This is a genomic window from Oceanisphaera submarina (assembly GCF_046521305.1).
Taxonomy (GTDB): Bacteria; Pseudomonadota; Gammaproteobacteria; order Enterobacterales; family Aeromonadaceae; genus Oceanimonas; species Oceanimonas submarina.
The window spans coordinates 1-229,480 of sequence record NZ_JBKGFN010000004.1 but is presented as its reverse complement, the minus strand read 5'-3'; the positions used below and the strand labels follow the sequence as shown (position 1 = coordinate 229,480).

Annotated in this window: 213 protein-coding genes, 3 pseudogenes and 1 riboswitch (1 of these 217 cut by a window edge); of the genes and pseudogenes, 93 read left to right on the top strand and 123 right to left on the bottom strand. The window is 59.0% G+C overall.

Annotation, left to right across the window (positions count from 1 at the left end; translation table 11 throughout):
- The 7 genes from rplC to argC all read right to left on the bottom strand — a co-directional run.
- Nucleotides 1-528 carry the 5' portion of a 50S ribosomal protein L3 gene (gene rplC / locus ACLEIV_RS06370; RefSeq protein ID WP_410455824.1) on the bottom strand. Its footprint begins 111 nt before the window's first position, so the window shows 528 of its 639 coding nt (coding positions 1-528); it begins with the start codon at nt 526-528; the stop codon falls past the left edge of the window.
- Between the two features lie 19 nt (nt 529-547).
- Nucleotides 548-859 carry a 30S ribosomal protein S10 gene (rpsJ, locus tag ACLEIV_RS06365; RefSeq protein WP_104487277.1) on the bottom strand — a complete coding sequence of 104 codons (312 nt, stop codon included), beginning with the start codon at nt 857-859 and terminating at the stop codon, nt 548-550.
- Between the two features lie 269 nt (nt 860-1,128).
- Nucleotides 1,129-3,009, bottom strand: coding sequence for an argininosuccinate lyase (gene argH, locus ACLEIV_RS06360; RefSeq protein ID WP_410455823.1), 1,881 nt, complete (start codon nt 3,007-3,009; stop codon nt 1,129-1,131).
- A gap of 256 nt (nt 3,010-3,265) precedes the next feature.
- A complete protein-coding gene (locus ACLEIV_RS06355) occupies nt 3,266-4,477 on the bottom strand; it encodes an argininosuccinate synthase (protein WP_410455822.1) in 1,212 nt (403 codons plus the stop codon).
- Nucleotides 4,477-5,394: an ornithine carbamoyltransferase gene (locus ACLEIV_RS06350; protein WP_410455821.1), complete on the bottom strand. Its 918-nt coding sequence runs from the start codon at nt 5,392-5,394 to the stop codon at nt 4,477-4,479. Before ACLEIV_RS06350 ends, ACLEIV_RS06355 begins: the two co-directional genes overlap by 1 nt.
- Before the next feature lie 9 nt (nt 5,395-5,403).
- The gene (gene argB, locus ACLEIV_RS06345; RefSeq protein ID WP_410455820.1) at nt 5,404-6,195 is read right to left on the bottom strand and encodes an acetylglutamate kinase; all 792 of its coding nucleotides are present in this window, start codon (nt 6,193-6,195) and stop codon (nt 5,404-5,406) included.
- Nucleotides 6,196-6,207: 12 nt separating this feature from the next.
- Nucleotides 6,208-7,221 (bottom strand): N-acetyl-gamma-glutamyl-phosphate reductase, encoded by a 1,014-nt coding sequence (gene argC / locus ACLEIV_RS06340; protein WP_410455819.1) that lies wholly within the window; start codon nt 7,219-7,221, stop codon nt 6,208-6,210.
- Between the two features lie 248 nt (nt 7,222-7,469).
- On the opposite strand from argC, the gene argE (ACLEIV_RS06335) reads away from it, so the two are divergent.
- Together argE (ACLEIV_RS06335) and ppc are read left to right on the top strand one after the other, a co-directional pair.
- Nucleotides 7,470-8,624 (top strand): acetylornithine deacetylase, encoded by a 1,155-nt coding sequence (gene argE / locus ACLEIV_RS06335; protein WP_410455818.1) that lies wholly within the window; start codon nt 7,470-7,472, stop codon nt 8,622-8,624.
- A gap of 332 nt (nt 8,625-8,956) precedes the next feature.
- Nucleotides 8,957-11,578, top strand: a complete 2,622-nt coding sequence (gene ppc / locus ACLEIV_RS06330; RefSeq protein WP_410455817.1) for a phosphoenolpyruvate carboxylase — start codon at nt 8,957-8,959, stop codon at nt 11,576-11,578.
- A 160-nt stretch (nt 11,579-11,738) separates the two neighbouring features.
- On the opposite strand, the gene ACLEIV_RS06325 is transcribed toward ppc, so the two are convergent.
- The 3 genes from ACLEIV_RS06325 to ACLEIV_RS06315 all read right to left on the bottom strand — a co-directional run bounded on the left by ACLEIV_RS06325 (nt 11,739) and on the right by ACLEIV_RS06315 (nt 15,785).
- Complete coding sequence (locus ACLEIV_RS06325) at nt 11,739-13,607, bottom strand: Lnb N-terminal periplasmic domain-containing protein (RefSeq protein WP_410455816.1); 1,869 nt, start codon at nt 13,605-13,607, stop codon at nt 11,739-11,741.
- A gap of 113 nt (nt 13,608-13,720) precedes the next feature.
- Nucleotides 13,721-14,206 carry a DUF3015 domain-containing protein gene (locus tag ACLEIV_RS06320; protein WP_410455815.1) on the bottom strand — a complete coding sequence of 162 codons (486 nt, stop codon included), beginning with the start codon at nt 14,204-14,206 and terminating at the stop codon, nt 13,721-13,723.
- A gap of 631 nt (nt 14,207-14,837) precedes the next feature.
- A complete protein-coding gene (locus ACLEIV_RS06315; RefSeq protein WP_410455814.1) occupies nt 14,838-15,785 on the bottom strand; it encodes a bile acid:sodium symporter family protein in 948 nt (315 codons plus the stop codon).
- Nucleotides 15,786-15,955: 170 nt separating this feature from the next.
- Here ACLEIV_RS06315 and ybaK point away from each other — a divergent pair, with 170 nt between their 5' ends.
- The 18 genes from ybaK to ACLEIV_RS06225 all read left to right on the top strand — a co-directional run bounded on the left by ybaK (nt 15,956) and on the right by ACLEIV_RS06225 (nt 35,328).
- Nucleotides 15,956-16,417: a Cys-tRNA(Pro) deacylase gene (ybaK, locus tag ACLEIV_RS06310; protein WP_410455813.1), complete on the top strand. Its 462-nt coding sequence runs from the start codon at nt 15,956-15,958 to the stop codon at nt 16,415-16,417.
- A 151-nt stretch (nt 16,418-16,568) separates the two neighbouring features.
- Nucleotides 16,569-17,831, top strand: a complete 1,263-nt coding sequence (locus ACLEIV_RS06305) for an imelysin family protein (protein WP_410455812.1) — start codon at nt 16,569-16,571, stop codon at nt 17,829-17,831.
- Between the two features lie 269 nt (nt 17,832-18,100).
- Nucleotides 18,101-19,486 carry a di-heme oxidoreductase family protein gene (locus ACLEIV_RS06300; protein ID WP_410455811.1) on the top strand — a complete coding sequence of 462 codons (1,386 nt, stop codon included), beginning with the start codon at nt 18,101-18,103 and terminating at the stop codon, nt 19,484-19,486.
- Nucleotides 19,483-20,529 carry an imelysin family protein gene (locus ACLEIV_RS06295; protein ID WP_410455810.1) on the top strand — a complete coding sequence of 349 codons (1,047 nt, stop codon included), beginning with the start codon at nt 19,483-19,485 and terminating at the stop codon, nt 20,527-20,529. The genes ACLEIV_RS06300 and ACLEIV_RS06295 overlap by 4 nt, the downstream gene beginning before the upstream one ends.
- Complete coding sequence (locus ACLEIV_RS06290) at nt 20,529-21,629, top strand: DUF1513 domain-containing protein (RefSeq protein ID WP_410455809.1); 1,101 nt, start codon at nt 20,529-20,531, stop codon at nt 21,627-21,629. Before ACLEIV_RS06295 ends, ACLEIV_RS06290 begins: the two co-directional genes overlap by 1 nt.
- An 84-nt stretch (nt 21,630-21,713) precedes the next feature.
- Entirely contained in the window at nt 21,714-21,962 is a 249-nt protein-coding gene (locus ACLEIV_RS06285; protein ID WP_410455808.1) for a GlsB/YeaQ/YmgE family stress response membrane protein, read from the top strand.
- A gap of 365 nt (nt 21,963-22,327) precedes the next feature.
- Nucleotides 22,328-22,753 carry an NUDIX hydrolase gene (locus ACLEIV_RS06280; protein WP_410455807.1) on the top strand — a complete coding sequence of 142 codons (426 nt, stop codon included), beginning with the start codon at nt 22,328-22,330 and terminating at the stop codon, nt 22,751-22,753.
- A gap of 286 nt (nt 22,754-23,039) precedes the next feature.
- Nucleotides 23,040-24,398 carry a flavin-containing monooxygenase gene (locus tag ACLEIV_RS06275; RefSeq protein WP_410455806.1) on the top strand — a complete coding sequence of 453 codons (1,359 nt, stop codon included), beginning with the start codon at nt 23,040-23,042 and terminating at the stop codon, nt 24,396-24,398.
- A 77-nt stretch (nt 24,399-24,475) separates the two neighbouring features.
- Nucleotides 24,476-24,895, top strand: coding sequence for a RidA family protein (locus ACLEIV_RS06270; RefSeq protein WP_410455805.1), 420 nt, complete (start codon nt 24,476-24,478; stop codon nt 24,893-24,895).
- Nucleotides 24,896-24,908: 13 nt separating this feature from the next.
- Nucleotides 24,909-25,580 (top strand): DUF1028 domain-containing protein, encoded by a 672-nt coding sequence (locus ACLEIV_RS06265; RefSeq protein WP_410455804.1) that lies wholly within the window; start codon nt 24,909-24,911, stop codon nt 25,578-25,580.
- An 83-nt stretch (nt 25,581-25,663) separates the two neighbouring features.
- Nucleotides 25,664-26,692, top strand: a complete 1,029-nt coding sequence (gene dctP, locus ACLEIV_RS06260; RefSeq protein ID WP_410455803.1) for a TRAP transporter substrate-binding protein DctP — start codon at nt 25,664-25,666, stop codon at nt 26,690-26,692.
- Nucleotides 26,693-26,750: 58 nt separating this feature from the next.
- Entirely contained in the window at nt 26,751-27,308 is a 558-nt protein-coding gene (locus tag ACLEIV_RS06255; RefSeq protein ID WP_410455802.1) for a TRAP transporter small permease, read from the top strand.
- A 28-nt stretch (nt 27,309-27,336) separates the two neighbouring features.
- Nucleotides 27,337-28,617: a TRAP transporter large permease gene (locus ACLEIV_RS06250; RefSeq protein WP_410455801.1), complete on the top strand. Its 1,281-nt coding sequence runs from the start codon at nt 27,337-27,339 to the stop codon at nt 28,615-28,617.
- Between the two features lie 13 nt (nt 28,618-28,630).
- The gene (locus ACLEIV_RS06245; RefSeq protein ID WP_410455800.1) at nt 28,631-29,119 is read left to right on the top strand and encodes a universal stress protein; all 489 of its coding nucleotides are present in this window, start codon (nt 28,631-28,633) and stop codon (nt 29,117-29,119) included.
- Between the two features lie 126 nt (nt 29,120-29,245).
- A complete protein-coding gene (gene argE / locus ACLEIV_RS06240; RefSeq protein WP_410455799.1) occupies nt 29,246-30,415 on the top strand; it encodes an acetylornithine deacetylase in 1,170 nt (389 codons plus the stop codon).
- 91 nt (nt 30,416-30,506) lie between these two features.
- Nucleotides 30,507-31,931, top strand: coding sequence for an APC family permease (locus tag ACLEIV_RS06235; RefSeq protein WP_410455798.1), 1,425 nt, complete (start codon nt 30,507-30,509; stop codon nt 31,929-31,931).
- Between the two features lie 422 nt (nt 31,932-32,353).
- Nucleotides 32,354-33,748: an aminotransferase gene (locus ACLEIV_RS06230; protein ID WP_410455797.1), complete on the top strand. Its 1,395-nt coding sequence runs from the start codon at nt 32,354-32,356 to the stop codon at nt 33,746-33,748.
- Between the two features lie 146 nt (nt 33,749-33,894).
- A complete protein-coding gene (locus tag ACLEIV_RS06225) occupies nt 33,895-35,328 on the top strand; it encodes an aspartate ammonia-lyase (RefSeq protein ID WP_410455796.1) in 1,434 nt (477 codons plus the stop codon).
- Between the two features lie 154 nt (nt 35,329-35,482).
- On the opposite strand, the gene ACLEIV_RS06220 is transcribed toward ACLEIV_RS06225, so the two are convergent.
- From ACLEIV_RS06220 to metB, 4 genes are all read right to left on the bottom strand, one after another.
- Complete coding sequence (locus tag ACLEIV_RS06220) at nt 35,483-36,967, bottom strand: aldehyde dehydrogenase (protein WP_410455795.1); 1,485 nt, start codon at nt 36,965-36,967, stop codon at nt 35,483-35,485.
- A 181-nt stretch (nt 36,968-37,148) separates the two neighbouring features.
- Nucleotides 37,149-38,093 carry a LysR family transcriptional regulator gene (locus ACLEIV_RS06215; RefSeq protein ID WP_410455794.1) on the bottom strand — a complete coding sequence of 315 codons (945 nt, stop codon included), beginning with the start codon at nt 38,091-38,093 and terminating at the stop codon, nt 37,149-37,151.
- A gap of 183 nt (nt 38,094-38,276) precedes the next feature.
- On the bottom strand, nt 38,277-40,712 hold the full coding sequence (gene metL / locus ACLEIV_RS06210) for a bifunctional aspartate kinase/homoserine dehydrogenase II (RefSeq protein ID WP_410455793.1): 2,436 nt from the start codon (nt 40,710-40,712) through the stop codon (nt 38,277-38,279).
- The gene (gene metB, locus ACLEIV_RS06205; protein WP_410455792.1) at nt 40,712-41,872 is read right to left on the bottom strand and encodes a cystathionine gamma-synthase; all 1,161 of its coding nucleotides are present in this window, start codon (nt 41,870-41,872) and stop codon (nt 40,712-40,714) included. The genes metL and metB overlap by 1 nt, the downstream gene beginning before the upstream one ends.
- A gap of 180 nt (nt 41,873-42,052) precedes the next feature.
- Between metB and metJ the strand changes: the two genes are divergently transcribed.
- Nucleotides 42,053-42,385, top strand: a complete 333-nt coding sequence (gene metJ, locus ACLEIV_RS06200; protein ID WP_410455791.1) for a met regulon transcriptional regulator MetJ — start codon at nt 42,053-42,055, stop codon at nt 42,383-42,385.
- Between the two features lie 18 nt (nt 42,386-42,403).
- Here the strand turns inward: metJ and cysQ are convergent, their stop codons facing one another.
- Both cysQ and nudE read right to left on the bottom strand, forming a co-directional pair.
- The gene (gene cysQ, locus ACLEIV_RS06195) at nt 42,404-43,222 is read right to left on the bottom strand and encodes a 3'(2'),5'-bisphosphate nucleotidase CysQ (RefSeq protein WP_410455790.1); all 819 of its coding nucleotides are present in this window, start codon (nt 43,220-43,222) and stop codon (nt 42,404-42,406) included.
- Nucleotides 43,223-43,224: 2 nt separating this feature from the next.
- Nucleotides 43,225-43,782 (bottom strand): ADP compounds hydrolase NudE, encoded by a 558-nt coding sequence (gene nudE / locus ACLEIV_RS06190; RefSeq protein WP_410455789.1) that lies wholly within the window; start codon nt 43,780-43,782, stop codon nt 43,225-43,227.
- Between the two features lie 162 nt (nt 43,783-43,944).
- Here nudE and hslR point away from each other — a divergent pair, with 162 nt between their 5' ends.
- The 3 genes from hslR to pckA all read left to right on the top strand — a co-directional run bounded on the left by hslR (nt 43,945) and on the right by pckA (nt 47,110).
- The gene (gene hslR, locus ACLEIV_RS06185) at nt 43,945-44,337 is read left to right on the top strand and encodes a ribosome-associated heat shock protein Hsp15 (protein WP_410455788.1); all 393 of its coding nucleotides are present in this window, start codon (nt 43,945-43,947) and stop codon (nt 44,335-44,337) included.
- Nucleotides 44,338-44,465: 128 nt separating this feature from the next.
- Nucleotides 44,466-45,326 (top strand): Hsp33 family molecular chaperone HslO, encoded by an 861-nt coding sequence (hslO, locus tag ACLEIV_RS06180; RefSeq protein ID WP_410455787.1) that lies wholly within the window; start codon nt 44,466-44,468, stop codon nt 45,324-45,326.
- 170 nt (nt 45,327-45,496) lie between these two features.
- Complete coding sequence (gene pckA / locus ACLEIV_RS06175) at nt 45,497-47,110, top strand: phosphoenolpyruvate carboxykinase (ATP) (RefSeq protein ID WP_410455786.1); 1,614 nt, start codon at nt 45,497-45,499, stop codon at nt 47,108-47,110.
- A gap of 256 nt (nt 47,111-47,366) precedes the next feature.
- Here the strand turns inward: pckA and ACLEIV_RS06170 are convergent, their stop codons facing one another.
- Together ACLEIV_RS06170 and ACLEIV_RS06165 are read right to left on the bottom strand one after the other, a co-directional pair.
- Entirely contained in the window at nt 47,367-49,886 is a 2,520-nt protein-coding gene (locus ACLEIV_RS06170) for a putative bifunctional diguanylate cyclase/phosphodiesterase (RefSeq protein WP_410455785.1), read from the bottom strand.
- A gap of 159 nt (nt 49,887-50,045) precedes the next feature.
- A complete protein-coding gene (locus tag ACLEIV_RS06165) occupies nt 50,046-50,930 on the bottom strand; it encodes a LysR family transcriptional regulator (protein WP_410455784.1) in 885 nt (294 codons plus the stop codon).
- A 150-nt stretch (nt 50,931-51,080) separates the two neighbouring features.
- Here ACLEIV_RS06165 and fdhD point away from each other — a divergent pair, with 150 nt between their 5' ends.
- Nucleotides 51,081-51,905, top strand: a complete 825-nt coding sequence (fdhD, locus tag ACLEIV_RS06160; protein ID WP_410455783.1) for a formate dehydrogenase accessory sulfurtransferase FdhD — start codon at nt 51,081-51,083, stop codon at nt 51,903-51,905.
- Nucleotides 51,895-54,198, top strand: coding sequence for an FdhF/YdeP family oxidoreductase (locus ACLEIV_RS06155; RefSeq protein ID WP_410455782.1), 2,304 nt, complete (start codon nt 51,895-51,897; stop codon nt 54,196-54,198). Before fdhD ends, ACLEIV_RS06155 begins: the two co-directional genes overlap by 11 nt.
- An 18-nt stretch (nt 54,199-54,216) precedes the next feature.
- On the opposite strand, the gene ACLEIV_RS06150 is transcribed toward ACLEIV_RS06155, so the two are convergent.
- On the bottom strand, nt 54,217-55,161 hold the full coding sequence (locus ACLEIV_RS06150; protein WP_410455781.1) for a LysR family transcriptional regulator: 945 nt from the start codon (nt 55,159-55,161) through the stop codon (nt 54,217-54,219).
- Between the two features lie 162 nt (nt 55,162-55,323).
- Between ACLEIV_RS06150 and ACLEIV_RS06145 the strand changes: the two genes are divergently transcribed.
- From ACLEIV_RS06145 to ACLEIV_RS06105, 9 genes are all read left to right on the top strand, one after another.
- Nucleotides 55,324-55,881, top strand: coding sequence for a TRAP transporter small permease (locus ACLEIV_RS06145; protein ID WP_410455780.1), 558 nt, complete (start codon nt 55,324-55,326; stop codon nt 55,879-55,881).
- Nucleotides 55,874-57,172 carry a TRAP transporter large permease gene (locus ACLEIV_RS06140; RefSeq protein ID WP_410455779.1) on the top strand — a complete coding sequence of 433 codons (1,299 nt, stop codon included), beginning with the start codon at nt 55,874-55,876 and terminating at the stop codon, nt 57,170-57,172. The genes ACLEIV_RS06145 and ACLEIV_RS06140 overlap by 8 nt, the downstream gene beginning before the upstream one ends.
- A 17-nt stretch (nt 57,173-57,189) precedes the next feature.
- Entirely contained in the window at nt 57,190-58,191 is a 1,002-nt protein-coding gene (gene dctP / locus ACLEIV_RS06135) for a TRAP transporter substrate-binding protein DctP (protein ID WP_410455778.1), read from the top strand.
- 52 nt (nt 58,192-58,243) lie between these two features.
- A complete protein-coding gene (locus tag ACLEIV_RS06130) occupies nt 58,244-59,371 on the top strand; it encodes an NAD(P)/FAD-dependent oxidoreductase (RefSeq protein WP_410455777.1) in 1,128 nt (375 codons plus the stop codon).
- Nucleotides 59,349-59,681 carry a (2Fe-2S)-binding protein gene (locus ACLEIV_RS06125; protein ID WP_410455776.1) on the top strand — a complete coding sequence of 111 codons (333 nt, stop codon included), beginning with the start codon at nt 59,349-59,351 and terminating at the stop codon, nt 59,679-59,681. The genes ACLEIV_RS06130 and ACLEIV_RS06125 overlap by 23 nt, the downstream gene beginning before the upstream one ends.
- Complete coding sequence (locus ACLEIV_RS06120; RefSeq protein WP_410455775.1) at nt 59,668-61,068, top strand: FAD-dependent oxidoreductase; 1,401 nt, start codon at nt 59,668-59,670, stop codon at nt 61,066-61,068. Before ACLEIV_RS06125 ends, ACLEIV_RS06120 begins: the two co-directional genes overlap by 14 nt.
- Nucleotides 61,069-61,124: 56 nt before the next feature.
- Nucleotides 61,125-61,481, top strand: coding sequence for a RidA family protein (locus ACLEIV_RS06115; RefSeq protein ID WP_410455774.1), 357 nt, complete (start codon nt 61,125-61,127; stop codon nt 61,479-61,481).
- A 244-nt stretch (nt 61,482-61,725) separates the two neighbouring features.
- Nucleotides 61,726-62,451 (top strand): AzlC family ABC transporter permease, encoded by a 726-nt coding sequence (locus ACLEIV_RS06110; protein WP_410455773.1) that lies wholly within the window; start codon nt 61,726-61,728, stop codon nt 62,449-62,451.
- The gene (locus ACLEIV_RS06105) at nt 62,444-62,773 is read left to right on the top strand and encodes an AzlD domain-containing protein (RefSeq protein ID WP_410455772.1); all 330 of its coding nucleotides are present in this window, start codon (nt 62,444-62,446) and stop codon (nt 62,771-62,773) included. Before ACLEIV_RS06110 ends, ACLEIV_RS06105 begins: the two co-directional genes overlap by 8 nt.
- Before the next feature lie 364 nt (nt 62,774-63,137).
- On the opposite strand, the gene ACLEIV_RS06100 is transcribed toward ACLEIV_RS06105, so the two are convergent.
- From ACLEIV_RS06100 to ACLEIV_RS06075, 5 genes are all read right to left on the bottom strand, one after another.
- Nucleotides 63,138-63,488, bottom strand: coding sequence for a cupin domain-containing protein (locus tag ACLEIV_RS06100; RefSeq protein WP_410455771.1), 351 nt, complete (start codon nt 63,486-63,488; stop codon nt 63,138-63,140).
- The gene (locus ACLEIV_RS06095) at nt 63,485-64,801 is read right to left on the bottom strand and encodes an NAD(P)/FAD-dependent oxidoreductase (protein ID WP_410455770.1); all 1,317 of its coding nucleotides are present in this window, start codon (nt 64,799-64,801) and stop codon (nt 63,485-63,487) included. The genes ACLEIV_RS06100 and ACLEIV_RS06095 overlap by 4 nt, the downstream gene beginning before the upstream one ends.
- A gap of 10 nt (nt 64,802-64,811) precedes the next feature.
- Complete coding sequence (locus ACLEIV_RS06090) at nt 64,812-66,185, bottom strand: FAD-dependent oxidoreductase (protein ID WP_477529383.1); 1,374 nt, start codon at nt 66,183-66,185, stop codon at nt 64,812-64,814.
- 100 nt (nt 66,186-66,285) lie between these two features.
- Nucleotides 66,286-67,716 (bottom strand): aldehyde dehydrogenase family protein, encoded by a 1,431-nt coding sequence (locus ACLEIV_RS06080; protein ID WP_410455769.1) that lies wholly within the window; start codon nt 67,714-67,716, stop codon nt 66,286-66,288.
- 3 nt (nt 67,717-67,719) lie between these two features.
- Complete coding sequence (locus ACLEIV_RS06075; protein ID WP_410455768.1) at nt 67,720-68,907, bottom strand: aromatic ring-hydroxylating oxygenase subunit alpha; 1,188 nt, start codon at nt 68,905-68,907, stop codon at nt 67,720-67,722.
- A gap of 322 nt (nt 68,908-69,229) precedes the next feature.
- Between ACLEIV_RS06075 and ACLEIV_RS06070 the strand changes: the two genes are divergently transcribed.
- Entirely contained in the window at nt 69,230-70,939 is a 1,710-nt protein-coding gene (locus ACLEIV_RS06070; protein ID WP_410455767.1) for a BCCT family transporter, read from the top strand.
- A gap of 67 nt (nt 70,940-71,006) precedes the next feature.
- Here the strand turns inward: ACLEIV_RS06070 and gcvA are convergent, their stop codons facing one another.
- Both gcvA and dddP read right to left on the bottom strand, forming a co-directional pair.
- The gene (gene gcvA, locus ACLEIV_RS06065) at nt 71,007-71,945 is read right to left on the bottom strand and encodes a transcriptional regulator GcvA (protein WP_410455766.1); all 939 of its coding nucleotides are present in this window, start codon (nt 71,943-71,945) and stop codon (nt 71,007-71,009) included.
- A gap of 220 nt (nt 71,946-72,165) precedes the next feature.
- Complete coding sequence (gene dddP / locus ACLEIV_RS06060; RefSeq protein ID WP_410455765.1) at nt 72,166-73,512, bottom strand: dimethylsulfonioproprionate lyase DddP; 1,347 nt, start codon at nt 73,510-73,512, stop codon at nt 72,166-72,168.
- 483 nt (nt 73,513-73,995) lie between these two features.
- Here dddP and ACLEIV_RS06055 point away from each other — a divergent pair, with 483 nt between their 5' ends.
- The 4 genes from ACLEIV_RS06055 (at nt 73,996) to ACLEIV_RS06040 (ending at nt 76,618) form a co-directional block, all read left to right on the top strand.
- A complete protein-coding gene (locus ACLEIV_RS06055; RefSeq protein ID WP_410455764.1) occupies nt 73,996-74,481 on the top strand; it encodes an Lrp/AsnC family transcriptional regulator in 486 nt (161 codons plus the stop codon).
- Between the two features lie 25 nt (nt 74,482-74,506).
- The gene (locus tag ACLEIV_RS06050) at nt 74,507-74,773 is read left to right on the top strand and encodes a Rho-binding antiterminator (RefSeq protein ID WP_410455763.1); all 267 of its coding nucleotides are present in this window, start codon (nt 74,507-74,509) and stop codon (nt 74,771-74,773) included.
- Between the two features lie 243 nt (nt 74,774-75,016).
- The gene (locus ACLEIV_RS06045) at nt 75,017-75,373 is read left to right on the top strand and encodes a hypothetical protein (protein ID WP_410455762.1); all 357 of its coding nucleotides are present in this window, start codon (nt 75,017-75,019) and stop codon (nt 75,371-75,373) included.
- A 255-nt stretch (nt 75,374-75,628) separates the two neighbouring features.
- Nucleotides 75,629-76,618 (top strand): catalase family peroxidase, encoded by a 990-nt coding sequence (locus ACLEIV_RS06040; protein ID WP_410455761.1) that lies wholly within the window; start codon nt 75,629-75,631, stop codon nt 76,616-76,618.
- A 57-nt stretch (nt 76,619-76,675) separates the two neighbouring features.
- Here ACLEIV_RS06040 and ACLEIV_RS06035 read toward each other — a convergent pair whose 3' ends face one another.
- Nucleotides 76,676-77,302 (bottom strand): DUF1826 domain-containing protein, encoded by a 627-nt coding sequence (locus ACLEIV_RS06035; protein ID WP_410455760.1) that lies wholly within the window; start codon nt 77,300-77,302, stop codon nt 76,676-76,678.
- A 96-nt stretch (nt 77,303-77,398) separates the two neighbouring features.
- Between ACLEIV_RS06035 and zigA the strand changes: the two genes are divergently transcribed.
- The 5 genes from zigA (at nt 77,399) to ACLEIV_RS06010 (ending at nt 83,899) form a co-directional block, all read left to right on the top strand.
- Nucleotides 77,399-78,607, top strand: coding sequence for a zinc metallochaperone GTPase ZigA (gene zigA, locus ACLEIV_RS06030; RefSeq protein ID WP_410455759.1), 1,209 nt, complete (start codon nt 77,399-77,401; stop codon nt 78,605-78,607).
- Nucleotides 78,608-78,730: 123 nt separating this feature from the next.
- Entirely contained in the window at nt 78,731-79,210 is a 480-nt protein-coding gene (gene greB, locus ACLEIV_RS06025) for a transcription elongation factor GreB (RefSeq protein WP_410455758.1), read from the top strand.
- 72 nt (nt 79,211-79,282) lie between these two features.
- A complete protein-coding gene (locus tag ACLEIV_RS06020; RefSeq protein ID WP_410455757.1) occupies nt 79,283-81,628 on the top strand; it encodes a Tex family protein in 2,346 nt (781 codons plus the stop codon).
- Between the two features lie 353 nt (nt 81,629-81,981).
- Nucleotides 81,982-83,004: a hypothetical protein gene (locus ACLEIV_RS06015; protein ID WP_410455756.1), complete on the top strand. Its 1,023-nt coding sequence runs from the start codon at nt 81,982-81,984 to the stop codon at nt 83,002-83,004.
- On the top strand, nt 82,997-83,899 hold the full coding sequence (locus ACLEIV_RS06010; RefSeq protein WP_410455755.1) for a hypothetical protein: 903 nt from the start codon (nt 82,997-82,999) through the stop codon (nt 83,897-83,899). The genes ACLEIV_RS06015 and ACLEIV_RS06010 overlap by 8 nt, the downstream gene beginning before the upstream one ends.
- 825 nt (nt 83,900-84,724) lie before the next feature.
- Here ACLEIV_RS06010 and ACLEIV_RS06005 read toward each other — a convergent pair.
- Complete coding sequence (locus ACLEIV_RS06005) at nt 84,725-85,612, bottom strand: LysR substrate-binding domain-containing protein (RefSeq protein WP_410455754.1); 888 nt, start codon at nt 85,610-85,612, stop codon at nt 84,725-84,727.
- Nucleotides 85,613-85,803: 191 nt separating this feature from the next.
- Here ACLEIV_RS06005 and ACLEIV_RS06000 point away from each other — a divergent pair, with 191 nt between their 5' ends.
- The 6 genes from ACLEIV_RS06000 (at nt 85,804) to ACLEIV_RS05975 (ending at nt 92,175) form a co-directional block, all read left to right on the top strand.
- Nucleotides 85,804-86,733 carry a DMT family transporter gene (locus tag ACLEIV_RS06000; protein WP_410455753.1) on the top strand — a complete coding sequence of 310 codons (930 nt, stop codon included), beginning with the start codon at nt 85,804-85,806 and terminating at the stop codon, nt 86,731-86,733.
- Nucleotides 86,733-87,821 carry an NADH:flavin oxidoreductase/NADH oxidase gene (locus ACLEIV_RS05995; protein ID WP_410455752.1) on the top strand — a complete coding sequence of 363 codons (1,089 nt, stop codon included), beginning with the start codon at nt 86,733-86,735 and terminating at the stop codon, nt 87,819-87,821. Before ACLEIV_RS06000 ends, ACLEIV_RS05995 begins: the two co-directional genes overlap by 1 nt.
- A gap of 147 nt (nt 87,822-87,968) precedes the next feature.
- Nucleotides 87,969-88,391 carry a GNAT family N-acetyltransferase gene (locus ACLEIV_RS05990; protein WP_410455751.1) on the top strand — a complete coding sequence of 141 codons (423 nt, stop codon included), beginning with the start codon at nt 87,969-87,971 and terminating at the stop codon, nt 88,389-88,391.
- Nucleotides 88,392-88,474: 83 nt separating this feature from the next.
- A complete protein-coding gene (locus tag ACLEIV_RS05985; protein ID WP_410455750.1) occupies nt 88,475-89,158 on the top strand; it encodes a pseudouridine synthase in 684 nt (227 codons plus the stop codon).
- 47 nt (nt 89,159-89,205) lie between these two features.
- Nucleotides 89,206-90,633: a mannose-1-phosphate guanylyltransferase/mannose-6-phosphate isomerase gene (locus ACLEIV_RS05980; RefSeq protein WP_410455749.1), complete on the top strand. Its 1,428-nt coding sequence runs from the start codon at nt 89,206-89,208 to the stop codon at nt 90,631-90,633.
- Between the two features lie 306 nt (nt 90,634-90,939).
- Nucleotides 90,940-92,175, top strand: a complete 1,236-nt coding sequence (locus tag ACLEIV_RS05975; RefSeq protein ID WP_410455748.1) for a glycosyltransferase — start codon at nt 90,940-90,942, stop codon at nt 92,173-92,175.
- 76 nt (nt 92,176-92,251) lie between these two features.
- Here the strand turns inward: ACLEIV_RS05975 and ACLEIV_RS05970 are convergent, their stop codons facing one another.
- The gene (locus ACLEIV_RS05970) at nt 92,252-94,564 is read right to left on the bottom strand and encodes a putative bifunctional diguanylate cyclase/phosphodiesterase (RefSeq protein ID WP_410455747.1); all 2,313 of its coding nucleotides are present in this window, start codon (nt 94,562-94,564) and stop codon (nt 92,252-92,254) included.
- Between the two features lie 177 nt (nt 94,565-94,741).
- Complete coding sequence (locus ACLEIV_RS05965; protein WP_410455746.1) at nt 94,742-95,479, bottom strand: endonuclease/exonuclease/phosphatase family protein; 738 nt, start codon at nt 95,477-95,479, stop codon at nt 94,742-94,744.
- Between the two features lie 177 nt (nt 95,480-95,656).
- Here ACLEIV_RS05965 and ACLEIV_RS05960 point away from each other — a divergent pair, with 177 nt between their 5' ends.
- From ACLEIV_RS05960 to ACLEIV_RS05925, 8 genes are all read left to right on the top strand, one after another.
- Nucleotides 95,657-97,219, top strand: coding sequence for a BCCT family transporter (locus ACLEIV_RS05960; protein ID WP_410455745.1), 1,563 nt, complete (start codon nt 95,657-95,659; stop codon nt 97,217-97,219).
- 214 nt (nt 97,220-97,433) lie between these two features.
- A complete protein-coding gene (locus tag ACLEIV_RS05955) occupies nt 97,434-97,835 on the top strand; it encodes a YjfI family protein (RefSeq protein WP_410455744.1) in 402 nt (133 codons plus the stop codon).
- Entirely contained in the window at nt 97,832-98,518 is a 687-nt protein-coding gene (locus ACLEIV_RS05950) for a PspA/IM30 family protein (RefSeq protein WP_410455743.1), read from the top strand. Before ACLEIV_RS05955 ends, ACLEIV_RS05950 begins: the two co-directional genes overlap by 4 nt.
- A gap of 12 nt (nt 98,519-98,530) precedes the next feature.
- Nucleotides 98,531-99,175: a YjfK family protein gene (locus ACLEIV_RS05945; protein WP_410455742.1), complete on the top strand. Its 645-nt coding sequence runs from the start codon at nt 98,531-98,533 to the stop codon at nt 99,173-99,175.
- Nucleotides 99,176-99,415: 240 nt separating this feature from the next.
- Nucleotides 99,416-99,832 (top strand): DUF350 domain-containing protein, encoded by a 417-nt coding sequence (locus ACLEIV_RS05940; RefSeq protein ID WP_410455741.1) that lies wholly within the window; start codon nt 99,416-99,418, stop codon nt 99,830-99,832.
- Nucleotides 99,833-99,841: 9 nt separating this feature from the next.
- Nucleotides 99,842-100,456, top strand: a complete 615-nt coding sequence (locus ACLEIV_RS05935) for a DUF1190 domain-containing protein (protein ID WP_410455740.1) — start codon at nt 99,842-99,844, stop codon at nt 100,454-100,456.
- Nucleotides 100,456-101,622, top strand: a complete 1,167-nt coding sequence (locus tag ACLEIV_RS05930) for a glutathionylspermidine synthase family protein (protein WP_410455739.1) — start codon at nt 100,456-100,458, stop codon at nt 101,620-101,622. Before ACLEIV_RS05935 ends, ACLEIV_RS05930 begins: the two co-directional genes overlap by 1 nt.
- A gap of 82 nt (nt 101,623-101,704) precedes the next feature.
- Entirely contained in the window at nt 101,705-102,085 is a 381-nt protein-coding gene (locus ACLEIV_RS05925; protein WP_410455738.1) for a VOC family protein, read from the top strand.
- 232 nt (nt 102,086-102,317) lie between these two features.
- On the opposite strand, the gene cyoE is transcribed toward ACLEIV_RS05925, so the two are convergent.
- From cyoE to ACLEIV_RS05890, 7 genes are all read right to left on the bottom strand, one after another.
- Nucleotides 102,318-103,205, bottom strand: a complete 888-nt coding sequence (cyoE, locus tag ACLEIV_RS05920) for a heme o synthase (RefSeq protein WP_410455737.1) — start codon at nt 103,203-103,205, stop codon at nt 102,318-102,320.
- 336 nt (nt 103,206-103,541) lie between these two features.
- Nucleotides 103,542-103,865, bottom strand: a complete 324-nt coding sequence (cyoD, locus tag ACLEIV_RS05915; protein WP_410455736.1) for a cytochrome o ubiquinol oxidase subunit IV — start codon at nt 103,863-103,865, stop codon at nt 103,542-103,544.
- The gene (cyoC, locus tag ACLEIV_RS05910; RefSeq protein WP_410455735.1) at nt 103,862-104,488 is read right to left on the bottom strand and encodes a cytochrome o ubiquinol oxidase subunit III; all 627 of its coding nucleotides are present in this window, start codon (nt 104,486-104,488) and stop codon (nt 103,862-103,864) included. Before cyoC ends, cyoD begins: the two co-directional genes overlap by 4 nt.
- Nucleotides 104,488-106,473, bottom strand: coding sequence for a cytochrome o ubiquinol oxidase subunit I (gene cyoB / locus ACLEIV_RS05905; protein ID WP_410455734.1), 1,986 nt, complete (start codon nt 106,471-106,473; stop codon nt 104,488-104,490). Before cyoB ends, cyoC begins: the two co-directional genes overlap by 1 nt.
- A gap of 1 nt (nt 106,474) precedes the next feature.
- Nucleotides 106,475-107,365 (bottom strand): ubiquinol oxidase subunit II, encoded by an 891-nt coding sequence (cyoA, locus tag ACLEIV_RS05900; RefSeq protein ID WP_410455733.1) that lies wholly within the window; start codon nt 107,363-107,365, stop codon nt 106,475-106,477.
- Nucleotides 107,366-107,588: 223 nt separating this feature from the next.
- Entirely contained in the window at nt 107,589-108,002 is a 414-nt protein-coding gene (locus ACLEIV_RS05895) for a hypothetical protein (RefSeq protein WP_410455732.1), read from the bottom strand.
- Nucleotides 108,003-108,217: 215 nt separating this feature from the next.
- Nucleotides 108,218-108,826, bottom strand: coding sequence for a LysE family translocator (locus ACLEIV_RS05890; RefSeq protein WP_410455731.1), 609 nt, complete (start codon nt 108,824-108,826; stop codon nt 108,218-108,220).
- 190 nt (nt 108,827-109,016) lie between these two features.
- On the opposite strand from ACLEIV_RS05890, the gene yjjG reads away from it, so the two are divergent.
- On the top strand, nt 109,017-109,691 hold the full coding sequence (gene yjjG / locus ACLEIV_RS05885) for a pyrimidine 5'-nucleotidase (RefSeq protein ID WP_410455730.1): 675 nt from the start codon (nt 109,017-109,019) through the stop codon (nt 109,689-109,691).
- 461 nt (nt 109,692-110,152) lie between these two features.
- Here yjjG and ACLEIV_RS05880 read toward each other — a convergent pair whose 3' ends face one another.
- Complete coding sequence (locus ACLEIV_RS05880) at nt 110,153-111,004, bottom strand: bifunctional allantoicase/(S)-ureidoglycine aminohydrolase (protein ID WP_410455729.1); 852 nt, start codon at nt 111,002-111,004, stop codon at nt 110,153-110,155.
- 168 nt (nt 111,005-111,172) lie between these two features.
- Here ACLEIV_RS05880 and ACLEIV_RS05875 point away from each other — a divergent pair, with 168 nt between their 5' ends.
- Nucleotides 111,173-112,042, top strand: coding sequence for a LysR substrate-binding domain-containing protein (locus tag ACLEIV_RS05875; RefSeq protein WP_410455728.1), 870 nt, complete (start codon nt 111,173-111,175; stop codon nt 112,040-112,042).
- An 89-nt stretch (nt 112,043-112,131) separates the two neighbouring features.
- Here the strand turns inward: ACLEIV_RS05875 and ACLEIV_RS05870 are convergent, their stop codons facing one another.
- The 8 genes from ACLEIV_RS05870 to ACLEIV_RS05835 form a co-directional block, all read right to left on the bottom strand.
- Nucleotides 112,132-112,833: a GntR family transcriptional regulator gene (locus ACLEIV_RS05870; RefSeq protein ID WP_410455727.1), complete on the bottom strand. Its 702-nt coding sequence runs from the start codon at nt 112,831-112,833 to the stop codon at nt 112,132-112,134.
- A gap of 186 nt (nt 112,834-113,019) precedes the next feature.
- The gene (locus ACLEIV_RS05865) at nt 113,020-113,817 is read right to left on the bottom strand and encodes an aspartate/glutamate racemase family protein (protein WP_410455726.1); all 798 of its coding nucleotides are present in this window, start codon (nt 113,815-113,817) and stop codon (nt 113,020-113,022) included.
- 82 nt (nt 113,818-113,899) lie between these two features.
- Nucleotides 113,900-115,291, bottom strand: coding sequence for an NCS1 family transporter (locus ACLEIV_RS05860; RefSeq protein ID WP_410455725.1), 1,392 nt, complete (start codon nt 115,289-115,291; stop codon nt 113,900-113,902).
- Nucleotides 115,292-115,416: 125 nt separating this feature from the next.
- Complete coding sequence (locus tag ACLEIV_RS05855; protein WP_410455724.1) at nt 115,417-116,151, bottom strand: aspartate/glutamate racemase family protein; 735 nt, start codon at nt 116,149-116,151, stop codon at nt 115,417-115,419.
- A gap of 372 nt (nt 116,152-116,523) precedes the next feature.
- Nucleotides 116,524-117,240, bottom strand: a complete 717-nt coding sequence (locus ACLEIV_RS05850; protein WP_410455723.1) for a YebC/PmpR family DNA-binding transcriptional regulator — start codon at nt 117,238-117,240, stop codon at nt 116,524-116,526.
- 103 nt (nt 117,241-117,343) lie between these two features.
- Nucleotides 117,344-118,093 carry a ferredoxin--NADP reductase gene (locus ACLEIV_RS05845; protein ID WP_410455722.1) on the bottom strand — a complete coding sequence of 250 codons (750 nt, stop codon included), beginning with the start codon at nt 118,091-118,093 and terminating at the stop codon, nt 117,344-117,346.
- Nucleotides 118,094-118,116: 23 nt separating this feature from the next.
- Nucleotides 118,117-118,437, bottom strand: coding sequence for a hypothetical protein (locus ACLEIV_RS05840; RefSeq protein ID WP_410455721.1), 321 nt, complete (start codon nt 118,435-118,437; stop codon nt 118,117-118,119).
- A gap of 208 nt (nt 118,438-118,645) precedes the next feature.
- Nucleotides 118,646-119,641: a GlxA family transcriptional regulator gene (locus ACLEIV_RS05835; RefSeq protein ID WP_410455720.1), complete on the bottom strand. Its 996-nt coding sequence runs from the start codon at nt 119,639-119,641 to the stop codon at nt 118,646-118,648.
- Nucleotides 119,642-119,777: 136 nt separating this feature from the next.
- Between ACLEIV_RS05835 and ACLEIV_RS05830 the strand changes: the two genes are divergently transcribed.
- Entirely contained in the window at nt 119,778-120,389 is a 612-nt protein-coding gene (locus ACLEIV_RS05830) for an isochorismatase family protein (protein ID WP_410455719.1), read from the top strand.
- A gap of 30 nt (nt 120,390-120,419) precedes the next feature.
- Here the strand turns inward: ACLEIV_RS05830 and bioH are convergent, their stop codons facing one another.
- Nucleotides 120,420-121,190 (bottom strand): pimeloyl-ACP methyl ester esterase BioH, encoded by a 771-nt coding sequence (bioH, locus tag ACLEIV_RS05825; protein ID WP_410455718.1) that lies wholly within the window; start codon nt 121,188-121,190, stop codon nt 120,420-120,422.
- A gap of 28 nt (nt 121,191-121,218) precedes the next feature.
- Between bioH and ACLEIV_RS05820 the strand changes: the two genes are divergently transcribed.
- Both ACLEIV_RS05820 and nfuA read left to right on the top strand, forming a co-directional pair.
- The gene (locus ACLEIV_RS05820) at nt 121,219-121,914 is read left to right on the top strand and encodes a phosphoribosyltransferase family protein (RefSeq protein ID WP_410455717.1); all 696 of its coding nucleotides are present in this window, start codon (nt 121,219-121,221) and stop codon (nt 121,912-121,914) included.
- A 71-nt stretch (nt 121,915-121,985) separates the two neighbouring features.
- Nucleotides 121,986-122,564, top strand: a complete 579-nt coding sequence (nfuA, locus tag ACLEIV_RS05815) for a Fe-S biogenesis protein NfuA (RefSeq protein ID WP_410455716.1) — start codon at nt 121,986-121,988, stop codon at nt 122,562-122,564.
- Nucleotides 122,565-122,635: 71 nt separating this feature from the next.
- Here the strand turns inward: nfuA and gpsA are convergent, their stop codons facing one another.
- From gpsA to ACLEIV_RS05800, 3 genes are read right to left on the bottom strand one after another with little or no spacing between them, the layout of a single operon-like run.
- Nucleotides 122,636-123,640, bottom strand: coding sequence for an NAD(P)H-dependent glycerol-3-phosphate dehydrogenase (gene gpsA, locus ACLEIV_RS05810; RefSeq protein WP_410455715.1), 1,005 nt, complete (start codon nt 123,638-123,640; stop codon nt 122,636-122,638).
- Nucleotides 123,640-124,119 carry a protein-export chaperone SecB gene (gene secB, locus ACLEIV_RS05805; RefSeq protein WP_410455714.1) on the bottom strand — a complete coding sequence of 160 codons (480 nt, stop codon included), beginning with the start codon at nt 124,117-124,119 and terminating at the stop codon, nt 123,640-123,642. Before secB ends, gpsA begins: the two co-directional genes overlap by 1 nt.
- Before the next feature lie 31 nt (nt 124,120-124,150).
- Nucleotides 124,151-124,579: a rhodanese-like domain-containing protein gene (locus tag ACLEIV_RS05800; RefSeq protein ID WP_410455713.1), complete on the bottom strand. Its 429-nt coding sequence runs from the start codon at nt 124,577-124,579 to the stop codon at nt 124,151-124,153.
- Between the two features lie 215 nt (nt 124,580-124,794).
- Between ACLEIV_RS05800 and gpmM the strand changes: the two genes are divergently transcribed.
- Both gpmM and envC read left to right on the top strand, forming a co-directional pair.
- Nucleotides 124,795-126,327, top strand: coding sequence for a 2,3-bisphosphoglycerate-independent phosphoglycerate mutase (gpmM, locus tag ACLEIV_RS05795; protein WP_410455712.1), 1,533 nt, complete (start codon nt 124,795-124,797; stop codon nt 126,325-126,327).
- A 10-nt stretch (nt 126,328-126,337) separates the two neighbouring features.
- The gene (envC, locus tag ACLEIV_RS05790; RefSeq protein ID WP_410455711.1) at nt 126,338-127,567 is read left to right on the top strand and encodes a murein hydrolase activator EnvC; all 1,230 of its coding nucleotides are present in this window, start codon (nt 126,338-126,340) and stop codon (nt 127,565-127,567) included.
- A 19-nt stretch (nt 127,568-127,586) separates the two neighbouring features.
- Here envC and ACLEIV_RS05785 read toward each other — a convergent pair whose 3' ends face one another.
- Together ACLEIV_RS05785 and ACLEIV_RS05780 are read right to left on the bottom strand one after the other, a co-directional pair.
- Complete coding sequence (locus tag ACLEIV_RS05785) at nt 127,587-127,838, bottom strand: YkgJ family cysteine cluster protein (protein WP_410455837.1); 252 nt, start codon at nt 127,836-127,838, stop codon at nt 127,587-127,589.
- A gap of 50 nt (nt 127,839-127,888) precedes the next feature.
- Nucleotides 127,889-128,452 (bottom strand): gamma-glutamylcyclotransferase, encoded by a 564-nt coding sequence (locus ACLEIV_RS05780; RefSeq protein WP_410455710.1) that lies wholly within the window; start codon nt 128,450-128,452, stop codon nt 127,889-127,891.
- Nucleotides 128,453-128,635: 183 nt separating this feature from the next.
- Between ACLEIV_RS05780 and ACLEIV_RS05775 the strand changes: the two genes are divergently transcribed.
- Both ACLEIV_RS05775 and ACLEIV_RS05770 read left to right on the top strand, forming a co-directional pair.
- Nucleotides 128,636-129,013: an acetyl-CoA sensor PanZ family protein gene (locus ACLEIV_RS05775; RefSeq protein WP_410455709.1), complete on the top strand. Its 378-nt coding sequence runs from the start codon at nt 128,636-128,638 to the stop codon at nt 129,011-129,013.
- 41 nt (nt 129,014-129,054) lie between these two features.
- The gene (locus tag ACLEIV_RS05770; protein WP_410455708.1) at nt 129,055-130,431 is read left to right on the top strand and encodes a class II fumarate hydratase; all 1,377 of its coding nucleotides are present in this window, start codon (nt 129,055-129,057) and stop codon (nt 130,429-130,431) included.
- 433 nt (nt 130,432-130,864) lie between these two features.
- Here the strand turns inward: ACLEIV_RS05770 and glpX are convergent, their stop codons facing one another.
- The 6 genes from glpX to ftsY all read right to left on the bottom strand — a co-directional run bounded on the left by glpX (nt 130,865) and on the right by ftsY (nt 136,839).
- The gene (gene glpX / locus ACLEIV_RS05765) at nt 130,865-131,872 is read right to left on the bottom strand and encodes a class II fructose-bisphosphatase (RefSeq protein ID WP_410455707.1); all 1,008 of its coding nucleotides are present in this window, start codon (nt 131,870-131,872) and stop codon (nt 130,865-130,867) included.
- 28 nt (nt 131,873-131,900) lie between these two features.
- Nucleotides 131,901-132,551 carry a carbonate dehydratase gene (gene can / locus ACLEIV_RS05760; protein ID WP_410455706.1) on the bottom strand — a complete coding sequence of 217 codons (651 nt, stop codon included), beginning with the start codon at nt 132,549-132,551 and terminating at the stop codon, nt 131,901-131,903.
- A gap of 88 nt (nt 132,552-132,639) precedes the next feature.
- The gene (gene rpoH / locus ACLEIV_RS05755) at nt 132,640-133,497 is read right to left on the bottom strand and encodes an RNA polymerase sigma factor RpoH (RefSeq protein ID WP_410455836.1); all 858 of its coding nucleotides are present in this window, start codon (nt 133,495-133,497) and stop codon (nt 132,640-132,642) included.
- Between the two features lie 190 nt (nt 133,498-133,687).
- On the bottom strand, nt 133,688-134,635 hold the full coding sequence (gene ftsX, locus ACLEIV_RS05750) for a permease-like cell division protein FtsX (protein ID WP_410455705.1): 948 nt from the start codon (nt 134,633-134,635) through the stop codon (nt 133,688-133,690).
- Nucleotides 134,632-135,297, bottom strand: coding sequence for a cell division ATP-binding protein FtsE (gene ftsE / locus ACLEIV_RS05745; protein WP_410455704.1), 666 nt, complete (start codon nt 135,295-135,297; stop codon nt 134,632-134,634). The genes ftsX and ftsE overlap by 4 nt, the downstream gene beginning before the upstream one ends.
- Entirely contained in the window at nt 135,298-136,839 is a 1,542-nt protein-coding gene (gene ftsY / locus ACLEIV_RS05740) for a signal recognition particle-docking protein FtsY (RefSeq protein WP_410455703.1), read from the bottom strand.
- 130 nt (nt 136,840-136,969) lie between these two features.
- On the opposite strand from ftsY, the gene rsmD reads away from it, so the two are divergent.
- Complete coding sequence (rsmD, locus tag ACLEIV_RS05735) at nt 136,970-137,566, top strand: 16S rRNA (guanine(966)-N(2))-methyltransferase RsmD (RefSeq protein ID WP_410455702.1); 597 nt, start codon at nt 136,970-136,972, stop codon at nt 137,564-137,566.
- Entirely contained in the window at nt 137,563-137,844 is a 282-nt protein-coding gene (locus ACLEIV_RS05730; RefSeq protein ID WP_410455701.1) for a DUF1145 domain-containing protein, read from the top strand. Before rsmD ends, ACLEIV_RS05730 begins: the two co-directional genes overlap by 4 nt.
- 236 nt (nt 137,845-138,080) lie before the next feature.
- On the opposite strand, the gene ACLEIV_RS05725 is transcribed toward ACLEIV_RS05730, so the two are convergent.
- Nucleotides 138,081-138,401 carry a putative signal transducing protein gene (locus tag ACLEIV_RS05725; protein ID WP_410455700.1) on the bottom strand — a complete coding sequence of 107 codons (321 nt, stop codon included), beginning with the start codon at nt 138,399-138,401 and terminating at the stop codon, nt 138,081-138,083.
- 578 nt (nt 138,402-138,979) lie between these two features.
- On the opposite strand from ACLEIV_RS05725, the gene ACLEIV_RS05720 reads away from it, so the two are divergent.
- Complete coding sequence (locus tag ACLEIV_RS05720) at nt 138,980-139,837, top strand: sulfurtransferase (protein WP_410455699.1); 858 nt, start codon at nt 138,980-138,982, stop codon at nt 139,835-139,837.
- A 55-nt stretch (nt 139,838-139,892) separates the two neighbouring features.
- On the opposite strand, the gene ACLEIV_RS05715 is transcribed toward ACLEIV_RS05720, so the two are convergent.
- A complete protein-coding gene (locus tag ACLEIV_RS05715) occupies nt 139,893-140,255 on the bottom strand; it encodes a YijD family membrane protein (RefSeq protein ID WP_410455698.1) in 363 nt (120 codons plus the stop codon).
- A 23-nt stretch (nt 140,256-140,278) separates the two neighbouring features.
- Entirely contained in the window at nt 140,279-140,890 is a 612-nt protein-coding gene (gene fabR, locus ACLEIV_RS05710) for an HTH-type transcriptional repressor FabR (RefSeq protein WP_410455697.1), read from the bottom strand.
- A gap of 153 nt (nt 140,891-141,043) precedes the next feature.
- Here fabR and ACLEIV_RS05705 point away from each other — a divergent pair, with 153 nt between their 5' ends.
- Nucleotides 141,044-142,162 (top strand): acyl-CoA desaturase, encoded by a 1,119-nt coding sequence (locus ACLEIV_RS05705; protein WP_410455696.1) that lies wholly within the window; start codon nt 141,044-141,046, stop codon nt 142,160-142,162.
- 208 nt (nt 142,163-142,370) lie between these two features.
- Entirely contained in the window at nt 142,371-143,720 is a 1,350-nt protein-coding gene (locus tag ACLEIV_RS05700; RefSeq protein WP_410455695.1) for a sodium-dependent transporter, read from the top strand.
- A 442-nt stretch (nt 143,721-144,162) separates the two neighbouring features.
- Here the strand turns inward: ACLEIV_RS05700 and ACLEIV_RS05695 are convergent, their stop codons facing one another.
- From ACLEIV_RS05695 to ACLEIV_RS05680, 4 genes are all read right to left on the bottom strand, one after another.
- A complete protein-coding gene (locus tag ACLEIV_RS05695) occupies nt 144,163-146,307 on the bottom strand; it encodes a S9 family peptidase (RefSeq protein ID WP_410455835.1) in 2,145 nt (714 codons plus the stop codon).
- A 189-nt stretch (nt 146,308-146,496) separates the two neighbouring features.
- Entirely contained in the window at nt 146,497-146,811 is a 315-nt protein-coding gene (locus tag ACLEIV_RS05690) for a YdbL family probable chaperone protein (RefSeq protein WP_410455694.1), read from the bottom strand.
- A 9-nt stretch (nt 146,812-146,820) separates the two neighbouring features.
- On the bottom strand, nt 146,821-147,003 hold the full coding sequence (locus ACLEIV_RS05685; RefSeq protein WP_410455693.1) for a YnbE family lipoprotein: 183 nt from the start codon (nt 147,001-147,003) through the stop codon (nt 146,821-146,823).
- A complete protein-coding gene (locus tag ACLEIV_RS05680; protein WP_410455692.1) occupies nt 147,004-148,812 on the bottom strand; it encodes an intermembrane phospholipid transport protein YdbH family protein in 1,809 nt (602 codons plus the stop codon).
- A gap of 74 nt (nt 148,813-148,886) precedes the next feature.
- On the opposite strand from ACLEIV_RS05680, the gene ACLEIV_RS05675 reads away from it, so the two are divergent.
- On the top strand, nt 148,887-149,243 hold the full coding sequence (locus ACLEIV_RS05675; protein ID WP_410455691.1) for a DUF2500 domain-containing protein: 357 nt from the start codon (nt 148,887-148,889) through the stop codon (nt 149,241-149,243).
- Here the strand turns inward: ACLEIV_RS05675 and ACLEIV_RS05670 are convergent.
- Nucleotides 149,224-149,652 carry a DUF411 domain-containing protein gene (locus ACLEIV_RS05670; protein ID WP_410455690.1) on the bottom strand — a complete coding sequence of 143 codons (429 nt, stop codon included), beginning with the start codon at nt 149,650-149,652 and terminating at the stop codon, nt 149,224-149,226. The two genes, ACLEIV_RS05675 and ACLEIV_RS05670, sit on opposite strands and share 20 nt — an antisense overlap.
- A gap of 143 nt (nt 149,653-149,795) precedes the next feature.
- Between ACLEIV_RS05670 and ACLEIV_RS05665 the strand changes: the two genes are divergently transcribed.
- A complete protein-coding gene (locus tag ACLEIV_RS05665) occupies nt 149,796-150,185 on the top strand; it encodes a SirB2 family protein (RefSeq protein ID WP_410455689.1) in 390 nt (129 codons plus the stop codon).
- Between the two features lie 386 nt (nt 150,186-150,571).
- On the opposite strand, the gene ACLEIV_RS05660 is transcribed toward ACLEIV_RS05665, so the two are convergent.
- Nucleotides 150,572-152,104: a M14 family zinc carboxypeptidase gene (locus ACLEIV_RS05660; RefSeq protein ID WP_410455688.1), complete on the bottom strand. Its 1,533-nt coding sequence runs from the start codon at nt 152,102-152,104 to the stop codon at nt 150,572-150,574.
- A gap of 199 nt (nt 152,105-152,303) precedes the next feature.
- On the opposite strand from ACLEIV_RS05660, the gene ACLEIV_RS05655 reads away from it, so the two are divergent.
- Both ACLEIV_RS05655 and ftsZ read left to right on the top strand, forming a co-directional pair.
- Nucleotides 152,304-153,263, top strand: coding sequence for a helix-turn-helix transcriptional regulator (locus ACLEIV_RS05655; RefSeq protein WP_410455687.1), 960 nt, complete (start codon nt 152,304-152,306; stop codon nt 153,261-153,263).
- Between the two features lie 69 nt (nt 153,264-153,332).
- Complete coding sequence (gene ftsZ / locus ACLEIV_RS05650; protein ID WP_410455686.1) at nt 153,333-154,412, top strand: cell division protein FtsZ; 1,080 nt, start codon at nt 153,333-153,335, stop codon at nt 154,410-154,412.
- An 82-nt stretch (nt 154,413-154,494) separates the two neighbouring features.
- On the opposite strand, the gene gltS is transcribed toward ftsZ, so the two are convergent.
- The 4 genes from gltS to ACLEIV_RS05630 form a co-directional block, all read right to left on the bottom strand.
- Nucleotides 154,495-155,703: a sodium/glutamate symporter gene (gltS, locus tag ACLEIV_RS05645; protein ID WP_410455685.1), complete on the bottom strand. Its 1,209-nt coding sequence runs from the start codon at nt 155,701-155,703 to the stop codon at nt 154,495-154,497.
- A 79-nt stretch (nt 155,704-155,782) separates the two neighbouring features.
- The gene (gene hutG / locus ACLEIV_RS05640; RefSeq protein ID WP_410455684.1) at nt 155,783-156,733 is read right to left on the bottom strand and encodes a formimidoylglutamase; all 951 of its coding nucleotides are present in this window, start codon (nt 156,731-156,733) and stop codon (nt 155,783-155,785) included.
- Nucleotides 156,734-156,754: 21 nt separating this feature from the next.
- Nucleotides 156,755-157,477, bottom strand: a complete 723-nt coding sequence (locus ACLEIV_RS05635; RefSeq protein WP_410455683.1) for an IclR family transcriptional regulator — start codon at nt 157,475-157,477, stop codon at nt 156,755-156,757.
- Nucleotides 157,478-157,925: 448 nt separating this feature from the next.
- Nucleotides 157,926-159,044 carry an endonuclease/exonuclease/phosphatase family protein gene (locus ACLEIV_RS05630; RefSeq protein ID WP_410455682.1) on the bottom strand — a complete coding sequence of 373 codons (1,119 nt, stop codon included), beginning with the start codon at nt 159,042-159,044 and terminating at the stop codon, nt 157,926-157,928.
- Nucleotides 159,045-159,113: 69 nt separating this feature from the next.
- Here ACLEIV_RS05630 and ACLEIV_RS05625 point away from each other — a divergent pair, with 69 nt between their 5' ends.
- From ACLEIV_RS05625 to ACLEIV_RS05615, 3 genes are all read left to right on the top strand, one after another.
- Entirely contained in the window at nt 159,114-159,410 is a 297-nt protein-coding gene (locus tag ACLEIV_RS05625) for a DUF3634 family protein (RefSeq protein ID WP_410455681.1), read from the top strand.
- Nucleotides 159,411-159,588: 178 nt separating this feature from the next.
- Nucleotides 159,589-160,251 (top strand): hypothetical protein, encoded by a 663-nt coding sequence (locus tag ACLEIV_RS05620; protein ID WP_410455680.1) that lies wholly within the window; start codon nt 159,589-159,591, stop codon nt 160,249-160,251.
- A 187-nt stretch (nt 160,252-160,438) separates the two neighbouring features.
- Nucleotides 160,439-161,119 (top strand): cytochrome b/b6 domain-containing protein, encoded by a 681-nt coding sequence (locus ACLEIV_RS05615; RefSeq protein ID WP_410455679.1) that lies wholly within the window; start codon nt 160,439-160,441, stop codon nt 161,117-161,119.
- 59 nt (nt 161,120-161,178) lie between these two features.
- Here ACLEIV_RS05615 and ACLEIV_RS05610 read toward each other — a convergent pair whose 3' ends face one another.
- The 9 genes and pseudogenes from ACLEIV_RS05610 to ACLEIV_RS05570 all read right to left on the bottom strand — a co-directional run bounded on the left by ACLEIV_RS05610 (nt 161,179) and on the right by ACLEIV_RS05570 (nt 167,284).
- On the bottom strand, nt 161,179-161,637 hold the full coding sequence (locus tag ACLEIV_RS05610; protein WP_410455678.1) for a c-type cytochrome: 459 nt from the start codon (nt 161,635-161,637) through the stop codon (nt 161,179-161,181).
- A gap of 116 nt (nt 161,638-161,753) precedes the next feature.
- Nucleotides 161,754-162,014, bottom strand: a pseudogene (locus ACLEIV_RS05605) (lipocalin family protein); the annotation flags it as partial.
- A 51-nt stretch (nt 162,015-162,065) separates the two neighbouring features.
- Nucleotides 162,066-162,638, bottom strand: coding sequence for a DUF1415 domain-containing protein (locus ACLEIV_RS05600; RefSeq protein ID WP_410455677.1), 573 nt, complete (start codon nt 162,636-162,638; stop codon nt 162,066-162,068).
- An 89-nt stretch (nt 162,639-162,727) separates the two neighbouring features.
- Nucleotides 162,728-163,159: a DUF3465 domain-containing protein gene (locus ACLEIV_RS05595; protein WP_410455676.1), complete on the bottom strand. Its 432-nt coding sequence runs from the start codon at nt 163,157-163,159 to the stop codon at nt 162,728-162,730.
- 31 nt (nt 163,160-163,190) lie between these two features.
- Nucleotides 163,191-163,865: a DUF3047 domain-containing protein gene (locus ACLEIV_RS05590; protein ID WP_410455675.1), complete on the bottom strand. Its 675-nt coding sequence runs from the start codon at nt 163,863-163,865 to the stop codon at nt 163,191-163,193.
- 63 nt (nt 163,866-163,928) lie between these two features.
- Nucleotides 163,929-164,222: a DUF1294 domain-containing protein gene (locus ACLEIV_RS05585; RefSeq protein WP_410455674.1), complete on the bottom strand. Its 294-nt coding sequence runs from the start codon at nt 164,220-164,222 to the stop codon at nt 163,929-163,931.
- Nucleotides 164,219-166,018 carry an ABCB family ABC transporter ATP-binding protein/permease gene (locus tag ACLEIV_RS05580; RefSeq protein WP_410455673.1) on the bottom strand — a complete coding sequence of 600 codons (1,800 nt, stop codon included), beginning with the start codon at nt 166,016-166,018 and terminating at the stop codon, nt 164,219-164,221. Before ACLEIV_RS05580 ends, ACLEIV_RS05585 begins: the two co-directional genes overlap by 4 nt.
- Nucleotides 166,019-166,021: 3 nt before the next feature.
- A complete protein-coding gene (locus ACLEIV_RS05575; RefSeq protein WP_410455672.1) occupies nt 166,022-166,681 on the bottom strand; it encodes a DUF2459 domain-containing protein in 660 nt (219 codons plus the stop codon).
- 174 nt (nt 166,682-166,855) lie between these two features.
- Complete coding sequence (locus tag ACLEIV_RS05570; RefSeq protein ID WP_410455671.1) at nt 166,856-167,284, bottom strand: hypothetical protein; 429 nt, start codon at nt 167,282-167,284, stop codon at nt 166,856-166,858.
- Between the two features lie 349 nt (nt 167,285-167,633).
- Here ACLEIV_RS05570 and zntB point away from each other — a divergent pair, with 349 nt between their 5' ends.
- Nucleotides 167,634-168,599 (top strand): zinc transporter ZntB, encoded by a 966-nt coding sequence (gene zntB, locus ACLEIV_RS05565; RefSeq protein WP_410455670.1) that lies wholly within the window; start codon nt 167,634-167,636, stop codon nt 168,597-168,599.
- A gap of 86 nt (nt 168,600-168,685) precedes the next feature.
- Here the strand turns inward: zntB and ACLEIV_RS05560 are convergent, their stop codons facing one another.
- The gene (locus tag ACLEIV_RS05560; protein ID WP_410455669.1) at nt 168,686-170,218 is read right to left on the bottom strand and encodes a TerC family protein; all 1,533 of its coding nucleotides are present in this window, start codon (nt 170,216-170,218) and stop codon (nt 168,686-168,688) included.
- Nucleotides 170,219-170,589: 371 nt separating this feature from the next.
- Here ACLEIV_RS05560 and ACLEIV_RS05555 point away from each other — a divergent pair, with 371 nt between their 5' ends.
- Genes ACLEIV_RS05555 through ACLEIV_RS05545 form a run of 3 tightly spaced genes read left to right on the top strand, consistent with a single transcriptional unit; the run spans nt 170,590 to nt 172,954 of the window.
- A complete protein-coding gene (locus ACLEIV_RS05555; RefSeq protein ID WP_410455668.1) occupies nt 170,590-171,336 on the top strand; it encodes a 5-oxoprolinase subunit PxpA in 747 nt (248 codons plus the stop codon).
- Nucleotides 171,333-172,037, top strand: coding sequence for a 5-oxoprolinase subunit PxpB (gene pxpB, locus ACLEIV_RS05550; RefSeq protein ID WP_410455667.1), 705 nt, complete (start codon nt 171,333-171,335; stop codon nt 172,035-172,037). Before ACLEIV_RS05555 ends, pxpB begins: the two co-directional genes overlap by 4 nt.
- Complete coding sequence (locus tag ACLEIV_RS05545; protein ID WP_410455666.1) at nt 172,034-172,954, top strand: 5-oxoprolinase subunit C family protein; 921 nt, start codon at nt 172,034-172,036, stop codon at nt 172,952-172,954. The genes pxpB and ACLEIV_RS05545 overlap by 4 nt, the downstream gene beginning before the upstream one ends.
- 65 nt (nt 172,955-173,019) lie before the next feature.
- Here ACLEIV_RS05545 and ampC read toward each other — a convergent pair whose 3' ends face one another.
- From ampC to ACLEIV_RS05415, 26 genes are all read right to left on the bottom strand, one after another.
- Entirely contained in the window at nt 173,020-174,177 is a 1,158-nt protein-coding gene (ampC, locus tag ACLEIV_RS05540; RefSeq protein ID WP_410455665.1) for a class C beta-lactamase, read from the bottom strand.
- A gap of 216 nt (nt 174,178-174,393) precedes the next feature.
- Entirely contained in the window at nt 174,394-175,296 is a 903-nt protein-coding gene (locus ACLEIV_RS05535; protein ID WP_410455664.1) for a LysR family transcriptional regulator, read from the bottom strand.
- Nucleotides 175,297-175,298: 2 nt separating this feature from the next.
- A complete protein-coding gene (locus ACLEIV_RS05530; RefSeq protein WP_410455663.1) occupies nt 175,299-175,985 on the bottom strand; it encodes a cysteine hydrolase family protein in 687 nt (228 codons plus the stop codon).
- Between the two features lie 262 nt (nt 175,986-176,247).
- On the bottom strand, nt 176,248-178,404 hold the full coding sequence (gene katG / locus ACLEIV_RS05525) for a catalase/peroxidase HPI (RefSeq protein ID WP_410455662.1): 2,157 nt from the start codon (nt 178,402-178,404) through the stop codon (nt 176,248-176,250).
- Nucleotides 178,405-178,595: 191 nt separating this feature from the next.
- Nucleotides 178,596-178,976 (bottom strand): hypothetical protein, encoded by a 381-nt coding sequence (locus ACLEIV_RS05520; protein ID WP_410455661.1) that lies wholly within the window; start codon nt 178,974-178,976, stop codon nt 178,596-178,598.
- Between the two features lie 140 nt (nt 178,977-179,116).
- Nucleotides 179,117-179,608 carry a DUF192 domain-containing protein gene (locus ACLEIV_RS05515; RefSeq protein ID WP_410455660.1) on the bottom strand — a complete coding sequence of 164 codons (492 nt, stop codon included), beginning with the start codon at nt 179,606-179,608 and terminating at the stop codon, nt 179,117-179,119.
- Between the two features lie 76 nt (nt 179,609-179,684).
- Complete coding sequence (locus ACLEIV_RS05510; RefSeq protein WP_410455659.1) at nt 179,685-180,125, bottom strand: DoxX family protein; 441 nt, start codon at nt 180,123-180,125, stop codon at nt 179,685-179,687.
- 36 nt (nt 180,126-180,161) lie between these two features.
- Entirely contained in the window at nt 180,162-181,199 is a 1,038-nt protein-coding gene (locus ACLEIV_RS05505; RefSeq protein ID WP_410455657.1) for an EAL domain-containing protein, read from the bottom strand.
- 330 nt (nt 181,200-181,529) lie between these two features.
- Nucleotides 181,530-182,063, bottom strand: a complete 534-nt coding sequence (locus ACLEIV_RS05500; RefSeq protein ID WP_410455834.1) for a response regulator — start codon at nt 182,061-182,063, stop codon at nt 181,530-181,532.
- A 53-nt stretch (nt 182,064-182,116) separates the two neighbouring features.
- Nucleotides 182,117-183,856, bottom strand: a complete 1,740-nt coding sequence (locus ACLEIV_RS05495; RefSeq protein WP_410455656.1) for an ATP-binding protein — start codon at nt 183,854-183,856, stop codon at nt 182,117-182,119.
- A 38-nt stretch (nt 183,857-183,894) separates the two neighbouring features.
- Nucleotides 183,895-184,584: a response regulator gene (locus tag ACLEIV_RS05490; protein WP_410455655.1), complete on the bottom strand. Its 690-nt coding sequence runs from the start codon at nt 184,582-184,584 to the stop codon at nt 183,895-183,897.
- Nucleotides 184,585-184,937: 353 nt separating this feature from the next.
- A complete protein-coding gene (locus ACLEIV_RS05485) occupies nt 184,938-185,663 on the bottom strand; it encodes a fimbrial biogenesis chaperone (RefSeq protein ID WP_410455654.1) in 726 nt (241 codons plus the stop codon).
- 50 nt (nt 185,664-185,713) lie between these two features.
- Nucleotides 185,714-186,175: a fimbrial protein gene (locus tag ACLEIV_RS05480; protein WP_410455653.1), complete on the bottom strand. Its 462-nt coding sequence runs from the start codon at nt 186,173-186,175 to the stop codon at nt 185,714-185,716.
- 611 nt (nt 186,176-186,786) lie between these two features.
- Complete coding sequence (locus ACLEIV_RS05475; protein WP_410455652.1) at nt 186,787-189,342, bottom strand: fimbria/pilus outer membrane usher protein; 2,556 nt, start codon at nt 189,340-189,342, stop codon at nt 186,787-186,789.
- Nucleotides 189,343-189,449: 107 nt separating this feature from the next.
- Nucleotides 189,450-190,199: a fimbrial biogenesis chaperone gene (locus tag ACLEIV_RS05470; protein WP_410455651.1), complete on the bottom strand. Its 750-nt coding sequence runs from the start codon at nt 190,197-190,199 to the stop codon at nt 189,450-189,452.
- A 65-nt stretch (nt 190,200-190,264) separates the two neighbouring features.
- Nucleotides 190,265-190,801, bottom strand: coding sequence for a fimbrial protein (locus ACLEIV_RS05465; protein ID WP_410455650.1), 537 nt, complete (start codon nt 190,799-190,801; stop codon nt 190,265-190,267).
- A gap of 201 nt (nt 190,802-191,002) precedes the next feature.
- Nucleotides 191,003-191,458, bottom strand: coding sequence for a fimbrial protein (locus ACLEIV_RS05460; RefSeq protein WP_410455649.1), 456 nt, complete (start codon nt 191,456-191,458; stop codon nt 191,003-191,005).
- 331 nt (nt 191,459-191,789) lie between these two features.
- Nucleotides 191,790-192,503 carry a DUF1120 domain-containing protein gene (locus tag ACLEIV_RS05455; protein ID WP_410455648.1) on the bottom strand — a complete coding sequence of 238 codons (714 nt, stop codon included), beginning with the start codon at nt 192,501-192,503 and terminating at the stop codon, nt 191,790-191,792.
- A gap of 273 nt (nt 192,504-192,776) precedes the next feature.
- Nucleotides 192,777-193,457 (bottom strand): DUF1120 domain-containing protein, encoded by a 681-nt coding sequence (locus ACLEIV_RS05450; protein WP_410455647.1) that lies wholly within the window; start codon nt 193,455-193,457, stop codon nt 192,777-192,779.
- Nucleotides 193,458-193,734: 277 nt separating this feature from the next.
- A complete protein-coding gene (locus ACLEIV_RS05445) occupies nt 193,735-194,412 on the bottom strand; it encodes a DUF1120 domain-containing protein (protein ID WP_410455646.1) in 678 nt (225 codons plus the stop codon).
- A 186-nt stretch (nt 194,413-194,598) separates the two neighbouring features.
- Entirely contained in the window at nt 194,599-195,270 is a 672-nt protein-coding gene (locus ACLEIV_RS05440; protein ID WP_410455645.1) for a DUF1120 domain-containing protein, read from the bottom strand.
- A 272-nt stretch (nt 195,271-195,542) separates the two neighbouring features.
- On the bottom strand, nt 195,543-196,214 hold the full coding sequence (locus ACLEIV_RS05435) for a DUF1120 domain-containing protein (RefSeq protein WP_410455644.1): 672 nt from the start codon (nt 196,212-196,214) through the stop codon (nt 195,543-195,545).
- 219 nt (nt 196,215-196,433) lie between these two features.
- Nucleotides 196,434-197,093 carry a DUF1120 domain-containing protein gene (locus ACLEIV_RS05430; protein ID WP_410455643.1) on the bottom strand — a complete coding sequence of 220 codons (660 nt, stop codon included), beginning with the start codon at nt 197,091-197,093 and terminating at the stop codon, nt 196,434-196,436.
- Between the two features lie 142 nt (nt 197,094-197,235).
- A complete protein-coding gene (locus ACLEIV_RS05425; RefSeq protein ID WP_410455642.1) occupies nt 197,236-197,793 on the bottom strand; it encodes a DUF1120 domain-containing protein in 558 nt (185 codons plus the stop codon).
- Nucleotides 197,786-200,311 (bottom strand): fimbria/pilus outer membrane usher protein, encoded by a 2,526-nt coding sequence (locus ACLEIV_RS05420; protein WP_410455641.1) that lies wholly within the window; start codon nt 200,309-200,311, stop codon nt 197,786-197,788. The genes ACLEIV_RS05425 and ACLEIV_RS05420 overlap by 8 nt, the downstream gene beginning before the upstream one ends.
- A 97-nt stretch (nt 200,312-200,408) precedes the next feature.
- Complete coding sequence (locus ACLEIV_RS05415; protein ID WP_410455640.1) at nt 200,409-201,119, bottom strand: fimbria/pilus chaperone family protein; 711 nt, start codon at nt 201,117-201,119, stop codon at nt 200,409-200,411.
- A gap of 488 nt (nt 201,120-201,607) precedes the next feature.
- Between ACLEIV_RS05415 and ACLEIV_RS05410 the strand changes: the two genes are divergently transcribed.
- Nucleotides 201,608-202,096 carry a GlcG/HbpS family heme-binding protein gene (locus tag ACLEIV_RS05410; protein ID WP_410455639.1) on the top strand — a complete coding sequence of 163 codons (489 nt, stop codon included), beginning with the start codon at nt 201,608-201,610 and terminating at the stop codon, nt 202,094-202,096.
- A 184-nt stretch (nt 202,097-202,280) separates the two neighbouring features.
- Here the strand turns inward: ACLEIV_RS05410 and ACLEIV_RS05405 are convergent, their stop codons facing one another.
- The 7 genes and pseudogenes from ACLEIV_RS05405 to ACLEIV_RS05375 all read right to left on the bottom strand — a co-directional run bounded on the left by ACLEIV_RS05405 (nt 202,281) and on the right by ACLEIV_RS05375 (nt 209,816).
- The gene (locus ACLEIV_RS05405; protein ID WP_410455638.1) at nt 202,281-204,782 is read right to left on the bottom strand and encodes an autotransporter family protein; all 2,502 of its coding nucleotides are present in this window, start codon (nt 204,780-204,782) and stop codon (nt 202,281-202,283) included.
- Nucleotides 204,783-205,137: 355 nt separating this feature from the next.
- Nucleotides 205,138-205,389, bottom strand: a pseudogene (locus tag ACLEIV_RS05400) (IS4-like element ISAs18 family transposase); the annotation flags it as partial.
- Nucleotides 205,390-205,570: 181 nt separating this feature from the next.
- Nucleotides 205,571-205,902: pseudogene (locus ACLEIV_RS05395) on the bottom strand (transposase); the annotation flags it as partial.
- 158 nt (nt 205,903-206,060) lie between these two features.
- Nucleotides 206,061-207,476, bottom strand: coding sequence for an NAD(P)-binding domain-containing protein (locus ACLEIV_RS05390; RefSeq protein WP_410455637.1), 1,416 nt, complete (start codon nt 207,474-207,476; stop codon nt 206,061-206,063).
- Between the two features lie 132 nt (nt 207,477-207,608).
- Nucleotides 207,609-208,223: a thiamine phosphate synthase gene (gene thiE, locus ACLEIV_RS05385; RefSeq protein WP_410455636.1), complete on the bottom strand. Its 615-nt coding sequence runs from the start codon at nt 208,221-208,223 to the stop codon at nt 207,609-207,611.
- Between the two features lie 203 nt (nt 208,224-208,426).
- The gene (gene thiM / locus ACLEIV_RS05380; RefSeq protein WP_410455635.1) at nt 208,427-209,239 is read right to left on the bottom strand and encodes a hydroxyethylthiazole kinase; all 813 of its coding nucleotides are present in this window, start codon (nt 209,237-209,239) and stop codon (nt 208,427-208,429) included.
- 88 nt (nt 209,240-209,327) lie between these two features.
- Nucleotides 209,328-209,816 carry an HPP family protein gene (locus tag ACLEIV_RS05375; protein WP_410455634.1) on the bottom strand — a complete coding sequence of 163 codons (489 nt, stop codon included), beginning with the start codon at nt 209,814-209,816 and terminating at the stop codon, nt 209,328-209,330.
- 103 nt (nt 209,817-209,919) lie between these two features.
- On the opposite strand from ACLEIV_RS05375, the gene ACLEIV_RS05370 reads away from it, so the two are divergent.
- Nucleotides 209,920-210,489: a TetR/AcrR family transcriptional regulator gene (locus tag ACLEIV_RS05370; RefSeq protein ID WP_410455633.1), complete on the top strand. Its 570-nt coding sequence runs from the start codon at nt 209,920-209,922 to the stop codon at nt 210,487-210,489.
- A 6-nt stretch (nt 210,490-210,495) separates the two neighbouring features.
- Here ACLEIV_RS05370 and ACLEIV_RS05365 read toward each other — a convergent pair whose 3' ends face one another.
- From ACLEIV_RS05365 to thiC, 7 genes are all read right to left on the bottom strand, one after another.
- Nucleotides 210,496-210,897, bottom strand: a complete 402-nt coding sequence (locus ACLEIV_RS05365; protein WP_410455632.1) for an NINE protein — start codon at nt 210,895-210,897, stop codon at nt 210,496-210,498.
- 271 nt (nt 210,898-211,168) lie between these two features.
- Nucleotides 211,169-212,290, bottom strand: coding sequence for a 2-iminoacetate synthase ThiH (gene thiH, locus ACLEIV_RS05360; RefSeq protein ID WP_410455631.1), 1,122 nt, complete (start codon nt 212,288-212,290; stop codon nt 211,169-211,171).
- The gene (locus ACLEIV_RS05355; protein ID WP_410455630.1) at nt 212,287-213,057 is read right to left on the bottom strand and encodes a thiazole synthase; all 771 of its coding nucleotides are present in this window, start codon (nt 213,055-213,057) and stop codon (nt 212,287-212,289) included. The genes thiH and ACLEIV_RS05355 overlap by 4 nt, the downstream gene beginning before the upstream one ends.
- A 1-nt stretch (nt 213,058) precedes the next feature.
- Nucleotides 213,059-213,259 carry a sulfur carrier protein ThiS gene (gene thiS, locus ACLEIV_RS05350; RefSeq protein ID WP_204796764.1) on the bottom strand — a complete coding sequence of 67 codons (201 nt, stop codon included), beginning with the start codon at nt 213,257-213,259 and terminating at the stop codon, nt 213,059-213,061.
- Nucleotides 213,250-214,017, bottom strand: a complete 768-nt coding sequence (locus tag ACLEIV_RS05345; protein ID WP_410455629.1) for a HesA/MoeB/ThiF family protein — start codon at nt 214,015-214,017, stop codon at nt 213,250-213,252. Before ACLEIV_RS05345 ends, thiS begins: the two co-directional genes overlap by 10 nt.
- A 1-nt stretch (nt 214,018) precedes the next feature.
- The gene (gene thiE, locus ACLEIV_RS05340) at nt 214,019-215,527 is read right to left on the bottom strand and encodes a thiamine phosphate synthase (protein ID WP_410455628.1); all 1,509 of its coding nucleotides are present in this window, start codon (nt 215,525-215,527) and stop codon (nt 214,019-214,021) included.
- Nucleotides 215,524-217,473 carry a phosphomethylpyrimidine synthase ThiC gene (gene thiC / locus ACLEIV_RS05335; protein ID WP_410455627.1) on the bottom strand — a complete coding sequence of 650 codons (1,950 nt, stop codon included), beginning with the start codon at nt 217,471-217,473 and terminating at the stop codon, nt 215,524-215,526. Before thiC ends, thiE (ACLEIV_RS05340) begins: the two co-directional genes overlap by 4 nt.
- Before the next feature lie 83 nt (nt 217,474-217,556).
- Nucleotides 217,557-217,660: riboswitch (TPP riboswitch) on the bottom strand.
- 276 nt (nt 217,661-217,936) lie between these two features.
- Between thiC and ACLEIV_RS05330 the strand changes: the two genes are divergently transcribed.
- From ACLEIV_RS05330 to cysA, 6 genes are all read left to right on the top strand, one after another.
- Complete coding sequence (locus tag ACLEIV_RS05330; protein ID WP_410455626.1) at nt 217,937-218,851, top strand: o-succinylbenzoic acid (OSB) synthetase; 915 nt, start codon at nt 217,937-217,939, stop codon at nt 218,849-218,851.
- Nucleotides 218,852-218,922: 71 nt separating this feature from the next.
- Nucleotides 218,923-220,890, top strand: a complete 1,968-nt coding sequence (locus tag ACLEIV_RS05325) for an exoribonuclease II (protein ID WP_410455625.1) — start codon at nt 218,923-218,925, stop codon at nt 220,888-220,890.
- A gap of 180 nt (nt 220,891-221,070) precedes the next feature.
- Nucleotides 221,071-222,075 carry a thiosulfate ABC transporter substrate-binding protein CysP gene (gene cysP, locus ACLEIV_RS05320; RefSeq protein WP_410455624.1) on the top strand — a complete coding sequence of 335 codons (1,005 nt, stop codon included), beginning with the start codon at nt 221,071-221,073 and terminating at the stop codon, nt 222,073-222,075.
- Between the two features lie 3 nt (nt 222,076-222,078).
- On the top strand, nt 222,079-222,921 hold the full coding sequence (cysT, locus tag ACLEIV_RS05315) for a sulfate/thiosulfate ABC transporter permease CysT (protein ID WP_410455623.1): 843 nt from the start codon (nt 222,079-222,081) through the stop codon (nt 222,919-222,921).
- A complete protein-coding gene (gene cysW / locus ACLEIV_RS05310; protein ID WP_410455622.1) occupies nt 222,921-223,760 on the top strand; it encodes a sulfate/thiosulfate ABC transporter permease CysW in 840 nt (279 codons plus the stop codon). Before cysT ends, cysW begins: the two co-directional genes overlap by 1 nt.
- Before the next feature lie 6 nt (nt 223,761-223,766).
- On the top strand, nt 223,767-224,858 hold the full coding sequence (gene cysA, locus ACLEIV_RS05305) for a sulfate/thiosulfate ABC transporter ATP-binding protein CysA (protein WP_410455621.1): 1,092 nt from the start codon (nt 223,767-223,769) through the stop codon (nt 224,856-224,858).
- A gap of 168 nt (nt 224,859-225,026) precedes the next feature.
- On the opposite strand, the gene cysM is transcribed toward cysA, so the two are convergent.
- Both cysM and ACLEIV_RS05295 read right to left on the bottom strand, forming a co-directional pair.
- Nucleotides 225,027-225,920, bottom strand: coding sequence for a cysteine synthase CysM (gene cysM / locus ACLEIV_RS05300; protein ID WP_410455833.1), 894 nt, complete (start codon nt 225,918-225,920; stop codon nt 225,027-225,029).
- A gap of 75 nt (nt 225,921-225,995) precedes the next feature.
- Entirely contained in the window at nt 225,996-226,613 is a 618-nt protein-coding gene (locus ACLEIV_RS05295; RefSeq protein ID WP_410455620.1) for a LysE family translocator, read from the bottom strand.
- A 105-nt stretch (nt 226,614-226,718) separates the two neighbouring features.
- Here ACLEIV_RS05295 and ACLEIV_RS05290 point away from each other — a divergent pair, with 105 nt between their 5' ends.
- The gene (locus tag ACLEIV_RS05290) at nt 226,719-229,394 is read left to right on the top strand and encodes a bifunctional acetate--CoA ligase family protein/GNAT family N-acetyltransferase (protein ID WP_410455619.1); all 2,676 of its coding nucleotides are present in this window, start codon (nt 226,719-226,721) and stop codon (nt 229,392-229,394) included.
- Nucleotides 229,395-229,480: the final 86 nt, after the last annotated feature.

Here is a 229,480-nt window from a genome sequence, read left to right as displayed (position 1 = left end):
TTGCGTGGTTACACGCTCAGCACCCATGTGACCGGCCATTTTCTTGCCTTTGAACACTTTACCCGGTGATTGGTTTTGACCAATTGAACCCGGAGCGCGGTGTGACAAGGAGTTACCATGAGTCATGTCCTGGGTACGGAAGTTCCAACGCTTAACAGCGCCAGCGAAACCCTTACCTTTAGAAGTACCGGTAACGTCTACTTTCTTGACATCGTTGAAGATGTCTACTTTCAGCTCGGCACCGACTTCGATACCTTCGCCTTCACCTGAACCCAGGCGGAATTCCCACAGACCGCGACCCGCTTCCACGCCAGCTTTAGCGAACAGACCCGCTTCAGGCTTGGTGATACGATTCGCTTTCTTGATGCCAGTGGTCACCTGAACAGCTTGATAGCCATCCAGTTCCAGAGTTTTAACCTGGGTAACACGGTTGGCATCTACTTCGATAACGGTGACCGGGATGGACACGCCGTCTTCGGTGAAGACACGGGTCATACCCAGCTTACGACCTACTAGACCGATTGCCATTGATAAAACCTCTCCGTTATTAGCCCAGGCTGATCTGGACGTCGACGCCAGCAGCCAGATCCAGACGCATCAGAGCATCAACTGTTTTATCAGTCGGCTCAACGATGTCTACCAGACGCTTGTGAGTACGAATTTCATACTGATCACGTGCATCTTTGTTCACGTGTGGAGATGTCAGTACGGTGTAGCGCTCTTTGCGCGTCGGCAGCGGGATAGGACCGCGAACCTGGGCGCCGGTGCGCTTGGCAGTTTCTACGATCTCCGCAGTAGACTGATCGATCAGACGGTGATCGAATGCCTTCAGGCGGATACGAATTCTTTGGTTCTGCATTACCAGAGCTCCAATTGGATAAAGAACATAAAATCAGCACCGCCTGCTCTTTCAGATAAAAGAGGGGGTGTGATTTAACAACGGTGCCCGCCATATCGGGGGCCTGTATCGCCAGGAGCTACCTGACAGGAGCCTTTCGGCTCGCTCGGCAATACACCAAGCGAGCTGAATTATACGGATTTGACCGGCGCATGCAAGCCGGTCGTGTCATTTTTTAAGCAACCTGTTTCAATTAACCGGGCTTTAGTTTCAGATGGTCTGCCTTGGTTTCAGGCGACCTTGTTCTTGCCAATCAGAACGGTCTTGCCTTTCAGTACCACTTCCAGCGCCACCTCGTCACAGGCATGCAGGCGCGGGCACAGATCGCAGTCTTTCATCACCTTCTCCGGCAACAGCGTCTTGCTGGTGGCACTGAAGCCCAGCTTCATGAAGAACTCCGGTACCCGGGTCAGCACTATGACGCGCTCAATGGCCATGTCCTCGGCTTTCTTGAGGATTTTCTCCACCAGCGCCCGGCCCTGGCCCTGGTTCTGGAAGCCGGGCTCTACACCCAGGGAGCGAATTTCCGCCAGCCCGGTGTCATACACATACAGGGAAGCGCAACCGCTGATCTGCCCCTGGGTCTCGGTCACCGCAAACTCGCCCACCGACTGGATTAGCTCCTTGCGGGTACGGGGCAGGTTCTCGCCGATGTTGGCCCAGTAGTTCACCATGCGCTCGATGGCATCCAAATCGGTCAGCCGTGCACTGCGCACATGAATACCCGAAGTATCCCGCTGCGTGAGCCGGCGCTCGGCGCTGCTCAGGGCAAATTCAACCTGATCCGGCGCCACGCCACCCAAGGCGCAACGGCTGGCCAGGCTGGACTCCAGCGACAGCTTGCCGTAGACATCCTCTTCAATCAACGGGCTGAATTCCTTGAAGTCCGCCATGGGCAGCTCTTCCATCGGCAATTTCTTGCTGATGGCGTGTACCACTATGGCACCCACGATATGGTGCGCTTCCCGGAACGGAATGCCTTTGGATACCAGATAATCGGCCATTTCGGTGGCATTGGAATAGCCGCCCTGAGCCGCTTCCCGGGTCTTGTCTTCGTTGAGCTTGATGTCGTGCAACACCATCTCGGCCATTTCCAGACAGTCATACCAGGTGTCGAGTGCGTCGAACAGGCCTTCCTTGTCTTCCTGCATGTCCTTGTTGTAGGCCAGCGGCAACGCCTTCAGAGTCATCATCATGCCCGCATAGGCACCGAATACCCGGCCGCATTTACCACGGATCAGCTCCAGGGCATCCGGGTTTTTCTTCTGCGGCATCAGGGAGGAGCCGGAAGTTACCCGATCGGACAGTTCGAGGAAGCCGGATTCACCGGAGTTGTAGAAAATCAAATCTTCGGCGAAGCGCGACAGGTGCATCATCGAATTGGTGGCACAGTTCATCAGCTCCAGCACATGGTCACGGTCGGACACCGAATCCAGGCTGTTACGCGTAGGGGAAGAAAAACCCAGAGAGTGAGCCAGATCATGACGGTCGATGGGAAAACCGGTACCGGCCAGGGCGCCGGAGCCCAGCGGGCAGGTATCCATGCGCTTCTGTGCATCCTGCAGTCGGGTAAAGTCCCGCTCCAGCATCTCTACATACGCCAGGCACCAATGCGCGAAGGTCACCGGCTGGGCGCGCTGCAGGTGGGTATAACCCGGCAGTACCGTGGCCTGCTGTTGACGCGCCACCGCTACCAGCTGCTTTTGCAGCTCATCCAGCTTGGCCAGCAGCGGCGGAACCTGCTGCTTGCACCACAGTTTGAGATCGGTGGCCACCTGATCGTTACGGCTGCGACCGGTATGCAATTTCTTGCCCAGATCGCCGACCGCCGAAATAAGGTGGCCTTCGACCCAGGAGTGAATATCTTCCGCATCGGACTGAAGGATCTGCTCGGGATCTTCCATGACCTTGAGTTTCAGGTCGTTGAGTGCCAGCTCGATTTTCTGCTGCTCTTGCACCGTCAGCACCCCGCCCTTCGTCAGGGCCCGGGACCAGGCAATGGAGCCGACGATATCCTGCTCCGCCAGACGATAATCGAAACGCAAAGAATCATTGAACTGCTTGAACTTGGCATCTGCCGCCTGACTGAAACGTCCACCCCAAAGTGCCATAACCTTTTACTCCTTGACGACATTGCTAAAATTGATGCTTAGCCAAACCTGTGAAGGGTCTGCCTGATTGTTGCGCGATATTATACTGAAAACAAAGCCGTACGCCGTAAGCTTTAAGCTGTCAGCCAAAGAAAACACCAAAATCCAGGCTCTGTTTTTATCTTGAACTTACAGCCACGACTGACTGCTTTCGGCTATAAAGTAAAAAGGGGGCATAAAGCCCCCTCTGGTTAAGCGTTACCCTGTGTAGTAACACTTATTTTTTCAGGCTGTTCAGCGCCTTGATGCGGCTGGCCAGTGAGTACAGACGGATAAAGCCTTCGGCGTGGCTCTGGTCGTACACTTCGTCCTCACCGAAGGTAGCGAACTCTTCCGAGTACAGGCTGTTGGGCGAAGACTTCTGAATGGCCGTTACCTGACCCTTGTACATCTTCAGCACCACTTCACCGGACACGTCTTCGGCGATAGCGTCGGCAGACGCCAGCAGCGCCTTGCACAGCGGGGTGAACCAGCGGCCGTCATAGACCAGGTGGGAGAACTCGGCACCCACACGCTCACGCCAGGCGCGAGTCGGCTTGTCCAGCACCAGCTCTTCTACCGCACGCAGGGCCGCCATCATCACGGTACCACCGGGAGTTTCGTAGCAGCCACGAGACTTCATGCCTACCAGGCGGTTCTCGACGATGTCGACCCGACCTACGCCGTGCTTGGCGGCACGGTCGTTCAGGTTAACCAGCACCTGATACGGGCTCATGGCCTGGCCGTCAATGGCCACGATGCGGCCCTTCTCAACGGTCAGTGACAGAGTCTCGGCCTTGTCGGGCGCCTGCTCCGGAGACACGGTCCAGGTCCAGGCGTGCTCGGATGGCTCGTTCCAGGTGCTTTCCAGCTCGCCACCTTCGGTGGAGATGTGCCAGGCATTGGCATCACGAGAATAGATTTTGGTGGCACTGGCAGTAGTCTTGATATTGCGCTCGGCCAGGTAATTCAGCAGGTCTTCACGGCTGCGCATATCCCAGATCCGCCAGGGGGCAATAATCGCCAGCTGCGGAGCCAGTGCCGCGACGGCACCTTCGAAACGTACCTGATCGTTACCCTTACCGGTACAACCGTGGGCAATGGCTTCGGCGCCTTCGGCCAGAGCCGTTTCGGCCATGGCCTTGGCAATGACAGGACGAGCCATGGAGGTACCCAGCAGGTAGGTGCCTTCGTAGATGGCGCCGGTGGTCAGGGTCGGATAGACATAGTCGTTTACGAACTCGTCTTTCAAATCGGCCACGATGCACTTGACCGCGCCGGAGGCGATGGCTTTGGCTTCGATGCCTTCCAGCTCTTCGGCGCCCTGACCCACATCCCCCACGAAGGCGATGATTTCACAACCTTCGTAGTTCTCTTTCAACCACGGAATGATGGCAGAAGTGTCCAGACCGCCAGAATAGGCCAGCAGAATTTTTTTGAATTGGCTCATTAATGAATATCCCTGTTAATCAATGTCAGCAGCACGGCATTCTGGACGTGCATGCGATTTTCAGCTTGGTCGAGGATAAAGGAGGCAGGGCCATCCATCACCTCGGAAGTTATTTCCCACTCCCTGTGGGCAGGCTGGCAATGCAGCACCTGTTTGGCTCCGGTTTTGTCGAGCATGGCCTGATTGATCTGATACGGCATGAAGATTTCCTTCACCTGCTCCAATGGCGTTTCATCGCCCATGGACACCCAGGTGTCCGTATAGAGCACATCAATGCCTTCCACTTCATCGAGGTTATCGGTCACCCGAACCCGGGCGCCGCTGACGGCAGCCAGCGCCTCGGCTTCCTTCAGGATCTGCGCATCCACATTGTGGCCACGAGGGCACACGGCGGTGACGGTAGAGCCCAGAATGGCACCGGCCAGCAGCAGTGAGTTGGTCACGTTGTTACCATCGCCCACATAGACCAGATGCATCTTGCTCAAATCCTCATGATGCTCGGCAATGGTCATGAAGTCCGCCAGCGCCTGGCACGGATGATACAGGTTACAAAGCGAATTGATCACCGGTACTTGCGCATATTTTGTCATTTCGACCAGGGTCTGGTGCTCATATACCCGGGCCACGATGGCATCGGACCAGCGAGACAGGTTGGCGGCAAAGTCCTGTACCGTTTCCCGGCTGCCCATGGCACCATTCTGGCTGTCCAGGTACACCGCATGGCCACCGAGCCGGTTGATACCGATGTCGAAGGTCACCCGGGTACGCAGCGAGGGTTTCTCGAACAGGGTAACCACGCTCTTGCCCTTGAGAGCGTCGGCATATTTGGCCGGGTTGGCCTTGAGGTCTTTGGCCAGGCTCAGGATCTGTTCGATTTGTTGTTTGCTGTAATCTTTCAGGCTCAGTAAATGCTGCATAACGCCTCCTTAATGGGAAATCCGAGAGCCGTACTCGGACTCGCCGGCCAGCAGCGACAACAATTGCTCCGGATAGCGCCAGCTGCCCACGGCCACCGGTTTGCCCAGGATCTTGGTGGCCTTGAGCGCCGCCTTGACCTTGACCGCCATGCCGTCCTTGATGATGTTCTGTTGCATCAGCTCCAGGGCGTCCGCCTCGTTCAGTTCGGCGATACGCTGGCCCTTGCCGTCGAGAATGCCGCTCACATCCGACAGCATCACCAGGTCCGCATCCAGAATCTCGGCAATGGCGGTGGCGGCCTGATCCGCATTCACGTTCATCAGCTGGCCGTCGAAGGTAATGCCGATGGAGCTGACCACCGGCAGGAAGCCTCCGGCCAGCAGGGTGTTGATCAGGGTGGCGTCACCGCCTTCAATCTGACCCACGGCGCCCAGCTCGGGATCCAGCTGGCTGACCCGGCACAGGCCGCCGTCTGCCAGACACAGGCCGACCGACTTGATGTCGTGCGCGATCGCCTGAGCCAGCAACAGCTTGTTGGCGGTGCCGGCCAGGGCACCGGCGATAACCGGAATTTGATCGAAAGGGGTCACCCGCAGGCCGTCTTTCTTGGTGGAGGTCAGGCCCATGGCCTTGAGCTGGTTGTCTACCAGCACGCCGCCGCCATGAACCAGCAGCAACGGACGGCCCGAGTCGTCGAAAAATGCCTTGAGGGTAGTAAACAGGGCCGCCAGGGCCTTGTCGCTTTCCAGCAGGGTGCCACCCAATTTTACGACCAGCGGCGACTGCGATGATGGTTGCATTGTCATCCTTGATTACTCCTGAACCAGGCCCGCCAGCGGCGAGAATCCCTGGTGAATATTGATACACTGGATGGCCTGACTGGCCGCGCCTTTCAAAAGATTGTCTATCGCCGACACCACGATCAGCTGGTTGCCGTCCCGGGCCCAGTGCAGGTCGCAGAAGGGCGTACCCGCCACATCGTTGATCTGCGGCCACTGGCCGGTCAGGCGCACGATTTTCTGCCCCTGGTATGCCTGCTGGTAAGCGACGGCAATCTGCTCGTCGCTGACATCGTCGTTCAGCTGCACATAGATGGTGGCGAGAATACCACGAATAAAGTTGCCCAGATGCGGCTGGAATACAACCTGATTGCTCAGATGATGGCTGATTTCCGGCTGATGGCGATGATTGAGTACGCCATAAGGCTTGAAGCTGACTTCACAGAAGCTGTTGGCCATGCTTGCCTTGCGGCCGGCACCGCTGACGCCGGATACGGCACTGATAATCGGCCTGCTGCCCTCGGCAATCAGGCCCGCGGCCTGCAACGGCTTGAGTGCGCTGAGCGAGGCGGTGGGATAGCAGCCGGGCACGGCAATCAGCTTCGCCGCCTTGATGGTGTCCTGATTCCATTCGGCCAGACCGTAGGCGGCCTGGCTCAGCAAGTCACCATGCTGATGCTGAAAACCATAGAAGCGCTCGTAGAAGCCTTCGCCGGGTACCCGGAAGGCACCGGACAAATCGAATACCGGCAGCCCCTTGGCCAGAAAACCCGGCGCCAGATCGTGGCTCACTTCGTGGGCGGTGGCCATCAGCACCAGATCTGCTTCGGTATGAATGCGGCTCAGGGCTTCTTCATCCAGCGGCAGCAAAGGCAGGTCAATCACGCCGCGCCAGCGCGGGTGCAGGCTTGCGAACGATTTATGCGCATCCTGGCTGCCGTCAGACACATAGAGGCCGGACAGAGTCAGATTGGGGTGACGCTGGATCAGGCCGGCCAGCTCGGCTCCGGTATAACCACTGGCACCAATAATTGCAGCTTTTAACATGGGCGTATCCGTCAGTTTGAATTCGGCTTGGTATAGATGCAGGCGTCAGCCTAGCGTGTTTTCAGGGCTTATGTCACCCTAGAGAAAAGGCTCAGGCGAGCTGTCGTCGTCGCTGTATCGAAGAGAGGAAATACATGGCCATCTGTTACGCTAGTTACCCGGAAAAGAACAAGTTGGCAGCCTAGCAATAAAAACATATTTATGCAATTGTGTTGAATTTAAATTAGATAATTTCCGACGGAGATCCTATGACATCGCTCAAACTGCTGGACATGTACCGCAGCATCATCGCCCTCCCCTCCATCAGCAGCACAGAAAGCAGCTGGGATCAGAGTAACGAGCAGGTGATCCGACTGCTGGCGGACTGGTTCAGCCAGCTCGGTTTTGCGGTCGAGGTGACCGAACTGCCCGACCTGCCCGGCAAGTTCAATCTTTTGGCCACCAAGGGCGAAGGCGATGGCGGCCTGCTGCTGGCCGGCCATACCGATACGGTGCCGTTTGATCCGGGCCGCTGGACCAAGGACCCGTTCAAGCTCACCGAAGAAGGCAACCGACTTTACGGCCTCGGCACCATCGACATGAAAGGTTTCTTCGCCTTTATCGTGGAAGCGCTGAAAGACCTGGATCTGGGCAAACTCACCAAGCCCATCCGCATTCTGGCCACCGCCGACGAAGAAACCACCATGGCCGGTGCCCGCGCCATCGCCAGCGCCATGTCCATCAAGCCCGATTACGCGGTCATCGGTGAGCCCACCGGCCTGGTACCCGTGATGATGCACAAGGGCCACATGTCGGAAGCCATTCGCATCACCGGTAAAAGTGGTCACAGCTCGGACCCGGCCAACGGCATCAACGCGCTGGAAATCATGCATCAGGTAATGGGGCGCCTGCTGGATCTGCAGCGCCAGCTGAAGGAAAACTACGGAAATCACCATTTCAAGGTGCCCCAGCCCACCCTCAACCTGGGTCATATCAATGGCGGCGACAGCCCCAACCGCATCTGTGCCTGCTGCGAACTGCACTTCGACATGCGTCCCATCCCCGGCGTGGGCCCCGACGAGCTGCTGGGCCTGCTGCACCATGCGCTGGAGCCGATCAGGGAGCAGTATCCCAAGACGCTGGAACTGACTCACCTGCACGAGCCCATTCCGGCCTATGGCACGGATCCGGAAGGCGAGCTGGTCCAGGCGGCGGAAGCCATGTCCGGTCACAAGGCCGAAGCGGTCAACTACTGCACCGAGGCGCCTTTTATCAATCAGCTGGGCTGCCAGACCATAGTGCTGGGCCCGGGCCACATCGCCCAGGCACACCAGCCAGACGAATACCTGGACCTGTCCTTCGTCAAACCAACCGTAGACGTGCTGCAACAGCTGGTCAGCCGTTTCTGCATAGAGAAGAAGTAGTCGTCTACTGCGTGCGGAAAAGAGGCAACAAGATTGCCTCCTCCAACACGCTACGGAGAATGACACTCACCGTTGCAGCCTGGCCGAATAGCCAGTGGATATTCACGGCAGGCTGAAGCAGCGAGTGTCATATCATATGACGTATCGGCGGAGCCGACCCTTGCCCTTCTGCCCCGACTTCACTCCTCCCCCTCAGCCCCTCCACCCTGTATTTAGCGAAACAGATCCCAAAAATGCCGGTCCGTCTTCGGCAAGATTGACCGGTATAGCGAAAGGTGGCTAGATAACATTCAGCGGAAACAAGCTATAACAATTATACAGATGAGGCAGATATGGATAATCACGCAGCACTCAGGGCCAACGTCGGCCTGCTGGGGCAACTGTTGGGCGACACCATCAAGGATCACCACGGTCAGGCCTTTCTCGACAAGATAGAAACCATTCGCCAACTGGCCAAATCGGCCCGCCAGGGTAACGATGACGATCAACAGCAATTGCTGGATACCCTCAAGCACCTGAGTGACGATGAACTGTTGCCGGTAGCTCGAGCCTTCAGTCAGTTTCTCAACCTGGCCAACGTGGCCGAACAGTTTCATACCATCTCCCGGGAAACCCAGCATCAAGCCGGCTCCGGCCCGCTCAGCCAGGTGTTCGAGCGGCTGAAAACCGCCGACGTAAATGAAGACAGCATCAAGGCGGCGGTGGATGCACTGGATATCGAACTGGTGCTGACCGCCCACCCCACAGAAGTGACCCGCCGCACCTTTATCCACAAACACGTTCAGCTCAACGACTGCCTGGCGGCGCTGGAACTGGATCTGCCGGAGACGGAAAAAACCGAGCTGCTGGCCCGGGTCGAGCAGTTGATCACCCAGGCCTGGCACAGCAACGAAATTCGTTCCCAGCGGCCGACCCCGGTCGACGAAGCCAAGTGGGGCTTTGCGGTGATCGAAAACAGCCTCTGGCCTGCCCTGCCCAAGTTCATGCGCCAGCTCGACAGCCAGTTGAATGAACAGCTGGGCATCCGGTTGCCGCTGGACGCTGCTCCGGTGCGCTTTGCCTCCTGGATGGGCGGCGACCGGGACGGCAACCCCTTCGTGACCGCCAGGGTGACCCGGGAAGTACTGCTGCTCGGCCGCTGGATGGCCAGCTCACTGTTTCTCAACGACATCCAGGAACTGGTGTCCGAGCTGTCGATGTCCCAGGCCAATGATGAGCTCTATCGTGCCGCCGATCAGAGCGACGAACCCTACCGGGCCATACTGCGCACCCTGCGCGAAGATCTGCGCGAAACCCTGATGCACCTCAACGCCAGGGTGCAGGGCCAGAGCACCGATGCCCGGGATCTGATCACTACCACTGAGCAACTGCGCCAGCCGCTGGAGCTGTGTTATCGCTCGCTGCAAGAGTGCGGTCTCGGCAAGATTGCCGACGGCCTGCTGCTGGACGTGATCCGCAAGGTAGCCTGTTTCGGCATCCATCTGCTCAAGCTGGATGTGCGTCAGGACGGCGAACGCCACACCCAGGCCCTCGCCGAAATCACCCGTTACCTCGGTCTCGGTGATTACGCCGACTGGAGCGAAGCCGACAAGCAGGCGTTTCTGCTCAACGAGCTCAATTCCCGTCGCCCGCTGCTGCCGCGCCAGTGGCAACCGAGCGCCGACACCAAAGAAGTGCTGGATACCTGCAAGGTGATTGCCGATCACCCGCAAGACGCCTTCGGCATCTACATCATCTCCATGGCCGGCGCCCCGTCCGATGTGCTGGCGGTGCAACTGCTGCTGAAAGAGTGCGGCGTCGATTTCCCGCTGCCGGTGGCGCCCCTGTTCGAAACCCTGGACGATCTCAACAACGGTGCCGAGGTCATCGAGCAGCTGTATCATCTGCCCTGGTATCGCGGTTATCTGCAGGGTCGTCAGTTCGTGATGATCGGCTACTCCGACTCGGCCAAGGATGCAGGCATGATGGCCGCGGGCTGGGCCCAGTACAGTGCCATGGAAAAACTGGTGGCCATCAGCGAGCAGGAACAGATCAAACTGACCCTGTTCCACGGCCGGGGCGGCAGCCTGGGCCGCGGCGGCGGTCCGGCGCGGCAGGCCATTCTGGCCCAGCCTCCCGGCTCTACCCTCGGTGGTCTGCGGGTCACCGAGCAGGGCGAGATGATCCGCTTCAAGTTCGGCCTGCCCAAGGTGGCCATCGACAGCCTCGCCCTCTATGCCGGCGCCGTGCTGGAAGCCAACCTGCTGCCGCCGCCCGAGCCCGAGCCTCGATGGCGCGAGCTGATGGACACCATGGCCGACGTGTCCTGCGCCCACTATCGTTCGCTTATTCGCGACGAGCCGGACTTTGTGCCTTATTTCCGCGCCGCCACCCCCGAACTGGAGCTGGGCAAGCTGCCGCTCGGCTCTCGTCCGGCCAAGCGCAAGCCCAACGGCGGAGTGGAAAGCCTGCGCGCCATTCCCTGGATTTTCGCCTGGACCCAGAATCGGCTGATGTTGCCCGCCTGGCTTGGTGCCCACAAGGGGCTGGAAAAGGTGATAGCCGACGGGCAGGAAAGCACCCTGATGGCCATGCACAAGCGTTGGCCCTTCTTTCGCGCCCGGCTCGACATGCTCGAGATGGTGTTCCTCAAGGCCGATCCCGGCCTGGCCGCCTACTACGACAGCCTGCTGGTACCGGCCGGGCTCAAGCCGCTGGGCAAACGCTTGCGTAGCGAGCTACAGGCCAGCATGACGCTGGTCTTACAGCTTAAAGAGGAAGCGGAGCTACTGTCCGATGAGCCCTGGATCAAAGAGTCCATCAAGTTGCGCAATCCCTACACGGATCCGCTCAACGTCTTGCAGGCCGAGTTGCTGAACCGTTCGCGCCAGCAGGGTGAGATTCACCCGGTGCTGGATCAGGCGCTCATGGTCACCATCGCCGGCATCGCCGCCGGTATGCGCAACACCGGGTAATATCCCCCAGGGGCTCGGGCCTACCATCTTACCCAGCCCTGGCGGTCAGAGGCTTGTCCTGAGCGTAACAGGGAGGTGCCTGAACGGGTCGCTGGGGCGGCCCCTTTTTGTTCGAATCGATATACCAATTCACTAGAACGATTTGTCAATTGAATTGGTATTAGTAATAAAGATACGCCGTGAGTTTCGCTGTCGTATCTTCCATATGCCAATGTTGGTACTGAACCTGGCTGCGCACCGCCCAGTTTCGATTAAAGCTCCAGTGCCAACTTGCCATCAGTGATGCATCTTGCTCGGCCGATGAATCGATTAATGCCAGATATTGCCCTTGTATGCCGACACGGTGACTGTCTGCCGTTTGGTAGAGCAACCCTGCTTCCACACCCAAGCCCACAGTGATGTCATGATCAGTCAGCTCACCATGACTGATCTCAGTAGAAAATAATGAATACGCATGAAGTTTGTCCGAACGACCCCAAGCTTTGCCGGTACCGCCTTGAACAAACCACCGGCCTGTTTGTTTTTCATTCATGGGTTTGCGGTCAAAACCTGCTCTAGCATTCCACGCCAGACTCTCAAAAACCCTATTACTCGGTGCCAATGCCATCGCATCTAAGAAATAGAAACGATCAAGCTTAGCATTGCGATCGCTATCAACACTCAATTGTGTATCCAAAAAACTGATTTGAGCGCCAGGAATAAAACCCGCTTGGGAATCCAGCACATCATGGTACGCCGCTCGCCATTCCAATGTTATTTTATCTGTCGAATATTTACTCGTTTGCAGCCCTGCGCCAACCCTTGCCGAGGCATGCCCTTGCTCAGGCGACACCCGAGGAGCCGGAACGGGTGAAAAAGGAGACTCTACGGTTATTCTACTGCGTTGGTGCAATAACCGCGTTAAGCGTTTGGCCGTGCTATCTCGCTCTAAAGCCTTATCGTACAGTTCAAAATTAAGCCACTCATAAGCGAGTTCCAAAATAGCGGCACGCTCTGAAGACGTAAACTCGTCAGATGAGGGATAGTCACCATTTTTTGCTTTAACCACCGCATCAAACAGTGATGGTTCTATTTCATTGGCTTGATGCAATAATCGCGTCCCAAAAGCGGCGCGATACTTTGGTACATCTAACAGGTCATTTTTTGCCAGCGTCTCGACCGTATCGGATGGAATGGCTTGCAGAGGAAAGTCCTTTATGAGAGACAAATCATCTCTTGCTAATTCAAGTAACGCGAGCAATTGGTAAGAACAATTTTCATCTAGAAAATAATAGTCAAACTCAGCATGTCGCATTTCCCACAAATGTAACAAGATACGATCAACCTCACCTTCACTCAGGTCAAGTTTATACTCCCAAATATCTCGCGACTCCATGTCATTATATTCACGAACTTTTCTATAATAAGGCATAACCGTGAACCTGCCTGGGTAACTCCCTGCCAGCCCTTTTATTGCAAATAAAGCGGGGTTGTCCTGACTTTCTGGTTCAGCTGCGAAGTTGATAGCAAAAGCCACCAATTCTTTATTGCGAGTTTGATTCTTAGCATCCACTCTTAATAAAGTATGCCCAAACATGGAGGAAGGGTTATTCATAAATGCAGTTGGAAACACGAGTGTCAATCCCTCAGGCTCCAAAACATCACGCCACCTTTCTAACTCGGTGCAGTCGAGCTGTACGCTTCGGCCATGTAATGACTCCAACCAGGCGTAGCGTGCAGGATATTGACACTGGCTTATTTCGGCCACATCAGGATCATTGTTGTACAACTTATCAATAGTCGCGACAAGCTCGGAATATGGGTTCACTTTTCCATCAGGAGAAAGAAAGAATGACCCTTCCCTGACGGTGCTGACAGGGCCGCGTAACGGCTTTAAAAGATAATGCCCCAGCTTTAACCAGTATGGATTTTGAGATAAATCTGCAACATTATATTTATCATGATTAAACGAAGAAGCACCGGCTGTAAAAGGATAAAAGGTGAAGGAAAGACTGAGAATAGAAACAAAACTGACCGTCGAAAACTTCATGAGATACCGTTGCCACCCTTATACTTCTTATATTTAATCAGTTTTTAGTGAAAATGAACATAAGAGAATTATAAAAAGTGCTCCCTAAGGAGCACTTTACCCTATATTCATAATTAGATACGGTAACCAGCCAGTGTTTTGTTTTGTACGATCAGCGTATTTAAACTAACCAACACCTCTTGAGACGTCACATTTTCCGAACCAAAAACGGCTGCAAAATTTTCTTGAGCAACAGCGTTAAATTCAGATTTGTCCGCTGGTTGAATACCCCAAACCTCGGAGAGTGTTGCAAGTGTTTCCCCTTCACCCTTCGCCATATCACGAGCCAGGTTATCCATGTTACCATCGATGAACATAGCCAGTTTCTGTGATGAAGTCACGGTACCCGTACCGTCGCAACCCAAAGTGCCAAAAGTAATACCAAAGGTTTGGTTACCTGAAGTACCATTGGTTGTTGCACCCAGAACCTTAGAGACTTTGCCAGATTTTCCGGCAAATACCATAGAGCCGAGACCACAACCAATATCCTCATCAGCCACTGCAATATTAGAAAAAGGGACGGATGCAATCAGTGCTGCTACGGCAATAATTTTTTTCATAAAATATCCTTATAATCATTGGAGCTGTAAATTAACCATGAATACAGGGGGCGAGCATTCTTTATCCAACGTTAACCCTTTGGACTTGGCACGAAAAATATGGTGCATTTTTCAGAACCAAATGATGAAAATTCCACATAGAGGTGTACTTTCGTCTATAAAACATCCATGTTGAAAGTATGCTCGCCCCCTGACCATGGAGATGATATCTCATATACAGAGAAAAATTAATTTTTTAGTAAGATAATGATACTAACTAGACGGATAGAATGTAGGTATTCAACCCTCGAATAAGATGTCAACTATCCTGACGACTTCCTCACTCTAATAGCAGATTATGTCATGCCAGATGCAGAACCTAAACAGTCACTAACCCCGAAACCTGCTGACAACCAAAGGCGAGAACGTGAATGTTCATATTCCAACCGTCCCGTTATTTGTCGTGCCGCACAACATTCTGAGAGTCGCCCTGTCTAAATGAGTGAATTTCAAACAGGGCAGCATCCTCTGTTTTTCTTTGGAAATTGTGATCTGTATCGATTAATAACCTCACCCTAACGTAGCTCCCTAATTCAGGTAACAACTCCATCTTTCAATTCACAATGGAGTAAGCGAACATCCTATCCTTTACTTACGCTTTATTTACTATTTCGCCCGAAACGACTGTATCCACGAGAGGTTTCTTGGCCCAATAGCCGGCCAGCAGGGAACCGGAAATATTATGCCACACGCTGAACAGGGTGCCAGGCAAGGCCGCGGCCGGGGTGAAGAACTTCATCGCCAGCGCCGCCGCCAGACCGGAATTTTGCAGCCCCACCTCGAAGGCGATGGTCCGGCAGACTTTCCTGTCGAACCCCATCAGGGCGGTAATACCATAGCCCAGCAGCAAACCACAGCTGTTGTGCAGCACCACCGCCAGCGCCACTATGCCGCCGATATGGGCGATGTTGCCCGCGTTCAGCGCCACTACGATGGCAATGATCAACACGATGGCGGTCATGGAGAATAACGGCAGCACCGGCTCCAGCTTCCGTATCAGCCCACCGGCAAGGTAATTGATAACCACCCCCAGCAGCACCGGCGCCACCACCACCTGCAGCAGGCTGATGAGCATGGACTGCACAGGTACATCTACACTTTGTCCTACCAGCAGCGCCACCAGCACAGGGGTGAGTACCACACCCAGCAAGGTGGAGATTGCCGTCATCGAAATCGACAGCGCCGTATCCCCCTTGGCCAGGTAACACATTACATTGGAGGAAGTACCACCGGCCACGCTGCCCACCAGCAACATGCCCACGGTCAGCTCGGCATCGAAGCCGAACAGGGTGGCAATCAGCAAGGCCACCAGCGGCATCACGGAAAACTGCAGTACCACGCCGATCAGCAGCGCCTTTCTGCTGGCCAGCACATTGCGAAAATCCTTGAAACTCAGCGTCAGCCCCATGCACAACATGATAACGGTCAGCAGCGGCACTATCTGTCCCTTGAGCCCGACAAACAGCTCTGGCTGAACAAAGGCAAGAACCGACAATAACAACGCCCATAACGGGAATAACTGAATAACCAGGGGCAGCATGATATTTCTCTCTGATGTTAAGGTGGTGTCATCCACTACGGATAACCAAAGGTGTCTTGTTAACATGAAGCTGCCGGCTGCCACAAGCGGTGGTGTCATCACCGATTCAATCGCTCAAAAAAACATTGCATAATCGAGCCCTGTTTCCCTTCACCATTTCGGACTTTTTTATGACTCCCGCCATCCTGTTTCTGGAAAAACAAAAGGCTACCTTTACCCAGCACCAGTATGAGTGCACCACCCTGGATGACTTCGGTGCGCACGCAGCCGAACAATTACAAGTACCGCTGGATCAGGTGTTCAAAACGCTGTTGACCGAAGGGGAGCAAGGGGTAGTGGTGGCGCTGGTGCCCTCTTCCGGCAAGGTGAGTCTCAAGCGGCTGGCCAAGGCCGCCGGGGTGAAAAAACTCGACATGATGCCACCGGCCAAGGCGGAAAAATTGACCGGTTACAAGGTAGGCGGCATCAGCCCCTTCGCCCAGAAGAAGCGGCTGCCCACCATACTGGACGCCTCGGCACGGCAGCATCCTTTCGTGCTGGTGTCCGGCGGCAAGCGCGGATTGTCGGTCGGTATCGCCGCCGACAGCCTGCAGGCCCTGCTTGGCGCCGTGATGGCCGATATTGCCGAGTGATGCGTCAGGCGTGAAACTGAAAGAAAGGACATCCCCCATACGAAGCCAGATATTCTTTTCTGCTATTTCTTGCGACTACTTGACGAAAAACGCTACTATCCTGTTCGATAATACAAACGATTCTCAAACGCATAGCCATAAGGATACTTGGATGCCTTACCCGAAACTCGTGCTCGCCGCCGCCATCGGCGCACTGCTGAGCGGCTGCGCCCAGACCAGCCCCCCCGCCGTCAGCCAGCAACAAGTCGTCGAGCACTACGCCGATATCGCTCATGCGGTGTACGCCGACTCCCTGACTGCTGCCGAGCAGCTGGATGTAGCCATCAAGCAGTTGTTGGCCAACCCCGGTGAGCAGACCCTGGCTCAGGCACGCACTGCCTGGAAAGCCGCCCGGGTACCTTATCAGCAGTCGGAAACCTTCCGTTTCGCCAACCCGGTAGTAGACGAGTGGGAAGGCCAGCTCAACGCCTGGCCGCTGGATGAAGGTCTGATCGATTATGTCGCGACCGACTACCAGCACGAGCTGGGCAACGACGGCGCCACCGCCAACATCATCGCCAACAGGGTGTTGCAGGTCGGTGGTGAGCGGCTGGATGTCGGCGACATCACTCCCGAGCTGCTGGCCAGCCTGAATGAACTGGCGGGCTCCGAGGCCAACGTGGCCTCCGGCTATCATGCCATCGAGTTTCTGCTCTGGGGCCAGGATCTGCATGGTACCGCCTCCGGTGCCGGCGAGCGTCCCTACACCGACTATGCGCTGGGTGCCGACTGCACCAATGGAAACTGCGATCGCCGCCGAGACTACCTGCAAGCCGCCAGTCAGCTGCTGATAAGCGATCTGGGCTGGATGAGCAGCCAGTGGCAGTCAGGCCAGACCGACAACTATCGTGCCGAGCTGACCGCCCTGCCCGCCGAAGAAGGCCTGCGCCGCATGCTGTTCGGCATGGGCTCCCTGTCACTGGGCGAACTGGCCGGTGAACGGATGAAGGTGGCGTTGGTGGCCAACTCGGTAGAAGACGAACACGACTGCTTCTCAGACAACACCCACCACTCTCATTACTACAACGAGAAAGGTATCGTTAACCTGATGTTCGGTGAGTATCAGCGCATCGACGGCAGCACTCTGCAGGGTCCTTCACTGCTGCAACTGGTGGCCCAGCAGGATGCGGATGCCGCCAGGCAGATCGGCATGCAGATGCGTGAGAGCGAGCAAGGCGTCTACCGCCTGGTGGAGTCTGCCGAACTGAACAAGGTGTATTTCGATCAGCTGATCGCCGCCGACAACCCGGCCGGTAACCAACTGGTGCAGGAAGCCATCGACGCCCTGGTCGCGCAGACCCGCGCCATCGAGCTGGCCGCCAATACCATCGGCATCAACAACCTGAGCCCGGACACCGCCGATCACGAGTTCTGAGTTCAAATCCGAAAATTTCAATAACTAGTACCAATAACAACTATCAATAACAACGTAGCGGGAGGGCGGCGCCACAGCGTCGTCTCCTCCCCTCGACAGCACACCTTGAACATCAGACTATCAACGGATCTTCTGGCGACAGGTAACAGGTTGCCCCTGTGCCAGCAAGAGGCCAAAGGGATCTGCCCCACCGCCCCTTTGACCGACTTTCCGGAGCTTCCCGCTCAACAGTCTGATCTTTAAGGCGTGCTCTTTATTCTGGAGTCTCTATGTTTTTCCGACTCGGCAGCTTGCTGCTCGGCGCCACCCTGGTGTTGAACGCACAGGCCAACCCGGCCAAACCCGGTGGCGACACCACCACCGATAAAACCGGTGCCAACGCCTTTTCCATGCCCGCCGCCAACCTCAGCTTTGAAAAACGACTGGATTTCTCGGTCGGCAACAGCTTCTTCCGCAACCCCTGGGTGATGGCACCGGCCACCACCGATGCCCGCGATGGCCTGGGCCCCCTGTTCAACACCAACGCCTGCCAGAGCTGTCATGTCAAGGACGGCCGCGGCCACCCGCCGCAGTTTGCCGACGACAACGCGGTCAGCATGCTGGTGCGCCTGTCGATCCCGGCCGACGGCAGCCCCGAGCAGCAGGAGTGGTTGCGCGTACACGGCGTGATCAACGAGCCCACCTATGGCGGCCAGCTGCAGGATATGGCCATTCCCGGCGCCCGCCCCGAGGGCAAGGTACAGATCGACTACCAGGCCCACGACGTCATCCTGGGTGATGGCACCAGGGTGGAGCTGCGCCGGCCACAGCTGGTGGTGGCCGAGCCCGGTTACGGCGAGTTGCATCCGGATACCCTGTTCTCGTCCCGTATCGCCCCGCCCATGATTGGCCTGGGTCTGCTCGAAGCCATCGATGAAACCGAGCTGCTGGTGCGCGATGATCCGCAAGACAGCAACGGCGATGGCATCAGTGGTCGCGCCAACCGGGTGTGGGACATCGCCGCCGAGAACACCGTCGTCGGCCGCTTCGGCTGGAAAGCCGGGCAGCCGAATCTACGTCAGCAGAATGCCGGCGCCTTTGCCGGTGACATGGGATTAAGCTCCGCACTGGTTCCAGACGACGACTGCACCCCGGCTCAGGGGTGCGGTCGGTATCCCGATGGTGGCGAGCCGGAAGTCAGCGAAGCCATCATGGACTCGGTCACTTTCTACAGCCAGCATCTGGCGGTACCCGCCCGGCGTAACCTGAATGATCCGGACGTCATGGCCGGCGAACAACTGTTTCTGGCTCTGGGCTGCAGCGGCTGTCATACCCCCTCTTACACCACAGGCAAGCACCAGAGTCCGGCCCTGAGTCACCAGAAAATCTATCCCTATACCGACCTGCTGCTGCACGACATGGGTGAGGGGCTGGCCGACAACAGACCCGAGTTTGAAGCCAGCGGCCGCGAATGGCGCACGCCGCCGTTATGGGGCCTGGGCTATGCCGGCGAAGTCGCCGGCAACAAGGCCCATTACCTGCATGACGGCCGGGCCCGCACCCTGCTGGAGGCCGTTCTATGGCACGGCGGTGAAGCCGACGCCGCCAAACAAAGCGTCATCTCCATGAGCAGCGACGAACGTGCCCGGCTTATCGCCTTTCTGGAGTCCCTATGAAGAAGTCCCTGTTACTGCTCGCCACCCTCGGCACCTTGACTGCCTGCCAGAGCCAGCCTCCGGTTGATTCCGCCCTGCAGACCCTCGCCGATCATCACCTGACCTTCATGCGCCAGCAGGCAGTTCGGCTCGCCGGCGAGCTGGATAGGCTGCAACAGGCCGGTGCCGATTATTGCCTGCCGCCATCGTCTGCCCCACCGCAGGAGTCACTGGCCGGGCTCAAGCAACACTGGCGCAGCAGCTTCGCCGCCTGGAGCGCCCATCAGGGGCAGAGCGGCGGCCCGCTGGATGCCGAAGGCCTGAGCTTCGCCTTTCAATTCTGGCCCGACAAGAAAGACACCACCGGCAAGCAACTGCAACGCCAGCTCACCGCCGCCGAACAGGACAAGCCCATCCAGTATCAGGGGGCCACCACCACCCTGGGCGCCATGGAATACCTGCTGGAAAGCGACCTCACACCCAGCCAGCGCTGCCTGCTGGTGCCGGAAATCGGCACCCGGCTGGCCGCTAATGGCCGGCAGCTCAGCGCCGCCTGGCATGATGTCGATGGTTACCAGCAACAGCTGGCGCTGATGCGGCAACAGGGTGGTACCACTGCCCTGCTGACCCAGATCCTGGGTCAGCTTGCTCACCGTTACGATCGCATCGAAAAGAAACTGGTGTTGCCGCTGAACACCGTCGAACACCCCCGGCCGCTGTTTGCCGAAGCCTGGCGCAGCGGTCAGTCGCTGCACTTCATGCGCACCAGCCTGATTTCTCTGGAGCAGGAATACCGCCATGGCGGCATCCGCACCTACCTTCAAGACTCGCAACAACAAGACCCGGGTCATGCCGCCGTCATCACGGCTCTGGATCATGCCTTTGCCGACACCCTTGAACATCTGCCCGCAGGCGACAGCCTGGGCTACTGGCTGGAAGGGGATCGCTACGCCGCCCTGCTGCGCTTCAAGCTGTCCTTCGATCAGCTGGGTTATCAGCTGAAACAGCGGCTGCCCGGAGACCTGGGCCTGAACCTGGGCTTCAACGCTACGGACGGTGACTGATGCAACGGCGCCGGTTTCTGAAAGGCCTGTCCGCCGTCGGCGTCTTGTACAGCCTGGGGCTGGCCGGTTGCGCCCTGCCCCGTCGTTCGCAGAGCTATTTGCTCGGCGGCGGTCGCCGGGATCAAAACCGCTATGTGGTACAGGCACTCAATCTGGATGGCAGCCTGCGCTATGAGCTGCCGCTGCCCGACCGGGGCCACGGCATGGCGGTGCATCCTCATCTGCCGCTGGCGATTTGCCATGCCCGACGCCCGGGCGGCTTTCTCTGTCTGTTCGACCATGCCGAAGGTCGCCTGTTGCAGGTGCGCGCGGCCGATCCCCGGCGCCATTATTACGGTCACGGCGTGTTCAGCGCCGACGGCCGCCGCCTGTTTACCACCGAAGGGGTCAGCAACAGCAGCGAAGGTATCATCGGCGTCTACGAGCTGGCGGCGGGCAGGCTGGAAAAGGTGGCGGAATACCGGGGCTTCGGCACTGGCCCGCACGAAATTCGCCTGCTGCCCAACGGCAATCTGGTGGTGGGGGTGGGCGGTGTGCACACCCTGGGGCGGGAGCCGCTCAACCTGAATAGCATGGCGCCCAGCCTGAGCTATCTCGATGCCACCACAGGTGCACTGCTGGAACAGGCAACGCTGGCAGACAGGCAGCTGTCGATTCGCCACCTGGCGGTAACGACAGACGGCGAAGTGTTCACCGGCCAGCAATACAGAGGCGAACCGGACGACTATCCACCGCTGATAGTACGCCACCGCGCCGGCCAGCCGCGGCAGCCACTCGGCGGCACCGCACCCATTCCTTTGGGCGGTACACCGCTGGACTGGGCGCGCTTCAATCACTACATCGCCAGCATCGCCGTGACCGACACCCTGATCGCCGCCACCTCCCCGCCAGGCAACTGTTACGGCCTCTGGCATCGCCACAGTGGCGAACTGATCCGTATAGCCCCCTTGCCCGACGCCTCCGGCGCCTCGGCCCAGGACGGACAAATCTGGTTGGGCAGCGGCCAGGGCGGCATCAGCAGGCTCGACAGCAGCGGTCGCGAGCAACGCTTTTATTCTGCTTATCAATGGGATAACCACTGGGCTTTGATTGACGCCTGACTATCATTAGGTTGTAGTGGTATCCGGCCCCGCATAACGGGGCCCTCGACTCCCTCAGACCATCATCGGCACAAGGAACATTGCATGGGTATTTTAAGCTGGATTATTTTCGGTTTGCTGGCCGGCATGTTGGCCAAATGGCTGATGCCGGGCCGGGACGGCGGCGGTATCATCATGACCATGCTGCTGGGCATCGCCGGCGCCTTCGTCGGCGGCTGGGTTGGCACCCGCCTCGGCTTCGGCTCTGTCACCGGTTTCAACCTCGGCAGCTTCTTCACCGCCATCATCGGCGCCCTGATCCTGCTGTTCGTCTACCGACTGCTGAAAAAGTAACGACGGTTCAAGAAGTAACAGGGTTATCTCCGGCTACACATCCATGAGGGCCCGGAAATGCCATCCCTGGCATTTCCGGGCGGTTGAGACAATTCCTGCTATCTCGTCGTGACACCGGCGTCGTCTGTTGGCAGACGTCTTGAATAAGTAATCTGTCTGATTGGGGCCGCTCTAAATCGAGTACGAATACCTTCTTCTATGCCAGGGATATAACAGAAAACGTACAGGGATGTATCTACAGCGAATCGGTGGGCGCCCCCTTTGTCCTCTATTCCGCACCAGACTAAAACTCGGTTTATAGACCCCATGCGCCCAGGCTTCATCTGCGTTATGGTGATGCCCCACTATTATTCTCAGGAGCACAGATGGAGCCCTCAGCGCACATCACACCTTCCCCCAGGGTCGGCGTTATCGCCATCGTCTGGCACCGGCAGCAGGTGTTGCTGGTCAAACGCAAGTATCCACCCCACGCCGGTCACTGGGGCTTTCCCGGGGGCAAGCTGGAATGGGGTGAAACCATGGCCGAAGGCGCGGCCCGGGAGCTGTTGGAAGAAACCGGTATTCACGCAGAGATGACGGCGCCCTTCGCCTGTTATGACGTGCTGGTCAACGGTGACAACGACGTGCTGGCCCACCATTATGTGATGGTGGCCGTCGGCGGCCGATACCGGAGCGGCTGCCCCCGGCCCGCCGACGATGCCGAGGCCGTCGCCTGGTTCAGCCCCGAGGCCCTGCCCTCGCCACAGTGCCCGGACCTTCTCGAAATCATCGAACGTTCCCGCCAGTCATAACGACAACAGGGGCCCGCAGGCCCCTGTTGTCGTTATCCACGGCTCTGTCTGAAAAGAAATATTCCCTGCTCACCGACGAATCTCCCCCGGCCAAATCACCTTGCGAGCCGCAAGCAACGGCTCGCCGCTCACCACCACTTCGCACAGACACGCGGCAAGCTTCAAACTCGCTATCGGCCAGGTTGCAGTCATTGCATTAAATTTTCAAATGTAATCGTAATGTTAATAATATTTTACCGATGCTTCATATCCCCATAATCTGATGCCCAAAACGCGGATACAGGCCATGACCGACCTGAATCACGCCGCCATCCAGGAGGGAGTAGACATGACAGTTGAAAAAACAGAAATCGATACGCTTGTTATAGGCGCCGGTCAGGCCGGTGTGGCCATGAGCGAACACCTGAGCAAGCTTGGAGTCCCCCACCTAGTGCTGGAGCGTAATCGCATCGCCGAAGGCTGGCGTACCCAACGCTGGGACTCGCTGGTTGCCAACGGCCCGGCCTGGCACGACCGCTTTCCGGGTCTGGAGTTCGATGATCTCGACGACGACGCTTTTGCATCCAAAGATCGTGTGGCCGCCTATTTCGAAGCCTATGCCAAGAAATTCAACGCCCCCGTGCGTACCGGCGTGGAAGTCAAAAAGGTACAGCGCAACACGAACCGTCCGGGCTTCATCGTTGAAACTTCCATAGGCAAGATCCAGGCCAACCGTGTGGTTGCAGCTACCGGACCTTTCCAACATCCGGCCATTCCGCCAATTGCGCCCAAGGACGAAAGCCTGCACCAGATTCACTCATCCAAATACCGCAACCCGCACCAGCTGCCAGAAGGCGCCGTGCTGGTAGTGGGAGCCGGCTCCTCCGGCGTACAGATCGCCGACGAGCTGCAACGCTCCGGCAAGACCGTTTACCTGTCGGTCGGTCCGCACGACCGTCCGCCGCGTGCCTACCGCAACCGCGACTTCTGCTGGTGGCTGGGCGTACTTGGCGAGTGGGACGCCGAAGCCATGAAGCCGGGCACAGAGCACGTAACCATTGCCGTAAGCGGCGCCCGCGGCGGCCACACAGTAGACTTCCGCAGACTGGCCAAACAGGGCCTGAACCTGGTGGGTCGCACCGGTACCTTTGCCAACGGCAAGGTCACCTTTGAAAAAGACCTGGCGGAAAACATTCGCAACGGCGACGCCAACTACCTGGAACTGCTGGATGCGGCCGACGCCTATATTGCCCGCAACGGCCTGGATTTACCGGAAGAGCCACAAGCCCGCCAGCTGCTGCCGGATCCCGAGTGCATGACCAACCCAACCCTGGAACTGGATCTGGCCGAGGCCGGTATCACCTCCCTTATCTGGGCCACCGGTTTTACCACCGATTACAGCTGGCTGGACGTGAACGCTTTCGACGAAAAGGGAAAGCCCCAGCACAAGCGTGGCGTATCCACCGAGCCGGGAGTGTATTTCGTGGGTCTGCCCTGGCTGTCCCGCCGTGGCTCCACCTTTATCTGGGGTGTGTGGCACGACGCCAAGCACATTGCGGATCACATCGCCACTCAACGCAAGTACGCGGCCTACCAAGACGCCGACCAGCGCGATACCGGGAAAGTGAGAGACGTTCGCAATACCAAGAAGGAAAGCGTCGCCTGAGCTTGACCTGTTAACCCGGGCCGGCACGGCGCCGGCCTCGGTTCGTTTATTCAATCTTTATTACTTTGGAGCACCCAGTGGCCACTCATACTCGCATTCGCATGTTCAACACCAAGGAAACCTATCCTAACCAGACCCTGGACAACGATCTATGCCAGGCCGTACGTGCCGGCAACACCGTGTATGTTCGCGGCCAGGTCGGTACCGATTTTGAAGGCAACCTGGTGGGGCTGGGAGATCCCGCCGCACAGGCCGAACAGGCAATGAAAAACGTCAAGCAATTGCTGGAAGAAGCCGGCAGCGATCTCAGCCACATCGTCAAGACTACCACCTACATCACGGATCCACGCTTTCGCGAGCCGGTATACCGTGAGGTGGGCAAGTGGCTGAAGGGAGTTTACCCCATCTCCACCGGTCTGGTGGTAGCTGGCCTGGCCCAGCCCGAGTGGCTGATGGAAATCGACATCATCGCCGTTATTCCCGACGACCAGGCATAAGCAGGAGACCAACATGACCTTTTCCGTCGCCGGGGTTTGCCCCGAAACCGGCATGATGGGCTGTGCCATCACCTCTTCCAGCATCGCCGTGGCCAGCCGGTGCGCCTTCGTGCGCAGCGGCGTTGGCGTGGCGCTGACCCAGAATGTCACCAACCCGACGCTGGGTCCGCTGGCGCTGGATCTGCTGCAGGAAGGCATGGCTCCCGACGAAGTACTGAGGGCCCAGGCAGAGGCTGACCCGCATGTGGAATGGCGTCAGCTCGGCGTGCTCAACGCCCGGGGTGACTCCGCCGTATTCAGCGGCGAGCAGGCGCTCGGTCTTCATGCCATGGCCCGGGGCAAGCACTGCCTGGCCATGGGCAACCTGCTGGCCAACACCGATGTGCCCCAGGCCATGATCACCGCCTTTGAGCAGAGTAAAGGCCATCTGGCCGAGCGCCTGTTGCAGGCGCTGGAAGCGGGCCTGGCCGCCGGCGGCGAGCTGGGGCCCGTCTATTCCGCCGGCCTGCTGATGAACGCCGACCCCAGCTGGTCGGTCGTGAATCTGCGAGTGGACTGGCATATAGAGCCCATCACAGAGCTGCGCATGGTCTGGCAAAATTACCAACCGCAAATGCAGGCCTATATTACCCGCGCCAAGGATCCGGCCAATGCCGGCTCCTTCGGGGTACCGGGAGACGAATAACCCCGTCTTCCCCTTGCAAACCGCGGGTATGCCGGCCCATGCCCGCGGTTCATTTCAGTCGGGCCGTCATGGAGAAGTCATCAATGGAACTGTTCAAATCCCTTTCAACCATCGTAACCGCCGCCTCCTTCGCCTGCCTCGCCACCGGCGCCCAGGCGGAAACCTGGAAATACGCCATCGAAGTATCCCAGGGCGACATTCAGGACATGTACGCCCAGGAATTCAAGAAACGCATCGAAGCCAAGACCGACGGCGAGATTGAAGTCAATATTTTCTACGGCGGAACCCTCGGCACTTCGGCCGACGCCACCGAGCTGGTCGCCGACGGCGCCCTGCAGTTCGCCAACATTTCTCTCGGCCACCTGGGTACCTTCGTGCCCGAGATACAGTTGTTTTCCATTCCCTTCATCCTGTCGGAAAACAACGAGGTCAACAAACAGCTGATGACCGACTCCAGCACCGTCTACCAGGGCATGGAACAAGGCTTTGCCCGCACCGGCCTGCGCCTGATGAGCATCTACTCCGAAGGGGAAGACGCCTGGGCCGCCAACCGGGAAGTACACGCACCGGAAGATCTCGATAACTTCAAGATGCGTATTCTGGTCTCTCCGCTGCAGGTGGAAGCCTTCAAGGATCTGGGCGCCAACCCCACCCCCCTGCCCTTTGGAGAAATCTACGGCGCGCTGCAGCTGAAGATGATCGACGGCGTGGGGCAGCCCATTTCCTCCGTGTACCAGAGCAAGTTCTTCGAGGTCACCGACTACCTGATTTCGGCCCGTCATCAGCTGTTTACCAGCTCCATCATCACCGGTGACGACTGGTTCCAGAACCTGCCGGCCGAGCGCCAGCAACTGGTTCGCGACACCATGACCGAGGTGACCCACTACATGATGGATGAGGTGCCACGCCTGGAGCAGGAGTTCCTGGCACGCATTCTCGAAGAAAAGCCGGAAATGACCTACATCAGCCTGAATGAAACCGAGCGTGATGTCTTCCGGGCCCGGGCCGAGCAGACCCGCAAGAAGTTCGTCGGCATGACCGACGGCAAGGGCGAGCAAATCCTGAAGGACTTCCTGGCCGAACGCGCCGAACTGGAACAACGACTGAACTGATCAGCCGCTTCCCCCGCCGCCGCTCGCTCGAGTGGCGGCTCTCACCGAGGATAATGCCGTGACGCATTTACTTGAACGATGCCTGATCCGGATCGACCGCGGCCTGAAAGGACTGGAAGTCACCTGCCTGGCCGGTGGCGTACTGCTGATGGCACTGAACACCATCGTCAACGTCCTTGGCCGCTACCTGTTCAGTCAGAGCCTGTATTTTTCCGAAGAGCTGAACCAGATACTGATGGTGGTGATCACCTTCATGGGACTGGGTTACGTCACTCGTCAGGGTCGCCACATTCGCATGTCGGCGATCTATGACCAGCTCGGCAACCGCCACAAGAAAGGGCTGATGCTGCTGATCACTCTGAGCACGGCCGTCACCCTCTACCTGCTCAGCTACTACGCCTTCCTCTACGTGGCCAAAATCGCCCAGCGGGGCATGCTCACCGCCGCGCTGCAGATACCCATGTACTGGACCCTGCTGGTAGTACCACTGGGGCTGTTCATCGGCGGCCAGCAATACAGCCTGGCCTTCGTTCGCAACCTGCAGAGCCGTGATGTGTTTCTGTCGTTCCACGCGCTGGATATTTACGACGACTCACAAGCCACGAAATCGCCCTGACGCGACAGCCTACAGAAGGGATACAACCATGACCACGGTAATGCTGTGCACCATGATAACGCTGCTTTTGCTGGGTTTTCCCATGCTGATGCCGCTGCTGATTGCCACCCTGGTGGCATTTTTTCTCTACTTTGACATGCTCAACCCCACCATCATCATTCAACAGATGGTGGGCGGAGTGAAACCCACGGCACTGACCGCCGTCCCCATGTTCATTCTGGCCGCCGACATCATCACCCGCGGCCATTCCTCCGACCGCCTGCTCGACCTGGTGATGCGCTTCGTCGGTCACCTCAAGGGCGGGTTGGCGGTCACGGTGGCCACCACCTGCACCCTGTTCGGCGCCGTATCAGGCTCCACTCAGGCCACGGTGGTCGCGGTGGGCGGACCCATGCGCCCGCGCATGCTCAAGGCCGGCTACAGTGACCACTTCACCATGGCGCTGGCCATCAATGCCTCGGACATCGCCTTTCTGATCCCGCCCAGCATCGGCATGATCATCTACGGCGTGCTCACCGGCACCTCCATTTCCGAGCTGTTTATCGCCGGCATAGGCCCGGGCCTGCTGATCCTGCTGATGTTTTCCGCCTATGCCGTTTACTACGCCTGGCGTCACAAGATACCGGTGGAGCCCAAGTCAAGCTGGTCCGAGCGCTGGCAGGCCATGCGCCGGGCCATCTGGCCCGCCGGCTTTCCCCTCATCATCGTCGGCGGTATTTACGGCGGTATCTTCAGCCCCAGCGAGGCGGCCGCCGTGTGCGTGCTGTACGCCATGCTGCTGGAGATGGTGATTTTCCGCTCCATCAAATGGAAAGAGCTGGGTGCCATTGCCCTGTCCACCGGCCTGGTGACCGCCGTGGTATTCATTCTGATCGGCGCCGGTGCTGCCTTCTCCTGGGCGCTGTCCTATGCCGAAGTACCGCAGACCATCATTGCCGGGCTTCACCTGGAGCAAGCCAGCCCGATGACGGTGTTGGTATGCATCGCCATCGCCTTTTTCATCGGCTGCATGTTCGTCGATCCCATCGTGGTGATGCTGATCCTGATCCCCATCTTCCTGCCGGTGATCCGCTCTTCCGGGCTGGATCCGGTACTGGTAGGCACCATGATCACCCTGCAGGTGGCCATCGGCTCCGCCACCCCGCCCTTTGGCTGCGACATCTTCACCGCCATCGCCATTTTCCGCCGGCCCTACATGGATGTGATCCGCGGCACGCCGCCCTTCATTGTCATGCTGCTGTTCACCGCCGTGCTGCTGGCCCTGTTTCCGCAAATCGCGCTGTTTTTACGCGACCTGCTGACCACCTGACAAGGAGCACATCATGACAACCTCATCTCCTCGTTTATTCCGGCATCTGCTGGTCGCCCTGGACGACTCGGAAGAAGCCGGCCATGCCCTGGAAACCGCCGCCGGCCTGGCCCAGCACCACGGCTGCCGGCTGACCCTGGTCAGTGTGTACCGGCATTTTTCCTACACCAACAGCCGCTATACCCAGATCCGGGTCGGCCCGATTGACACTGAAAACCCGGTAGATCTGAGCCTGAAATACCAAGCCGAAGAAGTACTGGCGCGGGCCCGGTCGCGGCTGAGGCAGCGGAGGCTGGAAGCAAACTACCTGCTGCGTCGCGGCGCGCCGACGGCCGTCATCATTGCGCTGGCCGAGCAGCTGAACGTGGACGCCATCGTCATGGGCAGCGGGCCCAGAGGCAACATTCCGGGCCGGTTGCTCGGCAGCATCGCCGACAAGATCAGCGCCCAGGCCCACTGCAGTTGTATCCGGGTACGTCGGCCGAGGCAGACGATAGAATAGTTTTTATTTATCTAAAGCAGAGAATAAAAATATTTTTAATATACAAGGCCATTACATAATATTTACCACCAGGAAACAAAACGCCTACTTGCAGGCGATTCATCCCACGAATGTTCAGGAGAGCCCATGGCCAGCCCCCTTACCCTCGAGATTCTGCAAACGCTTATCGGCTTCGATACCACCAGCGTGCGCTCCAATCTGGCACTGATGGATTATATAAAAGGCTATCTGACCGAACACGGCGTGGAGAGTGCCCTGATTTACGACGAAACGGAGCAAAAGGCCAACCTCTACGCCACCATAGGTCCGGTAAACCGGCCCGGTGTCATGCTGTCGGGTCACACCGATACGGTGCCGGTCACCGGTCAACAGTGGACCCATGAACCCTACCGGCTGACGGTAGCGCAGGAACGCGGTTACGGCCGGGGCACCGCCGACATGAAAGGTTTTCTCGCCGTGGTACTGGCCGCCGTGCCCGATATGGTCAGCGCCTCGCTGCATACCCCCATTCATCTGGCCTTTTCCTACGACGAGGAAATAGGCTGTGTCGGGGTGCGCCGGCTGATCGACAACCTCACCCTGTTACCGGTCAAACCGGCCCTGTGCATTATCGGCGAACCCACCGAAATGAAGGTGGTCACTGCCCACAAGGGCAAACTCGCCGCCCGGGTGACGGTACGGGGCAAAGAATGTCATTCCGGCATGGCGCCTTACGGCGTCAATGCCGTCAACTACGCCGCCCGTCTGGTGTGCTGGCTGGAGCAGCTGGCCCTCTGGAAGCGCAATCAGGGCCCCTTCGAAGAAGGGTACGACATCCCCTACAGCACGGTGCACACCGGCACCATCGACGGCGGCACCGCCCTCAACATAGTGCCCAACCACTGCCGGTTTTTGTTCGAGATCCGCAATATTGCCGCCGATGATCCCCATCGGCTGCTGGCCGAGTTCCGGGACCATGCCGACACCCTGATGACCGAGATGCGCCGCACCAGCCCGGACTGCGCCATCGATATCGAGATCACCAGCGAATACCCGGGCCTCAGCACCGCCAACGACGCCGAGGTGGTGGCCTTTGTTCGGCACCTGACCGAAGCCAAAGGCACCCATACCATCGGCTTTGGTACCGAAGGTGGCTTGTTCAGCCGGATATTGGGAGTACCCACAGTGGTGTGTGGCCCCGGAAGCATGGCCCAGGGCCATAAACCCGACGAATTTATCGAGATCAGCCAGCTTGAGCTGGGCGAACGCTTTATCGCACGCCTGCTGGAGCAACTGAGCATTCCCGCAGGGGAATAAGCCCCGAAACGGCCGGCGCCCGCTCATACCCGTTACACGCAGGGATGCTTGAGCGGGCCGGTCCATATGAACATTCAGGAGTAAAGGAATTATGTCCGAAAATGTTAGCCTGACCGCCGCACCCGGCGCGGCCGAAACACCCAAAACATCCGGCTTTGGCCGCACCCTCGGCCTGGGCTCACTGCTGGCCGTAGCCGTCGGTCTGGTGGTATCCCAGGGCGTCATGGTATTGATGCTCCAGGGCGCCGGCATTGCCGGCCTCGGCTTTATTATTCCCCTGGCCATTGGTTACATACTGGCGCTGACCTACGTGGCGTCCTTTTCCGAGCTGTCGCTGATGATCCCCCGCGCCGGCAGCCTCAGCAGCTACACCGAGGTGTCCATCGGCCACTTCCCGGCCATTCTGTCGGTGTTCTCCGGCTATATCGTCGTGGCCATGTTCGCCCTGTCGGCAGAGCTGCTGTTGCTCGATTTCATCATCGACAAAATCTATCCGGGTGTGTTTCCGCCCATGAGTATCGGTGTCGGCCTGCTGGGCGTATTTACCGTACTCAACCTGATGGGTATCGATCTGTTTGCCAAACTGCAGTCGGTGCTGGCTTTTGTGATGGTGCTGGTGCTGCTGGCTCTGGGCCTCTCTGCCATCGGTGGCGTGGCCAACCCGCATCCCGTCGGCATTGATCTCACCAGCGACTGGAACCCGCTGGGCACCGGCGTATTCGCCCTGGTGGCGCTGGCCATCTGGGGTTTTGTCGGCGCCGAATTTGTCTGCCCGCTGGTGGAAGAGTCCAAACAGCCGGAGCGCAACATTCCCCGCTCCATGACCCTGGGGGTCACGGTGATCTTCGTCACCATTGCCTTCTACTGCCTGGGCGCGCTGTTCTATATTCCGGCGGACCAGCTGGCTGGCTCGGCCCTGCCCCACTACGACTTCGCCCAAGCGGTGTTTGGTGAAGCCGGGCTGACCTTTATCGCCATTGCCGCCATCACCGCCACCTGCAGCACGGTGAATACCTCGCTGGCAGCCATTCCTCGCATGCTCTACGGCATGGCCCAGAACGGCCAGGCTTTCCCCCAGTTCAGCAAACTGAGCCGCGGCTCGCGCACCCCCTGGGTGGCGGTACTGTTCGTGGCCGCCATCACCGGCCTGCCCCTGCTGATCATGGGCGATGATCCGGACGCCATCGGCCTGCTGCTGATCTCCGCCGCCATAGCCTGGTTGCTGGCTTACATCATCACCCATGTCAACGTCATGGTGCTGCGCCGCCGCTACCCGGATCTGAAGCGTCCCTACAAGACACCGTTTTACCCCCTGCCCCAGATTGTAGGGATTGCCGGCATGATTTACGCCATCATCTACGCCTCCCCCTCCCCCGAGCTGAGCGGACAGATCTTTGGTACCGCCGGCGTGGTGCTGGGCATTGTCTCGGTCATCGGTGTGATCTGGGTCAAGCTGGTCATGAAGAAGCAGCTGTTCAAGCCCGAACCCATCGAGAAAGTACTGAACGCGAAGTGATAGACAACCGGATACTGACGGCGGCTTCGGCCGCCGTTTTCGTATTTGCGAATAAACAACCGGCCCATATCCACCAGGCTCGAAGGCCCGCTCCTCCACTCCGCCCCGGAGGAAACACACAAAGCGTGCCTCTGCGGCGAGTCGATACCGGCTTCTGGCGGGTAACGAAAGAGTAGCCAGGCAGGAACCCGGCAGCATTTTTCCATCAATAAATCAGCCTCTTGGCCAAAGGGTTCGTGCCTCATCAACCCTGCATAAAGTTTATTAATGCAGGAGAAGGGAAAATGATATTTTAACAATGATGTAATGTTATTTAACATGGGAACCATCAAGTTATTAACCAACGGGTCAGGTTGACCCACGACTCCCCTGGGGTCAGATGGCAAGCCGATAATGGCATCAAGGCAAAGGAGCTATTGAAAATGTCCAAACCAACCAACATCGACATGCAGCAAGTGTGGCAACAGGACAAGGATCACTACATTCACCCCTGGACCGACTTTTCCACCTTCAAGGAAACCGGCTCCATGGTACTGGCCGACAGTGACAACGTGCACGTAATCGACGGTGACGGAAACCGCTATCTGGACGGCATCGGTGGACTCTGGTGCGTCAACATCGGCTACGGCAACGAGGAAATGGCCGAGGCCATCGCCCAGCAGATACGCACGATTCCCTATTACTCCTGCTTCGGTCACCACACCACTGTGCCCGCAGCCCAACTGGCTGCCAAGCTGGCCGAGCTGGCCCCGGGCAACCTGAACCACGTGTTCTACGGCTGTGGCGGCTCTGTTGCCAACGACACCGCAGTACGCATGATTCACTTCTACTTCAACCAACTCGGCAAGAAGAGCAAGAAACAGATCATCTCCCGTATCGACGGTTACCATGGCAGCACCTACATGGCGATGTCCATCACCGGCGTAAAGTTCGACCATATCGGCTTCGACATCGAAGAAAAGATGGTGCACCACATTTCCTGCCCCAACCCCTACCGTCGCCCGGCTGACCAGAGCCTGGAAGACTTCTGTGACCAGAAGGTGCAGGAGCTGGAAGACAAGATCCTGGAGTTGGGCCCGGATAACGTGGCCGCCTTCTTCGCCGAACCAATCATGGGTGCCGGCGGCGTTATCGTCCCGCCCGAGGGTTACCATAAGCGTACTCTGGACGTATGCCGCAAGTACGGCGTGCTCTACGTGTCCGACGAAGTGGTTACCGCCTTCGGTCGCCTGGGTCATATGTTCGCCTCCGAGGATGAGTTCGACTTCGTACCCGACATCATCACCTGCGCCAAGGGCCTGACCTCCGGCTACCTGCCGCTGGGCGCCACTATTATTTCCGACGACATCTACGAGGTGATCAGCAAGCCTCAGGCGGACGGTGCCATCTTCACCCACGGCTTCACCTACTCCGGTCACCCGGTCAGCTGTGCCGCCGGTCTGAAAAACATCGAAATAATGGAGCGCATTCAGTTGTGCAATCATGTCCGTGACATGGGCTCCTACTTCGAGAACCAACTGAAAACCCTGCTCGACTTGCCCATCGTCGGCGACGTGCGCGGCCGTAAGTTCATGATGTGTATCGAGAACGTGGCCAACAAGGAAACCAAGGAGCTGATAGCCCCCGAGGCCAAGGTGGGTAACCGCATCGCCGAACATTGCCAGGCCCGCGGCCTGATCGTTCGCCCGCTGGCGCACATGAACGTGCTGTCACCGCCGCTGACCCTGACCAAGGAGCATATCGACTTTCTGGTGGCCACCCTGCGCGAAAGCATTGAGGTCACCATTGAAGACCTGCGCCGGGACGGCTTTTTGTAAACACGGGATCACGGGCACGACTTGATGGACAGCACCCTGTACATCGCCCGTATTCCTGACTTGTAACATGGCCGGAGTGAAGTCGTTTTAAAGCGGACTTCACTCCGGCTTTTTGCTACCTACAACACTGACATGTCGAGGTAAACATGAACTCAAACTCACCGTTAATGCAGGAACAGAACACCGAAGAAATTCGCATCGAAAAGGACTCCCTGGGTGAGCAACAGGTGCCAGTACAGGCCTGGTACGGCGCCCAGACCCGGCGCGCCCGGCAGAACTTTGATATTACCGGCGTGCCCATCAGCCACTTTCCCGAGCTGGTCCGCGCCCTGGCCATGGTCAAGGCCGCCGCCGCCCGGGCCAACCATCGGCTGGGCCTGCTGACCGACGACAAGGCCGCCGCCATTCAGGACGCCTGTGCCCAGCTGCTGCGAGGCGAGCACCACGAAGAATTCATTGTGGATCTTATTCAGGGCGGTGCCGGCACCTCGACCAACATGAACGCCAACGAGGTGATCGCCAACCTGGGTCTGTCCAAACTTGGTTTCGCCAAGGGCCAGTATGCTCAGTTGCACCCCAACAACGACGTCAATCGCTCCCAGTCCACCAACGATGTCTATCCCACCGCCTCCCGGCTGGCCATCGTGTTCGCCGCCCAGGGACTGAAAACCGCAGTGACCGAGCTGCAGCAGAGTCTGGCCGCCAAGGGCATGGAGTTTGCCGATGTGCTCAAGATGGGCCGCACCCAGATGCAGGACGCCGTCCCCATGACCCTGGGCCAGGAGTTCGAAGCTTTTGCGGTAAATCTGGGCGAAGAAGATGCCCGCATCGATGATGCCTGCCGCCTGCTGTGCGAAATCAACCTGGGTGGTACTGCCATCGGCACCGGCATCAATGCGCCACGCGGCTATGCCAATATGGCCGTGACCGAGCTGGCCGATATCAGTGGCCTGCCGGTCAGTCTGGCTCACAACCTGGTGGAAGCCAGCTCCGACATGGGCGCCTTCATTACCTTCTCCAGCACCCTCAAGCGGCTGGCGGTGAAGCTGTCCAAGCTCAGCAACGATCTGCGTCTGCTGTCCAGTGGTCCGCGTACCGGCTTCAACGAAATTCACTTACCCGCCATGCAGCCGGGTTCGTCCATCATGCCCGGCAAGGTCAACCCGGTGATCCCCGAAGCCATGAACCAGACCGCGTTTCAGGTCATCGGCACAGACATGACGGTGACGCTGGCTGCCGAAGCCGGACAGTTACAGCTCAACGCCATGGAACCGCTGATCATCTACAACCTGCTGAACAACTGCCGCATGCTGGAAAAATCGATTCGCATGCTGGATCGGCTGTGTATTCGCGGCATCACTGCCAACGAAGAACGCTGTGCCCAGCATGTGGAGCAGAGCATCGGTATCGTCACCGCCCTGGTGCCCCATATCGGCTACGACAACGCCAGCCGCATTGCCGGCCAGGCACTGCTGAGCGGCAAGGGGGTCGCCGCACTGGTACGCGAGGAAGCACTACTGAGCGACGATCAGCTGGCTGCCATTCTCTCCCCCCAGAGCATGGTGCGCCAACAGGCTTGACCGTTCTCTCCCTATGTGAAAATGCCGGGTTCGCCCGGCATTTTTGTGCCCGATTGCTGGCTCTGGAAATGCGGGCACAAAAAAAACCGCCACCGACATCAGCCGGGGCGGAAAAACAAGTAGTACTTACCGTGACGGAACCAAGACGAGAAGCTTACTTCAGTTTGATCCAGGTGGTTTTCAGCTGGGTGAACTTGTCGAGAGCATGCAGTGACAGATCCCGACCGAAACCGGACTGCTTGTAACCACCGAAGGGGGTGCTGAAGTCCAGCGCATCCATGGTGTTCACCGATACAGTGCCCGCTCTCAGATTGCGTGCCACCCGATGGGCCCGGTTGAGGTCATTGCTCCATACCGAGGCCGCCAGGCCGTAGATGGAGTCGTTGGCGATGGCCACCGCTTCTGCTTCGCTATCGAAACCGATCATCGCGACCACGGGGCCGAACACTTCTTCACGGGCTATGGTCATGTCCGGGGTGACCTGATCAAATACGGTCGGCTCGATGCGGGTCGAACCGGCTTCGCCTTCGCCACCGGCCAGCAAGCGAGCGCCTTCCGCCAGGGCCTTGCGAATGCATTCACGCACCCGCTCGGCATGGTTGACGTCGATAAGCGCCCCCACACGGGTATCCGGCTCCAGCGGATCACCCACTTTCAGGGAGTTGGCCTTGGCCAGAAACTTGTCGACAAACTGCGCCTTGATGCGGTTGTCTATCAGAATACGGGAGTTGGCCGAGCATACTTCGCCCTGGTTGAAGAAAATGCCGTTGATGGCATTGTCGACCGCATCATCCAGATCGCAGTCGGCAAAGATCAGGTTGGGACTCTTGCCGCCGGTCTCGGGCCATACCTGCTTCATGTTGGATTCGGCCGCATAGCCCATGAACAGCTTGCCGACCCGGGTAGAGCCGGTAAAGGCCAGGCAATCCACGTCCTGATGCAGACCCAGCGCCTTGCCCACGACATGACCATGGCCGGTCACCACGTTGAGCACCCCGTCGGGCAGGCCTGCCTCTTTGGCCAGTTCGGCCAGACGCAACGCGGTCAGCGGCGACTGCTCGGCAGGCTTGAGGATCACGGAGTTACCGCTGATCAGGGCCGGAGCCAGCTTCCAGGCGGCAATATCGAGCGGGAAGTTCCAGGGCACCACGGCTGCCACCACACCGAGAGCCTCTCGGGTAATGGTGGCAATGTTATTGCCGTCGGTGGGGGCCACCTCGCCGTAGAGTTTGTCGGCCGCCTCGGCATACCATTCGAAGCAGGCCGCCGAGCCGGGAATATCGATATTCAGGGAATCCTGTATCGGCTTGCCCACATTAAGGGTTTCCAGCAGGGCCAGTTCCTCGGCGTTATCCATAATAAGCTGCGCCAGCTTTTTCACCACCGCCTTGCGCTCGCGCGGCGAGGCGTCGGACCAGATGCCGGATTCGAAAGACTGGCGGGCGGCCTGCACTGCGGTATCCACATCGGCGGCACTGCAGGCGGCAATGGCTGCCAGCTTCTCGCCGGTAGCGGGGTTGATGATATCGTAGCTTTGGCTATCGCTTGCGGCGACAAACTCACCCTTGATGAAGGCCCGGGTTTTCAGTTCGATTTGCTCAAGCTTGTCCAGCCAGTATGACTTTTCCTGTGTTGCCATCGTGATTTCACCTCTCCCTGACATTCGATAATCGGTAACGGGTTGCCTGACGTCCGATCCACTTTTCAGACCGGAATCTGTGTTGCCCGAGACCTCCAGACTAAGAAGGCTCCTTGTATATGTAAAATATTTTTATCATTTCATTTGCATAAAATTTACTTATCCAGAGAACCAGACCCGCCTATTTAAGGCTGCGATAGAAACGGGGATCGGTAAAGACGGTGCCGGCCAACTCCTTGGCCTGCAGTTCCAGTTGCTTGCTGAAGGCCTCCACCACCGGCGTCACCCTAAACTGGGCCAGGCGGGCCAGCCCCATACGCATGGGACGGAGCTCCTCCTTTAGCGGTATCTGCTTGAACCCCACGCCATCCAGCGCCATGCTGTTGGCCAAGGGCGTATTGAACAGAGAGTAGCCGAATCCGTTGGCTACCAGACCACGGACCATTTCCATCGACTTGACCCTATAGGCAAAGTCAGGCTCAAGACCCTGGCTCAGAAACAGGGAAAAAAAGTATTCCCGGCTCATTGGCCAGTCCAGCAACACCTTGGGATATGGCGCCAGCTCCTTCAGCGACACCTCATCCCGATCCGCCAGAGGATGATTCAGCGGCAGCGCCGCATAGGGAGGGAACTCCATCAGGGGCTCGAATGCGATGTCGGCGGGAAGCTGCAGATCGTAGGTCAGGGCCAGTTCGTAACGTCCCTCCTGCAGTCCCTGAATGATGTCTTTCTGGTGCATTTCATCACACTGTACGCTGACCGCCGGATAAGCCTCGTTGAAGCGGCGGATCAATCCGGGCACCAGTATGGGCGTGAAAGTGGGAAAGCCGACGATACGCAGGGAGCCTGAGACCTCCTCACTGATGGTGCTGGCATATTGGACCAGACCATCCGCCTGCCCCAGCAACTGCTTGGCCTTGACGATATACAGGCGTCCCGTCGGGGTCAGCGACAGACCCTGGGCATGATGGCGTACAAACAGCTGCAGACCGGTCACATTCTCAAGATGAAGGATGGCGGAGGAAATGGACGGCTGGGACACATGCAGCGCTTCTGCCGCCCGAGTGACGCTGCTTAACTCACCGGCCGTCACAAAGTAACGCAATTGCTTGAGGGTAAATCTCATTTCTGTTACTTCCTGTATAAGGGAGGGACTCGAAAGCCTCGATCCATGAAGTTATTTGTATTGTTTTACCAAAGTTAGATCAGGATTGGAAAAACAAATACAACGCCACACAACAAAGGGATAAGCGCCGTAACGACAAAAGGGGCCCGCAGGCCCCCTTTTGATATGTCACTCGATGTCGGCTCAGAAACCGGCCAGCAGGTTCCACAGATCCGCCTGCATGGCGCCGGCGGTCACTTCCCGCCCGGCGCCCGGCCCCTGGATCACCATCGGGTTCTGGCGATAATGCCGGGTTTCTATGGCGTAGACGTTGTCGCCGGGTCGCAGATGGGCGAAAGCATGATCGCCGGCCACGACTTCCAGCCCCACGCTGGCCTCGCCGCTGGCCGCATCGAAACGGGCCACATGGCGTAACACGCCACCCTCCTTTTGCGCTCGGGACAGGGCCTCGGCCAGCGGCTGATCCAGCTCGGCCAGCCGGTCGAAGAAGGCGTCCTTCTCAAGGCCAGCCAACGATCCGGGCACCAGATCGCTGACCCTGACCCGCGCCGGATCCAGATCGAAACCCGCCTCCCGGGCCAGGATCACCAGCTTGCGTTTCACGTCCTGGCCGTTGAGATCCTGGCGCGGATCCGGTTCGGTCAGGCCCTGCTGCCAGGCCTGCAGCACCAGCTCGGAGAAGGTCTGCTTGCCGTCATAGTGCTGGAACAGCCAGCTCAGGGTGCCGGAGAAGATACCGCTGATGGCGCGTATTTGCTCGCCCGACTGCAACAGCTGCCGCAAGCTGCTCTGCACCGGCAGCCCGGCGCCGACGGTAGCGTTGCTGAGAAACTGCACCCTGTGTTCGGCCAGACTCTGCTTCAAGCGCAGATAAAAGCCCTGCTCCGCCGCTCCCGCCAGCTTGTTGGCGGCAATAAGATGCACATGCTGCTCCACCAATGCCGGGTAATACTGCACCAGGCTGTCGGACGCGGTGAAATCGAGTGCCACCAGCTGGTCGAAACCGTGCTCTTCCAGATTTTCAAGCCAGTCGGGCCATACCATGGACGCGGGCTGAAAGTCATTGAGTACCTGCTCCACTTCCAGCCCCTGACTGGCAAGCATGGCGCCTTTGGAGTCGAACACCCCGTACAGGGTCAGCTGCACGTTCAGGGTCTGCTCCAGCCGCGCCTTCTCTTGCTGGTACAACTTGAGCCAGGCCTGACCGATATTGCCCCGGCCAAAAAGAATGATCCCCACACGCTTCGGCCGGCTGAACAGGCTCTGATGCAACCGCAGCAGCAGCGGCTCCAACACGATTCTGCGCACCACCCCCACCAGGCTGAGACCGTTTTGGGCCGGCTGGATAAACTCCAGCGGTTGCTCGTTCAATGCATGATAAAAGTGCAGGCACTGCTCGGCCTGGCCGGTGACGCCCCGGCCGACCAACGCCACCAGCGAGAAACCTTCCCGCTGCTGCAAGCCCTCGAAACTGCCGGCGGGCTGATGATCCCGCAGCAACGAAAAGGCCTGTTCGGCCTGCTCCCGGGTGTAGGCAATCTGCCACAGCTTGTGCTCGGGGCGACGTTTGCAGGCCAGCGGTGCCAGCTCGCGTCGGGTCAGCCATTCGGTCAGGGCATTCACCGTGTCCTGATAGCGGTCGGGTATGGTCATTTCCACCAGCACGGCGTCGTCTACCGAAGTAACGATGCGTGCGCCCAGCTCCCGCTGGTGCTGCCGCACGATACGGGTATGGCCGTCGTCCGGGTGATAGCTGCAACGCAGCATCAGTTGCTGCTGGCTGGCGGCCACCGGCCCCAGGGTGCGGCTGTGCAGTATCGGCGAGCCCAGCCGGGCCAGCTCGGCGGCTTCCGGCAGCGAAAGCCGGGGCAGCAGAGACGCTTCCTTTACCCGCCGGGGGTCGGCACTGAATACCCCGGGCACATCGCTCCAGATGGTGGTGTGTGAGCTATCGGCCAGTGAAGCCAGCAGGGTAGCGCTGAAGTCGGAGCCGTTACGCCCCAGCAAACGGGTACGACCTTCGGCATCCGCGGCGATAAAACCGGTGACCACCAGGATCCGATCCGGGTGCCCGGTCAGAATGTCCTGTAATTGCCGGCGCGAATACGTCTCGTCCACCTGCACCGGCGAGCCGGATACCCGCAGAAAACGACGTGCATCCAGGGAGGCGGCAGGCACCCCCTGGCTGTTCAGCAGGCTGGCCAGCAGACGGGAAGACCACAGCTCGCCGAACGACTGGATAAAACTGCGCTGATCGTCGTCCAACCGGTGATTTTCCAATACCCCGGCAATGGTCTTGATGTCTTCATCCAGCGCCGCCAGTAGGGGCGCGGCCTCGGCCTCACTCAAGGTATTTTCGATCAGACTGCACTGAAAACTGTATAACCCTTCCAGGGTGGCGGCGGCGGCGTTATCGCCGCTGACAAACAGGTTGAGCAGCTCAATCAGGCGGTTGGTGGTCTTGCCCGACGCCGACACCACGATCAGCGCATCGGCTTGCCCCTGGCTGTTGATGATGTCGGCCACCCGATGGAAGCAGGCGGCATCGGCCAGGCTGCTGCCGCCAAACTTATGGACCGGACGCCGATGGCTGTCGATGTCGTTCTGCTGCTGAGCCATTACTTATTTAACACCTTGAATGCATTATCGAAGTCTTCGATAAGGTCGCGTACATCCTCGATACCCACCGACACCCGCAACAGCTGATTGCTAATACCGGCAAGGAGACGGGCTTCTTCCGGCATGGCCGCGTGGGTCATGGTGGCCGGGTGGGCAATCAGGCTTTCTACTCCGCCCAGCGATTCGGCCAGACAAAACAGTTTCAGCTGTTTCAAGAACGCCTTCATGTCGGCTTCGTCCACATTCAACTCGAAGCTGAGCATGGCGCCAAAGCCCAGTTGCTGGCGTGCCGCCACTTCGTGGCCCGGGTTGTCGGGCAGGCCGGGGTGATAAACGGTTTTCACCTCGGGGCGCCCCTGCAGATAGGTGACCAGCGCCTCGGCGTTTTCACAGTGCTGGCGCATCCGTACCCCCAGGGTACGCAGGCCGCGCAGGGTCAGGTAGTTGTCGAAGGCTGAGCCGGTTAACCCTAAGCAGTTGGCCCACCAGCGCAGCGCTTCGGCCAGCTCTTCACTGGCGGCGACCACGGCGCCACCCAACGCATCTGAGTGACCGTTGATGTACTTGGTGGTGGAGTGCACCACCAGATCGGCGCCCAGGGTCAGCGGCTGTTGCAGTGCCGGCGACAGAAAGGTGTTGTCGACCACACTCAGGGCGCCCACGGCCTTGGCCGCCGCGCACAGCGCCGCTATATCCACCACCCGCAACAGAGGATTGGAAGGCGTTTCAATCCACAGCATCCTGGGCTTTTTGGCCAGAGCCGCCGCCAGGGCCGCCTCATCGGTCTGATCCACATACTCGACCTCGAAGTTGCCCTTCTGGGCCAGAGAGTTGAACAACCGATGGCTGCCACCGTAACAGTCGTGGGGCGCCAGCAGCAGATCGCCGGCCTGCAGCTGAGAGGTAATGACCAGATTGATGGCCCCCATGCCGCTCGCGGTCACGGCGGCGCCGGCGCCCTTTTCCAGCCGGGTCAGGGCATCGATCAGCGTCTGTCGGGTCGGGTTGCCGGAACGGGCATAATCGAAGCGACGCTGTTCATTGAAATCGGCAAAAGAATAGGTGCTGCTGAGATAGATAGGCGGCACCACAGCCCCATGCTGGGTATCGGTATCGATGCCGGTACGAACGGCATGAGTCTGGGTCTGGTAATCTGGCATATCCTCTCCTTTGCACTATGGCAGCCTGATGATACGGAACTTCCAAAGCGCGCACAGTAACCCAGCCAGAATGAGCCGTCAAGCCTTCCGGACGTCCACAAGGCTTTGCTGTTGGATTGCCAATAAAAAATGCAGGGGTTACAATCCGGCTCGGATTTTTAACCTTGATGCGGGTGAATAATGAAAACTGAATGGAACGGCGATTATATTAGCCCTTACGCCGAGCACGGCAAGAAAAATGAACAGGTCAAAAAGATCACCGTGTCCATACCGCTCAAGGTGTTGAAGATACTGACCGACGAACGTACCCGTCGTCAGGTCAACAACCTGCGTCATGCCACCAACAGCGAACTGCTGTGCGAAGCCTTTCTGCATGCCTATACCGGTCAGCCCCTGCCCCAGGACGAAGACCTGCGTAAAGACGTATCCGATCAGATACCAGCGCACGCCCGGGCCATCATGGCCGAACTGGGTATCGAAATCGAAGATTACGCCATCGGCGACGAAGAATAACGCCGCCGACACCGGGCGTTAACTTTCCGAAGCCACCAGAATCTGCGGCCAGGGCAGCCCTTCATCCCCCAGGGTAATGAAGTTGGGGTTGATCATGCTGTCGCGCCGGTTGTAGCTGAGCTGCTCGAGATTCAGATCCAGCAGGCGGCCACCCGCCTCTTCCACTATGCACTGGGTAGCACCGGTATCCCACTCGCCGGTGGGGCCGATGCGCATATACAGGTCGGCCCCCCCTTCTGCGACCAGGCAGGATTTGAGCGAACTGGATCCCAGCGGCACCAGCTGATAGTCAAGCGTGGGGGTCAGCCGGGAGCGAACCCAGTCTACGTTCTGCCGACGACTGATGGTGATGCGCAATCGGGTCAGCGGCTCGGCCGGATCATGATGCCGTGCCTCGATCCGTCTGGTCTCGCCGCCCGCTTCCTTGAAGGCACCCTGGCCGCGTACCGCGTAATACATCAGATCGTTTACCGGTCCGTACACCACGCCCAGCACTGGTTTGCCGTCTTCGATCAGCGCTACCATGGTGGAAAAATCACCGCTGCCGGCGATAAACTCCTGAGTGCCATCCAACGGGTCCACCAGCCAGTAACGGGGCCAGCGGCTACGCTCGGCCAGCGCCACCTCGGTTCCCTCTTCCGACAGTACCGGAATATCTGCCAGCTCGCGCAGCGCCTGCCGGAGATACTCATGGGCGGCCAGATCGGCGCTGGTTACCGGACTGTCGTCGTCTTTGTTCTCGGCCTGGTATTGACCACTGTTATACATCGACAATATCAGGCTGCCGGATTCACGGGCGGCCGCCTTCACCCCGGGCAACAAGGCATAGATATCCATGCTTATTCCTCTTTATTGAGCCAGTCCTGTAGTAAAAACAGGCCACAGATGCTACGCGCTTCACTGAAATCGGGCCGGGCCATCAGCTGGTCCAGTTTATCCAGTGGCCAGGGCACCACATCGAGCGGTTCCGGCTCATCCCCCTCACGCCGTTCAGGATACAGATTTCGCGCCAGTAAAATATCCATACGACTACCAAAATAACCGGGAGCCAGGCTAACCTGCTTCAGGTGCGTCAGTTGCCGCGCCCCGTAGCCGATTTCTTCCATCAACTCCCGATTACCCGCCTCCATGGCGTCTTCTCCCGGATCGATCAACCCCTTGGGGAAGCCCAGTTCATAGCTATGGGTTCCGGCCGAGTACTCACGGATCAGCAATATCGTCTGCTCATCGAGCAACGGCACCAGCATCACGGCGCCACGGCCGCTGTTACGCATACGCTCATACACCCTTTGCACGCCGTTACTGAACTTGAGATGGACCGACTCCACCTTGAAAAGACGACTCTGTGCCACCAATTCTGTATGTAGTATCTCAGGTTTTTGTTTCTTGTCCGCCATGACCGTTTCCGCCTTTTCACTCACCCTGATCAGAGGTTATCGCAACTCTCGGTAAACGTCTGCCCACAAGTTGCCGGAACCCGGGTTTTGCCGGCGCCGATATACTCCCCGGGCCGGGGCATCTGGTATAATTCAGACCCGGTTTTAACGAGAGCGAGCGCAATGAACGGAGAAAAACCATCCATCCGCCTGGACAAATGGCTGTGGGCCGCCCGCTTCTACAAGACTCGCAGCCTGGCCCGCACCATGATTGACGGCGGCAAGGTGCACTACAATGGCCAGCGCAGCAAACCCAGCAAGCTGGTAGAGGTTGGCGCCCTGATCCGCCTGCGCCAGGGTAATGATGAAAAGGAAGTCGTGGTGCTGGAACTCTCGGAACATCGCGGCAAGGCAGAGCAGGCCCAGCGCTTGTTTCGGGAAACCGAAGACAGCATCAAGAAGCGCGATCAAAACGCCGAGGCCCGCAAGTTCAACAGCCAGTTTGCTCCCAGCCCTGAACGCCGGCCTGATAAAAAAGAACGGCGTACCCTGCTTAAAATCAAGCAGGGCAACTGAGGCGGCCAGAGGGATAACCGCAGCCGAGCAACCGACCGGCCATGGCCTGGCCCCGCCAGAGACAAACCACTTACACTATATAACGCATATACAGACGATAACGGCACTCAGCCCATACAGGATTTTTTATGACTCACATCGATCAACTTCATCGTTATCTGTTCGACAACTATCAGGTACGGGGCGAGCTGGTACAGCTGCAGCAGAGCTTTCATCAGGTGCTGGAATCTCAGGCCTACCCGGCACCGGTGCAACGACTGCTGGGCGAGTTGCTCTCCGCCACGAGCCTGCTGACTGCCACCCTCAAGTTTGAAGGTCATATCACGGTACAGTTGCAGGGCGACGGGCCCGTGTCTCTGGCCGTGATCAACGGCGATCACCAACAACAGCTGCGCGGCGTGGCTCGCTGGGAAGGCGAGGTGCCCGACAGCGACAAGCTGGCCGACATCGTCGGCAAGGGCTATCTGGCCATCACCATTACCCCCAATGAAGGGGAACGCTATCAGGGCATCGTCGATCTCGGCGAGCGCTCCCTGAGTGAGAGCCTGGAAAACTACTTTGCCCAGTCCGAGCAGCTGAACACCCGCATCTGGCTGTTTACCGACGTGCAGCACGAGCAGCCTCGCTGTGCCGGCATGCTGCTGCAGGAACTGCCTGGTGATCAAGTAGGTGACTTTACCCACCTTGAGGCCCTGACCCACACCATCAAGGCCGACGAGTTGCTCAACCTGGACGCACACGAAATTCTGTATCGCCTCTATCATCAGGAAGCGGTACGGGTGTTCGATCCACAATCGGTCACCTTTCAATGCACCTGCTCGCGGGAAAAATGCGAACAGGCGCTGTTGCAGGTAGGCCGGCAAGAGGCCAGCGACATTGTGAAAGAAGAGGGTAAAATCGAAATGCACTGTGACTATTGTGGTCGGCACTATCACTTCGATGAAGCGGATCTGCAAAACCTCTTCAATGACGCCCCGACACTGCATTAACATTTAATACAATCAAAAGGGGTTTTGTACCCCTTTCTATTTAATTCGTCGCGCAAAACCCTAAATTTTGACACCGATCCCCTAAATGCCACTCATTTCCTGCTAGTCTGCCGCCATAAAATTTTATCCATCACTATGCTTATCCAATCCCTCTGTACCAGGAGATAACAATGACGTCCAAGGCGCAGCAATTAGGCCTTTCTCAATACGGTATCAACGATGTTGCCGAGATCCTTCATAACCCCTCTTACGAACAATTGTTCGCAGAAGAAACCCGTGCGGATCTGGAAGGCTACGAACAGGGCGTGGAAACCAGCCTGGGCGCCGTTGCCGTGGACACCGGTATCTTTACCGGCCGTTCTCCCAAGGACAAGTACATAGTACGTGACGACGTCACCCGTGACACCGTCTGGTGGGCCGATCAGGGCAAGAACGACAACAAGCCGATGAGCCAGGAAACCTGGACCGAGCTGAAAGCCCTGGTAACCGGTCAGCTGTCCGGCAAGCGTCTGTTCGTGGTCGACACCTACTGTGGTGCCAACCCGGATACCCGCCTGGCCGTGCGCTTCGTGACCGAGGTGGCCTGGCAGGCGCATTTCGTGAAGAACATGTTCATCCGCCCCTCCGACGCCGAGCTGGAAAGCTTCGTGCCCGACTTCGTGGTGATGAACGGTGCCAAGTGCACCAACCCCAACTGGAAAGAGCAGGGCCTGAACAGCGAAAACTTCGTGGCCTTCAACCTGAGCGAGCGGGTACAGCTGATCGGCGGCACCTGGTACGGCGGCGAAATGAAGAAAGGCATGTTCTCCATGATGAACTACCTGCTGCCGCTGAAGGGCATCGCCTCCATGCATTGCTCCGCCAATGTGGGTAAAGACGGCGACGTCGCCATCTTCTTCGGCCTGTCCGGCACCGGCAAGACCACCCTGTCCACCGATCCCCAGCGTCAGCTGATCGGCGACGACGAGCACGGCTGGGACGACGACGGCGTGTTCAACTTCGAAGGCGGCTGCTATGCCAAGACCATCAAGCTGAGCCAGGAAAACGAGCCGGAAATCTACGCCGCCATCCGTCGCGATGCACTGCTGGAAAACGTCACCGTTAAGGAAGATGGCACCATCGACTTCGATGATGGTTCCAAGACCGAAAACACCCGTGTCTCCTACCCCATCTACCACATCGACAACATCGTCAAGCCGGTATCGAAAGCCGGTCATGCCAAGAAGGTTATCTTCCTGACTGCCGATGCCTTCGGTGTGCTGCCTCCGGTTGCCAAACTGACCCGCGAGCAGGCCCAGTACCACTTCCTGTCCGGCTTCACCGCCAAGCTGGCCGGTACCGAGCGCGGTATTACCGAGCCGACCCCGACCTTCTCCAGCTGTTTCGGTGCCGCCTTCCTGAGCCTGCACCCGACCCAGTATGCCGATGTGCTGGCCAAGCGCATGGACGCCGTCGGCGCCGAGGCCTACCTGGTGAACACCGGCTGGAACGGCACCGGCAAGCGGATTTCCATCAAGGCGACCCGTGCCATCATCAATGCCATCCTCGACGGCTCCATCGAAAACGCCGAGTTTGTGGAGCTGCCCTACTTCAATGTGGCCATTCCAACCAGCCTGCAGGGCGTGGAAGACGGCTCCATCCTGGACCCACGCAACACCTACGCCGACCCGGCCGAGTGGGACGTCAAGGCACAGGATCTGGCCAAGCGCTTCGTCGACAACTTCGACAAGTTCACCGATACCCAAGAAGGCCAGGCCCTGGTCGCCGCCGGCCCGCAGCTGTAATACCGGCTGACCCCGCTACCAACAAATCCTCCGGCCTTGGCCGGGGGATTTTTTTATACTCACTGCATTCAACCATTGCTCTGTTTGACGGCCATATCAACTCCGGACAAGGGGCCCCTTCACCGACCCGCTTCAGTCGAATGACACTCACGATTTCAGCCTGCCGCAAACGCACCATGGCGTGTCGTGGGAGTCCGTTGTGTTGCCTCAGGAACCATAGCCATCAATAGATATCGGATGTTGAATGGGATCGGCATCAAGGCGGCGGAAGCCTGTCGTTCCATGCCTGCAACCAGGACTCGACCTGTTCCGCCGGCATGGGGCGGGAGATACCATAACCCTGCACATAGTGGCAGCCGAGCTGCTGCAGCCGATCGCCTTGCGCAGACTGTTCCATGCCCTCCGCAATCACCGCCATCCTCAGCGCTGCGGCCAGTTGCACCACACTTTCCACCATGCTGACATCATGGGCATTCGACAAGAGGTCACAGATGAAACGGCGATCAATCTTGATGATATCGACCGGCAGCCGATTGAGGTGGGACAACGAAGAATAGCCGGTGCCGAAGTCGTCGAACGAGATGCTCAATCCCAACAACCGACACCGCTCCAGTACGGCAACCGCGCCATGAAGATCGGCCAGCACGGCACCTTCCTGAAACTCCAGCTCCAGCAGTGAAGGCGACACCATCGGATACAAGGCCAGCAATCGAGTCAGCTCATCGATAAAGTCCGGATGCATCAACTGGCCGGAACTGACGTTGAAACTGATCCGGTATTCCATCCCCTGCCGACACCAGTACGTCATCTGTTTCAGTACCTGCTCTATCACCCAACGTCCCAGATCGAACTCCATGGCGCTGCCGATGATAATCGACAAAAATTCCGCCGGCGCCACTATGCCCCGCTGGGGATGTTGCCAACGCAACAAGGCTTCCAGCCCTATCATCCTCCTGTTCGTCAGGTCGATCTTGGGCTGGTAGTACAGCAGAAATTCACCTTCCCGGAAGGCATGGATCAATTGTGTCAGTTGCTGCTGTCGCTGATGCTCATGCAGATGCAATTCGGCATCGAAGAACACATAGGCATTCTTGCCCTGCTTCTTGGCCTGATACATGGCCTGATCCGCGTGGCGCAACAGTAACTCGGCGTCATCTGCATCCTGAGGATACAGAGCCACGCCTATGCTGGCCGATACCCGGACCCGCTCGCCATCCAACTCCAGAGGTTCATTAATCACGGCCAGCACCCGGTCCAGAATTTCATCGCATTCCAGATCATTGTGCAGCCCGGTAAACAGCAGGGCGAACTCGTCCCCTCCCAGTCGGGCCAGCGCATCACAGCTGCGGGTAATCAGGCCCAGTCGCGTGCTTATTTCGATCAACAAGCGATCACCGGCCGCGTGCCCCCGGCTGTCATTGATCTGCTTGAATCCGTCCAGATCCAGATAACAGACCGCCAGCCGGCCTTCGCTCCGCCGGGCCGAGGAAATGGCCCGATCCAGCAGTTCGCCGAACAACAGCCGGTTTGGTATCCGGGTCAGCACATCGTGGCAGGCCTGCCGTTTGAGCTCGGCTTCGTGTTCTTTCAAATAGGTGATGTCGGAGAAAATAGCCGCGTGATGCAGCACCTGCCCCTCATCATCTCGGACAACGGAAACCGCCAGCAACAACGAATAAGCCTCTCCATTCTTGCGCCGGCAGTGGCACTCACCCTGCCAGTAGTCCCGGGTTTTCAGGTGTCGACGCAGCTCGTCGACAAAGCCGTCTTCATCGCCCTCGGTCCGCAGCAGGTCCGGAGAACGTCCCACCACCTCCTCGGACAGGTAACCGGTAATGCGGGTAAAGGCCGGATTAACATGGGTAACATGGTTGCCGGCATCGGTCAGCATGATGCCGTCGTAGCTGAACTCGAATACACTGGCCGCCAACCGCAACTGGTTTTCGATATCCTTCTGCTCACTGATGTCGTGTCCTACGCAAAGCATATCGCCGTTGGGCAGCATGATGTTGGCCCATTGGGTAGTCAGACGGCGGCCTTTCCGATCAAAGGGACGCCACTCCCGAAATTCCGAACTGTGATGGGTACCGAAAGTCTCCATCACCCGACGCAGCTCTTCCGGATCGGGATAGAAGAGGCTGATGGGTGCCGGATGCTGTCGCAACTCGTCGAAGCTCCAGCCAAATACCCGCTCACATTCGTCATTCCACAGGATGCAGCGCCCCTGGGAATTGAAACCGTTGATCAGAATGGGAACCTGACTGAACAGTCCCTTGAGCCGCCTCAGCAAACGCCGGGAGGAGCTCTCCCGCCTACGTTGATGGGCATTCCGCTCCCGCTCGCGCCACAACAGGGCACCATGTGTGGCCAGAATATCGAGGCCCCGGCGCCGGGACGGCACCAGAACAGGCGGTGTTTCGAGGTATTCCAGCAACAGCAGCCCGCGAAGCTGCCCGCGCGACACAGGCACCGCCAGATAATGACAGTAAGTGTTGGTATCGAAGCCGATATCGCCGCCGGTCAGGGCGCAATAAAATCGTTGTTGTTGCCAGACGGTCAGGCAGTGTTTGTCCTGCCACGCGGACCGGAAGCGGCGGCCCACCATCTGAGCCGGGGCCTGCGGATCATCCTGAAAAAAAACAAAGCAGGCCTGCTCCGCGCCCGCCTCGCTGGCCGCCTGCGCACAAAGCAGGTGCCAGTCCGGCGCATCTTCGGTAACAACATCGAGCTCCCTGCCCGGCAGCTCGTCCTGCTCCTGATTTAGTCGCATATCCATGCTCATCCTGGTTACCGCCTTATCGGGGAGCAGGCCGTCCTGGCCCACCATACCCCCACCGCCAACATAGTTCAGGCTGCTCAATCACCATAGGTGTATGAAAACAGCCAGCTCAGTCCTCAATCATAGAACATCATCGCATACCCTGTGCGCCGTAACTTATGGCTGCCAGAGCTCCCTGGCCACATCAAAGAAACCCCTGGCCAGCAGGCTGGCATGCTCATCGCTGCGCATCACCAGGGCACCAAGCCGGTTCATGACCGGCAAGGTCAGAGGCCGACTCTCGACCCCCGGCAACTCGGTAAACAAGGCACTGCCGGCCGGGATCAGCGCACACCCCAGGTCGGAATGCACCGCCCGCATCAGCCGATACACCGAATTGGACGCCAGCATCGGCTGCAGCGTGACTCCCTGCAGATCGAATACTCTTTCCAGATAATGGCGAAAATACATGCCGGTTTTCGGCAGGCACAGGGGCAGCTGTGCCAAATCGGCCGGCGTCGGCTTCAATGGTATCCGCTCGCGCCAGGCAGGCCCAAAAGCCACCATGACCCCCTGCTCCGGCAGGGCCAGGCTGTTCAACCGCGCCAGCACCTCGGACTCGAAAAAGCCGCCACCGATATCCAGGCTGTTGTTTTCCAGGCCCTGCAGTATGGCATCCGCGGTCATGTCGTTGACCTCGAAGCTCAGGCCCGGATAACGCCGGCGCAACAGCGCCAGTATAGGGCTGAGATCCATGCAGCTTAACGGCACCAGCCCCAGCCGCACCGTGCCGGTGAGACTGCCCTTCATCGCCTCCACCTCCAGCTTGAGGTTGTCGTACTGGCTCAGCAGGTTGCGGGCCCTCGCCAGTACCCGCTCGCCTTCCGGGGTAAAGCCCTCGAACTGCTTGCCCCTGCGTACCAGGGCAATGCCCAGTTCATCCTCCAGTTGCCTGATACGCATCGACAGCGTCGGCTGGGTAATACAGCAGGCCTGCGCCGCCCGGCCGAAGTGTCGCTCCCGCTCAAGGGCACAGAGATAATTCAGTTGCTTGATGTCCATGATATTTTCGTCCTTCAATCACTAAACGATATGAATGGAGCCCATTTTGATAGATTACATCTTTCATCATATCGAGTCTTTCGATTAGATTGCGGCCCGACGACTGTTTACACTGAGGATCACGATTCAACTGCCTTCGCGAGTGTTGTGATGTCTCACCGTCAGCCCGAAACATTACCCGGTTATCATTATGTGGCCACCACCGCCGGGGACAGCCATGCCCTGGCCAACGAGGTGCCGCTGGCCATACTGCTCAACGGTGTCAGCCATGCAGTCATGATGGTCAGCCCCTGTCAGCTTGACGAGTTCATCACCGGCTTTCTGGTCAGCGAAGGCATCATCAGGCACCCGCGAGAAATCCACGATCTGGAATTCCATCGGCAAGCCGACGCCCTCGAAGCCCAGGTGACCCTGGGCAATGGCGCCCATTATCGCTGGAAAGAACACAAACGCAGCCTGGCCGGGCGCACCGGCTGCGGCCTGTGCGGCATCGAATCGCTGGCTCAGGCCCTGCCCGGGCTGCCGCGCCTGCCGGCGGCCCCGTTGCCATCAGTCACCGCACTGGAAAAACTGCATCGGCAGTTGCCGGACTGGCAGCCACTGGGCCGGGAATGCGGCGCCCTGCATGCGGCCTTCTTCGCCGATCTCGACGGTCGGATTTTGCACGCCTGTGAAGACGTGGGCCGGCACAACGCCCTGGACAAGCTGATCGGCACCCTGTTGCACCAGAAGCATCCCGGCGCCCCCGGCATGGTGTTGATGACCAGCCGCTGCAGCATTGAGCTGGTTCAGAAAATGAGCCGGGCCGGCCAGCCCACCCTGGTGACCCTGGGGGCCCCCACCGGTCTGGCGGTACGTCAGGCCCAAGAGGCCGGTCTCAACCTGCTGCATCTGCCACGCAAGCAGAGCCCGCGGCTTTACTCCACGTCAATCACAGCACACGACCAAGAAACCAGACATCACCATGAAAACTAAGAAAATCAAGGCTTATCAGGGCCCGGCCGGTGGCTGGGGCGCCCTGGCCTCCACCACCCGCTTCGTGTTCGGCAGCAAAAAACCGGCAGCCAATATCCGCAACCTGCTCAGGGCCAATCAGGTCAAGGGCTTCGACTGCCCCGGCTGTGCCTGGGGCGACGAACAGGGCAAGCACTTTTCTTTCTGCGAGAATGGCGCCAAGGCCATCAGCTGGGAAGCCACGGCCAAACAGGTGACTCCCGGCTTTTTCCGGCAACACCCGATCAGCCGGCTGCGGCGCCAGAGCGACTATTTTCTCGAATATCAGGGCCGCATCGAGCAGCCCATGTACCTGAACAGAGCCAGCGACTGCTACGAACCCATCTCCTGGGACGACGCCTTCGCCCTGGTCGCCCGCCACTTGCAGGCACTGGAACACCCGGATCAGCTGGAGCTCTATACCTCGGGCCGGGCCAGCAACGAGGCCGCCTATCTTTATCAGCTGTTCGGCCGATCCTTTGGTACCAACAACTTTCCCGACTGCTCCAACCTCTGCCACGAGGCCAGCGGCGTGGCCCTGACCCAGGCCATCGGCGTAGGCAAGGGCACCGTTACCCTGAAAGACTTCGACGAAGCCGATGCCATCTTCGTGTTCGGTCAGAACCCGGGCACCAACCACCCGCGTATGCTGCACAGCCTGCGCAACGCCGCCCGTAACGGCACCGCCATCGTCACCTTCAACAACCTGAAGGAACGGGGCCTGGAACGTTTTGCCGATCCGCAAAGCCCCATAGAGATGCTGACGCCGAAAGACTCGCGTATTTCCAGCCACTATTTCTGCCCGCGACTGGGCGGCGACATGGCGGCGATACGCGGCATGGCCAAATGCCTGCTGGAATGGGACGCCGAGGCTCTGGCCCGGGGCGAAGCCGGCCTGCTCGACCGGGACTTCATCGCACGGCATACCTCGGGGCTGGACACCTATATCGCAGCAGTGGCCGCCACATCCTGGGAACAGATCACCGGGCAGTCGGGTCTGAGCCGGGAGCAAATCACCCAGGCGGCCGAGGTGCATGCCGGTGCCGGGCGCGTCATCGTCACCTGGGCCATGGGCATTACCCAGCACAGGCATTCGGTGGCCACGATTCGGGAGCTCACCAATCTGCAACTGCTGCGCGGCCAGCTCGGCAAGCCGGGGGCCGGCCTGTGCCCGGTGCGGGGCCACAGCAACGTGCAGGGCAACAGAACCGTCGGTATCAATGAACAGCCCGATGCCGCCTTTCTCGACCGACTGGAACAACACTTCAAGCATCCCATGCCCCGCAATGCGGGCCACAATGCGGTGGCTGCCATTCAGGCCATGCTGGACGGCGAAGCCAAGGTGTTTATTGCGCTGGGCGGCAATATCGCCGCCGCGGCACCCGACACCCACGTCACCGCCCGGGCCCTTGCCAACTGCGCGCTGACGGTGCAGATCAGCACCAAGCTCAACCGCAGCCATGTCATGGCCGGTAAAGAGGCGCTGATCCTGCCCTGCCTGGGCCGCACCGAACAAGATATACAGGCCAGCGGCTCCCAGTTCATCACGGTGGAAGACTCCTTCAGCATGGTGCATGCCTCCGAAGGCGTGGCCACCCCCAGGAGTCCGCACCAGCGCTCGGAAACCGCCATCATCGCCGGTATCGCCCGGGCCACCCTGGACTCGCAACCACTAGACTGGCAGGCACTGGCCGATAACTACGACCGCATTCGCGACCATATCGCCGCCACCATTCCCGGCTTCGAGCAGGTCAACGAACGGCTGCAACAGCCCGGCGGTTTTTATCTGGGCAACAGCGCCGCCCGCTATCAATGGCAAACCAGTAACGGCAAGGCCAACTTTGGAGCCGACGCCCTGCCTGCCAGCCTGATCCCGGAGGCCATTACCGCCAGGGCCCAGGGCATGCTTTCTACCCTGCAGACCCTGCGTTCCCACGATCAGTACAACACCACCATCTATGGCATGGATGATCGCTACCGGGGCGTATACGGTCAGCGCATGGTGATTTTCATGCACCCGGACGAGATGAAGCGCCGGGGGCTGAAAGAAGGGGACTGGGTCGAACTGATCAGCGTCTGGCAGGACGACACCGAGCGCAGGGTCGGCGGTTTCAAGGTGGTGGCCTACGATATTCCGCCCGGCGACGTGGCGGCCTACTACCCGGAAACCAACCCCCTGGTGCCGCTGCACAGTGTCGGCGACGGCAGCGACACGCCGACCTCCAAGTCGATTCCGGTGCTGATCCGCAAGCAGCAGGCGGCGAGAATCCTCTGATACCCGAACATCGGACGATTAAGCGGTGCGGGCCCGCTCCTTGAGCCGCAACAGCCCATCGGAGCGCTTCACCAGCAATGCCAGCTCCTGCTGCAGCAGCTGGCTGAATTCTTCGGTGGCCCGGGAGCGCGCCCGGTGGGCCGGATACAGCAAATGGTACGAAAACGACACCCAGGGCTCGAAGGGACGAAATACCAGGTTGGCAGACGAAAAATGCAGGGCGGTGATCGGATCGACCAACGCCACCCCTGAGCCTGCATCAACAAAGGAACAGGCCACGTGCGACAACTGGGTATCGAACACCAGTTGCCGGCTGACCCGGGCCTCTTCAAATGCTTCATCCACCTTGTAGCGTACGCTCTGCTCCGGCCCCAGTGAAATAAAGGGCTGATCCCGCAAATCCTCCGGCACTATTACCTCCTTTTCTGCCAGTGGATGGCTCGCCGGCAGGGCACAGACCAGGGCCGCCTCACCCAGTATCTCCACCGCCAGCGCCGGATCGGCCACATTGATGGCGCCGATACCGACATCGAAATGCTGGGTCGCAATCCAGTCGGCCACCTGCTGGGAACTGCGCACCTGCAGCGTCAGGTTCACTCCCTGATGATGCTGACCGAATTTCTGCATCACCCGGGGCAGAAAGCCCAGCGCGATGGCCGGCATGGCCGCCACCTTGAGGCTGCCACGCTGAAAGTCACGCAGCTCTTCCGCCATGTTCGCCAGCCGATCGATACCGACGAAAGAACGCTCGACCTCCTCGAACAGCAACAGGGCTTCGGGGGTGGGCGCCAGCCGCTTGTGATGGCGCTCGAACAGTTTGATCTTTACCGCCACCTCGAAGTCGTTGAGCAAGCGGCTTACTGCCGGCTGCGAAATGTAGAGCAGTTCCGCCGCTCCCGTGGTGGTGCCGGCGATCATCACCGCCCTGAAGGCTTCCACCTGTCGATAACTTAACTTGGCCATGGTCTCGCTCTCTGAATGCTGCCATATCTACAAGATAACATTACGTTATACAAAGGCCACTCAAAACGATTTGTTGTTATCACTTTGTGAATGCAAAATGAACAACAGGCAGAAAAAGTGAAAACACCGATTGCTGCAGGTGAACCGAACAAGGACAAGGATATGGAAACGGTATTCAAGTACACACTGACCCTGCTGATCACCACGGTGGCCGGATTTCAGGCCGTGCAGGTGGTCTCGCGTTATGTGTTTGAAACACCACTGATGGGGCTGGAGGAAATGGCGCTGATCCCCACCATCTGGCTTTACATACTGGGGGCGGTCAATGCCTCCCGGGAAGACACCCAGATCCGTGCCAATGTACTGGAGGTGTTCCTCAAGACCGACAGGGCCCGGCACTGGCTGGCGGTGATCTCCGAAACCATCAGCCTGGCCATCTCCGGCTGGCTGACCTGGTGGGCCTGGGACTACTTCAAGTATGCCAAGCGGGTCTGGAAAGAAAGCCCGACGCTTTACATTCCCACCATTATCTATGAAGCCGCCCTGTTTCTGGGGCTGGTGGTGATGACGCTGTATGTAGGCTGGCACCTGCTGAAACATCTGCGCATCCTGCTGGCCGGCGGCGAGGCCCACCGGGTCGACACCATTCCCGAGCCGTCCGAGGTGACCGAGTTCAAGCTGCTCACGGAAGAACAGAAAGGAGAGAAGTTCCATGGTTGAAATTGCGATTCTGGCCTTTGCCGTACTGGTGATCCTGCTCACCATAGGCGTGCCGTTACCCTACTGCTTCGGCGCCGGCCTGATGGTGATGAGCCTGGCGGGAGGCGCCACCATGAAGGGCACCATGCTGTGGGGCTTTAACCAGCTGGCCACCCCTGTGCTGCTGGCGGTGCCCCTATTCGTGTTTGCCGGCACTCTGATGAGTGTCAGCGGTATCGCCGGCAGTCTGCTCAAGTTCGTCAACCTCTTCGTCGGCCGCATTCGCGGTGGTCTGGGTGTGGTGGCGTCGGTCAGTTGCGCCATCATAGGTGCCATATCCGGCAGCGGCCTCACCGGCATCGCCGCCATAGGCCCGCTGCTGATCCCGGAGATGGAGCGTCAGGGCTATCCCCGCGCCTACGCCACCGCGCTGATCGCCAACTCCTCCATTCTGGGTCTGCTGATCCCGCCCAGCGTTACCATGATCGTCTACGGCTGGGTCACCGAAACCTCTATTCTGGCCAGCTTCCTCGCCACCCTGGGGCCGGGCCTGCTGATCATGTTCAACTTCGCCCTGGTCAACCTGGTGATGGCGCGCAAGTTCCCGCTGGTGCTGGACGATCCCAAGCCCTTCAACGAGGCCATCCGCGAAGGCGCCGCCCGCACAGTACACGCCCTGCCGGCGCTGCTGATGCCGGTGATCATACTGGGCGGCATCTACGGCGGTATCATGACTCCGACCGAGGCCGCGGCCATCGCCGTTATCTATGCCATTCCCGTTGGCTTCATGATCTACAAGGGCCTGACCTGGCGCAGCTTTATCGAGTCCGGCAAGGAGTCTGCCACCGCGGTCGGTGCCATCCTGATCATGGTGCTGTTCAGCCTGATGCTGAGCCAGATCTACGTGATGGAAGACATTCCCCAGGCGCTGGTGGATGCCATCTTCGACATCACCACCGACAAGGTGCTGCTGCTGATCATGATCAACCTCTTTCTATTCCTGATCGGCATGGTGGTCAACGACGTCACCGCCATCATACTGACGGCGCCTCTGTTGTTGCCGCTGATGTCTGCCCTGGGTGTCACCCCCATCCAGTTTGCCGCCATCATGGGCGTCAACACCGCCATGGGTGGCGTAACTCCGCCCTATGCCAGCATCCTCTACATGGGCGCGCGCATCGGCAAGGTGCCCTTCACCCAGTTGATCAAGCCGGCCATGATACTGCTGCTGTTCGGCTACCTGCCGGTAGTGGTGCTGGTCTCGGTATGGCCCGATCTGTCCGAATATATTCCAGCCCTGTTTGGCTACTGATCCTCAAGGAGAACACAATGAAAAAACGGATTGAATACAGCACCCTGGCCAAGAGTCTGCTGCTCTCGCTGACCCTGGCCGGCACCGCCGCCGAGGCCACTACCCTCAAGATTTCCCATGTGCGGCCCCAGGGCACCGCCATCGACCAGGACGTGCACCAGTTGTCCGACGAGCTGAAGGCCGCCACCGACGGCGACCTCAAGCTCAAGGTCTACCCGGCCAACGCCCTCGGCGACTATACGGTGGTACAGGAGCGAGTCAGCCTGGGCGCCATCGACATGGCGGTACAGCCGCCTTCTGCCGGCGCCGACAAGCGCTTTCAGGTTATCTACATGCCCTATATGGTGAAGAACTGGACCGATGCCCGTGAGGCCTATACCCCCGGTTCACCGCTGCGCAACACCATAGACGAGCTGTATCAGGCGCAGGACATCAAGGTGCTGGCCGCCTGGCCGGTGTACTTCGGCGGCATTGCCCTCAACCGGGACGTGGACCAGGTCCAGGATCCGAACCATGACAAGGGCGTCAAACTGCGGGTGCCGCCGATGAAGTCGTTCCAGCTACTGGCCGACAACACCGGTTTCATCGGCTCGCCCCTGCCCTTCTCCGAGGCCTTTACCGCGGTGCAGACCGGGGTGGTGGACGGCGTCATGGGCTCGGGTGCCGAGGGCTACTACGCCTCGTTCCGCGACGTCACCAAGTCCTATGTGCCGCTCAACACCCACTTCGAGGTGTGGTTCCTGCAGATCAACGCCGAGCGTTATGCGGATCTGGATGACGAAGAACGCGCCGCCCTGGATCAGGCCGCCCAGGCCTTCGAACAGCGTCGTTGGGAGTCGGCCCAGGCCGATCAGGCTTCCTATGAGCAGCGCCTGGCCGATGCCGGCGCCACCATCGTTGAGGTGAGCGATGCCAACATCGATGCCTATGCCGATGTTGCCCGTGAACAGATCTGGCCCGAGATCATGAAAGATATCGGCAATGACTGGGCCGAGCAGGTGCTGACCCAGTTCAAGTAACACAATCCGGGCCCGGCCGGGCCCGGCTCTCATTTTTCCAAAGGAGAACAGGATGTCGGTTCGCAACCATGCCAGCCGCAACGAGACCGATGTGGCCATTATCGGTGGCGGTCTGGTGGGCATGTCCCTGGCCTATGGCCTGCTGCGCCAGGGCAAAAGGGTCACCGTCTTCGACGAAGGCGATCAGGCGCTGCGGGCCTCCCGCGGCAACTTCGGCCTGGTCTGGGTGCAGGGCAAGGGTGACACCTGCCCCGCTTACGCCCGGCTTTCCCGACTGTCGGCCCAACTCTGGCCTGCACTGGCCGCCAGCCTGCAGCGGGATACCGGCATCGATATCGAGCTGCGGCAAGACGGCGGCCTCTATGTCTGCCTGGATCAACCGAGCCTGCAACTGCGGGCCGAGATGCTGGCCAGGATGCAACAGGAAGCCGACGGCGACTATCCCTTCGAGGTGCTGAACGCCGAACAGGCCCGGGAAAAGGAACCGGCACTGGGGCCCGATATCGCCGGTGCCACCTGGTCTCCGATGGACGGTCACCTCAACCCCCTGCTGCTGTTCAGGGCCCTGCACCAGGCCTTTGAACTGCACGGCGGATGCTTGATAAACGGCCAGCCGGTACAGCATATCCGGCCCCGGCAGACCGGCGGCTTCGACATCATACTGGATGGCCACCGCCTGCAGGCCGACAAGGTGATACTGGCCGCCGGCCTCGGCAACAAGACGTTGGCGCCGCAACTGGGCCTGCATGCGCCGGTGGAGCCCAATCGCGGCCAGGTGCTGATCACCGAGCGGCTCAAGCCCTTTATCGGTTATCCCACCGGCCATGTGCGCCAGACCGGCGAAGGCACGGTGCAGTTGGGAGATTCCAAGGAAGACGTGGGCCTGGATACCGGCACCACCGCCGAGGAAATCGGCAAGATTGCCGCCCGCGCCATCCGCATGTATCCGGTGCTGGAAAAGGTGCGACTGATCCGAGCCTGGGGCGCCCTGCGGGTGATGACCCCGGACGGTTATCCCATCTATCAGCAGTCGGGCCAATATCCCGGCGCCTATGTGGTGACCTGCCACAGCGGCGTGACTCTGGGTGCCGTACATGCCGGCCCCCTGGTCGACTGGCTGCTGGGCAAAGACACAGACATTTCCCTGGAGGCGTTCAGTGCAGACCGATTCCCCCTTTAACCGCCTGGCCACCGCCCCCGCCGGGTCAGTCACCCTGGAAATCGACGGCCGGCCCTTCACCGCCCGCGAGGGCGACTCGGTGGCCGCCGCCCTGCTGGCCGCCGGTGCCGTGCCGTCGCGCACCACACCGGTGTCCGCCAGCCCCCGCGCGCCCTATTGCATGATGGGGGTCTGTTTCGAATGCCTGGTGGAAGTCGATGGCCTGGCCAATGTGCAGGGCTGCATGGTGCAGGTGACCGACGGCATGAAGATACACCGCCAGTCCGGGGCCCGTGAGCTGACAGAAGGAGATTTCCATGAAGCAGTATGATCTGGTGATCGTCGGCGCCGGTCCGGCAGGCATGGCCGCGGCCACTGCCGCCGCCGCACAGGGCCTGACCGTTGCCGTGCTGGACGAACAGGCCGCTCCCGGTGGCCAGATATACCGCGCCATCTCGGCGCCCGCGCCGCTGGATGAACGCATACTGGGCCAGGACTATTACCATGGCCGCCGGCTGCTGACCCCCTTCCACCAGGCCGGGGTGGACTACATTTCTTCCGCCACCGTCTGGGAAATCACTCACGAGCGGGAAGTCCGGCTGTCGGCCCGGGGCCAGGCCCGTACCCTGCGGGCGGGCAGAATCCTGCTGGCCACCGGCGCCCAGGAGCGTCCGGTGCCCTTTCCCGGCTGGCAACTGCCCGGGGTGATGAGCTGCGGCGCCGCCCAGATCATGCTCAAGACCAGCGGTCTGACGCCCCCGGCCCCCCTGGTGCTGGCCGGCAGCGGCCCTCTGTTGCTGTTGATAGCATTGCAGCTGCACAGAGCCGGGGTCGACATCGCCGCCGTGCTAGACACCACACCCAGAAAGAACTATTTCAGGGCCGCCCGTCATTTCGGCGGCGCCCTGCGCGGCTGGAAAATGCTGCTCAAGGGACTCGACTACATGGCCCGACTCAAAGGCTCGGGCGTACCCTGCCTGAGCCGGGTAAGCGGGCTGAAGGCCGAAGCCGGTGACCACGGCAAGCTGGCCCGGGTGCGCTTCACCCACAAGGGCAAAGAGCAGACCCTGGATGCCACCAGCCTGCTGGTGCACCAGGGCGTGGTGCCCAATGTGCAGCTGAGCCGGGCCATCGGCATCGACCACCGGTGGGACGAGCAACAGTTGTGCTGGCGCCCGCACACCGATCCCTGGGGCGAGACCGATGTTCCGGGTATCTTCATCGCCGGTGACGGCGCCGGTATCGGCGGTGCCGTGGCCGCCGAACAGGCCGGCCGCCTGGCCGCCTGGCAAATTGCCCACCAGTTGGGCAGACAGAATCCGATCTCTCGGGATCGGCTGGCCACACCGGTGCGCCGGGCCCTGGCCCCGGTACTGGCGATCCGCCCCTTTCTCGACGTGCTCTACCAGCCTGCCGGAGAGTTTCTCACCCCGGCCGACGAGACGCTGGTGTGCCGCTGCGAAGAAGTCACCGCCGGTGATATTCGCCGTTTTGCACGACAGGGCTGTACCGGTCCCAATCAGACCAAGGCCTTCAGCCGGGTCGGCATGGGTCCCTGCCAGGGCCGTATGTGCGGCCTGACGGTGGCGCAACTTATCGCCGACACCCGGCAGACCACGCCGGCCGAGGTAGGCTATTACCGCATCCGCTCGCCGATCAAGCCGCTGACCCTGAAAGAACTGGCCAGCCTGGGCGAAACCGACCAAAACCAATCGTAACACCGACCGCCGGGCCCGGACTCGGACTCGGCGGTCTCACCTTGTCAGGAGACAACATGACCCTAGTACGCCATCATACCGGCGAGCGCATGAGCCGCACCGTCATTCACAACAACACCGTCTACCTGTGCGGCCAGGTGGCCGAAGACCGCAGCCAGGGCATCGCCGAACAGACCCGCACCATGCTGGCCAAGGTCGACGCCCTGCTGACCGAGGCCGGCAGCAGCAACCAGCACCTGCTGAGCGCCACCATCTATGTGAAAGACATGAGCCTGTTCGCCGAAATGAATCAGGTATGGGACGCCTGGGTGCCCGCCGGCCATGCCCCGGCCCGCGCCTGTGTGGAAGCCGCCATGGCCAGCCCCGAGCTACTGGTGGAAATATCGGTGATTGCCGCCATTCCCGAAGCCTGATCCGCTGCCGGGGAGCCGTTCCCGGCATATCGGGTAGGCAGGGATGACTCCCTGCCTACCCACAGAACCGCGAGCAAGGGCCATGTACTCGGCTCCTGCATACTTCACTCTCTCACTCCGGTGAACAAGCTGTCATGGAGCAGCTCGTCAGCAGGCTGGCGACGGTCGATAGTCTGGAACCGGCCGCACATTTCGGTAAACTACTCGACCTGGTATTAACCTGCACAGACAAGGACAACAAGAAATGTCATCAAGCGGCAGACGTGATTTTTTTGAAGGGGTCAGAGATTTGCTGCCGATGATACCGGGGGTATTGCCTTTCGGGCTCATTGCCGGGGCCAATGGCACCAGCCTGGGATTCAGCTCCGAGATGACCATTGGCATGACATTGCTGTTTTTTGCCGGTTCGGCACAGCTGGCGGCCTATCAGTTGATTCAGGAGCAGGCATTGCCGGCGGTCATTATCTTCACCGCGCTGATGGTGAATATTCGTTTCCTTATCTACAGCGCCACCTTCGCCCCGCTGCTGCATTCACTCAAGACCCGCCACAAATGGCCGCTGGCCTACCTGATCAGCGATCAGGCCTATGGCTTGTGTTCGACTCGCTTTACGCCCGATCAGAGTGACAGGGAGAAGCTTTATTATTACGCCGGTACGGCAGTCGCACTGGCGGTAAGCTGGGTGGGCTCTGTCATCCTGGGCCTGCTGGTTGGCGAACAGATACCGGCCGAGTGGTCACTGGAGTTCGCCATTCCCCTGGCGTTCGTGGCCATGCTGGTATCGAGTATCCGCAACCGGGCATCGCTGATCACGGCGGTGTTTTCGGCCCTGGTGGCGACCAGCCTGATCCAGCTTCCCTATAACCTGGGCTTTATTGCGGCGATTATCGGCGGTACCAGCATCGGCCTGGTTGCCAGCTCTTTCATCACCAGAAGCAGCCTGAAGGCACAAGGGGACAACAATGGATAATCTGACACTCTGGTTGATATTCATCGCCGTCGGCATCGGCACCTTCGCCATACGGCTGTCGTTCGTGCATCTTCATGGCAGGGGAAGCTTCAATATTGGCAAGCACCAGAGCACATTGCAGTTGCTGGCCCCCGCCGTGCTGGCCGCCCTGTCCATCCCCGCCATCATCTTCCAGGATAAAACCACGCTGGATTCGGTGAACCTCACACAGATAACGGCGGCCCTGGTCACGGCCATACTGGCCTGGTATTTCAGGGGCGTATTCTGGCCCTTGTGCCTGGGGATGATCACCTTCTGGATCATGAAATTTTACAACTTCTAGCAATCCGCTCAGATCCGGCCTTGCACAGCATAAATCAAGGCCAGTCGCCCATCGGGCTCTAAAACACGGCCTGATACCAACTACATAAAATATCCGATCAGATATTCGGTCGGAAGTCATGTGTTAAGCACAGAAGGGGCGAGCTTGTCTCGCCGCGACGAGCGGTGTCCGTCTGACCATACATCCAGTGAATATTGGCAGCAGGCTGGAATCGTGAGTCATTCGACCGAAGCGAGTCGGAGAAACAGGCCCTTTGTCCGGGATGGATATCGCAGTCCAAAAGATCGCATATTTAATGTGATGGGTATGACAAAAAAACCGGCCCAAGAGGGCCGGAAAAGTAGTGCTTTGAGACGAACTTCTATCAGGCCAGTCCGTGCAACTCCTTCCAGTTGCCCGGATGAACCACATAACCGAACAGGGCGTGGCCGCCATACACCAGCTCGGTGCCCTCGGGGATCCACAGCATCTGGCCGGGACGTACCTCGTGTTTCTTGCCGTTGGCGGTCAGTTCGAAACAGCCTTCGATCACGAATACCACCTCGTCGTACAGCACGGTCCAGGCCACTTCGGCCCCTTCCCAGCGGGCAAAACCCACCCCTATGTTCGGGGAGACTTCCGGACTCAGCGCCCGGGCCACATAGGCGGCGCCCGGCGGGCCGCCGCGAAAGCTGAAATCCAGCTCCTTGCTGTCGATGACTCTTACTTCACTCATAGTTCGCTCCGACTTTGCCATTTGGCCAGGGCAATACGGCTTCGCACCCCCAGCCCCAGGAAAGGTTCGGGCGGGTTCAGGCTGGGCATGCCGGTGACCTGCTGAATGTCACTCAGCTGGGTGGATTCCGCGCCCACCGCCAGATCGGCCAGCAGGGTGCCGGAAATGGTGCCCCAGGCTGCCCCCACGCCGTTGTCACAGGCACTGGCGTAGACGCCGTCTTCCAGTTGCCCGAAGAAATTGGTGAAATTACGGGAGATGGCATAGACCCCGCCCCAGGTATGGGTGAAGGGTACCTCGGCCAGATCCGGATAACGGGACAGAAACGCCTGTCGATGATCCGCCTGAATGCGCCGGCGCATGCCATCATCGATGCTGCCGCCATACTGGGGAACATGCTTGTAGCTGTTGCGGATCAGAATACGGCGGTCGGCGGTCATGCGCAGCGTGGTACCCGCATGATCGGCCGGGGTCAGACCCCAGTTCAGCTCACCGCCGTAGCGAGCCAGCTCGGCGTCGGTCAGCGGCCGGGTCCAGCTGGCAAAGGTCATCACCGGCAACAACCGGTTTTTGAGATAACCGAACTCGCGGGTGAAGATGCTGGTGCCCAGCAGCAGTTTCGGTGCCCGAATCTCGCCTTCGTCGCCCATCAGGCGCCAGTTGCCCCCCTCTCGCTGCAGGGAGCGGATCGGCGATTGCTCCAGCAACTCGACATTGTCCGGCAGATGGTCTGCCATGCCGCGCACCAGGGCCGCAGGCTGCATCAGATAACCACCGGGAGTAAAGATGGCGCGCCGGTAATAAGAGGTACCCAGCACCGCACTCAGCTCGCCGTGATCCACCTTACGGTAAGGCTCGCCCAGGTCTTTCATCAGATGTTCGAAGTGATCGAGAAAGGCCTCGCCTCGCTCACCCACCGCGCCCTGATACTTGCCGGCCGCAGACCACTGGCAGTCGATGCCGTGGCGCTGCACCAGGCCGTCCAGCTGGGCGATGGCGGAGCGGTTCAGCCCCAGCAATTTCTGCTTGTGGGCCGGATCCGGGTGCTCCAGCGCAAACTTGTGCGGCAGGTCGATCACGAAGCCGGAGTTACGGCCCGAGGCGCCTTCGGCCACGCGCTGGGCATCCACCAGCACGATACGCGCCTGGGGATGATGCTCGGCCAGCCTGCGGGCCGCCGCCAGGCCGGCAAAGCCGGCGCCCAGCACCGCATAGTCGGCCTTCTGTACACCCTTGAGCCGCGTCACCGGCCCGGCCGGTGGCAGAGCCTGATACCAACCACAGCTGTGGTCATCTTTGGGTAAGTTGATCATCTTCTGCTCCTCAGGCCGCCTGGCGGTTTGATGTCAGGCGCTCCAGCCACTGGCTGCGCTGCCCCTGTTGTGTGCTGCCCAGCAGGGCAAAACCGGTCAGTTCGCCGGCAGGGTTATAGAAGCCCGCCGCCAGTTCCCGACCCTCGCCTTCCACTCGCCATTCACCTTCACCACCGGCCGGCATCACCGACAACGGCAGCACCGGCGTCTTGACCAGTACCGGTGCCGGCTTGAGCGCCGCCGGGGTCAGGGTACCGAGCAGGCTGTTCACCAACGCCGGCATGGCCTGATTGATGGGCGCTATATAGGGCGCCCACTGGCCTTCCACCTCGGCACAGTCACCCAGGGCAAAAATATGGGGATCCGAGGTCTGGTGACAGATATCGACACTGATACCTCGGCCAACCTCGAGTCCGGCCGCCTGGGCCAGACCGGCACTGGGCCGCAGTCCCACGGCGCTCAGCACCATATCGGTATTCAGCACACGCCCGCTTTGCAGTTGCAGGCGATAGCCTTCGCCCTCAGAGTCGATGCGGGCGATGCTGTCCTGCAGGGCCCAGTCGGTGCCCAGCTCGGTCAGCGCCTGCTGCAACGCCAGCCCCAACGGTTGCGGGATCAGTCGCTCCATCGGCCACTGGCCCAGGCCCACTACGGTCACCGCCACACCCTGAGCCGCCAGATCGTTGGCAAACTCGCAGCCGATCAGGCCGTCCCCCAGAATGGTGACGTGCTGCTTGCCCGTCAGCTGCCGGCGGAATCGACGGTAATCGCCCAGATCGTTGACGCTGAGCATGGCACCCTGCTCGCCCTCGACCGGTATCACTATGGGTGAGGCGCCGGTAGCCAGCACCAGGCGACCGTAGGGATACACGCCGATATTGGTATGCAGCTGCTTGTTTTCACGGTCGATTTTTTCTACCCGGGTATGGGGATAAACCCGCACCCCGAGCCGCTGCTCCCAGGCCAGCGCGGTTTCACCCACCAGGCTGTCGCCGTCCTTGCCCAGCGCCAGGGCGTTGGACAGTGCCGGCTTGCTGTACAGGGCGCCGTCGTCGGCAGTAAACAGGGTAATGGGCAGATTCGGTGACTTGGCACGCAACGCCGCCGCCAGCTGATAGCCGCCGTGACCGGTGCCGATGATCACCACAGGCTCGGGAGCCGCTTCGGCCAACGGGGTGCTGATTTCGGCCACGACCGCCAGCGGAGCCGGCTCTTCGTCGGTGATTTCGAGCATCTCGAAATCCGCCTTGCCCACCAGACAGTCGGGGCAAAGCCAGTCATCCGGCACGTCTTCCCAGGCGGTACCCGGGGCTATGCCGTCGGCGGGCCAGCCTTTGGCCTCGTCGTAAATCAGTCCGCAGATGATGCATAACCACTTTTTCATCTTGTCTCTCCCCACTACCCTGTTTACTGCTTGTGCGAGCCGGAGATAGCCGGCCTCTTACCGACAGGCCATCTCCGGCCCATTTTTCATCAATGCCTTATCAATCAGCCTGACTCAGACGAATACCGATGTTGCGGGTCTGGACATAGCTGTAAATGGCTTCCTGTCCCTTCTCGCGACCGAAGCCCGACAGACCCACGCCGCCGAAGGGCGTTTCGATACCGCCGGCAAACCATTCGTTGATGAACACCTGACCACCGCGCAGCCGGTTGGCGATACGCAGAGTCTGGCTCAGGCCTTCACCGAACACGCCGGCCACCAGGCCGAAGTCGGTGCCGTTGGCCAGGGCCACGGCGTCGTCTTCGCTGTCGAAGGGCATGATGACCAGCACGGGGCCGAACACTTCTTCCCGGGCTATGGTCATCTCGGGGGTCGCCTCGATCACGGTCGGCGCCACAAAGTAGCCGGACAAGTCCGGAGCCACGCCGCCGGTGAGGATATTGGCGCCTTCGGCACGGGCCTGTTCGATCATGGCCAGCACCCGCTGCTGCTGATCCTGTGACACCACAGGCGTCAGATCCGGATTGCCTTCGCCCTGACCTATGGTCAGGCCTTCGGCCAGAGCGACCACGGCGGCTTTCACTTCTTCATAACGATCACGCTGCACCAGCAGCCGCGACATGGCCGAGCACACCTGACCGGCGTTGAAGAAGATGCCGACTTTTACGCTGGCCAGCAGGGTGTCCAGGTTAACGTCCTTGAGCGCGATGGCGGCGGACTTGCCGCCCAGTTCCATCACCGACGGGGTGGCGCGATCGGCCGCATCCTTGAGGATACGCTGGCCGGTGGGAACCGAGCCGGTGAACACTATCTGGTTGGTGTCCTGGTGTCTGACCAGATGACTGCCCACTTCCGAGCCCTTGCCGCACAGCAGGTTGACCGCGCCCCGGGGGAATCCGGCCTGCTCGACAGCCTTGACCAGCAGGGTCATGGCCAGCGGAGAAATTTCCGGAGACTTGATCACCACGGCATTGCCGGCGGCCAGCGCCGGCGCCAACGAACGGGCACAGATGGACACCGGGAAGTTCCAGGGCACGATTTGCACCGAGACGCCGAAGGGCACGTACTGGGTGAAATCCATGTAATCCTTGCCGAGCGGCACCGAGATGCCTTCAATCTTGTCGGCCATGCCGGCGTAATATTCGAAGTAACGAGCCGCTTCCAGAAATTCATCCCGGGCATCGTTCAGGCTCTTGCCGTTTTCGCGACACGCCACCAGGCCGCCTTCATCGGCGATGGCGCGAATGGCATCGGCCGCCTTCAGCATCCAGCTGGTCCGCTGGGCCGGGCGCACGTCGCTCAATTGACCGCTGTCGGCAACACGGCGGGCGGCGGCCATGGCCAGATCCGCATCCTCGATGCCGGCCTGGGCGATGGTGGCGTAGGGCTCACCGGTGCCCGGGTTCATCACCAAAAGCTGGCGGGAAGCATCCCGCCACTGACCATCGATATAGTTCTGATAATGCTGCATCGGTTACGCCTCCAGCGCCGCTTTGGTTTGGGTAGCCAGCCACTTCTGGAAGAAGTGGGTCGGCAGGTCCATTTCGGGAGAGAAGACGCCGCCGCCGAAACCGGGGGAATGACGACCCTTCTGCATGCCTTCCACGGCACCGATGTCTTCGCTGAACACCACCCGCCAGGACTCCAGGGTCGCGGTACGGCAGGCGGCATATTCATCCTTCAGTGCCTCGTCACCTATGTAGTAGAGGCGCAGGTTTTCCATGGTCTTTTCCGCATGAATGGGGTCGATCATCATGGCGAAGGCGTGATCGGCCTGAATGCCCAACAGCACGTTGGGGAACAGGGCGATATATTCCGCATGGCTCAGCTTGTCTTCGGGCCAGCTCGGGAACTTGGGCAAGTGAGTGCCGGCGGTGCCGGACAGGTTGTATTTGTAGCTGCCCTGTCCCGCGAAGCGGTCTTCAAACATGATGTTGTAGTGATCTTCCAGCTTGGAATAGGTGTTAAGAGCCGGATGCACCCAGGGTAGGTGGTAGGCTTCACAGTAGTTTTCTACCGTCAGCTTCCAGTTGCTCTGGACTTCGATTTCCAGATGGCCACCCATGTTGACCCGGCGCAGCAGGCTCAGACCATCATCACCCAGAAATTCCTTCCAGCGTGCTTCCAGCGGCGCTATGTGTTCTTCAAAGGGAGCGGCATCGCCGGACAGGTTGACGAACACCATGTCCATCCACACCGCAGAGCGCAGCGACTTGAGACCGTGCTTTTCACACTTGAAGCGGTCATCCTTGTGTTTGGCGATACCACCCACGTGCGGCGTGCCCTTGAGGTTGCCGTTCAGATCGTAGGTCCAGGAATGGTAAGGGCAACGGATCATGCCCTGTACTTCGCCGGCCTCGTGCACCAGTTGCATGCCACGGTGGCTGCAGACGTTGTGGAATACCTGAACCTCTCCGTCCTTGTTGCGCATCATCAGCAGCGGAAGATCCATGAAGCTGACCGGTTGAACATAGCCATTCTTGACCAGATCGGAGGCAAAGCCGATACAGGCCCAGGTTTTACCGATCACCTGGTCACGCTCGAAGGCAAAGTACTCCTGGCTGGTGTAGCAGGCATTGGGCATGCCGCTGGCTTCCACGATCGGATTCAGCACATTTTCAACCTGCTGAACGGGAATGATGGTTTGGCTGACATTGCTCATTATTGATTCTCCCAGTATGACGCAGTGCTCCCTGCGCTGATGTTAACAACGGGCACTCTGGGTGCCGATGGGGAGGATTTTGGTTAACAAGAGAGCAACAAACAAACGACTTTTTAGCCGGGTATGGATGAGCTTTTGTCATCCATGAAAATATGCCTCATATGTAGCCCGTTATCTTGTACCAGAGTCCCTGTGCCCTGCCGCATGAGCTCTATTCACTCATGAATGAGAAAAAATCAGTTGAGTGTCTCTTCCGCTATCTCTAACCTCTCGCCGTTAACAAATGATTAACCATCAAGCGTGTTACGCAGAGGGAGGAGTTATGCGTGCTACATCCGGGATTCTGAAAGGATTGAATCCGACCGTGACCATCGCCTCCAAGGTGCTGGTCATCGGTTTTGTTCTGTTTTGCGCCATCATGGCCAACCAGGCAGGCCAGTACTTTGAAACCGTTTCCGGCATCTTGTTGCAGAATATGAAGTGGTTTTATTTACTGGTGGTCAGCCTGGTCACTGGCCTGTTGCTGTACCTGATGGTCAGCCGCTTCGGGCATATTCGTCTGGGCAAGGACGATGAAAAACCCGAATTCAATTACCTGTCGTGGATAGCCATGCTGTTCTCGGGCAGCATGGGCATCGGCCTGGTGTTCTGGTCGGTGGCCGAGCCGATGTGGCACTATGCCGACAACCCCTTTTCCCAGGGGCTGACCAACGAGTCTGCCCGGGTCTCCATATGGCTGACCTTTTTTCACTGGGGCCTGCACCCCTGGTCCATCTTTCTGATCGTGGCCCTGGCGCTGACCTATTTTTCCTACCGGAAAGGGCTGCCGCTGACCCTGAGATCCATTCTGTACCCGCTGATTGGTGATCGCATCTATGGCCCCATCGGCCATGCGGTGGATATTCTGACCGTAGCCATTACCGCCTTCGGCATATCCCAGACCTTAGGAATGGGCGTGATTCAGATCAATACCGGGCTTAATCTGGTGTTCGGCACCACCGTTAGCCTGGGCATGCAACTGCTGATCATAGTGGTGCTTTGTACCTGTGCCGTAGCCTCGGTACTGTCGGGGGTGGGCCGGGGCATACGCCGTCTGTCGGAGTGGAACATGCTGCTGTCGTTGCTGATGGTGATGGTCGTGCTCTATATAGGTCCGACCCGCTATATTCTGCATTCCTTCCTGGAAGGGATCGGAGACTACAGCAGTCAGGTGGTCGGCATGAGCTTCTGGAGTGATGCCCAGCAGGATTCCGGCTGGCAGAACTGGTGGACCGCCTACTACTGGCCCTGGTGGATGACCTGGGCGCCCTTCGTCGGCATGTTCGTGGCCCGCATTTCCAAGGGCCGTACCATTCGCGAGCTGATTGGCGGCGCTTTAATCGTGCCTACCCTGATCACCTTTTTGTGGATGGCGGTATTCGGCGGCTCGGCGCTCAAGGTAGAGCAGGAGGCCCGCATTGCCTACGAGCAGCAGGCGGTGGTACTGGCCGAAGCCGGTGAGCCGGCACAGGCCCCCTTTGCCGGCGGGCCCATTCTGGAAGCCACCAAGAAGGACACCACCCAGGCGCTGTTCACCCTGTTCAATGAGCTGGATGCGGGTGCCATGGGCAAGCTGCTGAGCATACTGGCCTGCCTGTTACTGGGTACCTATTTCATTACCTCGGCCGACTCCGGCACCCTGATCCTCTGTACCCTGGACTCACTGGGCAATCCGGAACCGCCCACGCCGATACGGATACTGTGGGGCATCATGATTGCCGCCATTGCCGGAGTGCTGCTCTACGCCGGCGGCCTCAAGGCGATGCAGACCGCCTCCATCATCGCCGGCTTCCCCATCTCCGTCTTTATTGTGGTGATGAGCCTGACCCTGCTGCACAGCATCCGCCGGGAGCCCAAGCCCTGGGCCATGGTACCGGATAACGTACGACCGGAGCCGGCCAAGCTGGATGGTTCGATAAGCCCCGGGGCCGACGAGGTTACCGACGTGGCACCGGCAAGGGACTGGAACGCCAATCCCGTCGTTGGCAAGTAGATAGCGCTGAAGAAAGTACCTGAACACAAACCGGCATCTGATGATGCCGGTTTTTTTTATGGGGGTGTCAGGAGCCCTGTTCGTGCAACCCCTTCCCGCCGACCTGACCCGGCAGTTGCTCCAGCAGCCACTGGCGGAACAGCTTGACGCTGCTCGGTACCACGCCGCGACTCAGAGGTTCGAGCATGCAGAAACTGGCCGGGGTACGCAGCACTATATCCACCGGCCGCACCAGGGCGCCGGTTTCCAGGTATTCATCCACCAGCGACCCCCAGGCCAGGGCGACCCCCTGCCCGTTGATCGCCGCCTGCAACAGCATGGGATAATTGTTGATATTGATGCGGTTACGGGGCGTCACAGACGGCAGGCCAACCTGCTCGAACCATTCCTGCCAGCTGAGCCAGTCCCGCTGAGACTCGTCAAGATACAACAGCGTCTTGCCAAAGAGGTCTTCCGGGGAGTGCCAGTCCTGACATCGCTCCAGATAGGCCGGACTGCAGACCGGAAACACCTCCTCCGGAAACAGAGTCGTCACTTTCATTTCGGCCGGCGGCAGTCGACAGTAAAAGAGCGCAATATCACAATCGAGCCGGCGATAGTCCGTAACCTGATCGGAAGCGAGAATGCGCAGATCAATTTCCTCATGCTGCTGCTGGAACTCGGCTACCTTGGGCAACAGCCAGAGTGCCGCCATCGCATTGGTGGTCGCCACCGTGATCTGCTGTTCTCCCTGCCATTTCTTGATTTCACCGGTAGCCTGGGCCACATCCAGCAAGGCGCGATAAATGGTCTGATAATATTGCAGTCCGGTCGGGGTCAGGGAAATGTTGCGATTGGCGCGAACAAACAGATCCTTACCGAGATATTCCTCCAACTGGCGGATTTGGCGACTGATGGCGCCCTGGGTAACACTGAGTTCATTGGCTGCCAGCGTGAAACTCAGGTGGCGGGCCGCCGCTTCAAACACGATAAGGCTGTTCATTGGTGGCAGTGGCTTGATTTTCATGGTCGCTCCTGACTATATTCCGGACTCCTTGGTCCTGCCCTTTTTACGAGGCACTCTACCATTGTTTTTCCGGACAACCAGAGATATCAGATGGTCGGCAAGCGGTAACGTGATCGGGCGCACTTCGCCGAAAATATCGATAAAATGCTCCCGCTGACGGCGGGAGCGAGAAGAGTTTCAGTGGGAGGCGATGCGTGCAGGCAAGGCCGGACAGTGCATATCAAGCATCCAGCAAGGCCGCTTCAAAGGGATAAGAGGTCAGGTTTTCCACTCCGGTGTCGGTAATCAGCACCTGATCTTCCAGCTTCACACCTTCCCGGCCGCCCACGGCCCCCACATAGGCTTCCACGCACAGCGTCATGCCCGGTTCCAGCACGCCATCATAGCCATGGTCCTCGAGATCTTCGGGATAACGAATACAGGGATATTCATCACAGAGACCCACCCCGTGCATCATGACCCCGTATCGTTGGGCCCGATATGATTCGGGCAGCAGCAGGCCGGCTTCGGTCACTTCCCGAAAGCTCATGCCCGGCTTCAATATGCTCATGTTGTGACGTATATGCTCATAAGCGGTGCGGTACAGCGCCTTCTGCTCCGCTGTTGGTGCTCGCTCGCCAATCAGCCAGGTACGTGAAATATCGGCACAGATGCCATAAGGTCCAATCAAGTCGCTGTCGAAGGCCAACAGCTCACCTTCCTGCACCACCCTGGGCCCGCATTCCTGAAACCAGGGGTTGGTGCGGGGGCCGGAAGACAGGATGCGGCATTCAATCCACTCGCCGCCACGGCGAATGTTTTCCGCATGCAGGATGGACCAGATGTCGTTTTCGGTCACCCCGGGCACCGAGGCCTGCTGCATCAGCTTCATGGCGATTTCGGTGGATGCAATAGAGCAGCGCATGGCATTGATTTCATCTTCGTTTTTCACGGCCCGGGCCAGCTCCATGACCTCCTGACCATCGGCTATCTCGATGCCGAGACGCTGCAACTGGGTAAAGCCCGCCATTTCAATCTTGTCGACGGCCAGCCTCTTGTTGCTGCCCGCGTGTTCCTGCAGCACCGATTGCACTTCGGCGGCAAATTTGGCCGCATGCTCCTCGGTTCTGTTACCGGTTTCGAAATAGAAAAAGGCGGCGCCGCCCCTCACCTCTTTTACCAGAGGCAAATGAGCCGATAAATGCTCGCAGTTGTGAAAATCCCACAAAATTACATGCCCGGCAGCCGACACGAAACAGGCCCGGGCATGATTGTGCGTTATCCACAACTGCATGTTGGTGGTATCCGTCGCGTAGCGGATATTCAGCGGATCAAACAGCAGCACACCGGCCAGGTCCCGTTTCTGCAACTCACCCACGATACGCTGCAGCCGGTATTCCCGCATGCGGGACAGCGTCGGCGGCGTCAGCCCCAGCGCGTCCCATTCGCCAAACGCCAGCCCGGTAGGGCCTATCTCTACGCGATCGTTGTCGTTCAAGGAGCCATCGGCCTTGAAGCCTCCCCCGCGACGCACGGGATCTATCTTTCTGTTTGAGGAGACCGTCGATAAAACGCGAGCACTGTCCATTGTTTACTCCTGCTTGTAATGACCGACACCAACACTGGCACCCTTGGGCCCGCAAGCGGCCCTTCCTGTAATAACGGGAATGTTAATAAAATGTCACAGAAGACAGAGGGGAAAAAGCGAATAAAACTCAGGCTCGCATGAGCCACATGCATGCGAAGGGACCACGGCTTAGGTGTTGCCGGATACCAGAAACACCAAAGCCAGCCCTGGCGGCTGGCTTTTTGTGTCCTGCATCGGGCTCGTGGCCCCTGCTCCCGGCCTTTCACCCGCTTCGAGTGTGGCCTTTGTGGTGCTTACCGGTCCGGTATCCCGGTTTGCGACAGTCTCCGAGGATATCGGTCTGTCTGTTCCCAAAAGGTGACACCATCTTATCCCTTATGCCGGGGTGAGTGGTTGCGAATGAATTGCCAAATCCACTTCTTTAAGCAACAATTCACCCCTTATACTCCATATAGAGAGCAATCATTTCACCAGGTGAATATTTTGAGCAAACCACTGCAACTGGATCGTACCGATAGACGTATTCTGGAACTGATGCAGCGCCACGGCCGCATCAGCAATCTGGAGCTGGCCGAGCGCATCGGACTCTCGCCCTCGCCCTGCTCCCGCCGGGTCAAGGCGCTGGAGGAGGCCGGCCTTATCGCCGACCATGTCACCCTGCTCAACGCCGCCCGGCTGGGTCTGAGCCTGCTGGCCTATATTCATATCTCGCTGGACAGGCACACCCCGGAACGCTTCGAGATTTTCGATACGGCCATCAACGGTTTTTCCGAAGTGCTCGAATGCGACCTGATCACCGGCACCGAAGCCGACTATCAGCTAAAGGTAATAGTGCGCGACATGGAGCACTACCAGCAGTTTCTGCTGGGCAAACTGACCCGGCTGGACGGCGTAACCGGCGTGCGTTCCAGCTTCGTACTGCGACGCATCAAGCACGAAACCGCCCTGCCGCTGGATCATCTGGGGTAAGCCCGTCAGGGGTCAGGCGTGAGGCATGTTTTTGGAGAACCACACCATGATGAGCTGCGAACAACACGACTATATCGAGATTGCCTGTCTGTACCGATATCCGGTCACACTCACGCTGGTTTCGGACGAGAAAATCAGCGGCATCGCCCTCGATACCGCCCGTAACGAAGAGAAGGCAGAGTGCATCAGAATACAGGCCGATGGTGTAGATTGTCTGGTGCCGCTGTCGTCCATTGCCCGCATGACGGCGGGTGTGGACAACCCACACTTCCGGGTAATTGACTTCGATTGAGTCGCTAAATGGCCAAGGCTGCATTTGTAAACATCGACTCCGAACTGGGTCACCCCTTGGGCGGCGGCAACGATTCTTCATTACACCGCTTTTGCTACCAGATTCTGCTTTCCGTGTTTCTTTATGATTCGACTGAATCTGTTACCTTTGCATCCGACGACAACAGTTGTCTTATCCCCTGCTCTTAAAATGAGCATACTGATTAGAACTCACCACAATAACCAATTCGCAAGGTAGCGATTAATGAAAAAAGCAATACTGGTAGCAGCTCTTTCCACTCTGGCCCTGTCAGCTTGTACTGTTCGTGTCGCGGATATGACGGTCGGCAGCACGAAGAACTACAACATCAATGCTGCAAAATTCGTGAAAGGTAAGCGGGTTACGGGTGAAGATACCTATCCGGTCATTCTGTTTCCTCTCGGCATTCCCAACGTCAAAACGGCAATGGACAGGGCAATCGAAACAAATAAATGTGCCGTTGGTCTGAGCGATGTTGTTGTAACACATCTGAACCACGCCTTTATCTTTGGTTCTATCGGTTTTAGGGTTGAAGGTGATCAGATCATCGACACCACCCAGCCGGGCTGTAATAGAGGCTGAAATAAAACCCGCCATTTGGCGGGTTTTATCAGGCTTCACCCTCTAAAGAACTCACAACAAGCCTAAATATCTGCAACGATAACCCCCCCTTCCTGTGCATGCTGTCTGCTCTCTTGCTGTTGCTCGCCCTCGCGGTATTTTTCTTGTTCAGACTGTGGCGAATCCATGGCATAGAAAGTAGCCGGCGCTGAAATGTTTTCCTGCACAAATCGGTCCCTTCGGTCTCATGTACTGATTAGATAAAGGAAGATCTTGATGAAAAAGTCCGCGTTATATGTGACCGTTTCCGTGCTGTGTGCCGGCCTGCCTCTCGGAGTCAATGCCGCTGCCGCCCCCGATCAGATTGTCACGGCGCTGGAGAACAAGTTCGGCGTCTACCCGGGCGAGCGCCGTAATCATACCAAGGGCATTTGCTTTACCGGGGAGTTTCAGGCTACAGCCGAGGCCTCGGCCCTGAGCCGCAGTCCCCTGCTCCAGGGGGCAGCCATCCCCGTGATTGGTCGTTTTTCCCAGGCGGGTGGTAACCTGCATGCACCGGACAACAAACCCAATGCCCACGGCATGGCATTGCGTTTTACCCTGCCCGATGGCCAGCTGCATCAGATGGCCATGCTCGATCTCCCCTTTTTCGATGTGGCAACACCCGAAGGTTTCCTGCAAAAGCAGCTAGCCACCGGCAAGCCGGACCCCGCCAAGATACAGGCGTTTGAACAGGCCTTTCCCGAAACCCAGCGACTCAAACAGGCGCTGGCAGGCCAGTCCCGCATCCCTGCCGGCTATCACCGGCTGAGCTACAACAGCATCAACACCTTTATTCTGGAAACTGCCGACGGCAAGAGCACGCCGGTGCGTTGGGCCTTTATACCCACAGAAGACAAGCCGGCCTATCTGAACGCCGAGCAGGCCGAATCGCTCGGCACCGACTATCTGCTGAGCAGGTTGCAGACAGATCTCGACTCCGGTGATATTCGCTGGCGTATGGAACTCACCCTCGCCAACGAGGATGATCAACTGACCGATCCCAGCCAGCCCTGGAGCGGCCCTCATCAGGTGATCACTGCCGGCACCCTGCAGTTGCAAGCTGTGGACACCGCTGCCGATGCCGACTGCCGCTCAATCAACTTCGACCCGTTGCGACTGTCGGACGGGGTCAAGCCCTCAGACGATCCCATACTGCAGGCCCGATCTCCCGCCTATGCGATCTCCTTTGGCAAACGCAGTCAGGAAGCCAATCGGCAGGACTGACCTTTCATCATGCCGGATTCGCGGTGCGGATCCGGCCACCAGACATCAGGTTCCTCCTTATTCGGCCACATCCAGCGACAGGAACAAGCGCCGATAACCGGTGGGAACCGGCGGCGAACGGTGCCAGAGGCCGCGCCCTTCGTTGTCTTGCCAGCCATCCCCTTTCAGCAAAGCCACCTCGCCCGCCACCAGCTGTTGCCACTGCTCCGGCTCCCGCCCTCCCTCGTCCAGCAGTTGATGACGCTGTGCCGGATTAAGCCAGTGAGTACCCGGCCCGGTATAGGTGGTTACCAGCCGACAAGGCACCCGGTCCACATGAAAGCGCGGACACATGGCGGTTTGCAGGCCGGCCAGCCTGATGCCTACCCGCTTCAGATCAAACAGGCAGGCGAACATCTCGGCCAGTTGTTGCACATCGGCCACAAAATCATCTCGACCGGGAAAGTCCGGCAAACGGGCAGACAGGGTGGCCGTTACCGCCTCGGTCGGCAGCACCTCACGCAGGTTGAGGGGATAATCTTGCCGTTCCAGGCCGGTGATGTAGTCCAACACGGCGGCGGGCAGCAATCGTCGCCAAACCGCCAGCTGGCAGTCCGGCTCATAGATACGGGTAAGAATGGCGGGGGAGCCATTCTGTCGACTCACCTCGCTGAACGCGGAGGACAAGGTTTCTGTCATGATCATGAACGGATGAAACTCCTGAGATTGTGCTTCATTGGGAATTAATTGTTATGTTATAACAACAAGCAAAGCAGTAAATCAACTCAACGGAACCCATTGATGTCCAGCCACTCCCCCTTGCCTCGCCTGCCGGTGACCGTACTGTCCGGCTTTCTCGGTGCCGGAAAAACCACGGTACTCAATCACATACTCAACAACCGTCTGGGGCTGCGCGTCGCCGTTATCGTCAATGACATGAGCGAGGTCAATATCGACGCCGCCACCGTGCAGCAGCAGGTGGAATTGTGCCGGGGTGAAGAAAAACTGATCGAAATGAGTAATGGCTGTATCTGCTGCACCCTGCGCGAAGATCTGCTGCTGGAGGTGCGCCGTCTGGCCGATGCCGGCCGTTTCGATTACTTGCTGATTGAGTCCACCGGCATCTCGGAGCCGCTGCCGGTAGCCGAGACCTTCACCTTTGCCGATGCAGACGGCACCTGCCTGAACGAGGTGGCCCGGCTGGATACCATGGTGACGGTGGTGGATGCGGTGAACTTTCTGACCGACTTCAACGCCGCCCGGGATCTGCAGGACACAGGCGAGAGCCTGGGCGAAGAGGACGAACGCAGCGTCACCGATCTGCTGATAGAACAGGTGGAATTCTGCGATGTGCTGCTGATCGGCAAAACCGACCTGGTTAGCAACGAGCAACTGGCCGAACTGAGCGTTATTCTGGCACGGCTGAATCCGGGGGCCGACATCATCCCCATCCGTCAGGGCCGGGTAGACATAGAGCGAGTGCTGGGCACCGGCCGCTTCTGCTTTGAACGTGCCGCCCGCGCGCCCGGCTGGATGCAGACACTGCGCGGAGAGTCAGTACCCGAAAGCGAAGAATACGGCATCGGCAGTTTTGTCTACCGGGCGCGCACGCCCTTTCATCCCCAGCGCTTCCACGACTGGCTGCAACACCCGGAGCAGGCCGGCAAGCTGCTGCGTTCCAAGGGCTTTTTCTGGCTGGCCAGTCGTCCGGACTTTGCCGGCCAGTGGAATCAGGCCGGCGGCATCGCCTATCACGGCGGAGCCGGCCTGTTCTGGCAGGCCATTGCCCCCGAAGACTGGCCGAACGACGAAGAAAGTCGCGCTCATATCTCGTCCTGCTGGCAGGAGCCCTATGGCGACATGCGTCAGGAGCTGGTGTTTATCGGCCAGGGCCTGAACGAAACGGCATTGCGCCGCCAGCTGGACGCCTGTCTGCTCACCGAACGGGAAATGAACCTGGGCCCGGCTGGCTGGCAGCAACTGCCCGATCCCTTCCCCGTCTGGGAATAAAGACGTACCAGAGTAAGCTTTATCCTGCTGCAGGCCTTTGCCTCCGACATCCTCGGGGGCTTTCTTCTTCCATACGGCTGGGACACAATAGCCGACACTTGTCAGGACACCGAACATACCCGTATGAAAACCAACCTGATCACCCGTGCCGGCTGGCACAAGCTGGACGAAGAACTCAAACAGCTGTGGAAGGTAGAGCGCCCCGCCGTCACCCAGGCGGTGTCGGAAGCCGCCGCCCTCGGCGACCGCAGCGAGAACGCCGAATACATCTACGGCAAGAAACGGCTGCGTGAAATAGACCGCCGGGTGCGCTTCTTGATGAAGCGGCTGGAAGCGCTGAAAATCGTCGATTACGACCCGCGTCAGGACGGCAAGGTGTTTTTCGGTGCCTGGGTGGAGCTGGAAAACGAAGACGGTGACATAGTGCGCTACCGCATCGTCGGCACCGACGAAATCGACACCAAAAACCACTACATCACCATCAACTCGCCCGTAGCCCGGGCACTGATCGGCAAGCAGGTAGACGACGAAATACAGGTACAGACGCCGTCCGGCCTGAAAGAGTGGTACATCAACAAAATCCAGTACACACCTTTTGAATAAGCCTCCACAATCCCCTTTTCTTTCTGTTATCGGCAGGGCGCATGCCGACGCCCTGCCCGGAGTCCGGAACCTATGACCAAGATCAATCACACCCTGGCCTTTGAGCTGGCCGTATCGCAACAGCAGGTGGATGCCGCCGTGCGGCTGCTGGACGAAGGCGCGACCGTGCCCTTTATTGCCCGCTACCGCAAGGAAGTGACCGGCGGTCTGGACGACACCCAGCTGCGTAACCTGCACAGCCGGCTCGGCTATCTGCGCGAGCTGGAAGACAGACGCGCGGTGATCCTCAACTCCATTTCCGAGCAGGGTAAGCTGAACGATGCGCTCAAGAAAGAGCTGCTGAGCGCCGACACCAAGACCCGGCTGGAAGATCTCTACCTGCCCTACAAGCCCAAGCGCCGCACCAAGGGCCAGATGGCCATAGAGGCCGGGCTGCAACCGCTGGCGGACACCCTGTTCGACGACCCGAACCAGGATCCCCAGCTGCTGGCCGCCGCTTTTATCAAGCCGGACGAGGGTGTCGCCGACGTGAAGGCCGCGCTGGACGGCGCCAAATACATATTGATGGAGCGCTTCGCCGAACAGGCGGACCTGCTGGATGCGGTGCGACGCCACCTGAACCAGCATGGCCAGCTGCAGGCCCGGGTAGTCGCAGGGCAGGAGCAGACCGGCGCCAAGTTCAAAGACTACTTCGAACATCAGGAGCCGATAAACAAGGTGCCCTCGCACCGTTTGCTGGCCATGCTGCGCGGCCGCAACGAAGGCGTACTGTCGTTGAGCCTGGTGGTGGAAACCCAAGCCGACAGCCACCCGTGCGAGGCCATTATCGCCCGCCATGTGGGCTGGCAGCATAAAGGTCGCGCCGCCGACCCATGGCTGGCCGGCGTGGTGAGCTGGACCTGGCGGGTCAAGCTGTCGCTGCAGATGGAAACCGAACTGCTGGGCCAGTCCCGCGAGCTGGCCGAGGCCGAGGCGATCAAGGTGTTCGCCCTCAACCTGCAGGACCTGCTGATGGCCGCCCCCGCCGGCGCCCGCGTCACCATGGGCCTGGATCCGGGCATTCGCACCGGGGTCAAGGTGGTGGTGGTAGACGGCACCGGCAAGCTGCTGGCCCAGGACACCGTCTATCCGTTTGAACCCTTCAAGAAGGTGGAGCAGAGCCTGCGCACCCTGGATGAGTTGTGCCGTCGGCACAATGTCAGCCTGGTGAGCATCGGCAACGGTACCGCCTCGCGCGAAACCGAGCGCCTGGTAGAAACCCTGATGAAGCAGAGCCCGGAACTGAAGCTGCAGAAGGTGGTGGTAAGCGAGGCCGGCGCTTCTGTCTATTCCGCCTCCGAGCTGGCCGCCAGCGAGTTTCCGGATCTGGACGTGTCGTTGCGCGGCGCCGTCAGCATAGCGCGCCGGTTGCAGGATCCCCTGGCCGAGCTGGTGAAAATCGATCCCAAGAGCATAGGGGTGGGCCAGTATCAGCACGATGTATCCCAGGGCCAGCTGGCCCGCAACCTGGATGCGGTAGTGGAAGACTGTGTGAACGCCGTGGGCGTGGACGTCAACATGGCCTCGGCCCCGCTGCTGACCCGGGTCTCCGGCCTCACCCCGACCCTGGCGCAGAATATCGTCGCCTACCGTGACGAGCTGGGCGTGTTCACCGAACGCAAGCAGCTGCTCAAGGTGCCGCGTCTGGGGCCCAAGGCCTTCGAACAATGCGCCGGCTTCCTGCGCATCCGCGACGGCAAGAACCCGCTCGATGCCTCTTCGGTCCACCCGGAGGCCTATCCGGTGGTAAGGCGTATTCAGGAGCGCCTGCAGCAGCCGGTGCAATCGCTTATCGGCAACAGCAGCCTGCTGCAAACCCTGAACCCGCAGGACTACACAGACGCGGATTTCGGCCTGCCCACTGTGCAGGACATCCTGAAAGAGCTGGACAAGCCGGGCCGGGATCCGCGCCCCGAATTCAAGGCCGCCCGCTTCATGGAGGGAGTAGAAAAGCCCTCGGATCTGATCCCGGACATGGTGCTGGAAGGGGTGGTCACCAACGTCACCAACTTCGGCGCCTTCGTGGATATCGGCGTACATCAGGACGGGCTGGTGCATATCTCCGCCCTGACCGACCGTTTCATCAAGGATCCGCGCGAAGTGGTGAAGGCTGGCGATATCGTCCGGGTGAAGGTGATGGAGGTGGATCTGCAGCGCAAACGCATCGCCCTCACCATGCGGCTGGAGCAGAGCGCCGCCGATCATGGCAGCGGTAATCAGGGCAGCCAGCGGCGGGAAGAGCGCAATCAGGCAGGTAATCGTGCTGCCGGTAACGGCGGCAGGGGCCAGAGCAAGCATAGCCCCGCCCGCAAGGAACAAGCGGCCCCGCAAGGCGCCATGGGCGCGGCCCTGGCAGCCGCTTTGCAGAAGAAAAAGTAAGATCGACGTGGTTTGCAGGCCCGGGGCAACCTGGGCCAATTAACGCAATAGCACGGCGTAAAATCGGCCAAAGGGCCCGCCCCGCCAACTCGCCGTGAATCCTCAGCCGCGCCCTCCATGGCATGTCACGGTCGGCAGAGCAGATCCCTTCGGCCTCTTGCAGCGTTACGGCTTGATTACAGCCATCAAACATAACTCGCATAAAATCATCAACTTAAGATATACTGCATTGGGAATTATCGTTAAGCTAAATTGATCAGCACGCTGACTTATCTCTTAATAAAATAAGCTTACATTATTAATGATTAATTTAGCAGGTGGTTAAAAATAAAAACTATAATGCAGGGGTATCCATGAAAATATTCGAAATTGAAATTGATAATGTATTAGGTGGTGTAGTAGCTTTTGGCTCTACGTCATATGATTATGCATTTGAAACTTTAATCCCTTTGATAAACAAAACAGAATTTCAGAGGAAGCTACAAGATAAAAAGTTTTACATGAAATTAGAGCGTGATATAGAAAATGGTTGTGTAATGCCACCAATAACCGTAGCATTCATAACTGACGAAATAGAAAAGCAATCAACGATTCAAGAAACCAATGATTTCATTAGCCAAAACATTAGAAGCTCTTTTATTCTTGACGGGATACAAAGACTCAATACTTTATTCAGACTGGAAAAATCAGAAAAACTAAACAAAAAAAAGAAACTGTATATTAACTTTATATTCTGTGACTCCACAGAGAAATTATTATATAGAATGATCACTCTTAATAACGGCCAGCGGCCAATGACTCCAAGGCATCAAGTTGAAGCGATGATGAATAATGCTTTTGACTTTGAAAAAATAGGTGTCAATGTTCAAACAGAGAAAGATTCAAAAAAACTAGGTAAGGAATACTTTCGAAAGTCGGATATAATACAAGCGTACTTAGCGTTCATGGCAGAAAGCCCAATCGTTGACAATAAGAAAATAATAGAAGAAAAGATGGATGAGCTATTAGTTAACAAGATAATGTCTGTCGAGCCTATAAATTACAAATCAAAATTTGATAATGTTTTAAAGGCAATAGCTAAATTCCAAGTTGACGATGATTGTCTGAAATGGTTAAGAGTTACCAATAACCTTGTAGGATTCGCTGTTGGTTTAAAAAGCAACACTGACGACATACTAAGCCTGTCTATAGAAGAATTTAAAACTTCATTAAATGTTTTTGATTCAGCATTCTCGGAGTTTAACCCTTCAAAAATAAAAGTAGGTAAGTACAGACGCGAGTTATCCTGTGAATATTTTAGAAATTTCAAAGAATATAAAGGTATGGATGAAAATGAGCTATTAGACTGTTTCAGCGAGTTAACCAGTCATGATTAAAAGGTTCTCATTATTAGATCCTATATTCAACGAGAAATCACACCACTCTGAGTTAAATATAGAGAAGGTAAACAATCCGACCCTTAACATCTTTAGATTGTTATCTGGAACATGTAAAATTTATGATGAGTTTTATGAAAAAACATATCATCAAAAAACAAATTATTTCATCCTCCCATACAGCGAGCAAAAAACATACAAACAAGATAACATTAAAAATTTAATATCTGATGAAGTTAACATCTCTGATTACAGCCGTTATTTCGCCTTGGCCTCAGGCAGAAACAAAGACTTCTACGAACCTATAGAAACAGAAGTTCTCAACTGTCTTGTAGCTAGAAAAAAAGGGCACTATCTTGAATCATTCATATTTCTTTACAGAATTCTCGAAGGAATCAGTTATAGTATACCGTTAATATATACATCTAGATCTAGCAGTTTCACTAAATCATTTAAAGCATTGCAAAAATTCATTCCAAAAAACTCGAAAGATGGTGAGATAGCTTTTTTCAAAAAATTTTTAAGTGAAGCATTTAAAGATGAGGATTTTTACAAATCAAGCATTGATATAAAGCTAGATGAAATCCCCAACGAAGATCTTAGATCAGCCTACTTTAATATATATAAAGATAAAATAAAATCAGCATGCGACGAGTCCTGTATTACATCAGAAATTGAAGATGAAGAAATAAGCTTAACGTTCAAAGGTTTCTTTGAATTTTTAATAGAAATAAGAAACAGATACTTCCACTTCCTGCAAGGAACATGGCAGGAAAATATTGCAACAAATCAAATAGTACATCCCGATTTCTTTTTCAAACCTTTAATAGATCAAGGGATAAACTGGATTGCCACTATTTTTTTAGAAATAATGAAATTTGACTTTGAAAAGTAAAAAACTATTTAATTCATTCCATATCAGCTTAGTCATCCCCTCACATGAGCCGCGCAACGCTTGGGATTGAGGCCGGAGTTGCAAGAAATGACCAAACTATCGTTGCTACCGCACAACTTAGAAAATGGTCTCACCCCAGGTTCAATGCGGTATTCAGCGGATTTCGAGGTTAGTGCATATTTAAGTTATGCAGCTAACATGGCGCGATCTGCTCTTAAAATGGGGGGATCTCTAAGATCCAAGTTGCTACGACCTGTGCTTGGTGATCGGGTGAGTCGGCGGGGCAGCTCCCTTTTCCCGATGCGTTCTCCGCATTCAGGGTGCCAACCGTAACGCTGGTGGCAACTGCAACAAACACCAGACCAATAACCGCTCCGACGGCACGGCCTCCGGCATGTCCTTCACTCATGGCATATAGTGAAAGCACCTGTTTCGGCACAAGGACATTGCCATGGCTCCTGCAAGACAGAGCCGCCAGTGCCATCATGGGTGCCTTTATCGGCGAAGCGCTGGGCGCGGGCCCGCACTGGTATTACGACCTCGGCGCCCTGCGCCGGGATCACGGCCACTGGATAATCAATTACACCACCCTTGCCCGGTTGCTATCACCGGGGCCTGCAGGCCGGCGACGGCTCTCAGCCCGCTTTTATTCTCAAGCTGTTGCTGACGTCACTGGTTGGCTGCAACGGCTACGTCACATCGACTTCTGTCATCGGTTCGGCCAGGAATCATGGAGGTAGACGCTCCCAGAGCGTGCACCGGCATCGACGGTCAGTCCGTCGTGTACAGCTATGGTTGTTCAAGGGCCTACCGCCCCATTGCGTCTTAGCGGGCAAACTGCTCCAGCAGCCAGTCTTTCAGGGTCACGGCCGCCCGGCTGAGAGACTGACGTCTGGGATGTACCAGGTAGTAGCTTTTATTCAGGGGCAACCATAGCCCGAATGGTTCGATCAACTCCCCTCGCTCCAGTTCTTCCCGTACCAGCAGCTGGTTGCTCAGCACCACACCCTGCCCACGCTTGGCCGCATCTATCGCCAGCAGTGTCTGGTCGAAATACAAGGCGGGTATCCGCTTTCTCGCCTCGGGGCCTATGGTCGTGAACCGGCTCAGCCAGTCATTCCAGAAGGGATAGGGCGTAGCCACTATCAGGGTCACATTGCCGAGCTGGTCCGGGTGCCGCAGTGCGGTGGCATCCCGATATGAAGGAGCACAAAACAACCGCACCGCATCGTCGAAGACTTCCTGTACGTGGAGCGACGGATCCCGCCCGTCAAAATGACGAATCGCCAGATCAACCGCTTCCCGCTGAAAATCAACCGGATGATTGGAGGCATTGATATGGACCTCGATGTCGGGATGGCGGCGCATGAAGTCCCCCAGACGGGGACCCAGCCATTTGGCCGCCAGGGTTTGCGACAAGGATAACGACACCGCATCCGATGAACGCTCCCGGCAGGCCTCGCCGGCGGCACTGATCTGTTCCAGCGCCGGTGCGATACGGCTGAAATAGCTCATGCCTCGCTCGGTCACCTGCAACTGGCGCACCAGCCGCACAAACAGCGGAAATCCCAGCCATTGTTCCAGCTTCTGCACCTGCTGCGAGACCGCGCCCGGGGTGAGGTGTAACTCCTTGGCGGCCAGCTTGAAGCTGGCATGACGAACCGAGGCTTCAAAGGCCACCAGAGCCCGCAATGGCGGCATGGGTTTATGCATTCATTCTCTCCCGTCAAGCCGCTTCAGAAAACACGCTTCCGAACACACACGGTGTCACCACGCTGGATACATGATACCCCCGTATGAAATAGATAATCTATTTTATGTGGCAGGTTAAATCGTTTGTCGTGGCAGCGTAAATCGCCACAATACAGCGATGTCACACCGGAATGAAAAGATGGAGATACGACATGAAATATCTTCCTGTTACGGCTTTTCTGGCTCTGGGGATGATCTGGGGCAGCAACTTTGTTTATATGAAACTGGCGGCCGAGCTGATCTCGCCCGCTCAAATCGTGCTGCTGAGGGTGGCGTCCGGCTTTTTGCCCCTCGCTATATATGCCTACTTCAAGGGAGCATTGAAACTCGCCCACCTGAGACATAGCGGGCACTTTTTCGTTATGTCTCTGCTGGCGACCCTGGTCTATTACTATGGTTTTGCCAAGGGTACCTCCCTGCTGCCCTCCGGCGTGGCCGGCGCCCTCAGCGGCACCATCCCCATTTTTTCCCTGCTGATGGCCATACTTCTGCTTGTCGACGAACAGGTTTCCATCAAACGGGTGCTGGGCCTGCTGGTGGGGTTTTCCGGGGTGATCCTGATTGCCCGCCCCTTCTCGGGTGACGTGGCCGACACCAATATAGAAGGAGTCGTCTATATGATCCTGGGGTCGTTAAGCGTTGGCGCTTCTTTCATCTATGCCAAAAAATTCATCATGCCGTTAAACATATCCAGTGCGGCGCTCACCACCTACCAGCTCGGATTAAGCCTGATGCTTCTGTCCATCTTCACCGACTACCAGGGCATTGCACACATCACCCATGATCTGCATGCGGCGACCGGCGTCATCCTGGGACTGGGCCTGCTGGGTACGGGTCTGGCCTATCTCATCTACTACTACCTGATAGGGAAGTGGGGCGCCGTCTCCACGTCTTCGGTGACCTATATCCCCCCCGTGGTTGCCCTCCTGATCGGCTCGATGCTGATGGATGAAAATATCGGTGCCATCGAATATGCAGCGACCGGGCTGATATTTATCGCCGTCATGTTGATCAATCAAAAGACTCACAAAACAGCAGCCCACCCCATACACAGCAAAAAACTCACACCGGAGGAACAATAATGTCCCGACTCTTTTCAACCTTAACCATAAAAGACGTGACCTTCAGAAACCGCATCGGAGTTTCTGCCATGTGCCAATACAGCTCTGTCGAAGGTGTCGCGACCGACTGGCACCTGGTCCACCTGGGCTCCCGGGCCGTGGGCGGTGCGGGCCTGATCATGTCGGAGGCCACCGCCGTCACCCCCGAGGGACGTATCACTCCGGGCTGTGCCGGCATCTGGAACGATGAGCAAGTGGAAGCACTGATCCCCATCACCCGTTTTATCGAGCAACAAGGCGCCGTACCCGGCATCCAGATAGCCCATGCAGGCCGCAAGGGCAGCGCCGCGCGCCCCTGGGAAGGTGGACATCACCTGAGCAACGAAGAAGGTGGTTACGACATCATGGCTCCGGGCAGTGAGCCGTTCGACAGCGACGGCATCCGCCTCTGGAAAACACCGCGCATGATGACCCACGCCGACATAAAGCAGACCCAGGCCGACTTCGTCGCCGCCGCTCGGCGTTCTTTGCGGGCAGGCTACAAACTGCTGGAGATCCATGCGGCCCATGGTTATTTGCTGCACAGCTTCTTTACGCCGCTGGCCAATAACCGCCAGGATGAATATGGGGGCAGCCTTGAAAACAGGGCCCGGATGCTGCTGGAAACCACGAAGAAGATCAGGGATGTCTGGCCGGAACATCTGCCACTGGCGGTCCGGCTTTCCGCCGCCGACTGGGATGACCAGGGGTTAACCGTTCAGGACAACATTCAAATGGCGAAATGGCTCAAGGAACTGGGTGTCGATATTGTCGACTGCAGTGCGGGCGGCGCCAGCCCTGCTTCACGCAGTTCATTGGGCAGCCGCAACGCCGACCAGATAGAGCTGGCCGCCGGCATCCGGGAGGGGGCAGCCGTCAAGACCATGGCGGTCGGCGCCGTGACCGAAGCGGAGCAGGCGGAAAGCATCATCGCCTCTGGTCAGGCCGATCTGGTGCTGCTCGGCCGTGAGATGCTGCGCGATCCTTACTGGCCCTTCCATGCGGCCCGGACCCTGGGCGTGGACACCAAAACCATTATGCCGGTACAAAATGCGTTTTTTGTCGGTTGAGAATAGCTGAATACATAAAAAAAGGGCCGGTTGCCCCATCCGGCCCATTTACTCGCGGTGATAAGACAGGTATCGAATTGACATGGCGCTGTACCTGTCAGCAATATCACCCCGAGTGTTCAACCTATTTCATTACAAGGAATTACCATGCCAGACCTGAAGATCGTCGCCTTCGACAGCGAAAACCAGCCACATATCCGTGCCATTCGCGACGCCGTCTTTATCGAGGAGCAGAACATAAATCCCGCACTGGAATTCGATGGTCTGGACGGTTTGGCACTACATGCGCTGGTCGTGGTGAACGGAGTGCATGTGGGCACAGGCCGCATGCTGGACGATGGTCATATCGGTCGCATCGCGATTTTGCGCGATCATCGTGGCCGGGGTCTGGGTGCCGGGGTAGTACTGGCGCTGATTGAAGAGGCGGCACGCCTGGGTTATCCGCGGGTGTACCTGGGCGCGCAGACACACGCCATCGACTTCTATGCCAAGCTGGGCTTCACCCCCTTCGGCGAAACGTTCATGGATGCCGGTATTCCGCATCTGGCCATGGAAAAATCATTAGCCTGAACGGCCAGGGTGATGGATGAAGTGACATCGTTTTCGATGTCGTCTGTGCGATAATGGCGGCCTTTGCCATCACCGGATCTGCCATGCGCCTCGATAAATTCATCTGCAAGAGTACAGATCTGAGCCGAACCGAGGCCCGGCGCACCATCCAGGCCGGCGAGGTCCTCGTCAACGGTGAGGCGATAACCGATGAGGCGACCCAGGTGCATGAAAACAACTGCATTACCCTGGCAGGGCAGCGGCTCATTGCCCGCCCCTCCCGCTACCTCATGATGCACAAGCCGCCCGGCACCCTGTGCTCGAACGTGGACGGCGCCTATCCGTCGCTGTTTCATCGGTTGGATATCGACCGGGCCGATGATCTGCATATCGTCGGCCGCCTGGATGCGGACACCACCGGCCTGGTGCTACTCACCGACGACGGTCGCTGGTCGTTCAATATCATACGGCCGCAGCAACAATGTGAAAAAGTGTACCGGGTCGGCCTGCGCGACCCGCTGGCAGAAGAGGTGGCCGAGCGCTTTGCACAGGGCCTACTGTTGCAAGGTGAGAGCGCACCTACCCTGCCGGCCAGGCTTGAGCCGGTCGCCCCCAGAGAGGTGCTGCTCACCATCACCGAGGGCCGGTTTCATCAGGTCAAGCGCATGTTTGCCGCCGTCGGCAACCGGGTGGTCAAGCTGCACCGGGAGCAAATCGGGGGTGTTCGTCTGGATGTGCCATCGGGCCAGTGGCGTCACCTCTCGGCCGATGAGGTTTTCAGCTTTTGAACCAGGCTCAAGTCCAAGTCCCGCCGCCCCGGCAGAAGGATAAATCCATGCTGTTTCCCGTTATCATGGCCGGCGGCCATGGCTCCCGCCTGTGGCCGCTGTCGCGCCGGCAGCATCCCAAGCAGTTTCTGCCGCTGCTGGATGAATCCCTGTCGATGCTGCAGGACACCCTCATGCGGCTGGAGGGGCTGACATCGGCGCCGCCCCTGTTGATCTGCAACGAACAGCATCGTTTTCTGGCCGCCGAGCAGGTACGCCAGCTACCCGGTCTGCAGGCGCAGATTATGCTGGAGCCGGCAGGTCGCAACACGGCGCCGGCCATTGCCCTGGCCGCGCTTTATGCTTCCGCACACAGCGCCGGTCAACAAGCAGAAGACGCCATGCTGCTGGCGCTGCCTGCCGACCATGCCATTGACGATGTGACGGCCTTTCATGCCGCCGTGAACGCCGCTCTGCCCCTGGCTCGAATGGGCAAGCTGGTGACCTTCGGCATTCCACCTACCCGTGCGGAAACCGGTTATGGCTACCTGCGACGGGGGCCGGCCGTTGAGGGCACAAACGGCTTCGAGGTGGCGCAGTTTGTAGAAAAACCGGACCGGGCAAGAGCCGAGACCTATCTGGCGGCCGGCGGTTATGACTGGAACAGCGGCATCTTCCTGTTTCAGGCCAAACGCTACCTGCAGGAGCTGGCACGCTTTCAGCCCGAGGTGCTGGCCGCCTGCCGGGCGACGCTGGCCGGCAGCGAGCGGGATCTCGACTTCATCCGGCTCGACGCCGGGGCCTTTGCCTCCTGCCCCGATATTTCGGTCGACTATGGAGTGATGGAACACACCACCGCCGCCGCCATGGTACCGCTGGCGGCGGGCTGGAGTGACGTGGGCTCCTGGTCGGCGTTGGCGGAGCAGCAAGGGCAGGATGATCGGGGCAACACTCTACGCGGCGACGTGCTGACCGAGCAGGCCGAAAACTGTCTGATCCATGCCGAAAGTCGCCTGGTCGCCGCCCTGGGGGTCAGGGATCTGGTGATAGTCGAAACCAAAGACGCTGTGCTGGTCGCCCACAAGGATAAAGAGCAGGATATAAAGCGGCTGGTGGAACAACTCGAGGCTCAGGGCCGCAGAGAACACATCATCCACCGCGAATGCTATCGCCCCTGGGGCAAGTTCGATGCCATCGACAGCGGCCCCCGTTACCAGGTCAAACGGATTACCGTTAACCCCGGCGCCCGCCTGTCATTGCAGATGCATCATCACAGGGCCGAGCACTGGGTGGTGGTCAGCGGCACCGCCCGGGTGACTCTGGGCGAGCAGATCCGGCTGCTGACCGAAAATCAGTCGCTGTACATTCCACTGGGACAGCGACATGCGCTGGAAAATCCGGGCAAGATACCGCTGGAGCTGATAGAGGTGCAGTCCGGCACCTATCTGGGAGAAGACGACATAGTCCGCTTTGAAGACCACTACGGTAGGGGTTGAGTGAGAGTCAAGCAAAGGCGAGCAGTCGGCCAAAGGGCCCGCTCCGCCGTTGCCTGTTTGTTGCGCCAGCAGGTGGTTTAGACGTTAAGAAGAGGCAATCTCTGTTTCCTCTTCTGATGCACCGAGTTGCCTGCAGACAGTGCCAACAGGCGACTCCTCGGCATCAAGGAGGACAAAGGGATTGGTAAGTGACATTGCACCGAAGCTTGTCGGAGGAGACAACCCTGTTTCCTCTTTGACTACAACAGAACACAGCACAGTGATAAATCCGAACACCTTCATCAGGTGACGACAGGAAAAAGTGACATGAAAAAAGTACTGGTGATTGGCTATGTCTGGCCCGAGCCCAATTCCTCCGCCGCCGGCAGCCACATGCTGTCCATTCTGCGGCTGTACAAGCAGCAGGGCTGGCTGGTGGAATTTGCCACGCCCGCCCAGCGTACCGAGCACATGGTCGATCTGGCCGCGGAAGGTATTTCCAGCCGGAGCATAACGCTCAATTGCGACAGTTTCGATGCCTATGTCGCCGGATTTGCGCCGGATATCGTCATGTTCGATCGTTTCATGATGGAAGAGCAGTTCGGCTGGCGGGTCGAGAAAAACTGCCCTCGGGCACTGAGAATACTGGATACCGAAGATCTGCAGTGCCTGCGCCATGCCCGTCATCAGGCCCACAAGGCTGACAGGGACATGACCACCGCCGATCTGTTCAATGACATCGCCCGGCGGGAAATTGCCGCCATCTTGCGCAGCGACCTGTCGCTGATCATCTCCAGCTTTGAAATGGAGCTGTTGGTCGATGCCTTCAAGGTGGACGGCCGCCTGCTGCATCAGCTGCCCTTCATGGTCAATCTGCAGGCGCTTCCGGCTCACACCGCCGATTACGCGAGCCGCAAACACTTCATGACCATAGGCAATTTTCGCCATGCCCCCAACTGGGACGCCGTGTTGTATCTGCAGCAGATCTGGCCGCTGATCCGCAAGCAGCTGCCCGAGGCCGAACTGCACATCTACGGCTCCTATCCGCCACCCAAGGCAACGGCGCTGCACAACCCCAAAACCGGCTTTCTGATCAAGGGCTGGGCGATGGATGCCTTCGAGGTGATGGAGCAGGCCCGCATTTGCCTGGCCCCGCTGCGTTTCGGCGCCGGCATCAAGGGCAAGCTGCTGGATGCCATGATCATGCAGACGCCGAGCATCACCACCCCGATTGGCAGCGAAGGCATGCACGGCTCTGCGCCTTGGCCGGGCATGATCGCCGACGATGCCGAGGCATTCGCGGCGGCGGCAGTGGCATTATACAAAGACCCGCAGGCCTGGCAGGCCGCGCAACGGCAGGGTACCGAGTTGCTGCACGGCCGTTATGACGGGCAGAGATTGGGCGAGCAGCTGATCGAACGCATTCGGGCCATACTGGCTAACCCGGACCAGCACCGGCTGCACAACTTCACCGGCAGCATGCTCCGCCACCACAGCATGATGAGTACCAAATACATGTCCCAGTGGATTGCCGCCAAGAACGCCGGCACTACCAAGGGCTGAGCCAGTGACGACCCGAACCATGAATGCCAGCTCGACCAGAAACATGGACACCATATGAGGCAGCAGTACCCTGCGGCTATTCAGGTACAGGGCCTGAGGTCTCGATCTGCGCTAACCGCCCGGCTTCTGTGTTTTCCGCCCCTGCCGTCGTCAGCAGCCGCTCAAACTTCTCCAGCGACATGGGCCGGCCAAACAGGTAACCCTGAAAGTGCCGGCATCCCACATCCCACAGTCGTTTGTGTTGTTCGTCCGTCTCCACTCCTTCGGCAATCACCTCCAGCTGCAGGCTGCCGGCCAGCGCACAGATGGCCTTGATAATCGCCAGGCTGTTGCCATTCTCTGATAGCTCGCGCACAAAGGACTGGTCGATTTTCAACTGATCCAGCGGTAGCTTCTGCAGGTAGGCCAGCGAAGAATAACCGGTGCCGAAGTCGTCTATCGAGAACCGGATGCCATGACCTCTGAGTTTGTGCATGCAGGCAATGGCCGCCGGCATGTCGTCGAGCAGCATGGTTTCGGTCAGCTCCAGCTTCAGTCGATGCGGATTTGCTCCGCTCTGCTGCAGTAACCGGAGCAGTCTGTCGACGAAATCGGGCTGATACAGCAGCCGGGCACTGAGGTTGACGGCCAGGCTGAGTGAGGCGGTGGCTGGCGACTTTCGCCACAATGCCAGCTGATGACAGGCCTGGTGCAGCATCTGCACATCAATCTGTTCGACCAATCCGGCCCGTTCGGCCACCTCGATAAACACGCCCGGCCCAAGCAGCCCGCGTTGTGGGTGCTGCCAGCGAGCCAATACCTCGGCACCAATCACCCGAGCGGACTCATCCAGCTGTGGCTGCAGGAAGGGAATAAATTCCTCGGCCTGCAACCCACGACAAATATCTTCTTCCAACAGTAGGCGCGAAGTGACCGCCTCCTGCATGGCGGGATCGAAGAACCGCATGGCATACCGGCCCGACGCTTTGGCCTGATGCATGGCCATTCCGGCCTGCTGTATCAATTCGTCGGTCAGGCAGCCAGCGTCGTTGAACAGGGTGATGCCAATGCTGGCGCTGCGGTGAAACTCGAGTTGCGCTATCCGAAACGGCTCGCCCAACCTGGTCTGCAGCTGCATGCCGTACTGTTCGGCCCGGTTGGCGGCATGCTGGTATTCTCCGGCCAGGCCCTCAATCATCACCACAAACTCGTCGGCACCCAGGCGTGCCACCGTATCGCTGGGGCGCACGGTATCGCCGAGACGCTCGGCGACCAGACACAGCAACTGATCGCCCGTGTGGTGACCATGCAGGTCGTTGATACTCTTGAAGTCGTCAAGGTCGAGAAATAACAAGGCGGTATAGGTGTTGCTTTGAATGCTCGTGTTCATGGCATGCTGCACCCGGTCGAGCAACAGGCTGCGATTGGGCAGACCGGTCAGTGCATCGAAAAAGGCGAGGTGCCGGATACGTGCCTCTGCGGCCTTGCGATCCGTGATATCGTCCATCGATGCCACATAATGGGTGAGCTGCCCTTTAGGGTTGCGAACCGCGCTGATCGACAGCCATTCGGGATATATCTCACCGTTCTTGCGCCGGTTCCAGATTTCTCCCTGCCAGCGGTCTGTTACCGTCAGTTGCTGCCACATCCTCTGATAAAAGGCCGCGTCATGGCGCCCTGAACTGAGCAGGCTGGCTCGTCCGTCCACAACTTCATCGTCACTGTAACCGGTGATGGCACTGAATGCCTGGTTGACCCGAAGAATGCGGCTGTTTCGGTCGGTAATCATCATCCCCTGTTGGGCCTCGAAAGCGGTAGCGGCGATGCGTAGCTCCCGTTCGTCACGACCCCGCTGCGCTATATCTCCAAGCATCCAGCCCAGCCAGACGGTGGCAAAAGGCATCACCAGCAGCATCGACAGGCCGGCTTGCAATACCATGACCGTAGTATTGGGCTCGGACAGCATGAAAAGCAGCAACAGCACCAGGCTATGCAGGATCAGGCCGAAGAAAAGCAGGGTCCAGGGTCGCTTGTCGACCTTGCCGCGCCGGTGCAAATAACGGTATCCCAATGCCAGCAGCACAGACAGAGTGGTAACGCCCAGGCCTCCCCACATGCCGGCCCCACCCAGCCAGATACGATAGCTGCCGGCGATCAGGCCGGCAATACCGGCAATCAGAGGGCCACCAAACAGAGCGGCCATGCTCAGCACCACGCTGCGGGCATCGAATATCAGCCCCGTTTCCGGCTCAATGGCTATCATCATGCCAATCACGCAGGTCAGACCGTACAGCAGGCCGGACACCAGGGAGCCGACGCTGTCGTTTCTGTCCCAGAAACGATGATTGAGCGATTGCAGCCAGCACAACGACAGCAGCAAGGCCGCATTTTGAACAAGATGGATAATCAAAAAAAGGGCCCCCTGGGTCCTGGACGATACAGTGCGGAATGATGCCAATTATGAAAAATGACGGCCGAGCATGTGAGCATATTCTCCGGCAACTTGCATTGATCCAGATCAGTCAACCGTTGCCTCTCAGGAAGCCACCAGATAAGTCACAGCCTTGCATCCTTCCGGCTGGTGCACTCAGCTCAACGAAAATTGCGCGTAAATGGGGTTGTGGTCCGATACCGTGGGGGTGTTGATGGCGGTGGCGGAGTGCAGGATCAGATCCCGGTAGAAGATAAAGTCCAGCGGCTGGCGCAGATAACTCTTGATGTGCTGCGCCTCTTCCATTACCGCCTGTTTCAGCCCCATTGCCCGGCAAAACTGGGCCAGATAAAGGCGCCGCGAGCGGCTCCACACATTGAAGTCGCCGGCCACAATCAGAGGCCCCTGGTGCTGCAACAATACCTGCCTGAGCACGGCAATTTCATGATGAAAGTGCCCGTGGCGCACAAAATTGATGGCATGAATGTTGGCCACCAGCAGGGTGTCTCCGCCGCTCAGGGGATGATGGGTGAGGATCTGGCTTTTATGGGTGGCGAACCGCAGCTCCCGGTTGTGACTGAGCAAAGCGGTAATGTCGTCGAAGGCACACTGACCGGCGGTCAGCACCCCGAACAGATGAAACGGCGTCTGAATATTGGGGGAAACCGCATAAGACCAGCCGTCCAGCTGCAGACGATGGCTCAGGGCCAGTTTCGCTTCCTGCAACAGCAGCAGCCGGGTAGGAAACCGCGCCAGCAACTGGCTCAGACACAGCCGAAACTCGGGGCTCAGGGTCAGCTTCTGGGTGTTCCAGCACATCACACCCAGCATGCCGCCATCCAGCGGCTGGTGCTGATGAACAAGCTGATGCGGCGTTACTCGGGGCCGAAGCATATTCGAACATCCTGCCTTGACGGAACAATGTCATTCCATCTTAGCAGAAGGGGCTACAAATCATCCCTCTGCTTTACGCTTGAAATACACCATTTTTGGCCTATTTATGGCCAAATTTCACTTTTTAGTGCTGTATGTGTACCATTGGCGCGTTCATGCATTGAACAAAGTGAATTGATGAAACCTCCTGAATCCCGAACTTCCGAACGCCGTCTCGTCGCCAGCCTCAGCGGCGGCTTCCTGCTCCTCTTCGTCGTACTCGCCCTTTTCGACCTGCAACAAATGACTCACTGGATCAATCTCAGCTTCGCCTGGGTGGTCGATCTGTTTGGTCCTCTGTGGCAGGTCTGGATGCTGGCCAACCTCATAGTGGCCCTGGTGCTGGGCTTTACCCGCTACGGAGATATTCGCCTGGGAGGCAATGTGCGTCCCGACAGCTCCACCTTTCGCTGGCTGGCGGTGATCATGTGTACCCTGCTGGCCGGTGGCGGTGTCTTCTGGTCGGCGGCCGAGCCCATGTACCACTACATCACTACACCGCCGAACTTCGCGGATGCCGAATCCGGCGTGTCGGCGGTATCCGCGGCGCTGGCCCAGACCTTCCTGCACTGGGGCTTTCTGGCCTGGGCCTCTCTCGGCACCCTGTCGGCGGTGGTCGTGGTCTATGCCCACTATCACAAGGGGCTGGCCATGCGGCCGCGTACCCTGCTCTATCCGCTGATGGGTGAGCGTATCGAAACCCACTGGCTGGGCACCCTGGCCGACGTGGTGTCCATTATCGCGGTGGCCGCGGGCACCATAGGTCCCATCGGCTTCCTCGCCACCCAGCTGGGTTTCAGCTTCGAATCGCTGCTGGGCTGGGAAAACAACTACACCTTGCAACTGGCCATACTGGGCGGCCTGGTCGCGATTTATACCCTGTCTGCCTCTACCGGCATTGAAAAGGGCATTCAGTGGCTGTCCAGCGCCAACGTGGTGCTGGCGGTGATATTGCTGGCCACCATACTGCTGGCCGGCCCCGGCAGCTTTATCGTCGACTCCTTCCTCAACGGCATGGGTGTGTATCTGCAGGACTTCATGCCGATGGCGCTCAACCGGCAGGACGATGCCTGGCTGGGCTGGTGGACCCTGTTCTTCTGGGGCTGGTTTATCGGCTATGGCCCCATGATGGCGCTGTTTATCGCCCGCATCTCGCGCGGTCGTACCCTGCGCGAGCTGGTGATGGCCGTCGCCATCATGGCCCCGCTGGTCACCAACTTCTGGTTTGCCAGCCTGGGTGGCGCCGGCATCTTCTATGAACAGGCCCTGCCCGGCGTGGTTTCCGGCCCCTTGCAGGACGGTGGCTTGCCGGCAGCCCTGCTGGCGGTCACCCAGCAATTGCCCCTGGCCGCACTGATGGTGCCAGCCTTTCTGGTGCTGACGGTGATCTTCGTGGCGACCACCGGTGACTCCATGGCCTATTCCATCGCCATGGCCATCAGCGGCGATCACACGCCCCGCACCCGGGACCGCATCTTCTGGGCTCTGACCATGGGTATGGTGGCTGCGGTATTACTGAGAATGGGCGAAGGCGGCATCAACGCCCTCCAGTCCTTCATCGTGATCACCGCGGCCCCGGTGTCGCTGCTGCTGTTGCCGGTAATATGGACCGGGCCCAGGATGGCCCACGCCATGGCCTATGAGCAGGGTATCGTCACCCACAAGCTGCGTAGCGAAGAGCTCACCAAGACCACGCCTTGATCCGCCGCCCGATGACAACAAGCATCGTTGTCATCGGGCTTACTCCCCCTTGCATCCTCCTCGCGCGTGACGACCAATGACGACCTGATCGGTCATATCTCCCTGACAAGATCACCGGACATCATGATAAGGTGGTCTTTGGAACCAACTCTGTTCTATCTTGTCTTGAGTTACTGCCCATTCATATTATTCCTACCAACACTGGAGTACCCGCATGTCCTGGACTTTAGCACAGCTGCACGGTTTGCTTTCCGGCCGCGAAGGCTGGCAGAGCAAACTCGAAAACGACTCGTTGCTGATCACCAATACCGAAGGGCTGGAAGCCTATCTGGCGGTTGCCGGTGAACAGATCATCGTCGAAACCCTGCTGTTTCCCGCCGCGCAGGTCACCGACAGCGCCGGGCTGAACGATACCGTATTGCGTACCCATCAGCTGTTTCCGCTGACCACGGTCGGCATCAGCAAGATCAATGGTGACGACTATTACATCGCCTTCGGCTCCCTCTCGGCCAGCTCGAAGGAAGAAAGCGTGCTGATCGAGGTAGAAACCCTGTTCCGCAATACCGAAGCCTTTCTCGACCTGTATCAGGATCATCTGCAAGGAGTCACCGCATGAGCGTATGGAAAAAACTGGTCACCGCCATCAAGGGTGGCGCCAATGAAGCCGCCGAAGCCGTGGCCGACAGTCAGGCGCTGCGCATTCTGGAGCAGGAAATTCGCGAAGCCAAACAGGAGCTGCGCCGCTCCGACGAAGCCCTGACCGGCATCATGGCCAAGCGCAAGCTGGCCAAACAGAAGGTGGACGCCATCGGCGCCAGCATAGCGGAATATGAAGCCCACGCCCGGGCCGCCATGACCAAAGACAACAAGGAACTGGCGCTGGAATGTGCCCAGCGAGTGGCCGAGCTGAAAGGCGAGCAAGACGGCGAGCAGAGCTACGTCGACCAGTATGCCACCTCCGAGCTGAGCCTGAAAAACAACATCACCACCGCCAAGAGCCGGCTGCGCCAGCTGGAACAGCAACTGGATATGGTCAAGGCCACCGAAAGCGTGCAGAAGGCCCAGGCCGCGGTGTCGTCCCGCCACAGCGGTGCCAACACCAAGATGACAACGGCGGTGGAGTCACTGGATCGCATCAAGCAAAAGCAGACCCAGCGCCAGGCCGAGCTGGACGTGGCCGCCGAACGGGCCGCCAGCGAGAGCGGTGACGCCCTGGAGCAGAAGCTGAAGTCTGCCGGTATTACCGGCAGCCAGTCAGCCGGCGCCGAAGATGAGCTGGCCCGTATTCTGGGCAAATAATGGGTACATAAGATGTTCGACTGGCTGAAGAAAAAAATACAGCCACCGTCCGTTCAGGCCGAGCCGGCCCCGGAAATACTGGGCCTGCGCCTGGGCGGTGGCTTCGAGCTGGATGCGCTCAAGCTGTCACTGCTCGATGGTCAGGTGACCTTCGAGGGCGCGGCCGGCACCCAGATCATCAAGGCCGTGGGCCGGGTCATTCTCGATGAAAGCCACCAGTTGCTGCGCTTCTACACCGATGATGACGGCTTTGTGCAGGTCTTACTGGACGGCGGCACCGGCGACGACTGCGTAGCCGAGGTCAAGCTCTGGTATTTCTACCAGACCCGCCCGATAGACGGCGATGCGGCCTGGAACCGGCTGCTCGACCGTGAGCTGGTGCAACCGGCGTGGGATCTGGACGGACAGCAATTCACCAAGGGCTGGGACAACACCCGGCCGGTGGCCATGACCGAAACCACCTGGCTCAATGACGGCAGCCGCAGCGAGACCGATCAGTTCGTGATGATCTACGAGCGGCCGCTGGCAGACACCGATGACGTGGAAGTGCTGATGGTGGCGGCGGAAGAAAAAATGCTGCACCAGCGTGCCGAGCGCAGCCTGATACTCGCTACCGGCATCGATCTGGGTCCGACCGATTTCAGGTTTGTGAGCTGAAGAACATCGGGACAAAGGGTATCTGTTTCACGACACGCGTGAACCCCTCCCTGGGGCTCCGTCGCGCCACCCATGGCGCTAAGGGTCGTGAATCAGACACTCCTTGCCCTCCCCGGGACTCTCGCGAGTTCTGTCGGCATTGATCAGGCAATGCCGATGCAATCCTGTTGATGCTTGAGCTGGCAGGCTCTGCCAACAATTTACGACTTTTCATTTTCAGAACGGAATAAAAGGATACTCATGGAAGCCTTAATCACCTCACTGTCGGGCCTCGGGCCCTTTTTGTTGTATTTCTCCCTGTCCATCGTGATGTTGCTGCTGTTCAAGTGGCTCTATGTGCTGGTCACCCCCTATGACGAATGGCAGCTGATCAAGGAAGAGCAGAATCTGGCCGCCGCCATCGCGCTGGTCGGTGCCTTCGTCGGCTTCTCGCTGGCCGTGGCCAGTGCCGCCGCCAACTCGGTATCGCTGCTGGACTTCGCGGTCTGGGGCCTCATCGCCCTGGTCGCACAGCTGCTGGCCTTCGCCCTGGTACGCCTGATCTTTCTGCCCAAAATCGCCGCCCGCATCAACGAAGGTCAAGTCTCTGCCGGTGCCGTGGTCGGTGGTCTGTCGGTCGCCGTGGGGCTGCTCAACGCCGCCTGCATCACTTACTGAGGAGGCCTTATGAAACGCTCCAAACGTCAGCTGCTGAGCCGCATGGCCGATCGCATCGGCAAACCGGTGGGTGCCGCCATCGCCGGTTCGGTACTGCTCAGCGCCTGTGGCCAAAGCGACACCGAGGTACAGGTTTACCAATCGCAGGACGACTGCAGCAACAGCCACCCCGAGCTGGCCGAACAGTGCCGGGCCGCCTATCAGCAGGCGCTGGCCGAGTCGGCAGAAACCGCGCCCAAGTACGACCAGCGGCAGGACTGCGAAGCCGACTTCGGCGGTGGCAGCTGCACACCCTACCAATATCAGGGCAACAATTGGTTCATGCCGGCCATGGCGGGCTTCATGTTTGGTCGCCTGCTGGACGGCAACCGCTATTCCCACACTCCCGTGTACAGCTCCCGTAACCCCTATTCGCCCTACTACGGCCAGTGGAGCACCGCCAACGGTCATCGGCTGGGCAAGGCCAGCTACGGCAAGCGGATGTCGGTGGGCAAAGAGGCACTGGCACCCAAGCCCAAGGTCACGCGCACCATCTCGCGCGGCGGCTTCGGCTCGACCGCCCAGGCCAAGAGCAGCTGGAAGAGCAACAAAAGCAGCAGTCGCTCCCGGGGCTGGGGCGGCTGATGCTGCGGGTCAGCCACCAGGAGCGCCCGCACTGGCGTGCTCAGGCCGAACAGCTGGGTTTTGGTTTTCATACCATGTATGGCGAGCCGTACTGGGACGAAACCGCCTACTACCAGTTCACCCTGGCGCAGATAGAGCGAGACATAGAAGACCCCACCGCCGAGCTGCACCAGATGTGTCTGGAGGTGGTGGACATGGTGGTCCGCGACGAGCAACGGCTCCGGCGTTTCTGTATTCCCGAGGCCCAATGGCAGGGAATACAGGACTCCTGGCGGCGGCGCGATCCCTGCCTCTATTCCCGGCTGGATCTGGCCTATAACGGCCGGGGCCCGGCCAAGTTGTATGAAAACAACGCCGACACCCCCACCAGCCTGTTCGAGACCGCCTTCTGGCAATGGCTGTGGCTGGAAGACAACGTCGATGCCGGCCGATTGCGACGGGACGCCGATCAGTTCAACCTGCTGCAGGAACGACTGGTGGCCCGCCTTGCGGAACTGGCCGTCCGATATCCGGGCCAGCGGCTGCATTTTTCCTGCTGCAAGGACTCTATCGAGGACCGAGGCACGGTGCAGTATCTGGAAGACTGCGCCCGGGAAGCCGGGCTGGACACCGCCTTCGTGCATATCGAAGACATCGGCCTGGGTGAAGGTGGCTGGCTGACCGACACCCATCACAACACCATCGACTGGATGTTCAAGCTTTATCCCTGGGAGTTCATGTTCCGGGAGCAATATGCCGGACATCTGGCGTCGAGCCGGGTCAACTGGCTGGAGCCGTTGTGGAAGTCGGTGCTGTCCAACAAGGCACTCTTGCCCCTGCTCTGGCAGCGTTTTCCCGACCATCCCAATCTGCTGCCCGCCTATTTCGGCGACGATCCCAAACGCAGCTCGTTGCAGGAATATGTGCAAAAGCCACTGTTCTCCCGCGAGGGCGCCAACATCAGCGTGATGCGTCACGGCGAGCTGGTGGCCGAAATAGAAGGCCCCTACGGTGAGGAAGGCTTTATCGTGCAGGCCTGGCACCCGTTACCGCAGTTCGGCGACAACCATGCGCTGATCGGCAGCTGGCTGGTGGACGATAAACCCGCCGGCATAGCGGTGCGCGAAGATACCGGCCTCATCACCCAGGACTTGTCCCGCTACCTGCCACACATCATTCTCGACTGACCTCTGCCACCAGGCACCCTGCCGTAATCACTGGCTATAGTTAAAGCGGTTTACTTCCATGGTGCGACAGAGGAGCAATACGATGAAAGGTAATGCGGTGGTCTGGTTTGAGATCTATGTGGCGGATATGGCACGGGCACGTAATTTCTACGAGTCGGTGCTGAACGTGACGCTGGAACAGGCAGAGGAAAGAGAAGCAGACTGGCCGGAGATGTGGATGTTTCCGGGCGAAGAAAAGGGTAATGGCGCCTGCGGTGCCCTGGTGAAGATGGACGGCGTGTCACCCGGCGGAGGCGGCACCCTGGTGTATTTTCGCTGTGACGACTGCGCCGAACAGGCCCGCCGGGTGGTCGCCAGCGGCGGACAGCTGGCTCGCGACAAATTCGCCATCGGTCCCTATGGATTTATCGCCCTGGCCGTCGATACCGAAGGCAATATGATCGGCCTGCACTCCCTGCGTTAGAGCGCCGGCAGGTACCGCTCTCGTTCCCCAGAAACAAAAAAGACCGGAGTCGCGGTGTCTGCGGCTCCGGTCAAAGGGAGAGAACGGTATCCGATAACAGACGGATCAAGCGTCGTTCAGGTTGTCGGTCATAACGTAAAACGATGAGGCGCCTCGCGCCATGTGCATAAGCGCAAGGCAAAATGAATGGGTGAACGGCTCGCTCACCCTGTTACCCGAAGGCGGTCATGATTCAGCGATTCAACACCAGCAAGGCATCGGGCACGGCCCGAAAGTCCAGCGCCATGGCCACGCTGATGGCGGTGATGGTGATGATGGACAGCACAAACACCCGCCGGGCCCAGCCCTGTTCCTCGAGGCCGCGACGATAGCCGTTGAAGGCCATGACCAACCACCACAGACTGGTGGCACACGACACCGCCATGAAGGTCAGACCGGTATAGCCACCCAGCGGCAGCAACACCGTCACCAGACAGAACACCGCGATATAAAGCACTATCTGGCGCCTGGCCTTGGCAATACCCTCGGCCACCGGCAGCACCGGTATCTTCGCCGCCGCATAATCATCGTAACGAAAAATAGCGATGGCGTAGGAATGAGGCATCTGCCACAGGCTGAACATCAGCAGCAAAATAGCGGCTCCGACGTCGAACCGGCCGGATACGGCACAGTACCCCACCACCGGTGGCACGGCACCGGACAGGCTGCCGATCAGGGTGCCGTACACTGACTTGCGCTTCATCCACAGGCTGTACAGGCCCACATACACCACGTAACCGAAGACGGCAAAGCCCACCGCCACACCGTTGGTGCGTATCGCCAGCAGACCGAACCCCAGCACGCCCAGCAGCACCCCGTAGATCAGTGCCGTGCGCCCGGACAGCTCGCCGGTTACCGTTACCCGGTTGCAGGTACGGCGCATGCGCGCGTCTATGTCACGGTCGATGCAGTTATTGATGGCGCAGCCGGAGGCCACGACCAGCGACAGGCCGAGCACGGTTGCCCACATCAGCGACCAGTCGATATCGCCACGAGAAGCCAGAAAAAAGCCGCCCGCGACCGAGATCAGGTTGCCCATGATGATGCCCGGCTTGGTGACCTTGAGGTAAGGCCGAATCATAAAATCCCCTTGGGATATCGAGATCCCGTTACATAATTCACTAAGTGCCTCAGTGCCTCGAGCAGACAACACCGGGATCAGCAAGGAAGCCAAAGGGATCTGTTCCGTCGACCCTCCGCGCCAGGCCCGAAAAATGCTCCTGCAATTTCGGCATTCCCGCCGTCCCTGGCGGTCAGATAGCGCGGCGGAGTCCCGCGAGCTTGCTCGCCGTGACGAGTCGTTTCTGCCTGACCGAACATCCAGTGAATGTTCGCAGTAGGCAGAAACGACAAGTGTCATGTCCCATGGCGTGTCGGCGGAGCGGACCCTTTGGCTGACTTTATTTACCTTGCCTGATTACATCATCATCTCGTTGGCGCTGAGGATGATCCACACCGACAGGCCGACTACCATCACGATGATCAGCGCAGAGAACATGAAGGCGACGGTGTTCTCGCGGCTGCTCGGGCTGAAGTTCAGGTGCAGGAAGTACTTGAGATGCACCACTATCTGCACGATCGCCAGGCCGACCACGGTGGCCAGGGTCATGCCCGGGCTCAGTTGCCCGGTCATCACCGCCCAGAACGGAATGGCGGTGAGGATCACCGACAACACGAAGCCGGTGAGATACGATTTTACGCTGCCGTGATCCTGTACGGCGCCGTCATGATTGTGGCTCATGCCATCACCCCCATCAGATACACCACGGTAAACACGCAAATCCATACCACGTCCAGGAAGTGCCAGAACATGCTCAGGCAACCCAGACGGGTCAGAGTGCGGGGACCTGTGCCCCGCTTCATCAGTTCAACCATCATCACCAGCATCCACACCAGGCCGGCAGTCACGTGCAAGCCGTGCATGCCTACCAGGGCGAAGAAGGCGCTCAAAAAGGCACTGCGGCTCGGGCCGGCTCCTTCGGCGATCAGATGTTGAAACTCGTACACTTCCATCGCGATGAAGGTCGAACCCAGCGCGAAGGTCACCAGCAGCCACAGCAGGGTCAGGCCCCGCTTGTGCCGGTGGCCGGAGAGCATGGCAAAGCCGTAGGTGATGCTGCTGACCAGCAGCACCGCGGTTTCGCCGAGCACGAAGTTCAAATCGAACAGTTCGCGACCATCGGGGCCGCCGGCGGTGTTCATGTAGAGCACCGCGTAGGTGGCAAACACCGAGGCAAACAACAGACAGTCGGTCATCAGGTACAGCCAGAAACCGAACAGGGTATTACCGCCGGTGTCGTGGTGTTCCTCATCATGGATCTGGTGCTGTTGCGCCAGTTTGAGATCTATGGATACAGCTTCCATTACGCCTCCTTCATCATCACGTTGCGCAGGTGAGCCTGCTCGATGCGCTCGACCTCGTCGGGCTGCACGTAATAGTCGGTGTCGTTGTCATAGGCACGGCACAGGAAAATCACCAGGCTGGCTACCAGACCGGCAATGACCATCCACCAGATATGCCAGATGGCACCAAAGCCCGCGGCCGTGACGGCGGCAGAAATCAGCACACCACAGGCGGTGTTCTTCGGCATGTGAATGGGTTGATACTCACCCTGCACCTTGTACGCCTTGCCCTGCTCCTTCATGTCGGTGAAGGCATCGATGTCGCTGACTTGCGGCAACTTGGCAAAGTTGTAGAACTGGGGCGGAGACGAGGTGGACCATTCCAGGGTATGGCCGTTCCAGGGGTCACCGGTCAGGTCGCGGTTTTGCTCGCGCTCGCGGAAGGCCTTATAAATCTGCACAAACTGCAGCACTATGCCCACCAGAATGAACAGGGCACCCACGGCCGCCAGATAGAGCCAGAAGTTCCAGGCCGGATTGTCGGTGTGGTTCAGGCGACGGGTCATACCCAGGAAGCCCAGCACGTACAGCGGCATGAAGGCGACGTAGAAGCCAATCTGCCAGCACCAGAACGAGGCCTTGCCCAGCTTTTCGTCCAGATGGAAACCCATGGCTTTCGGGAACCAGAAGGCAAAGCCCGCCAGGTAACCGAATACGGCACCACCTATGATGGTGTTGTGGAAGTGGGCAATCAGGAACAGGCTGTTGTGCAGCACGAAGTCGGCGCCCGGCAGGGCCAGCAGTACGCCGGTCATGCCACCGATGGTGAAGGTGGTCATGAAGCCCAGGGTCCACAGCACCGGCACCGTCAGTCGCAGACGACCGCGATAGATGGTGAACAGCCAGTTGAACAGCTTCACCCCCGTCGGCACCGCGATGACCATGGTCATCACCCCGAAGAAGGCGTTGACGTTGGCACTGGAACCCATGGTGAAGAAGTGGTGCAGCCAGACGATGAAGCCCAGTACGGAGATGGCGCCGGAGGCCCATACCATGGACTTGTAACCGAACAGCCGCTTGCCGGTAAAGGTGGAGATCACTTCCGAGAAAATACCGAACGCCGGCAAAATCAGTATGTATACCTCGGGGTGACCCCAGGCCCAGAACAGGTTGATATACATCATGGCGTTACCACCCGCTTCATTGGTGAAGAAGTGGAAGTCCAGGTAACGGTCCAGGGTCAGCAGGGCCAGCACGGCAGTCAGAATGGGGAACGAGGCCACAATCAGAATGTTGGCCCAGGTACAGGTCCAGGTGAAGATCGGCATCTGCATCAGCTTCATGCCCGGCGTACGCATCTTGAATACGGTGACCAGGAAATTGACCCCGGTAAGCAGGGTGCCGATACCGGAAATCTGCAGGGCCCAGATGTAGTAATCCACCCCCACGCCCGGGCTGAAATCCAGCTCCGACAGCGGCGGATAGGCCACCCAGCCGGTCTTGGCGAATTCACCCAGACCCAGTGAAATGTTGACCAGTACCGCGCCCGACACCGCCAGCCAGAAGCTGAGGTTGTTGAGGAAGGGAAAGGCCACGTCACGGGCACCAATCTGCAGCGGCAGCACTATGTTCATCAGGCCAATCATGAAGGGCATGGCCATGAAGATGATCATGATGACACCGTGGGCGGTGAAGATCTGATCGTAGTGTTCCGGCGGCAGATAGCCGTCGGCGCCATTGGTCGACAATGCCAGTTGAGCTCGCATCATGATGGCGTCGGCAAAGCCGCGAATCATCATCACGAAGGCCAGAATGATATACATGATACCGAGGCGTTTGTGGTCCACCGAGGTGATCCAGTCTCGCCAGAGCACGGCCCACTTGTTGTAACGGGTAATCAGAATGGCAATAACCGTGGCGGCAATGGCCACCACCGCCAGCGTAATCATGATAATGGGCTCATGATACGGCACGGCATCCAGTGTGAGTTTTCCTAGAAGCGACATATTAATTCTCAGTCTCCATGGTCATCTTGGCGGTCATGGCATGCGTGCCGGCGGCATGCTTGTCGCCGGCGTCATCGGCATGCATGAACTGCATCAGGATGTGGTGGAACATGCCGGGCTTGACCTGACCGAAATATTGCACCGGGTTGTTTTCACTCGGCTCGGACAGGGCCTGATAGCTGCCCGGATTCAGGGTCTGCGGCTGCTGCTTGAGCTTGCTGACCCAGGCGTCGAAGCCCGCTTCGTCTTCGGTGGCAATGGCCTTGAACTGCATGCCGGTAAAGCCTTCACCGCTGTAGTTGGCAGAAAAGCCCTCATAGGTACCCGGCTCGTTGGCAATCAGATGCAGCTTGGTTTGCATGCCGGCCATGGAGTAAATCTGACCACCCAGCTGTGGAATGAAGAAGGAGTTCATGGTGGTGTCGGAGGTGATCTTGAATTCAACCGGCACATCGGTCGGGAACGCCAGCTCGTTAACCGAGGCCACGCCCTGTTCCGGGTAAATGAACAGCCACTTCCAGTTGAGCGACACGACTTCGACGGTAATGTGATCTTTCTCGTGAGCCAGCGGCTTGTACGGATCCAGATCGTGCGTTGAGCGCCAGGTGATGACCCCCAGAATGACGATGATGATGATCGGCACCAGCCAGACGGTCAGTTCGATTTTGGTGGAGTGCGACCACTTGGGTGCGTAGATTTCGTGATCCCGTCCTTCCCGGTATTTCCAGGCAAAGAACAACGTCATCACGATCACCGGAATGACCACCAGCAGCATCAGCAGGGTGGCCACTATGATCAGATATTTTTCATCGACGCCGACCTGCCCCTTGGGATCAAGCACGCCGCCCTCACAGCCGGCCAGCATGACTGACGCCGCTCCGGCCAGAAGCACGTTAATTAGCTTTCGAATAAACAAAAGGAACCCTTCCCCTATCCCTTAAGGACTTACCTTGTCGCCTGTGGCAACAAGACCATGGTTGACCCCCGCAGACAGAAAAAACGGAGATCAATGGCGGGTATCGAAGATACCCGGGAGCGGGATCAGAACGTCAGACAGCCTTGGTTGGTGGCGCGCAACGGCGTACCAACCACACCAACCGGGCAATGTGCGTGATTCAGATCCCGAACAGGGATACAGGTGGGGCGCGGCAGCCGTTGGCGGCACGCAGTACACAGTCGTTCTGTGCGGGAGCGGAAAAGACGGGCTTGGGCTGACCCAGTCGGGGCCAACCCAGGGATTGCAGCAACAGGTGCAACAGCAGCAACAACCATTGCAGCAGCAGAGGCACAAACACCAGCAGGCTGGTGAGCACCAGCGACTTGATGGCTTCGGCCGGCAGCAGGTCCGCCAGCTGGGCCTGATATTCCAGCACGTCACCGGACAGTCCGGTCCAGGACAACAGCCAGTCGCCGACCCACTCCAGCATCATGATGGCGCCGAGAACTCCGAATCCATCCACGCATGCTTTGGACAGCGACGCCAGGTCGTGCCATTTATCAGCAAAGGTGAGATGTAGGATCGGATTCAACAGCTGGGTCCGCCGGGCAACAAGGTTCAGATGACGAGGCGGCCCTGTACCGGGCCGCTCATTTAACCGCCAAAGGCTACCAAACTTTGATCCGGCACACAACCTCGGCGACCCCTCCCGGGTATGGAATTACCTCGGGACAATATCGGCAACCATCTGGCAACAAATGAAAATACCGGTAGGTGCAGAGCGGAAAGGCCTCGTATGGAGAGCAGCTACAACACCACTTTCAAGGCCAGCGCCAGCAGTACCAACCCACTCAGCTTGTCGATCATTCCCGACTTGGCCTTGAGCCAGACCAGCACGGGCCCACGCGACAACAGCAGCGCCACCAGTACATACCAGAGCGCATCAATGCCACCGGCGGTGAGCATCATCACGCCGCCCTGCTGCCAGCCGGTGTCGGCCTGCACAAACTGGCTGAACAGCGCCACAAAGAAAATGGCCAGTTGTGGATTCAAAAACGCCACCATAAAGCCCTCGAAGGCACCCTGACGGCCACGCACCGGATGATCGCCGACCCGGGTGTCACCCGTCGCCGGGCGGGCCAGCAACGCCTTGACGCCCAGCCAGGCCAGAAAGCCGGCGCCGCCATAACGAATCATGTCGAACAGCAGCGGGTTGCGGGTAATGAGCAGCGCCAGCCCCAGCGCGGTAATCAAGGCATACAACCCAACGCCCAGGCCATGACCCAGGGCCGTTACCACACCGTGGCCCCGCCCACCCTTGACTGTATTACGCATCACCACCGCCAAACTCGGACCGGGGCTGATGGCCCCCATCACGCAAATGGCCGCCAGTGCCAGCCAACTGGAAAATTCCATTATCGAAGCCTCGTTGTCACGGTGAACTCATGTCTTGAAAAGTCAGCGCCTATCTTAGGGCAGAAGACGGCAGAGCTTTAAGCATAATTTGTTGCCGGTATTGTGTTTATTCGTCCGACATCCCTACACTGGACACTTTTCTGCTGGCTGCTGCCATAAAAACCGCAACATACGCTGGAGCAAAAGAAGCATGCATTATCAATGGATACTGTTCGACGCCGACGACACCCTGTTTCATTTCGATGCCCTGGCCGGGTTAACACGGATGTTCGCCGCACTCGGTGTCGGTTTCAGCGAGCAAGACTATCAGCAGTACCAAGCCCTCAGCGCACCACTGTGGGTGGATTACCAGAACGGCGCCATCAGCGCCGAGCAGCTGCAACACCGCCGCTTTCAGCACTGGGCCGAGCGGCTGTCGGTCACCACCCAGCGTCTGAACCACGACTTTCTCGCCGCCATGGTCGACATCTGCACCCTGCTGCCGGGGGCCCGCGAGCTGGTACAGGCGCTACAGGGCAAGGCCAGGCTGGGCATCATCACCAACGGCTTTACCGCCATGCAGCATACCCGGCTGGAACGGGTCGGCCTGCAAGACGCCTTTTCTGCCCTGGTGATCTCGGAACAGGTCGGCGTCGCCAAGCCGGATGCGGGCATTTTCGAACATGCCTTCGAGCGAATGGGCCGCCCGCCGAAAGAGCGAATACTGATGGTGGGCGACAATCCGCACTCGGACATTCTCGGCGGCCTCAACGCCGGCATAGACACCTGCTGGCTCAACACCGACGGCAAGGCCGCCCCACAGGGCATAACGCCACGCTATGAAGTAAGCTCACTTGACCAGCTGCACACCTTGCTGCTGCGCTAAAAAGTATCTGTTTTATCTCAGTAAAAACAATTTGAATAAAGATCTTATCTTTTTCAAACTCGAACGCAGAGGCAACACAGCAACCTCCCACGACACGCCATAAACTCATCCCTGAGGGCTCGGAAATGCCGTCCATGGCATTTCACGGTCGTGGGAGGTCATCTCTGTTGCCTCTTCCTGAGCGCCGAGCTACCTGCAGGCATTGCAAACTGATAGCTCTGCAGCATCAAGGAGGACAAAGGGATCTGCTCCGCCGACCATCCGCGCCACGGATGGCGCGGCTGAGCCTCCACGGACGGATTTACGGCGAGTCGGCGGAGCGGACCCTTTGTCCGGTGTGCCACTTCCGATAATCGAGCGACAACTCTTTGTTGGCATCCCGGTACAAATCGCGCTCATAAAAAAGGGCAGCCCGTGGGCTGCCCTTTTATCATCACTTACTGCTGCGTAAGTGCTGCTGTTTACTTGCGGTTGCCGCGATAGGCAGGCGAAGAATTCAGCACCATGTGACGGTTAACGTCTTTGTACAGCAGGTAGCGGAAACGAGTCGGGCCACCGGCGTAACAGGCTTGCGGGCAGAAGGCGCGCAACCACATGTAGTCGCCGGCTTCTACTTCAACCCAGTCCTGGTTCAGGTGGTAAACCGCCTTGCCTTCCAGCACATACAGGCCGTGTTCCATGACGTGAGTTTCGTCGAACGGGATCACGCCGCCAGACTGGAAAGTCACTATGTTGACGTGCATGTCGTGACGCAGATCGGTCGGATCGGTGAAACGAGTGGTTGCCCAGGCATCGTTGGTGTCCGGCATTGCGGTCGGAGCGATGTCGTTTTCGTTGGTCACGAACGCTTCCGGCACCTCGATGCCGTCTACGAATTCGTAAGCCTTGCGCAGCCAGTGGAAGCGAACCGGCTCGCCACTGTTGTTCTTGATGGCCCAGTTGGCACCCGGCGGCAGGTAGGCGTAGCCACCCAGCTCCATGTGATGCTCTTTGCCTTCCAGAGTCAGGGTCATTTCACCTTCGACGATGAAGATAACGCCTTCGGCACCGGAATCCAGTTCAGGCTTGGTGCTGCCGCCCTGAGGAGACACTTCCATGATGTAATGAGAGAAAGTTTCGGAGAAACCGCTCATCGGGCGGGCGATAACCCACAGACGAGTTTCATCCCAGAATGGCAGGAAGCTGGTGACGATATCGCTCATTACACCCTTGGGGATAATGGCGTACGCTTCGGTGAACACAGCGCGATCGTGGATCAGCTGAGTCTGGGGCGGCAGGCCGCCCTTGGGAGCATAATAGGTATTACGGGCCATGGTATCTGTCCTTTAATACGAGAACGCCGGCTGTTCGCCGACAAAGGCCACGCCATACCGGCATGGCTGTATAAATGATGAACACCCGCTATTGTAGAGCAATGCCGTTTGATTTATAAATTAAATAATTTAATGGAAACTAGTGGATTTTCCACTAATGGAAACATAATGAATCTTAATGTCACCCTGGACCCGGTATTGCTGCGCAGTTTTATCGCCGTGGTCGATACCGGCAGCTTTACCCGCGCCGCCGACAGCACTCATCTCACCCAGTCGACGGTCAGCCAGCAGATACGCAAGCTGGAAGCCCAGCTCGGCTGCGAGCTGCTGCATCGCAAGGGCCGCTACATTACCGCCACCCTGGAAGGGGAGCGGGTGCTGAGCTATGCCCGCCGCATTCTGCAACTGATGAACGAGGCAGTAGCCCAGACCAGCGTCAGCGCCGAACAGCAGAAAATCCGCCTGGGCGTGCCGGAAGACTTCGCCACCCACGCCATCATGCCCACACTCTCCGCCTTCTCCAGCAAATATCCGGGCATTAGGCTGGAGGTGAAAAGCGGTCTGTGCAGCGACATCTGGCGCGAATTTCAACGGGGCGATATGGATCTGGCTCTGGTCAAACAACGCCAGGGCAGCGTGCCGGGGTTGGCCAGCTGGCCCGAGCCGTTATGCTGGATCGACAGCCTGCACAGCAACAATCTCGACAGCCATCCCGTCCCGCTGGTGACCTTTCCCATCGGTGGTCTCTATCGCAGTGAGATGGCCCACACCTTCGACCGGCTGGGCCGCAGTTGGCGATTGTCTTATGTCAGCACCAGCCTGTCCGGCGTCTGTTGTGCGGTGGAAGCCGGGCTGGGTATCTCCCTGTTGCCCCGACGGCTGGTTACCGCTCAGCACCGGATTCTCAACGAGCAAGACGGCCTGCCAACCGTCCCGGATCTGGAGCTGACCCTGCACGCCCAGGACAAACTCTCGGCCCACAGCAAGATTCTGGCCGAGCAGTTGATCAGCGCCTGCAACGATACCTGCCGGCAATAGCGGAGGTCATCATCCGGCTGCTACCGACGACACGCATAAAAAACCCTCACGGGGAGGGTTGTCATTCACAGCTGCGCGCTGGCACCGGCTCATAGTTCGGCAAAAATGTGCTTCAGGTTGACGTCTTCCTCGGTGGCGGGCTCCAGCTGCAGTTGGGCTTCAATTTCGTTGAGGTGGTCAATCATCAACTGCACCGCCTTGTCGACATGGTGGCCGGCAATGGCGTCCAGCAGCGCATTATGCTCACTGCACGACAAACCGGAATGACGGGCCTTGCCTTTGCGTGCCCCCGAGTCCTGATAGAGGGCGACGATCAGTGACGAACGGGGAATAATTTCGTGCAGGAAGGAAGTCAGCACCGGCTTGTTGGCCAGCTTGCCAATCAAGAGGTGAAACTCGCCGGACAAACGAATACGCAGGCTCTGCTCGCCGAGCTCAATCGCCTGATGTTCCCGCTCCAGGTGTTCCTGCAGCAGCTTTTTTTCACGTACCGTGCATTTGCTGGCCAGCTCGCGTACCAGCTCGGCTTCGATCAGGCGACGGGCCTGAAAAATGTCCCGCGCCTCTTCCGGCGAAGGCTCGGCGACAAAGGCGCCGCTGTTGGGTACCAGGTTCACCAGCTTGTGGTAAGACAATTGCAACAGCAGCTTGCGCACGAAGCCCCGACTCAGGCCAAAGGTTTCACTCAGGTCTTCTTCTTTCAAACGGGTGCCGGGCAGCAGCTTATGCGCCACTATCGCTTCCCAGATGCGCTGATAGACGGTATCCAGATCGTTGGTTTTATTATTCATGCTCTTGGCCCTGTTTCGTCCGACAAGACGAGCGCACTGGTCACCCTGCCGTATCCCGTTACCGGATGCACAATGCACCGGCACATGACCCACAGAATAACACAGGGAAATATTGTCAACAATAAAGCAACATCTTGTTAAACAGGGGCCTGAACCATCATGTAATCATCATCCTGGCCGGCACCACTACGGCTGATCGATGGCATTGACGGCGGCGCGGGCGGCCGCATTCACCGCCACCAGCAAGGGTACCCCGAACTGCGGCTGCAACCTGATTGCAGCCGCCGACAACGGGCCGCCGCCCATGATCACCGCCTGGGCCGAATCTTGCTCTATTGACGCCCGAACTGCCACGGCCAGCGCCGCATCGAGCCGGTCGGGAGCGGCCACCAACTCCGACGGATCGCCCGGTGTCACCCGAGTGCCACGATACTGTTCGGCGTAACCCAATTCGGCGGCCTTCCGTTCAAAAGAGGCAATCAACTGCTCGTCCGGGGTCACGGTCACGATACCGAATGCCCGGCCATCACGGGCCGCCTCGTGAAACACCGCCTCGCCGATACCGAACACCGGAATCTGTACCCGATCCCGCAACGCTTCCAGACCCGGGTCGCTGAACGCCGAAACGATCAGCGCCGCGACACGAGCATCGGCCGCCGCTTCCACACCCAGCGCCACCACGCCCGCCGCCGCCTCCCGCATGTCCTGTGGCGTGGTCAACAACGCCGGTGCCACCGTATTGGTCAGGCCTTTCAGCCGCGCCTGTGCACCAATTTCTCTCTGGGCCAGCTCGGCCATAGAGGCTGTCGCCTCGGTATTGGAGTTGGGGTTGATCAGCACTATGGTGTTAATGGGTTTCTCCTGCGGCGACGTGATGGCCGCCTCATTCTGCCCGGCCTGAACGGTCGATGTCAGCAACAACAGACTCAACGCCCAGAAAGGGGCACGGCCGAATCCGAACAAGGGTAAACAGGATAGCTGCATAAGGGTATCTCCTCGAAATAAAGCACCATCACCGATAAAAGAACAACCATCGACAAAAAAGGCCCCACAAGGGGCCCTTCGTCTACTGACGGAAGCGCTGGCAAGGCTGCCAGTACTGCATCAGCAGGTAATACATGATGCCGGCAGGCAACAGACTGGCGTACCAGGACACGGAGGTGAAGGTCAGGGCTACCATGGCGCCGGACAGGGCCGCTATGATGGCACCATAGTTGACACCTTTGTAAGGACCCTGCTCGTCATAGAGCTTGTCCAGATCCAGCTTGCGGCGACGCAGGATGAAGTAGTCCACCACCATGACCGCGAAGATGGGACCGAGGAAGGCCGAATAGGTCTGCACAAACAGTTGCAGTCCGGCAGAAGACTCCTCCTTGACCAGTTCCCAGGGGAAGGTACAGAAGGCCAGCAAGCCCACCAGTATGGTGGAGGTGCGGAACTTCAGCTTGAACACGTCCATCAGGATATAGGTCGGCGGTACCACGTTATTGAGTACATTGGTGGTCACCTGGGCGAAGGCGATGAACAACAGGGTGATGACCAGCAGCGGCGTATTGTCGACGGCACTGGAGAAGACCTGAATCGGATCGGACACGCCGGTGGCGCCGGACACCATCAGGCCAATCAGACCCATGAACAGGGTGCAGGGCAAGATGGACATGGCGTAAATCACCGTCAGCAGACCCGGCCTGGTGCCTTCTTTCAGTTCACGGGAATAATCGCTGACGTTCAACATCATGGTGCTGTAGATACCGAGGAACAGCATGGTGGCGCCCCAGAACGGCATACCCCAGGTACCTTCGACGTTCACCAGATTGGTGGTGATTTCCTCACCGTAGCGGTTGATCACGCTGTAGAACATGTAGACCAGTGCCAGCAGAATGAAGCCGCTGCCCACGTTTTCCAACCACTTGATGCCCTGAAAGCCGAAGATCGACAGGCCAATCTGCAGGAACTGGAACAACACGAAATACAGCACCAGGTTGTCGAAACCGAACAGGGTGGCAGACACCGCGTTCAGGGCTCCGGCGCCGATCCAGCTTTGAAAACCGTACCAGACGATGGCCGGTATGGCTCGCACCAGCCCCGGAAAGCGGGTACCGGCAAAGCCGAAGGCGGCCCGCGCCTGCACCATGAAGGGAATGCCGTATTTGTAACCGGCGGCACCGTTCAGTGCCAGCGCAATACCAATCACAAAGCAGCCGATGGCAATCGCGACACAGGTCTGCAGCAGGTTGAGGGTGCCGACGATACTGGAGCCCATGGTAAAGGTACCAATGGATACGCAACCACCGAACCAGGCCAGCAGGTAGGAAAACCGCCCCATGATCCTGTGTTTCTGCGGTGCCAGTGATTCTTCACCTGCCTTCTTGTCATTGCCGCCGGCTGCCTCGGCCGGCCCTGCTTTGCCTGTTTGCATGGGAATGGCGACGTCGCTGTTTACATTCTGAATAGCCATAGTCTAGTCCTCGGTATTCCATCACTCGGAGCGTTAACTGCCCCAGTCCTCTGCCGGCTGCCCTGAGCCGTGCATTTGTTGCGACAGTCAAACTACCCTGTCTGCCGCAGTGTGGGTACATCGTCTCAGGCGATATTGAGTTGTCGCCCCGGATACGCCATTTCCGGCCGCGGCCAGTTGAAGGTCAGCACCTTGCTGGTACCCAGTTTCATCTCCACCATGGCCTCACAGAGTTTGACTGCCGCCACGGTGCCATCGATCACCGGAATGCCGATTGCCTGCTCGATATATTCCCGATACTGGGACATACCGGCGCAGCCCAGCACTATGGCTTCGGCGTGATCTTCTTCCCGCGCCCGCTGGCACTCGGCAACCACCTTGGCGATGGCGGCGTCCGGCGACGTAGCCAGATCCAGCACCTTCATCGGGGTGGTGCGAATTTTTTTGCACTGCTCGCCAAAACCGTAGCGACTGACCAGATGCTCGGTCATGAAGCGTACCCGGGGGGCCGTGGTCACCACGCTGAAACAGGCTCCGCTCATCACCGCCATGTGAAAGGCCGCCTCGGCAATGCCCAGCACCGGCTTGTCGGTCAGCTCCCGGGCGGCATAGAGTCCCGGGTCACCAAAACAGGCCAGCACATAGGCGTCGATATTTTCCTCCCTATCGCCTTTTGCAATCTCTTCCAGCACGCCGGGTACCGACAGTGCCTCGTCGTAGAAGCTTTCGATGGAAGCCGGGCCGCTGCCCGGGCTGACCGCCAGAATGTCGGTATCGGGTCGAGCCACCTTGTCGGCCAGTTTTTGCAGCGCATCGGTAAACGACTGGGTGGTATTGGGGTTGATGATCTTGATTCTCACTGCGCGCTCCTTGTTTACGAACATATAGATTTATTGTTAACGATTGAAACAATAGAACAATCGTTAACGATCTGTAAACATGTTTTCAACGCGGCAATATGTTGTGAATGTGACTCAAGGCTCGCGCCAGCGACCCAGTCCATCCTATCCAGGTGGAATATATAAGCATGATTAATAAGAAAATTATCACCAAACTCATATGGATAAAACCACCAGAAATAAAAGACAAGAGAGTCAGACAGACCACCAATTGTGCATCAAATGTTTTTTGTTTGTTATCGAAATTGTGAGCTGGCGCATACCTTCCGAGCATAAAAAAACCCTCCATGGAGGAGGGTTTTCTCGATTACCACTGGCGTGAATGCTGCCGGCTCAGTACTCGGCGTTGTGGTAGACGTTCTGTACGTCGTCCACGTCGTTCAGCATGTCGAGGAAGCGCTCGAGCTGAGCCACATCGTCACCGGTCACTTCAACGGTGTTCTGGGGCACAAACTGAATGGTATCTACTTCAAAATCGATGTCGCCAAAGGTTTCGGTTAACGCCTGCTTGGTCTTGAAGTATTCGGTGTGAGGCGCAAACACAGTAATTTTCCCGTCTTCCTGCTCTACATCGGTCACATCCACGTCGGCCATCATCAGTGCTTCCAGCACGGCGTCTTCATCATCGCCGGCAAAAACCAGAATGGCGCAATGATCAAACATGTGACTGACGGTGCCGGAGGTACCGATTTTGGCCTTGACCTTGTTGAAGCACTGGCGCACATCGCCGATGGTACGGTTGGGGTTGTCGGTCAGACAATCCACGATCACCAGGCAGTTGCCGGGGCCAAAGCCTTCGTAACGGGCGGGCGAAAAGTCTTCACCGGCGCCACTGGTAGCTTTTTGCAGGGCTTTTTCGACGACATGGGCAGGCACCTGGTCTTTCTTGGCGCGTTCGATCAGGCCGCGCAGAGTCAGGTTGCCGTCCGGGTCGGCACCGCCGGATTTGGCGACAACGTAGATTTCACGGCCGTACTTGCTGTAGACCTTGCTCTTGGCATTCGCCGTTTTGGCGATGGATTCTTTGCGGTTTTGATAGGCTCTGCCCATGGGATGGTCTCGTTGTTCATCGGAAGAGGGCGAATTTTACACACAGAAAAGCACCAGATCTATTTTCATGTTCCCTGCCGCCCTGTTTTTCTGCCCGTCATCGTCAATAACCGGCAAATTCCTCGGTACGCAGCCGATCTTCGGCGACACCGGCATCAACAAGCATGATTTTCATCGCCGCCACCATACCCGGCGGTCCGTCCAGGTAATAAAGGGGCTTGGTCACGTCCGTCAGATGGCGGCCCAGCATGGCTTCATCTACATAGCCACGCTCCCCTTGCCAGTGTTGTACCGACTGGTCGGCCTGGCTCATGGTCGCCACCAGGGTGCAGAACGGGTCGGTGGCACAGGCCTGGGCCAATTCGTCGAGAAAGGCGGCATCTTCCGGCCGTCGATTGGCATAAAACAGCGTCATCTTCCGGCCCTTATTTTCATCGGCGCGAGTATCGGCCTGGTTCTCCGCTATGGCCTGCAGCAGCATGCTTCTTACCGGTGTGATGCCGATGCCGCCGGTAATGAACACCAGCTCCCGAGACGGATCGGCGGGCAGAGTAAAGTCACCATAGGGACCTTTAAGGGTCAATTCGGCACCCGATGTCAGGGTGTTCAGCACCCGCTTGAAGGCGCTGTCTCTGATGCGGGTGGCCACCATCAGTTCAGGCTCGGTGGGGGTTGAAGCCAGGGACAGAATACGACCGCTGCCCTCACCGTCGGTTTCGGGCGGATCAACCAACCCCAGGCGGACGCACTGACCGGCCTTGAAGCTGAAATCATCGGGCTTGTCGAAATACAATGCCAGGGTGCCTTCGGCAACCTGCTGCTTGCGCTTGAGTTTAAGCTGATAACCGGCCATGACCGACACTCCTTCTACCCGGCTCAGGCTTCAATATCCAGCTCGATGCCGACGTGCTCCTCCGGGTGACGGTAACGCCGGTTAATGACATCGAGCCGATGGCTCATGGCGGGGCTGGCGCCAATAGAACAGGCTTCGCCCCGGTGCAGCCCCAGCCAGAGCTCGAGGGCCGCCTGACGCCGGCTTCGCTCCCGATCCTGATGGCGCGGCCGAATGGCCACATAAGGCTGCACCGCCGTGATCACCGGTATCGCCGGGCGACGCGCCTGGTCGGCCTGGGCCGCCTCGGTGCCGGGCTGGACCAGATTAGGCACCATATTGGGCAAGATCACCGGTATTGCCATCGCAACCTCCCTGCATGAATCACCTGATTATGGTCGCTGTCGCCTGATTTGGCCTCTTTGCCGCACCTTCGGCCTCAGTGCCGCAACCGATAGCCGGGTCCTTGTGCCTGACTTACTCGCTCACTGACTACAAGCCAGCCACCGATGAGGGACACCGAGCACTTATCCGCCGTCGTTTCGAGTGCTGCTTGCGCCCATCCGCTTAGTGTCATTCGCCCTTTTTGGCATCAGATGCAACAAAGGCACTTCTGAACTGCTTTCGGTAGGCCGCCGGAGAGATCGAGAATGCGGCCGAAAAATGCTGCCTGAAACTGACGGTCGATGCGAATCCGGAATCACTGGCCACCCGGTCAATATTGATCTCGCTCGTTTCCAGCAGCCGCTGGGCCAGGGCCAGCCGCTGCGCCAGCAGCCAGTGGCTGACCGTGGTGCCGGTGGCCTTGCGAAACTGACGGGAGAAGTTGCGCCGGCTCATGACCGCCTGCTCTGCCATCGAGTCCAGGCCAACCGGTTGCGTCAGGTTGTCCGTAGCCCAGTCCATGGCCCGCGTCAGACGATCGCAGTCGACGGGCCGGGGCAACGGTTGCTCGATATACTGAGCCTGCCCACCACCGCGATGCGGGGCGGTCACCAAGCGACGGGCCAGACGGTTCGCCACATCGGCACCGTGGTCGCATCGCACCAGATGAATACAGCAGTCAATTGCCGCGGCGGTGCCGGCCGAGGTGAGAATGTCGCCGTCATCGACATAGAGCACATCGAAGTCGAAGCTGACATCGGGATATTTTTGGGTGAAATCACCGGCCCAGACCCAATGCGTGGAGGCTCTGCGACCATCGAGCAACCCGGCCTCGGCCAGGACAAAGGCTCCGAGACACAGCCCCACCAGACGGGCACCGCGCGCATGCGCCGCACGCAGGGCATCAAGCAAAGCCTCTGAGGGGCGTTCGTCCGGATCGAACCAGGCGGGAATGATCACCGTATCGGCAGTGTTCAGTGCCGACAAATCGTGAGGAACATTAATCGAAAAACCCGACCGTGTGGCAATGGCTCCCGCCTGCTCCGCACACACCACCACATCGTAACGCGGCACCCCGAGCCGAGCCAGATCATCACCAAACACCGCACAGGGCACGGAAAGGTGAAAGGGACTGATGCCATCGAAGACGACGACGGCAATGCGATGTTCAGAAGAAGATGTCATGTTGGCCCAATCCCATCGGTTGTTGTCACTTGGGACACTGTTTCGCATCGAGGGTAGGCGATAGAGTGATTACACACAAGGGCGGCACACCACCAGCCCTTCATTCCTGAACGCAACCACCAAAAGGATCACGACCATGAACCACCCAACCATCAGAGCCATTACCGGCGCCACCAAGACCCAAAGTATCAACCGTAACAACACGGCGCTGCTGGTAATCGACTTTCAGAACGAGTATTTCACCGGCAAGCTGCCGATCCCCGAGGGCAAGGTGGCACTCGACAACGCGAACCGGCTGATAGCCATGGCCGATGCCTCGGGAATGCCGGTATTTCACGTGCAGCACCTTACCCCTCCCGGCGCTCCGATCTTTGCCGAAGACGGCGAGACCGCTGCCTTTCATGCCGATATTCAGCCTGCCAAGCATCATGTGGTGGTGCATAAATCATCGGTTAGCGTATTCCCGACCACCGACATAGACGCGCAGCTCAAGGCCGGAGGCATCAACACCCTGATCATCAGCGGCCTGATGACTCACGCCTGCGTAGCCGGGGCGACCCGCGATGCGGTGCCGCTGGGCTATGATGTCATCGTTGCCGACGACGCCTGCGCCACCCGCGATCTGACCGGTGACGACGGCAAAACGGTACCTTATGCCGTGCTGCACCAGGCCTCACTCGTCACGCTGAGCGACACCTTCGCCGATGTTCAGACCACAGATGCCATTTTGGCGCTACCGCTGGTTTAAGCCGCTGCCTGCCGATCCCGCATGCCGGGATCAGCAGGCAGGCTGTAAAAAAACGCGGATTTTCTCGGCGGTGGCGTCCGGGTGCGAGATAAAGGGAGCGTGAGACGCCCTGAGCTCAACATGGCTTTGGCTGTGCGGAGCCAGGGCATCGACCAGGGCAATGACTTTTTTCGGCACCAGGCCGTCGAGCCGGCCATACAGGCGCAACATGGGTAATTGCAGCTGGCTCAAGCAACCACGCAAATCCACGCTTCCCAGCAAAGCCAGACCGGCGGCCAGCGCGGCCGGATCCGGCGCCGGTTTTTGGGCCAGGCTGTCACGCAGCTGACGAATGTCTTCCCGGGCATGCTCGCTTCCCATCGCCTGCAGCGCCAGAAAGCGATTGACCACCTGCCGGTGATCCTCGGCCAGTTGCTGCTCGAATCCCGACAGCACGGCGGGCTTGATGCCCGGCCAGTCGTCTTCGGCCACAAACCGGGGTGAGCTGGCCAGGGTGATCAGACTGCGTACTCGTGCCGGCGCCCGCAGGGCGGCATGGGTGGCAACCAGCCCGCCCAGCGACCAGCCCAGCCAGGACGCCTGGTCGGGCACCGCACCCAGCACGGCGGTGGCCCAGTCATCCAGGCTGGCATGCACAGGCAGCGCCGGGCTGTGGCCGAAACCCGGCAAGTCGACCAGATGCAGCCGAAAGTCCGCTTCCAGCCGCTGAGCCAGCCCCTGCCAGACGGCACCATTCATGCCCCAGCCGTGCAACAACACCAGCTCCGGCCCCCGGCCGCGCCGTTCTACATATACACTCATCAGCAAATCCCGTTATCTTGATACCGCCATGATAAGACGGCTGACCGCCCGCTTACAATCCGGCTCTCTCTGGTGGGGCCAGTGCCTGTTGTGCCGACATGACTGCGAGCAACAGGCACTGATCTGCCGCCAGTGTCGGGACGAGTTGCCGCAGCTGGAGCGCCCCTGTCCGCAATGCGCCTTTCCGCTGGCGGTGGCAGATGCTCACTGCGGACAGTGCCAGCGCCGCCCCCCGCCCTGGCAACGGATGCAGGTGCTGGCCGACTTCGAATCGCCCCACCCTCGCCTGATCCACGATCTCAAATATCATCAGCGAGCGCTAAACGGTCGCCTGCTCGGTCAGTTGCTGGCCCGACGGCTGGCACCGCCTTACCCGGAGGCTATTCTGCCGGTGCCCCTGCACTGGTGGCGACAGCTCTGCCGGGGCTATAACCAGGCTACCGAAATCGCCCATGGCCTGCACGAGATACTGGATATACCGGTGGATACCCGGATCTTGCGTCGACTTCGCTCCACCGCATCCCAGACCCACCTCAACCGCCGCCAGAGAAAACGGAATCTGCACGGCGCCTTCGCCGCCCGAGCGGTACCGTATCAACACGTGGCATTGCTGGACGATGTGATCACCACCGGCACCACCATGACCGAGCTGACCCGGCTGTTGCACCGGCAAGGAGTAAGCCGGGTGGAGGTGTGGGCAGCCTGTCGGACTCTTGAGCACTGACGACTATTCAAGTGGCGACAACAAGGGTATGATAAAAGTTGAGTTGTTTAGTCAGGTTTACGAGGATAGCGATGATTACGATTTCCGAAACCGCCCAGGAACACTTCCGCAAACTGTTGTCGCAACAGCCGGAAGGCACCAATATCCGGGTGTTTGTGGTTAACCCGGGCACCCCCAACGCCGAATGCGGCGTCTCTTATTGCCCGCCCGATGCTATCGATCACGACGATATGCATTTACCGTTCGAAGGTTTTGAGGCGGTCGTGGATCAGCAAAGCGTCTCTTTCCTGGACGCCGCCGAAATCGATTTTGTCAGCGATCAGATGGGCTCTCAGCTCACCCTGAAAGCACCCAACGCCAAAATGGCCAAGGTGCCCGATGATGCGCCGCTGGCAGACAGAGTCGAATATGTGCTGCAGTCCCAGATCAACCCGGGGCTGGCCAGCCACGGCGGCAAGGTAGTGCTGACCGAAATCACGCCGGACGGCCTGGCCATTCTGCAGTTCGGCGGCGGCTGCAACGGCTGTTCCATGATTGATGTCACGCTGAAAGATGGCATCGAAAAACAGTTGCTTGAACTGTTTGCCGGCGAAATTACCGGCGTGCGCGATGCCACCGATCATGAGCGCGGCGAGCACTCCTACTACTGAGTTCATCACTCTGATAGTAAAAAGGGAGCCATTATGGCTCCCTTTTTGTATGCGGCTGTTGCTTAGGCGAATTATTCCGCCTTGCGATCCCGGCTCAGCAGGGCAATGGCCGCTTCTCTGGCATTCTTGCCCTGATACAGCACCTGATAAACCTGCTCGCAAATGGGCATTTCCACACTGTAACGAGCCGCCAGCTGATGCACTTCGGCGGCATTGCGATAGCCTTCCACCACCTGACCGATGTCGGCCATGGCGGCCTGCACCTCCAGTCCCCGACCGAGGGCCAGGCCAAAACGGCGGTTGCGCGACTGATTGTCGGTGCAGGTCAGCACCAGATCACCCAGCCCCGCCATCCCCATAAAGGTTTCCTGTCTGGCGCCCAAAGCCACTCCCAGGCGCTGCAGCTCCACCAGGCCTCGGGTGATAAGCGCGGTACGGGCATTGGCACCAAAACCGAGGCCGTCGGCCAGGCCAGCGCCGATGGCGATGACGTTCTTCACCGCCCCGCCCAGCTGTAACCCCACCATGTCGTCGTTGAGATAAACCCGGAACGAGCGATCACAGTGCACCAAATCTGCCAGATCGCCGGCAAAGTCGTCATCGGTGGAAGCCAGCGAAATGGCCGTGGGCAGACCCATGGCCAGCTCTTTGGCGAAGGTGGGGCCCGACAACACCGCCAGCGGAACCTGGTCACCCAGAATATCTCGGGCCACATCCTGCAACAGACTGCCGGAGGTCGGGTCCAGACCCTTGGTGGCCCAGGCGACACGGCTGTCTTTACGCAAAAACGGCTTTATCTGTTTCAGCACATCGGCAAACACGTGGCTCGGCACCACCACCAGCAGGTCACGGCTGGCCTGCACCACCTGTTCCAGCGCGGCTGCCGGGCAGAGGCTGTCGGGAAAGGTGGCGTCAGGCAGAAAGACCTTGTTGCAACGATCGGCGGCCAGGGTGACCACCTGCTCGGGCCTGTGGCTCCACAGCAGGGTCTGGTGACCATTACGCGCTATGGCAATGGCCAGTGCCGTACCATAGGAGCCGGCACCCAGAACCGAGATGGCGGCATCCTTGTGCATCAGGCATCCGCCTGCTGTTGCTGGGCACGCTGTACGTGGGCGGCAAACAGGGCATCGAAGTTCACCGGCGCCAGGTTCAGCTGCGGGAAGGAACCGCGACCCACCAGGCTACCCACGGTTTCCCGGGCATAAGGGAACAGGATGTTGGGGCAGAAGGCACCCAGGCAGTGGGCCAGTTGCGGCTCGGCCATGTTGCCGATGGTGAAGATACCGGCCTGCTGAATTTCACACAGGTAAACGGTTTCGCCTTCGCCCATCTGGCAGGTCACGGTCAGGGTCAGTACCACTTCGAATACGTTGTCACCCAGGCGAGCGCTCTTGGTATCCAGATCCAGCTTTACTTCGGGCTTCCATTCTTTCTGGAATACCAGCGGCGTGGACGGCGCTTCGAAAGACACGTCTTTCAGATAAATGCGCTGGATCTGAAATTCAACCTGCTGCTGGGCCTCGGTGTTGGCGCCATTTTCTGATTCGGCCATGAAGATATCCTTATTTTTATGCGTTGAAAGATTAACGTTTGGTTACCGGCAGGTTCTGGGTACGCCAGTCTGCCATGCCGCCACGCAGGGCGTGAACCTGTTTGAAACCAGCCTTGGTCAACAGACGGCCGACACCACCGGTGGTCATGCCGGTTTCGCACACCAGCACCAACGGCTTGTCCTGATACTTTTCAATCAGGTTCAGGTTGTTGGCCTTGAGCTGAGCAGCGGGCACGTTAATGGCACCGGCAATATGCCCCTTGCGGAATTCCTCGGCGGTACGCACATCCACCACCACGGCGTTTTGCTTATTGATAAGCAGCACCGCCTGCTGGGTGGCGACTAACTGCACCTTGGTCAGTTTAGACATAAGGGTCATATAGATGATTACGGCAACCAGACCCAGCCAGACCATGCTCAGCATGGGATGACTGGCGGCAAAATCGAGGTATTCTTGCATAATGTTACTTCTTTCGAGTCAAAATACGGAAAAGCCCGAGTATACATGTGGCATCGGTAAATAACAGCAGCCCGAGGCCCAATCGCCCCTCTCCATCTTCTCCGCCGGAATTGCCGTCGGTCTTCGGCTGGAGACCAAATCGGCAACTGTAGTAATATGGCGAGAGTTTCGGCCTCTTCGACCTCAACGTTCAAATAACAACATAGGTTTACACTATGAACTCGACCAAAAAGCCCCTGGTTCTCATCATTATGGATGGATGGGGTTATAGTGAAAAAACGGAACATAACGCCATTCACACCGCACATACCCCTGTGCTCGACAATCTGATGAAACAGCACCCCTCGATGCTGATTTCCACCTCGGGTCATGACGTAGGCCTGCCCGAAGGCCAGATGGGCAACTCCGAGGTCGGTCACGTCAACATCGGTGCCGGCCGCATTGTCTATCAGGATCTGACCCGTATCGACAAAGCCATCGAAGACGGGGACTTCTTTACCAATCCGGTGCTGGCCGCGGCCGTGGACGGCGCCACCGGTCTGGGCAAGGCCGTGCATATCATGGGCCTGCTATCGGCCGGTGGCGTGCACAGCCATGAAGATCAGATAGCCACCATGATCAAGATGGCCGCCGAACGCGGTGCCGAACACATCTATCTGCATGCTTTTCTCGATGGCCGGGACGTCGCCCCCCGTTCAGCCCAGACGTCCATCGAACGGTTCGACACCCTGTTTGCCGAGCTGGGCAAGGGCCGCCTGGCCTCGGTGGTGGGTCGCTACTTCGCCATGGACAGAGACAATCGCTGGGATCGCGTACAAAACGCCTATGATTTGCTGACCCAGGGCCGGGCCGAGCATCGCTTTGCCACCGGTGTCGAGGCGCTGCAGGCCGCCTACGCTCGGGAAGAAAACGACGAGTTCGTCCAGGCCACCACAGTAGGTGAGCCGGTTTCCATGCAGGACGGCGATGCGGTTATCTTCATGAACTTCCGCGCCGACCGGGCCCGGGAGCTGACCCGTGCCTTCGTGCAGGATGATTTCACCGGCTTCAAACGCACCAGTCGGCCGACCCTGAGCCACTTCGTGATGCTGACCGAATATGCCGCCGACATTGATACCGCCTGCGCCTATCCGCCCGAGTCCCTGCCCAATACCCTGGGTGAGTGGCTGGCGGCGCACGGAAAGACTCAACTGCGTATTTCCGAAACCGAAAAATATGCGCATGTCACTTTCTTCTTCAACGGCGGACGGGAAGAATGCTTCTCCGGCGAACAGCGCGAGCTGATCCCCAGCCCCCAGGTGGCCACCTACGATCTGCAGCCGGAAATGAATGCCGAACTGCTCACCGACAAGCTGGTTGCCGCCATCAAAAGCCAGGCGTATGACGTCATCATCTGCAACTATCCCAACGGCGACATGGTCGGCCACACCGGGGTGTTCGAGGCGGCGGTCAAGGCATGTGAAGCGGTAGACCGTTCCATCGGCCGCGTGGTAACCGCGCTGGAAGAAGTGGGCGGCGAGGCGTTGATCACCGCCGACCACGGCAATGCCGAGCAGATGGTCAACCCGGTGACCGGCCAGATACAAACCGCCCACACCAACCTGCCGGTGCCGCTGATTTACGTGGGCCGCGATGCCGTTCCGGCAGAGAAGGGACGGCTCTCGGATCTGGCACCGACCATGCTGAGCCTGATGGGGATGGAAACACCCACGCAAATGACTGGCAAGCCTCTGATGGTTCTGAAATAATCAGGCCCATATGGGCAAACAACGACTGATCGGTTCATTACTATTATGGATAAGCACCGGCCTGATGGCCGGTGCTTTCGCTTGGGCGGATGACAGCAAGGATCTCAAGAACGTTCAGGGTCAGATCACCAGCCAGAAGCAAAACGTACAGCAACAGAAAAAGCAGCTGGGCCAATTACAGCAACAACTCGCCAAAGATGAAAAAGCCATTTCCAGCCTGGCCCGGGAACTGAACCAGACTCAGCACAAGCTGAAAGAAAACGAAGTCGCTCTCGCCCGGCTGGACAAAGAACACCAGGCCCTGGGCAAACAGGCCGAGCACCAGCAACAGTTGCTGGCGGAACAACTCAGGGCCGCCTATCAGAATGGCCGTCACGACTACCTGAAATTACTGCTCAACGGCCAGGACAGCACCGAGATAGAGCGATTGCTGCATTACTATGCCCATCTCAACCAGGTGCGGGCCGACGCCCTGCACCAGCTGGCTCGCACCCGCGAGCTACTGGCCGACAACCGCCGTCGGGCCGAGCAGAGCCGCAACCGGCTCAACCAACTGCTGGCTCGACAAGAGACCGAACGGCAAAAGCTGAGCGATCAGCAGGCCAAACGCAGCCAGACCGCCAAACAGCTCAATGCCACCCTGGATCAGAGCAATCAGCGCCTGACCAACCTGCAACAGGCGGCCAATCACCTGGAACAACAAATCAAGGCTGCCCAGGAAAGAGCAGCCCGAGAACAGGCAGCCCGGGAGCGAGCCGCCCGGGAACAGGCCGAACAAAATCGGCTGGCCCGCCAGCAAGGTAGCTCCGGCAGAACGCCGGTGGTCGCCAAGCTCAACGGTAACTTCGCCGGACTGGCCAAGGGCAGCCTGCCCTGGCCGCTCAAGGGATCACTTATTCATCGCTTCGGTGCCGCCCGCACCAGCCAGCTGAATTGGAAAGGCCTGTTGATCGGCGCCCCGGCCGGCAAGGAAGTCAGCGCCATCGCCAACGGCCAGGTGGTTTACGCCGACTGGCTCAGTGGTTTCGGTATGGTGATGGTCATCGATCACGGTAAGGGTTATATGAGCCTCTATGGGCACAACCAATCTCTGCTGCGCCATCCCGGTGACAAGGTCAAGGCCGGCCAGCCCATCGCCCTGAGTGGCGAAAGCGGCGGCCAGGACAAACCCGGCCTCTACTTCGAAATCCGCTATCGGGGCCAGGCCATCGATCCCCAGCCCTGGCTGACACGGGGCTGAGATTAACGCTCTCCTCACGCTAGCAGGTCGCCGACTCCAGCTCGGCAATCAGCCATAACGCCTCGGCCTGACCGGTGCCGCAGACATCGGCCATCGCCTTGAAAGTACCGCACACCGCCGGCCGCTCCGGCTTGCCAAACAGCGCACAACGCAGATCGTCCAGCAGGTGAAGGCAGGGCTCACCGGCGGCCTTGCCATGGGGCATGCCCGGCAGCGGACCGCTGATACTGGGGGCAATACAGCAGGCACCACAATTGCTTCGACATTCCATCACATCACCTCTCGACTGACCGGCCAGTATACCCTGTGACGCCACCAGGGTCAGGCCGGCTTCGTCAGTAGCGCCGCCAATGTCGATACATGCTGGTCTTGCACCCCCTGCCTGACCAGCGCCTCGGCCAGATTAAGCAGATAATCCCGGTTACTGCCACTGGGGCCGTGAGCGCCGGCAATTTGCGCTGCCATGTCCTGCAGCGGGGCTTCGCCCAGAAAGGCAGCATTATCTTCGGTAGCCAGATAAATCAGCCCTTCCACCGCTTGCTCTGCATCGAAATGTACCGGCACCAGTGCGCGCAGGTAGCCGTTTTTCTCCCGCATATCCAATTGGGTAAGCACCTCGGGGCGAATACGATAGGCCATGCCGTCACAGCGAGCGTAGGGATCGCGAGTCAGGGTCACCACCCGCCCGGGAGCATCCGGGGTGCCGCGATGATCGTGAGAGCCCTGCCAGAACCGGCGGCACCAACCGTGGATCCAGGCCGGCCTGCGCTCCAGAAAGGGGAAGTCGGCCTTCCAGATCAGAGAGCCGTAGCCGAACAGCCAGAAAGAATCGTGCCGGTCGAAGTGAGTCATGCGGAGATTATGTTGGCTGGTGTCAAATGTCATGGCAAACCTCTTGAGACATAGCCGGAAGCCATCGGCGTTAGGCAATCAGCGACAAAGAATATCAAAATCCGAAAGCGACAGGCTATTTGTCTTTGGCTGATCGCTTACATTAAGACTTACCACCGTCCGAAGGGCTTGAGCTTCGTGGTAAAATGGCGTTTTTTATGACACAGGATGTTCACCATGCGCCTGACCGTTCACTGCCTGGAGCAGCTACCGGCCATTCATCGTCATCATGCCGACATCATCTTGCAGGGCAGAGCCCTGCCCGAGCAGGCGGTATTTTATCTCGCCACCTTCAACGACAAGGCCGTGGCCCTGGCCTGGCGCCGGCAGGAGCGGCTCGACTTTATCGCGGTGCGCGATATTACCCGTCGCCGGGGCATTGGCCGGGAGCTGCTGCGCCAGATCAGGCTGGAAGCGGCGGCGGCCGGACTAGAGCGGCTTGACTGCAACCCGGCCCAGGCCCCGGAAGAACAAAGAGCCGGGCTCGCCGCCTTTCTAACCAGTGAGGGCTTCGGCACCCAGGCAGGAATGCTAAGCTATTACCTAGCAAAATAGCGGCCTGGACCAAGAAAGGTCGACGGCAAAAGGAGACGGTAATGAAGATGAGAACCGAACGGGACTCCATGGGCGAAATACAGGTGCCTGATCACGCCCTCTATGGCGCCCAGACCCAACGCGCCATCAACAACTTTCCGATCTCCGGCCAGCAACTGCCTCCGGCCTTTATTGATGCCATCGCCCGCATCAAAGCGGCCTGCGCCCATGCCAACGGCCAGCTGGCCCGACTGGATCAAGACAAGGCCGACGCCATTATTCAGGCTGCCGGCGACATAATCGAAGGCAGGCACCCGGATGCCTTTCCCATCGATATTTACCAGACCGGCTCCGGCACCAGCACCAATATGAACGTCAACGAGGTGCTGGCGCACCTGGCCGCCGCCCGCCTGGGCAAGGCGGTGGGCGCCAATGACGACGTCAACATGGGCCAGAGCTCCAACGATGTCATCCCTTCCGCCATTCATGTCAGCGCCGCCCTCAGCCTGAGCCGTGAGTTGCTGCCGGCCCTGCACCAGCTGGAACAGGTCATCCTCACCAAGGCAGAGCAGCTGCAGTGTCAGGTAAAAACCGGCCGTACCCACTTGATGGATGCCATGCCGTTGCGCTTCGATCAGGAACTGGGCGGCTGGGCCACCCAGATACGTTATGGCCGAGAACGACTGGAAGGGCTTCAGAGCCGGCTGCAGCAACTGGCGCTGGGCGGCACCGCCATCGGCACCGGTATCAACGCCGATCCGCGACAGGCCCAGTTGGCCTGCGATTATATCAACCGGCACACCGGGCTCGATTTCTGTCCGGCCGAAGACTATTTCTACAGCCTGAGCAGTCAGGACACGGCAGTAGAACTGTCGGGGCAGCTCAAGACCCTGGCGGTGGCCCTGATGAAAATCGCCAACGATTTGCGTTGGATGAATTCGGGCCCACTCACCGGTCTGGCGGAAATTCAGCTGACTGCCCTGCAGCCGGGTTCGTCCATCATGCCCGGCAAGGTCAATCCGGTGATCCCGGAGGCGGTGGCCATGGTGGCAGCCCAGATAATTGGCCTGGACGCTGCCATCACGGTGGCCGGCCAGTCCGGCAACTTCCAGCTCAATGTCATGCTGCCGCTGGTGGCCAACAATCTGCTGACCATGACCCGACTGCTGGCCAACAGCAGCCCCTTGCTGGCCGACGCCATCTCGGGCTTTACCGTCAATCAGCCGCATATCGATCGGAGCCTGGCCAGAAACCCGATTCTGGTGACTGCCCTCAACCCGGTGATCGGCTACGACCGGGCGGCCTACATCGCCAAGCAGGCCTATGCGGAAAACAGGCCGATACTGGAAGTCGCGCTGGAAGAAACCGAACTATCGGAACAGGAATTACGCCAGCTGCTGGATCCGGCGACGCTGACCAGAGGCAGCCAACAGGAGTAACTCGGTCACATTAAACAAACGATCTATTTCATTGCTGTGTAAACGTCGGACAAAGTGCCCGCTCCGCCGACACGCTATGAATACATCCATGTACGCTCTCTGTTGCATCACTGAAACAGAAGGTCGGCGGAGCAGATCCCTTTGTCCTCCAGATACTGCAGAGTCACCTGTTGGCCCGTCTACAGACAACTCGGTGCTCGAGAAGAGGCAACAGAGATCGATTCCCACGACCGTGACATGCCAGGGATGGCATGTCCGAGCTTACATGGATGTATTCATAGGTGTCGTGGGAGTCGGCTCTGTTGCCTCAGTAGCTACGAATACAACAATAACCAGATGCTAATGAGATGGGTATTAAACAGCCCGTTGGCAAACAAAAAGGGATGCCTGAGCATCCCTTTTCGCTTATATCAGACCATTCATGCCCGGCTGGTTACAGAATGATGTCCTGCAGTGTCTGGTTCTTGCGAGACAGAATATGAGTCGAGTGAATGCGGCGCACAGTGCGCGACTTGCCGCGGATCACCAGAGTTTCGGTATGCGCATAGTAACCATCACTGCTGATACCTTCCAGCAGGTCACCCTTGGTGATGCCGGTTGCCGCGAACAGCACGTTATCGGTACGAGCCATGTCTTCCAGCTTCAGCACCTTGCCGACTTCGATGCCCATCTGCTTGCAGCGTTCGATCTCTTGCTGGCCCAGTGCCAGGTTCTCTTCACTGGGTCCCTTGACCTCGTAACGAGGTACCAGACGAGCCTGCATGTCACCGTCAAGCGAGCGTACTGCCGCGGCAGAAATCACCCCTTCCGGCGCGCCGCCGATGCAATAAAGCATGTCGACCTCGCTCTCGGGAATACAGGCGAGAATGGACGCCGCCACATCGCCGTCGGGCACGGCGAATACCCGAACACCCAGGGCTTGTATGGTCTTGATCGCCTTGTCGTGACGCGGCTTGGCCAAAGTGATCACGGTAAAACGGGACAACGGCTTGTTCAGGGCCTTGGCGACCGCCTTGATGTTTTGCTCTATCGATTTGGTTAAATCGATAGCGCCTTTGGCGCGGGCGCCGACGATCAGCTTTTCCATATACATGTCGGGGGCACGCAAGAAAGCGCCCTTTTCACCGACGGCAATGACTGCCAGGGCGTTAGACTGACCCATGGCCGTCATGCGAGTGCCTTCGATGGGATCGACGGCGATATCGACATCTTCCCCTCCAGAACCGACTTTTTCGCCGATATAAAGCATGGGGGCTTCGTCGATCTCGCCCTCACCGATCACCACTTCACCACTGATTTCGATTTCATTCAGCACATGACGCATGGCCGCCACGGCAGCGCCGTCGGCGATATTCTTGTCGCCTCGTCCCAGCCACTTGTAGCCGGCCAGGGCGGCGGCTTCAGTCACTCGGGAAAATTCAATGGCCAATTCACGTCTCATGAAGATTTCCTACTCGTTCGGGTTATCGCTATTTACCCAATATGCGCTGTTGCAGAATACGATAAACATCGGGCATTTCTTCTTTCTCGGATACACAGACATCCAGGTCGTGCAGTCTGCCATCCTTAATACCGTATACCCAGCCGTGTATCGACAGTTCCTGCCCACGCTGCCAGGCATGCTGCACTATGGTGGTACGACACAGGTTAGCCACCTGCTCGACCACGTTCAGCTCGCAAAAGGCGTCTTCTCTTGCCTGCTCGGGTTCAACGCCGAGCAAGTCTTTGCGGTACCTGTGATATAAATCTTTAAGGCTGCACAACCAGTTATCAATGAGTCCCAGCTCTACATCACCCATTGCGGCTTTAACGCCACCACAACCGTAGTGACCACAAATAATAATGTGCTTCACTTTCAACACTTCAACCGCATATTGTACCACCGACAGACAGTTGAAGTCGGTGTGCATCACCAGGTTGGCCACGTTACGATGCACGAACACGTCACCGGGCAGCAGACCGGTCAGCTGGTTGGCGGGAACCCGGCTGTCGGAACAGCCAATCCAAAGATACTCGGGCGCCTGTTGCAACGCTAACTTCTCGAAAAAAGTCGGATCTTCCGCCTTGATCCTCTCTGACCATTCCTCGTTATTGTTAAACAGATGCTTCAGTATTTTCATGGGATTATCCTGCTTTTATCTGATCAAAAATAAGTTATCGACGGAAAAAAGGCCCCGTCGGGGCCTTCCACCATGATTTTGTTGTTACTCAGGCATCCATGGCCGCTTTCAGCTTTTTCAGTGCGCTTTTCTCAAGCTGACGAATACGCTCTGCAGACACACCATATTCATCGGCCAGGGTCTGCAGTGTGGTCTTGTCGTCTTCATCCAGCCAGCGAGCCTGAATAATATGCTGGCTACGCTCGTCCAGCGTGGCCAGAGCCGCACGCAGACGGCGATTGGCCGTTTGCTCCCAGTTGGCTTCTTCCACCTGATGAGCCACGTCCGAGGCATGATCCTGCAGATAATGCACCGGCGAAAAGCTGGTGTCTTTGTCGTCGTCATCGGACGCCAGATCGAAGGCCTGATCCTGAGCGCTCATGCGCGACTCCATCTCCAGCACTTCAGCAGGCAGGACACCCAGGTTTTCGGCTACCATTTCCACTTCCTGCTGGTTGAACCAGCCCAGACGCTTCTTGGACTTGCGCAGGTTGAAGAACAGCTTGCGCTGTGCCTTGGTGGTCGCCACCTTGACTACGCGCCAGTTACGCAGCACGTATTCGTGAATTTCTGCCTTGATCCAGTGCACCGCAAAGGACACCAGGCGCACACCCACGGTAGGGTCGAAGCGTTTGACCGCCTTCATCAGGCCGATGTTGCCTTCCTGGATCAGGTCGGCCTGCGGCAGGCCGTAGCCGGAATAGCTCTTGGCAATATGCACCACAAAGCGCAGGTGCGACATGATCATCTGGCGGGCCGAGGCCAGGTCACCATCATTCTGCAGCCGCTCGGCCAGTGATTTTTCTTCTTCCGCACTCAGCACGGGAATGGTATTGACTGCCTGGATATAGGCCTCCAGGCTACCCTGGGGAACCAGGGCAAAGTGGCGCTGAAAATCTGTCGTCATTAAACTCGCATTCATTACATGACTCCGTATCAAAACAGCTGCGGCGTGCACCCTGCCATGACGTTGGTGGTCTGGTTGTGCGCACATCGCAAGATAAGGGCGCAGCAACGGAAAATGTATTTATCTGGGAATAAATGTCAAGCGGATCGCCTGTTTCTGCTCCCATGAGACCACAAGAAGGGCATCAAGTTCAACTCGGCTCTATGGCGCGAATGTGACGCCGCACCGAAAATCCGGACGCCAGCAGGCTGAGCAGAGTGCCGGTCAGGATAAGCAGCAGGCTTTCCTGCGCCCCCAACCCCAGCAGATCAAAGTCACTCTGATACAGGGCTGCCAACGCATTCACCTTATGGCTGAGCCAGAACACCATCACCAGGGTCAACCACCAGGCCAGCAGACCACCGATAATGCCGTACCAGAGCCCCACATATAAAAAGGGCCTCTGAATGAAGCTGTCGGTCGCCCCCACCAGCTTCATCACCTCTATCTCGTAACGGCAATTGAGGATGTTAAGCCGCAGGGTGTTACTGACCACCAGCAGCACACCGGCCAGCAACAGGGCGGCCATGCCCACCACCGCCTGCCGCAACAGATCGACGATGCCCGACAGCCGAGCCAGCCAGGCCATGTCCAGGCGAGCGGTGGCCACTATGGGCTCGGCACTCATGTCAGCCAGCAGTAGCTCGGCGGCATCCGGCGCCCGGCCACTCTCGGACAGGTTCAGAATAAACACCGCCGGCAGCGGGTTGTCTTCCAGCAGCTCCAACGCCTCGGCAAAACCGGCGGCACCCTTGAAGTCGGCCAGCCCCTGAACGGCGCTGATGTAGGTAATTTTTTCTATCTCGGCCATGATCGCCAACCGCTGCTGCAGCTCGGTAGCCTGAGCTTCGGTCGCATCCTGCTGTAAATACAGGCTGATCTGCGCCTTGCTCTGCCAGAATTCGCTGACCGACTCGGCATTTTTCAACAGCACATAAAAACTCGCCGGCAATGCCAGGCTGACCCCCAGCACGGCGATGGTCATCAGCGAACTCAGCGGAGTACGCCACAACTCACCCAGGCTGGCGAACAACTGACGCAGGTGGTCGACGCCATACATGGCCAGACGCTGCGGCCAGGACAACTTGTGCCTGCTCATACGCCCTCCTCCGTCTGCAGTCGGCCACTATCCAGGGTCAGGGTACGATAACGCTGGGAGTTGATAAGACCGGTATCATGGGTGGCAATCAGCACGCTGACGCCGACTCGATTAAAAGCTTCGAACAGGCGCAGAATTTCCATCGACAGCTCGGGATCCAGGTTACCGGTCGGCTCATCCGCCAGCAACAATGATGGCTTGTTGACGATGGCCCGGGCAATGCCCACCCGTTGCTGCTCACCGCCGGACAGCATGGGCGGAAAGTAACGGTCTTTGCCGAGCAAACCAACCTTGTCGAGCGCCGCCGACACCCGGCGCCGGATATCCTGGTGACTATAACCTTCGATCACCAGCGGCAGCGCCACGTTGTCGAATACGGTACGGGCGTTAATCAGGTGATGATCCTGAAAAATCATACCGATACGGCGGCGCACATAGGGAATGTGGCCGCGGCCGATACGACTGACATCCTGATCGTTGAACAGCACCTGGCCGTCGGTGGGCCTTTCCATCACGCTGATCAGCTTGAGCAGGGTGCTCTTGCCGGCCCCCGAATGGCCGGTAAGATACGCCATCTCCCCCTTCTCGAGGTGGAAACTGACCTTCTGCAGGGCCTGAAAGCCACCGCTGTATACCTTGCTAACCTGCTCGAAGCGGATCATTTATTCTTCCTGACTGAAAAGCGCGTCGATAAATTCCCGGGAATTAAAGGGTCTCAGATCGTCAATTTTCTCGCCCACGCCGATGTAACGAATGGGGATGCCGAATTTATCGGCCACCGCGAATATCACCCCGCCCTTGGCGGTGCCATCCAGCTTGCTCAGGGTAATACCGGTAATGGGCACGGCCTCGTTAAAGACCTTGGCCTGGCTCAGGGCATTCTGGCCGGTACCGGCATCCAGGGTCAGCATGATCTCGTGTGGCGCCGCCCCATCTATCTTCTGCATCACCCGCACGATTTTCTTCAACTCGTCCATCAGGTGCGCCTTGTTCTGCAGGCGACCTGCGGTATCGGCGATCAGAACATCGACCTTGCGCGCCTTGGCGGCCTCGACTGCATCAAAAATAACCGACGCGGCATCGGCGCCGGTATGTTGAGCGATAACCGGGATCTGATTGCGTTCGCCCCATACCTGCAGCTGTTCCACCGCCGCGGCGCGGAAGGTATCACCTGCCGCCAGCATCACCGATTTGCCTTCGGCCTGAAACTGGCGCGCCAGTTTGCCGATGGTGGTGGTCTTGCCGACGCCGTTCACGCCGACCATCAGGATGACATAAGGCTTGTGCTCGCTGTCGATCACCAGCGGCTTGTCGACCTTGTCCAGGATCTGCCCCATCTCTTCTTTCAGCAGCTCATAAAGCGCTTCGCCATCTTTCAGCTGACGGCGACTGGCCTGACGGGTCAGGTTGTCGATGATCGACAAGGTGGTTTCTACCCCCAGATCGGCGGTCAGCAGCTGGGTTTCCAGCTCTTCGAACAACTCGTCATCAATCTTCTTGCCGCTGAACAAACCGAAGAAGCCTGAGCCCAGGTTTTGCCTTGTTTTCAGCAGCCCCTGTTTCAGGCGGGCGAAAAAACCCTGCTTGGGCGTCTTTTCGACTTTTTTAGCGGTCTGCTCGGCTTCTTCTGCCAACCGGGTCTGCTCCGCCGCTTCGGCTTCGGCGGCGAGACGAGCTTCTTCTTCTACCGCCAGCCGTGCTTCTTCTTCCGCCCGAGCCTGGGCTGCCGCCGCCAGACGGGCCTGTTCGGCCGCCTCGGCTTCCGCCGCCAGCCGGGCCTGTTCCGCCGCTTCGGCTTCCGCCGCCAGCCGGGCCTGTTCGGCCGCCTCGGCTTCGGCCGCCAGCCGGGCCTGTTCGGCCGCTTCGGCTTCGGCCGCCAGCCGGGCCTGTTCCGCCGCTTCGGCTTCCGCCGCCAGCCGGGCCTGTTCGGCCGCCTCGGCTTCCGCCGCCAGCCGGGCCTGTTCGGCCGCTTCGGCTTCCGCCGCCAGACGAGCCTGTTCGGCCGCTTCGGCTTCCGCCGCCAGACGAGCCTGTTCGGCTGCCTGAGCCTGCTGTTCCTCTAATGCCTTTTCTACCTCTGCGGTGCCGGATTCAATTTCCGATTCAATCGCCGGCTGTTCCGCCTGTTTTTGTTCTTCTGCTACGTCCTGCTGATCTTTGTTTTTACCAAAGCCCAGCCAGGAGAAAAAACCTTTTTTCGCCATCCTGCTATTACTCGCTTGTGTCGGGGGAGATTAGGGCTGGCCGTGACTCGGCCCCTTCATTAGAATACTCACCCCTTATGGGTGCAAAACCGCCTTATACTAGCACTTTATTGAAAGACGACGAAACGAGATGGCAAAAGCAAAACCGGCAAAAAACACCTCGACAGGCGGTGGACAAATCCGCCTGATAGGTGGCCAATGGCGCGGACGCAAGTTGCCGGTGCTGAACAGCGAAGGGCTCCGGCCTACCACCGACAGAATAAAAGAAACCCTGTTCAACTGGCTGATGTTCGACATTCGTCACTGTCGTTGCCTCGATCTCTTTGCCGGTAGCGGCAGCCTGGGATTCGAAGCCCTGTCACGTGGTGCCATCGAGGTGGTACTGGTAGAAAAAGATGCCAAAGTGGCTCAGCAGCTACAGCACAACCTGACCAGCCTGCCCCGGGCGCCGGGCCGGGTCATCAATACCGATGCCCTCGCCTTTCTGCAAACGACAGCGACGCCGTTCGATCTGGTGTTTCTGGATCCGCCGTTTCATCGGGAACTGCTGCCCAGCGCCTGTCAACTGCTGGAACAGAACGGCTGGCTGAGCGAAGATGCAAAAATCTATATCGAGCGAGAACAGAATTCGGAATTCTTGCCGTTGCCGCCAAACTGGCGGCTGCTGAAAGACAAGCAGGCAGGCCAGGTCAGTTATCAACTTTATCAAAGGGAAAAAATGGTATGAAGGTATTAAATGTCGTGATGCGACTGGTCATGCTGGTGTTCTGGGCCGGTATTATTTATGCGCTGCTAGGTCCCGACTTTCAGGAAGTGGGCTCCATGCCGCTGATCCTGGGTGCCGTGGTGCTGTTCATGCACCTGTTGCAGATGCTGATGCTCAAGCAGGTCGCCAACGTGCTGCATCCGACTCTGAAAGATTACCTGGCGGTATTGGTGTTCGGCTCCTTCGCCATGCACCATCACAGAGCCCGTCTGAAAGAAATGATGGAAGAGAAGCGCTGAGCACAGGCCTTATACCAATTTGCATAAAGATCTGATCATTTTTAAACCGAGCTCAGAGGCAACACAACCACCTCCCTGGCATCAGGGAGGATAAAGGGATCTGCTCCGCCGATCCTCCGCACCAAGGATGGCGCGGCGGAGCCTACAGGAGGTATTCACGGCGTGTCGGCGGAGCGGACCCTTTGTCCAACCTTTGCAGAGCAACCAAATAGATCAGTTCTGTAATCTGTTTGGTATTACTGCTCGCTGGTGTCGGCCTCATGGCCGCACTGCCAGCAGATTTCAAAGCTGCCGGCATTATGCTCGCCACAGCGCCGACAATACCAGGCCGGACCGGCACCTCGTCGATAAGGCTCCAGGATGAGCTGTGCCTGCTCCAGATCCCGCGGCCGTACCAACAGAGTCACTTCCACGGCATTGACTGGCAGCTCTCCCAAGGCGCCGGACAAGGCCTCACCCTGCAATTGCACTGTCACTCCCGACACTTCCAGCGATCCCTTCAGGGTATGCGCCTCCAGGCTGTTGGCTGCCTGATAAACCGGAATCCACTCGCTCATGCTGCCCTCGTGCCGGAATGGCAGATAGAAAAAGGGGGTGACATCGTGTCACCCCCTTTTGGGTTGTCGTATGGTTAATCCTTAAACCAAGTTGCTCCCTGCATTCCCTGACAAATTACCTTATCCTTAAGGTGTTCCTCTTCCCGATCCATCGGGGTGTCCTGGTCATCCTGACCGCGATTCATCCTGAGTCGCTCGACTATCTCCGTCCTGGAGGTGTCCTTGACCGCATCCTGCGGGGGTTCCTTTTGCCGTTCCTGGCAGCCTGTCTTCCTGACCGACTTCCTTGCTCCTTGCCCTTCTAACTATAGAGAACTTCGCTCATGCCTCAAGGCAAAAAAGCAGACAAAAAGTTCATCACGGAACACACAAATAAATTAAGCCTTTGTTTTAAATTAATAAAAAATATATAAGCATCACTAATCTTTCATATTAAAAGGCTTTATCCACTCCCTTATTGAGAGATCTCTTACAGTATAAAAGGTCAAATTCGTACGTGCACTCCACACCATAAAACGGTAGCCGAGAAAGAGCGCCACGCTTAGGATAAAACCGTCTGATATAAAGGAGTGATTTTGATGAAAACGTTACAGTTGCCATCGGTATTGGTGGACTCAAAGTGGCTGAAAGCCCATCTGCAGCATCCGGATCTGGTGGTGCTGGACGCCAGTTGGCACATGCCCGCCGCCAAGCGATCGGGAGAACAGGAGTGGCACCAGCAACGCATTCCCGGCGCGCGCTTCTTCGACTTCGACAGTAAAATCAAGGACAAGGACAGTTCACTCCCCCATATGCTGCCATCGGAAGCCCAGTTTTCGCGACAGGTATCGGAGCTCGGCCTGAGCAATCACCACCACGTCGTAATTTACGACAGCAACGGTATCTTTGCCGCGCCACGGGCCTGGTGGATGTTCAGGGCCATGGGACACGAACAGGTCGCGGTGCTGGATGGCGGCCTGCCGGGCTGGCTAAAGCAAGGCTATCCGCAGGAAAGCGGGGAACCAACCGACGTCGCGCCCGGTCATTTTGTCGCTCGCCGGCAAGCCGACTGGATAGCCGATGCGTCCCGGGTGCAGAACACCCTGTCACAGCCTGGCACCCGGATACTGGATGCCCGGAGTCTGGAACGATTCAGCGGCCAGGTCGCCGACCCTCGCCCCGGAGTTCGTCCCGGCCATATGCCGGGTGCCCATTGCCTGCCCTTTGCCGACTTGCTGGAGCAAGGCCATTTCCTGCCCCAGGAGCAGCTGAAGCAGAAACTGGCACCGTTGCTGGCTCCCGAACAACATCTGATCTGCAGCTGCGGTTCGGGCGTCACCGCCGCCATTCTGGCACTGGCGGCAACGCTGATCGGTCATCGACAGATCGCGGTCTACGACGGCTCCTGGACGGAATGGGGTGGCAGCAGCGACTTGCCGGTAGTCACCGACAATTAAAAAAATGCCCGCCATCAGGCGGGCATTCTTGTTAGCGATTTATTACCACACTGCCTTATTCGGCAACAGGTCGTGCCGCCACACCCATCTTCAATGCCAGCCAGATCACCAGCACCAGGCTGATCATCACCGACAGGTAGTTGGTGCCCATTTCCGGGAATTGGGTACGCAGAAACGCGGAATAACCGAACACCCCGATCAGGAAAGCGAGCAGGGTACAGAGAGGAGTATCACCTTCCATGGGTACGCTCAGATATTCCTGATACAACATGTGCGCGGCCAGAACCAGCGCAATAATGGGGAAAATGGTAAATGCCAGCTGGCTGACGCTCAGAGTCGCCAGAGTGGCATTACCACAGAGACCAACCAACAGCGCGAGCAAGATGGGTTTACGACGGATTTGTTTACTTCCTGACATGGTCATCCTTCCTAAAATAGGGCCTAGAGCCTCTTTGCTTTATTGTATGCGTCTGCGCCCTTGGCAATGATACGCAGCTGCAAGGTCATGCGCTCGGCCAAGACCAAACGCTCTTTTTCGTTCATATCCAGCGCTTCGGCCCCGGCGCTGAACACTATGGTCACCATCGCCTGGGCCTGCGTTTCGGCGTAGCTGCGGCTAGTCTGCTGCTTCTCTTCCAGATAATCTGTGAGCTCGGCGGTAAAATGCTGAATTTCGCGAGCTACCGCCTGTCGGAATGCGGCCGAGGTACCCGAACGCTCCCGCAGCAGCAACCGGAATACATCCGGACTGCGCTCGATAAACTCCATAAAGGTTTTTACCGAAATCTGGATAACACTACCACCATCGGCGATGCGTTGACGAGCCTGCCGCATCAATTGACGCAGGGTCAGGCCACCCTCATCCACCAACGTCAATCCCAGCTCTTCCATGTCCTTGAAGTGTCGATAAAAAGAGGTGGGAGCCAGGCCGGCCTCCCGCGACACCTCACGCAGGCTCAAGCTGGAAAAGCTGCGTTCGGCGCTCAGCTGACGAAACGCCGCATCAATCAGGGTCCGTCGGGTCTTTTCTTTTTGTTCTGCGCGAATGCCCACAGCACTCCAGGGTCCAACATGTTAATAATAGGATCATACCCCTTTGTCACAACGCGGTCAGCTCCTACGGGCCAAAGCGGTCAATTTGTGATTGACGCTGACCGCCATTAAAGATGAAAATAGTGTACAGCTGTTCGCTCAATGGATAACAAGATGCGTAAACCTCCCCTACTCTGGACCAACCTTCTGCTGTTTTCGGGCACAGGCCTGGCGACATTGATACTGGTCCCCTGGTATGGCCTGACCCAGGGCTATGATGGCTGGCAATGGCTTGCCATGCTGGTGCTGTTCAGTTGCAGTTGCCTGTCTATCACCGCCGGTTATCATCGCCTCTGGGCGCACAAGGCTTATGATGCCCATCCGCTGTTACAGTGGCTGTTCGCATTGGGCGGCGCCCTGTCGCTGCAGAACTCCGCCTATCACTGGTGTGCCGATCATCGTCGCCACCATCGCCATGTGGACGATCTGAACAAGGACCCCTATTCCGCCAGCCGCGGGCTCTGGTTCTCGCACATGGGCTGGATGCTGCGCCACTACCATACCCCCGACGACAGCAATATTCCCGATCTCAAGCGCAACCACATCCTGCAATTTCAGCATAAACATTATCTGGCGCTGACTCTGATGATGAATATCGGCCTGCCGCTGTTGCTGGGCGTCTGGCACGGGGATATCTGGGGCATGCTGCTGATGGCCGGCGTGCTGCGCCTGTTCCTCGGCCACCATGTCACCTTCTTCATCAACTCCCTGGCCCACTATTGGGGTCGCCAGCCTTACACCAGCAAGAACTCGGCTCGCGACAACGATCTGCTGGCGGTGCTGACCTTCGGCGAGGGCTATCATAACTTTCACCACCTGTTCGAATTCGATTATCGCAACGGTATCCGCTGGTGGCATTACGATCCCACCAAGTGGCTGATCCGCACCATGAGCTGGCTGGGTCTCGCGTCTCGGTTGCGCACCTGTCCGCAAGAACGAATCGAGCAGGCCCGGCTGGAACGTCGGCTGGAAGTCGCCCGCCAGAAGATACTGCGCCGGCAACCAAATGCCGATACCGAACAATGGCTGGCCCTGTTGCACAGCGAATACGAACGCCTGTTGCACCAGCTCAAGAGCTACTATCAGGTACGAAAGAGCCTGCTGGAACTCAAGAAAAAATCGGCGCGCTGCAAATACGAAGAACTGCGCCTCAAGCTGAATTGCGATGAGCTGAAAGCCGCCTTCACCACTCAGCGGCGCAACTGGCTCAAACTCACCACCCAGTTTGCATAACAACGGCTCTGACTACACAACAACACAGACCCTCAATAAGGCGGGAGTTCCCGCCTTATTTTTTGCTGAGAATACGAACAAGCTCACTGTTATCCCCTACCCTGAACACTTCCTTTTGACAAAAACCCTGCAAAACACCATAGTCTTCGCCATTTTTACTCGACAGAAATTGTACATTTAACTTTACAGGCAGCAGGAGCAGCAAGACGTGGAAAAAAGGGCGCAGTTCAGTAGCAAGCTGGGATTCGTGATGGCCGCCGCCGGTTCGGCCATCGGCGTGGGCAATATCTGGGGCTTTCCCACTCAGGCGGCGAGTAATGGCGGTGGCGCCTTTTTGCTGGTCTATCTGCTGTTTATCTTCCTGCTCGGCTATCCCATGCTGGTAGCCGAAATCACCATAGGCCGTCACGGCCAGGCCAGTCCGTTCCGGGCACTGCAAACCCTGACCGCCAACCCGCTGGGCAAGGCCATCGCCGGCCTGGTAGGGCTGGCGGCGGTGATCACCGTCAGCCTTATCTTCACCTTTTACGCCATCGTCTCCGGCTGGTTTGTTGCCTATGCTCTGGAGCCGCTGGCCAGCCTGGCCGGCGCCAACGATGCAGCCGGCTGGCTGACCGGATTTTCCACCTCCCGCAACCTGGTATTTACCCTGCTGTTCGCTCTGTTGAGCCTCTACGTGGTCAGCCGCGGGCTGGAGCAGGGCATCGAAAAGTGGTCGACCCGACTGATGCCGCTGTTACTGGTCATGCTGGTACTGCTGACCGGCTACATGCTGTCGCAACCGGGTGCCGGCGAAGGTCTCGAGGCCTATCTGGTACCGGATTTTTCGCGGATACTGAACGGTAAGGTGCTGATCGGCGCCTTGGGCCAGAGCTTTTTCTCGCTGTCACTGGGTGCTGCTGTAATGATGCTGTATGGCTCTTACCTCAGCCGCCAGACCAAAATACCGGTGCTGGCCGCCCAGGTGACTCTGCTGGATACCAGTGTGGCCTTTCTCGCCGGCCTGCTGATCCTGCCCGCCATGTACGTGGCCCAGCACAATGGTGTGCCCATTTTTGCCGAAGACGGCAGCCTGCTCAGCTCGGATACCCTGGTGTTCTCGGTCTTGCCCGCACTGTTTGAAACCATGGGCCAGGCCCAGTACCCGGTAGCCTTTGCCTTCTTCCTGCTGATGATGGTGGCGGCGCTGACTTCATCTATCTCGATGCTGGAGGCCCCGGTGTCACTGGCCATGGAGTCCACCGGCCTGTCGCGTATCAAGGCCACCTGGCTGATGACCGCGCTGTGCACCCTGGTAAGCGTCATCATCGTATTGAACTTCGGCGCCCTGTTCGGGCTGGTGATCACCCTCACCACCCAGTATGCCCAGCCATTGGTGAGCCTGTGTATCACGCTGTATGCCGGTTGGATCTGGCAGCGCAGCAAGGTGCTGGCCGAGCTGAAGTCGGGCTGCCCCGATCTGGAGCAGGGCCTGTTCTGGAAGATCTGGCCCTGGTATGTGCGCTTCGTATGTCCGATCCTGGTACTGGTGGTCATTATTCAGTCGATAGCCGGCTAATACCAACCCCAGTAATGATCTGGTCATGTTGAGGCCCCAGATCAAAGGCAGCACAGCCGCTTCCCTCGACACGCCATGGGTTAAGGCCATCTGCGTTTGCCGATAGCTGCAAACATTCACTGGATGTTTGGTCCATCATCAAACTTGATGCAGGCAGCACGCCGCCCCATGCGGGCTCGGAAATGCCGTTCTTGTGGCATTTCACGATCGTGAGAGCCGTTCTCTGCTGCCTCTTCAGGAACACCGAGTTGCCCGCAGACGGCGTCTACAGGAAACGCCGGGGCTGCAAGGAGGGCAAGGGGAGGGCAAAGGGAGTTGCTCAGCCGACCATCCGCACCACGGATGGTCGGCTGAGCCTACAAGGATGAATTTACGGCGAGTCGGGGAGCTGGCCCTTTAGCCGGCTGTTGAAAATCGATTGCCGATGAATAACGTATTCGGATCAGTTAACCAGCCCGGCGCGTTCGCTGAAGCCCGCCACCTTGGTGCCGGAGCCTTCATCGGCCAGCGCCAGCAGAAAGGCGTATTCCCGCGCCAGCTCATGATAAGCCTCGAAACGGCCGGACTTGCCACCGTGGCCGGTATCCATGTCGCAATGCAACAACAGCAGGTGATCGTCGGTTTTCATCTCGCGCAGCTTGGCCACCCACTTGGCCGGCTCCCAGTACTGTACCTGGGAATCGTGCAGGCCTGTGGTGACCAGCATATGCGGATAAGGTTGCTCCTGCACCTGATCGTAAGGGCTGTAGGACTTCATGTAATGGTAATACTCGGGATCAGCCGGATTGCCCCATTCGTCGTATTCGCCGGTGGTCAGCGGAATCGAGTCATCCAGCATGGTGGTCACCACATCCACGAAGGGCACCGCTGCCACCACCCCCTTGAACAACTCCGGCGCCATGTTGATGACCGAGGCCACCAGCAGGCCACCGGCACTGCCACCGGAAGCAAAGACTCGCTCCTTGTCGCCATAACCCTCTGCAACCAGCTCGCGGGTCACGTCGATAAAATCGTGAAAGGTATTCTCCTTGCTGAGCAAGCGACCCTGATCATACCAGTCCCGCCCCAGCTCCTCGCCACCGCGTACATGGGCGATGGCATAGACGAAGCCGCGATCGAGCAGGCTCAGACGCGAGCTGCTGAAGTCCGGATCCATGCTGGCACCGTAAGAGCCATAGGCGTACACCAGCAGCGGATTGCTGCCATCCCCTTTGAACATGTCGGCCCGGTATACCAGTGACACCGGCACCTTGGCGCCGTCCCGCGCGGTCACCCACAGCCGTTCGCTGCGGTAATCATCGGCATTGAACTGTTCGCCCACATACTGCTGCTTGAGCTCGCGTCGCTCCTGGGTGTCCATGTTGACTTCATAGATGGTCGACGGGCGGGTCATGGAGGAATAGCCATAACGCAGCCAGGGACTGTCGTCTTCGGCGTTCACCCCCAACCAGGTCACATAGGCCGGGTCATCGAAACGGATATCGTGCTCGCGGCCGTCCTTGCGATGGATCTGACGCAGATGCACCAACCCCTCGCTGCGCTCTTCCAGCACCAGCCAGTCACGAAACAGGGTAAAGCCTTCCAGTAACACATGGTCCCGGGCCGGGATCAGTGGCTGCCACCGCTCCTCGGTGCCGTCTTCCGCCAGATAGAGGCCGAAGTTGACGCCATCCTTGTTAGAACGCACGTAAAACCGGCCCTGATAGTGCTCGACATCGTATTCGTGGCCACGCTTGCGGGGCAGAAAAACCTGTGCCGGCACCGTGGGCTCGTTGGCCGGGACCAGGCTGATTTCGCTGGATACCGTATTCCAGGAGCCGATGACGATGTAGTCTTCGGAGCGGCTCTTGTAGATGCTGGTATAAAAGCTGGGATCCTGCTCTTCATGCACCAGCACGTCTTCGCTCTGGGGCGTGCCCAGGGTGTGACGATAAACCTGATAGGGCAGCAGGGTATTTTCGTCCTGCTTGACGTAAAACAGGGTCTTGCCGTCGTTGGCCCACTCCAGATTGCCGGAGGTGTTTTCCAGCACTTCATCATAGAGTGCGCCACTTTGCAGCGACTTGAAACGGACCTGGTACTGACGACGGGACACAAAATCTTCGGCGAAGGCCAGGGTCAGCTGATCGGGACTGACCGCGACCTGACCCAGGCCGTAATAGGCCTGTTCTTTGGCTCGCTCGTTACCGTCCAGCAGCAGTTCAACCTGCTCGGGCCGACCTTCGGGATGGCGCTCGATAATGCCGTATTCCTGACCCTTCTGGTAGCGAGTCTGGTAGCGGTAACCGTTTTTCAGATAGGGAACCGAGCTGTCGTCCTGACGGATGCGGGCGATCATCTCCTGATACAGTTCTTCCTGCAGCGAATCCAGCGGAGTAAGCACCTGCTCACTGTACTGGTTTTCCTGCTCCAGGTAGGAGAGCACCTGCGGATCGTCGCGTTCGTCGTCTCGCATCCAGTGATAGTTGTCGATCCGGATGTCGTCGTGATTGTTCAGAACGTGGGGAATTTTCTTGGCGACAGGAGGCTTTACTTCCACATCGGTACCTTTAGCGTAGGGTTTGGCACAAGCCACCCATGCTAACATCAAGCAAAGCTTAACCCTATTGCGCATACCATCGCTCCTTCATCTTCGACAATCCAAAAGTGTATAAACTTTAACCGGACAGAAGGGCGTTCACCAACTTATTTACCGAAAAACGCGAAGAAAAACGGCATGAAAACTCGAATGGAGCCAGAGAAAACCGGCCCCGACATGAAAGTAATCACTTACCCATCACTTGCGTCGCCAGCTACCATCGGCCAGCTGGATATAATGCCCGCCGGCGGTACGCTCGATATTCAGCTGACCGGCGCGACTCTGCACCACGCTCAGGCTGGTGCCGGTGCGCCTTGCGATATCCTGATAACTTTCCAGCCGTTTGCGATTGACGTCACTGGCAATGGCATTTACCTCGCCGCTGCCACGCACCACACCCACCAGGCCATTAAGCTGTTCGCCGATCAGACCCTGCTGCTTGGCCTGCTGCAAATCCAGCGCCCAGGCCGACCAGCTCAGGCAGGCCGCCAATACCACTGCTAACCACCGCATAGAGACTCCCTAGAACAAGTCCTGTTCCTGTTCAAACAACTTGTCCAGCTCCCGATCGACCCGGACCCGGATTTCGTGATCCACCTTCACATTCAGGTTAACCGTAATGGGCTTGTCCGGCACCACTACCTCTACCCGGGGCGTGCAGGCGCTCAATAACAAAAGACCGATAAAGGCCGCCATTCTACGCATTTACTCGCTCTCCCCCTGTAGCCTGGCCGGCAATCGCTTACTCAACTCCTCAGCGAAACGCAGACTGGCCAGCAACTGTAGCAGGTTTTCCTGATGGCGATAATTGAAGTTGACCGGGTGCATTTTGCCCATCACCGGTGCCTGCCCCCGTAATCGGCTATCGATGACAGTCTCGCCACCGGCCGCCATCGAAATATCCGCCTCCAGCCGTTGATAACGCAAGTCGCTGAGCAGCCCCAGGGTCAGCCCGAGCGACAGATTACTCTTGCCGGTGGCCAGCAATGACTCACCGGCCTGATAGGAAATCCAGCCATTATCACTATAGGCCCTGCCGGCGGTGATACTGAAACCCTGCTCGAACGAAAACGGCAGCCGCCCGTTCAGGCTGCCGCTGCCGGTCAGCCCGCTGACACCGGCGTAACCCAGCACCTGCTCCAGCGAAACATCGCTCAGGTGCACCTCACCACGGGGAGCGGCGTCAAGCGCCATGGGAGACAGCGCCAGCCGACCGCCAAAGGCCCGGGCAGTCAGCCCGGAAAGCCAGGGCTGGCCTGCCCGCCAGCTCAGGGCGGCGTGAATATCGGTGATGGGCACCCCCACATCGAACTGCACCGCCGACAAAGCCTGGGGGCCGACGCTATGAAGCCCCCGCTCGTCCCATTTTAACTTGAAGCTGGCGGCCACCTGCTCGGCACGCATATCCCGGTAGCTCAGCCGCCCTTCTTCAAGCTCGGCCTCCAGTACTATCGGCTGCCTCGGATCGAGCAGGTTCGCCGCCTGCAGCGACAACTGCAACGTGCCCGTCTCGGGCATCAGCCCTACCGGCAGCGGCAGCCAGCCAGCCAGCCACCTCCACACCCCAGGGGCGGACAGCACCTGAGGCGGCACCGTCAGCGCCAGCCCCTGGTCGTAATGCCAGTCGCCTTTCAGCTGCAGATCGCGACCCAGCTCGAGTGCCACGACGCCATGAAGCCGTCTGGTTCCCTTTCCGCTCAGCAGCAACGCCGCACCGGGTAATACCTGCCCTTGCCAATGCCCACGCTGCCAGCTCAGGCGCACACGCCAGGGGCCTTCCAGCATAGTCCCCTCCATCGGCGTCAGTTCCAATCGATTGAGTTCCAGCTGCTTCCAGCGCAGCCGCGCTACCTTGAGTTGCGAGTTCGGCTGCAACTGCCAGCCGTGCTCTCCCTGCACGGCCTTCAGCTGCAATTGCCAATCGCCCGTTAATGGCGCCGGAAGCTCGCCCCTGGCCTCAAGCCACAGAGGCTGGCCCGGTTGCCAGCCGCCATCGAGCGTCAGTGGATGATGCAAGGTAGGCGCAATCAAGGCGCCCGGCAATTCTCCCTGCCAGCGCCAGCCATTCTGCTCCGGTCGCAATTCCAGCCGCGCTTCACCGACATCCGTATGCCAGATAATATCGAGATGTTGCCGAGTGTGGCGCAACTCGGCCGCACCAGTGATCACCTCCCCCGACAGATACAGGGTCAGGCTGTCAACATCGAAGTCGATGGCCGGCAGCGTCAGCAGCAACGACAAGGCATCGCCTTCTCCTTCGGCGGTACTGCCCCCACTGCGAGAGCAACTCAAGTCCAGACTAAGCCGCTCCAGCCGCCCTTCGATACGGCCCTCGTTCAGCGCCAGCGTCAGGCCACCGGCCTGCTCCCTGGGACAGGCCGGCACCTGCGCCCGGGCCAGAGTTGCCTGCACCTGCAGCCATTCGGGCAAGGGGAACGCCTGAGACAGCACCGGCGACAGCAGCATGAGCCAGCACAGTAGCTGTCGTACTATTTTCGCCTTCAAAAGCTTCAAGTGGCACCTTCGTCAAACCGGCTTGCGCCGTGGCACACAGCCATTAAGCTGAACAAAACAGGGGAGTAGATTCAATGGACAAGATAGTGTTCTGGGGCATTATTGCCATCGCCGCCATGGTTATCGGCCGACGGCTCTATACCTACTTTTATAATAGCGCTCAGCCCCAACACAGCCTGGCGGTGCTGGTGACCAACAAACATACCCGGGAACTCATGGGCCGAACCCGGCAAGAAGAGACCGAGACGCCACCGCCCCGGATAAATTACTACGTTACCTTCCGGCCACTGGAAGGCACCAATGAACGTGAATTTCGGGTCACCCAGCACCTGTATGAACAACTCCGCATGGAGCAAACCGGCACCCTGGTGTTTCGGGGCCGCCGGTTTATCGCCTTCGAACCGGATGACATCAGCCTGGATAACGACTGAAAACCGCCGTATTACCCTGCGCATCGAAACTCAGCACCTCATAGGGCGTACCGGGTATGTCCATGCCCGGGGCACTTTGCGGCATGCCGGGAATGGTCAGGCCACGCACCGCCGGCTTTTGTTCCAGCAATCGCTGCACGTCCGCCGCCGGTACATGCCCTTCTATCACATAACCATCGATCACACCGGTATGGCAGGAAGCCAGCTCCGGCTTGACCCCCGCCATCGCCTTGACCGGACCTAAATTGTCAGCATTCACCACCTTTATCTCGAAGCCGGATGCTTCCATATGCGAGACCCAGTCTGCGCAACAGCCACAAGATTCTGACTTGTACACGGTAATCGGTGCCGCCAGCGCAGGGCCGGTTAACAGGGCACCCGCCAGTACATAAAACCATTGTTTCATCATAGTTACCTCAATATTGCCATTTTCGTCCGGGCAAGATTAGCAGCCGAGGCCTGCATCGTCTTGATCCAGCCCGGTATTCAGCGCAACGACAAAACGGTATCCTGCTATCATTGCGCCATCTTACTGTCTTATCTGGAGTTATTATGTCTTATCTGGCCGTTAAACACGCCCACATGATGTTTGCCCTGATCAGCATCATACTGTTCATGCTACGCGCCTGGCTGGCCGTACCTTCACCCGCCCGTCTCAACAACAAACTGTTGAAAATACTGCCCCATGTCAACGATACCCTGCTGCTGGCACTCGGCGTCTGGCTGGCGATACAGAGCCAGCAGATCCCCTTCGGCAACAGCCCCTGGCTCACCGCCAAGGTCATCGGCCTGGTGCTGTATATCGTGATTGGTACCATCGCCATCAAGCGCGGCAAGACCCGCGGCCAGCGCCTGGCTGCCGCCCTGGCTTCCATCGCCATCTTCGCCTACATCTACGGCGCCGCCGTCAGCAAGTCTCCGCTGTCCTGGCTGGCGTTGTAATCTTCCAGGCCGACTGCTCTCCCAGAAAGAGCTGACAGCTCGGAGACTGTCTCCTGGTCACAAATCAGCTAGCGGAATAAAGAGGCAACAGAGATGGCCTCCCATGACCGTGAAATGCCAGGGATGGCATTTCCGAGCCCGTATGGGGTCGTTTGCTGCCTGCACAAGTTTGATGATGGACCAAACATCCAGTGAATATTTGCAGCTATCGGCAAACGCAGATGGCCTTAACCCATGGCGTGTCGTGGGAGGCGGCTGTGTTGCCTCTGGCGCTCCGACCCAATATCTGAGCAGATATTTAATCTGATTGGCATGAGCTTACATGGAAGTCCTTGTAGCCTGTCGGTAAAGGCAGCCCCGTTGTTCTTGCTACCACAAACCGAAGCTCAGTATTCCACCACCGGAAACACCGGAAACTCCCCTGGCTGCAACCAGTTCCAGCTCTCTTCCTGATACAGCGCATTGGCCGAACGCGGGTCCAGCATCAGCGCCGCCAGCGGCGCCAACGGCTGGCTCATGGGCACCAGCAAGTCTCCCCGCTGCAAGGTCACGGCATCACGTGTCACTTCCACCTCGGCCCGTACCTTTTCCCTTACCCCCGGCCGGGCATCGGGTTGCTTGCGCACCGCTGTTATCTTCAGCCTGTCCGCCGGCAGCTCACGGGGTTCGGCAACGGTTTCGAAGGCAATATGATGCTGCACCAGCCAGCGCGCCACCCGTTCCCGCTCCCGGGTCACCGCATAAGCCGCCGCCAGTGTGACCGGTTCCCGGACGACGATGGCATCCCGATTACGGAACCGATGCAACTGCTTGTGGCCATCGGCAAAACGCACCAGCGGCAGCGTTACCTCGGGCTTATCTCGATTGGTGCCAAAACTCACCCCCATCCACAGTGTACGGCCGTCACCATCCGCAGATACCCACCGTTGTCGGGCCTGTCGCGATACTGCCAACAGAGGATCGGCTTCATCCGCCACCAACTGCAACATGGTCAGCATGCTCAGGTGTTGCTTGCGCACCCGCTCGGCAATGTTACGCGGCGTGGCATAAGTACCGCTTTTATTGTCGAGCCGGTTTTCTACCAGTATGGAGACCCGCCCCTGCATGGCCGCGTAATTGCGCAGGTTGGTAATACCCAGGCCACCACGGGATACCGCCTGCTCGAGGCTGGTGATCTCCCCCCGATAGCGTGTGGCCGCCAGCCCCGCCGCCGACACCCCCGCTATCAGCGCGGGCAGTAGCCTGCCTTCGGTGTAATCACGCAAGGGGCCGTCGATATTGGGGTTGTTGCCCATATCGAACTGGGCTTCCACATCGGTCATCCAGCCTTGCTCCCGGGTCAGCACCCGCTTCCAGATGCCGGACTCGTGGGCATCGAACACCACGTCCGGGTCGAAACGATGCAGCGCATCGACCAGCAAACGGGTTTCGCCGGCCTGCAGGGCCACGTAGTCCACATTGGTGTTGTCGTCATTGGCGTTGTGCCGCGATGACATATCGCGCCCATCGGGATTCGACATGACCACCAGCACCAGATTGAGCCGCCCGAGCAATGCCGCATGCTCGCCCGCCACCAGCTCGCGTGCCAATTGCTGCATCGCCTCGGCACCGGAAGGCTCGTTGCCATGCTGCGAGCCGAACAGCATCACCGTTGGCTTGTGCGGTTCGTTGGCTGGGTGCTGCAGAAACGACGGCGACGCCGACAGCAGCAGCGCCTGTATCGGTCGGTTGCCGGCCGAGGTACCCAGCACCACCAGCCGCGCCCGGGGCGACAGGGTAACCAGTGTGGCCAGATAAGCGTCAATGGTCCGGCTGTCGGGTAATGACTGCTTTTTTTCAAGTTCAAAGGGAGTTGGCGGTACGAACCGCCCCCAGGCCAGGCTGCTGCACAGTAGAAGAAAAGCCACTGAAATCTTCATACCCACTCCACAAAGGTATTTTAATTTCAATTACTTATATACACAGGTACGAAAAAAGGCAACCTGTAGCCAGCGTCAGGATCCGACCATGAACTGCCGTTTGTAGACAAATGGCGACAGTCTCCCCCCAAAAGGTTGCGACAGAACTTGTCACACCCTGCGCCTAGGATAGAATCATACCAAGCAAGAGGGCATCACCATGAGTAAGAAGCTATTAAGACAATTGACCCTGGCGCGCTGTGTTCCCTATCGTCCGTACAAGCTGACCGCACGCCAGCTGCAAGAAAAACTGGAAGAAGAAGGCATTCAGGTCAGCCTGCGTACCGTACAGCGTGATCTGGAGGAAATGTCCGGAATGGGACTCTTCGATCTCACCTCCGATGATCGCAGCAAGCCTCATGGCTGGTGCTTTGAACGCAATGGTTTGAATGATTTTGCCAACTTCATGCCGCTCGGCCTGGCCATGGCGCTGAAAACCTGGAATGACCAGGCCGCCGACCTGCTGCCGGCCAGTGTGCTGAGCGAATTGAATCCGATTATCGACAAGGCCACTCAGGTCATCAAAGACAGCCAGAGCGAACTGGCCGGTCGCTGGATGGAAAACGTGGTGCGCCTGCCCAAGCCCTTTGCCGGCAGCCCGGATATTCGCCGCGCCACCACCATCCGCGATGCCCTGTGGCGCGGCCGGAAATTCAGCGCCGAAATCAAGCGGGTAATCAAGAACCGCACCGTCTGGCTGCGTTATGAACAGGTGAACCCGCTCGGCATCGTCAGTCGTAAAGACAACACCATGCTGTTGTGCACCGTATCGGACATGGATCCCAAGATTTACGGTATTCCCTTCGAACACATCAAGGATGTAGAGCTGACCAGCCGTCCGGTAACACAGCCGCGAGAGTTCAGCGTCAACAAGCTGATCCGCGAGAAGGGTTACCATGAAGAGTCCGATACCATTCACTTTGTCGGCCGGATCACCAACCCGAATCGGGCCATCATGGAAGATGCCATTCCAGGCAATAACCCCAGGTTGACCCGTTACGACAAGCAGAGCATGATGGTGGAAACCGACGTCAAGGATTCTCCCGAGTTTCGCCGCTGGTTGACCGATATGGCGGGAAAAGTCGAGATACTGGCGCCAGAATCGCTGAAAAAAAGCTGACTTGACAAGAACGTTACTGATCCCGGGGGCTGACTGGTTCAGCCCTTTTGTTTTTTCACGGAGTACCGGATGCGCGACCTCTATTTTGAACCGGCCGAACCGGATTGTGATGCGATTAATATCGGCGTCGTCGGCGTCGGCGGTTGCGGTGGTAACACCGTTAACCTGCTGGCCGATGGCGCCCTGCCCGAGCACGTTCATATCGTGGCCATGAATACCGATGCCAAGGCCCTGCAACAAAGCCAGGTCAACACCCTGCAGCTAGGCAAGATACTGACCCGGGGACTGGGCGCCGGTGCCCAGGCCGAAATTGGCCGGCAGGCCGCCGAAGAAAGCCTGGACGAAATCCGCGCCCAGTTGAATGGCGCGGATTTGTGTTTTATTACCGCCGGCATGGGCGGCGGTACCGGTACCGGCGCCGCACCCATAGTGGCCAAGGTGGCACGCGAGCTCGGCATCATGACGGTCGCCATCGTCACCCGTCCATTCGGCTTTGAAGGCAAGCAACGCGCAAAAGCCGCCGACGAAGGGCTGAAGGCTCTGGCCGAACACACCGATGCCCTGCTGGTGCTGCCCAACGATTACCTGCTCAAGGTACTTGGCGCCAAAACACCGCTGCTGCAAGCCTTTACCGAAAGCAGCAAGGTCATTCAGAATGCAGTCAAGGGGCTGGCGGACATTATAGGCCAGACCGGTCTTATCAACATCGACTTTGCCGATGTGCGCACCATCATGCGCCAGCAGGGCAAGGCGGTTATGGGCATCGGCCTCGGCAAGGGCGAAAACAAGGTCGCAGACGCCACCCTGCAGGCGCTGAATAATCCGCTGCTGGAGAAGGTAGAACTGGAACGCGCCCGGGGTGTGCTGCTCAACGTGGTGGCTTCGATGGACATCGGACTCGACGACTTCCAGAAAATCGGTGACCAGGTAGCCGAGTCCGTGGGCGAATACGCCACTGTGGTATCCGGCATCAGCCTGGATCCCAATCTGGTCGACAGCATACAGGTGACCATGATCGCCACCGGCATACAGCCGCCGCAAGAAACCATAGCGCCGTCTCAGCCCCAGCAGCAGGCCCCCATCAGCCAGCCGGAGTCGACGCCGGAAGGGCTCGATATTCCCGCCTTTCTGCGTCAACGACAGCAATAACGCAAAAGGCCGGTGCAATGCACCGGCCTTTTCACTTCTCGGTTTTCACCTCTGTTTTAAAGACAGAGGTTCCGACTTTACCTTATCCGAATACGTTCAGGCACCAGGTAATGGCAGGTATGGCCACTATGTCGATCAGCACGGCTCCGCACAACGGCGCCACAATAAAGGCCTTGTGCGAGAACACCTTGTAGCGATCGCATACCGCCCCCATGTTGGCCACCGCATTGGGGGTCGCCCCCAGGCCGTGGCCGACAAAACCGGCGCACAGCACGGCCGCATCGTAATTGCCCCCCATCAACCGGAACATCAGGAACACCGCCAGCAGCACTATTGCCAGGGTCTGCACCACCAGGATGATCAACAGTGACCAACCCAGATCCGCCAACTGCCACAGTTGCAACGACATCATCGCCATGGTCAGGAAAATCCCCAGACAAAAGTCGCTGACCACGTTGATGGCATTGTCCGGCATCTTCAGCAGGGAGAATTTCTCGTTCAGGTTACGCAGCACGATGGCAATAAACATGGCACCGACGTAAGAAGGCACAATAATGTCGAAATCCGAGCGCAGGTGACCACTCAGCCAGAGGCCGGCAACCATGGTACAGAGCACCACCGCCACGATTTTCAGCAGTAAAACACCGGTAATGGTAGCCGGCACGGGTCGCTCCGAAGCCGCCAGTGCTTCCAGATCATGCACCTGTTCGGCCTGAATATCGACCTTGTGCCGACTGATCAGCAGGCGGGCCACAGGGGCGCCCAGCAAACCGCCGGCGACCATGCCGAAGGTCGCCGCGGCCAGAGCTGCGGTAGTGGCACCGGCCACGCCCAGCGCTTCCGCTTCCGGGCCAAAGGCTGCGGCGGCACCGAAGCCCCCTTCCAGGGAAACGGCGCCGGCCATCAGGCCGAGCAGAGGGTGTTCACCCAGCAGGGAAGCGATGCCAATCCCCAGTCCATTCTGCAGTAACGCCAGCAGCCAGCAGGCGACCAGATAAATCCCCAGCACCTTACCGCCTTTTTTCAGCAGGGCCAGGCTACCACCCAGGCCGACGGTGGCAAAGAAGGCAATCATCAGGGGGGTTTGCAGGGCCGTATCGAACTTGAACTCGATCCCTCCCCAACTGCGGGCGGCCCACACCACCAGGGCGAAACCGAAGCCGCCGATCACCGGGGCCGGCACGCACAACTGGTGGAACAGTGGCACCTTGCGCTGCAATACCAGCCCCAGCATCAGCAGCAAGGCCGCCAGGGCCGTGGTGTTCATCACGTCGAGAGTAATGAGGTTCATTTTATTTCCCTATATCTACAACTAATTACAACATCAACCAAGACTGGCGAGCGAAGCCAGTCAGAGCCAACACATGGTGTCAGCCGGCAAGCCGGGCCAACAGACGGGCGGCCACGCGGGCCGTGCTTGAGTGCCGATCGCGAGCCGGGTTCAACTCGGCGATATCGGCCATTTTCATCTTGTTGCTGGACTTGATACGCTCCAGCGCATACTCCAGCAGCCCCAGATCCATGCCGCGTCCTGCCGGAGCACTAACGCCCGGTGCCAGACTGGCCGGCAACACATCCAGACAGACGGTGACATACAGCAGATCGACCTCGGCAATAGCCTGATCCAGGGCCGAATTCAGCAGTTGCAGATCCCAGCCATTCAGTTCTTCATCCAGCACGATACGGGTATTCAGCTGGCTGGCGCGCTCGAACAACGCATCGGTATTGTGGTAGCGGCTGACGCCGATGCAGGTGTAATGAAACGGTAATCCGCGTGCTTCGCACAGGGTGGCACACTGATTGAAAGGGGTGCCGGAACTGGCACGGGCCGAGCGACGCAAATCCAGATGGGCGTCGAAGTTGATGATGCCGATACGCGGAGTCTCTTGCTGGCGGCACTGGTGCTCCACCAGACCGCTGAAACTGGCATAGCCAATCTCGTGACCGCCGCCCAGGCCTATCACCCGATGCCCGGCGTCCATGAAGGCCGCCACCTTATCGGCATACAGCGTCTGGGCCGCTTCCAGCTCGTCCCCGTGGCAATGCACATCGCCACCGTCGTAGAGAGGCGTATCCAGATGCCAGGCCAGATTGGCAGTCGCGGTCCGCAGCGCTTGGGGGCCCGCGGCGGCACCCACCTGTCCCTGGTTTCGGAGCACGCCGGCATCACAACAGAAGCCCAGCAATACCAGACCGGCAGCCTGTTCATCTCCGACAGCCTGCACCTGCTGGTGCCAGCGGCGGGCCAGCTCGCCCTCGTCATTATCTACGCGTCCCTGCCACAGGGACATGTCGGCCGCTTGGTATCTGGTCTGCTCCATTACAACTCCTAATACAATCAACTAATAACTTATCGCGCCCAGGCGCGCCGCGGCATCACAGGTCCAGCGAATCCACTGACTCTGATTACCGCCAACCCGGCCTGCCGGCGCCATCAGGCTGATGGCGCCGAGCAGGTGTTCCCGGCTGCCCAATACCGGCGCGCTGACACCCCAGACTCCGGTGTCGATTTCGCCTTGTGACACCGCATAGCCCTGCTCCCGAACCTGTTCCAGCGTCTGAATCATCAGAGTCTGCTCCGCTTGCGGCCACTCTGCCAATATAGGATCTCGCAATGTCTCATCCATAAACGCCAGTAAGGCCCTGGCACTGGCACCAAAGCGCAAGGGCTGGGAATAGCCTTTCTGATAGCAGCAACGCAGAGCCTGAGAGCTGTCGATCATCTCGACACACAGGGCCCGGTTGCCGGAAATCATCATCAGGGCGGCACTTTCTCCGGACCGCTCCGCCAGCTCGGCCAGCAAGGGGCGAGCCCAGGTCAGAACGCTGTTCTGGTGCTCGAAGCCGGCCGCCAGTTGTACCGCCATGGGGCCGGGCGCATATTTGCCGCTTTGGCGCTCCTGCACCAATGACCAGCGACACAGCACCGCCAGATAACGATAGGTGCTGGACAATGGCAGACCGGTAAGGTCGGCGAGTTCACGGGCGGTAATGGCGCCGGGAGCCGTTACCAGGAATGACAGCAGCGTAAACGCCTTGTCCTGAGAGCTGATTTTGATGGTCATGATCCTGTCCTTGCGGCGTACATTGCCTGAAAAAACGACGGTGTAAACTTATATTCTCACAATATGAGAATATAATGTAAATACAGTGCTATTTTTCTAGGAAAACGCGACATAAACTACCATTATTTAACATATATTCGATAATCGGCAGAGGCGTCATCCTCATGCTGACGACGCCGGCAGTGTCGTCATCATGAGGAGAAAGAAGGGATAAAAGCGGAAAACGCAGACAAGAAAAAGGGCAAGCCAATCGGCTTGCCCGTCATGAAGAATACCAGTTGATTATCCGGGTCACCAACCCGGATGACTGAACTTCGAAAGCAATCTAGGGTCTCGAGTGATATTAAATCCCCTAAAACCTTAAAAACCCAGCATTGATTAACCAATCTTTGATACTGCTCGCGTTATTGTCCCCTTACCCGATAAAAGCGTGAGGGCTCTCACACCGCTATATGACGATATCCGCCCATACCAGACGGTGATCCGAGCTGGCCCGGCGTTCGGGCCAGCCTCGCCTGTTCCAGAACAGCTCGGCTCCTGGCCGATGCGCCGGCGGCCAGAACACCCCGCTTGCCAGGGGCTGCAAACTTGCACTCGGCAGCACATAATCGAGCCGCAGTCCCTGACTGTGCGTCCAGAACCGAGGTGATCCCTGGCGCGCCGTCATGCCCCTGAGCGCAAAGCCGCCGCGTGAGGCCGGCCGCAGCCGCCCCGATGCCACACTGTGATTAAGTGCCGGATTGGCCAGCAACGCCTGAATCCCCTCACGGAAGCCGTCGCCATCCTGTGGGTCCGCATTAAGATCCCCCAGGATTACAAAATCCGATCCGGGATCCAGTCCGCCTCTGCCGCCCGCATCATCCACCAGATAGCCTCCCCGTCCGGGGCAAATATAGTCATGCCATAACCTCAGTTCATCGTGGTTACGACAGCTGTTGCGTCGTTCCTCACCTTCATCGATGGGCGGCGCCGGATGGCAGACCAGCAGGTGCAGCACCCGGCCATTGGGCAGGCGCACCGGCAGGTCGAGATGATTCTTGGACGACAGCGGCAGTATTGCCAGCGCCTCGGCGCCGTAGTAACTGCCAGACTCGGTCATCGGCAGCCGGGCACCGGGCATGTCTCGCCATAAGAAGTGGCGAAAACTGCGCATCTGCTCAAATAACAACGGAAAGCGCGACAGCACCGCGAAGCCGTACTGCCCATGAAAGGTGCCGAAGCCCAGACCGTCGGCCGGCAGCACAGGATTGCCCGTCCCATGCAGCGCCACCGGAGCCAGCAGGCCGGTATTGGTCGGCACCAGATAGCGATAAGGATACTCGATGCCCAACTCTCCACTGGCCAGATAGCCCTCACAAAACAGCTGCAAATGACTATCTTCCAGCCCGTCGCCATCATGATCAAATTCGTTCAGCAACAGCACATCCGGCCTGATGTGCTGCACAATACGGGCGATATTCCGGGGCTGACGATGGCCCGCCGCCAGATCGGCGGCCAGCTGGCCCGGTCGGGCACGATCCAGGGCCACATTGAAGGTGGCGGCTCTCATTTTTAAGGGCGACATCATGCAGCCGACTTGCCTTTATTGTTCAAACTGTCATCATTCTCGTATTAATCGCCGTTTTCAAGGATGAAAATGATGTTCGGCACCATAAGTCTGATTTCGCTGGCACTGTTCGGCCTGCTGCATGCGCTGCGCCGCCGCCAGGAACGCTTTTTGATCACCATAGAGGGCATTCACCTCAAGGTGAAACGCGGGCAACCACCGCAGGCACTGATTCATCATTGCCGACAGCTGATGCTGGATGCACGCACCCTGAAGGGCACAGTTCGCGGCCTCAAGAAAGGTGACGGCGTTGTGCTCAGCTGCTCGCGCAGCATTCCCGCTTCCTACCGTCAGGACATTCACCTCTTTTGGCTGCAGCAACCCTGAGCAGTCATGTCGTATGGGACTGTCATGCAGTCTTGAACGGTCATGCAGTCTTGAACGGTCATAAAGTGCCACTGTCATCACCAGCGCCAGGCCATCGGTCTCAAAATTGCCTTGGCACGCTTGACCTGAACACGATTTCCCGCTTTGCTGGAGATACTACTCTTGATAAGGTCGAACGATGAAATTATATCCTCTGTTACTCTGTGGTCTGCTGGCCGCCTGTGCCAGTCAGCCTCCGGCCGAGCAGGCCGAACAACCGACCCCCGACACCAGCAGCCAGACTCCTCGGGAAGTCACTCCCAAGGGAGAATTCGCCCAGATTGACGTCAGCCGCTCCCAGCAGGCGATGGATGACATTACCGGCGGCAAGGCCGACACCATCAACGACATCCTGAAAAATCCCAACGAGTACGCACCGCCGGTGTTGTATTTGATCTCCGCCATCATGTTCGACAACGACTATCAGGATCAGGCCACTTTCTGGTATTACGCCGCCCAACTGCGAGCCCGCAGCGATGCCAACAAATCCGGCGATGACACCGCTCACAGTGCAGTCAATCAGCTGAATCAGCGCTTCGGCGTCCGTATCGCCCCTTATTCCACGAGCAATCCACAACGGCTGCAAGGCATCGTCAGCCAGGTACTGGAATGGGATAGTGAACAGTCCCGCAGCTATGATCCGCGCTGGATTGCCCTGCAGGGCAAGGATGTGGTCACCGAGACCAAGATCGATTTCGCGCCTCGTGACAGATGGCAGGAAATCGACGCCCTGACCCGCAACCAGTTCCGCCAGGGGCTGGAGCAGGCACTGACCAAGTTACGCCAGGCACCGGCCAAGTAAAACGTCCTCTTTACTCTTCTGCTCACATCCCGGTCTTTACCGGGATGTTTTATTTTGTGGCCCTGATAATCTAGCGCTTATCACGGGGTGGTTGGCGTCGCCGTCGGCCTTCCTCAATTCAAACACCGACTCGCACAACATTCTCGGGTTCGTGTGTCACACACCGGGAGCACAGGAGAGCACATTCATGAAGGCATCATCCCATCACCAGATTCACGTCTGGGACTGGTCCATCCGGTTGTTTCACTGGAGCCTGCCGCTACTGCTGTTTTTGCTTTGGCAGTCGGCCGGCGATGATATGGAGCAGCACATGCTGTTCGCCCAGTTGCTGCTGGGACTGCTGCTGTATCGCATCATCTGGGGCTTTATCGGTACCCCTTATGCCCGCTTCGGCCATTTCATCTACCACCCGGGCCACATCATCGCCTACCTGCGCGCCAGCCTGACGCCGCACAAGCCGGTGTACCTCAGCCATAATCCGCTCGGCGGCGTCATGGTGCTGGTAATGCTCGGCACCTTGTTGTTTCAGGCCGGTACCGGCTTGTTCGCCTCCGACGACATCTTCTATGAAGGGCCGCTGTACAGCTATGTCTCGGGCGCCACCACCAGCTGGATGACCGATTGGCACAAGTCCTGGTTTTACCAGGGGCTGCTGCTGATCATCGGGCTGCATGTACTGGCCATAGTGCTGTATCGGTTACGTGGCGAGGGCCTGGTCAAGGCCATGATCACCGGCCACAAACAGACGCCCATCGACCGGGTAATGGATCGGTTGGAGCAGAACATCCACGCCTTTCCCTGGTTGCGCTTCGCGTTGTCTGTCGCACTGGCGGCCGGCACCATCTGGACGCTGTTCAACGCCTTCTGACCCCTGAACCGGCCATAAAAAAAGGAGCCTTTCGGCTCCTTTTTTGTTCGAGCCTAGACTTAATCACGATAGTCGTCGTGGCAGGCCTTGCAGCTTTTCAGCAGCTTGCCCACGGCGGGTTTAGCCTTGGCTTCATCGAAACCCGGCTCGCCGGACACCGCAATCAGCTCTTGCAGCGCACTGCCAAAGGCCTTGCCCTTGGCGCTGAACCCGTCCATGTCTTCCCAGGCTGCGGGCAGCATATTGCTGTCGGCTTGGCCTTTGGTCGACGGCACATAGGTTTCGCCCAGCAGCTTGCCGACGTTACTCATGTTCACCGCACGCTGATGCAGCGCTTCGCCATCAAAATCGGTCTCGCCTTTTATCATGGCGCCCATCACCTTGGCCTGTGCACTTATCACCTGATAGATGGACTGACGGTACTTGACCAGGTCATCCGCCTTGAAAATGTCAGACTGGGCGGCAACGGTAGTAGCGAAAGCGCCGCCAATGGCCAGCAGCACGACTTTCTTCAACATGTTTTGCTCCTTTTAAATTATTTTCCAGTGCTCATGAAACAGCTTCGCATTAATTAGCGGCTTACGGTAAACCATAGAATCGGGCAAAGCCACCACCAAAAAGTGAAGTTGCGACGCTACTCCTGATCCACCCAAATGAGGCCACTCGTATCGAAGCCCAGCGCTTTCGATCTACTCACAAAGCGGGCCTTCAGGTAAGCCTCCTGCTCGTCGTTAACAAAATAGGCTCTCCCTTCCGCCTCCTTTACCTCTCCATTACCGGCATCGACGCCCCGGTTGAGCACCCGAATACCGCCATCTTCGCGTGGCTGATACTCCGCACTCACTCGCTCCAGTCCCCGCTCGAAGGAATGATCCAGCCGGGCCACTTCATACCATTCGCATTTTCTCTCCGGTAACCTGTCATCGATGAGCAACACCCGATTGCCTCAGGGCTTGACGCACTGTGTCAGCAACCGGGCGAAAAAATCGCTGCCCTTGCGGCGGGCAAAGTGAATATTGCGATCGGGGATGGACTCGGGATCGTCATAGTCTGCCAGGGCTCTTTCCATGCTGTCTTCACGGATCAGATGCAGAGTGGGATAAGGCGAGCGATTGGTATAGTTGGCGGCATCATCCTGAGGTTCGCCATCGAAACAGTAGTCGGGATGAAAGGTGGCCAGCTGGTATTTACCCTCGAAGCCCTGTTCAAACAACAGCTCGTTGGCCATGTCGACCAGATCCAGGTAGGCATAAAAACCCTCGAAGCCACGGGGAATGATCACCAGGGTGGTTTCCACCTCCGGCTGCTCATCCAGCAACGCGCATTCGGCCAGCAGCGCCTGCAGCACCACCGCCGGCTTGTGCTCTTCCACCACCACATAACGAATGCTGGCACGCTCCACTTCCCGCCGGGCGAAGGGGCATAGGTTGTACTTCACGATCACCTGCTTCACCCAGTTTGCGGTGTGCTCTATGTATTTCGCTTGTTCTGACTGTGTGTGTTCTGACTGTTCTGACATGGCTCATCTTCTCTATCTGATTCTGCTCACCCGGCCGGGAAGTTCGTCCGCCCGCGACCATGGTAAGCCATATTCGGGGCCGGGAGATATTACCGATAAAGCTGGCCATTGTGTTTCAACCAGCCGCCCGGGTGACGCCCTCCGGGATCGTGATGGGTCCAGTGCACCACGCCCCCCTTGTTATTCCATTCATACTCGCCGTAAAACGCCACCGTATCGCCCACTTTCAGGCCGTCGATACGCGGCGCCAGATCGATATTATGGGCAATCAGCAGGGTCTGGCCGCCCGGCAATGACAGCAGAAAACGCTGATGGCGAGCGCCCTTGTCATCATCCGCCAGCAGGCGAACCACCCGGCCACGCCCCTCCACCTGTACATCGCTCTGCCGGTTCCGATAGGCCAGCGCGAGCGGGTTTTCGGCTGTCTGCCCGGTCGATAAGAAGGAAAAAATCTGAGGATTTTGAGCCAGGCCGCCGACAAGACCGAGGCCTATCAGCAGGGTAATAAGGCGTCTTTTCATCGATTCGCCGGCCTCTGGTAGTCAACGGGGGTTATTCTTTGGTAAAGGCGATATCCGCATAATAACCGATGGCGGTGCCCTTGCCGTTATCGGCGTCGGTCATGATGGCTACCGCCTCGATATAACGAAAGTCCTTGCCGAACAGCCGCCGCAGATCCGCCTTGAGGTTGCGCTTTTCGCTCACCCAGCCGCCGCCGTCCTGCCGATTGCGCAGCGCCAGCATCATCGCCTTGTCACCGGCGAAGGGGTTGGCCCAGCTCTGCCCCACGCCGGCCTGCTGCGCCCAGACGTAGCTGATGGCCTTGCTGCTCAGCCGGGTCCAGCCGTCGCGCACCACCACATAGACCCGCACCGCGAAGTCGTCCCCCGCCTTGACGCGCTCGTCGGTCACCGTCGGAAAACGCTCCACCCGCCAGCGCCAACTGAGCCAGGGCGTGGCATCCAGATCGATACGCTGCTCGTAGAAGAGGGCGGACGCCGCCGCCCGGCTGCTGGCCCGCACGACCTGCTGTTGCAACTGCCGGTCGAACACCAGTCGGTACTCGGTATCGCCGGCAAAGCTTTTTGGCTCCCAGCCAAGCATATCGGCCGGTGAAAACTCCATCGTCTGCGCCGAAGCAAACCATGCCGGGGCAGACAGCACAGTAGCAAATAATGCCAGTAACAAGCGGCCCCGGGCGGCGATAGTGAAGATACCAAAAAACATAGCGACGTCCTGAATGATGAACCTTCCGCCAGTATAGGCTCTGGTCTGCGAGAGCCCGCCGTATCAGCCTCGAAAGAGGAGCCACACAATGGCGGCCAGCATCGCCAGATTACCCGCTACCGTGAGCCGGAACACACGACGGAACGACAGTTTCTGAAACTTGTGCCTGAACCATAGTTGAGCCAGCCAGGCTCCAGGCCAGCCACCAAACAGGGCCAGCCAGTGCAGGGTACGTTCGCGAATGCGCCAGTTGCCCTTGATGGCGGCGCGCTTGTCCCACCAGTACACACCAAAGGTGATCAGGCTGAGCACCCCATAAAACCCCGGCAACCAGAACATCATCAGTTCCATCTTCATGCGGGCTGCTCCTCGTCTTGCTCCCGCAACTGCAACTGCCACAACCGGGCATAGCGGCCATGGGCAGCCAGCAGTTCATGATGGCTGCCCTGCTCGACGATGCGGCCATGGTCCATCACCAGAATATGGTCCGCATCCACCACGGTAGACAGCCGGTGGGCAATCACAAGGCTGGTCTGTCCGCGGGAGACCTCGCGAATGGCCTGCAGTATGCTCTGCTCCGAGCGGCTGTCGAGGGACGAGGTCGCCTCGTCGAACACCAGTATCGGCGGCCGCTTGAGAATGGTGCGGGCTATGGCCACCCGCTGCTTTTCGCCGCCGCTTAGCTTGAGGCCCCGCTCGCCCACCAGGGTATTGTGCCCGTCCGGCAGGCGGGCGATAAAGTCATCCAGATGCGCCAGCCGAATGGCCTCCTGCACTTCCTCTTCGCCGGCATCGATGCGGCCGTAGCGGATGTTGTCGTAGATGGAGGCGTTAAACAGCACTGTGTCTTGCGGCACTATGCCGATGGCCCGGCGCAACGAGTCCTGGGTAACGGTGCGGATATCCTGGCCGTCGATCAGCACGGCGCCCTCATCCACCTCGTAAAAGCGGAACAGCAGCTTGACCAGGGTCGACTTGCCCGCGCCACTGGCGCCCACCACCGCCACCTTTTGCCGGGGCCGCACACTAAAGCTGACCCGGTCCAGAATGGGCCTGTCCGGGCCATAACCGAAGCCGACTTCACGAAATTCAATCTCGCCCCGGCTGATGACGACCGCAGGGGCATCGGGGGCATCCTTGATGGCCGGCGTCCGGCGCAGCAGGTCGAACATGCGCTCCACATTGGCCATGGAGCCCTTCATTTCCCGATACACGAAACCGAGAAAGTTGAGCGGCATGAACAGCTGCATCATGAAGGCGTTGATCAGCACGAAATCACCCAGGGTCATGGTACCGGCCACCACGTTGCGCCCGGCCAGCACCATCATCACCGTCATCGCCAGGGCGATGATCAGCGCCTGACCACCGTTCAATGCAAACAGCGTCAGCCGGTTCTTGCGTCGCGCCTGCTCCCACAGGGCCAGATCGGTGTCGTAACGCTCGGCTTCAAAGCGCTCATTGGTAAAGTATTTCACCGTCTCGAAGTTGAGCAGGCTGTCCACCGCCCGGGAATTGCTCTGGGAGTCGGCCTGATTGGCAGCCCGTACATAGCCGGTACGCCAGTCGGTGGCCACTACAGACCAGGCCACGTACAGCACCACCGCCACCAGGGTGGTAAGCGCAAACCATACCGAGTAATTGACCAGCAATACCCCCACCACCAGGGCGATCTCGAACAGGGTCGGCACTATGTTGAACACCATGAAGCGCAGCAGAAAGCTGACCCCCGATACGCCCCGCTCTATGTCCCGTGACAAGCCACCGGTGCTGCGATTGAGATGAAAGCCCAGCTCCAGCCGGTGCAGGTGATTGAACACCGCCAGCCCGATGCGGCGCATGGCCCGCTCCGTGACCCGACCAAACAGGGTGTCGCGAATTTCGCCGAACAGCACGTTGGCAAAACGCACGGTGCCGTAGGCCAGCAGCAGCCCCAGCGGCAACGCCAGTACCTTGTTTTCACCGGTGTCCATGGCATCGACGATGTGTTTTAGAATAAAGGGCAGGCCCACGCTGGCCACCTTGGCCGCCACCAGACAGCCCAGGGCCAGCAACACCCGGCCGCGATATTCGAGCAGATAGGGTAGCAGGGTGCGCAGTGTCTGCCAGTTGAAGGAGGCGTCTTCCACCTCGGGATGATAAGAACCGTGTCGCATGAGTCAGTTGATTGCGGGGGGATACCCCTGAGCATACTCTCCTTTGGCGCAACAGGCAGCCTGGCGCATCAGGCCACCGGCGGTGAAGGCCAGCGCCGGGCGCAGCGGCAGCCCCGCCGCCGCCAGCCGCCGGGCCACCCAGGTGTTGCAGGTGTGAAACAGGTGGTAACGCTCTACCGAGCCAAAAAAGCGGCCGCCGCCATAGCGGCCCGTTCCCACGCCTTGCGGCTTCCCTTCGCCATCCCGTACAAAGGACGCGGCCACCTCATTCAGCAACAGTGTCATGCCGGCGGGCGAGACACTCAGCTCCAGCATGGGCAGCGCGGAAAAATACGTACCCGGTGGCCCCGATAAGGGCACCAGGTGCAGTACCGCCTCCGTGGGCCAGAGCAGGGCACGCAACGCCAGCCCGGCGCCCGCCTGTTCGCTCTGGTAAAAGGCCCGATCGCCCCAGCCCATCTCGTAAAACCGGGCACCGGGAAAGATGACACCGAGTTCCGGCAGGCGCCGCTCCAGCTCCGCCGCCGGCACCACCAGCCCCACGTGCAGACCGTGATCCACCAGATACAGGGTGTGTGCTTTATTCACCGCCGGCCGCCACTCCCCGGCCACACCACAACCGGCGCAGAGCAGACTGAGTAGCAGAACAAGCCGAAGATACATATTGGCCTCTCAGGAGACGGGGCTGACCTTGAGTATTGCAGACAGGGGAAGCAAAACGGGCCCCGAAGGGCCCGTTTGGAGTGATGATGAACGCCTGAATTAAACCGAACCGCGACGCGACGTCGGCTTGAATGCATTGTCAGACCGATCGCCCTGGCAGCAATCGATATGCCGTTAACGACACTGGGGGTGGGACTGGATGTCGTCCGCGGCAATGACCTTGCCCTCTGCCATGGTGAGCTGGACACAAAGGTGGCTATGCGCATGGTAGTAGATGCCATATTGCGTGTTGCCGCTTTCAAGCGAATCGACGTTCTTGAATCCACGCTCAGTCATGACGTCAAGGGAACTAATTGAATCTTTTCCAGCCAGATCCTTGTAACGAGGGGCATGTACAGGCGCCTCCTGGCTTGCTGTTACAAATCCCGCCTTCGCGTTCTCGGCCTTCGTCTTGTTGATATCGCAACCTTGTGCTTCAGTAACCTGCGTGCAACCTGATTGCTCCAACTTCTTGGCGTAATTCTTATTGATGGCATGTGCACTGAAACTCGTCAGCACACATACTGCGGCCATACTCACAAATGAAAGCTTGATCATGCTCATTTTTTGTTTCCTTCAGTAGACTGATTTGACATCAAATTTCAACACACCCTGGAGGAGAAACGGCGGCGGCAAAAACACCTTACACCTCCCCGTCAGGCGTAAACCTAACTATAGAAGGTGTCTACTTCTTATGAGTAACCCGGAGGCCTAATGCTTGAGCTGAGGGTTTCTGGCAACCGCTTTCCGGGTTCAAGCGCTTCCCTGCCGACTTATTTTATGCCCAGTTTTGTCACTCCATCGGTAAAAGACAATGGCGAAATGTCTTTTTGCGAGGCTTTGATAAGTCCCGGGTGAGACCAATCACGCCTTGGTGTAAGCTGGTGGCTCTGATCCTGGGGAGGAAATGCGTATGGAACAGCTACCGGAACAGTGCATTTATCGCCTGCAACTGCATCGCGAAGGCGGTCTGCGGCCACTGGCGGCGGGCTCGGCGCTGCCGGCGGCCACGCCGGTGTGGCTGCACCTGGACTACGAGCAACCCCAGGCCGCCGACTGGCTGCGCACCACTTCCCTGGTCAACGAAGCCGCCCGCGAGGCGCTGCTGGGCCAAAGCAGCCGGCCCAAGCTAGTGCGCCAGGGCGACAGCCTGCTGCTCACCCTGCGCGGCATCAACCACAACCAGGGCGGCAGCCCGGAAGAAATGGTGGCGCTGCGCATCTACATTACTCCCTCGTTGATTGTCAGTAGCCGGCACCGACCATTGCTGTCGGAGCAGGACGTTTACGAGCAACTCGCCGACAGCGATGGTCCGGTCACTCAGGGAGACTGGTTGGTGGAAATGTGCGACGCCCTCACCGACCGGGCCGGCGAGTTCGTGGAGAGCCTGCACGACCAAATCCTGGAACTGGAAGAGCGCATACTGGAGCGGGAAAGCCCGGCCCAGGGCCAGCTGGGCCGCATTCGCAAACAGCTGATCCTGGTGCGTCGCTACCTCTCACCCCAGCGGGATCTGGTGGCCCGGCTGGCCAGCGAAAAAATAGGCTGGCTCAACGACGATGATCGCCGTCGTCTGCTCGATATTGCCGACCGGCTGCGCCGCTGGCTGGACGATCTGGACGCCGGTGTGGCCCGCACCGCCGTGCTGGCCGACGAGGTCAATAACCTGATGGCCGAAGCCACCAACCAGCGCGCCTACCAGATGTCAGTCATGGCGCTGCTGTTTTTACCCGCCAGCTTTCTCACCGGCCTGTTCGGCATCAACCTGGGCGGCATGCCGGGAGCCGACAGCCCGTTCGCCTTCTGGACCTTCTGCCTGATCCTCGCCGGACTGGCCGTGGGGCTGGGCCTCTGGCTCAAGCTACGCCGCTGGTGGTAATGGCGCCAGCTTCTCCCGAATTACAGCCATAAAAAAGGCCGGAGGGGATAATCCCCTCCGGCCTTTTATACTGTTATCGCCGAGGCTCAGGCGGCCAGGGGCGTGATGCGCACCTGGGCGATGCGGAAGTCTTCCACTTCCGTGACCTCGAAACGCAGATCTTCGCGCTCGAACACGGCGCCGGACTCCGGCAGCTGACCGCTCCAGGCCAGCAACATGCCGGCCAGGGTGGCGTACTCGTCGTCCGGATCCACCAGCCCGCGGCGCGACAGTACCTGCTCCAGATAGTGCAGATCGGTGCTGCCCTTCACCAACCAGCCACCTTCTTCGCAGACCACTTCGGGATCTTCGTCTTCATCGAGAAACTCGCCGACGATGGCCTCCAGCAAGTCATGCGGCGTCACCAGCCCCTGTACGGTACCGAATTCGTCGTTCACCAGTACCATGTTGCCGCGCGCATCGCGCAGTATGTTGAGCAGACGGATCACGCTGATACTGTCCGGCACTATGATGGGGTCATTGCCCTCGGCCAGTTCGGCCAGGGTTTTGCCTTCTTTCAGGCCCACCATCAGATCCTTGGCACGCACCACACCCAGCAGGTTGTCCAGTTCGCCATCGCATACCGGAAACTGGCTGTGAGAAGAGGCCATCAGCTCGGCGATCACATCTTCCCGGCTGTCGGCCACGTCCAGCCAGACAATATCGGATCTGGGCGTCATCACGGTGCGAATGGAACGCTCGGCCAGTGACAGCACGCCGCTGATCATGTTGCGCTCTTCTTCCGCAAAGCCCTGAGCCTGGGCTTGTGCCTGGGTCTGCGCTGGTTCGTCATGCGCGTGATCCTTGCCGCCCATCAGACGAAAAATGGCGGCGGTGGTCCGCTCGCGCAGTGGTTGACGAGCTTCTTCCTTGGCGGAGTTACGCTGGGCCAGCTGGTTGAGGAACTCGATCAGAATCGAGAAACCGATGGCGGCGTACAGGTAACCCTTGGGAATATGGAAGCCAAAACCTTCCGCCACCAGGCTGAAACCGATCATCAGCAGGAAGCTCAGACACAACACCACCACGGTGGGGTGAGCGTTGACGAAATCGGTCAGCGATTTGGAGGCAGCCACCATCACCAGCATCGCCAGTATTACCGCCGTCATCATCACCGGCAGGCTGTCTACCATCCCCACGGCGGTAATAATGGAGTCGAGCGAGAACACCGCATCCAGCACCAGGATCTGGGCAATCACCACGCCAAAACCGGCATAAACGGTGCTGGTTTCTTCTTCGTGCATCTTGCCTTCCAGCCGCTCGTGCAGCTCGGTGGTGGCCTTGAACAGCAGGAAAATACCCCCGCCCATCAGGATCAGATCCCGGCCCGAGAAACTCAGTTCACCCAAGGTGATCAGCGGCGCGGTCAGCGTGACCAGCCAGGACACCGCACTCAGCAACGCCAGGCGCATCAGCAGCGCCAGCGACAGACCGATAATCCGCGCCTTGTCGCGCTGATGGGGCGGCAGTTTCTTGACCAGAATGGCAATAAAGACCAGGTTGTCGATACCCAGCACGATTTCAAGAATAATCAGTGTGAGCAAGCCCGCCCAAATAGACGGATCCATCAGGAATTCCATGATTTACCTCTTAACAGGATGTAGATGAATGCAGATCAGCGAATAACGCAGGCCAGGCCGGCAAAATCAGTATAGCCGGGGCAGCAGACAAATCCGGATGTGGGGGCGAGCGCCGGGGACAGCAAAAGACAGGGGGGAAGTGACAATTCAGAACTCTGTTGCAAGCAACTTCGCGAGCAATCCATATGGTACACCGGCGGTTGACCGGACCTCTTGGTTAAAATGAACGCATATCATAATGGCAAAAAGCAGACAGGCAAGAGTATTTCTCTACAAATCCGGCGACGGCATCAACTGATGAAGGGATCCCCGGGCATGCCGAGTCCGGTAAAGGTAAGATAAAGACATTGATTGAAGACGGAGCCGACATCATGCCCAGACTACTGTTGAATGCCGATATGGGGGAGAGTTTTGGCCCCTGGGTCATGGGGCAGGACCAAGCCGTGATGCCCTTTGTGGACCTGGCCAACGTGGCCTGCGGCTTTCATGCGGCCGATCCCGACACCATGCGCGCCACCATAGCCCTGGCGATGAAGCACAAGGTACAAGTGGGCGCCCATCCCGCCTATCCGGATCTGGTCGGCTTTGGCCGCCGCACGCTGGCCTGCTCCCCCGCCGAGATAGAAAACATGGTGCTCTATCAACTGGGCGCGCTCGACGCCCTGTGCCGGGCCGAAGGCACCCGGGTGCACTACATCAAACCCCACGGCGCCCTCTACAACGACATGATGCGGGATGAGCAAAAACTGGCGGCGGTGATGAAGGCGGTGGCCGCCTTCGATGCCGGCCTGCCGTTGATGCTGATGGCCACCGCCGATCCGGTTCCGGCCCGCGCCCTGGCCGCCCGCCACGGCATTGGCCTGTGGTTCGAGGCCTTTGCCGATCGGGCCTACGACACCGAGGGCTTTCTGGTGTCCCGCTCCCTGCCCGGCGCCGTGCATCACCAAACGTCGCAGATACTGGAGCAGGCCCGGCGCATCGCCACCGGCCAGCCGCTGATCGCCAATGACGGCGGCGAACTGCGGTTGCAGGCCGACACCCTGTGCGTGCACGGCGACAACCCCGAGTCTATCGCGGCGGTGGCCGCCATTCGCCGCATGCTGGACACCCTGAAATGACCCCCCGGCTGGAAAATGCCGGCATGGACGCCTGGCTGGTGCGGCTGTTCGACACCATAGACGAGGGCAACATGAACTGGATCACCGCCCTGGTGGCAGACTGCGAGCGGGCCTTTGGCAACCGGCTGGTGGATCTGGTGCCCTCCTACACCACCCTGCTGGTGCAGTTCGACCCGCTCACGCTGGATCACGGAGAGGCCCGCGCCCTGCTGCAGGGCCTGCTGGCCGAGCTGATCCCGGTGGAGGAGGACGACAGCGCCCCGGTGCGCACCCTGCCGGTGTGGTATCACCCCAGCGTGGGGCCCGACCTGGCCCGGCTGGAGCAACACACAGGGCTGGATACCGACCGGATCATCGAACTGCACAGCGGCCACTGTTACCGGGTGTTCGCCCTCGGCTTTGCCCCCGGCTTCGCCTTTATGGGCACCCTGCCCGCGCCCCTGGAACTGCCCCGGCACGACAGCCCGCGGCCACGGGTGCCCGCCGGCAGCGTGGCCATCGCCGGCCGCCAGACCGCCGTCTATCCCAGCGTGACCCCCGGCGGCTGGAACCTGCTGGGGCGCACCCCCACCCGACTGTTCGACCCGACAAGTCGGCAACTGAGCCTGCTGCGGGCGGGCGACCGGGTGCGCTTTGCGCCCGTCGACCGCGCCGAATTCGAGCGCCAGGGCGGAGACACCACGCCCATGGAGACGCCATGAGCCTGTTCGTTCATAAACCCGGCCCGCTCAGTACCCTGCAGGACGCCGGCCGTTTCGGCGTGCGCCGGCTGGGCGTGACCCAGGGAGGACCGGCGGATGTGCACGCCTGGGCCTGGGCCAACTGGCTGGCGGGCAACCCCTGGGGCGCGACGGCGCTGGAGATCACCCTGGGCGGCGTCACCCTCGAGGCCGAGCGGCCCTGCCGCCTGGCCCTGTGCGGCGCCGACATGCCGGCCAGCGTCAACGCCGAGCCCCTGGCGCCCTGGTCCGCCTTTACCCTCAAGCCCGGAGACAAACTCAGCCTGGGCATGGCCCGGCACGGGCTGCGCGCCTATCTGGCGGTGGCCGGCGGCGTTGTGGCCGACCCCGTGCTGGGCAGCACCGCCTGCGTGGTGCGCGATGGCCTGGGCGGCCACAAGGGTGACGGCAGCCCGCTGGCGGCGGGCGACCGGCTGGCCTTTGATCCGGCCGCCCAGGGTTCGGCCCCGGCGCGCATCCTGCCCGCCGGCGAGCGCCGCGATTACACCGACGAGCCCAGGATGACGCTGATCCCCGGCGCCCAGTTCCGCCATTTTGACGATGCCAGCCTGCTCACCGCCTTTGCTCAGCCCTGGACCGTGGATCCGCGTTCGGATCGCATGGGGATCCGGCTGCAAGGATCCTTGTTGCACTGCAACATAGGATCCCTGATCTCCGAAGGACTCTGCCTGGGGGCGGTGCAGGTGCCCCCCGACGGCCGGCCCATAGTGCTGCTCAACGACAGGCAGACCATAGGCGGCTACCCTCGCCTGGGCACCCTTACCCCGCTGGCCTGCGCCCGGCTGGCACAATGCCGACCGGGCAGCGCGCTGCGCCTGCGCGCCATCAGCCAGGAGCAGGCTATCGGTGAATACCGGGCCTTTATCGCGCGGTTTTAGGCCACAAAAAAGCCCGCTGCGGACGCGATGAGAGAGCCCTCAGCCCGGCTTCGTCCTCTGCATTGCTATTGTGTAGTCGACACATCCTGATCGAGCGCGTCGAGTATTTGTAGCGCCAGACGTACTCGCTCGGCATTGGGGTAGTTGCGATTGGCCAGTATCACCAGGCCGGTGTCCCGTGCCGGCAGCAGCACAACATATGCGCCGAAGCCGTTGGTCGAACCGGTCTTGTTCAGCAGTAAATCCCCATCGGCGGGCCTGGGCGCGTCGAAGCGCTCGACGGTGTGGGGCTCCAGCGCCATGACGGTGGAGTTTCCCGCCTGCAGGCGCTCCAGGCTGAGGGGGTAAACGTAGCTTTCCCAACCCAGAGCCTGGGTCGTGTCGCCAACCTGGTAATGGCCCCGGTGACTGGCGCTGATGGCCTGACGCAGCGGGGGCTCCAGTGTGTCCGGGTTAAGGTTGGCCTCGATGAAACTCAGCATGTCGGCGGCGCTGGATTTCACGCCGTAGGCTTCGGCATCGAGCATTCCGGGCTGCACTCGAATGGCAGTGGTGTCGCGATAGCCCCAAGCGTAGCGTGACATCTGCTTCTCAGGGACCTGGACATAGCTCTCCTGCATGCCCAGTTGCGGGAACAGGTCCTGCTCCAGCAGGCTCTGGAAGGGCGTGGACAGGCTTGCCGCGGCCAGATGGCCGAACAGGCCGATGCTGGGATTGGAATAGAGCCGCCGGTCGCCGGACGGATAAATCGGCTTCCAGTTGCGGTAGTAGTCGAGCATCTGCTCCCGGTCGGTGACGGTTTCGGGGAACTGCAGCGGCAGGCCGCCTGCCGTGTAGGTGGCCAGGTCGAGCAGGCTGATATGGTCGAAGGCGCTGCCTTCCAGGTCTGGCAGGTATTGACTGGCGTTATCAGTGAGATTGAGTGTACCGCTCGCCTCGGCGTAAGAGCCGAGAACGGCGGTGAACAGTTTGCTCACCGAGCCAAGTTCGAACAGGGTGTGGCGATCCACGGGCTGGCGGTTGTCGAGGGAAGCGACACCGTACTCGAAGAAATGCTGTTGGCCCTTGTGGCTGATCGCAATGGCCATGCCGGGAATATTATATTCCTGCATCGTCGGCTGTGCCGCGAGGTGGACCGCATCCGTCAGCGAGTCGGCTGCGACGGCATGGCCGGCGAGCCATAGGGGTATAACAGCGAGCAGAGTAGATCTCGGGAAATTCATGCTGGCTCCTTGTCAGCTTGGTTGTAGCGGCCGGAGTGGCCTTCTTGATGACGACAGTTATTGATTGTGGCCTGAATGTCTGTAACGTCCGTACCTATGTTGCGACTGTTTCCTCGCTTGCGCGAGATCGTAGTTTACTTTGCAGCATCCAAGGCCTGAATGCCTCGGATCGTATCTACCCATGCCTGCGCTCTGGGCAGCTACTCAAGTTCACTGTTACCCCAGGTTCGGCTGCTGTTCAGATCGGTAGTGATCGGCCATAAAATCGATAAACGCCCTTACCTTGGCCGACAAGTTCCGAACATGAGGATACAGCACATAGTAATGACGCTTTCCCAGGGTGTAGTTGGAAAGAATCCGCACCAACCTGCCGCTGCGTAAATCGTCCTGAACGGTCGACAGCGTAAAGGGCGCGATCCCCCCGCCCGCCAGCGCGCAGGCATGTAATGCAGTGATGGTGTCCGTATGAAAGTGATTACTGGTCACCACGGCAACCGATTCGCCGCTCTCACTGGTCAGAGACCACTGGGTGGTCGAGGCGAAACTCAGCAACTGGTGCTCGTCCAGCTCTGCAACCGTACCTGGCAAGCCGTAGTTGTAAACATACGCAGATGACGCGACCATCACCATGGGCGATGTCATGAGCAAGCGTGCAACCAGACTGCTATCGGGCAAGGCATCACAGATGCGAATGGCCACATCGAACCCATCAGCCACCAGATTGACAAAAGAATCCGAGCAGGACAAATCGACCTGGATATCCGGATAGCGCTGCTGGAAAGCCGGTAACCAATGCGCCATCTCGAGCGTTCCTACCACCAGGGGAAGGCTGACCCGTAGCCGCCCGGAGGGGCGCTCCTGTTCCAGAAGTACGGCCCGCGAAGCAGCATCGACTCGATCCAGTATGTCCACACAGGCGGTGTAGTAACGCTCACCAGCTGCCGAGAGACTCATGTTCCTGGTATTTCGATTGATCAGACGCACACCCAGTGAAGACTCCAGTTGTTGCAAGTGCCGAGACACTGAAGAGTGGGTGGTATCCAGCCGCTCGGCGGCGGCTGAAAAACTCCTGGACTCTACAATGCAGCGAAATACGCGCATGGCGAGCATCTGATTCATATTTACTGCACCGGCAATTGCAGGATCTGATTAGTGGTCATCACATCGCCGAAGGTGTCCTCAATCTCGGCCAACGCGGCCTTGTGCAAGGTATCCTTGTCGACCGTCTCACCATTGAATCGGGTAACGGTACGAGTGGCCGAAGCGTCGGAGGCAACCACGACGTTATAGCCAAGGGTCGCCCCATCGCGGGCAGCGCCAGCGACGCAGGCGTGGGTCATGAGGCCGGTGATAATCAAGTTCTCGATACCGGAGCTTTTCAAGCGGCTGTCCAGATCGGTACTGGCAAATACACTAACGGTGGTTTTCTGCAAAACCGTGTCTTTGTCCCGGGGCATCATATCCGGGTGAAACTTCACGGTTTGGCCGTTAATGGCGAATACTGCCGAGTCTTCCGGTGCAATGTGCTGGACATGATAGACCGGCATATTCTTGCTATCCGCAAAATTGATCAATTGACGTGTATTGTCCAGGGCCGAAGTGCCGTCCGGAATAGGCATTCTGCCGGTAAAGTATTCATTCTGGAAGTCAATAACCAACAATGCGGTTTTACCAGCCGGCAATTGACTAACCGGAGTGGCACCAGACATGGCGCGAATGGTGGGATGTTCTGCCGCCAGGGCTCCGGCACTGGCAATAGCGCCAGAAAGTGCACAGGCAGTAAGCAAGCGGCGAATAATACGTTGCATAGGTGTTTTCCTTTTTTGGATAGTTGGCCAAAAAGATTCTATAGCTAGAATAAAGATTCGAACACATCGCACCCGGCACAGCACCTGTGCTCATTTCCAACAAATGGAGACAACAGTGCACATAAACAGTTAACGGCAACCATCAGCGGTGCGCGCCTTTGGCAAGTTCGCTGGATGGTTTTGTTATGTGTTGTATCGTTTTTCTTCCGTGACTAAGCGCCCCACGTTCCCATTTTCTTGACGTGGGGATATTCTCCGAGTATCAGACGAGATTGAAGCGATCCGCATTCATCACTTTTACCCACGCGGCAACGAAGTCTTTGACGAATTTCTCCTGATTATCGTCTTGTGCATACACTTCGGCATAAGCGCGAAGGATCGAATTAGAGCCGAAAACCAAATCCACCCGTGTTGCCGTCCACTTGACCGAATCAGTTTTACGCTCGCGGATTTCGTACAGGTTACTACCCGTCGAGTTCCAGGTGTAATTCATGTCCGTCAAATTCACGAAGAAATCGTTGCTAAGCACACCTACGCGGTCAGTGAATACACCGTGTTTAGTGCCACCATGGTTAGTGCCAAGTACACGCATACCGCCAACCAGCACCGTCATTTCCGGCGCGGTCAGCCCCATCAATTGGGTGCGATCCAGCATCAGTTCTTCGGCGCCGACCACATAGTCTTTCATCAGCCAGTTACGGTAGCCGTCGTGGATAGGTTCCAGGTCGGCGAAGGAAACCGGGTCGGTCATCTCCTGCGTAGCGTCGCCACGGCCCGCAGAGAAGGGCACGGTCACATCGAACCCCGCAGCTTTGGCAGCCTGCTCGACACCAACATTCCCCGCCAGCACAATGACATCCGACACGCTCGCACCGCTTTCAGCGGCTATGGGTTCAAGAATGTCCAGAACTTTACTCAGGCGATCCGGTTCGTTGCCAGCCCAATCTTTTTGTGGCACCAGGCGAATACGGGCACCGTTAGCACCACCGCGCTTATCGGAACCACGGAAAGTCCGGGCGCTATCCCAAGCAGTGGCGACCATTTCACTAATACTCAAATCGCTGGCGGCAATCTTGGCTTTTACCGCTGCGACATCGTAGTCTGTGCTCCCTGCGGGTACAGGGTCTTGCCAGATCAAGTCTTCTTGAGGCACCTCGGGACCAATATAACGTGCCTTGGGCCCCATATCGCGGTGGGTCAATTTGAACCAGGCGCGAGCGAAGACTTCGGAAAAATAGGCAGGGTCGTTGTAAAATCGCTCGGAAATCTTGCGGTATTCCGGGTCCATTTTCATCGCCATGTCAGCGTCGGTCATGATCGGGTTGTAGCGTTTCGATGGATCTTCCACATCCACCGGCTTGTCTTCTTCTTTGATATTTAGCGGCTCCCACTGCCACGCGCCCGCCGGGCTTTTCTTTAATTCCCACTCGTAGTTGAGCAGCAGTTGGAAATAGCCGTTGTCCCACTGCGTCGGGTGCGTGGTCCACGCGCCTTCGATACCGCTGGACACGGTGTCGCGGCCAATTCCACGTTTGGTTTTATTAACCCAGCCCAAACCTTGATCTTCAAATTCTGCGCCCTCCGGGTCCGGACCGAGGAGCGTAACGTCGCCGTTGCCGTGGCATTTGCCCACGGTGTGGCCACCGGCAGTAAGGGCAACGGTTTCTTCGTCGTTCATCGCCATGCGTTCGAAAGTAACACGCACGTCATGCGCCGTTTTCAGCGGATCGGGATTGCCATCCACACCTTCCGGGTTGACGTAAATCAGCCCCATCATCACTGCGGCAAGTGGGTTTTCGAGATCGCGCTCACCGGAATAACGGCTGCCTTCGCTTCCGCTGGGAGCTAACCACTCTTTCTCGGAACCCCAGTAGATATCTTTTTCCGGGTGCCAGATATCTTCACGGCCAAAGGCGAAGCCAAAGGTTTTCAAGCCCATGGACTCATAAGCTATGGTACCGGCATAGGCAATCAAATCAGCCCAACTGAGCTTGTTACCGTATTTTTTCTTGATCGGCCACAGCAGACGGCGCGCTTTATCCAAATTGACGTTGTCCGGCCAAGAGTTGAGGGGGGCAAAACGCAGGTTGCCGGTGCCGGCACCGCCGCGACCGTCAGCGACCCGATAAGTACCCGCCGCATGCCATGACATACGGATCATCAAACCGCCGTAGTGTCCCCAATCCGCTGGCCACCATTCCTGACTGTCGGTCATCAGTGCCAGCAGATCTTGTTTGAGCGCCGCGAAGTCGAGCTTTTTAACTTCTTCCCGATAGTCGAAATCTGCCCCCATCGGGTCGGTCTTTCTGTCGTGCTGGTGCAAGATATCGAGGTTGAGCGCTTTGGGCCACCAAACCATATTGGATATGCTGTTTTCAGTCGCGCCACCGTGCATGACCGGGCATTTATTTTTAGACATTTCAGTTATCTCCTGTCCATTTCTATGAGGGACTCACAACAATTTTAGAAAATAGTCACAAGCAGATTATTTATAAAACACTGGCTTTTCGCACAATGGATTAATCTAATTACAGCAATCGCAAAAAACGATCACAGTATCCTTGGTCGACACGAGTGAATAACGAGACCACCTTGATACATAACGCCCATTCATACCGCTGCTTGTGAATTGATAACTTGTTGATACCGCGGTGAGCAACGGCTGGCAGATGCGTAACAACACTCGATCAGCGTCATAAAGCTGCCCAGGCTTGCGTCGTCGATACTGCCGGGCAGTCTGACCATGATCTGGTTAGCACTGGGCACAAGCTGTTGTTCCCCCCACACAACCTGACACTCGTACAGAAGAAGGTTCTGACAGTGCTCAAAGGCAGAGGCCCGCAACCCGAGGGTAGCGTTAATCAACCTGGCGTCAGCAATCAGAACATCCAGCCTGGGGCCCAGACATTGACTCAAGCTCTGCAATTCGCCGGCCGACTGCGCCGGCACTATGCGGTAATACCCCAGCCGATTGAGCATCCAGTCGATCATCAATACCTGCGGATGTCGGCTGTCGGCTGTCGGCAATAAGGATGCGTAATGCTTTCTGTACCATATGCTGTCACCGATAGAGGAATCAAAAGAGCCATCTCGACGTCCCTTTAGACAGAGTCGAGAACAGGCGTCTGAACTCAGGTGCCACACACTCGCCTCGTCAGGCGAGAGCCGACAACCAACCCCTTACGTTCAAACTCGCCCTGGGCCAGTTCGAGCGCGTCCTGAGCCGGCCGACCGGAAAAGTGGTAATCGTCCGTTTCCGGCTCCATGTCCTTGATGGCGAACAAGGTGCCGTCGGCCGAGAAGAACCCGATACTGAGAGGCACCCAGGTATTGCGCATCCAGAAGGCCCGCTGCTCCTCGATCTCCCACTCGAACAACATTCCGTTGCCGACGTCGTTTTGTTTCATGAGCCCACGCGCCTGCTGCGCCTGAGTCCGCGCCACCGGAACTTGTTCGAGCACCACACCACCGGAGAAATACAAATCGCACATTTCCGCCTCTGCCGATGCCCGGGCGGATGGGTGACCAACGCCAAGACCGACTGCAACAACAACCGGTAAATAACTCACCCCGGATAAACGTCCGCCACATATCAGGCGAATAAAGCTCGCAATATTCGGCATATCGAGCACCCCGTGAAAACATAATCTCATCAATCCCAACACCTCAGACGGCCAGACCCGGCCACTGCTCGAACAATCACAATTCCCAGCCATGCCACAACCACATTGCCAATATCCCTTCAACCATTAAACGCAGTTGGAAGCTCGTATCAGTCAAGCCGTCAAGCTGCGAGCCAAACCAGATAATTGCCAGCGTGTTTATCAGAAGCAGACCACAGACGGAGAAACGCGGCAGCAGCCCAAAAATAAGAAATATGGGAAGTGCCAACTCCGCGGCAGTCGAAATAACAGCGGCAATTGGCCAGATCCGGTTAATGCGATAACCGACATGAAAAAACTCCATCGTTGCCGGCCAGTCCAATAAACTGTGAACGCCGGACATCAGAAACAACCCAATCACCACCCAGGGAAATAACGCCTGAGAAAGATTCAACTTCGCCCAGTTCATACTTGCCCTGAGCAACTCACGCGGATGCATGAAATCACCCTTCCCACTCATATGAATTTCGACTGTCACTTATTCCGGCTAATGAAATAGCCTCGTGCAGGATTATTACTGAAGCAACGCCTCGGCCGGCCGTTCCCGCGTATTTGAAAACAACGCCGAAATAAACACATCCACTTCCAGGGGAGGAGACAGCGCATACCCTTGCCCTATTTCGCACCCCTGACTAAGCAACAGCTCGGCGAGTTCCGGCGTTTCCACGCCTTCCGCTACCACCTTCATGTTCATGACCCGCCCAAGAGAAATGGCAGTCGAAACAGCCGCCTCGCAACCCTGGTTTCGTCGCATTTCTCGCACGAAGTGGCCGTCGATCTTCAGTTCCGAGAAGGGTAACTTGGTCAACAAATCAAGCGTGGCGGCGCCACAACCGAAGTCGTCCATGGATACGTGAAAACCGCGCAAGCGCAGCCAGCTGATCGCGGCCGACAACGACAGCGTATCGGTTACCGATACATCTTCGGTCAGCTCGATCTTGAACAACGAACTATGCACGCCCGCACACTTGAGCCGCCGCTCCAACCGCTTGGCCAGATCGACGGTGCACAGGGTATCCGCCGACGCGTTGACCGATATGGGCACCGAAATACCGTGCTGCCCCAACTCACGCAATACGGCAACAACCTTGGCCTCAATGCAGTGAAACAGCAGCACATTGAGACCGACCTTGTTGGCCAGAGGCACGAACATCGACGGGGGGATCTCGCCTAACTCAGGGTGCTTCCAGCGAGCCAGAGCTTCTGCACCCACAATCCGGCCCGATGCCAGGTCGACCTGCGGCTGCAGCACCACCCGGATATCGCCGTCGGAAAGCAAGCCCTGCAATAGATCCTGAGCATCCAGCGAGGCAACACCTTCCGGGTAAACCGGCCTTTTCTTCCCCTCGCCATCGGCGAGCAGGCGCAGGAAATCACGCGCCGCGTGAGCATCGAGCGAGGAGACGAGCTTAACCTGCACCCCCGACTGACGTGCCAGCCGGGCATGGAAGTCCAGAATGCTCGAGGAGTGCGTGCTGCACCAGAGCACGGCGGGCAATTTGGCAAGCCCGCCCCCCCGGTGCAAGTCCAGCAATAGCGAAGGCAGGGCCATGTTTCCCCCTGACTGGGGGAAACATGGCTGACCACGGCATCGAACGGCTCTTCATTCAGCGCCCGGACAGCCGCCTCCAGAGAAGGGACCACGGTGTGCGAATACCAGTCGGTCGCCACACCCGATGCCGCGCCGACCACCTTGTCGGCACAACCATCATCCACTATCAGTACACGTGGCACACTGGTTGCCGAAGTCGCCTGTGATGACTGCTGTTCCATGTCCGCTCTCTCGACATTGCTGTGACGTATGAGTCACTATAACGACGGGAGAGTAAAGGACATATCGGACTGGGACTAAATCAGCGCACGGCGCATCAAGGCATCTCTGCTAGCTTCGGCGAACGGTCCTGGCCCAATCGTGCAGGTGTGCCCGCAACGGCTCCAGCGACTGCAACGTAAACTCGGGAACATCTCCTTCCCCTTGTTTGAAGCGCGTTTCGAGTTGCCGGGCCGACTCAGCCAGACTCATAGCCCCCAAGACCTCGGCAGCGCCTACCAGGCGATGGGCGAAGTGCGTAGCACGAGCGCAGTCTTCCTCCTTCCAGGATTGCTGTAACGCGTCGAGGTCCATTTCCAGCGACTGCAGCATGGCGTCGTGATCCATCATCACGACCGTTTCGTCCGGCACCGGCTCCGCCGCGGCCTCGCACCACAGCTGCAAGGTGTCCTGCAGCTTGGCCAGCTTGATGGGTTTTTTCAGCACGCCATCCATTCCCGCCTCGAAACAAGACGCCGTGTGCCCCGTGTCGGTAGAAGCGGAAACGGCGATAATCGGCGTCGGGACAAGGCCTAGCACCGCCTCGCGCTCGCGCCAGCGCCGCGTCACCTCGTACCCCGGGATATCGGGCAAATCGCAATCCATCAGGATCACATCAAACCCACCCCGCTCGAGGCACTCCAGCGCCGCCGCACCGTCTATGGCAAGGTACTGCGGCAGCCCAGGGTGTCGAGCTGCGTCTGCATCACGACTTGATTGGCCGGCGTATCCTCCACCAAGAGCACATTGATCACCTGCGACATACCGCTCAAGCGGACATCTCGCTCGATCACCGCAGATGAGGTTTCCCGCTGCCCGGAAAACAGGGTTGCATGCAGTTTACAGGGCAGGTGGACGGCGATGGTGGTTCCGCTACCCGGTTCACTTTCCACCTCCATCCGGCCCTGCATCAATTCAACCAGCTCGCGACAGATGGGCAGGCCAAGCCCAGTGCCACCAAACTTGCGCGCTGTCGCGGCACAGGCCTGGGAATAGGGCTCGAATAGCCGCCTGCGCACATCGGCATCCATGCCAACACCGGTGTCGACCACCCGCAGGTGCAGGGTCTGTGTCGCCTCCTCGTAACCTGCGCTGATCGTCACGGTACCCGTAGCAGTGAACTTGACCGCATTGGACACCAGGTTGTGCAGAATCTGCCCCACGCGCAACCGATCGACCATGACCCGGCGCGCGATGGGCTCCCGTTCCTCCACGACCAACGCCACCCCTTTCTCCCGCGCCTGAAAGGACAACAGATCGGCCACCGTTTGCGCCAGCTCCATGATGTCCACCGGGCCGATATCCAGCTCCAGGCGGCCCGCCTCAAGCTTGGAGATGTCCAACACATCGTCAAGCAACCGTAGCAGGTTCTCCGCGCCACTGGCGGCGAGATGGATCAGGCGCCCGGGTTCCTGGGGAAGCTCGCTACGCTGGAGCAGCTCCATGGACGCCAGAATGGCATTCATGGGCGAGCGAATTTCATGACTCATCACCGCCAGGAACATGGTCTTCTCTTTCTCGCTCCGCACCGCCCGGCGGCGCTCCCGCCGGGCATGCAATGCGAAACCCGACATCAATAACAGTCCCGCGACGGCGAGGACGAGTTGCGGGCCGTAGTACTGGATCACGACCGAGAGCGTAGGGGCGCCGTAGTCGGTCTCCTCGTACCAACGCTGAATCATCTCATCCGTTTCGCTGGCCGTGAGCGATGCCAGCACCTTGTCGATGATCGAGTGCAGTATGGGCAGGTCGCGCCGCACCCCCATGGCCAGCTCCATCGGCAGACTGCCGATCACCCCCGAGACATGGAGCAGGCCGCGGTATTTGCGACGCAACAGCGGTTGTATGGCCTGGCTGCCATCCAGCGCCGCATCGGCCCGACCCTCGACCACGGCCTGCAGGGCCTCCTCGGTCGACGCGGTGGCCAGGATCCTGACCTCGGGATACAAGGCCTGGATCCTGGCCTGGTAGGCACCGCCCCCTTTCAGGGCCACCACCTTGCCGTTGAGGCGGTTGAGGTCATAGATGGAGATAGACTCGTTGTCGGTCACCACGAAGGTGGTGCCCACGTAATAGCTGCCGGTGAAGTTGATGTACTGTGCCACCCCGGGCGTCGTGAATGCCTTCAGCGCCGCAGGCAGCACATCCACATCGCCCCGCTCAAGCTCCCCGGTCACCGCCCCCCACCCCGTATTGGGCACTCGCTCGAAGCGCAAGCCGGTCTTGCGCTCTATGGCCGCGACATATTCGGACACCAACCCAAGGTGTTGACCGTTCTCCACGTACTCCACCGGCTTCCAGTCCGGGTCAACCGCCATGTGCACCACGGGGTGTTCGGCAATCCAGCTTCGCTCCTCATCCGTCAGGACAACAGGGTTGGCGTTGACGCAAAACGCCATGAGCAACCATGCGACTGCCCCGGCGTACCCTCCACGCCTCATAACTCTTCCAGCGTGTGCTTAAGCTTGAACAGCTCGTTGTCCGAGGTAACCCCCAGCTTGCGGAACGCCATGGACTTCTGTGTGCTGATGGTCTTGGCGCTGCGATCGAATTTTTCAGCGATCTGGCTCACTGTCATGCCGTCGAGGAAACAACGGATCACCTCACGTTCCTTGATAGACAGTTTGGCGCCTGCCAGCAGCCTGGCCTCGGCCTCCACCACGGCCGACTCGAACTCCGACACGGGGCCGGTCGAACTTTCGGCCAGACGATAGGACATATCGGCATCAAGGTAGACCGAGCCTGCGGCCACGACCCGGATCGCCTTGACGATCTCGGTCATATTCTGGCTTTTACCGACGAACCCCCGGGCCCCCACGCGCAGCGCCAAGGCGACGGTGGCGGGGTCGTAGTGAGAGGAAAACACCAGAATCCGGCTCTCGGGGAACTTGGTCTTGAGCGCCCGGATCAGCGACACCCCATCGACCTCGGAAGGCCCCAGTGCATAGTCCACCAGCAGCACATCCGCCGGGGCCTGCCGCAGGCCAGTGATCATGGTACGGCTGTTTTCATAGTTACCCACGATCAGAAAGTCAGGCTCTTTAGAGAGCTGAGACACGATCCCATGTCGCACGATGGCATGGTCGTCCAACAGTGCAACGCGAATATCCGGACGAAAACCAGACACAATATCTCCTTAAGGCTGCGGTTGCCTGACGGGTTAGTAACAAACAGACACATCAAAAGTGCGGGCCAGCCCACTGCGATACCGGCAAGCTCACGCGATTCTGACTGAGTAATAGTGGTCGATAACCGATATGGTTATACCCGACTCCGGCCGGCTTTTTCGAGAGAAAACCGCCACGGCCGTCGTCTTCTTTCAGAAAGTAGCAGATGATAGGTTGCGTGAAACGAAAAAAAAGGCGTGCCGACGCAACTTCGGCACACCAAGAAAGCCACTCCCGGAGAGCAGCCAGACGGGAGTGCCCTTATAAAGCGGCCCGTGCAAGCTATCGGTCAACCAGCCCCGTATGTCCGGATTCAGTGCTCAATACTGGCCGTGGTCCGATGGACATCGCCGTAGTCACCGGCCCAGCGGAACATCACCCGGCGGGCACGATCATCTGCCCCCGCCGGCAGCGGTATGTCCAGGTGCGAGAGGGGCGCCACCACCCCCTGGGCCACCTCCACCTGCTCAGTCACCCCGCCCACCGTCATGTCCAGCAGGTTCACGTGCCACGGCGTCGGATTCTCGATGCGCAGCATCCTTGCCTCGCCCTGCCCGTGCCAGCGGAAACGCAGCGCAGCCGGAGCCTCCGCCGCCCTGCCCCGCAACCCGGCCGGGCGGTAGAGCAGCTTCACCCGCGAGCGCACATTTATCTGCAACGAGGCCTGGGCATCCTGCCGCTTCGGCGGAACCTCCAGCACACTCAGCCAGTACAGCGATTCGCGATCGCCCGGCACCGTGGCCGTGTCGAACACGCGCACCAGCAGGGTGCGATCCTGACCGGCATCCAGGCGAAATATCGGCGGGGTCACCGCAAAGGGCGTCGCCAGCGCCTCCGGCGCCACCTCCAGCTGGCCGTCGTCGATCCAGGACTGGATCATCACCGGCTCCTGCCCGCTGTTCTTGATGCGCAGCGACCCGGCCCGCTCGTTCTCCTGCAGGACCACCCGGTTGCCGTACAGGGTGATCGCGGCCCGTGAAGGCAGGGACACCAGCATCATCAGCACGGCGGCGCAAACGACAGACAGACTCAGTTTCATTTTACCCTCCCGGGAGCCTTAAGGGGCGACGGCCATCGAGGCACCATGGCTCAACGGTAGGTCAGGTTGATGGTGATGCCGCCCTCGGTGGGGCCCTCGCCGATCTCGCCCGTGCGCACCAGGCGCACGCCCATGTTCTCCACCAGGTTGACCGGTGCGGCTGTGCTGGTCGCGCCCAGATTCAGCGCCGTCCCGAACCTGACCGGCGTGCCCTCGGGGCTGGCGCCGGAGACCCCGCGCACCACCTCGAACTCCAGGCCGGTGGCGCCGCCGGCCTGCACCGCCGTGCGCCCGTTTTCGGCATCGGTGATGCTGGTGAGGGAGCCGTAGGTTACATCCACCTGGCGCACCGCAGTCGCGTCGCCTGCAACCTCGCAGCCCGCACTCCAGGTAAAGGGGCGCAGCGGGCTGCGGCTGCCGACCGCGGGAAAGGCGGAAGGGGCCAGCGAGCCCAGGGCGACCGAGGCGCCGGAGTCGTAACGGATACCGCAGGCGGCCGGGGGCTGTTCCACGTTGAGCGCGCCGAGCCACAGGGTCCTGTCGCGCCATATGCTACTCCGCCTATCCCACGTTAGGTATCGGATATTGTCAGGCCCTAGCCTTCTCGCCGGAATCTGCACCGGCCCTCCGCTGACGGGACCGACCCGGACAAAACGAAGCCTCAATTTATAGAGAAATCCAGACGACCCGTTCCCTCTGGGCTCAACATTTAGATCGCTGCCAACGTACGCTCTCCATCTCGACCATTGACTGGTCCCGGAAGGGGAAAGTGCTGAACGCTCTATCAACATACCAACGCCACTGATGCCCGAGTCATACAGGGTTGCACCGTTGTAGCTACCCACTACGGGGATCTCCGGCGTGTATTCCATCCTTGATGCACCTGAGTAGTCGGTTGAAGGAGGAGAACTGTGCCGAACAACATTAGACTCATACCAACCGCTCATCGGTTGGCCCACCGGGACGTCGTTCAGGACCATCTGCTGGGGAAACACGATATTCACCGCCGGCGCGTCCTCATCCTCAGCCGTTGCCGTGATTGGCGCCAATGCCACGAGCAGAGCCAGCAGGCATGCCCCCGGGCCCGTTATCAACAAACTACGCATCTTCATCCGCGAATTCCTCAGTGTGTGTGGCCAGGGGACAGGCATTGGCCGGTCAGCGCCCCGGCGCTCGTGATAGTGGCCAGGTCATAGTCGATCGCGCAGTGCTGCGCGGCATCCTGGCCCCAGCGCACCGTCAGCCGGCCGCGCTCCTCGATGCCGCGCACCCACAGCCGGCTGGCCTGCCCCACCACGCCGACCACCTCGCCGGCCTCGTTGTACACATCCTGGCCGAACGGCAGCGATCGCCCGTCGGCCAGGGGCGCCTCGATCAGCGCGCTGCGGCCGGTGCTGGTCGGCACCAGCAGCTTCACCACGGCGCCGGCGGTCGGCACGGCCGTGGCCGAGGAACTCTTCAGCTCCACGTCCAGGGGCAGGCCCTTCGGATCGACCGTGACCTCGTTGCGCTGGTAGGGCTGCAGGTAGGGCACCACCGCGTAGCCCTCGCCATTGGTTTTCACGCCGGCGTTATTGGCAAGGTGCGCACCGGCCGCGCCCGGCACCTGAACGATCCCTATGGTGTCGCCCAGCCGCTGCGAGAACAGCACGCCGTCGCCATGCATCACCACACCGCCGCTGGCGCCCAGGGTCAGCCCCCGGCTGCCACTGGAGTGGCTGTAGCCGGCACTGACAGTGGCGACACTCGCCTGGTAGCCCAGGTTGAACTGGTTGGAGCGGGAGTCCGTCGAACCGGACCGGCTGTGGCTGGTCGAGGCGCTGTAGCTGCCCTGGCGTTGCTCGCCAAAGGTGCCGGTTACGCCGGCACGCAGGTCCTGACGGCCGTCGCTGCTGCGCCCCAGGCCGGTGGTCAGGCGGGGCGCCGACGACGACCACCCCAGCGGTACGCTCAGGCTGAAATTAACGCTGTTAATATCGCGCCCGGCACCACCGAACAGGTTGCGTTCCATGGTGCGCTGAGTGGAAATGCTGTAGCTGGCAAGGCCCCATGAGTTGGAGTAGCCCACCGCATAGCTGGTATTGCGCCGGTTCTGGTTCCAGTAGGTCGCGCTGCTGCCATTCACATAGAAGGACCCGCCTCCTTCCCCCAGGCGCTGGTTAACGGTCAGGTCCAGGCGGCTGCGCTGGCGCGCGACATCCTGCCCCGCCAGCCCGTCATTCAGATCCTGACGCAGGCGGGCGGCCTCGTTGAGCGTCAGGTAGCCGTCGGTGGAATAGCGATACGCCGCCATCGAGATATTGGTTTGCGTGGCATCGATGCTCTTGCTGTAACTCACCCGATAGGACTGCCCCGCCATCTTTTGACCAAAGCCGGGCACCTCGGCCGGCAGCTCGGTGCGGGAGAACGTCACGTCCGCGGCCAGCGCGCCGACGGGCGTATTAAAGCCGCCGCCGAGCAAGGCGGCAGCATAGCCCTCGGTGCCGCTCACGCCCGTATACGCCGTGAATGGGTTGCCGATGCCCCGGCGCACCGTGGCCTCAAAGAAGCCGGGCGCATCACGCAACGAGTTGTCTTGCAGAGCCCCCACGGTGGCGCTCAGGCGTTGTTGGCCAACACGCAGCAATTGCGGCACCGTGGCATAGGGCACGGTAAACCGCTGCACGCGGCCATCGCTCTCGACCACCTCCACCTCGAGGTCACCCGCATAGGCGGTACCGTACAAATCATCGATCTCGAACGGCCCGGGGGCCACGTTGGTCTGGTACAGCACATAATCCCGCTGGCGGATGATGACCTTAGCGCTGCTCTGCGCCACGCCGCGCACCACGGGCGCATATCCGCGCTGGGAATCGGGCAGCATGCGCGGATCGGTGACGAGGCTGAAGCCACGGTAGCTGACCCCGTCGAACAAATCGCCGGACGTGCCGGCCTCGCCAACGGTCAGCTCCATGCCAAGCCCGGTAAGAGCACGCTGCGCATAGGTGCGGCCCGGGCTGTAGCGCAACGGACTGTCACTGCTCTGCGCGAGATAGCCATCATGGCGCAACCGCCAGCTTCCAATGTTCAGGCCCGACCCCAGGGTCGCACTGGTGGAGCGGTAATCTTCCCCTCCGGACCGGACCCACTGGTTGCTGATGCTGTAACCGAGCCGTGCTGCGGTGAGGCCACGGTCCCACAACGCCGGGCTGACCCAGCCCCGCGGATCCCGGGCCAGATACAGTTGCGGAATGCTGGCCTCCAGCACCAGCTCACCGGTATCGAAACGTACCGCCGCCTCCGGCACATATCGCGACAGTTCGTCTGCCGCAATATCGCCGTCCGGCAGAGCCAGGCCGCCCTCGCCTTGCGGCAGCCTGGCCATATCGATACCGAAGGAGTCCAGCACATCCTTGCTCAGGTACACGGCAGAGCCACCGTCGTCCAGCGCCCGAATAACGACATCGTGACGGGCCACCAGCACGCCGTTGACCTTGATATCGGCATTGTAGGTACCCGGCGGCTGGTCACCCCGCTCGAAACGCGACAGATCCAGCTGCCCACCCCCTCCCTGCAGGAACATCGGGTTGAACTCCACGTTCGGCGCTGCCGATGCCGCCATCGGCAGGAGCATACCGGCGAGGGTCGGGGCCCAGTACCGGTGTCGCGGGTGAGTAGTCAGGAACTGGAGGAGTTTCATAGTACAAATCCCAAGCAACAGGAACCCGTGCCACACAGCCGGTGCATGCGCGGCAGGTATAGAAAGTGAAAGTGAAGAAGCAGCGCCGGCAGCGGCTATCGGAATGGTCAGTCCGAACTCAGGTCGACGGACCGGGCCGCAACGCCACCCTGGTCGTTGATGTACATAAACTGCACGTCACCGGTCCCCGGATGCTGGTTCAATCCATCCAGGAGGTAAGTGTGAGTGGACATCGGCGCTATCATGGGAAAATCCTTCGCCGCGTAGGTCTTGCCTTGCGCATGAAGCCCCAGTGCCGAGAAATGCACGTAGTACGGACTGGAATTGGTGGCTTTCAGCCCCCAGCCACTCCCCTCCGGCACCAGTTCCCATTGCAGCTTTTCCACCGCCGACAACGGACTGTTCAGGCCTTTGGGTCGATAGATCAGCTTGATACGGGTACGCAAGCTGAACTGGAGATAGTTGCCCGTCGAAACGGAGCCGGCTTCCGGACTTGGTGGAATATCCAGAATGTTCAACCAATAAACGCTTTCGCGATCCTGGGGCTGCGGGGCTCCGGTGAACGACACACGTATAACCTGGCTTTTACCTGCATCCAGCCGGTATATCGGCGGCCGCAAAACGAACGGGGTTTTCACCTCCTCGGGGCCGGCCTGCTTGTCGCCGTCATCCACCCAGGCCTGCACCAAGGCCGCCTGGGCGCCAACGTTCTCGGTGCGGACGGAGATTTCCTGCTGCTCGCCAGGGAAGATTTGTCGCGTGCCATGCACGATCACGCGGGCGTGAGCGGACAGGCTGGCAAGCAGTGAAATTCCGACGACAAGGCCAAGCAGCCCAACGCGAATCTTCATGCTCATGGTCGTATCACTCCTTCTGCACATGGCCGAGGAAGACCGGGACCTTGCGCCCCGGTCAGGCAGGATCAGCGATAGTTCAGGGTGTATTGCACACCGGCGGTCACACCACCCGCTGTAGCGTTACCACCAGCGGCGTAATACTCGCCGGCGAAGGTAAGTTCAGCACCACCCGCGCCCAGGTCGACACGCTCAGAAGACCACGGAGCAGACAGATCGATCAGACGATCCTGCGAGTCACGCAGGGCAACGACCACGTTTTCTGCCGGGGAGGCGTCGGTGTTGTTCAGGCGACCATCGGTCACGGCAGCGGTACGGTTCGGGTTCAGTTCCAGGGCCACCGAGCCACTGGTACATTGCGCGTCACTACCGCCGATCTGCACGGTGATCGGAGTCTTGCCCGCACTGCTGCCGGCGGCCAGGCTGGCGGTCGCGACGGTCGGCAGGGTAATGGTCGGACTGTCACCCGCAGCGCCGTTAAACGACACATCACAGGTGACTGCGGTGACGTTACCGGTAAAGTTGATGGTGCCAGACTGGGCATTAGCCGAGCTCACAGCGCCAAGGGCCATTGCGGTCGACAGGGCGATTGCGATTTTATTCATGATTACATTCCTAGATAGAGTGAAGTGATTGGGATTGATCATCCAATCCGCTGAATATCCATAAAGGCGCGGCCTTCGGATAAGTACTCTATCGATAGGTCGGATTAAACGTTATAGGACTAGGCCCAAAAGCGCCGTAACGCTCTGCCCTGTGCCTATAGTGGCGCAATGACCACGGTGATAATGATGACGCAGCCCGTTTCAGCGGTACTCCAGCTGGTATTCCACTCCGGTTTCCACCATGCCTTCCTGCAAAATCCCGGAGGTGTAGTACTCCCCGTGATAGAGCAGCATCGCCATACCGTTGGTGAGTTCTACTTCTTGTGAGTTGGCGTTGCTACGCAGATCGATGTCCTGCTGACGGTCGTTGAGAATTGAAACCTGCACGCCGCTGGCATAACCAGAACCCCGCTGGTTGTTCAAACGCCCGCTGTCCTGATCCACATTGCTGCCGGTCCCCGCCCAGCGGGCAGTAACCGCAACGGCCTCACAAGGCTGATCCACCGAACCCACCTGGATGGCGAACTGCCGCATACCCGCCCGCTCACCGGGCACCCTGAGGGCGGGCGAGGCAATAGTGGGAAGGGCAATGGTGGCATCTCCTGCCCTGTCGCTACCTTCGCTACCTTCGGTAGCAACGATGCAGGTGTAGTTCACGACCTCTCCCTGGAGCCTGATGTCGCCAGATTGGGCCAGGGCATTCCCGGCAGCAAGGAAGCCACCGAAGATCAATAGGGAAGTTTTCATAATCAGCCTTTGATTAAGGAAGCACATTGATGGAGTAGAGGCAGCGTATCGGGCATGGCAGTTGCGCGCCATAGGAATGGGCTGATTTTGCTCAGGCACGCCACGCCTGCGCGGCAACCGAGCCCCAGGGCCGTTGCCATTCACCCTATTGGGCTACGCCCGCAATCAAGAGGCGCAGCCCAGCAACCCCATTGCACCGGGCCTTCTCCCGCGAGCCGGCAGCGGGAGCCGCCCGGCAGGGTTACAGGTAAACCAGCTCGAGCGTCGCCAGGCCGTCGAGGGGAACTTCGTTGTCCAGCGGCAGCGCGTCGCCACGGTTCAGTGCCGCCTCCACTGTCATGGTGCCGCTCAGGTTGGAGAACGCCACCGGGTTACCCCCCTGGGTCTGCGACCAGGACAGGCGGAACGTCGGCAGGGGCTGAAAAATGCCGAAACTGGTGTTGGCCCAGGATCCGGATCCGCTCGTGGCGTTGATAACGGTATACGCATTGGTGCCATCGGCGGTGAACGAGCCCTGGCGCATACGCAGGACGTAACCACCGACGTTCGCCCCGGAAACCGTCCCCAGGCCGAAGTTGGTGGTGGCGATGTACGCGCCGTTCAAGGCCGCCGGGATGCCCGCCACGTGGCTGGCCTCGCGGTTATCCACCACGCCCAGCGCCACACGGGTGGGCGCGTCGCAGCCGATGGTAAATGGCACATCCTTCTCCGGCAGCACAGTGAACCCGCTGCGGTTCAGGGACGACACCGGAATATTGCCGTAGTCCACTACGCCGCCGCCGACCAGGGTCGGCACGCAGGCCGGCGGCGTGACGGTGCCGGTAACGCGCACATCGATCGACTGGGCCCGGGCGCCAAAGCTGGCCGCCGCTGCCACCGCAAGAACCGAAAGGCTGGTGATAAAACGCATAAGAAACTCCCAAGAAAAAATGGCCAATCTGCTGGCCAGACGCATGCCGGGACTCCGCCCGACACCCCATACAGCGCGTACAAGTCTGAGGGGGGGCACGACCCTCGCGCCATAGGTCCAGGCCCAAAATCGGGCTGCGCAGCCAATCACCCGGCTGCACCGGCCTCGCCCCGCCGCGGCGAACTCATTCACCCACTGGCCATGAGTCACGCAAAAAAAAGGGTGTACCGACGCAAGATCGGTACACCCGCATGGGCAGCCCCGGGGAGCAACCAGATGGGCGGCATCCGGTGAAAAACGGGAGCCGCCTTGGCAGAGTTACAGGTACAGCAGCTCCAGGGTGGCCAGGCCGTCCAGATTTACTTCGTCGGTCAGCGGCAGATCCTCGCCGCGGTTCAGCACCGCCTGAACGGCCAGGGTGCCGTTCAGGCTGCTGAAAGCAACCGGATTACCACCGGAAGTCGCCGACCAGGAGAAGGCACTGTTGGCGTCATGGTTCAGAACGCCGGTGGTATTAGTCCAGGAAATGGTAGGAGCGGTGCGGTCATTAGTCAGGACGGTGAACACACTTTCACCATCCGCGGTGAAAGCGCCCTGCGCCATGGTCATGATGTAACCACCGACATTGGCGCCAGACACTGTGCCCAGGCCATAGTTGTTGTTGGCCTGAGCGTCGGCGCTGATCGCCTTTTGGATATCGGCAACCTGGCTGGCGGCGCGGTTATCGACGGTACGTACGGCCACGGAGGTCGGCGCATCGCAAACGATAGAGAACGGCACGCTCTGCTCCGGCAGCACGTTGAAGCTGGTCATGTTCAGCGACTCACCGGAAATGGTGCCATAATCCACCACGCCGCCACTCGACAGGTTCGGAACGCAGGCAGCAGGGGTAATGGTGCCGGTCACGCGCACGTCAATGGACTGGGCCTGAGCGCCAGCCGCGGTGGCCAGGCCGGCGACGGCGAGGGTCAGGGCGGACAATTTGGTAGCAAAACGCATAGTAAACTCCAACGGAAGTATTAAGGGCAGAGCCCGAGAATGTAAGCACCGACAAGCAGAAGCGCCTTCATCGGTACCATCGGCTGAAAGTGTACCGAGCCCCACTCACCCCCCCTATAGGACTGCGCCCAAAACCGGGCGGCGCGGCGTCATCACGCAGAATGGGTGAACTCGAAACAAAAATGGCTGTGCCGGCGCAATACCGGCACAGCCGAAGGGGCGGGTCCCCGGGGGCGTCAGTTCCACCTGGTGGCAGGCGGCAGCCGCCTTGGCTGGGTTACAGGTAGACCATCTCCAGGGTGGCCAGGCCGTCCAGTGGCACCTCGTCCTCCAGCGGCAGGGCGTCGCCGCGGTTAAGCACGGCCTCGACCGAGAAAGTGCCACTAAGGCTGCTGAAAGAAATCGGCCGCCCTGCCTGCGTACCCGACCAAGAAGTGCGCCACTGCGCAGTGTGGAGCATGCCCCCTAGGAGGCTACGCGCCCAACTCACGCCCGAGTTGGAGGAATAGACAGTGTGCACAGCATTACCATCAGCCGTGAACGTCCCCTGCATCATCCGCATGACGTAGCCACCGATGTTAGCGCCTGAAACAGCACCCAACCCAAAGTTGCCATCTTCGTACGCAGCGTCACTGCCAAGCACCGCCGTGATACCTCTAACCTGGCTCGCAGTCCGATTGTCGGTTGGGCGCAAGGCTATACGGGTCGGCATACCGCAAGTGATCGAGAAGGCAAGAGTCTTCTCGGCCAGAGGGTTAAATGCTGTCCTGCTCAAGCTTCCTACGTAAATTTTTCCGTAATCCACCACACCGCCACCGGCCAGGGTCGGCACACAGGCCGGCGGGGTCACGGTGCCGGTGACGCGCACATCCATGGATTGGGCCTGGGCACCGGCGGCGGCGACCATGCCGGCGGCGGCGAGGGCCAGGGCGGACAGTCGGGTGGCGAAACGCATAAAATCTCCTTCAAGGTGTTGCGGGTGAAGCCCGGATAGCCAGGCGCCGGCAGGCATCCCCAGGCCGGCATAATTAACGGCCAGTGTGCCCAAGCACGCGCCGGCGCAATACCGGCACAGCCGAAGGGGCGGGCCCCCTGGGGCGTCAGTTCCACCTAGTGGCAGGCGGGCGCTGCCCGGGCAGGGTTACAGGTAGAGCATTTCCAGGGTGGCCAGGCCGTCCAGCGGCACCTCGTCCTGCAGCGGCAGGGCGTCGCCGCGGTTCAGCACGGCCTGGACAACAAGATTGCCGCTCAGATTGCGGAAAGCGAGCGGCCGGCCACCCTCAGTTGCGGACCAAGAAGTGCTGTAGTCACTACGATGCTGCGTTGTGCCAAATCGAGTGTGCCCCCACCCGGCATTATTGTTACCGCTGTGAACAGTGAACACGCTAGCTCCATCGGCGGTGAACGTCCCTTGTCGCAAGTGAATGAGATAGCCACCCACCCTGGCCCCTCCCACCGTACCGAGGCCGAAATTGTGAAGCTCGACAAAATCAGTGCTAATGCCTCTCAGAATACCTGCAACCTGACTTGCAGAGCGATTGTCGACCGAACGCATAGCTACCCGGGTCGCGACGCCGCAGGCAATCGAGAACGGGACGGCCTTCTCGGGCAGGGGATTGAGCTCGGTTTCACTCAAGGTCGACACCAGAATCCTGCCGTAATCCACCACACCGCCGCCCAGAGTCGCAGCACAGGCCGGCGGGGTCACGGTGCCGGTGACGCTCACATCCATGGATTGGGCCTGGGCACCGGCGGCGGCGACCATGCCGGCGCCGGCGAGGGCCAGGGCGGACAGTCGGGTGGCAAAACGCATAAGAATCTCCTTCAAGGTGTTGCGGGCTAAGCCCGGATATCCAGGCGCCGGCAGGCATCCCCATGCCGGCATAAGCAACTGCAAGCCTACTTAAGCACGCGCCGGCGCTCTATAGGACTGCGCCCAAAACCGGGCGGCGCGGCGTCATCACGCAGCATGGGTGAACTCGAAACAAAAACGGCTGCGCCGATGCAATACCGGCACAGCCGAAGGGGCGGGCCCCCTGGGGCGTCAGTTCCACCTAGTGGCAGGCGGGCGCTGCCCGGGCAGGGTTACGGGTAGACCATCTCCAGGGTGACCAGGCCGTCGAGCGGCACTTCGTCCTGCAGCGGCAGGGCGTCGCTACGGACCAGCACAGGAGTGACCGACAGCGTTCCAGCCAAGTTCGAGAAGGCGATCGGGTTGAAACTGGTGGACCAGGAAACCCTGTATTGAGGCAAGTTCTGCAATGCGCCCCCCTCGAGGTTAAGAAACCAACCACTACCACTCAGACCAGTATGGACAGTGCGAACGTCGGCGCCATCGGCGGTGAACGTGTCCTGCTTAAAACGAATGACATAGCCGCCTACATTCGTATCACCGACCGCCCCAAGGCCGAAATTCTGATAGTTGGTATAGACAGAACCAAGAGCGGACACGATGCCTGAAACCCGGCTTGCCTCGCGATTGTCGAAAGTACGTACCCATACGCGCGTGCTCCCTTGGCAGGCTATCGAGAACGGGAATTCCTTCTCGGACAAAATAGTGGGCTCAGTCCTGTTCAAGCTTCTGGCGTCAATCCTGCCGTAATCCACCACCCCGCCGCCGGCCAGGGTCGGCACACAGGCCGGCGGGGTCACGGTGCCGGTGACGCGCACATCCATGGATTGGGCCTGGGCACCGGCGGCGGCGACCATGCCGGCGGCGGCGAGGGCCAGGGCGGACAGTCGGGTGGCGAAACGCATAAAATCTCCTACAAGGTGTTGCGGGCGAGGCCCGGATAGCCAGGCGCCGGCAGGCATCCCCATGCCGGCATCACTGACCGAAAGTGTGCCCAAGCACGCGCCGGCGCTCTATAGGACTGCGCCCAAAACCGGGCGGCGCGGCGTCATCACGCAGCATGGCCGAACTCGAAACAAAAACGGCTGCGCCGGCGCAATACCGGCACAGCCAAAGGGGCAGTTTTACAGGTAGATCATTTCCAGGGTGGCCAGGCCGTCCAGCGGCACCTCGTCCTGCAGCGGCAGGGCGTCGCCGCGGTTCAGGACAGCCTCGACCCTCACCTCACCAGTCAGCGACGAGAAAGCGAGAGGTTGCCCTCCGCGAGTAGCCGACCAGGACGCCATGACACAAGTGCCAGCGTGATATACGACTGCACCTCCAGCGTGCACCCAGTTTGTGCCACAGCCGCCAATCGGTCGTACAACAGCGCCATCAGCCCTGAAGGTATCCGGGGTCAACCACATAGCGTACCCACCGACATTGGAACCAGAAACCGTGCCAAGACCAAATATGGCAACATCGTTGACACCCGGCCGAATACGAGGCACCGCACTCCCGGCGCGGTTATCGGATCCACGCAGTGCCAAACGGGTCGGCGCATTGCAGGCAATCGAGAGCGCTATGGTTTTATCTGGCAAAGCATTGAATGTGGTGGGGTTCAAGCTTCTTGCGGAAATCCTGCCGAAATCCACCACACCGCCACCGGCCAGGGTCGGCACACAGGCCGGCGGGGTCACGGTGCCGGTAACGCGCACATCGATGGACTGGGCCTGGGCACCGGCGGCGGCGACCATGCCGACGGCGGCGAGGGCCAGGGCGGACAGTCGGGTGGCGAAACGCATAAAAATCTCCTTCAAGGTGTTGCGGGCGAGGCCCGGATATCCAGGCGCCGGCAGGCATCCCCATGCCAGCATAAGCAACTGCAAGCCTACTTAAGCACGCGCCGGCGCTCTATAGGACTGCGCCCAAAACCGGGCGTCCGTCTTAGCGCGGCACCAGGTGGAAGCTGCCGTGGCCTTCCAGCACGCTGATATCACGTGCGCGGGTGGCGGCGTCGTCGATCCGGGTGTCGATCTCCACCTGGACGGTAAAGACCTTGCCGGTCGCTTCCGCGCCTTCGGCGGCGGTGACGACCACGCCGCCCGGCTTCATCTGCGCGGCGCCGGACGGGCTGCCGGTGTCGCCATTGGCCGAGCGCGATGCAAGCTGGACGGGCCGGCCATCCAGCGTCGCATCGTGCAGGCGCACGGTGAAGGCGCCCTGCCGAGCGAAGCGATAGGCGTCCTCCCCGGCGGGCGTGGCGTCGAAGCGCAACCCCATGGCGGTGGGCTGGCGGCACGCCACGGTCAACGTCAGCTGGCGCTTGCCCAGGGCAATGGCGCTCATTGCGGCACCCGTGGTCAGCTCACCGCGATACAGCGCGCCGTAGTTCACTTCGCGGCTGCTGAGCTGCATGTCACACTCGGCGGCCAGGGCCAGGTTGGCGACGAGCGCCAGCGCGGCGGCCAGCCAGCGTACGGAAGTTCGTTGGATGCTAGGCACGGCACACCGCCGGGGCCTCGTCATAGAAGGCTTCATCGTCGCTCTCCTCGGGGAAGTCGATAGTCAATGTGCAGGTCTTGTCATCGGGCAGGGACACTTTCAGCACCTGCTTCGGGTCCGCGTCGGACAGGAACACGGTGCCATTATCCAGCACGCTGGTGATAAAGTTGTTACCGGTGTCGAGCACCGACGACCCCATCGGCAAGGGTTGGTTGCCGTCATCGACGGCGGTCACCAACACACGGCGGGCCTGGATGACATCGAAGGCCAGGTGGCTCACCGAGCCACGCCCGGCCTCTATGCTCTGGTAGCCGTTGCGCAGGTCGACGTTGCGCGGCAGGGAGGCCGTCTGCACTTCAATACGACTGTTGCGGTAGGCGTGGAGTTGCGGCAGCACGGCCTGCCCGGCACCGTCGGTCCAGACCGGGCCGCTGGGGGTGCTGATCTTCACGCCGGACACATCGCCCACGTCGACGATGCCGAAGGTGTCCTGCAGCTGATAGGGAGACAAGGTAACGCCATCCTTGTGCGCCACCACGCCACCGGAAATGCGTCCGTTGTAGGTGGTGCTGGTGCCGCTTCTGGCATAGCCCAGATCCACCGCCGCATAGCGCGGCAACAGTGAGAGGTTGGCGGAGCCATAGTTGCTGCCGCCCGAGCGGCCGCCGTCATCGGTGCGCTCGGCCGCCACGCGATAACTAACCTGCTCGTTAACCACATCGGTCAGGGCCACGCCGGTGCGCAGGGTGTCGCCCCGCCGGCTGGTGTAGGCGCGTACGCTGCGGCTACCGAAGGGCACGCTGACGCTGAGGTAAACGGCATCGCCTTCGTCCGCGCCGTTACCGGAGCCACCCATGCTGGTCTCGACGCTGGCCGTCACGGTGGCGTGCCTGAAGCTGCGCCCCCAGGAGCCGGTCAGGCGATTGCTGGCGTAGTCGTCGAACGAACGACTGGTGGAATAGGACAGGTTGAAGCCGCCCAACATGGCATCGGACCAACCGAGGGAGGCGGTGTACTGGCGCTGGAGGCGGCCCCGGAAGGGGTCGCCATCCAGCTCATCCAGCAGGGTGTCTGATAGCTCGCGGTAGCCCGGGGTCTGCTGAGTGGCGGAAACGCTGGTGGACAGTTTTTCCGTCAGGCGCGTCCCGACCGAAACGCTGAACTGGGTTCCCGTCATCCCCTCTTCCGAGGCATTGGCGTACAGGTTTCGTACACTCAGGCTGGTGTCGCGCCTCAGGGCGACGTCCGCGCCCCCGCCGACCGATTGGTATTCCTCGGTCAGCATGGCGCCGGCGACCCCGGTAAGGCCGGCACCGAGGTTTTTCGCACCGGCGACCGTGGCCAGCAACGGCTCCTTGCCATCGCCATCGCTCAGGTCACGCACCTTGCCCAGAGCGAAGCTGTAGCCGGGCTGGGTGCGCACCGTGGTGCGAAACGACGCGGCCGGCACGACGAAGCGCCGTTCCCCCCCGTCGGTTTCGCGCACCGTCACGTCCAGGTCGGTGCCTGTGTTGAGCAGCGGGATGCCCGTCAGCGAGAAGGGTCCTTCCGGCACCAGTGTGGTGTAGACGAGCACGCCGGCCTGGCGCACTTCCACCGTCGCCTGGCTCTGCGCGATACCGTCCACCACAGCGCCGGTACTCGAATCGTTCAGCAAGGCGGTCTCCGGCACGAACTGAAAACCGGTAATGGGCGCGCCGGCGAAGACCGGGCTGTTGATGTTGATTTCGCCGCCCTGGACCACGGCCTTGTACTCGGGCAGGGTGCGCTGGGCATAGGTGTAGAGCTGGTCGAAGCGCGTGGAGTCCTGATCCCTGGTGTACATCTGGCGGCTGCGGACGATCCAGTCGCCCATGTTGAAGCCGACCTCGGTGGAGGCGGACAGGTAGTCCTGGGAGCCCCCATCGAAGGAGGAGCGCATGCCCAGCAGGTCGTAGTTGAGGATGCCGGCGGTGCCGCCACGGCTGAAGTGGCCGGCTTCGGGGGCATCGCCCAGCAGGGCTTCTTGCGGCACCACCAGGAAGATTTCTTCCTGGTTGGGTCGCAGGGTCACCTCCGTTTGCGGATAGGCGCCCACGAAGTCGTAGCGAGGATCACCCTCGCCCTCGCCCTCGCCCTCGCCGCCCAGCACGAACTTGGAAGCCGGCACGCGCAAGCGAGCCTTTGCCAGCAGGTTGTCGTTGAAGATAAGGCGGCCCTGGCTGTCGAAACGGGCATCGACCCGCCCGAGCTTGACGCCGTTGACCACGAGGGAGACGAGACGCACGCCTTCGGTGAACTTGGCCGCTTCACGGAAGTACTCGGCCAGCTTGGGGTCGATGCCGCGCTGCCTGAGCATTTCTATGTCGAAGCCCCCGTGGGCTGCAGCCGCCTGCGTCTCTGCAAACACGACGGCGGGGGCCGTCGCCAGCAGGCTGCAGATCACGCAGGCCAGCGGCGTCAGGGCGATGGAGTGGGCTTTTTCGGACCCGAACCGGGCCCGATCGCCCTTGCGAGTAGCCTTGATGAGATTATTCATGATGTCGGTACACGGCGTTTGGCCCCGCCACGGCGAATACGCCGCGGCGGAAGCGAGAGGGAGAATGGCTCGGGTCGGCGGCGTGGCGGCCGAGTCGTCAGCTGGCGCCGACCTCTGCGTCGTAATGCTCGACGGCGTAGCCATAGACGGTGGCCGGGGCTATGGTCACCGAGGTCGCGCTGATCGGGTCTTTTGCCGACACCGGCAGCGTTTCACCGGGCAACACGTAGGTGCGCGGCAGGAGCGCCTGCTGGCCCGATGGCTTCAGCGTCAACTCCTGGGCCAGGCGAACGACATAGGGGCTGTCGTTAACCACCACCAGCTTGTCGCCGTCCATGCGCCACTTCAGCAGCGTCCAGGGCTCGCGATGACGCTCCAGGCCCTTGGGGTGAATGAGCAGCGGCAGGTTCTGGCGCACCGTCACGCCCACCCGCGCCCTGCCGTTGGCATCCGGCCGCTGGGCGATGCCTTCGAAGATCACACGCTTCAGCCGCTGGGTTGCCGAGGGCTCGCCACCCCGGCGCAGAAAGCGCACCAGCTGGGTTTCGCCGGCTTCGACACGCGCCACCGGAGGGGTGAGCACCACCAGGGTTTCCTGGTCCTCGGGGATGTTTTCGATGGTGGTGTAGAGCAGCGAAGGTGTGTCGTCGGTGTTCTTCACGTTAATGCTGACTTCGCCCTGGCCTTCATCGAGGATGACGACCGAGGTCTCCGGCTGCATACCGGTCGCCAGCGCAGTGACTCCTGTCAGTGCTGCCGCCGTGCCGATCAGGGCGCCGAGCAAATGTTTCTTGAATTGAGTCTTCATGGTTTCACCTCTTCGATGGGCCTGCACCAAGCATCAGGAGCAAGCTGTGGAAGCCAATTTCTGAGGTGAATTATGAGGAATCAGGGCAACCCCCGATATCGGATGAGGATTAAAAACCAATCCCGGTCCAATTGCGGATTAAGGCGTTCCCCAGGCTTAAATCGCAGGTTAAATACAATAAAATCAATAATTTAATTAAAACGCATGAGCAGCCAGGCATAGGGCATTCCTAGGTGAAGGACTATGTCCGGTCTCGGGTCGTGGCTCGCGGCGGTGGCACCTCCATGAACGAATGCGCCAATACTCCGCCAAAGCTAACGCACCACAACCCGACGTTTTGGGCCATCCCCTATATTCACCGGCTCACGAGTGAGTTGAAATCAGCATGGAAAGCACCGCTCCCTTCGGTGATCCGGGCTATCGGGATCCCGAAAGCGGCAGCTCTGCTCCGGCAAAGTTAACCTCTCGTCCACATCAAGGAGATACCCATGACTCGTTTTTCCATCGCAACGCTCTTCGCCGCCCTTGCCTTCACCCAGGCCGCCAATGCCGCCGTGCTGAATGAAGTCAATATTTCGACCGCCGACGCCCAGCAGCTCGCAACGGCCACGGTTGCCGCGTGCCAGGCCAAGGGCTACAACGTCAGCGCCGCGGTGGTAGACCGCTCCGGCCTGTTGAAAGCCTTCGCTCGCGCCGACAATGCCGGCCCCCATACCATCGAGGCCAGCCAGGCCAAGGCCTTCACCTCCGCATCGACCAGGGCACCGACCCTGGCCATCATGGAAAACGCCCAGAAAAATGCTGGCGCCGCCAACCTCACCGATATTCCCGGGTTCCTGCTGCTGGGTGGCGGTGTCCCGGTCAAGGCCGGCGATGCGGTCATCGGTGCCATCGGCGTAGCCGGCGCGCCAGGTGGTCACCTGGATGCCCAGTGTGCGAACGAAACCCTTGCGGCCAACGTGGCGCTCTTCAAGTAATCGCTCCCGCAAGAGCCGCCCCTGGTCAAATGCCAGGTGGCCTGTCAGCGGTCGTCAATGACGGCAGGGTACTGGTATCGCGAGGGTCTCCACACGCCCGAATTGAGCATGCCATGGGCTGTGGCGCTTGAGGTTGATCGAACAGGGAGCCGCCTGAACCGGCAGGCTCCTTTCTACTCTGCGGTTACCAGCTGACTCTCACCCCTGCATTACCACTGGCGCCTTCCAGTTCATTGGCGTCCATGTTTGCGCTGTAATCCGCAGCAAGGTATACGCTGACCGTAGGCGACAGGTCCGCCACTATGCCTATACCAAGATCAGCGTATGTCGACTTGTGGTCACTCTCGATCCGGTCAACGCCATCATAGGTGACAGTGTCGATGCCACTAAAGGTTTTCCAGGCGTTAACCCGAACGTAGGGCTCAATGGGCGTGTCCTGTACGAGATAGCGCCCTTTCAGGCGTGCGCCGAGTCTACCCGTCCAGTAGTCCTCAGAATCGAACGATACCGTCGAAATACCATCATTTTGGGTGTCCAGGTCTATCTGTTGGTTGATCAGCTGCATTTGCGGCTCCAGCACCCAATGCTCTGAAATGGGGAACGGATAGCCTGCTTCGGTTGATAACGTCAGTACGCGCCCTTTGTTGTCCATGCCCACACCACGATCGGATTTGTTATCGCCGTCCAGGCGCGTCCCCATGGCCACAAGGTCCACGTACCAGCCTTCTTGTGGATCAGTCATGCTCCAATAGGCGCCGTAGTTATCGCCGTTGAGTTTTACACTGCCGGAGCGACGATCCTTAAAGCCCTCGGCGAAACCTCTGATGTCGCCCTGCAGTCGGCTTTGACCGATGAAAAAACCAAGGCGATGGTTGTATCCGCCGTCAGTTTCCGAGGCAAACAGGTCATGGCCCACCTGATAGCCTTTGCTTGAACCATCGAAGCTCGGTGAAACCGTACCGGACCAGCTTTTGTTGAAGCCACCGCCATATACACGCCCCCACCCGGCCGGCGTGTCTGCTTTCTTGCCTAACAGGCTTTGCTCTCCCTGGCGATCATGGAATGTGCCCAGGGTTTGCAGGGCCATCCACTGCGCCGCAGGTACCACCACCGAGTACACCGGTACTTCCAGGCGGTAAAGGGGAATCGGGTCAGCACCAGCGACTGCCGTCGGCAATGGCGGCGTGTTGACTGCTGGTTGGGGTGATACTCCGGAAGGTCCTGCGACCACCGAAGAACGCAGATACCAGCTGTTTTCCGATCCAGCGCTGACTCCGCCCTTAAACAGGTAGTACTGGTAGGCACCGGCGGAAGGCGAGCCCTGCAGGGTAAAGGCATCCGCATTGCTGACGGCACCATTGAGTGCCTGTACGACCTCTATCCCGTTGTTCTTGGTGAGACCGCCAAGGCCGCCCCGATTGGTCACCACCAAATGAGTACTGCCGGTGATGCTTCCTCCCGACACCACCAGTTTGTCTGTGGCAGCGTTGTCGTCTCCAAGCACGGTTTGCAATAGCAAGCGGCCATCACTGCCCGCGTAATTACCATGCACCGTGAGTGAGTCTGCGGCGCTGTGGCTGTTGGTGGTCATGTCGATGGTGCCGGCGTTGTTGACAGTCACCAGCTGGCCGGCGGTGAAGGGGCGTATGTCACCATTCGTCGATGCCAGCACACTGCTGCCGTCAATGGATAACGCCCCGGTATTGCTGTTGCTGTCACCGAGAAAAAAGTCTCCGGTTAAGTCGAAGTGCGAGTTGTTATTGAGGTTGACGTCTTCCCAGCCAATATATCGGGAGGCGGTACCGGCAATGGTGTTGTCAAAGATCAGCCGATCGCTTCCCAGGCCGCCGTCTACGGAAGGAGTGGAGCTCAGAAGGCTCTCTTTCAGACCAGCAAGCAGGGCGGAGTCGTTTCCATCTCCCATCAGCACCGCTGAATTGATCTGACCGCCATTTATCCAGTTGAATGTGTCGTCCCCTGTGCTGGCCCGAATCTCACCGCCAATGGTGCCACCGCTGATCGTGATGCTGTCGGCTCCCCCGCTGGTACTAATATTGCCGCCAATATCGCCACCCGAGACCGTAATGGTGTCGATATCAAAACCTGTCACCAGGTTGCCAAGAATAGAGCCGCCAGACAGGTCGTAAATATTCTTGTCCAGCTTCATGTTGACCCTGCCGATGGTGCCACCAGTCTGCTTTGCCACGTCACCATCCTCAAATGCACCGACGATTGTGCCGTCAGTCATCAGGAAGGTATCTCGGCCGTCCCCCTGTGCGAGAGAACCTATCTGTCCGCCCGTCATAACAAAGTCATCGATGCCATTTTCTTGGGAAGCGGCTCCGGAAACGGTACCCGCGCTGATACGGAATTGATCCGCACCGTCGCCTTGCGTAACGGTGCCGACGATATTTCCCGAGTTCATATCGACAACATCATCTCCGATGCCGGTAGTGACGTCTCCGTTGATAGTACCGGTTCCTCCTGCCGGGAGAATTAGGGTGTTGTTACCCTGCAGGTCGGTGAGCCCTGTCGCGCTGGAAGCGCTGTCGCAGATAAAAGTGTCATCCCCCGGCCCGGGAGTGAAGTTGCAAGCTGCTTGAGCCTCTTGTATCGCCATGCTAATCAGTGAAATACCCCCTATACCGAGCAGGCGATATTGCGGGATGGCACGTTCCATATGCATAAGGCGGCCCTCTGACTTGTTATGATGAGTGAATTGAATTTAGCCGTGTGATTTATAAATACTGTTTCAGCTTTTAATCTGGTTCACGTATTCATTGTGATCATGACTACATCCGGTGTGGGATGAGTCATAACGTAATACCCTAGCCTATCTGTCTTTTATAAATGATCAACCCTGTCATTCCGTGATCTGTGAAAAAATCGTGATCTTTGTCAGCCTGTACAGATTGTATTGGAAACAGCATTTCTTGAAGATCAGCATCAAGAAGTTGGGTTGTTAAATAGCGGTTCCGAATCTTAGAGATTCCCTCACTTTCATTACTAAAATAATCCCGAAGATCCGATTTTATAAACTAAGGCACCCAGTCATCAATCAGTTCCCAGACATTGAGTTTGCTGTTAATCAGTAAACGGTCAACTTGTTTGATGGCATATTTTCGCCCCAAACCATTAGTGTGGGCGAGCCCATTACCAATGGCGTGAATGGCCGGCGAACTGGATTCAATAACATCTTGAGTGGCATTAGCTAATGACAGCACTCGCTTAGCATGCCTATCCAGGCCAAAGATGTCATCGAGGTGTTCAGATATAGTATCGCGGGTAATCATGAGCTGTCGTGCCGTCGAGTTTGATGCAAAAACTAATAGTCTAGCCGCCAAGCCTCGTCAGCTCTGGCTCATATGAGGGGATGGCTAAGGTTCTGAATAGTAGATCACTGAGGGCAGGGAACTCAGTCCAGTTTGTGCGATCTGATCCGTCGCCAAACAAAATGGGTTCTACCCCGTTTCATCGAATCGGAAAATCATTGCGACAGTACCGGATTTCCCGATATCTCAGGACGACTCTTTGGCGAAGAACACTGCCGCTTCGCGCAAAAAATCGCGCTCCTTTTTAACCCGGGCCGGCTCCCGTTTCAGACGAGCTAATTCCTCATCTCTGAGGGAGCCAGCCCCTTTAACAGCCTTATCGGTTGCCTCATCGGCTTTACGCCGCCGGCGAGACAACACGTTTGGGGTCACTCCGATCCTCAATGCTATCTGACGACAGCTGACACCCGGCTGACGGGTCAAAGCAACCGCCTCTCGCTTGAACCCGGCACTGTATTTTCTGCGTTGGGTCATCAAGACTCTTTTGGCACCTGGTGCCTCTTTTCAGAAGTGTCCGCCGTAAAGGGGGGAGAACCCGGTCATCGGATTTTGTCAGCCGTGCAGGATCAGCCAACGGATCCTTAACTGCTCGGCATGACGGTTTTCCGGGCTTTTTCATGCCGGACCAGGCCTCAGTCGACCTTGTCGAACGATTTGTTCTCGATGAACTCGAGGGACATGAAGCTTTCCAGCGAGTCGTCCTTGATGTCCAGCCAGCGCGCCGGCAACCTGGAGGCCATGGTGCCGGTGACGGTAGAACGATAGGCGTTTTCCCGAAAGCCCATGATGTTGTCCTGCTTGTGCTGCAGCCACTCTTTCAGCAGCTCCGCCTGCTTTTCCACCGCAAACTCGGGGTAGTCGGTGGCATTGTTCAGGTCGCGAATATAGCCGGCCTGAAAATCAATGGCCGCATGGCAGCCGGCCAGCGCTTCGTGACGGCTCAGCCACTGCTGCATGTGCTGGCGGCGCTCATCGGCTGCGGGCAGCACTATCTTGCCCAGCATCACGTCCCGCGCATACCAGGCCTGAGCATCGAACATGTTGAAGGTGAAGTACTGATCCTGCATCCCCAGGTAAATCAGCCTGGGGTTGTTCTGGAAAAAGACGCCTTTATACAGGTTATCCGGGTACAGGCAGTTATGCGTCTGCAAGCGCAGCTCATCGGGCATAAACGGGAAGTGGAACAGATAACCGGTACACATGATGATGGCGTCGAACTCCTTGCTGGAGCCGTCGGCGAAGTAGCCGGTATTGCCGTCGAAGTGGGCCAGCAGCGGACGCTCTTCCATGCCTTGCGGCCAGTCAAAACCGATGGGATTGCTGCGATAGCTGATGGTAACCGACCCGGCACCGTACTTGTAGCACTGGGAGCCGATGTCTTCCGCCGAGTAGCTGGCACCGATCAGCAACACGTGTTTGTCCTTGAATTCCAGCGCATCGCGAAAATCGTGGGCGTGCAATACCCGGCCCGGGAACTGCTCTACGCCCTCGAAATACGGCATATTGGGGGTAGAGAAATGGCCGGTGGCCACCACCACATGATCAAACTCGTTGGTTTCCTGCTCGCCGGTCTGGTGATTCATCACGGTCACGGTGAACTTCTCGGTGCCTTCGTCATAGGTCACCCAGCGTACCGGGCATTCGAATCGGATGTATTTAAAAATGGCCTGCTTGTCTATTCGACCCATGATGTAGTCTTTAAGCACGGCACGCGGCGGATAGGACGGAATAGCCCGGCCAAAATGTTCGTCGAAGGAGTAATCGGCAAACTCCAGACATTCTTTGGGGCCATTCGACCACAAATACCGATACATGCTGCCATGAACAGGCTCGCCATTTTTATCTAAACCCGTGCGCCAGGTGTAATTCCACATGCCGCCGATATCACTTTGTTTTTCATAACAGACGATTTCCGGCAGATCTTGAACCCCTGCCCGGCGAGCCGCCTCAAAAGCCCTTAACTGCGCCAAACCGCTAGGACCTGCGCCTAATATTGCTATTTTCTGCTTGCTCAAAACTGCCTCCTTTGCTGCGAAAAACCTTGCCATGCTAAAGGAATTAGTCGTTTGTTTACAGGTAAATACGAAAATACGCCCTCGAAATAATAAAAAGCACGAAACAATGGAACACTAAATGATTATGTTAAAGACCCGCATGAATACTTTATTCTGCGCGCCCGCTCAGCCCATCAGCCGCAGCAAATCCTGTGCCGCCGTGCGCGGGCATGGCGCCCGACAGATGGCCGACACAAGCGCCACCCCGCGCACGCCTGTTGCCGCTATTTTTCGTAAATTAGCGGCATTAATGCCGCCAATGGCCACCAGCGGCAGCGAACTCCGAGCCACGGCGCTGATCAGCCCATCAATACCCCACTCCTTTTTCAGGTTGGTCTTGGTGGGAGTGGCAAAAATGGCGCTCAGACCCAGATAGTCCACCGGCAACGATTCGGCCTCTAACAGCTGCCGCTCGGTTTCAATCGACAGGCCCAACAGCTTGTCCGGACCGATCAGTTGCCGGGCCATTGCCGCCGGCATGTCCGACTGACCCAGATGCACCCCGTCCGCATCTACCGCCAGCGCCACATCGACCCGGTCGTTGATGATCAAAGGCACGCCACTGCCCTGCAACACCGCCTTTATGGCGTGCGCCCGCTCGATAAAGGCGCGCACATCGCCGTGTTTTTCACGCACCTGCACCATGGTCACTCCGCCTCTGACCGCCTCGGCCACCACGGTTTCGAGGGTATCAATAGGCTGTTGGTCATCGGTGACCAGATATAAACGATAAGGGTTCATGGTTGCTCCGAATAGCTGTTCGAATGGCGTTTTTCAGAATAATGCCAATCCAATTATGTATTTATTGCCCTTTATGTACCCTGGCTTCAGAGGCAACAGCGCTTTCTCTCACCTGGCACCGAGTTAGCTGTGGGCGACAAACAGGTGACGGCGGAGCTGGCCCTTTGGCCGATGTGCCGGTGAGTGCTAAATAGCCCACCAGCTTAATTCGATGGGGTTAGCTTCAAACGCCGCATCAGGGTTTCTGCATCCAGCCGGTACAGGGCATCCAGCAGATTCAGTTGCAGGCTGCCCGGCCCTGCCGACTGCTCGGCCGCTATTTCACCGGCCACCCCCAGCACGGCCGCCGCCGCCAGGCCCGTGGTGTCGCCCACGGCGGCGAAGGCGCCGGTCAGCGCCGACAGGGTGCAGCCCATGCCGGTGACGAACGGCATCATGACGTGGCCATTATACAAGCGTATTTCGCCATCTTTGGTGACGATGATGTCCGCTTCACCGGAGATAACAACACTGGATCCGTAATGACGCACCAGATAACGGGCCGCTTCCACCGCCGCCTCGCTGGCATCGAGCGCATCCACACCTTTGTTGTTGGCTGCGGTCTCGGCGCCAGCGCCAGCACCGGCCAGGGCAATAATTTCCGAGGCATTGCCGCGAATGATCAGGCAATTCGCCGTCTCGGCGATGCGCCGGGAGGTTTCGGTACGCAGGCTGCTGGCCCCGCAGCCCACCGGATCCAGCACCACCGGCTTGCAATGAAAATTCGCCAGCTCTACCGCAAACAGCATCCGCTCGATCCAGATGCGGTCCGGGGTGCCGATGTTGACAACCAGGGCTCCGGAAAAGGCCATCATCTCCGCCAACTCGTCGCGAGAATGGGCCATGATCGGCGAAGCGCCTATCGCCAGCAGGCCATTGGCGGTGTTGTTCATCACCACATAATTGGTGATATTCAACACCAGCGGCTTCTGCTCACGCACCGCATTCAGGGCAGCGGTAATGGTTTGTGTGTTCATGGTGCTCCTTGCAGATGCTGATACCGGGTTACCGATTTTATTCGATAGTACCCGAAACATTAACTGTTCGTGCCAGAACAACCGACTATCACCAACGAACGGGATAGCGCCGGCCGGTGCTGCGGTGAAACACCACACCACCGACGATGATCAATGCCGCTCCCACCGCCACCGGCGACCACAAAAAATCCCAGCCTTGCCCACCCAGCATCACGATCAGCGGGTTGGCGCCGGCCGGTGGGTGGGTGGTATCGGTCAGCAACATCAGGCTCACCGCCAAGCCCACCGCCAGTCCCAGAGACCAGGGCTGTACGCCGCACAAGGTCAGAATGCCCAGCCCCACCAGCGTCGTCAGCAGGTGGCCAAAAAAAATATTTCTGGGCTGAGCCAACGGGCTCTCCGGCAGGCCAAACAGAATCACCATGGTTGCGCCAAAGGGCGCCATCAACCACAGGCCGTTCGCACCCAGACCGTCCAGCGACGCCAGAGTACTGATACACAACATGGCACCCGCACCCGCCACCAGCGCCGGGTTAAACACCAGTCGCCGAAGCTCCCCGATCTTGCCGTTCATCATTCAGTTTCCTCGTAAAAGAAAGTAGACCAATCTGTCTACACGCCACCAGAATAGACAGAATGGTCTACCTCTGTCAATATTCGTACATAAAGAGGAGACACGTATGGATAAGCGCCAACAGCTGGTAACAACCGCCTTCGATCTGTTCTATCGGCAGGGAATTCACGCCGTGGGCATCAACCAGATACTGCAGACTGCGGGCATCGCCAAGAAAACCCTGTATCACCATTTCTCCGGCAAAGAAGCACTGGTAGCCGCCGTAGTGGCCTACAGAGACGGCACTTATCTGGAATGGCTAAACACCCGCCTGGCCCGGGGAGAGCAAACGGTGACGGGGCTGATAGATACCCTGTTTACGGCGCTGGATGACTGGATAAACGACAGAGAGATGCTGCTAACCCGCTTTCACGGCTGCTTTTTCATCAATACCTGCGGGGAATACGGGGAGCCCGAACACGAGATACACCGCCAATGCGCCCGGCACAAAGAGGCCGTGGTGAAGCTGCTCGCGGATTATCTGCAGCAGGCGGGCCTGGCCACATTGGCGGCCGAACAACTGGCAACAAACCTGTGTCTGTTAAAGGAAGGCGCCACGGTACAGGCCCATGTGCAGGGAGACAAGCAGGCCGCCATCAACGCTCGCGCACTGGCTCTGCGTTTGGCGGCTCACTAAGGATATTCAGCCGAAACGGCGTGATTTTCGGTTAACCTCGTCGATTTGAGTGTTCAGCGTACAGAAATCATAGAGAAAACCTACCAGAAACAAGCCGCCGGTGAGGAACCAGATGATGGCGGTGATCCATTTTCCCATGTACAGGCGGTGAATGCCGAAGATGCCGAGAAAGGTCATCAGAATCCAGGTCAGGCTGTAGTCCTTGGGGCCGCCGGCGTAACGCTGGTCCGCATCCCTGTCCATGGAGGGAATGAGGAACAGATCCACTATCCAGCCGATGAAAAACAGGCCCAGGGTAAAGAAGTAGAGGATGCCGCTGATGGGACGACCATAATAAAAGCGGTGTGCGCCCATAAAGCCGAAGATCCACAGGATGTAACCGATTACCTTGCTGTGTGTGTTGTTCACCGTCGTTTAGTCCCCAGAGCCATGATCACCAAACCCACTATACTAGCCGTTGCCATCCGTGATCGCCATGCCCATACAGCTGCAGGCGACCCGGCACGTCGCCCCGAACCCTGTTGGCGGTGCGGGCCCTGTGTCCGAGGTTCTGCACTCAACCCGATGTTCCACCATCTCCTTGCCCGAATAAATTCGGGTCTGCAACAACCGGCCGCCGACACAACAAAAAGGCCCGTCTGCACGGGCCTTTGCCATTCACGAACCTTGGTTTATCTGATTAACGGCTGGCGGAGTAGCTGTTGTCCCAGTCTTTCCATACCGGTTGCAGGCCGGTGGCGCTAATGGCTTTCGCCACCTCGGCCGGGCTGCGGTCGTCGTCGATTTCGAACTGTTCCAGCTCTTCCTTGACGTTTTCCACATAACCGCCGGGCTGGGTCTTGGAGCCGGCACTGATACTGGTAACGCCGAGCGGTATCACCTTGTCGCGGAATTCCCGGGCTTCCCGGGTCGACAGGCTCAGCTCCAGCTCGCCGTCGAACAGGCGATAGGCACAGATCAGCTGTACCAGCTGGCGGTCGGTCATGATCGACTTGGGCTGCAGGCCGCCGATGCAGGGCCGCAACCGCGGGAACGACACCGAGTAACGGGTCTGCCAGTAGTGCTTCTGCAGGTAGCGCAGGTGCGCCGCCACATAGAAGCTGTCGGCCCGCCAGTCTTCCAGCCCGAACAGGGCGCCCAGGCCAATCTTGTCGATGCCGGCCTTGCCCAGCCGGTCCGGGGTTTCCAGCCGCCAGCGAAAGTCCTTCTTCTTGCCGCGGATATGGTGCTCGTCGTAGGTCAGGTGCTGATAGGTCTCCTGATACACCATGACGCTGTCGAGCCCGTATTCGCGCAACTCGGCGTATTCGGCTTCCGACAGCGGCTGCACTTCCATCATCACGTAGCTGAAATGACGCTTGATGATGGGCAGCATCTGCTTGAAGTAGTCCTGCCCCACCTTGCCTTCGTGCTCGCCGGTCACCAGCAACACGGTATCGAAGCCCATGGCCTTGATGGCCAGGCATTCCTGCTCGATTTCTTCGGCACTCAGGGTCTTGCGCTTGAGTCGGTTGCTCATCGAAAAGCCGCAATAGGTGCAGTCGTTGGCGCACAGGTTGGACAGGTACAGCGGAATGTAAAAGCCGACCGTGTTGCCGAAGCGCTTGCGGGTCAGCCGGTACGACTCCTGGGCCATCTGCTCCAGATAGGGCTCGGCGGCGGGCGAGATCAGCGCCATGAAGTCCTGCAGATCCCGTTTCGGTTTGGCCAGCGCCCGCTCCACGTCCCTGGCCTGCTTGCCGTAAATGCTCATTTTGACGTCATCCCAGTCCATGGACGACCAGACGTCGAAGAAACTCATAGGGTCTCCAGAAACGCAGTCAGCGGGCTGGATGCCTGGGCCTGTTGGCTCGGACCGGCCAGACCGGCTTCATAGGCCGTTCGGCCGGAAATGACCGCCAGCTTGAAGGCCTCGGCCATGGCCACAGGGTCGCCGGCCACCGCGATGGCGGTGTTCACCAGTACCGCATCGGCGCCCAGTTCCATGGCGTAGGCGGCGTGGCTGGGGGCACCGATGCCCGCATCCACCACTACCGGCACATTGGCCTGCTCTATGATGATCTCGAGGAAGTCATGAGTGACCAGGCCCTTGTTGGAGCCGATCGGCGCGCCCAGCGGCATCACGGCCGCACAGCCCGCTTCTTCCAGCCGCTTGCACAGCACGGGGTCGGCACCACAGTAGGGCAGCACGATGAAGCCATCTTTCACCAGCAGCTCGGCCGCCTTGAGGGTCTCGATGGGATCGGGCAGCAGATACTTGGGATCCGGATGAATTTCCAGCTTGAGCCAGTTGGTGCCCAGGGCCTCGCGCGCCAGCCGGGCGGCGAACAGCGCCTCTTCGGCGTTTCGGGCACCCGAGGTGTTGGGCAGCAGATTCACGCCCAGCTCCAGCAGCGGCGGCAGTATGTCGTCGCTGTGGTTTTTCAGATCCAGCCGCTTCAGCGCCATGGTCACCAGATCGGTGCCGCCGGCGACGAAGGCTTCCTTCATCTGCCGGCCGCTGGCAAACTTGCCGGTGCCGGTAAACAGGCGGGAACTAAAGGTTTTATCGGCGATGATCAGACTCATGTCAGCCTCCGGCTATGGCGTGGAACAGGGTGATGTTGTCGTTGGGGGTCAGCTGCTGCTCGCCCCACTGGCTGCGGGCGACTACCTGTTGGTTAAGGGCCACCGCTACGCCGGGCTTGTCTTGCTCAAGCGTAACCAGCAACTGGCCGAGGGTAGTGCCCTCGGCCAGATCCAGCGCTTCGTCGTTCAGTACTACTCGCATTGTTGTTCTTCCCGTTTGGTTCCACACACCGGACAGGCCGGATCTTTCGGCACCTTGAGGCCGTGCCAGCGATGAGCCTTGGCGTCGAACAGCTTGAGCTCACCCCAGGGCAGGGTGCCGGTACCGGTAAAAAACTTGATGGCTTCCAGCGCCTGCAGCATGCCTATGGTGCCGACCACGGGGCCGATAACCCCGGAGTTGCTGCAGTTGAGGCGTTCGCCGATGTCGGGACCATAAAGACAGCGATAACAGCCATGGTCCCGGGCCGGATCCAGCGCCAGCAACTGGCCTTCAAACCGGATGGCGGCGCCCACCAGCAAGGGTTTGCCCCAGGTGTAGCAGGCGGCATTGATGTCCTGACGGATCGAGATGTTGTCGGTGCAATCCAGCACCAGATCCACCTCGGCCACAAAGCCGCCCAGACTCTGTTCATCCAGCTTCTGGTTGATGGCGATCACTTCAATTTCGGGATTCAGCGCCAGCAGTTTTTCACGCGCCGTTTCCGCCTTGCTGTGCTGCAGGCTGTTTATGTCATACAGGGTCTGGCGCTGCAGGTTGCTGACCTCGATGTGATCGAAGTCGGCCAGCCACAGGGTGCCGACCCCCGCCGCCGCCAGGTACTGCACGGCGGGCGAGCCCAGACCACCCAGGCCCACCACCAGCACGGAGGCGTTCTTCAGCTTCAGCTGGCCCTCTTCACCTACCTCTTCCAGCAACAGGTGCCGGCTATAGCGCATGAATTCGCTGTCGCTGAGCATCTTATCCCTCCACCAGTTCCAGCAGTTCGCGAATGGCCGCATCGGGGTCGGGCGCTTCGGTAATGGCGGTGACCAGGGCTATGCTGCCCACACCGGTTTGTGCCACCAGCGGCACGCGGTCCTTGCTGATGCCGCCGATGGCCACCAGCGGAAACTCCGCCTCCATCAAGGCCACATAACGATGCAGTCGCTCCAGCCCCTGGGGGCGGGACGGCATGTCCTTGGTTTTGGTAGGGAAGATATGGCCCAGCGCCAGATAGGATGGCTTGAGCTCCCGGGCGCGCAGCATTTCATAATAGCCGTGGGTGGACAGGCCTAATTTGAGACCGGCGGCGCGAATGGCCTCCAGATCCGCTACTTCGATGTCCTCCTGGCCCAGATGCACCCCGTAGGCGCCGTGCTTGATGGCCAGCCGCCAGTAGTCGTTAATGAACAGCCGGGCCTGGTAGCGTTTGCCGAGCTCAACCGCGGCCTGAATGTCTTCTTCCACCTCGGCGTCGGTCTTGTCCTTGATGCGCAGTTGCAGGGTGCGCACCCCCTGCTCCAGCAAGCGCTCCAGCCAGGCGATGGTGGTCACCACCGGATAGAGCCCCAGCTGGAGAGTATCCATGGGAGCGAACTCGCCCCGGGTGCTGGGGCCATTAATGCCAAGCTGTGCGGCCAGGGCAGTGCCCGGCATCACCACGGCGGGGAAGTCGGCCAGCTCGGTCGGCCAGCCCAGATGGGCCACGGGGCCGGCGCCGGCGCCGATGGCCTCGGCACCTTTCAGGCCCTGGTTGACATAGGCCTTGGCCAGCACCAGGGCGTCTTCAATCGGGTAGTCCTGGGCCACGGCGGTGGCGATGGCGGAAGACAGGGTGCAGCCGGTGCCGTGACCGTGCCGGGTTTCCAGCCGCGGGCTGGCCAGCCAGATTTCCCGCTCACCGTCGCTGTAGAAGTCGATGGCCTGATCCCCGGTCCAGTCGAGGTGGCCGCCCTTGACCAGGACGGCGCCCGCACCCATTTCCCGCAGGGCGGCGGCACCGGCACGCACATTGGCGGGCGAATCGGGCACTATGCCCGACAGTGCTTCCAGTTCAACGGCGTTGGGGGTGATCAGATCCACTTCCGGCAGCAGGTGCTGCTTGATGGCCGGCAGCAGGTTGGCTTCGGCCATGGCCTGGCCGGTGCTGGCGATGGCCACCGGGTCCAGCACCACATAGGGCTGCCACTGGCGGCGGTATTCCTTCAGGTAGCGCGCCAGCACCTCGGCCCGCAGGCCACCGGGCAGCAGGCCAATCTTGATGGCACCGGCCTGCATGTCGGTGGCCAGAGATACCAGCTGACTGGTAAAGGCCTGCATCAGTACCGGCTCCACCATGGATACCGACACCGAGTTTTGCGCCGTGATGGCGGAAATCACCGAGCAGCCGTGGCCGCCCAGTGCCTGAATGGTGTGCAGGTCGGCCTGAATGCCGGCCCCGCCGCCCGAGTCGGAACCGGCGATGGTCCAGACGATGGGTTTTGTCATAAAGCTTCTCGCTCCAGTTTGTCGGCCTGGTGATACAAGTCACCGCCGCGTTTCTTGAATTCTTCCGCCATCTGCTCCATGCCGGCGACCACGGTTTCATGATTACCGTCCATGTCTACCAGCTGCACCGCTATGGCCTCCTGGGCGGCAGCATAGTCACGCACTTCCTGGGTGATCTTCATGGAGCAGAACTTGGGTCCGCACATGGAACAAAAGTGGGCCACCTTGCCGGATTCCTGCGGCAGGGTTTCGTCGTGATAGGATCGGGCGGTCTGCGGATCCAGCGCCAGGTTGAACTGATCTTCCCAACGGAACTCGAAGCGCGCCTTGGACATGGCGTTGTCGCGGATTTGCGCGCCCGGATGGCCTTTCGCCAGGTCGGCGGCATGGGCCGCAATCTTGTAGGTGATCAAGCCCTGCTTGACGTCTTCCTTGTTCGGCAGACCCAGATGCTCTTTCGGGGTCACGTAGCAGAGCATGGCGCAACCAAACCAGCCGATCATGGCGGCACCGATGCCGGAGGTGAAGTGGTCGTAGCCGGGGGCTATATCTGTGGTCAGCGGGCCCAGTGTATAGAAGGGCGCCTCGTGACAATGCTCCAGCTGCTCTTCCATATTGCGCTTGATCATGTGCATGGGCACGTGACCCGGGCCTTCGATCATCACCTGCACGTCGTATTCCCAGGCCACCTTGGTCAGCTCGCCCAGGGTATAAAGCTCGGCAAACTGGGCTTCGTCGTTGGCGTCGGCGATGGAGCCGGGACGCATGCCGTCACCCAGCGACAGAGACACGTCGTAGGCGGCACAGATTTCACATATTTCCCGGAAATGTTCGTAGAGGAAGCTTTCCTTGTGATGCGACAGACACCACTTGGCCATGATGGAGCCACCACGAGACACTATACCGGTCACCCGCTTGGCGGTCATGGGCACGTAACGCAGCAACACGCCGGCGTGGATGGTGAAATAATCCACCCCCTGCTCGGCCTGTTCAATCAGGGTGTCGCGAAACACTTCCCAGGTCAGGTCTTCGGCCACGCCGTTCACCTTTTCCAGCGCCTGGTAGATGGGCACTGTGCCTATGGGTACCGGGCTGTTGCGCAGTATCCATTCCCGGGTTTCATGAATATAACGACCGGTAGACAGATCCATCACGTTATCGGCGCCCCAGCGGGTGGCCCACACCAGCTTCTCGACTTCCTCTTCGATGGATGAAGTCACCGCCGAGTTGCCGATGTTGGCGTTGATTTTCACCAGGAAGTTGCGACCGATGATCATCGGCTCGGACTCGGCATGGTTGATGTTGGCCGGAATGATGGCGCGGCCTTCGGCGACTTCCTTGCGCACGAATTCGGGGGTAATGCTCTCCGGCAGGTTGGCACCGAAGTTCTGGCCCGGATGCTGTTGCAGCAGCATTTCGTCCCGCACCCGCTCGCGGCCCATGTTCTCGCGGATGGCAATGTATTCCATCTCTGGGGTGATGATGCCTTTACGGGCATAGTGCAGCTGGGTCACACAGGCTCCGGCCCTGGCCTTGCGCGGCTTGGGCATATGCTCGAAACGCAGGTGATCCAGGCCATCATCGGCCATACGCTGCTGGGTAAACTCGGAGGTGACGCTTTCCAGTTCCTCGGTGTCGTTGCGTTCCAGAATCCACTGACGACGCATCTGGGGCAGGCCCTTGCGTACATCCAGCTCTGCCTCGGGATCGCCATAGGGGCCGGCGGTGTCGTAGATCGGAACCGGCGCATTGGGCTCGAGAATGGGGTTTTCTTCGGTGCCGCCCTTGAAGCTGTCGGCCAGATGAATTTCGCGCATGCCGACCCTGATGTCCGGGCGCGAGCCTTCGATGTGAATGCGGCGGGAATTAGGGAAATGCTCGCCTTTCAGGTTATCGATAAATTCCTGAGCCTGGCTGCGAACTTCACGACGGTTTATTTTTGACATAGCAATCTCACTTCGAATCCATTGAGGGTGAAAATGCTTGCCAGGAGTGTTGAGGAAGAACTCGGCAGAAGAAGAGGTATGGCGCCAGGTTCTCACTTGTTTCCCTTACGCAGGTATTAGCCTGATCAGGTTCAACGGATCCCACTTTCGTGGTCTCAGCCCGTATAGAGCACTCCGACAAGATGGTGGCCAGTATAAACAGACTCGGCTCACAAAAGCAAAGCCATTACTCGACATGTGGTCTATAAAAAATTAACCACAATGAAACATTTAAGCATTGGATTCATGGTGGTTTTTACCGCTTGATCAACAGAAGACAAAAAATCCGCTCCGGCGTCGCCTGTTTGTACCGCCAACACGGCCGCCGAAAATGCACCACTCCGATGCAAGACGCTACCCTGTGACCAAACCTCATGTTATTTTCATCCAAAGATACCTCTGACGAGCCTGACGGGACCCTCACATGCAGATTGCAGTTTATGCCTATGAACTTCCCCTGACCATGCGACTGGCCATTAACGGGACTTCCCTGAGCCGGCGCCGGGGTTTTTATGTGGATATTAACGGCCACTGGGGCGAAATCGCGCCCCTGCCCGGCGAATCGCTGGTCGATGCCGAGCAGGATGTGCTGGCCGCCTGCCGGCGGCTGAGCCAGGGTCGAGAACATGGCGCCCGCCTGCCCTCGGTGCAGTTCGGGCTGGACTGCGCCCTGGCCGGAGTAAGCGAAATGGACGGTGACACCGCGTCTTCACTGCCGCTGCTGGAAGGCGCCCGCGACCCCATCATTCGCTCCTGGCGCTGCCGCCGGGAGCATCCGAGCCGAGCCTGGCTTACCCTGACCGGCGATGTGCAACACGATGCAGGCCTGGTGCGCGAGCTTACCCTGCTGGCCCCTTCGTTACGGCTGGTGCTGGACGCGGGCGGTCGGCTGTCGCCGGAACAAATGACCGGCCTGTGGCAGCGAATCGACGGCGAACGAGTCGACTGGCTGCTGGACCCGGCCGCCGACATGGATGCGGGCCAGCAACTGGCCGAACGACACGGCTGGCCGGTGGCTTTCGACCTCGCCCGTTATGCCGGCACCGACTATTGCGTATTCGACGAACTCAAGGCCTTGGTGCTGAGACCCAGCCAGCTGGGCGGGCTGGCGCTGTGTCGGCAGCTGATCGAGCAGGCCCGCCGACAGGGGCTGGAGGTGATGCTAGCCGACAGCCTGGAAAGCGGCCTGGGCTGCCGCCAGCTGGCCCACCTCTCGCAACAGTGGAATCCGGGCCGGCCGGCCGCACTGGGCCGTTTGCGCTACCTGCTGGATCAGGGGATGGACGATAAGGGCCGCCCCGACATGGCCAGACTCAGGCTGATCCAGCGCCACGGCTAGCACCAAGGTTTCCTTGGCATCGGGGGGGTAAATCCGTATAGTCAGGCGCATATTTCGACAGGTCTTTACTTATGTTTCAAAACAACCCCCTGCTGGCCCAGCTCAAGCAACAGATCCGCGAAACCCTTCCCATTAAAGAAGGCATCGTGAAAGGCACCTCCAAAGGTTTTGGTTTTCTCGAAGTAAGCGAGAAAGAAAGCTTCTTTATTCCGCCGCCGCACATGAAAAAAGTGATGCATGGCGATCACATTACCGCCGTGGTGCGTACCGAAAACGATCGCGAACTGGTTGAACCCGAGACCCTGATCGAGGCCGGTGTGACCCGCTTTGTGGCCCGGGTGAAGTGGTTCCGTGATCGGCTCAATATCGTGCCCGATCATCCGTTGATGAAAGATGCCATCAAGGCACGCGCCATCAAGGGGTTGGACGAAAAAAGCCTGAAAGAAGGCGACTGGGTGCTGGGCGAACTTACCCGCCACGCGCTGAAAGACAACAACGGTTTCTTCGCAAGCGTGGTAGAAGTGATTGCCGGCGTTGAGGACCCCATCGCCCCCTGGTGGGTGGTGCTGGCCCGCAACAAGCTGGCCAATCAGGCTCCGGAAGACAGAGCCGAATGGCAAACGCTGGAAGACACACTGCCGCGTCAGGATCTTACCGAGGTGCCCTTCTTCACCATCGATGGCGAATCCACGCTGGATATGGATGATGCCCTGAGCGTGAAGAAGCTGGATAACGCCTGGGAACTGACCGTTGCCATCGCCGATCCGACCGCTTATGTCGCCCACGACAGCGAAATGGACCGCGTCGCCGCCGAACGCGCCTTTACCGTTTATCTGCCCGGCCGCAACATTCCCATGCTGCCCCGCACCCTGGCCGACGAACTCTGTTCGCTGCAGGAAGGGGTAGAGCGTCCGGCCCTCTGTGCCCGTCTGCTTATCGACTTTGACGGCAAGGTGTCCGGCAAGGCCGAATTCTTCGCCGCCCGCATTCGCTCCCAGGCCCGCTTAAGCTACGATCAGGTCTCTGACTGGGTCGAGCAAATCGGCGACTGGCAGCCCGGCAGCGAGGTCATTGCCGAGCAGTTGCGTGAGCTGACCGCCCTGACCCATGCCCGCAGCGCCTGGCGCAGCGAGCACGCTATCGTGTTCAAAGACAGACCCGATTACCGCTTTGCACTGGACGAAGACAGCAACGTCACCGCCATTCTGGTCGATCATCGTCGCATCGCCAACCAGATGGTAGAAGAAGCGATGATCGCCGCCAACCTGTCTTGTGGTAGCTGGCTGACCGAACATGCCGGCACCGGTATCTTCAACGTGCACGCCGGTTTTGACAGTGAAAAAATGGAAGGCCTGGTCGAGCTGCTACAGACCCATGAGGCCCCCTTCGAGCCGGAAACCCTGTCGAGCCTGGAAGGCTTCTGTGCCCTGCGCCGCTGGCTGGACGCACGCGACACCACCTATCTGGACAGTCGCACTCGTCGTTACCAGTCATTTGCCGCCATGAGCGCCACCCCGGGCGAGCATTTTGGCCTGGGCCTGACCGCCTACGCCACCTGGACCTCGCCGATTCGTAAATACGGCGACATCGTCAACCACCGTCTGATCAAGGCCATCCTCGCCGAGCAGGCCCATGAAGTGCACGCTCCCAGCGTCGAGCTGGCGGTACATCTGTCCGAACAACGCCGCATGCATCGCCGGGCCGAGCGCGATATCGCCGACTGGCTGTATGTGCGTTACCTGCAGCCGGCCGTGGCCGAAGGCAAGGTGTTCGATGCCGAAGTGATCGACATCGGTCGCGGTGGCGTCAAGCTGCGCCTGCAGGAAAACGGTGCCGTGGTGTTCATGCCCTCTTCGCTGATCCTGGCCAACCGGGATCGACTGGAATGCAGCTGGGACGATGGCCGGGTTTACCTGGACAAGGCCCCGCTGTACGAGCTGGGTCAGGCGGTACAGGTGATCATTACCGAAGCAATTGAAGATACCCGCTCGCTGATCGCCAAGCCGGCACAGCCGATTTCACCGGTCGCCCCGCAATAAGGCCCATCGGTAAAAAGCTGACGTGAAAAGGGCCTGCATATGCAGGCCCTTTTTTTGTTAGTCGGTCTCGATAGATCCACTCTTGCTTTCATATTACTTAAAAGACTATCAAACTTGGTTTAAATATCTCATGAGAATATTAAACTCGGGTCATCATCTATATTGTCCCTGGAGTTCCTCATGCGTAAATCTCTTCTGGCTACCCTGCTGTTTGCCGCTGGGTTAAGCACCGCCGTCCCTCTTCAGGCAAAAGAACTGCTCAACAGCAGCTACGACATCGCCCGCGAGTTGTTTGCCGACATCAACCCGGTGTTCATCGAACACTGGGAGCAGAAAACCGGTGAAAAGCTGCAGATAAAACAGTCTCACGCCGGCTCTTCCCGCCAGGCGCAAGCCATTCTGCAGGGCCTGCGTGCCGACGTGGTCACCTACAATCAGGTCACCGACGTGGACGTGCTGCACCAGAAGGGCAAGCTGATCCCCGCCGACTGGAAGGCCCGTCTGCCCAACGACAGCTCGCCCTATTTCTCCACCATGGCGTTTCTGGTGCGTGAAGGTAACCCCAAGAATATCCAGAGCTGGGACGACCTGACCCGGGAAGACGTACAGCTGGTGTTCCCCAACCCCAAGACTTCCGGTAACGGCCGTTATACCTATCTGGCCGCCTGGGGCGCCGCCCACAAGCAATTCAACGGCGATGAAGACAAGATTCGCGAGCACATGGGCAAGCTGATCAAGCAGGTGGCGGTATTCGACACCGGCGGCCGTGGCGCCACCACCACCTTTGTGGAACGTGGCATCGGTGATGTACTGATCACCTTCGAGTCGGAAGTGAACAACATCAGCGCACTGAACCCGGAAGCGGGTTATCAGGTGGTGGTACCGCCGGTAGACGTGCTGGCCGAGTTCCCGGTAACCTGGATTGACCGCAACGTGGAGCGTAACGGCACCGCCGATCAGGCCAGAGCCTATCTGGAGTTTTTATACACGCCCGAAGCCCAGCGCATTCTGGCCGGTTACTACTACCGGGTACATAACGAAACCGTCGCCGCCGAAGTGGCAGACAAATTCCCCGCCACCGAGCTGTTCAAGGTAGAAGACATCTTCGGCAGTTGGGAAGAGGCCATGGACGCCCACTTCGCCAACGGTGGCAGCCTGGATCAACTGCAGGCACAGGGACGCTAAGTCATGGCGGCGCTGCTGGGTTCATCCAAACGGGTACTACCGGGCTTTACCCTCAGTCTGGGTACCAGCCTGCTGTTCGTCAGCCTGATCATACTGCTGCCGCTCACCGGGCTGATACTCAACACCAGCCAGATGGGCTGGTCGCAGTACTGGCAGGTAATAAGCGACCCGCGGGTGGTTGCTACCTACAAGGTCACCCTCGGCGCCGCCGCCGCCGCCAGCCTGTTCAACATGGTCTTTGGCCTGCTGATGGCCTGGATTCTGACACGCTATCGATTTCCGGGCCGGGCCCTGCTCGACGGCCTGATGGACTTGCCCTTTGCCCTGCCCACCGCGGTGGCCGGTCTGACCCTGGCCTCGCTGTTTGCCACCAATGGCTGGTACGGCGGATGGCTGGCCGAGCTGGGTATCAAGGTGTCTTACACCTGGATAGGCATCGTCATCGCCATGGTATTTACCAGCGTGCCCTTTGTGGTGCGTACCGTGCAGCCGGTGCTGGAAGACCTGGGTCCGGAATACGAAGAAGCGGCCGCCACCCTGGGGGCCAGCCCCTGGCAGGCCTTTAGTCGGGTAGTGTTACCCGAGCTGAAACCCGCGTTAATCACCGGCACCGCGCTGTCGTTTACCCGCAGCCTGGGAGAATTTGGCGCCGTTATCTTTATTGCCGGCAACATGCCCTGGCAAACCGAAATTACCTCGCTGATGATTTTCATCAAGCTGCAGGAATTCGATTATGCCGCCGCCAGTGCCATTGCCAGCATCATATTACTGGCCTCTTTCGTGCTGCTGTTCCTGATCAACGGTATCCAAAGCCGCTTTATGCGCCGAGTACGAGGCAACAGCTGATGGAACAGACACTTGCACTGAAGACATCCCGTCCCTGGGGGCGCTGGTTGCTGATTGGCACCGGCGTGCTGTTGACCCTGCTCTTGCTGGTGGTACCGCTGCTGGCCATTATTGCCGGCGCCTTCGCCGCCGGGGTGGGCGGTGTGCTGGACAACCTGAACGAGTCGGACATGCTGCACGCCATCGGCCTGACCCTGCTGGTGGCGGCGCTCACCGTGCCCATCAACCTGGTGTTCGGCACCCTGCTGGCCTGGCTGGTCACCCGTTTTCAGTTTCGCGGTCGTCAGCTGCTGCTGACCCTGATGGACGTACCCTTCGCCGTATCGCCGGTAGTGGCCGGCTTGCTCTATCTGCTGATGTACGGCGTCAATGGCCCGGTGGGCGGCTGGCTCGACGGAGTCGACATCCAGCTGATGTTTGCCTGGCCCGGCATTGTCATGGTCACGGTGTTCGTCACCTGTCCCTTCATGGTGCGTGAGCTGGTGCCGCTGATGAGCAGCCAGGGCACCGATTCGGAAGAAGCCGCCGTGCTGCTGGGAGCCAGCGGCTGGCAACTGTTTCGCAAAATCACCCTGCCCAATATTCGCTGGGCGCTGCTGTACGGGGTGATCCTCACCAATGCCCGGGCGGTGGGTGAATTCGGTGCCGTGTCGGTGGTATCCGGCGGTATTCGCGGCGAAACCAATACGCTGTCGCTGCACGTCGAGCTACTGCATCAGGACTATAACGCGGTCGGTGCCTTTACCGCCGCCGCCCTGCTGACGCTGATGGCAGTGCTCACCTTGTTGTTCAAATCCTATCTCGAGTGGCGCCTGCACAGCGCCGAAGCACAGGAGTAAGACCGCATGAGTATTCAGATTGAGGGTATTCACAAGTCCTTCGGCAAAACCCGGGTGTTGCAGGACATCAACCTCGACCTGCCCAGCGGTCAGCTGGTGGGACTGCTGGGTCCCTCCGGCTCGGGCAAGACCACGCTGCTGCGCATCATCGCCGGGCTGGAACACGCCAACGGCGGCCGTATTCGCTTCAATGGTAGCGATGTAACCGACTTGCACGCCCGGGATCGCAAGGTCGGTTTCGTGTTTCAGAATTATGCGCTGTTTCGCCACATGACGGTGTTCGACAACATCGCCTTTGGACTGACCATAATGTCGAAGGCCGAGCGCCCCTCCAGAGCCGACATCAAGCGCCGCGTTGGCGACTTGCTGGAGATGATTCAGCTGTCCCATGTGGCCGATCGTTTTCCGGCGCAGCTGTCTGGCGGTCAGCGTCAGCGCGTGGCCCTGGCCCGCTCCTTGGCGGTAGAACCGCGCGTGCTGCTGCTGGACGAACCCTTCGGCGCGCTCGACGCCCAGGTACGCAAGGAACTGCGCCGCTGGCTGCGCCGACTGCATGACGAACTGCATTTCACCAGCATCTTCGTGACCCACGATCAGGAAGAGGCACTGGATGTGTCGGATCAGGTGGTGGTGATGAGTCAGGGCAAGGTCGAGCAGATCGGCAGCCCGGACGACATCTGGCAGCAGCCGGCCAGCCGCTTCGTGCTGGAGTTTCTCGGTGAGGTGAATCAGATTGACGGCGAGCTGCACGGCAGCCGCTTCAAGGTAGGGCATTATCCGCTGCAACTGCCGGTGGCCAGCCATAAACAAGGCAAGGCCAGCTGGTACCTGCGGCCACACGAGATCAGTCTGCGCGCCAAGGCCGATGCCAAGCATCCGCTGCCGGTCGTGGTGACCGATGTCAATCCACGCGGTGCCCTGCTGCGGCTGGAGCTGGAACCTCAGGACTGGCCGGGCCAACTGCTGGAAGCCGAGCTGCCTCGCCAGCAACTGGAACAGGCCCGCCGCGGTCAGACTCTTTATCTGGGCAGCCAGGGCGGCCGCCTCTATGTGGGCGATCAACAGGTAACCGAAGAAAGTCTGGCGTTAACGGCTTGAAACCAGGCTGGAAGCGTTAAGCCGTAAGCGATAAGTAAAACAACAGGCACCTGTAGGTGCCTGCTTATTTCGGTTAATCCACAATCAGCTGCAAGTATCTCTGCTGTAACAGAAGCCGCAGGCCACTCGGGTAACTTACGGCTTATAGCTGACAGCTTACCGCTACCGTCAGGCTTGGTTAAACACCCCGGATGACAGGTAGCGGTCGCCCCGGTCGCAGATGATGGCGACTATGATGCCGTTATCGACCTGCTCCGCCAGCCTGAGCGCACCGGCCACGGCGCCGCCGGAGCTGACACCACAGAAGAGACCTTCTTCTTTCGCCAGCTTCAGCATGACAGCCACCGCTTCTTCTTCGCTGATATCCAGTACCTGATCGACCCGGCTTTTTTCGAAAATGCCCGGCAGATAGGCCTCGGGCCAGCGGCGAATGCCCGGAATATGGCTGCCTTCGCAGGGTTGCAGGCCGACTATCTGCACATCCGTATTCTGCTGCTTGAGATACTGGGACACGCCCATTATGGTGCCGGTCGTGCCCATGCTGGACACGAAATGGGTAACTCGACCTTCGGTCTGCTGCCAGATCTCGGGCCCCGTGGTCAGCAGGTGCGCTTCCGGGTTGTCCGGATTGTTGAACTGATCGAGGATCACGCCCTTGCCGTCGGCCGCCATCTTGTCTGCCAGATCCCGGGCGCCCTCCATTCCTTCTTCCTTGCTCACCAAAATCAGCTCGGCACCATAGGCCAGCATGGAGGCCTTGCGTTCCTCGGTGGCGTTGTCGGGCATGATGAGCACCATGCGATAGCCCTTGATCGCCGCCGCCATCGCCAGGGCGATGCCGGTATTGCCGCTGGTGGCTTCGATCAGGGTGTCGCCGGGTTTGATATCCCCTCTCGCCTCGGCCTGACGGATCATGTTCAGGGCCGGTCTGTCTTTTACCGAGCCGGCCGGGTTGTTGCCTTCCAGCTTCACCAGCACCTGACTGTTGGTGTGGCTGGCCAAGCGCTGCAGGCGCACCAAAGGGGTGTTGCCGACAAAGTCCTCTATGGTCGGAAATTGCATCATTAATCCTTGAAAGCTATGCGTAGGTAAGGCATGAAAATCATTTTACCCGATGACACCCATGGTCTCGATAGCTTATTGCTGCACCAGCGCCAAACGAGCGCCCAATGCCATCATGAGCCCACCCGAGATCCGATTAAGGTAAACCGACACCCGCTCCCGCCCCTGCAAGCCCCGTTTCAGTCGCTGGCCAAGCAGGCCATAGGCGCCGTTGCAGAGAGTAGCGGTCAGGGTAAACACCAACCCCAGTTGCAGCAGTTGCGTGGGTACAGAGCCTGACTCCTGGCTGATAAACTGGGGCAGAAAGGCGAGAAAGAACAGCGCCACCTTGGGATTCAGCAAGCCGACCATGAGGCCACGATAGAAAATACGGCCGATGCTGCCGTTGTTGTGCGCCCGGGGCAACGGCATCGCGGCAGCGCTGCGCAGGCTGGTCCAGCCCAGATACAGCAGATAAGCCGCCCCCAGGTACTTGATCACCATGAAGGCGGTCGCCGACTGCATCACCAGCGCCGACAACCCCACCACCGCCAGCAGAGTATGCCCCAGATAAGCGACACCCAGCCCCATTGCCGCCCAGATACCGGCAAAACGGCGCTCGCCCAGGGCTTGCGACAGCACAAAGAAGATATCCGGTCCCGGTGTTAGATTCAGGGCCAGACAGGCGGGAATAAACAACAACCAGAGTTCCATTTTATACCTCAGCCGGAATTGTCGGTGATTAACATAAAAAAGCTCGCAGGCTGATAATATGCTACAACCAGTCAAATCCTGCCATCCCGTATTCAAGGAGACCCCATGCCGCTGAAAGGACTTGATGCTCTCTTCCGGCCCGCCAGCATCGCCGTGATCGGCGCTTCTCATCGGGACGATGGCGCCGGCAAGCTGGTGATGAAAAATCTACTGGCCGGCAATTTCAGCGGCCCTGTCATGCCCGTTAATCCCAAATACGAGGCCGTGGCCGGAGTCATGGCCTATCCCGATATCCAGAGCCTGCCACGGGTGCCCGATCTGGCCATTATCTGCACGCCGGCCGGCAAGAATCCGGGCATTATCGACCAGCTTGGCCGAAAAGGCTGTAAAGCCGCCATTGTCCTGGCCGCAGGAACCACCTCCGATCAGCTGGAGCAAATGAAAACCAGCGCGCGCGAACATAAAATGCGCCTGCTCGGCCCCAACAGCATGGGAATAATACTGCCGCACCTGGGTCTGAATGTCAGTTTTGCGCCCTTTCCGGCGAAACCGGGCCGAATTGCCTTTGTTTCCCAATCGGCAGCGGTGTGCTCCACCATTCTGGATTGGGCTCGCCACAACGATATCGGTTTTTCACACTTCATTTCTCTGGGGGACGCCTGCGACATCGACTTCGCCCAGTTGCTCGACTACCTGGCGCGAGACAGACATACCAGCGCCATTCTGCTGTATATGGATGCGGTGCAGGATGCCCGCGCCTTCATGTCGGCGGCGCGAACCGCTTCCCGCAACAAGGCGGTGCTGGTGGTCAAAAGCGGAAAAACCCGGATCGGCGCCCAGCTGGGTCACCTGCATACCGGCGGCGATGTGGGCATGGACGCGGCCTACGACGCCGCCATTCGCCGGGCCGGCATGCTGCGGGTAAGAGACACCCACGATTTGTTTGCTGCGGTAGAAACCCTCAACCATGCCCAGAGCCTGCGCGGCGAGCGGCTGGTGATCCTCACCAACGGCGGCGGCCCGGCCATCATGGCCATAGATACCCTGCTGGCCCGGGGCGGCAAGCTGGCCAGCCTGAGCGAAAATACGAGAGAGGCGCTGAACAAGGTACTACCGCCGGCCTGGTCCCGGACCAACCCCATCGATATTGTCGGCGACGCGCCGGTAGCGCGCTACATCGACAGCCTGAAAGTCCTGCTCGACAGCGACGACTGCGACGCCATCCTGATCATGCATGCGCCCTCCGCCAGCGTGTCCAGCACCCGGGTGGCCAAAGAGATCATCCATATCCTCCGGGAGAATCCTCGCGCCCGTCGATTCAATATTCTGACCAACTGGTCCGGGGAAACCAGCGTGTTCGAGGCCCGCCGCTGCTTTACCGATGCAGGCATCCCCACCTATCGCACCCCGGAAAGCGCCGCCGGAGCCTTCATGCACCTGGTGGAGTATCGTCGCAACCAGAAGCAACTGATGGAAACCCCTGTGTCCATCTCCGATATGCCCAGCGACAGCGCAACGGTGAGGTTACTTATCAGAGAAGCCTTTGATCAGGGAGTCACTCAACTCGACACCCATGAAGTCAGTCGGCTGATGGCAGCCTACGGCATTCATACCCTGTCCACCTGGATTGCTTCCGATAGCACAGAAGCGGCTCACATTGCCGAACAAATCGGTTACCCAGTAGCGATCAAGCTGCGATCTCCGGATATCATGCATAAATCCGACGTGTCCGGCGTGGTACTCAATCTGCGCTCGGCCACAGAAGTGGCCCAGGCCGCCGATGCCATTCTGGACCGGGTACGGCAGGCTTATCCCGGCGCCCGCATTCACGGCCTCATGGTACAACGCATGGCCCGCCGGGCCGGATCCCAGGAACTACACATTGCCGTGCGCTCGGATCCTGTGTTTGGCCCCGTGGTCCTGCTGGGCGATGGCGGCATCGACTGGGAAGGCGAAGAGCAGGCCGCGGTGGCCCTGCTACCGCTTAACATGACCCTGGCCCGCTATCTGGTGATTCATGCGCTTAAGAGCGGCAAGGTCAGGGCCAACCGTTCGCAGCAATCACTGGATATGGAAGCCCTCTGCCGGGTGCTGACCAAGGTGTCTCATCTGATCATCAATCATCCCGAAATCACCCGACTCGATATTCATCCGTTGCTGGCCACCGGCAAGGAGCTTATCGCCCTCGATGTCAGCATGAAACTCGAGCCCTTCGAGGGCGATGGTCAGGCCCGACTGGCCATCCGGCCTTACCCCAAGGAATGGGAAGAAAGGGCACAGCTCAAGGATGGCTGCACCATAATACTTCGACCGATATTGCCGGAAGATGAGCCCGCCCATAGAGACTTTGTCGGCCATGTCTCCGATGAAGACCGCTATAAACGCTTCTTTGCCGATGTGGTGATCGGACATGAAGAGCTGGCCCACATGACGCAGATCGACTATGACCGGGAAATGGCCTTCGTGGCCATTGCCGAGAACGGTGATATTCTCGCCGTCGTGCGAGCCATATCCGATCCGGACAACGACGACGCCGAGTTCGCAGTCCTGGTGCGTTCTGATCTCAAAGGCGTCGGCCTGGGTCGGTTGCTGATGGAGAAGATCATCCACTATGCCCAAGCCCGCGGTCTGCATAGCCTGAGCGGCATGACCATGCCCTCGAACCGAGGCATGATAACCCTGGCGCGCAAGCTGGGATTCAAGGTCAAGGTAAAGTTGGAAGACGGCGTCGCCGAACTAAAATTGCAGTTGGAAAAAGAAGAGATAGCGCCGAGCCTTTAACGGCATCGTATTCGAATACAGCACGGATGTAGCAGCGGGTTGTCGGCCGGCCCCTGATCCGATGAGCACGCCGGGCGAGCTTGATG

Excerpts from the sequence above, each read along its gene's own strand:
- fdhD (WP_410455783.1), top strand. The coding sequence starts at position 51,081 with ATGTCTCACCGTCAGCCCGAAACATTACCCGGTTATCATTATGTGGCC.
- ACLEIV_RS06280 (WP_410455807.1), top strand. The coding sequence starts at position 22,328 with ATGGAGCCCTCAGCGCACATCACACCTTCCCCCAGGGTCGGCGTTATC.
- ACLEIV_RS05660 (WP_410455688.1), bottom strand. The coding sequence starts at position 152,104 with ATGAAGATTTCAGTGGCTTTTCTTCTACTGTGCAGCAGCCTGGCCTGG.
- ACLEIV_RS06110 (WP_410455773.1), top strand. The coding sequence starts at position 61,726 with ATGTCATCAAGCGGCAGACGTGATTTTTTTGAAGGGGTCAGAGATTTG.
- gpsA (WP_410455715.1), bottom strand. The coding sequence starts at position 123,640 with ATGCACAAGGATGCCGCCATCTCGGTTCTGGGTGCCGGCTCCTATGGT.
- ACLEIV_RS06105 (WP_410455772.1), top strand. The coding sequence starts at position 62,444 with ATGGATAATCTGACACTCTGGTTGATATTCATCGCCGTCGGCATCGGC.
- ACLEIV_RS06325 (WP_410455816.1), bottom strand. The coding sequence starts at position 13,607 with ATGAAGTTTTCGACGGTCAGTTTTGTTTCTATTCTCAGTCTTTCCTTC.
- ACLEIV_RS06140 (WP_410455779.1), top strand. The coding sequence starts at position 55,874 with ATGGTTGAAATTGCGATTCTGGCCTTTGCCGTACTGGTGATCCTGCTC.
- ACLEIV_RS06290 (WP_410455809.1), top strand. The coding sequence starts at position 20,529 with ATGCAACGGCGCCGGTTTCTGAAAGGCCTGTCCGCCGTCGGCGTCTTG.
- metJ (WP_410455791.1), top strand. The coding sequence starts at position 42,053 with ATGAAAACTGAATGGAACGGCGATTATATTAGCCCTTACGCCGAGCAC.
- ACLEIV_RS06080 (WP_410455769.1), bottom strand. The coding sequence starts at position 67,716 with ATGCAGCATTATCAGAACTATATCGATGGTCAGTGGCGGGATGCTTCC.
- ACLEIV_RS06010 (WP_410455755.1), top strand. The coding sequence starts at position 82,997 with ATGATTAAAAGGTTCTCATTATTAGATCCTATATTCAACGAGAAATCA.
- yjjG (WP_410455730.1), top strand. The coding sequence starts at position 109,017 with ATGCATTATCAATGGATACTGTTCGACGCCGACGACACCCTGTTTCAT.
- metL (WP_410455793.1), bottom strand. The coding sequence starts at position 40,712 with ATGGCTCAGCAGCAGAACGACATCGACAGCCATCGGCGTCCGGTCCAT.
- ACLEIV_RS05690 (WP_410455694.1), bottom strand. The coding sequence starts at position 146,811 with ATGCGGTGGTTAGCAGTGGTATTGGCGGCCTGCCTGAGCTGGTCGGCC.
- ACLEIV_RS05890 (WP_410455731.1), bottom strand. The coding sequence starts at position 108,826 with ATGGAATTTTCCAGTTGGCTGGCACTGGCGGCCATTTGCGTGATGGGG.
- argE (WP_410455799.1), top strand. The coding sequence starts at position 29,246 with ATGGCCAGCCCCCTTACCCTCGAGATTCTGCAAACGCTTATCGGCTTC.
- ACLEIV_RS05655 (WP_410455687.1), top strand. The coding sequence starts at position 152,304 with ATGAGTAAGAAGCTATTAAGACAATTGACCCTGGCGCGCTGTGTTCCC.
- ACLEIV_RS06045 (WP_410455762.1), top strand. The coding sequence starts at position 75,017 with ATGAAAAAAGCAATACTGGTAGCAGCTCTTTCCACTCTGGCCCTGTCA.
- ACLEIV_RS06000 (WP_410455753.1), top strand. The coding sequence starts at position 85,804 with ATGAAATATCTTCCTGTTACGGCTTTTCTGGCTCTGGGGATGATCTGG.
- ACLEIV_RS05615 (WP_410455679.1), top strand. The coding sequence starts at position 160,439 with ATGAAGGCATCATCCCATCACCAGATTCACGTCTGGGACTGGTCCATC.
- ACLEIV_RS06315 (WP_410455814.1), bottom strand. The coding sequence starts at position 15,785 with ATGCTGCCCCTGGTTATTCAGTTATTCCCGTTATGGGCGTTGTTATTG.
- ftsE (WP_410455704.1), bottom strand. The coding sequence starts at position 135,297 with ATGATCCGCTTCGAGCAGGTTAGCAAGGTATACAGCGGTGGCTTTCAG.
- ACLEIV_RS05850 (WP_410455723.1), bottom strand. The coding sequence starts at position 117,240 with ATGGGCAGAGCCTATCAAAACCGCAAAGAATCCATCGCCAAAACGGCG.
- ACLEIV_RS05470 (WP_410455651.1), bottom strand. The coding sequence starts at position 190,199 with ATGAGCATGAAGATTCGCGTTGGGCTGCTTGGCCTTGTCGTCGGAATT.
- dddP (WP_410455765.1), bottom strand. The coding sequence starts at position 73,512 with ATGGACAGTGCTCGCGTTTTATCGACGGTCTCCTCAAACAGAAAGATA.
- pxpB (WP_410455667.1), top strand. The coding sequence starts at position 171,333 with ATGACCCCCCGGCTGGAAAATGCCGGCATGGACGCCTGGCTGGTGCGG.
- ftsZ (WP_410455686.1), top strand. The coding sequence starts at position 153,333 with ATGCGCGACCTCTATTTTGAACCGGCCGAACCGGATTGTGATGCGATT.
- ACLEIV_RS05625 (WP_410455681.1), top strand. The coding sequence starts at position 159,114 with ATGATGTTCGGCACCATAAGTCTGATTTCGCTGGCACTGTTCGGCCTG.
- gpmM (WP_410455712.1), top strand. The coding sequence starts at position 124,795 with ATGAACTCGACCAAAAAGCCCCTGGTTCTCATCATTATGGATGGATGG.
- ACLEIV_RS05430 (WP_410455643.1), bottom strand. The coding sequence starts at position 197,093 with ATGCGTTTCGCCACCCGACTGTCCGCCCTGGCCCTCGCCGCCGTCGGC.
- ACLEIV_RS06090 (WP_477529383.1), bottom strand. The coding sequence starts at position 66,185 with ATGAAAAAGTGGTTATGCATCATCTGCGGACTGATTTACGACGAGGCC.
- cysT (WP_410455623.1), top strand. The coding sequence starts at position 222,079 with ATGGCGGCGCTGCTGGGTTCATCCAAACGGGTACTACCGGGCTTTACC.
- ACLEIV_RS05290 (WP_410455619.1), top strand. The coding sequence starts at position 226,719 with ATGCCGCTGAAAGGACTTGATGCTCTCTTCCGGCCCGCCAGCATCGCC.
- ACLEIV_RS06075 (WP_410455768.1), bottom strand. The coding sequence starts at position 68,907 with ATGAGCAATGTCAGCCAAACCATCATTCCCGTTCAGCAGGTTGAAAAT.
- ACLEIV_RS05520 (WP_410455661.1), bottom strand. The coding sequence starts at position 178,976 with ATGATCGACTGGATGCTCAATCGGCTGGGGTATTACCGCATAGTGCCG.
- ACLEIV_RS06165 (WP_410455784.1), bottom strand. The coding sequence starts at position 50,930 with ATGGACATCAAGCAACTGAATTATCTCTGTGCCCTTGAGCGGGAGCGA.
- ACLEIV_RS05930 (WP_410455739.1), top strand. The coding sequence starts at position 100,456 with ATGCTGCGGGTCAGCCACCAGGAGCGCCCGCACTGGCGTGCTCAGGCC.
- cyoD (WP_410455736.1), bottom strand. The coding sequence starts at position 103,865 with ATGAGCCACAATCATGACGGCGCCGTACAGGATCACGGCAGCGTAAAA.
- bioH (WP_410455718.1), bottom strand. The coding sequence starts at position 121,190 with ATGAGTGTATATGTAGAACGGCGCGGCCGGGGGCCGGAGCTGGTGTTG.
- ACLEIV_RS06015 (WP_410455756.1), top strand. The coding sequence starts at position 81,982 with ATGAAAATATTCGAAATTGAAATTGATAATGTATTAGGTGGTGTAGTA.
- ACLEIV_RS06220 (WP_410455795.1), bottom strand. The coding sequence starts at position 36,967 with ATGGCAACACAGGAAAAGTCATACTGGCTGGACAAGCTTGAGCAAATC.
- ACLEIV_RS06145 (WP_410455780.1), top strand. The coding sequence starts at position 55,324 with ATGGAAACGGTATTCAAGTACACACTGACCCTGCTGATCACCACGGTG.
- ACLEIV_RS05820 (WP_410455717.1), top strand. The coding sequence starts at position 121,219 with ATGATAAGACGGCTGACCGCCCGCTTACAATCCGGCTCTCTCTGGTGG.
- ACLEIV_RS05450 (WP_410455647.1), bottom strand. The coding sequence starts at position 193,457 with ATGCGTTTTGCTACCAAATTGTCCGCCCTGACCCTCGCCGTCGCCGGC.
- argH (WP_410455823.1), bottom strand. The coding sequence starts at position 3,009 with ATGGCACTTTGGGGTGGACGTTTCAGTCAGGCGGCAGATGCCAAGTTC.
- ACLEIV_RS05965 (WP_410455746.1), bottom strand. The coding sequence starts at position 95,479 with ATGCTTCGGCCCCGAGTAACGCCGCATCAGCTTGTTCATCAGCACCAG.
- ACLEIV_RS05730 (WP_410455701.1), top strand. The coding sequence starts at position 137,563 with ATGAAGGTATTAAATGTCGTGATGCGACTGGTCATGCTGGTGTTCTGG.
- ACLEIV_RS05770 (WP_410455708.1), top strand. The coding sequence starts at position 129,055 with ATGAAGATGAGAACCGAACGGGACTCCATGGGCGAAATACAGGTGCCT.
- ACLEIV_RS05420 (WP_410455641.1), bottom strand. The coding sequence starts at position 200,311 with ATGAATAATCTCATCAAGGCTACTCGCAAGGGCGATCGGGCCCGGTTC.
- glpX (WP_410455707.1), bottom strand. The coding sequence starts at position 131,872 with ATGAGACGTGAATTGGCCATTGAATTTTCCCGAGTGACTGAAGCCGCC.
- ACLEIV_RS06020 (WP_410455757.1), top strand. The coding sequence starts at position 79,283 with ATGACCAAGATCAATCACACCCTGGCCTTTGAGCTGGCCGTATCGCAA.
- ACLEIV_RS05370 (WP_410455633.1), top strand. The coding sequence starts at position 209,920 with ATGGATAAGCGCCAACAGCTGGTAACAACCGCCTTCGATCTGTTCTAT.
- ACLEIV_RS05330 (WP_410455626.1), top strand. The coding sequence starts at position 217,937 with ATGCAGATTGCAGTTTATGCCTATGAACTTCCCCTGACCATGCGACTG.
- cysQ (WP_410455790.1), bottom strand. The coding sequence starts at position 43,222 with ATGGATATCTATGCCTTGTTGCCCGGGGTGAAGGCGGCCGCCCGTGAA.
- ACLEIV_RS06170 (WP_410455785.1), bottom strand. The coding sequence starts at position 49,886 with ATGGATATGCGACTAAATCAGGAGCAGGACGAGCTGCCGGGCAGGGAG.
- ACLEIV_RS06100 (WP_410455771.1), bottom strand. The coding sequence starts at position 63,488 with ATGAGTGAAGTAAGAGTCATCGACAGCAAGGAGCTGGATTTCAGCTTT.
- ACLEIV_RS05415 (WP_410455640.1), bottom strand. The coding sequence starts at position 201,119 with ATGAAGACTCAATTCAAGAAACATTTGCTCGGCGCCCTGATCGGCACG.
- ACLEIV_RS06230 (WP_410455797.1), top strand. The coding sequence starts at position 32,354 with ATGTCCAAACCAACCAACATCGACATGCAGCAAGTGTGGCAACAGGAC.
- ACLEIV_RS06155 (WP_410455782.1), top strand. The coding sequence starts at position 51,895 with ATGAAAACTAAGAAAATCAAGGCTTATCAGGGCCCGGCCGGTGGCTGG.
- ACLEIV_RS05600 (WP_410455677.1), bottom strand. The coding sequence starts at position 162,638 with ATGTCAGAACAGTCAGAACACACACAGTCAGAACAAGCGAAATACATA.
- ACLEIV_RS05595 (WP_410455676.1), bottom strand. The coding sequence starts at position 163,159 with ATGAAAAGACGCCTTATTACCCTGCTGATAGGCCTCGGTCTTGTCGGC.
- ACLEIV_RS05435 (WP_410455644.1), bottom strand. The coding sequence starts at position 196,214 with ATGCGTTTCGCCACCCGACTGTCCGCCCTGGCCCTCGCCGCCGCCGGC.
- ACLEIV_RS05355 (WP_410455630.1), bottom strand. The coding sequence starts at position 213,057 with ATGAGTCTGATCATCGCCGATAAAACCTTTAGTTCCCGCCTGTTTACC.
- cysM (WP_410455833.1), bottom strand. The coding sequence starts at position 225,920 with ATGCAATTTCCGACCATAGAGGACTTTGTCGGCAACACCCCTTTGGTG.
- ACLEIV_RS05610 (WP_410455678.1), bottom strand. The coding sequence starts at position 161,637 with ATGTTGAAGAAAGTCGTGCTGCTGGCCATTGGCGGCGCTTTCGCTACT.
- ACLEIV_RS05325 (WP_410455625.1), top strand. The coding sequence starts at position 218,923 with ATGTTTCAAAACAACCCCCTGCTGGCCCAGCTCAAGCAACAGATCCGC.
- pckA (WP_410455786.1), top strand. The coding sequence starts at position 45,497 with ATGACGTCCAAGGCGCAGCAATTAGGCCTTTCTCAATACGGTATCAAC.
- ACLEIV_RS05535 (WP_410455664.1), bottom strand. The coding sequence starts at position 175,296 with ATGAATCAGATGCTCGCCATGCGCGTATTTCGCTGCATTGTAGAGTCC.
- ACLEIV_RS06305 (WP_410455812.1), top strand. The coding sequence starts at position 16,569 with ATGCCTTACCCGAAACTCGTGCTCGCCGCCGCCATCGGCGCACTGCTG.
- ACLEIV_RS05785 (WP_410455837.1), bottom strand. The coding sequence starts at position 127,838 with ATGGAATGTCGAAGCAATTGTGGTGCCTGCTGTATTGCCCCCAGTATC.
- ACLEIV_RS05715 (WP_410455698.1), bottom strand. The coding sequence starts at position 140,255 with ATGTCAGGAAGTAAACAAATCCGTCGTAAACCCATCTTGCTCGCGCTG.
- ACLEIV_RS05780 (WP_410455710.1), bottom strand. The coding sequence starts at position 128,452 with ATGACATTTGACACCAGCCAACATAATCTCCGCATGACTCACTTCGAC.
- ACLEIV_RS05720 (WP_410455699.1), top strand. The coding sequence starts at position 138,980 with ATGAAAACGTTACAGTTGCCATCGGTATTGGTGGACTCAAAGTGGCTG.
- hslR (WP_410455788.1), top strand. The coding sequence starts at position 43,945 with ATGAACGGAGAAAAACCATCCATCCGCCTGGACAAATGGCTGTGGGCC.
- ACLEIV_RS05975 (WP_410455748.1), top strand. The coding sequence starts at position 90,940 with ATGAAAAAAGTACTGGTGATTGGCTATGTCTGGCCCGAGCCCAATTCC.
- thiE (WP_410455628.1), bottom strand. The coding sequence starts at position 215,527 with ATGACAAAACCCATCGTCTGGACCATCGCCGGTTCCGACTCGGGCGGC.
- ACLEIV_RS06150 (WP_410455781.1), bottom strand. The coding sequence starts at position 55,161 with ATGGCCAAGTTAAGTTATCGACAGGTGGAAGCCTTCAGGGCGGTGATG.
- ACLEIV_RS05375 (WP_410455634.1), bottom strand. The coding sequence starts at position 209,816 with ATGATGAACGGCAAGATCGGGGAGCTTCGGCGACTGGTGTTTAACCCG.
- ACLEIV_RS05685 (WP_410455693.1), bottom strand. The coding sequence starts at position 147,003 with ATGCGTAGAATGGCGGCCTTTATCGGTCTTTTGTTATTGAGCGCCTGC.
- ybaK (WP_410455813.1), top strand. The coding sequence starts at position 15,956 with ATGACTCCCGCCATCCTGTTTCTGGAAAAACAAAAGGCTACCTTTACC.
- ACLEIV_RS05390 (WP_410455637.1), bottom strand. The coding sequence starts at position 207,476 with ATGGCAAGGTTTTTCGCAGCAAAGGAGGCAGTTTTGAGCAAGCAGAAA.
- dctP (WP_410455803.1), top strand. The coding sequence starts at position 25,664 with ATGGAACTGTTCAAATCCCTTTCAACCATCGTAACCGCCGCCTCCTTC.
- ftsX (WP_410455705.1), bottom strand. The coding sequence starts at position 134,635 with ATGAGCAGGCACAAGTTGTCCTGGCCGCAGCGTCTGGCCATGTATGGC.
- ACLEIV_RS05840 (WP_410455721.1), bottom strand. The coding sequence starts at position 118,437 with ATGGCAATACCGGTGATCTTGCCCAATATGGTGCCTAATCTGGTCCAG.
- ACLEIV_RS06040 (WP_410455761.1), top strand. The coding sequence starts at position 75,629 with ATGAAAAAGTCCGCGTTATATGTGACCGTTTCCGTGCTGTGTGCCGGC.
- ACLEIV_RS06005 (WP_410455754.1), bottom strand. The coding sequence starts at position 85,612 with ATGCATAAACCCATGCCGCCATTGCGGGCTCTGGTGGCCTTTGAAGCC.
- nfuA (WP_410455716.1), top strand. The coding sequence starts at position 121,986 with ATGATTACGATTTCCGAAACCGCCCAGGAACACTTCCGCAAACTGTTG.
- cyoE (WP_410455737.1), bottom strand. The coding sequence starts at position 103,205 with ATGATTCGGCCTTACCTCAAGGTCACCAAGCCGGGCATCATCATGGGC.
- ACLEIV_RS05940 (WP_410455741.1), top strand. The coding sequence starts at position 99,416 with ATGGAAGCCTTAATCACCTCACTGTCGGGCCTCGGGCCCTTTTTGTTG.
- ACLEIV_RS06300 (WP_410455811.1), top strand. The coding sequence starts at position 18,101 with ATGTTTTTCCGACTCGGCAGCTTGCTGCTCGGCGCCACCCTGGTGTTG.
- ACLEIV_RS05990 (WP_410455751.1), top strand. The coding sequence starts at position 87,969 with ATGCCAGACCTGAAGATCGTCGCCTTCGACAGCGAAAACCAGCCACAT.
- ACLEIV_RS05935 (WP_410455740.1), top strand. The coding sequence starts at position 99,842 with ATGAAACGCTCCAAACGTCAGCTGCTGAGCCGCATGGCCGATCGCATC.
- ACLEIV_RS06250 (WP_410455801.1), top strand. The coding sequence starts at position 27,337 with ATGACCACGGTAATGCTGTGCACCATGATAACGCTGCTTTTGCTGGGT.
- ACLEIV_RS05635 (WP_410455683.1), bottom strand. The coding sequence starts at position 157,477 with ATGACCATCAAAATCAGCTCTCAGGACAAGGCGTTTACGCTGCTGTCA.
- ACLEIV_RS05950 (WP_410455743.1), top strand. The coding sequence starts at position 97,832 with ATGAGCGTATGGAAAAAACTGGTCACCGCCATCAAGGGTGGCGCCAAT.
- rpsJ (WP_104487277.1), bottom strand. The coding sequence starts at position 859 with ATGCAGAACCAAAGAATTCGTATCCGCCTGAAGGCATTCGATCACCGT.
- nudE (WP_410455789.1), bottom strand. The coding sequence starts at position 43,782 with ATGGCGGACAAGAAACAAAAACCTGAGATACTACATACAGAATTGGTG.
- ACLEIV_RS05505 (WP_410455657.1), bottom strand. The coding sequence starts at position 181,199 with ATGGCCCTGCCTTCGCTATTGCTGGACTTGCACCGGGGGGGCGGGCTT.
- ACLEIV_RS05295 (WP_410455620.1), bottom strand. The coding sequence starts at position 226,613 with ATGGAACTCTGGTTGTTGTTTATTCCCGCCTGTCTGGCCCTGAATCTA.
- zntB (WP_410455670.1), top strand. The coding sequence starts at position 167,634 with ATGGAACAGCTACCGGAACAGTGCATTTATCGCCTGCAACTGCATCGC.
- ACLEIV_RS05860 (WP_410455725.1), bottom strand. The coding sequence starts at position 115,291 with ATGGCTATTCAGAATGTAAACAGCGACGTCGCCATTCCCATGCAAACA.
- ACLEIV_RS05925 (WP_410455738.1), top strand. The coding sequence starts at position 101,705 with ATGAAAGGTAATGCGGTGGTCTGGTTTGAGATCTATGTGGCGGATATG.
- ACLEIV_RS05475 (WP_410455652.1), bottom strand. The coding sequence starts at position 189,342 with ATGAAACTCCTCCAGTTCCTGACTACTCACCCGCGACACCGGTACTGG.
- ACLEIV_RS05670 (WP_410455690.1), bottom strand. The coding sequence starts at position 149,652 with ATGATGAAACAATGGTTTTATGTACTGGCGGGTGCCCTGTTAACCGGC.
- ACLEIV_RS05465 (WP_410455650.1), bottom strand. The coding sequence starts at position 190,801 with ATGAATAAAATCGCAATCGCCCTGTCGACCGCAATGGCCCTTGGCGCT.
- ACLEIV_RS05545 (WP_410455666.1), top strand. The coding sequence starts at position 172,034 with ATGAGCCTGTTCGTTCATAAACCCGGCCCGCTCAGTACCCTGCAGGAC.
- hslO (WP_410455787.1), top strand. The coding sequence starts at position 44,466 with ATGACTCACATCGATCAACTTCATCGTTATCTGTTCGACAACTATCAG.
- can (WP_410455706.1), bottom strand. The coding sequence starts at position 132,551 with ATGAAAATACTGAAGCATCTGTTTAACAATAACGAGGAATGGTCAGAG.
- ACLEIV_RS06295 (WP_410455810.1), top strand. The coding sequence starts at position 19,483 with ATGAAGAAGTCCCTGTTACTGCTCGCCACCCTCGGCACCTTGACTGCC.
- ACLEIV_RS05775 (WP_410455709.1), top strand. The coding sequence starts at position 128,636 with ATGCGCCTGACCGTTCACTGCCTGGAGCAGCTACCGGCCATTCATCGT.
- ACLEIV_RS06275 (WP_410455806.1), top strand. The coding sequence starts at position 23,040 with ATGACCGACCTGAATCACGCCGCCATCCAGGAGGGAGTAGACATGACA.
- ACLEIV_RS05580 (WP_410455673.1), bottom strand. The coding sequence starts at position 166,018 with ATGCGACACGGTTCTTATCATCCCGAGGTGGAAGACGCCTCCTTCAAC.
- ACLEIV_RS05695 (WP_410455835.1), bottom strand. The coding sequence starts at position 146,307 with ATGTTAGCATGGGTGGCTTGTGCCAAACCCTACGCTAAAGGTACCGAT.
- ACLEIV_RS05410 (WP_410455639.1), top strand. The coding sequence starts at position 201,608 with ATGACTCGTTTTTCCATCGCAACGCTCTTCGCCGCCCTTGCCTTCACC.
- ACLEIV_RS05445 (WP_410455646.1), bottom strand. The coding sequence starts at position 194,412 with ATGCGTTTCGCCACCCGACTGTCCGCCCTGGCCCTCGCCGCCGCCGGC.
- ampC (WP_410455665.1), bottom strand. The coding sequence starts at position 174,177 with ATGAATTTCCCGAGATCTACTCTGCTCGCTGTTATACCCCTATGGCTC.
- ACLEIV_RS05960 (WP_410455745.1), top strand. The coding sequence starts at position 95,657 with ATGAAACCTCCTGAATCCCGAACTTCCGAACGCCGTCTCGTCGCCAGC.
- metB (WP_410455792.1), bottom strand. The coding sequence starts at position 41,872 with ATGCCAGATTACCAGACCCAGACTCATGCCGTTCGTACCGGCATCGAT.
- ACLEIV_RS05675 (WP_410455691.1), top strand. The coding sequence starts at position 148,887 with ATGGACAAGATAGTGTTCTGGGGCATTATTGCCATCGCCGCCATGGTT.
- thiE (WP_410455636.1), bottom strand. The coding sequence starts at position 208,223 with ATGAACCCTTATCGTTTATATCTGGTCACCGATGACCAACAGCCTATT.
- ACLEIV_RS05985 (WP_410455750.1), top strand. The coding sequence starts at position 88,475 with ATGCGCCTCGATAAATTCATCTGCAAGAGTACAGATCTGAGCCGAACC.
- ACLEIV_RS06265 (WP_410455804.1), top strand. The coding sequence starts at position 24,909 with ATGACCTTTTCCGTCGCCGGGGTTTGCCCCGAAACCGGCATGATGGGC.
- secB (WP_410455714.1), bottom strand. The coding sequence starts at position 124,119 with ATGGCCGAATCAGAAAATGGCGCCAACACCGAGGCCCAGCAGCAGGTT.
- ACLEIV_RS05845 (WP_410455722.1), bottom strand. The coding sequence starts at position 118,093 with ATGGCCGGTTATCAGCTTAAACTCAAGCGCAAGCAGCAGGTTGCCGAA.
- ACLEIV_RS06320 (WP_410455815.1), bottom strand. The coding sequence starts at position 14,206 with ATGAAAAAAATTATTGCCGTAGCAGCACTGATTGCATCCGTCCCTTTT.
- ACLEIV_RS05870 (WP_410455727.1), bottom strand. The coding sequence starts at position 112,833 with ATGAATAATAAAACCAACGATCTGGATACCGTCTATCAGCGCATCTGG.
- ppc (WP_410455817.1), top strand. The coding sequence starts at position 8,957 with ATGGATAATCACGCAGCACTCAGGGCCAACGTCGGCCTGCTGGGGCAA.
- ACLEIV_RS05530 (WP_410455663.1), bottom strand. The coding sequence starts at position 175,985 with ATGCAACGTATTATTCGCCGCTTGCTTACTGCCTGTGCACTTTCTGGC.
- rpoH (WP_410455836.1), bottom strand. The coding sequence starts at position 133,497 with ATGACGACAGATTTTCAGCGCCACTTTGCCCTGGTTCCCCAGGGTAGC.
- ACLEIV_RS06070 (WP_410455767.1), top strand. The coding sequence starts at position 69,230 with ATGCGTGCTACATCCGGGATTCTGAAAGGATTGAATCCGACCGTGACC.
- ACLEIV_RS06225 (WP_410455796.1), top strand. The coding sequence starts at position 33,895 with ATGAACTCAAACTCACCGTTAATGCAGGAACAGAACACCGAAGAAATT.
- thiH (WP_410455631.1), bottom strand. The coding sequence starts at position 212,290 with ATGAGTTTCTTCGACGTCTGGTCGTCCATGGACTGGGATGACGTCAAA.
- ACLEIV_RS06050 (WP_410455763.1), top strand. The coding sequence starts at position 74,507 with ATGTTTTTGGAGAACCACACCATGATGAGCTGCGAACAACACGACTAT.
- ACLEIV_RS06095 (WP_410455770.1), bottom strand. The coding sequence starts at position 64,801 with ATGATCAACTTACCCAAAGATGACCACAGCTGTGGTTGGTATCAGGCT.
- hutG (WP_410455684.1), bottom strand. The coding sequence starts at position 156,733 with ATGGAGCAGACCAGATACCAAGCGGCCGACATGTCCCTGTGGCAGGGA.
- argC (WP_410455819.1), bottom strand. The coding sequence starts at position 7,221 with ATGTTAAAAGCTGCAATTATTGGTGCCAGTGGTTATACCGGAGCCGAG.
- cyoB (WP_410455734.1), bottom strand. The coding sequence starts at position 106,473 with ATGTCGCTTCTAGGAAAACTCACACTGGATGCCGTGCCGTATCATGAG.
- ACLEIV_RS05570 (WP_410455671.1), bottom strand. The coding sequence starts at position 167,284 with ATGAGCATGATCAAGCTTTCATTTGTGAGTATGGCCGCAGTATGTGTG.
- thiC (WP_410455627.1), bottom strand. The coding sequence starts at position 217,473 with ATGTCAAAAATAAACCGTCGTGAAGTTCGCAGCCAGGCTCAGGAATTT.
- ACLEIV_RS06035 (WP_410455760.1), bottom strand. The coding sequence starts at position 77,302 with ATGATCATGACAGAAACCTTGTCCTCCGCGTTCAGCGAGGTGAGTCGA.
- ACLEIV_RS06245 (WP_410455800.1), top strand. The coding sequence starts at position 28,631 with ATGACAACCTCATCTCCTCGTTTATTCCGGCATCTGCTGGTCGCCCTG.
- cyoC (WP_410455735.1), bottom strand. The coding sequence starts at position 104,488 with ATGGAAGCTGTATCCATAGATCTCAAACTGGCGCAACAGCACCAGATC.
- ACLEIV_RS05980 (WP_410455749.1), top strand. The coding sequence starts at position 89,206 with ATGCTGTTTCCCGTTATCATGGCCGGCGGCCATGGCTCCCGCCTGTGG.
- ACLEIV_RS05800 (WP_410455713.1), bottom strand. The coding sequence starts at position 124,579 with ATGCAAGAATACCTCGATTTTGCCGCCAGTCATCCCATGCTGAGCATG.
- ACLEIV_RS06120 (WP_410455775.1), top strand. The coding sequence starts at position 59,668 with ATGAAGCAGTATGATCTGGTGATCGTCGGCGCCGGTCCGGCAGGCATG.
- argE (WP_410455818.1), top strand. The coding sequence starts at position 7,470 with ATGACATCGCTCAAACTGCTGGACATGTACCGCAGCATCATCGCCCTC.
- ACLEIV_RS05455 (WP_410455648.1), bottom strand. The coding sequence starts at position 192,503 with ATGCGTCTGGCCAGCAGATTGGCCATTTTTTCTTGGGAGTTTCTTATG.
- ACLEIV_RS05705 (WP_410455696.1), top strand. The coding sequence starts at position 141,044 with ATGCGTAAACCTCCCCTACTCTGGACCAACCTTCTGCTGTTTTCGGGC.
- ACLEIV_RS05440 (WP_410455645.1), bottom strand. The coding sequence starts at position 195,270 with ATGCGTTTTGCCACCCGACTGTCCGCCCTGGCCCTCGCCGGCGCCGGC.
- thiS (WP_204796764.1), bottom strand. The coding sequence starts at position 213,259 with ATGCGAGTAGTACTGAACGACGAAGCGCTGGATCTGGCCGAGGGCACT.
- ftsY (WP_410455703.1), bottom strand. The coding sequence starts at position 136,839 with ATGGCGAAAAAAGGTTTTTTCTCCTGGCTGGGCTTTGGTAAAAACAAA.
- argB (WP_410455820.1), bottom strand. The coding sequence starts at position 6,195 with ATGCAACCATCATCGCAGTCGCCGCTGGTCGTAAAATTGGGTGGCACC.
- thiM (WP_410455635.1), bottom strand. The coding sequence starts at position 209,239 with ATGAACACACAAACCATTACCGCTGCCCTGAATGCGGTGCGTGAGCAG.
- ACLEIV_RS05345 (WP_410455629.1), bottom strand. The coding sequence starts at position 214,017 with ATGCTCAGCGACAGCGAATTCATGCGCTATAGCCGGCACCTGTTGCTG.
- dctP (WP_410455778.1), top strand. The coding sequence starts at position 57,190 with ATGAAAAAACGGATTGAATACAGCACCCTGGCCAAGAGTCTGCTGCTC.
- ACLEIV_RS05830 (WP_410455719.1), top strand. The coding sequence starts at position 119,778 with ATGAACCACCCAACCATCAGAGCCATTACCGGCGCCACCAAGACCCAA.
- cysA (WP_410455621.1), top strand. The coding sequence starts at position 223,767 with ATGAGTATTCAGATTGAGGGTATTCACAAGTCCTTCGGCAAAACCCGG.
- ACLEIV_RS05725 (WP_410455700.1), bottom strand. The coding sequence starts at position 138,401 with ATGAGCGAGTGGATTCCGGTTTATCAGGCAGCCAACAGCCTGGAGGCG.
- ACLEIV_RS05865 (WP_410455726.1), bottom strand. The coding sequence starts at position 113,817 with ATGCAGCTATCCTGTTTACCCTTGTTCGGATTCGGCCGTGCCCCTTTC.
- cysP (WP_410455624.1), top strand. The coding sequence starts at position 221,071 with ATGCGTAAATCTCTTCTGGCTACCCTGCTGTTTGCCGCTGGGTTAAGC.
- ACLEIV_RS05485 (WP_410455654.1), bottom strand. The coding sequence starts at position 185,663 with ATGAAACTGAGTCTGTCTGTCGTTTGCGCCGCCGTGCTGATGATGCTG.
- ACLEIV_RS05495 (WP_410455656.1), bottom strand. The coding sequence starts at position 183,856 with ATGGCGTTTTGCGTCAACGCCAACCCTGTTGTCCTGACGGATGAGGAG.
- ACLEIV_RS05515 (WP_410455660.1), bottom strand. The coding sequence starts at position 179,608 with ATGCCGAATATTGCGAGCTTTATTCGCCTGATATGTGGCGGACGTTTA.
- ACLEIV_RS05955 (WP_410455744.1), top strand. The coding sequence starts at position 97,434 with ATGTCCTGGACTTTAGCACAGCTGCACGGTTTGCTTTCCGGCCGCGAA.
- gcvA (WP_410455766.1), bottom strand. The coding sequence starts at position 71,945 with ATGAAAATCAAGCCACTGCCACCAATGAACAGCCTTATCGTGTTTGAA.
- ACLEIV_RS05995 (WP_410455752.1), top strand. The coding sequence starts at position 86,733 with ATGTCCCGACTCTTTTCAACCTTAACCATAAAAGACGTGACCTTCAGA.
- ACLEIV_RS05590 (WP_410455675.1), bottom strand. The coding sequence starts at position 163,865 with ATGTTTTTTGGTATCTTCACTATCGCCGCCCGGGGCCGCTTGTTACTG.
- ACLEIV_RS05585 (WP_410455674.1), bottom strand. The coding sequence starts at position 164,222 with ATGAAGATGGAACTGATGATGTTCTGGTTGCCGGGGTTTTATGGGGTG.
- rsmD (WP_410455702.1), top strand. The coding sequence starts at position 136,970 with ATGGCAAAAGCAAAACCGGCAAAAAACACCTCGACAGGCGGTGGACAA.
- ACLEIV_RS05500 (WP_410455834.1), bottom strand. The coding sequence starts at position 182,063 with ATGGATTGCGATTTGCCCGATATCCCGGGGTACGAGGTGACGCGGCGC.
- envC (WP_410455711.1), top strand. The coding sequence starts at position 126,338 with ATGGGCAAACAACGACTGATCGGTTCATTACTATTATGGATAAGCACC.
- ACLEIV_RS06355 (WP_410455822.1), bottom strand. The coding sequence starts at position 4,477 with ATGAGCCAATTCAAAAAAATTCTGCTGGCCTATTCTGGCGGTCTGGAC.
- ACLEIV_RS05945 (WP_410455742.1), top strand. The coding sequence starts at position 98,531 with ATGTTCGACTGGCTGAAGAAAAAAATACAGCCACCGTCCGTTCAGGCC.
- ACLEIV_RS06350 (WP_410455821.1), bottom strand. The coding sequence starts at position 5,394 with ATGCAGCATTTACTGAGCCTGAAAGATTACAGCAAACAACAAATCGAA.
- greB (WP_410455758.1), top strand. The coding sequence starts at position 78,731 with ATGAAAACCAACCTGATCACCCGTGCCGGCTGGCACAAGCTGGACGAA.
- ACLEIV_RS05560 (WP_410455669.1), bottom strand. The coding sequence starts at position 170,218 with ATGGAATTCCTGATGGATCCGTCTATTTGGGCGGGCTTGCTCACACTG.
- ACLEIV_RS05405 (WP_410455638.1), bottom strand. The coding sequence starts at position 204,782 with ATGCATATGGAACGTGCCATCCCGCAATATCGCCTGCTCGGTATAGGG.
- ACLEIV_RS05835 (WP_410455720.1), bottom strand. The coding sequence starts at position 119,641 with ATGACATCTTCTTCTGAACATCGCATTGCCGTCGTCGTCTTCGATGGC.
- ACLEIV_RS05630 (WP_410455682.1), bottom strand. The coding sequence starts at position 159,044 with ATGATGTCGCCCTTAAAAATGAGAGCCGCCACCTTCAATGTGGCCCTG.
- ACLEIV_RS06130 (WP_410455777.1), top strand. The coding sequence starts at position 58,244 with ATGTCGGTTCGCAACCATGCCAGCCGCAACGAGACCGATGTGGCCATT.
- zigA (WP_410455759.1), top strand. The coding sequence starts at position 77,399 with ATGTCCAGCCACTCCCCCTTGCCTCGCCTGCCGGTGACCGTACTGTCC.
- ACLEIV_RS05555 (WP_410455668.1), top strand. The coding sequence starts at position 170,590 with ATGCCCAGACTACTGTTGAATGCCGATATGGGGGAGAGTTTTGGCCCC.
- ACLEIV_RS05875 (WP_410455728.1), top strand. The coding sequence starts at position 111,173 with ATGAATCTTAATGTCACCCTGGACCCGGTATTGCTGCGCAGTTTTATC.
- ACLEIV_RS06285 (WP_410455808.1), top strand. The coding sequence starts at position 21,714 with ATGGGTATTTTAAGCTGGATTATTTTCGGTTTGCTGGCCGGCATGTTG.
- ACLEIV_RS05665 (WP_410455689.1), top strand. The coding sequence starts at position 149,796 with ATGTCTTATCTGGCCGTTAAACACGCCCACATGATGTTTGCCCTGATC.
- ACLEIV_RS05575 (WP_410455672.1), bottom strand. The coding sequence starts at position 166,681 with ATGTATCTTCGGCTTGTTCTGCTACTCAGTCTGCTCTGCGCCGGTTGT.
- ACLEIV_RS06215 (WP_410455794.1), bottom strand. The coding sequence starts at position 38,093 with ATGAGATTTACCCTCAAGCAATTGCGTTACTTTGTGACGGCCGGTGAG.
- cysW (WP_410455622.1), top strand. The coding sequence starts at position 222,921 with ATGGAACAGACACTTGCACTGAAGACATCCCGTCCCTGGGGGCGCTGG.
- ACLEIV_RS06115 (WP_410455774.1), top strand. The coding sequence starts at position 61,125 with ATGACCCTAGTACGCCATCATACCGGCGAGCGCATGAGCCGCACCGTC.
- katG (WP_410455662.1), bottom strand. The coding sequence starts at position 178,404 with ATGTCTAAAAATAAATGCCCGGTCATGCACGGTGGCGCGACTGAAAAC.
- ACLEIV_RS05620 (WP_410455680.1), top strand. The coding sequence starts at position 159,589 with ATGAAATTATATCCTCTGTTACTCTGTGGTCTGCTGGCCGCCTGTGCC.
- ACLEIV_RS06235 (WP_410455798.1), top strand. The coding sequence starts at position 30,507 with ATGTCCGAAAATGTTAGCCTGACCGCCGCACCCGGCGCGGCCGAAACA.
- gltS (WP_410455685.1), bottom strand. The coding sequence starts at position 155,703 with ATGAACCTCATTACTCTCGACGTGATGAACACCACGGCCCTGGCGGCC.
- ACLEIV_RS05880 (WP_410455729.1), bottom strand. The coding sequence starts at position 111,004 with ATGGCCCGTAATACCTATTATGCTCCCAAGGGCGGCCTGCCGCCCCAG.